Here is a 196453-nt window from a genome sequence, read left to right on the forward strand (position 1 = left end):
CGCTTGATTCAGGTTCTAGCCCTTGCCTCAAGCGAGATGCGCATTCTACGCACCTGAGTTTTAATGTCAACATTTTATTTAAAGTTTTTTTTCGGTTTTCTCAAAAAAGTTTTTAAACGTTATGTTCAAGGTTTGACTATCAATATAGATAACGAAACCACTTAAAACTCGCTTCTCAGGTCTCCCTGAAGAAGTGGAGCGCATTTTAGGGATTTCTGCGCTCAGGTCAAGCCTTTTTTTGTCGATTATTGAAAAGAAAAGGTTGAATGATTAAAAATAGTACAATTTGTGTTTTTTTACTAATTTAAAAATGAAAAAAGAGTACTTATTAGTACTCTTTTTTCGATATAACTTGAGAGAGGAATAGTAAGTAATATTATTTTTCTTTTTCTGAATCTATTTTATCTACATTCTCTTCATTTTTTGTTGACGTAAATTCTGCATCTTCATCATCGCCTACTACATGTTCCAGCTTTAACTTTTTAACCGTCCTTATTGTTGTAAATGGACCTGAAGATGCATATAGAACAAAAATGACAGTTAATAGTTCCGCTGGACTAGCAGCAACAATAACGAACACTAACACAATCAATAATACGACGATAAAATTAACCTTACCTTTCCAATCTACATCCTTAAAGCTGTTATATCTAAAATTGCTCACCATTAATAAGCCACTTACAATGGTAATAACGCCCATTACGATACCAAAATCTTGGCCATTTAATTGATATTCAGTTCCTAGCCAAACTAAGCTTGCAATAACACCAGCTGCTGCCGGACTTGCTAATCCTTGGAAATACCTTTTATCTGCAACGCCAACTTGGGTATTAAATCTTGCAAGCCTTAACGCCGCTGCCGCAACAAACACAAATGCCGCCAACCAACCAAATTTTCCCATTCCAGATAAAGCCCAATTATAAACGACAAGTCCTGGGGCTATGCCAAATGAAACCATATCAGCCATACTGTCGTATTCTGCACCGAATTCACTTTGAGTATTTGTCATTCTTGCTACGCGACCATCAAGTCCATCAAATATCATCGCAATAAAAATGGCGATTGAAGCACTTTCAAAATGACCATTCATTGATGATACAACAGCAAAAAAACCAGAGAATAAACCAGCTGTTGTTAATAAGTTAGGCAATAAATAAATACCGCGTGTAGGTGTTTGCTCAGATGAGTTTTTATTTAGCATATAAGAATTTTTTCGTAAAAATAAAGGCGTAATCTATCATACCTATTATTAGTTCGCATATAAAAAGTGATGTAATCATCATGAAATCAATCAGAATATTTGTAAACTTGCAATTGACTTGTTATAAGTTCTATATAGGTAATTATTTTCAATATTGAAAATTACAATCAGGTAATTTGTATGATGATTCAAAAATTTACATTAGGATTTTTTCTGTTTAGCTCGTTCGCTTATAGTATGGCAGAAAATGTTATCGTTTACCGATGGGTTGATAGTAATAATGTTGTTCACTTTAGTCAGCATCAACCAAAACATGATAACTATACCGAAATTTCTATGTCAAATACGGTTAAAGCTAAAACAGACGAAAAATCTGATTCAGCCGATGAGAAGCCTGAGGCACCTATTGAGATCGCTGCAACGCCAAATAAATGTGAAGAAGCAAAAGCCAATGTCGAAACATTAAAAGGCTTCGATAAAATTCAATACACCAATGCGAAAGGTGAATTACAAGTATTGACCGCTCAAGAAAAAGTACAACAGCTAGCAATTAATGAAAAGCAAGTAGAAGTATTTTGTGGGGTTAATTAGTTTTCAATCTTTATAACGAAAAAAAGAGCCGAAAGGCTCTTTTTTTTTAGGAAACTATCGATTAACGACGTAAGCCTAATTTACCGATTAACGTTGTGTAACGCTCAACGTTTTTACCTTTCAAGTAATCAAGTAATTTACGACGTTGACTTACCATGCGTAATAAACCACGACGTGAGTGATGATCATGGATGTGCTCTTGGAAGTGACCTTGAAGGTGATTAATTTGCGTAGTTAATAAAGCAACTTGTACTTCAGGTGAACCTGTATCACCTTCTTTTTGAGCGTATTCTGCAACGATTGCAGCTTTTTCTGTAGCATTTAAAGACATTTTTTAATCCTTAGTGTGAAATACCTAGTTGGTATTAATAATAATCCCATCTGCCAAACACTAATTCAGCGAGGATGGTAAAAGAGCGCGTATTCTAGCAACATATCTAACGAATGCAATAGATTTATAGATTTATTGTGCGTCTACAACCGTTATACGTTTGGGAGCAACAAGTCCATCATCATCAATCATACCGACACCGATAAAATCATCACTATCCATATCGCCGATATACACTTGTACCATGCCTTCTAAAGGTGAGTTTTCAGCTTTAACAGGATTACCGTGTCGTAAAAAGTTCGCTGACATCTCATCTACATATACTTTAGGAATGCCATCACATGCGGTATTCATAGGTAATAATAACGGGTCTAACAATGTTGAAGGTGAAATGTTTTGCTCATTTGCTTGTTCAAGTAAAGCTTCAAGTCGCTCCATAGTCACCATTTTATCAGTTGGATAATTTCCAACTGCGCTTCGGTGTAGTTGAGCAACATATGCGCCACAGCCAAGTAATTCACCTAAATCATCAACGATAGTACGAATATAGGTGCCTTTAGAGACGTGAATATCTAAATCTACTTCATCATTTTCAAATCGTAACAAGCTAAGGTGATAAACCGTAATATCTCTAGACTCTCTTGGAACTTCGATACCTTCCCGAGCATATTTATATAAAGGCTGCCCCTGATATTTTAACGCCGAATACATTGAAGGTACTTGTTTTGTCGTACCTCGAAAGTGTTCCAGTGCATCCGCTAATTGCTCAGCTGAAATATTAACGGGTTTATTACTAACAACTTCACCATCAGCATCGCTAGTGGTCGTTCTAATCCCCAACTTGGCCGTCACGAGGTAGCGCTTATCTGTATCGAGTAAAAATTGAGAAAACTTGGTTCCTTCGCCCAAGCAAATAGGAAGCATGCCGGTGGCTAACGGATCTAAAGCACCTGTATGTCCTGCTTTTTGGGCAAAATAAAGCCTTTTTACTTTTTGTAAGGCACTATTTGACGACATTTCATATGGCTTATCTAATAATAAAACGCCATTAATCGGACGACCTTTTCTACGCTTAGCCATTTACTTATTCTGCTCCTGGCTCTACATCAACGTCGCTTTCATGATTTTTCTCATCTTCAGCAATCGCTTTATCTACTAAGTTACCCATTCGGACACCTTCAACCATCGATTTGTCATACACAAAACGTAATTCAGGCATAATTCGAGCTTTAATACGCTTGGCTAATAACGTACGAATATAACTTGCAGCGTCATTTAAAATTTTAACTGACTCATCAACATTTTGACCTTCTAAGGTAAAAAAAGTAACAAATATTTTGGCGTAAGCTAAATCACGAGTAATCTCTACAGCATTAACTGTCACCATACCTAAACGAGGATCTTTCACTTCACGCTGAATGATCATCGCTATTTCTTTTTGGATTTCTTGACCGACTCTGTCGGTACGAGCAAATTCTCTTGCCATTTAATTCTCCTAACAAAAACGGAGGCCAAGCCTCCATTTCTAATATTCTTCTGATCCTGTTGTGCTGATTTAAAATAAGAAACTTGAAATTAAAGCTGGTTTTACAAAGTCTTATAGACTGACTTTGTTCAACCAACAATAAATTAAAGTCAAATACACTAAATAGAACTTACAGTGAGCGCTGAACTTCTACCGTTTCGAAAACTTCGATTTGGTCACCAACGCGAACATCATTATAGTTCTTAACGCCGATACCACACTCAGTATCTTTACGCACTTCTTGAACATCATCTTTAAAGCGACGTAATGACTCAAGTTCACCTTCATAAATAACCACGTTTTCACGTAGAACACGAATAGGTGCAGAACGTTTGATAATACCTTCAGTAACCATACAACCAGCGATAGCACCAATTTTCGGAGACTTAAACACATCACGTACTTGAGCAAGACCAATAATTTCTTGTTTAAACTCAGGCGCAAGCATACCACTCATTGCTTGTTTAACTTCATCAATCAAAGCATAGATAACGCTGTAGTAACGTAAATCAATTTTCTCTGATTCGATAATTTTACGAGCAGCAGCATCAGCACGCACATTAAAACCAACCACAATAGCATTTGAAGCGGCCGCTAATGTAGCGTCTGTTTCAGTAATTCCACCAACACCTGAACCGATAATTTTAACTTTAACTTCATCCGTTGAAAGTTTAACTAACGAATCAGAAATCGCTTCTAAAGAACCTTGAACATCTGATTTAAGTACAACATTTACTTCAGAAATATCGCCTTCAGCCATGTTTGCAAACATGTTTTCAAGTTTAGATTTCTGCTGACGAGCAAGTTTAACATCGCGGAATTTACCTTGACGATATAAAGCAACTTCGCGCGCTTTCTTCTCATCTTTAACAACTGTCGCTTCATCACCTGATTGTGGTACACCACTTAATCCAAGGATTTCAACTGGAATTGAAGGGCCTGCAGATTGAATCGCTTTACCATTTTCATCACGCATGGCACGAACACGACCATATTCTAATCCACAAAGTACGATATCACCTTGATTCAACGTACCTTCTTGAACAAGTACCGTTGCAACCGGACCACGACCTTTATCTAATTTAGATTCAACAACAACACCACTTGCCATTTTATCAACAACAGCAGTTAGTTCTAGTACTTCTGATTGTAATAAAATTGAGTCAAGTAACTCGTCAATACCTAAACCAGTTTTCGCTGAAACGTGACAGAATTGAACATCACCGCCCCAGTCTTCTGGGATAACATCATGTTGAGATAATTCAGTTTTAACACGATCTGGGTCTGCCGTTTCTTTATCCATTTTGTTAACAGCAATAATAATTGGTGCTTCAGATGCTTTTGCATGTTGAATCGCTTCAATTGTTTGCGGCATAACACCATCGTCAGCAGCAACAACAATAATTACAATATCTGTTGCTTTAGCACCACGAGAACGCATAGCGGTAAACGCAGCATGGCCTGGAGTATCTAAGAAAGTGATCATGCCATGACCTGTTTCTACATGGTAAGCACCAATATGCTGTGTAATACCACCCGCTTCGCCATCAGCAACTTTTGCTTTACGAATATGGTCAAGTAATGATGTTTTACCATGATCAACGTGACCCATGATAGTTACAACAGGCGCACGAGTGATAGCATCACCGGCATCGCCGCGATCAGAAAGTACCGCTTCTTCTAGCGCATTTTCTTTCACTAACACCACTTCACGACCCATTTCTTCAGCAACGAGTGCAGCGGTTTCTTGGTCAATAACTTGGTTAATAGTCGCCATAGCGCCCATTTTGAACATAGTTTTTACAACTTCAGCGCCTTTTACAGACATTTTATTGGCTAATTCAGCCACTGAAATTGTTTCGCCGATACGAACTTCATTCATCTTCGCTTCTACAGGTTTAGTAAAACCATGTTTTAAGCTTTGCGGAGCAGATAATGTTTGTTTACCTTTACCACCACGACCGCCTTTAGCATTGCGATCTTGTTGATTATTCTTTTTCTTACGACGGCGACGTCCACCTTCATCGGCAGAGTCAACTTTATCTTCCGCTTCTTGGGCGTATTTAGAAGACGTTAAATGAACAACTTCTTTTTCTTTCGCTTTACGTTCCGCTTCTTGTGCTTTCCAACGAGCTTCGTTTTCTTCGGCAAGTTTGCGTGCAGCTTCAGCAGATTCTTTCGCTTCTGCCTCAATTTTAGCAGCCGCTTCTGCTTCTTGTTGAAGGCGTAAAGCTTTTGCTTCATCACTTTCCGCAGCTTTCACTGGTGTTTGTTGAGCTTCTTCAATATTTTTAGCTTTCGCTTGAGCAGCTTGTTTTGCTTTAGCTTCAGCTTCTGCTTTAGCCTGAGCTTTACGCTCTGCTTCGGCTTCGGCTCTTGCTGCAGCAGCAGCTTTTGCATTCTCGGCTTCTTTTGCTTCTGCAATGGCTTTAGCTTCGGCTTCGGCTTTCGCTTTTGCTGCGGCTTCTTCTGCGGCTTTCGCTTCAGCTTCGGCCATTTGTTGCTCTTCTAATTCACTACGTTTAACGTAAGTACGTTTTTTACGCACTTCTACTTGAACTGATTTAGCTTTACTTCCGCTACCCATAGTCAACGTAGATTTTTTCTTCCGGCTTAACGTCATCTTGCTTGGTTTAGCAGATGAGTCATCACCGTGTTGTTTTTTAAGATGTTCAAGAAGAGACTCTTTCTCTTCTTGCGATACAGAATCCGATGCACTTTTCGTTACACCAATATCTGCCAATTGCCCAACCAATCTATCGACCGGTGCGCCTATTTCATTGGCAAGTTCTTCTACTGTTACAGATGCCATCTATTTTGTACTCCCGGTGCTATTACTCTTCATTAAACCAACATATATTACGCGCAGCCATAATAAGCTCGCCTGCTTTGGTTTCATCTAACTCTTCAATATCTGAAATTTCATCAACACCTTGCTCAGCTAAATCTTCGAGAGTAATAACTCCTCGACTTGCTAAAACAAATGCCAAATGTCGCTCTAAACCTTCTAAATTTAATAAATCTTCAGCAGGTTCGGCGTTCTCTAATGATTCTTCACTTGCTAATGCTTTAGTGGTTAATGCTGCTTTTGCACGTTCACGAAGCTCTTCAACAATATCTTCATCCATACCATCAATATCTAATAATTCAGATGCAGGTACGTAAGCTATTTCTTCTAGTGAAGTAAATCCTTCTTCGGCTAGCAATAAGGCAAAATCTTCATCGATATCTAATTTTTCCGTAAATAACGATAAAACTTTGTCATTTTCAGCTTGATGTTTTTCATTCATATCAGCAACAGTCATAACGTTAAGTTCCCAGCCAGTTAATTGACTAGCTAAACGAACGTTTTGACCACTACGGCCGATCGCCATAGCAAGGTTGCCTTCTTCAACAGCAATATCCATAGTGCCTTTGTCTTCATCAACGATGATTGAAGCAACTTCAGCTGGTGCCATTGCATTGATAACGTATTGTGCTGGATTATCATCATATAAAACGATATCTACACGCTCGCCACCTAATTCTCCTGATACAGCTTGTACGCGAGAACCTCGCATACCAACACAAGCGCCTACAGGATCAATGCGTTTGTCGTTTGATTTAACGGCAATTTTCGCTCTTGAACCTGGGTCACGTGCTGCACCTTTGATTTCTAGCATTTCTTCGCCAATCTCTGGAACTTCAACACGAAATAGCTCAATCAGCATTTCTGGTTTTGTACGAGACACAAACAATTGCGCGCCGCGTGCTTCCGGCTTAATCACATAAAGCAAACCACGAACACGATCACCTGGTCGGAATACTTCACGTGGTAATAAATCATCACGATAAATAATTGCTTCCGCATTATTGCCTAGATCAAGAATGACACTTTCACGGCTCGCTTTTTTCACAACACCAGTGATTAATTCACCAACTTGATCTTGATAAGCATCAATTATTAATGCACGTTCGGCTTCGCGTATTTTTTGTACAATTACTTGTTTTGCCGTTTGCGTGGTTACACGGTCAAATTTAACCGATTCAATTTGTTCTTCAACATAATCACCAACCACTAAATCAGGTTGATCATATTGAGCAGCCGATAAACTCATTTCTGCAAATGGGTTTTCTGTTTCTGCATCATCGGCAACCACTAACCAACGTCTAAACGTATCAAATTCGCCTGTTTTACGGTCAATACAAACACGTACAACAATATCCCCTTCATACTTCTTTTTCGTGGCAGTTTCTAATGCAGTTTCCATCGCTTCAAAAATACTTTCACGAGGTAATGCTTTTTCGTTAGATACAGCATCTACTACCAGTAATATTTCCTTACTCATGCTACTTAGCCTTTAATATTCGTTATAATTCAATACACTATTTTTCAAAATTATGAACAAGATTGCCCTTGTCAACATTACTGAAAACAAGTTCATACTCTTCATTATCTACCGTTACTATTAACATATCGTTTTCAACAGCATTTAATATGCCTTTGAATTTTCGACGTCCATTTAACGGTAGAGATAATCTGATGTTCACTGTTTCACCTACCACTGCTTGATAGTGAGCTAGAGAGAATAGAGGTCTGTCTAAACCAGGAGATGAAACTTCTAAATTGTATTCAGTACTAATTGGATCTTCTACATCAAGCAATGCACCTACTTGACGACTAACCTCAGCACAATTATCAACATCAATGCCATTTTCATGGTCGATAAAAAGACGTAGTATCGAGTGTTTACCCGCACTAACGAACTCTATACCTAATAATTCAACACCAACTTCTTCTACAGCTGGTCGTAACATGTCTGTTAATTTATGTTCAAATTTAGCCAATCAACTTCTCCAATTCCAATATATCTGGATACAAAAAAAGGGCATATAGCCCAGCGAAAACACATGCTGTCAGGTACCTTTTCAAGGTACAAAAAAACCCCATATCGGGGCCTATTTTCACTGAACCCGCAATGTGTATTATTTCAAATAACAATGTATTTAATTTGAAATAATGAACCGAAACAATAATAAGAGACTACAAATCTTTGTAATAACTTTCAGTGAAATACTGCCACGGAATAAAACGAGTAAATTATATAGCGCTAAGACAAGAATCGCAAGTACCTATCTACGATTACTTCGTTTAATTAGGTTACAAAAAACAGAAAAACAAGCCTTCGTTTGTAAATAGATTGATTAAGAAGATAAATTACGAATTAACAGTTGCTTAGTATTGCTATTTTATTCATGCTATAGCATTGATTAATGATTTATTAACCTAACATCTCAATTATTCTAGTAAGCTGTTATTTACAACACATCGACTATAATTGATTGAGTAATAGATAAGTTTGTCTCATCTATTGGTATGTTTTAATTAGTTTTAGGGTTTTTTATGTATACATACTCGCAGTTGATCTCACGAAATATGATCAGCACCGCAATTTTAAGTATTATTTTTATTGTCGTTGCTTTTTTCATTACTTCTGAGCAAGTTTTACTTCAACAAAAAAAACAGCATGACTTAATTAAGCTCTATTTAGCCCATAGTTCTGCTGAGAATATAGAGTCACTCTCGAAAAAAATAATGCAAAATCAACGATTTTCATTTTTTAAAGTGACTAATGCTGAAAATAACATTATTTTTGAGTCTACCTCTAAAAGCGATATTATATCCAACTTGCTTACCCCTAAAGCGACAACACAAAAAATATCACCGCAAGGTTTTATCGTTTCTTTGCAAACCAATGCATCAAATTATGCACATTATTTAATTGTCGTTTGTGCAACCATGTTAATTTTATCGTTAATTTTTGTCTTTATCGCCGGTAAATTTAGTATTAACCGTTATAAAAACATTATCAGTAGTATTAATAAGCAAATTAAAAATGAACTCACTCATGTATTAAATAATACCGATAAAACTGAAGACGAAGATATTTTTGACTTACCTGAATTAAATGCAGGTATCAGTGAAATTAAAAACCAAATAAATAGTCATATCTCCGATGCTGGCGCTTTAGAAAAAGAAGCATTTATTGAACCACTTACTCAATTAGAAAATCGTTCTCGATTCGTTCAATTTTTTGAAACTAAAAGTGAATCAATTGATTTTGGTGTCCTTACAATAACCCGTTGTTCTGAACTACAAACGATTAATCAAATTCATGGCTATACCGAAGGTGATAATTATATTTGTAAAGTCGCAGATATAATGAAAACAGCTTCGGCAAAATTTCAAGCTGCAAAGATTTTTAGATTAAACAGTTCAGATTTTGCTACGGTTTTACCCAATACAACCTTAAAAGATGCAGAAAATTACGCAAAAGAATTAACGAATCAATTTAATAAGTATCAACAATCATCAGACCTAGATTCTGTAGGTTATACGGGTTTAGTTAGTTTTAAGAGTGACAATCCGCTTGGTGAGTTATTAGCATTAGCAGATACTGGCATTAGTGTGGCGCAAACCCAACAAATAAACTCGTGGTACTCTCAAACTGATAGTAGTATTTTAGAAAGTTCTAGCGCTAGCTATGGTAATCAAAACTGGCGCCAAGAAATTGATAATGTAATAAAATACAACCGTTTAACTTTACTTATTCAACACATTAAACCAACCAGTAGAAACACTAAAACCTATAATGAAGTGCTAGCAAGGTTTTTAAACGTTAATGACGAGATGCTACCGACTGCCTCGTTCATTGCTATGGCCGAAAAACTAGACAAAATAGTTGCCATTGATCGGATGATCATTGAAAAAGTGATCGCTGAAATAAAAGATAAAAACTTACATGATCAGCAATTTGGAATTAATGTCAGTTCGCGTACTATTCATGATGAACAGTTCTTAATTTGGTTAGAAAGAAAATTATTGCGTGATCCTGCAATTAGCAAAAACCTTATCTTTGAAATTACTGAGTTTGGCTTACAACAAAATATTAAAACCAGTAAACGCTTTATCGATATGATCCATCGTGCTGGTTCAAGAGTCACGGTAGAACGATTTGGTGTAGGTTTAACCTCATTTAAATTTTTCAGGGATCTAAAACCTGATTACATAAAAATGGACAGCACTTATACTCGAGATATTGATGAAGATAAAAACAATCAATACTTTTTACGCTTAATGGTAGATTTAGCGCATAGATTAAGTATTACTGTATTAGCTGAAAGTGTTGAAAGTCAGGAAGAAATTTTTACTTTAGAAAAACTATTTATAGATGGTTGCCAAGGTTTTCATATTGGTAAACCAGAACCCTTGTAAAACATAACAATGGTTCAAATATCGAAAGTTTCGATCTATAAAGAAACGTAAGTGCACTAATCATAACCCCTTACGTTTCTTTTCAATTAACCTCAAATATATCTTTCCCAGTCAATCGACACATCAATCAAACAAAACTGAGCTATACACTGTTTAAACTCAGTAATAGCAAACAATTCGATGATGATTCGTAAAACAATCATGACAAAGGCTCACTCACAGCAATACTTGTTGCATATGCAATAATAATTTTTCAATAGATCGGTTGTTATCTTGCGAATAAAATCGGATAATAAGGCTAACTTATTCATTATTATTAAATTAGCATGACTGATTACCTATTATTATTAGTGGGCACAGTATTAGTTAACAACTTCGTGCTTGTGAAGTTTCTCGGTTTATGCCCGTTCATGGGTGTGTCCTCTAAAACAGAAACCGCCATAGGCATGTCATATGCAACTACGTTTGTTATGACCTTAGCTTCACTATTAAGCTACCTAGTAAAAACCTACGTTCTATCCCCTTTAGGGCTTGATTACCTAACTACAATGACATTTATTTTAGTCATTGCTGTTGTTGTACAATTTACTGAGATGGTCGTGCATAAAACTAGCGCAAACTTATATCGTTCACTGGGAATATTTTTACCGCTAATTACGACAAATTGTGCTGTGTTAGGTGTCGCTTTGTTAAACATGTATGAACAACATAACTTTTTAGAATCCATTATTTATGGCTTCAGCGCCGCACTTGGCTTTTCGTTAGTATTAATCATGTTTTCAGCTATGCGCGAAAAGCTCGCGAATGCAGACGTACCTACGCCATTTAAAGGGTCGGCAATCGCGATGATCACAGCAGGTTTAATGTCTCTTGCATTTATGGGCTTCACTGGGTTGGTTAAGTTTTAATGACAATAATTATTGCTATTTTAGTTATCGGCGCTATCGGTTTAGTCTTTGGTGCCTTACTTGGTTATGCATCAGTAAGGTTTAAAGTGGAAGGCGACCCGCTAGCTGAACAAATTGACGCTTTGTTGCCACAGACACAATGTGGCCAATGTGGATACCCAGGCTGCAAACCATATGCAGAAGCGGTTGCAAATGGCGAAGCCATCAATAAATGCGCGCCTGGTGGTGATGACACGATTAAAAAAATCGCTGATTTGATGGGAGTTGAAGTGCAACCATTAGATGGCAATCACGAAACAGATAACACCCCGAAAGTCGCCTTTATCATTGAGGAAGACTGTATCGGCTGTACGAAATGCATTCAAGCCTGTCCGGTAGATGCCATTATCGGCGCAACAAAACAAATGCATACAGTAATTATTGATGAGTGCACAGGTTGTGATTTATGTGTAGCACCTTGCCCTGTTGATTGTATTGAAATGCGTCCTATTCGCCAAACAACTCGAAATTGGCAATGGGATTTAAATACTATTCCTGTCGTAGAATTAGATGCAACACCACAAGGGAAAGAGGTTTAAGTGGAATCTGTCATTGAACGCATAGAAAAAGGGCAATTTTGGAAGTTTCATGGTGGCATTCACCCCCCTGAAATGAAATTTCTCACATCTAATAAACCGATTCTCCAACTTCCGATACCTGAAAAACTCGTAATACCGATTCAACAACACATTGGTGAAGCGGGCGAATTACTGGTAAACGTGGGCGACATTGTACTCAAAGGACAAGCCCTTACACGTTCTACCCTTCCCTTATCGGTACCTGTACATGCACCAACAAGTGGGAAAATTGCAGCCATCGAAAATGCTACCATTGCCCACCCATCTGGTTTAGAAGAGTTATGTATAACATTAATTCCTGACGGTGAAGACAAATGGCGTGAACGTACTATATGTCCTGAGTATCAACAATTATCAAAACCTGACATTATTGAAAAAATCAGTAATGCAGGAATTTCAGGGATGGGAGGCGCAGGCTTTCCTACACATATAAAAGTAAGCACTAAATCGCAAATCAATTATTTAATTATTAACGCCTCTGAATGTGAACCTTACATTACAGCAGATGACTTGTTAGTTAGAGAACATAGTTCAGCGATTCTTGACGGGATAAACATTCTTGATCACTTACTTGAACCGGCCTTTATCCTCATTGGTATTGAAGATAATAAACCAGAGGCTATACAAGCATTACAAAACGCGACTAAAGACATTGATAAAATAAAAGTCTGTGTTTTACCCACTCAATACCCTGTAGGCGGTGAAAAACAATTAATCATGGCATTAACAGGTACCGAAGTTCCATCAGGTGTACTACCAACCACCTTAGGTATTGTGATGCAAAATATAGCAACTTGCTTTGCCATTGCCGATGCCGTGATTCATGACACTCCACTCATAAAACGAGTAGTCACAGTGAGTGGTCAAGCATTAGCAAAACCTCAAAATGTTTGGGCATTATTAGGAACTCCCGTAGAATTTTTGTTGGATGAGTGTGGTTATCCGCAACAAGCAAAGAAGCATATTATTATGGGCGGCCCTATGATGGGATTTAGCCTGCCAAATAATCAAGTGCCGATTGTTAAAACCACTAATTGTATTTTAGCGCCTAGTGAAGAAGAAATTCCTAATGACAACCAAGAAGTAGAGTGTATTCGTTGCGGGCAATGTGCAGAAGTGTGTCCTAGCCAGTTGCTACCTCAAGAGCTGCAATGGAGTGCTAAAGCGAAAGATCATCAACAACTTAATACATTAAACTTATTTGATTGTATTGAATGCGGTGCATGTGCGTATGTATGTCCAAGCCATATCCCGTTAGTACATTATTATCGTGTTGCAAAGGCTGAAATTCGTCAGCAACATTTACTTGATTTAAAAGCAGAAAAAGCAAAAGTTCGTTTTGAAGCGCGTAAGTTACGATTAGAACGAGAAAAATTAGCGCGAGAAGAAAAACATAAGAAAGCGGCTGCAGCGCGCAAAGCTCGCATGAATTCCGGTACCCCAGAAGCAAATAATGAAAAGTCGGCAGTTGCTGCAGCCTTAGCTAGAGTGAAAGCGAAAAAAGCGCAAGCAAATGCCCAGCCCGCTAACGAAAATGTTGAAAACTCAACCGACAGTTCAGAAAAAAAATCTCAAGTGGCCGCGGCCATAGCTAGGGCAAAAGCGAAAAAACAAGCAGCAAAAAATAATCTTTCTGTCTCTGAAACACTACCCGATGAAATTAAAGCGGAAACCGTTGTAGGTAATAGTGAAGATAAGAGTGATATAGACCCTGTAGAAGCGAAAAAAGCTAAAATTGCCGCTGCAGTTGCTAAAGCAAAAGCCAAAAAATTAGCCGTAGACCAAACAACAGCGACTACATCAAAGTCAGATAATACGGTTGATGTATCTCCCGCGGAAGCTAAAAAAGCTAAAATTGCCGCTGCGGTTGCCAAAGCGAAAGCCAAAAAACAACAAGCTGAGCTAAAAAGTGAATCATTAGCTCCAGCAAATAACACGTTAAAAAATGCCAAACAAGATGAATCAGTAAATGATGCAGCTACTGATAAAAAAGCCCGTATAGCCGCAGCAGTTGCCAAAGCTAAAGCCAAAAAACAACAAGCAGAGTCAAAATAAAAATGGCCTATTGGATCGCAAGTTCTCCTCATAATCACCTGCAAAGCAAAACATCAGCATTAATGCGTTTGGTGATATATGCCACTATTCCCGGCATCCTTACTCAATGGTATTTTTTTGGTTGGGGCAACATTATCCATATCAGTTTGGCCATTGCGACAGCTTTGCTAACAGAATTTACCGTTTTATCGTTAAGAGAAAAAAAGGTTAGTGAGCAGCTCTTTGATGGAAGCGCTATTTTAACGGCTATATTGCTCGGCATCAGTTTGCCAGCTTTAGCACCATGGTGGATTTCGGTCATTGGAAGTATATTTGCCATTGCAATCGTGAAACAGCTTTATGGCGGTATTGGTTTAAACCCGTTTAACCCTGCAATGGCAGGTTATGTCATGCTATTAATATCTTTCCCTGTTCAAATGACCTCTTGGCAACCTCCACTTGAATTAATGTCTGTGCCTTTAGATTTCATCAATACTTTATCGGTTATTTTTACTAACTATACCTACGATGGTTATTCAGTCGAACAGTTACGCACTCATATCGATGGTCATACGATGGCAACGCCATTGGATACTGTAAAAACGAGTTTGACCTTAGGGTTAACGATCAATGAAAGCATGAATAATATTGTTATTGGCGAATATTTTGGTGTCGGCTGGCAGTCAATCAATTTAGCGTTTTTACTCGGTGGTATCTTTTTATTATTTAAAAAAGCGATTCCGTTAGTTACGCCATTGAGTTTTTTAGGTAGCTTATTTATTTGTTCATTTATTGCTTTTTTAATTAGCTCTGATAGTAACGCATCAACACTATTTCACTGGTTTAATGGGGCATGTATGTTAGGCGCCTTTTTTATTCTTACCGATCCTGTTTCAGGGGCAACCAGTGTTAAAGGTCGTATAATTTTTGGCGCGTTAGCTGGCTTCTTGGTCTTTATCATTCGCAAATTTGGTGGTTATCCGGATGCCGTCGCCTTTGCTGTGTTGTTATGTAATATGTCAGCGCCTTTAATCGATCAATACACTCGACCTCGCACTTACGGACATAAATAGGAATCATGATGCGAAATACTATTGAAAAGAACGCCAAATTACTCGCTCTTTTTGCCGTTGCCTGTACTGCGCTGATTGCTTTTGTCAATTTTTTAACAAAAGACGAAATTAAAGAACAAGAACAACAGCAACTTATTTCTACTTTATCCAGTATTATTAATCCAAACAGTCATAATAATTCCATTAGTCAAACATGTATTATTATTAAAGATACGCAATTAGGTGAAGAGCCACAAAAAGCCTATTTAGCAACAAATAATAATACCCCTATCGCCGCAGCAATAACTACGACTGCGCCTGATGGATACAACGGTAATATATTTTTATTAGTCGCCATAAACATAGACGGTTCAATTAGTGGTGTTCGTACTATTAAACATCAAGAAACCCCAGGCTTAGGTGATAAAGTGGAATTACGAAAAAGTCAGTGGATTTTAAGTTTTAACGGTAAACAGATCCTCGACGAAAATGATAACCGTTGGGGAGTAGCTAAAGACGGCGGCATGTTTGATCAATTTACCGGTGCCACAATTACCCCACGTGCCGTAGTGAATGCCGTGAAAAGAACCACCAACTATTTTAACCAACATAAAGCTGAGCTGTTTAACACCGCAGCAAATTGTTCAGCAAATGCTGAGATCGGATAAGTCATGAAACTATCAGACGAATACAAAGAACTCACCTGGCAGGGATTATGGAAAAACAATCCCGGCTTAGTGCAACTATTAGGTTTGTGTCCATTACTTGCAGTGACTTCAACAGTTACAAACGCATTAGGCTTAGGTCTTGCGACTATGTTTGTCTTAGTTTGCTCAAATGCTACCGTGTCAGCTATCCAACAATGGGTACCTAAAGAAATACGTATTCCTATTTTTGTTTTAATTATTGCCGCTTTTGTTACCTGTGTTCAATTATTGATGAATGCATTTACTTATGGGCTTTATCAATCTTTAGGCATTTTCCTCCCCCTTATCGTTACCAATTGCGCTATCATTGGTCGTGCAGAAGCCTATGCCTCTAAAAACCCTTTAAAACAGGCGAGTTTTGACGGTTTTATGATGGGTTTAGGTTTTTTATTAGTACTAATAGTATTAGGCGGTATTCGAGAAATATTAGGGCAAGGAACGCTATTTGACGGCGCAGACTTATTACTCGGCGAGTGGGCAAGTGTATTAAGAATCGAAGTATTTCAATTAGATAATCAATTTTTATTAGCCATACTCCCCCCTGGTGCATTTATCGCGATGGGCTTTTTGATTGCAGCTAAAAATAAAATTGATGCTAAATTAGCAGAAAAAGCCCCCAAACAAGCAGACGCTCAAATAGAGCGTGTTCGAGTAAACTTTGACAGTTAAGTGGTTATAACAAGTAAAGAAATTATATAACTGCCTAACTTAATTAATAAAAAAATAAAAATGAATAAAGAAAAACGCTTAGAAATATTAACTCGCTTACGCGATGATAATCCGCATCCAACGACTGAATTAAACTTTTCAAGTCCCTTTGAATTACTCATTGCGGTATTATTATCCGCCCAAGCAACCGATGTGGGTGTTAATAAAGCTACGGCTAAACTTTATCCTGTTGCCAATACCCCTCAAGCTATACTTGATTTAGGTTTAGACGGATTAAAATCTTATATCAAAACCATAGGTTTATTTAACACCAAAGCTGTTAATACGATAAAAACCTGCCAAATGTTAGTCGACTTACATGGTGGTGAAGTCCCAGAAGATAGAGCAGCACTAGAAGCATTACCTGGCGTAGGCCGCAAAACCGCAAACGTTGTACTGAATACCGCTTTTGGCTGGCCCACCATAGCCGTTGACACTCATATATTCCGTGTAAGCAACCGCACTAAATTAGCCATGGGCAAAAACGTTGATCTAGTAGAGCAAAAACTTTTAAAAGTGGTACCAGCTGAATTTAAGGTTGACGTACACCATTGGCTAATTCTTCACGGTCGTTATACCTGTGTTGCCCGCAAACCTCGTTGTGGTGCCTGTATCATTGAAGACTTGTGTGAGTTCAAGGATAAAACTGAATAGCCAAACGCAACTATTTAGTAACAACTAACTCTAACGATAACTATGACAACCATTCAGACTTTAATTATTGTCTGTATTTAAAATCAAACGTCAAAAGCGTTCATTATCTCTAAGTGTAAGCACTTCAAAGCCGTCAGAGGTAACCAAAACTGTATGTTCCCATTGAGCAGATAACTTTTTGTCTCGAGTAACCACTGTCCAGCCATCTTTTTTGGTCTTGGTTTTATATGCTCCTTGATTGATCATAGGCTCGATAGTAAAAGTCATACCTTTTTTTAAGGTAATTCCTGAATTAGGTTTACCATAATGTAAAATTTGAGGCGCTTCATGCATTTCCCTACCAATACCATGCCCACAATAATCTTTTACGACACTGTAACCATGCTTTTCAACGTGACTCTGTATAGCATGCCCTATATCCCCTATTGTTGAGTTAGGTTTTACTGTCTGTATACCCTTCCACATAGCTTCATAAGTAACATCGACCAATTTTTTAGCGATAGGCGCTACCTTACCAATACAATACATTTTACTACTATCAGATATAAATCCATTCTTTTCTAAAGTGACATCAATATTAACAATATCGCCGTTCTTTAGTTTTTTCGCAACAGAAGGTACGCCATGGCAAACAACCTCATTTATTGATGAATTTAAAACGTATTGGTAACCATATTGTCCTTTGCTTGCTGGTCGAGCGTTCAACTTACTAACAATTATGTCTTCGACAAAATCATTAATTTCAAGCGTTGATTTACCAACTTCAACAAATCTGTCTAACTCATCAAAAACAGCCGCGAGTAATCGGCCAGATTCACGCATGAGCGAAATTTCTTCCCCTGTTTTAATATTGATATTATTCATTGATAAGTTTCATGGTTTCAATATTTTGATTTTTCTTTTCTCGTTCAATAATTTGCTCGTATGTCATCGTTGGATTTTGCTCTGCAACCCGGCCAATCTTCATCCAAAACTCTGCTTGAGAGTTGATTGAACGTTCCATTACTGTGCTGTTTTTCCGAACTTCCTCATGAAGTTCATCTGAAATTTTTACTATGCCCATAGCTAACCCCAAAAGATATATTTCATTACATTTTATAGCATATCATAACAAAACATACACAATAAAGTTTTCTGAATAGCAAGTTGAATAAAACACATTAATTGTGGCTATTCTATCTACCTTAATTATCTATTGACTAGCCTACCATCGCCGTGGACACCCACATTTTTAGAGTTTCCAACCGTACTAAACTAGCCATGGGTAAAAACGTTGATCTAGTAGAAAAAAAGCTACTAAAAGTAGTACCTGCTGAATTTAAGGTTGACGTGCACCATTGGCTAATTCTTCACGGTCGCTATACTTGTTTTGCTCGAAAACCTAAATGTGGTGCTTGTATTATTGAAGACTTATGTGAGTTCAAGGATAAAACTGAATAAAAACGAGAATATGTTAGTTCATGCTAACCAAATGATTTTATTCAGTTAGCAGGATTTTCACATTAAACACAGATCAAACGTGATTGTTTAAATTTCTTTAACCCAAGGTTTTAGGGGTAAATTAATTTGTGACGATAAATACCATTTCAATTTCATTGGTTTGCCGACATCTAACAGTGTTTCATGGTTAACCAGTTTTCCAGAGCCTAAGTTAACTTGCGCTTCGACATTCTTATTTACATTTAATACAAGGACTATTTTACTGCCCTTTTCAATCAGCTTAGACGTAAAGCGTGCATTAACTATTGGAACACGTCGTTTAACATTTGGCGTTAATAAACGTCTTGTACTCATATCGTCAGCATAACTCGCTCGACTTCGATAATTGTTTAAGTGGAAAGCATTTCCATCCGCGGTGACTTCATAGAAATTAAACCCGATATCCACGTCTTTCTTATTGACGGCTATGTCAAAAAAACCTGAAATTGCTCCGGTGAGTTCCATATCTTGTTTAAACACTGGCGTTTCTATTTGAATACCTCCTTGTTTGTTTATTTGCTCACTAATTACCGGCCATTGCGAGCGGTTACGTTGTTCACTTCTGTCGCTCATATCTACCGTTTGCTCTATGTAATGATTCGCGTGTGAAGAAGGTGTTTGTGCTAACAAATAATTGTGCTCTGTGTCCGGTTTATTTGTTTGAATATAAAAGCTTAAGTGTCGTTGGTTGAGCGCTTGTAACGAGTCTGCAAAACGCCATTCGTTTGCCCCCATGATTTGATAGTTCACTTTATTTTGCACTAGCTTGGGTTTTGTTTTGCCTTTCAAAATATGATCAAACCATGCAAATGTAATTTCTTCAGTGTCTTTTTCTAAAGCGACAGGATCAAGTTCATAGTTACTGTGATGAGAACGAGGTTTCCCTTGTGCTGACCCATGATTATAAGGACCAATTAACAGTGCGTGATTAGCATTTTCATTATATTTATAGTGCTCATGCATATAATGTAAGGCTGAGATCTGGCCTCCTTCAAAATAGCCAGTAATGCTTAGTACAGGTATGTTGATGTGTTTGTAGTCGTCCTGATGAGGAACCATTTTTTGATAGTAAGGAGCGTCTTCTGGGTGTGCTAACCATTTTTGCAGCCACGGACTTGGTTTATTGGCTATTTTGTCAATATCGACGAAAGGACGGCCGCTACTATAGAGTTCATTGATAATGTTATTTGTTCTTTGCCAGTCACTATAAATGCTGTTATCAACGGTTTTGTTGTTGGTAACATACAATGGCCACTCGAAATTTCCAGTCAATGCAATGTTGTTTTCATAAGGGAGGCCGGTTATCAAATTTGCAGCGACATATGGCGCCATTGCTTTTAGACCTTTCGGCATATGTTTTGCCGTCGCCCATTGCGTAAAACCGTTATAGCTGCCACCGTACATAACAACGTTACCATCGCTCCAAACTTGCTCAGTGATCCAATTGATCAGTTGTGATGCATCTTCTCCTTCGTGCTCCCACGGCACGATGTCGTTATTGCTCGAACGCTTTCCTCGAGAATTGGCAACTATACCAATATAACCATGTGCAGCGGCATGCATGGCAGCTTTGATGTGTGCGGTTTCATCTGCATAGATGGTGTATTGCAAGGCGGTACTGTTAGGCTTGGTTTGACCTCGACTTCTGACAATCGTAGTAGAAATTTCAATACCATTTTTTAATTTCACAAGTACATCCGGTTGAATGACAAATCGGTCCTGTTGTTCCAATTGTACAATGTCGTTCACAATAGGAATGATGGCGTCGAGGACCTGATATAAGTGATAATTAACCGCAAGGTTTATCATGTCACCTCGAGTCAACAATGATTTTTTTTGCAGCTGTTTAAAGATGTTTAAAACATATTCTTTGGCGTTCGAAACCGACCAACCAAGTGCAAGCGACAATTGAACAAACCCTTCATCATTCAAATGCTCAAACTTACTTTTAATTAAATCATTGGCTTTATTTACAAAACTTTCTTTAGTTGACTTTTGACCGTTTAAGGCAAGGCGAGTTTGATGAAAAAATTGGTAATGAGAATATTCCAACGTATTTTGTTGTTGCCTAATAGCACTCGATATTTTGTCAATATCTTCTCGTAGTGAAAACAATGCAATTTTGCTAAACATGCTTTGTTGGTTTATTTCTTTCTCTTTTAGGCTTTGTGCAAAAGACGATAAATCGCTCTTAATGTCATCAGATGTCAAAAGTGCAAGTTGTCCAGATTCGGTGCTTAAATCAGCCTTGGAAATAATGTTGGAGATAGGGTATGTCTGTTCATCTGCTGCATAGGTATTTGGCATAAATTTTAGTAATATAATAACTGAATAAATCGCTATAGATGTTAAACTTATTTTTTTCATTTGTGCTTCCTTTGTATAGTTTTCATCGCGGATGGTTTCACTCTATAGATGCAAAAAGATAAAGTCCTGACAAAGAGGTGAATCGTTATGACTTTTTGTGACAACCTTTATTTTAAAGGGCTACGTAATAGGTATATGGATAGGTATGCGTTGGAAAATTGAAGGTTTTGAGTTTAGCGAACAGCATCAAACGTTACACAATGAACAAAATATGGTTCGAATAGAACCTATGGTGGGTGAGCTTTTAACTTATTTTTGCCGCCATCCATATCAAGTTATTAGTAAACAACAGCTATTAGATAATGTTTGGCATGGTCGCTACGTCAGTGACAATACAGTAAGTAAATTGATCACTAAACTGAGAAAAGTACTACAAGATGACGCTCGAAATCCTCAATTTATTGTAACAATACCTAAACGGGGCTACCGATTTATAGCGTCTGCCACGCAATTAACAGATTCAACTGACTTTCTTACCAAACAAGATATTTCTTATCCTAAGAGATGGTTTGACAAGCGGGTCCAACTTTTCTTATTACCCTTAATTTTTGCTTCATTATTTTGGTTTTATTTTTCAGACCACTCTCCCACTAATACTTTTATTTCAGCCAAGGCCGTCACAACAGATATCGGCAGCGAGTATTTTCCTAGCTTTGCGCAGGACGGTATTCGCTTCGCTTATATGAATAATGATGGGGAAAAATTTAAACTGTTCGTAAAAAACATCTTTTCTGGTGAGCAAGTTGAAATCAATCACGGAGAAGAAAACGGAGTCGGCCCAGGCAGTTGGAATGATAAAGGCACAAAACTTGTTTATCTGGTTGGTTCCCCCGAAAAATGTCAGTATTTTATTCGCGAGTTTGATGGCTTAGTAATGTCTAAACCTACATTAATACATACCTGCAAACCTGGCAGCTATGGCGCTATAAAATTCACCCATGACGATAATATTGTCATTTTCTCTGAATCTCCAGGGTTGAATAAACCTTACTCGCTTTATTCACTGGATATTAATTCCGGTCAAACTCGATGGTTGCCGCAGCCCGAGTTACATTTAAATGGTAACAGTCAATTTGACCTTCATCCTACCGAAAACAAGCTGCTTATATCATCGCCGAATCAACAACAATGGGAGGGGTTTTATCAACTCGACTTAGAGACACAGCAATTAACCTTATTGTTCAAACTAAATGCCTATATTTGTTGCGGTATCTGGTCGCATGATGGCAAGCACGTTGTCATGATGGGTGAACATCCAGCTCGTGAAATTGTGCAATATTCTCTAAACGGCAGCGATAAAACAATTCTGTTTACGAGTTCACAACAATTACATCGGCCAGAAAGACACAGTAATGGTGTTGATTATGCGTTTTCAGTATTTGAGCATGATGTAAATGTTGATGAATATAAGATCTCTGAAGATCAAACACAGTCCATACTAAATGATACCTTCGATGAAAGACTCGCAGTATTATCACCTAGCACAAAACAAGTGGCATATATCAGCTTAACCACAGGTAACGAAGAGCTTTGGTTGTATGATCGTGAGACAAAAAAGAAGAAAAAAATCACCCAGTTTGCTGATGGTCGACACTATATCGATTTAACTTGGTCCCCAAAGGAACAAAGCATTGCTGGAGTTACTTTAAATTCTATTCACGTAATTAACACAACCACTGGTGAGACAAAAGTACTGCCGTTACCAGAAAAAGAATTTAGAGGTGTGTCTTTTAAATCCCTCAACATAATAAGCTTTAGCATAAAACTCGATTCAAACTGGCAAGTTGTTGAATTTAATTTAGACGACAATTCAATGAAACGAATTGACTCGAAATGGCGAAGCATTCAATACACTTCTACAACAGACAATTGGCTTTGGAATGATCAAGACGGAAATTGGTATCATGGCGAAGATGCAACACCTTTATTGTTGCCTAAACATAACGTAAATCCTTTTTATGGAAGGCAATTTAACGTCAAAAAAAGTGAAAATCGCGTTGCGTTTTACGACCCTATCGAGAGCAAAATAAATATTTACGATATCGAGTCTGATAAGACTGTCACCACTTTATATAACCAAGTTGGGCATTTTTCACTTGTTGGTGATGTTGTTTTATTTAGTAAAAATTCGTCAAAAATTAACGAGAGTGATATTTATCAAACCTATAACAATAGCCCTAAACAAACATGGAATTAATAGAAAAGGTTGATCTACCTTTATTATCTTTTAGCTGACCTACCATCGCCGTGGACACCCATATTTTTAGAGTTTCCAACCGAACTAAATTAGTTATGGGTAAGTATGTCGTTGAAGTTGAAAACAAGCTTTTAAAGGTTGTACCAAAAGTATTCAAAGTAGATGTTCACAACTGGTTAATTCTTCATGGCCGTTTTACCTGTGTTGCCTGAAAGCTAGGCTGCGGCGCTTGCAATATTAAAGGTTTGTGTGAGTTTAAGGATAAGACTAAATGATTTTAAGACACTTCTGAGCGAATTCCAGTGGCATGACTAACTTGGCTTGATCGTCAGTTAATAAGCTTACAAATAGTTTTTTCTTATAAAACATAGCAGTTCTTGCTCATCAACCAATTTCAAACCTTGCTGTTCAAATACGGTTAACTCTTCGTTTGTAGGGAAGGTAAAATAAGCATTATCTTTAGGTTGAGCTGACTTCAACACTTTCTTATCCTGCGCAATAGATGTAATTGTATCAAAGACATCGACAACGCCCTGTTTATATAACTCAAGGACATGCCAAAGATAGGATTTATTGGACTGTACATCTAACGTTGAAATTTTTACTATTTTCCCAGTATCAATACTTCCATCATCGATTGTGTGCAGTGTGGTTCCTATTTTTTCATCGCCATTAAGCAAAGCCCAAAAAGTGGCCATAACCCCACGATAGTGAGGCAAAATTCCCGAGTGAAGATTTAACACCCCTTTAATTGGAATATTAATACAGTCCTCTTTTAAAATTCCTCCATAACGGATTGAAACGATTAAATCAGGGGCAAGATCTTTTATTCTCGCGATAGTTTTTGGTGTATTAATGTCATTGACTTCAAGTAACTCGGAAGCTAAATAAGGTTGAAAACTTTCAAACCCTTTCAACTTATCGATTTTTTTACCTGAAAACAATGGGCTTAATAATTGATTAAATAAGTCTTGTTCAAAAAACTTAAGTCGACTCAATTGTTCAGGTAAAACACGCTTTTTACCAACTTTCCCTGAAAGCCAAAGATGTACTTTATGCGCACCGATTAATTTAGGTATTAATAAATTTAAAGCAAAATTGCTTGCTAAGTCTCTATTTGAAAGAATTAATATGTTCAATGATTGATACCTAATTTAAGTACAGTTAACTTAAAACAATTATTTTAAATTGACACTAATATTTTCAATAGTTCGCGTAAACACAAAGAGGAATGCAGCGAAATTATTATGCTAAGCAGCATGGCTATGAAAGTCTACCTTTTTAAAATTTCCATTCGCATTCAGTTAGCTATGCAAATTAAATTTTCATACAACAATTAAAAGCTAAAACGGCTATTTCAATGTAAAAGCGCTTAGCAATACCTTGTCGCATATTAACCAATACATTGTATTGCGAATTTAATACTAATTGGCCTACATTCTCTTGAAAACAATTTCACTATTTAAAAATTTTCATTGCTTATCCAAGCAAAAAATCCCAGCACAACAAGTGAAAAAATAGTAATAATATAAGGTGATAATGCGGCTAAATCATGAAAGTAAACGAATTCTTGATTAATACTGCCAATTAATGGAATAGCCAAAGAGCAAGCTAACAGTATGGCGACAATCATCACTTTTAAACGAAACTTATTTTTTGCTTTAATATTGTTGATAATGTTATCAACAAATTGCTGATCAACTAAGCGTGTATGGTATTGTAATAACGAATTTAAAAAGGAGTCATCGTTAGTATTCATGGTGTTTCCTTTATCTTTGTTAGCAGAACTTTATTTTAAAATGATTTTTGTTGATGGACTTTATCCATTAACTTCTGTTTTCCTCTGTTGATATGTGATTTCACAGTACCTAAAGGAAATTCGGTTATTGTCGATATTTCTTGATGACTCATTCCAGCGCTAACAGATAATGTAATGCAAGTCCGCTCTGCGACATCTAAAAAGGTCATTAACCGTTCAATCATCAAGTCCTTTTCTATATCTTCAACCTTTGCTTCTAGCATAGAAAAATCAAAACCATCTACTTCATATTGATGGTAAATTTTTTGCTTATATTTTAAAAAGCAGTTGTAAGCAATTTTATGAGCCCAAGTACTAAAAGAAGACTGGCCTAAAAAAGTATCTAATTTCTGATATATTCTTAAAAAAGCTTCTTGTGCAATATCATCTGCTGCCGCTTGTTCTCCAGCAGTCAACCGTCGTAGAAACTGACGTATTGCACCTTGATATTTGTTAATAAGGGTGGCAAATGCATGTTGATCACCATCACAAATGATTCGAGCAATAAGTACGTTGTCATCTACCATGGTAAATGATTCTTTCTATTCGGCATCTTGATTCATTTTCCAGCAAAGTAGAAAAGCAACTCCTAATAAGAAAGGAAAAAGACCAATCGCAAGCCCCAATCGTGCTTCATAAACGACTACCCCTGAAAAAACACACGCCACCCCAATACTTATCAACGCTAAGCCACGTCGTAAATCGATGATTTTTTGTGATTTGAATGTGCCTAGTTTTTCTAATATCTCAGGTGTGATATTTACTTCTTTATCTAATAACTGTCGAATAGTTTGCTGAACTTCCTTTTTATTCTTACTCCCGACAATAACATTGACAATAACCATAATGGTTAAACAAATAGCTCCTGAAATTGGGATCCATAAATCAGACATACTTTTCTCACTTTCGTTAATTTTTAAGAAATCAATACTACTTAGATACGATGATAATCAAATTTAGATGCAGATTAGTATTTTTTATTTTAGTTATTACTGTGCTTGCTTATTTCTCCTCGCCTATCGTATTTACTTTAATAGCATACAAAGCTGAAATATAAACATCTCATGATGTTGCATCCAAATTTTATTCTCTTGGTATCAAAGTAACTGTCAAATCAATTTTAATTAAAGAGAATAAAGCATGATTTCAAACAAAATATTTAAACTAGCACTTGTTGCTATGACATTAATTTTTTTGCAAGGCAGTGCGGTTGCAAACACAGAGGAAGTAGTAACTAAAATAGACAAATTATTAAATGAAAAATTTCAATCGAACGACGCCGGCGCTGTTTTCTTAGTTGCTAAAGGTGGTAAGCCAATTTATAGAAAAGCATTTGGTAAAGCTAACCTTGAGTTAAATGTTGACATGAAACCTGAAAATGTATTCCAAATAGGCTCGATGACCAAACAATTTACAGCACTAAGCATATTGATGTTGCACGAACAAGAAAAGTTAAACGTAAATGATAACATTGCAAAATATTTACCGAATTACCCTAATGGTGAAAACATTACTTTGCATCACCTTTTGACGCACACATCAGGAATAAAAGATTATACTAAAATGAAAGCATTATGGAGTGTAGCAAAAAAGGCTCACTCACCTGAAGAATTGGTAGATTTCTTCAAAAATGAACCCGTTGATTTTAGCCCTGGAGAACATTTTAAGTATAACAATTCAGGATATGCACTTTTAGGCCGTATTATTGAAATTGTTTCTGCTGAAACATATGAAAACTTTGTTGAAAAAAAGATATTTAAAACTCTAGGAATGAAAAACTCTAGATATGCTAATGACAGAGAAATAATAAAAAATAGAGCTTACGGTTATCATTACAAAGCACAATACACGAACAGAATGATGGTCAGTTTAACTCTTCCGTATTCGTCAGGCTCATTAATGTCGACAGCAGATGATATGTTAATTTGGCAACAAGCTATTAATAATAACCAACTAGTAAAGCAAAACACGATAAATATGGCTTTTAGTAAATATAAGTTAAATAATGGGAAGCCAATTTCTTATGGTTATGGCTGGCATTTAAAAGACATTAATAATGTATCAATAAGAGAACATGGTGGCAGTATATTTGGCTTCAAATCAATGGGAGTGTATATTCCAAGCCTAAACGTTTATGTTATTGGACTCACTAACTGCGACTGTAATTCTCCAACTCAAATAACCAGAGATATTGCGGCACTGTTTATAGAATAACAAATTAAAGATGAACACCTTTTTTATAAAAAATAGCACGTCAAAAATTATCGATGCTGTTATCTCGTTGGTGTTTAAATCAGTTCAATGTTCCAAACTTTATTTAGATATTTTTCTTTAAGCTGCCCGAGCATAGCAATAAACGCTATCGCCCGCGTTTCAAACCACATGAAGCTTACTCTAGGTAAAACGTCAATCTGGACGAGCAAAAGCGACTTAAAGTTGGGCGAACAAAATTAAAGGGGCATTTACCACTGGCTGATACTACTTAGTTGTTACACTGGTATATTATGTGAAGTTAAAGCAGACTTAAATTTACTTATTAAGCCTGCTTTTATAAACGCGGTTACAAGGTGTCAAAACCGTAATTTATATAAATTCAAATTTTAATTAAAATTTAAATTTGCTGTTTTTTTATCAAGCATTCCACTATAGCGCGTTAATACAAGTGCAACTAAAACAACGATTGCGCCTACCCACGGTGTATTCATTAAGCCATGCTCAGCAACAATATTACCTCCTCCCCAAGCACCAATTGCAATACCAACATTAAAAGCTGCGATATTTAATCCTGATGCTATATCTACTGCTTCTGGTGTGTGTTTTTCCGCCAACTTAACCACATATACCTGTAAGCCGGGTACGTTGCCAAAAGCAAATGCTCCCCAAACTAAAATAGTAAGCACGGCTGTAATAGGATTGTATGCGGTATAGCTCAACATAAATAAGATAACAGCAAGCCCCGCGAAAATAATTGTTAATGCTTTAATGGGGCCAAAATTATCAGCCATTTTACCGCCCCAAATATTACCAACAGCAACTGACACACCATAAACTAAAAGTATCAAAGCAACAGAGCTTGAGTCAAAGCCACTTACTTGATTTAGGATCGGAGCTAAGTAGGTAAATGCGATAAAAGTTCCACCGTAACCAATAGCCGTAATTGCATAAACTAAAAGTAATCGAGGATGAGTTAATACTTTTAACTGTGCAGTCAAGCTTGTCGCATCAGCTTGTTTTAAATTATTAGGTACTAATATGGCACTACCGATCATAGCGAATAAGCCTAATACAGAGACGGTTAAAAAAGTCGCTTCCCAGCCAAACACCTGGCCAATATAAGTGCCAAGTGGCACACCTGTGACCAAAGCGACAGTTAACCCTGTAAACATTATTGCTATTGCGCTTGCGGCTTTTTCTTTAGGCACTAAACCTGTCGCTATGGTCGACCCTATAGAAAAGAAAACACCATGAGCTAAGCCAGTTAAAATTCGCGCGATAACCAATGCTTCAAAGTTGGGGGCTTGCCATGCTACTAAATTGCCAACAACAAACAATCCCATAACCGATAGCAATACATGCTTTCTATTCCATCTACTAGTTAGTGCGGTTAATACTGGTGCCCCAATGGCTACACCTAAAGCATAAAGACTCACTAATAAGCCTGCTGAAGGTATTGATACATTTAGGTCTTGTGCCATTGTTGGAAGTAATCCAACAATCACGAATTCTGTTGTTCCGATAGCAAAGGCGCTAAGTGCTAAGGCAATCAATGCGAGTGGCGTCATATTCTCCAAATTAAAATATTTAAAAGATTGAAGGTAGCGACTTAAGCTAAACCGCTTCCTATATTTGTTGATGCGATTATTAACTGGTAGACTTTTGTAATAAACAGCACTATATACAAAACATTTTTGTCGTAAATGAGGTTAATTTGAATTTAAAGACAAGATCAGACGACTTAGCACTATTATTAGCTGTCATTGAATTTGGCGGCTTTTCCGCCGCGGCAAATGCACTTAATATTCAAGTTGCTCGAATTTCACGCTCGGTAGCTAAAATTGAAAAAGCGCTCGATACAACCATTTTAATTAGGACAACACGGCGCGTAATGCTAACCGATGAAGGAAGAAAGTTTATCGATGCTGTTCGTCTAGGCCTGCATCATATCAAAAATGCAGAATCGGATGTTATGAGGAACAGTAAGTTGCCTCAAGGCAAGTTACGTGTGGATGCGGTAAGTCCATTTATATTCCATCAAATAACTCCCCATATCAATGCGTTTGCTAACGCCTACCCGGATATAGAACTCGAATTAAATTCCAACGAAGGTATCGTCGATTTAATTGAAAAACGTGCTGATATGGCAATAAGAATAGGCAATTTAGAAGACTCGACATTACATGCGAAAGCTCTTGGCAGAAGTCCTCTTTATCTTGTCGCATCACCAAAATATATTGCACAAAATGGATTAGTCAAAACACCTAGTGAATTGTTAAATCATAAACTGATTGGTTTCTCTAATATTAAATCATTAAACCAATGGCCTATTAAAGGGTTAGATCAAGTAAGCCCGACGTTGACAGCAAGCAACGGCGAAACGATTCGCCAACTTGCGTTATCTGGCATAGGTATCACATGTTTATCGGGGTTTATGGTTAATGCCGATATTCAAGCAGGTCGACTCGTCTCATTGCTTGAGCCATATAGAGTAAATGGCACAGATCGTGAGTTAATCAATGCCGTCTATTACAGGTCCTCAGCAGTTGCCGAGAGAGTGACCGCATTTATAGAATTTATTAAACCAAGATTAACATTATGAGTAGTTGGCAATTGGTCTACTTTTTCAAATTAGAAAGTATAGGTGCTTGAAAACACATTTAGCCTGTTTCTATACATATTAAACTAGCCACGCGCCCCTAATGTCAGTGGAACAAAAACTTGAAAAGCTAATCGCAAAGGAATTCAAAGTGGGCGTTGGCGTTCACCACTGGCTGATACTACTTGGTTGTTACACTGCCCCCCACCTGCAAACCACGCTGTGATTCATGTATTACCCAAAGGTTGATGTGAGTGTAAAAACAATACAGAGTAAAACCCTATCAATCCATTTAAAACTATTGGTAAGTTAGTTTTCAACGTTGAGTGGGGAATAACCAATTCAAGGCAATTGGGAGCCGTCTTGACCAATCAAGTTCACAGTGTCGTCCCAATTTATCTTTTACCATTCTCAACTGATCTCTGTCATAACCTGCGTTCAAAAACGAATCGTATAACTCTTCAATTAATGCAAAAGATCCATACTCAACTTCACCTACATCAAAATATAATTTTGTTTTATTACTTTCCTTTAATCCCTTAACGGCATTGATTAAGTTGCTTTGTTCAGCGTTTAATGTAGCTTGAGCTTCCGCGGTGGAAAACGAGAAAGCAGGAGAAAATGCAGCCACTTTCCCAAACGATTCTCCATGCAAAATGCCAGCATACAAAGCCATAAGGCCACCTAAGGAGCTACCTAACAGTGCTGTGTTTTCAGCAGCTTTTAACGTTCTATAATTTTGATCTATGTATGGTTTCAGTTCATCTAGAATAAAGCGAATAGTTTTCTCACCTAAGCCTTCATAACTATTCCCCATGTAATTAACACTATCCCAAGGATTATATTCTTGCCATCTCTGGGGCCCATTGGCAATCCCTACAATAATTACATCTAGTGGCATAGAAGTAACAATTTCATCGACCCGCCATTCGTAACTATAAGACAGTGATTCACTAAACAAGTTTTGTCCATCAAGCATGTAAACGACTGGATAATGTTTTTTCATACTTTCTCGATAATTATCAGGTAGGTAGATAAAAATATCTCCTGTCCGGTCGAGTAGCGTCATTGGAAAATCAGTTACCGTCACTAAATCACCGACGACAGTTCGAGGCGGGATTATGTTACTTTCTTTCGCCCACCCGAAGAACTCAGGTATAAATCTAGACTCCTGGTTTGGATCAACAATAAAACCACAAGTAAACGGCTTACCAAACTCGGTAGAAATTGGATTCTGCCAATCGCCATTTTTATAAAAGTTAAAGTATGTATAACTTCCGTCATGAGGGAGGTTAAATTGATAATGTTTCTCAATATCTTGCCACTTCATTTTAGAAGTACCATTCAACTGCCATTGATTGAAAGTGCCTGATAATTCAACGTTATAAGGCAAAATTGCTTCGGTTGGAGATTTTAAAATGACCGTTAAAGGTTTGCTAGACTCAGCTCCAAGTAGCGAGAATGATACGAGACAAAGATAAAGCGATACATAGATTCTTTTTTGTATTGGCATAGTTTTGTTTGTATTGTGCAAAGGTAATTTTTCTTACTTTAACCTAATGCAAGATGTTGAACTTATGAATTCGTATGCAATTATTTATTTTAACTCATCAAGCTAATTAACTTTATCATTGTTCTACATTAATTATCTTTCGGCTGGCCGTTAATAGCGGTAGATCCCCACATCTCCCGCGTCTAAAACCGTCCCACGTTTACTATGCGTAATAACGTCGATCTGGTCGAGTAAATCTCCGTAAAATTGTACCTGCTCAGTTTAAAGTCAATGTACATCATTGGCTTTTTTACACGGGCGATAAAACTGCGTGGCCCGCAAACCTAAATATGGTGTTTGTAATATTGAAGACTAATGTGAATATAAAAATAAAAAAGAGTAACAAGTTTTACTTGTTACTCTTATTATCTCATTTGGCCCAACTTTTTATTACAACTAAACTCACCTTAGTCAGCGAGTTTTTGCATAAGATAAGTGTGCTGAAGCGCTAAACGTTTAGCGGTTTCTTTTAAATTAGCAGCGGCACTGTGACCACCGTCAATATTCTCGTAATACAAGAAGTCATGACCTAAATCTTCCATGCGTTTAGCAACTTTACGAGCATGCGCTGGGTGTACTCTGTCATCTTTGGTTGAAGTGACAAAAAAGACTTCTGGATACTGACCTGCAGGGTCGATGTTATGGTAAGGTGAAATTTGGCGCAAGAAGGCGCCTTCAACGTCATCCTCAGGATTGCCATATTCCCCCATCCACGACGCACCTGCTAACATTTTGTGATAGCGCATCATATCGAGTAAAGGTACTGCACAAATAATAGCGTTAAATAAGTCAGGGCGTTGAGTGAGCATAACCCCCATCAGTAAACCACCATTCGAGCCACCTTCAATGCCTAAATGCTTAGGACTGGTGATGCCTTTTTCAATGAGGCTTTCAGCCACCGCAATAAAGTCATCATAAATGCGCTGACGATTGGTTTTAAGCCCGGCTTGATGCCATTTAGGTCCGTATTCCCCTCCGCCACGAATGTTGGCAAGCACATACACTCCGCCCTTTTCTAACCAGAGTTTTCCTCTGAGTGCTGAATAACTAGGATTAAGAGAAACTTCAAAGCCGCCATATCCATAAAGCAATGTTGGATTCTTAGCGTCCATCGCGACGTTTTTATCTCGAACAACAAAATAAGGAACTTGAGTACCATCCGAACTCGTCGTGAAAAACTGTTCAGATATCATTGTGCTCGCATCAAACCAAGCTGGCAGTCCTTTTGCTTTTGCCTTTTCGCCACTTGCCGTATTATAAGTCCAAAGCGTATCTGGCGTTAAAAAACTCTCTGAACTAATAAACGCAACATCTTCTTTATCATTAGTTGAACCAATCGATACCGTGCCATTAGCTGGAAAATCTAACTTTTCAGAGCGCCATTGGCCATCAACAAAATCAAATGCAAATGCGGCACTCGTTACGTCTTCAGATATTGAAAGTAGCAGTTTGCTTTTAGTCGTACCTACATTGTAAAGCGATGATTTTGCATCTGGGCTAAACACTAGGGTAACAGTTTCAATGCTACCGTCTTGCATGAAATCATGGATATCGAAACTCACTAAATCACCGGTTTTAAAATCACGCCAGTCTTCATTCAGTTGGATGAGCATTTGGTCTTTGAATAAGCCGTGTGTGTTATTTTTTTCAGGAAGGGGCATAATAACGGGAGCTTGCGGTTGACCGTCTTTCATCGGTACCCATTCTAAAATAGAGTCGTAAAAAGTAAGCGAGCGCGCATTGATGATTTCACGCGAGCCATCTGCCAATTCAATGACACTGCCCCAGTAGCCAACATCTTGTTGCTCCCCTTGGCCAATTTTTTGCGCTTCGGATAAAGGTGTGCCGCGTTTCCAAAGTTTAGCAATCATAGGATAGCCGCTATCAGTCATGGTGTTGTCACCAAAATTAACACCTATTACGGCGTGATTTTCATCAAGCCAAGACATTGTGCCTTTGGACTCCTCAGTCACAAATCCATCTTTTACCCAGTTCTTACTTACCGTATTAAATTCGCGGCGCACAACGGCGTCTTTTCCGCCATCAGACAAATTAACAATACAACGGTTATAATCTGGACCAAGGCAGCTATTGCCTTTGTAAACCCAATTCTTGTTTTCATCTTTTGCGAGCTTGTCAAAATCTAGTACCGTTTCCCATTTGGTATTTTTGGACAAATAGCTTTCGAGTGAACTCTTGCGCCAAACACCGCGAACATGAGTTTCATCTTGCCAAAAATTATGTACCTCACCGCCTCGGTATGACACATAGGGGATTTTGTCTTTCGAGTTAAGAATTTCTAATGCTTCTGTCTGCATCGTGTCAAAACGAGGATCCGACATAAGCTTCTCTAAGCTACGAGCATTCCATTTATTGACGTCTTGAAGGGCTTTTTCACCCAAGACTTCTTCTAAGTAAAGATGATCATTGTCTGTTTGGCCGGGTGTTTTATAATCAATATGTTTGTATCTCACTTTGCTTATAGTCTCTTGTGTAGCAGATGGTGCTGTCGCTTGTTCATTTTGTACTTGGTTTTTATCGTTGGAACATGCTGAGAGCCCCACGAGAGAAAAGCCTAAAGCAAGCCCTAACGTGGTAACTCTAGCGATTGAAATTGACATCTTATAGTCCTTAATTTGACGATTTTTATTTTTATAATTGCTCAGTTTAGTTTGAACCTAACAAAGATACAAGAGACTGCTGATTTGGCGCTTTGAAGAAGAAACAAGGTTTGGTTTTCTAGTGCTAACCTCAGATAATAAAAAGAAAAAACGATCATTTTCGATCTTTTCCAACCACTTATTTGTCATACATTCAACGAGGCAGAAACAGGACTATCTCGCTTATTAGTAGCGTAGCCGATCATAGCGGAAACACTCAAACCGGCCGTGTTTTAAACCACATGAAGTTATCATAAGTAAATTGTCTTTTATGACGAGCTAAGCGACTTAAAGTCGGCCGAACAAAGTTTAAAGTAGAGGCTCACTACTTTCTAATACTAGATGGTTATTACACGGGGCCCGCCTGAAAACCACGCTGCGGATCGTGTATTATTGAAGACTAGAGTGAGAAATAAAATAAAGTACTCGAAGGACGATTTGTTAATAACGGACGTTAAAAATACGATTAGGTTTAACGGATATATTATTTTTAAGTTCCCGAAATCAGTGTATCTGATATCAATATTTACCTGATTTTAAAAAGTAAAAAGCCCCAATTCTAAAACAGTAAACAGGGGCTTTTTCAAGAAAACTAATGCCTAGTCTTCAGTGTTTGTCTCGTCTTTGTACTTATCAAACCAAGCTAAAATATAGCCAATTTTACGTGCAAGGTTTGAAGGTTTCGCCGCGATACCGTGGTAAGCTCCTTGAATACGAACCAATGAGCTTTCTACACCTTGTAACCGCAATGCACCATAATACTGTTCACTTTCAGACATAGGAGTACGAACATCTAATTCACCTGTAAGTACCATTGTTGGTGTTTTTACATGGCCAACGAGTGATAACGGAGACCGGTTCCAATATTGTTCGTAATCGTTCCACGGTAAATCTGTGAACCAATATTTACTCATATAAGCATAAATATCAGATGCGCCTATCATACTTATCCAGTTTATTACCGGTTTAGCTACAACCGAAGCTTTAAATCGGTCAGTTTTACCAATAATCCAAGACGTTAACGTACCACCGCCTGAGCCACCTGTTACAAATAAGTTCGACTCATCTATATAGCCTTTAGCAATAGTGGCATCAACCATATCCATAAGATCGTTATAATCTTGTGAGGGGTAATTTTTATCAATTAAATTAGCAAACTCTTCACCTTGAGACGTAGAGCCTCGTGGGTTGCCGTATAAAACTACATATCCTGCAGCAGCCATTAATTGTACTTCTGTTGAGTAGCCTGGGCCATATGCCGTGTGTGGGCCACCATGTATTTCTAAAATTAATGGATACTTTTTCGTTGGATCAAAATTTGGTGGTGTTACTATCCAAGCTTGGAGTTCTCTCTTATCAACACTGCTTTTCAATGTCATTAATTCTGGTTTGTTTACTAACTTGTGATCAAATACATCACCATTTAAGTCAGTAAGCTGTATTGTTTTACCCTTTCTATTCACTATTGCTAGATCAGCTGGGCGATCTCCCTGCGAAGCAGTATACACAACACTACCTTTAGGTGTGACATCGTAATGACCAGATGTATATGGACGACCTAAATTGGTGCCACCTAAGTTACTTGTTTTAGTTGAAATTTTACCGGATAAACTTACATAGGCTACATTTTTCTTACCCATATCATCATAACTGAAATATAAGCCTTTACCGTTATCTGCCCATTTAACCACTCCAACAGAGCGATCTAAGTTTTTTGTGAGATTTTCAATATTAGAGCCATCAGAAGCCATAACGTATAATTGGCTTAGTTGATTAGATTTGCCGTTATCTTCATTACCAACAAACGCTATTTTCTTACCATTTGGACTTAATTGAGGACTATGCTCTGGACCAGTCATATTGGTTAATTGAGTAACTTTTAACGTATTTATGTCAATACTAAACAGGTCACTATTAAGCATATCAAACTCGGCATCTTCCTTGGTGTTTGCTGCAATAATTAACTGTCGGCCATTTTTAGCCCATGTCATGGTCCCTGCGTGATCGTGTGCGCCTTGGGTAATTTGCCTAGGTGTTCCACCAATGGTAGGCACAACATACACTTGCATGTTGCCTGGGCGTTTCATCCCCATGCCATCACGCTGAAAATTAGTTTGATCGATATATTGAGCGCTTTCTGCCCACTTCGCATCTTTTGGCTTAAAATCTAAATTAAACAAAGGTTTGGATTTAGTTGGTGTAAACATTGAAAAGGCCAAATATTTACCATCCGGTGAAAAGCTCATACTGCTAGGGCTCATAGAAACATCTGTTACGCGAGCAGTGCTGTTTGATGCTAAGTCTTTCAAATACACTTGAACCTTACCTTCTTTACTCGAAAGATAAGCCAGTTTAGTACCATCAGGTGAAAAGACGGGGCTAAAATGATTTTTACTATCAGAAAGAATAGGTAGATGACTACTACCATCCAGTGCTACCGACCATAAGTTACGTCGTACTGAGTCCGTCATAATATCCATACTTCGACGCTCGTAAACAACGTGTTTACCATCAGGTGTGACAACCGGATTAGCCGCATATTCAAGGTTAAAGACATCTTTCAAAGATAATGTATTGCTTGTTACTTCATCCGCAAAAGTTGTATGGCTGGCAAATAACGCACTAAATAACAGCGGTATCGATGATTTAATTAAATAGTTTTTATTCATGATAAGTTTATCTCTATTGTTTTAATTAGATAAAAATTTAAAAGCTGGATTAAACATAGCTTATTCAAGGATATAAGCACCATGTTTTTAATGTAGATAGCCAACTTTACAAGGTGAATTGCATGAAATAATGGTTGAGTGCCTAGCGAGCACCGCGTAGTTAATCGCTCAATAGTTTCACTAAGGCCTAAGTAAACCTCATGGTAAAATGCAATGTTCAAGCTTGGGAGATGTCATTATGTCCTCATGATAGTCATTTAGACATACACTATTAAGCTTTAACTCTTACTTTGAATCTGACAAAATGCAGATATTTACTTCTTGTTAAAAATAATAATAAACATTGGAAATTACACTTTCAAACATTCAAATCATTGAACTCTTTTTTAGGTTTTGTGCCGTTGGTCAGCTTGGATTACTCATCGTTTTTTTAATTAAAAAATATCCCTTGTTACCTTTGCCACAAATCGGGTTAATCGTCTGTTTAATATCATATATTCTCTTAACAACCCCCATTGAAAATGTTCACTTTGGCAGTTTGCGTAACATTTTATTGCTGGGCACTGACTTAATCCCATTAGCCGTCCTATGGTTTACTTTAGATAAGTTAAAAATAAACTTTAAATTGTTCCAACAAGCCAAGTGGTTATTACTGCTTATATCAATGTGGCTACTCACCCTAATGTACGTATTCTTGATCTTGAAAGGACGTAGTATTTTGCATGACATGAATCATGCAGTAGGCATTGTGGTGTTACTTTGGGTTATTTATATTTGTCTTTCAGAGTACATTGATGATCTGGACAATCGTCGACGAAACACTCGCTTATTATTAGTTGCGTTTTGCTGCTTTTACATGATTGGACTCGTGTCATTTGAATTTATATTTCAAAACATTCGAGACACTACTGCCTTTGGCCTGACTAATGCTTTTATTATTTTTTTATTAGTCAGTGTAATTGCATCAAATCTTCTAATACCTAGAGCGTCAACGCTTTCTAAAAACAAGATGTTAAAGAATAGTTTAGCTCCTGAGATAACTAAGAATGAAGATCAGCAAACTCTCGAATCAGTGCAACTTACCTCCTTAAAGAATTTAATGGATGAAGGGGTGTTTTTGCAGCAAGAATTGACAATTGGAAAACTGGCAAACATGTTAGCACTACCACAGCATCAACTTCGTCAGCTGATTAATCAACAACTTGGTTTTAGTAATTTCTCACATTATTTAAATAGTTATCGTATTCCGTGGGTATGTAAACAACTTCAAAAAAACTCCAAAAAACACATACCGATACTTACCTTAGCACTAGAAGCTGGATATGGATCAATTGCCCCCTTTAACCGGGCTTTTAAAGTACAAACAGGTTTAACACCCAAACAATATCGTGATCAATTTTAAAAATGATCAGCATTTTTTATTTTCGATAAGACGTAGTAGCAACAAAAACATTTAATGGACCCTTCATTCATTTAAGGAGTTGCTATGAAAAAAGCATTGTTCATTTTATTCATTTTTATATTGCTACCACTATTGTATACAAGCTGGCCTATTTATCAGGGTATGGCCTTTCGTGGCATGTTGCCCATGATAGGTTTTAACTACATTACTTGGCCTACGGAGCAACCTACAAGCAATAAAGTGTTAGATATTAGATTCAAGGAAGTCGCAAATCAAGCGATAGAATTGCTGTCCTTGCAACAACAAAAAGTTGCGGCTCCTGGCTATACAGCAGCGGTAGCACTAGATGGTAAATTAATTTGGGCAGGTAGCGTTGGCTGGGCGGATATTACTAATAAAATTGCGATGACGACTGACACTCAACTAAGAATTGGCAGTACATCCAAAGCATTAACTGCAACAGGTCTCGCCCGTCTAGTTGACCGCGGCCAACTTAACTTAGACCAGCCTTTAAGTGACTATTTTGATGTAATACCGAATAGACACTGGGCAAATATTACTGCAAGGCAACTGGCATCTCACAGCGCAGGTATTCCACATTACGGAGACAACACCGAAACCTTTGGTATATTAGAAACATTAAGTGCTCAAACACATTTTAAAGATCCTCTTGAAGCCATCACAATATTTGATGAAAGTGACATGCTTTTTGAGCCTGGAGAACAATTTAGTTATTCATCATTTGGCACTGTTTTACTCAGCGCATTAATGCAAATCAAAGCAAAAGTGACTTATCAAACCTATATGCAACAAGCAGTATTCAAGCCGCTAGCCATGAACTCAACGTTTACCGAAACACCACATAAAACAAGCAATAAACTTGCGACATTTTATTGGCAAGACAAAAACCAACCTCAACGATTAAAAGTTTGGTATGACGTTGATTTAAGTCACCGTTTAGCAGGAGGTGGCTGGGTATCAACGTCCAAAGACTTAGTAAAATTAGGGCAAGGTTTTATGAATAATGACTTTATTTCAACAGAAACCAGAGCCACCTTTTGGACGCCGCAAAAAATCAACAATGGTGAAATAAACCCACAAAAATATGGCATAGGCTGGCGCATTCATCAACTTGATTTAGGCGATGGCTACCAACCGCTTAGTTTCATTCATCATGGTGGTGTATCCGCTGGAGCACAAAGCTTTTTAATGATTATTCCGGAGTATCAATTGTCAATATCGGTTAATGCTAATATCAGAACTGAAGTATTCTCAGATTTTGCTAGTGTTTCCTATGAACTAACTAAACTCTTCATTGATGCAATAGAAAAACAAAAAACAATAGATACCTTCATCCCAAAAATTAATCATTAAAATTATCACAGAACAGCAAAGTTGACACGACAGAAGCCATTAGGACTTCGCAAAATGAGCCCACAAAGTGAGAGCGAAACCTTATTCTTGCAAATGTGAATTGGAAATCTGTACTGTCAACTTTCTATTGCCTGTTTCAGGCTCTCAATAACAGGTTAAAATCTGGTTTTCTGAGTTTCTAATAACGTAATTATCGCGAAAACTTGCAGGCTAGAATAATATAAAAGAAAAAATTACAGGACTTTACTTTAATGAAAGTCACGTACCATTTTGCATAGCAGATGTTTCGATGAAGCTTATGGTTCGAGTTAACACCGCAGTCATCTATATCTGTTCATTTATACATTATATGAGGCGTTAAATAAGCCTGTTGATTTTGACGCCCCACATCCTATTAAACAAAAAGCTATCGTTTTACATTTGTTACGACCATAAGTGCAGCCATGAGTTGTTCACATTTAGCTGGATCTTCGGCTTCTTTGTGAGGTGACGAAAATTGTTGAGCGTCATTATCGAAATACTTACCTGACGCGTTTAGAAATTCCGCAGAGTTCACTGCTTCAACTAATATATTTGCGCCAATACTTAAATCATTTCCTGCTAAGCCAAACCCTTCTTTAACCATTTTACTCGCTAATAACGATCCTGGATTTACGGCCACGATCACTTGGTTACTTTTTAATGATTTAGCCATTTCTTGTGACCAAACAGTAAGAGCTAACTTACTTTGCGCGTAAGCTTGAAAATCATCATCAATGACGTGCTTACCCAACAATGCATCTATATTAACAGGGGCTTGCGCAGCCGATGATAAATTAACCACTCGAGCATTTTCAGATAATAAAGGCGTTAAATGTTTAGTGATAATGTAGGGAGCAATTGTATTCACCATAAATCTGACATCTAAACCATCATCGGTGATCGTGTTGCCTGTTTTGAACACCCCCGCATTATTGATAATTGCGTCTAAATACTCATGTTCAATTTTTATTTTGAATGTTAACTCATTTACATCACTAAACAATGATAAATCGGCTTGATAACTGTCTATTTGAGTACCGCCACTCATTTCCTTTAGTAACTGAATTGTCTGTTGAAGCTTTAGTGGGTTTCGTCCATGAATTAATAAATGATGGCCTTGAGACGCTAATATTTTCGCAGTTTCTAAACCTATTCCATCGGTAGCACCGGTAATTAATATTTTTTTCATCATCTTTTTAGCTCCCTATTTATCAATAAATTAAGCGTTATTACTAACAGTGCCTGCTCGTATATTCAATTTGCATAACATTCGATAAGCACATGTATCTCATATAAAATAACAACGAAATACACTAGCTATTTAATTAATCTTTCAGATACAAAGTTAAATTCTCCATTGCTCCTGACGTAGATAATAGTCTCTTTAGCAGTCTTTATATTATGGACAAATGTATCACTAGAACTAAAGTAGCTACTGCTTCTTAAGCTTTTCACTTGACTGGTTTCTTTCGAAGTATAATCAACGTCTCCTTGAATGATCACTGCTCGAAACTCTGAAGCTGTTGTGGAAATTTTATATTTTGCATTCTTAGCTAACTTTATAAGATAACCAGCAGAATTCGTTGCTTTAATATTTTGCCAAAGATATGAAATGGCAATATTTTCACCATCAATGAATGATGAGTCATTTTGTTTAAGCCAAACCAAATTAGAGGTGTGTAAATTAATTGGACGTTCGCCATTATCAAATTTTTGCTCTTGAGACTTTACTAAATAAGGACCACTATCAATTTCAAGATATATTAAATTTGTTTCGCCATCGGCTGCTGTAATATGGTTTTCTCCTGCTGGCTGAGTCCAAAAAGATGCAGTAGGAAGCCACATGTTTTCAGCCTTAGGATCATCGTTATGCATTAATCCATCAATCACAATCCCGCGGTATGAGATATTATGAATATGAGGCGGAGATGAAAATCCTTTGTTGAATTTCACTAACATACCTGTCGCAACATTTTTTGTTCTATCGCCCCATAAATCTGCTGCCCCAGGACTTTTATCACCACGCAGTGGATTCAAATATCCCCAGTTAATATCTTCTGAAGATTTTACTTCTGAATTTTTATTTTGATTATTCGCAAAACTAAAAAAGGAAATATAAAAAACAATAAAACTTAACAGAAATCTTGAAATAGAAAACATAATCAACCTCTTACATTAATATAATAAGAGATGTCTAGTCGACACCTCTTAAAACAAACATTTATCACTAGACGGATACAACAACTTTACCCATTGCTGCACCACTTTCAAGGTGTGCATGCGCATCGCCAACTTCTTCCAGAGAGAATGTCTTGTCATCAAGAATTGGCGTTAGCTTTCCTGCTTCAACAATATTTGCGAGTTGTTTTAATATGTGTGCATGTTCTTCGCGTTTCACATTGTGCAACATAGGAATTAACATAAACACGACATGAAGCGACAAGCCTTTAAAATGAGCAACGGATAAATCTATATTTACCATCGCTACCGTTGAAGCCACTTGACCATTCAATGCAGCAGCCTCAAAAGATTGGAGCATATTTTCACCACCAACCGAATCAAAAACGATATCAAAGCCATGGCCTGATGTATGCTTTTCAACATAATCAACGACTGATTCTGTTTTATAGTTGATAGATTTCGCACCTAATTTTTCGATTAAAGTAGTTTGCTTATCTCCTCCACCTGTAGAAAAAACCTCGGCACCAAAGTATTTTGCTAATTGAAGCGCCACATGACCGACACCACCAGAACCACCATGCACTAAGACTTTTTGACCTTCTGTTATGCCAGCACGTTGCAGTCCTTCATAGGCGGTAATTCCTACTAACGGTAATGCAGCTGCTTGTTCCATGGTTAAATTTTTAGGCTTTAATGCAATTAACTTAGTATCAGCGACCATATATTCAGCCAATGTACCAGGTAAATCAGCTAAACCACCTGCACAGCCATAAACTTCATCGCCAACGTTATATTCATTCACGCCCTCTCCAACGGCCTGGATAATACCAGCGAAATCCATACCCAAAATAGCAGGAGCAGGCGGAGACAGTGGTAACTCTTCACCCATTTGTCTGATCATCGTATCCACAGTATTAACACTGGTTGCTTTAATGTTGATCAAAACATGGCCAGGCTTAACTTCAGGTTTAGCAACATCAACAAGCTCAAAATTTTCAGTACCACCAAATTGATTAATAATCATCGCTTTCATCATTTTCTCCATAATATTTTTAAGTTCTTCTGAATTGAAACCATTATATAACTTGGTTAATAAGTTGATAATTGCTATAAATGCATAATCACTTTATAGTTTTTATTGACAATGAATATTCAACATTTAGAATTGTTTGTCCGGATTTCTTCTACTCTTAACATTAGTACCGCTGGCGCCGAGTTAGGCTTGTCACCAGCGGTAGCCAGTAGCCATGTGAATAAACTGGAAGAAAAATTAGGGGTAAGATTAATTCATCGAACAACACGAAAAGTGTCATTAACAGAAGAAGGTCAAGCATTTTTACATCATGCCGAAGACGTATTATCAAGTGTCGAAGCAGCAAAAGCCTCAGTAGGTGCCGGTAGCTCATCTCCCATGGGAACTCTTCGCATTGCAGCTCCAGCATCGTTTGGCCGAATGCATTTAGTGCCGGCGCTTGCTCAATTTATGCAAAACTTTCCTCATTTAAAAATTGATCTAAAGCTATCAGACACTATTGTAGATTTAGTCGAAGGCGGTTTTGATATCGCTATTCGTAATTCTGAATTAAAAGATTCTAGTCTAATTGCTAGAAAATTAACCACTGATAAACGTATATTATGCGCTTCGCCGAAATATATTGCCGAGTTTGGCATGCCAGAAACACCTTATGATTTAAAAAATCATAACTGTATTACGCTAATGGGGTTAGATAATTGGACGTTCCAACAGAAAAAAGAAACCTTTACTATAAAAGTAAAAGGTAACTTTAGAACTGATAACGGAGAAGCAATAAGGGATGGATGTGTAAAGGGTTTAGGAATAACCGTAAACTCAACATGGAGTGCTTATAAGCAACTGTTAAATGGAGAATTAGTAGAAGTTTTACCAGATTACCCATTACTATCTCAAACCGCTATTTGGGCGGTATACCCAAGTTCTAGACAACTTGCTCCAAAAGTTAGAGCCTTTATAGACTACTTAACTGAACATTTTAATGAAAAGCCTTACTGGGACCAAGATTTAGAGAGTTTTTTTCATTAAATGTTTGAGTTGAATAGCCCTTAATACAGTGATCAAATCAGTAAAAAATCACTTTATACTGCGATTCAATCAATCTCGATAAACCTTTGCTTTAGCGTTTTACAATTAAATGAAATGCCTACATATTGTGGTACGGGTTGCTAATTTAGCTGAATCATTAGATTTTTATATCAATAAATCGTTTTGGTATGGCTTTTATAAAGTCACCGGATGATGTCTCAATTGAGCTACTGCAAAAAGGAGAAGCATTAGCGCCACAAGAGCCTTGGATAAATATGGGAATATCAGGATCTGATACTTTCTTCTTCATAATCATTAATTAAACAACACTTCAAATGTAGTAGGCATAGTTGATATTTTGACAATTATCGCTATGTCTCTAAATTTTGGTTCACTGTTTAAAAAAACACCTACAGTTTAAATTTTTCCCGCCGATAATAAAATAATAAACTCTATCGTTCGAGTTTTTGACAATTTGCCGTAAAGCCAAAACTCGGCCGTGTTCATATTACATGGAGGCAAGTCATGTCGGTAAATTCAACAGCTATTACCACTAAATCAATTAATCAACATGCTCAATATCAGCAAACTTTCGCTCATAGCAGAAAACTTACCGTACTTGATAAGCCAACGGCGTCTGAATCAAAACAAGCGTCTTTTTCAGATTTACAAAGTGTCAGCGTAATCAATCAAGCACTCATGATTCAAATTAAAGATGACACGAATAAAATGTTGTCGAATCCCCCTTCAAAAAATGAAACCCAGCCAACTGACACCTACGACCGCCCTTTAACCCCTAAAGTAGAATTATTGAAAATTATTTTAGAAGGATATTTTGGTAAAGAATTCGGTGAATTATTTAGTGAGCTCGATTTTCAACCAAACAATGAATCGGAAAATACTTCTCAAGACCCGAATCAAGAGAATAGCGTTAACAGCAGTGAGAGTGAACAAGTTAACATCGACGGCATGCAATTCAATTCAGGGGATTTATTAAAAGTAGAACAATGGCAGCACCGAAGCCAAAGTTTAAATTATCAAATGAATGGCGAGTTTAATATAAATGGCCAACATCTAAAAATGGATTACTCATTTGCTATTTCAACTGAACAAACTAGCTATAGTTCAATTGAAATAACAGCAGCCGCCTTAAAAGATCCACTCATCGTGCAATTTGGAAAACGATCAATTAGAGAAATTAAAGACCATCATTCTTTTGATATTAACCGAGATGGTAACTTAGATAATCTACCTGTTTTTGCGGGAGATGTTGGTTATTTAGTGTATGACAAAAATCAAAACTTAAAAGCCGATGATGGCAGCGAATTATTTGGTCCTCAAACAGGACATGGCTTTAATGAACTTGCACAACTAGACAGTAATGGAAATGGCTTTATAGACAACGAAGATGAAGAATTTGAACACCTTTATTTATGGCAACCTGAAAAGAGTAACAACATGTTATCGTTATCCGACGCAAATATCCTAGCAATTAATACATCTGCCATCGATACTCCTTTTTCATTTTACGATACCCAAGGCAATATTATGGCAGAAATGCGACGCTCAAGCTTTGCGATCAGTACTGATGGTGTTGGAAAAGGGGTTCATCAAATTGATGTGAGAATTTAAGCATTTCTGTACTTTTGCGGAGATAAATTCACATGATACTGAACTAATTAAAGTAATATTTACCTTCAACTTAAGTCAAAGTTTCAAGCTTATTTGAGGCAACTTTAATGGCGAAATTTCGCAGCGATTTCAGCTGCGGACTCTCTGTCTGCCAATAATGCCAATACAAGGGAACATCAATAAAATAGCCAGGCACTAAATCAATCAATTCACCTTGTTCAATAGCATCACCTAATTGTAATGTCGGTAAAAGCCCATAACCTAACCCCGCAATCATTGCTTGTTTAAAGCCTTCTGATGAAGGACAAATATGGGTATATTTTGGCACTGAATGGTTCAATTCATTGAGTAATTGATGCTGCAACTTGTCATGCTCGTCATACACTAAACAAGGTAATTCAGTAAGTTGTTCAACGGATGTGATGTTATGGTGTTTAACAAAATTTGGGCTAGCAATCACTTTATACCTAAAAGCCCCTAAAGCACTGACTAAGCCACCATTTATCGGTTCTTCATTAGAGCAAATACAGACCATCACTTCGCCCGCCTTCATCCTTTTCAACGCGATAGATTGATCTTCGGCAATTATTTCAAAGCGAAAGTCACAAACTTTTTCTGCCTTGGGTAGCATTAATGCTTCAGGTAACCAAGTGGCTAACGAATCAGCATTAGCAGCTAATTTCACGGTTAACGGTGAGTCTTGTAAATTTTCGTCAGCTAAAGAGCGAATGCTTAAGGCCACTTCAAGTTGGCGAACTTGTTGTAAGTGATTTAATAACCTTTTACCGATTGCTGTAGGTTTTGGTGGTTGTTTACGAATTAAAACCGGTTCGCCAATCATTGACTCTAATTGATGAATTCGCCGACTTACCGCCGATTGGGTGATAAATAACTTTTTCGCCGCTTTTTCAAAACCTTTTTCACTCACTATGGCCGCTAAAGCGTCGAGCAATTGATAATCAATCATGAGTATTTCTCATATATCATCACTTTTATTCATTGTACTTATACCAATTTTGTATTTAAGCTGCAAACTTTAAAAAATAACTAAATCATATTTTTTACCAAAAACTTGAAATAAAGGATTGAAAAATAATGTCATTTTTTACCGGTATGATGCTGGGGCTAAGTTTAATCATTGCTATTGGAGCACAAAACATTTGGGTTTTAAGTCAGTGTATGGCGGGAGCGAATCGTTTAGTTATCGGAATCGTTTGTATTATTTGTGATACGAGCTTAATTCTTATTGGCGTTTACGCGGCGAGCGAACTACAACAATGGTTACCTGAATTTATTCCTTTATTTACTTGGGGAGGAATAGTTTTTTTACTGTATTTAGCTTATGGGTCATTATCTCGTTCAATAAAAGGCACTTCAGGGGTGCAGTTAAAAACATCTCTTAAAGTAACTTGGTGGAAAACGGCACTTGCTGCTTTAGCCATTAGCTTATTAAACCCACATGTCTACCTAGATACCGTAGTATTACTTGGCAGTATTGGCGCACTGCAACCGGATCCCACCTTATTTGCACTTGGCGCTTGTTTAGGCTCAATTATTTGGTTTACTAGCCTTGTCGGCTTTGCGCCTAAATTAAAAGTGATACTTAACTCACCTGCACGCTGGCGAATCTTTGACTTTGGCATTGCATCATTACTGATTATTGTCGCTGCACAACTCTTTTTAATGGCATAAATTACAAAGCTTTATATTTCAACACCGACAATAAATGACTACAGTTATCGCTCTAAACAACCGTATTAGTATTCGTTGAGCTCGAGATTCGAGGCGATTTTGTAACAGGCCTATCAAGTAAAGCCTGGTTATTGTTCAACCAAAGCCATTACGTATAGTAGCCATTTTCTGTTAGCGCTTTGGGTTTAAAATAGACGAGCTGTTTATCGCTTTGCTGTGCTAAAGCACCCTGCGCGAATTTAAAGTGAGCACAGTTTATCTTCTTGATACTAAGACAAATGTATTCCCTTTAATATTAACACTTTTGCCATTGCTCTTTACTAAATAGTGCTTCTTTACTGTTTTAGGAAAGACTTAAGAAACGTTTAGACATCAACATAACAATTCCGGTAAATAACAACCAAACACTATCAGGGCTAGGTACAGTTTGTTGATTTACCGGACTCCATACCGCCCATACTTGTCTTTGTGGATTAGGGGTATTAGGTTGAAAATGATCTACAGGGATCATATCAAAATGATCATCAGGAAATGGATTACCAGCGGAAAACGCATCAGGTATTGAATCCGCATAATTAACCGCAACACTTGCTCCAATGTTACCGGGTGTATGTGTTCGAAAGGCAGTAAAAATCCAACATGTATCATTGTCAGTATCTTTGCAGCCAAACGTTAATTCAGGCATAGTATCATAATCACCCAACAAAACCTGATCAAGGAGCGCCGCTGAAAACAGAGCTTTATTTCCATCATTAACGGGCCCAAAGTCATAGCCTCCTCCAGGTTGTTCGAAGAGTTGACGACCTGTCAAATCGGAAAAACGTACATTGTATAGGTTTCCATCAACAACAATATTATCAGCGCCAATGAGTAAATTATCAGTATTAACTATTAATGAGGCGTAAACATGAGATGCGATGAATTGACTACTTAGAAAAATAAAGATAGATGTCATTTTTTTCAATGAAAGGTACATGATAAATCCCTCTTAGTTATTTAACTCGAAATAAGCATAGGCCATACCAATGCTAAAATATAACCAGTATTCAAACCATTACTAGTTGTCGAGATTTCTCATTTATTCAAACTGTAAATTAACCTGACACTTCTCATTCATAATAACGGGTCACATAAGACTTCACGCGTCACAATATATCTCGCATTTAACTCGCATTTAACTAGAGTGCCCTTTCCACTTTTTATATACAAAAGAGCATAAAAGTTATAATTTTTATTTAAATCTAAACTAAAAATCTTGCTTGAAATTATTCTCACAATCCCTAATTAAATGATCGTAGCTAGGTTGTCTTTTATAGAGATCTTGCTCCAACTAATTGTCTAAATTTTATGTTGCTTCCAATGGAGGATATATGATGAATTCAGTCGATTTAACCCCTTTATATCGCAATAGTGTTGGTTTTGATCGTTTTGCGTCTATGCTCGATAGCGCACTAACATCTGATACAACAATCAGCAGTTACCCCCCTTACGATATCGAAGTAATAGAGGATAACCGGTACGCTATTACTTTAGCCGTTGCTGGGTTTTCTCAAGATGAGCTCGACATCCAAGTTGAAAAAGGTGTGCTAACCGTTCGTGGTGATAAAAATTCTAAGGATAAGCACAAATACCTTTATCACGGCATCGCAAATAGAACATTTGAACGTAAATTCAACTTAGCTGACTATGTTGAAATAACAAACGCCAAATTAGCAGATGGACTATTAACGATAGATCTTATTAAAGAGATTCCTGAAGCAATGAAACCTAAAAAGATAGCCATTAACCAACAAACAACTGCGATAGAACACAAAGTAGAGGAAGAACAAAAAGCCACTAAAACAGATAAAGCGGCTTAACACAGCAAGGGTGTATTCGTTACACCCTTCTATTTTTATAACCAAATGATTATTAGCACTTTTATGTAAAAGAAACGTTATTTTACAGAGTCATTAAAAAATTTATTTTTAAACTTGAAGTTTTATTTTTCGCCCATATCAAAAAAATCAACTCGTTTCGTACATGTTTTTTTGGGAATATTCCCGGTAAATTAGGAGACTATAAACAATGTATTTTTCGATTTTCAAAAACGCACTTAACCAAGCGCATTTACCGCTATTTCTGGCATTTTATATTCATAAAATTATTAATCTGTAACTCTTGGAGAACACTATGCTAAATGTGAGCAATTTAACTCGCAGCTATGGCAGTTTTGTCGCAGTAAATGACGTGAGTTTTACTATCAAAAAAGGCGAAATTATTGGTTTACTTGGCCATAACGGTGCAGGAAAAACCACGATTATGAAAATGATCAGTGGATACTTAGAAGCAAACGCTGGCGAAGTTTCTTTAAATGGGATATCGCTGAAATCGCAAACAAAATTATTACAACAACAACTCGGCTACTTGCCTGAGAACTTACCTGTTTACCCGGAAATGACTGTAGCAGAATACTTAGATTATGCCGCTGACTTAAAAGGAATGAAGGCTAATGTTAAAATTGCTGAAATAAAAAGAGCTATCCAAGCGACTGATTTATCAGCAAAATTACTTGCACCTATTGAAACCTTATCGCGTGGTTATAAACAACGTGTCGGTGTTGCTCAAGCTATTTTAGGTCGTCCAAAATTATTAATATTAGATGAACCAACAAATGGATTAGATCCTGAACAAACCCAGCATATGCGAGCTCTCATCAAAGAAATAGCTAAAGATGCCACAGTTATATTATCGACTCATATAATGCAAGAAGTGAATGCATTATGTGACCGTGTCTTGATCCTAAAGTCTGGTCGCTTAGTGCTCAATGAAAAATTAGCAGCCTTACAGCACAGCCTGCATATTACCGTGAAAACTGATTACAAAAACAAACAAAATCTCGAAAAAATTTCAGGTATTAAGCAAGTTAAAAGTTGCGGAGAAAACACCCTTTTTATAACAATCTCAAAACAAGAATTTGCTCAAAATATTTGCAGCGACATTAGCAAAACTATCATTGAAGCAGGTGCGAGACTGTTCGAGATTTATCCTCAAAAACGTGATTTAGAGACGGTTTTCAATCAAATAAATAGTAATGAGTACAATCAAAAAGAGTCAGATGAGGGGGTAGAAAATGCAGCCTAATCATACAGCTAAGTTTAATGCGAAACGCATTGCTCAAAAAGAAATTGCTTTATTTTTTGCATCACCGATAGCGTACCTTTTTATTGGGGCGTTTATTGCTATTACCCTTTTTATTTTTTTCTGGGGAGAGTCTTTTTTTTCTAGAAATATTGCAGACGTTCGCCCCATGTTTGAATGGATGCCATTATTACTCATTTTCTTGTGCTCAACTTTAACCATGAAACTTTGGAGTGAAGAAAGAAGGAGCGGCACGATAGAATATGTGCATACGCAATCAGTCCCGTTGTGGCACTTTGTCTTGGGTAAATTTTTAGGGTGTGTATCGTTACTCAGCATCGCTATGATCATGACTTTACCTTTACCTATAACCGTTAGTATTTTAGCAGAACTCGACTGGGGACCAGTAATTTCAGGTTATTTAGCCGTATTACTACTTGGTAGTGCCTATATCGCAATTGGCTTAGCCGTTTCCGCAAGAAATGATAATCAAATTGTCAGTTTAATCACCGCTTGCTTTATTGGTGGCTTGTTTTACTTTATAGGTAGCTCAGCTTTCACTGACTTTTTTGGCCATCAAAGTGCCGAATTCTTTCGCCAGTTAGGCACAGGTTCTCGTTTTGAAGACATTACACGTGGCGTGATAGATGTTCGAGATCTGTATTATTATATTTCTTTAACTCTCGTTTTTTTAGCGCTCAATACTTATTTTCTTGAACAAGAGAGATGGGCGATCAACTCCAAACAAAATATACATAAAAGTCGTTATCATCAACATTGGCAAATGATCACTGCTTTATTAGTGATCAATTTATTATCCGCTAATTTATGGTTAAGCCAATTACCTCAATTACGACTTGATACAACGGCAGGCAAACAGTATTCAATTTCAGAAACTACCGAAAGTTACCTTGCACAATTACAAGAACCGATGTTAATTCGTGGCTATTTTAGTCAAAAAACACACCGCCTACTTGCCCCCTTAGTTCCTCAAGTGAAAGATTTGCTGGAAGAATATGAAGTAGCTGCAAAGGGTCGCGTAAGAGTTGAGTTTATAGATCCTATACAACAACCTGAATTAGAAGAAGAAGCAAATAGTAAATTTGCTATTAAGCCTGTGCCATTTCAAGTGGCAGATCGCTACCAAGCGTCAATTGTCAGCTCATACTTTAATATACTCGTGCAATATGGAGATGAATATAAAGTGCTTGGCTTTAGAGATTTAATTGAAGTAAATGCCAGAGCAGAGTCTGATGTAGAGGTACTTTTACGTAATCCTGAACACGATATTACCAGAGCCATTAAAACAGTTCTGCACGATTATCAAAGTGCAGGAAACTTGTTTGACAATGTAAAGCAAGCACTGACTTTTACCGGCTATATTTCAGCCGCTGAAAAATTACCTAAACAACTGGTTGAATTTAAAACCCGCATTGAAGAACAATTAAGCAAGATAAAGGAAAAATCAGAGAATAAATTACACGTACAATTTATCGAACCTGAAAAAAATGGTGGTGAAGTTGCACAAAAAATAGCTGAAGATTATGGCTTTCAACCTATGGCAACAAGCTTATTTTCAAACCAAGCATTTTATTTTTATTTGACGCTTTCTGCAGGAGACAAACTCGTTCAAATATCGCTTGATGACTTTAGTGATGCTAGCTTTGAAAAAAATATTGATGCCGCAATTAAACGATTTGCCACCGGCTTTACTAAAAATGTAGCACTAGTGACGCCTCCCTCTTCGTCTTATGGCATGTCACAAGCAAACTTTAATCAACTAGAGCGTATGCTTGGCACAGAATTGAACGTGATAAATGAAGACTTAACCGAAGGTTCAGTTTCAGGAGAAGCCGATGTATTAATGTTAATTTCGCCAAAATTGTTGGATGAAAAACAATTATTTGCCGTTGATCAATTCTTAATGAAAGGTGGTACTGTGATCGCCGCAACCTCTCCTTTTAGTGTAAATTTCACTGGAGGCGGTTTGTCAATGGCTTCCCATAAAAGCGGTCTTGAAGAATGGTTAACTCATCATGGTTTAACTATCGAAAACAGTCTTGTACTGGATGCAAATAATACTGCGTTTCCAATCCCTGTAACTCGGAGTGTTGGTGGCTTTCAAATTCAAGAAATGCGTATGATAGATTATCCCTATTTCATCGATATTAGAGATGGCTTAAATCAAGACAATTTGATCACGTCTGAATTACCGCAATTGACCGTGCCCTGGGCTTCACCAATAAGCATTGCCGAGCAAAACAAAGACATTACATTCACTTCACTGCTGACAAGTTCAAACAATGCTTGGACATCAACGTCATTAGATATCATGCCGAAAGTGAACCAAAGTGGTGAAACGTCTTATCCTTCTCAAGGCAAGACAGGCAAGCAAACTTTAGGGGTAATTGCTCAAGGTAAGTTTACTTCTTATTTTGCTGATAAAGAATCACCTTTACTGGCTTCGCTATTAGAAAAGGTTGAAACAGAACAAGCAAAAAATGAATCAGAAAACACAACTGAGGAGTCGTCAAAACTTGATGTTAGTAGCGTCATTAAACACGCGCCAGACAGTGCCCGTATCATCTTAATTAGTGCTAATGATTTTGTACAAGATCAAGTATTACAACTAACCGGCGGTGCAAGTCAACATGATTATCTCAATAGCTTACAACTTTTAGTCAATAGTATTGACTGGTCATTGGAAGATAGAGGCTTAATGAGTATTCGCTCTCGAGGAAATTTTAATCGAACCTTGCCGCCAATGGATCATAACGAACAACTATTTTGGGAATACAGTAACTATATTATCGCATTTGCGATGTTAGCAGGAATTGCATTGTGGCACCGACAACGAAATAAACGTAAACAGCGTTATTATTTAACTTGGTTAGCGCAATAGGAGATTTTAACTATGAACAAGCACATCCCCCTATTATCGGCCTTTTTTGTTTTACAGCTCGTCATTGCAGGTTTTTTGTTTTCAGCTAATTCTGCGATGGATGAAGCTATCGAGCAAAAGCCTTTATTAACCATCAATACTGATGCAATCAAAAAAATTAAAATTATCGAAGATGATGAGCAACTTACTTTTATTCAAAAGGATAATCAGTGGCAGCTTGATGGATATTCTGCACTTGTATTACAAAAAAATAAGTTAAGTGCATTAACGTCTGAGTTAGCAAACCTTCACGTTTCTTGGCCCGTAACCAGAACCACAAGTAGCCATGAGCGCTTTAACCTTACGCAAGATAATGTTGAGAAACAGGTGATCTTTTCAGATGACAATGGCAATGAACAGGTGCTACTTTTAGGTAAATCTCCTAGTTATAAACAACTTTATGTTCGTGATGTAACAGACAACGATGTTTACTCAATTAAATTTAGTACTTATCAACTCTCTAGTGATGTGAATAACTGGTTTGATAGATCAATGTTATCAATTGATAGCATCAATAAAATTAGCCATAGCCAAGTAAACCTAGCAAAAACGGACGAAGGGTGGCAATTATTGCCCCCTTCTAAGCTGGATAAGCAACAAGCTTTAGATACAACATCCATTGAAAACTTTATTAATCAACTGACTAGTTTATCGGTAACTGGCTTAGCCTCTGAGACATTGCAAGCTACCAATACTTTAACAGTGCGCAACGATCAAGATGAAAAATTTGTTTATAGTTTTGCTGAAAATTCCGATAATTATTTTGTTAAACGTGATGACATTGACTATTGGTTTACTTTGCCAAAATTCAAATTTGAACAAATTGCACAATTGTCTTTAAACCAATTTACTTTAGCAAAAAATAGCGATGGGGAGGACAAGGCAACCACTTTATCAGACGAATAAAGGTCACAAGTAAATAGGGGAAGCAGTAACACACTTCCCCCCTTTAATATTTAAAATATCTAGATTAATCAATTGTGGCTTTTTCAAGCACAATAAATTGAACATAATTTTATATTGCTTAATGTGAGGATATATCATGACTTCAATCTACAAACCATTAATCAAATTTATATTCATCTCAATAACGTTGATCACAGGCTTTGCATTTTCAGCGTTTTCAACGGTAAAACAAAGTCAAACAGATTATCACAAGGTGAATAACCGTATGACCGAGCAAAATAGCCATACGAAAGCACAACTACATTTCCAGCCAAAATCAAGATATGGCAAAAAATTACAACGCGATTTAAATAGGTTAATGCCTGGGAGTAAACAGTTTACCCCACGCTTTCTTAACTACGTGTTAACTGACAAAAAATAACAACAGGAGGTGAAATTATGTCTATTCATTTACCTATTTCATTGCAAAGTTCAGGAAGTTTTGACGCTTATTTAAATTATGTTAATAGCTTACCTTTGCTTAATGAGCAGCAAGAAAAGGATTTATTTTTAGAGTACCAAGAAAACAGTGATTTACAGGCAGCACAAAAAATAGTGTTGTCACATTTAAGATTTGTTGCTCACATTGCCAGAAGTTATAAAGGTTACGGTTTACCACTAGAAGACTTAGTGCAAGAAGGTACGATAGGATTAATGAAATCGGTGAAAAAATTCAACCTCGACTTCGGTGTCAGGCTTTCAAGTTTTGCCATTCATTACATCAAAGCAGAGATCCAAGAGTACGTCATACGCAACTGGCGACTCGTTAAAGCTACCACGACAAAAGCGAAACGGAAATTATTTTTTAATTTACGTAGGCTAAAAGCAAAAACGCAATGGTTGACTCACCAAGATAAACAACAAATTGCGCATAAACTCGACGTTGACGAAGCGGATATAGATGATATGGAAAGCCATTTTTCCCAATCAGATATTTATGTAAATTCATTAGCCGCTCACGATGACGAAGCAGCAGTTAATTCGACAGAGGCGTTTTTTGAAGATAAATCTGAACATTTTACCTCCCGCCTTAGCCAAAAAGAATTTAATGATAAAGCGATAGGTAAAATTAAAGAAATTATTAAAAACCTAGATGAACGCACACAGGATATTATCGTCAATAGATGGTTAGGAATAGAGAAGCTACCACACAAACATTTCGCTGAAAAATACGGCGTATCACAAGAAAGAATTAGACAAATTGAAGAAAAAGCCTTGGCTTTAATTAAGCAGAAAATTAGCTTATTCGATGCTTAGCTTAAAAAATGCAGAGGCTAATCTGGCCTCTGCGCAATTTTTAATAATTAAGAACATTCAATTAGGTTTGATTAGATTTGCTTTGGTTTTTTTAGCAAAAAACATAATTAGCCGATTATTGTTTCTATTTGGCAAGAGAATGATTACCTAGAGAAAAATAATCTTTATAATGAACAGATTAATCAAGGCGATAAACATTAATCATCGTCTTACTCAACGTATGAATTTAAAAGAGGCTTATGATGAAATTCCTACATACTATGGTACGTGTTGCTAATTTAGATGAATCATTAGATTTTTATATTAATAAATTAGGGCTAATTGAAACTAGTCGCCGAGACGTTCCTCAAGGTAAATTCACCTTGATCTTTTTAGCCACCGAAAAAGGCGCCCCTGAAATTGAGCTAACTTACAATTGGGATTCATCAGAAGAATACACCAGCGGAAGAAATTTTGGTCATTTAGCGTTTGAAGTAGATAACATATATAACCTTTGTGAAAACTTACAGTCGCAAGGTGTCACTATAAACCGCCCACCACGTTGTGGTCATATGGCTTTTATAAAATCACCGGATGGTGTATCAATTGAGCTTCTGCAAAAAGGAGAAGCATTAGCACCACAAGAACCTTGGTTAAGTATGGAAAATACTGGTACTTGGTAATTTAGAAGCACGATTAACACTGGCATGTGAATCAACAACGAATAGAAAATTAGCATGAAAATTTATTTTTTATTTCATCACGTCTAATTTTCTTTTAGCGACTATAATGGCGAAATTTCGCAGCGATTTTAGCTGCGGACTTTTTGATTGCCAATCATGGCAATACAAAGGAATATCCATAAAATAGCCTGCCGCGAAGTCAATCAATTCGCCTTTTTCAATTATAGCGGCACAACTCTTTTGAATGACATAAATTGCAAAGCTTTTTATTTTAACACCGACAATAAATGACTAAAATCATCGCTCCAAACAACCGTATTAGTATTCGTTGTGATCGGAGTTCGATACGATTTTGTAACAGGATTATCAAGTAAGGACTGGTTATCGGTCAACCAAACCCATTGCGTATCATGACCATTTTCTGTTTGCGCTTTGGTTTTAAAGTAGGCGAGCTGTTTATCGCTTTGCTGTGCTAAACCTTGCATTAACGGTAATAAATTTAAATGGGTGTTAGAAATATGTACGGCGATGACACCGTTAGGAGCTAAATGCTGCCAATATAATTGCATCGACTCAACTGTTAATAAATGTTGGGGAATACTGTCGCCAGAAAAAGCATCTATCACTAATACATCAAAGTTTCCTGTGCTTTGTGCTTTTAATTCTTTCGATAATGAAACTCGACCGTCGCCAATGACTATTTCAACATCAGCTTTGGAATCGGTTAAATAACTAAAGTATTCTCTTGCTGCATGAACAACCGCAGGGTTTAATTCATAAAAACGATACCTATCACCTTTATTACCATAAGCGGCGAGCGTACCCGCTCCTAAACCGATAAACCCAACATTTAAGGACTGCTGATTTTGTTTATTAATCAAACTTAATTGTTCAAGTGCGATAGCGACGCCAGTATTTTCACGGTAATAACTCATTGGTATATGGGCTGCACCAGGCATCAAGGATTGCGTACCGTGCGAGGTTGTGCCATCTATTAATCGGCGTTCTTTTTGGCCATCAACGTTTACATCTTTAACACTTAAAATCCCGTAAAAATTACGTTCACTGTAGACATCTGTTTTTATATATAACTGATTTAATTGCCATAAAGTCACGCCACAAAATATCGCTAGCGCTATGCTTGTGAGTGATAGTTTATCAATACGGGTATTTTCTCGGTATACAGCCCATGAAAATAAAATGAATAAACTGACAATAGCCAGAGGAAACTCTAAAAATTGCGTAAAAATATTTTGAGCAACAAAAGCAACCAGCACACTCCCCAAAAAACCACCAAAGGCAAGTGTTAAATAATAGAAGGTTAATTGTTCAACGTTCGGTTTTAGCCGAGCCAGTTCACCGTGACATAACATACACGCCGAAAATAATATGCTCGAATAGATCACCACTTGCGAAGTAATATCAAACTGAGAACCAATAAAAAACATAAAAATGGCAATAAAAGCCGTTAACATAAAAAGAGCAAACCAATACCAACGTACATACCATTTAGGGCTATGGAAACAAATAATAAAGCTCAATAAATACAAACACAGTGGTAACACCCATAAAAAAGGAACGGGAGGAACATTTTGTGTCATAGCGTTGGTAGTAGAAACTAAAAATATTACGCCTAAGGTTGAGAACCCTAACCACAACAACGGTGTCCATCGAGTATAAAGGCAGACAAAATCGTGCCCCTGTTTCGTTATACTTTCTTGTTCATCTCGAGCTTCATGACAGGGTTGCAGATGTTTGTTCTGAGTGATCTTCACTAATAACGCAGCCATTACCACTGCATAAACAAAATACATCACTGACCAGTACCAAGATTGTTGTGCTGAGGTAAAAAAGGGTTCGATTAAAAAAGGAAAGCTTAATAACGCCACTAAAGAAGCAACATTTGATAATGAATAGAGTTTATAAGGCGATTGATTATGGTTTGCCAAACTAAACCAATGTTGAGCTATAGGACCTGTAGATGACAAAATAAAATAAGGTAAACCAATTGACGTTGCTAATAACAATAAAACGTTTGTTAACGGTAAATTATCTGTTTCAGCAAGATTTGTTATCGTTTCAACAGGTAAACTTCCAATGGGTAATAAACACAAACTGAACAGTAATAACATGCCATGTGTAAACACCTGTTTTTTAACATCACCAATTTTAGACAGTAAATGTGCGTATAAGTACCCGAGTAATAAAAAGGCTTGAAAAAATAATAAACAGGCAGTCCACACGGCTGCACCACCACCAAAATAAGGTAATATAACTTTAGCAATTAATGGTTGAACCTGAAAAAGTAAAAAAGCGCCAATGAAAATAGCGATGAAAAAAAGCATATATAACCAGAGAAATAAAACGAAGTCGTTATTTAAAAGCAATTGATTGTATAAATCAAAATTTTATCGAAGTCTTTGAACTTTAATTTTATTTTCGCCTCTCAATTTAACTTCGACACCATAAACTGTTTTAACGCACTCACCTTTTTAACACGTTTTCAAGGAATCACTTGGTCTAAAGGCAATAACTTGCGACAATAGACAATTATTCTATACCCTATGGTTAATCATGAAACTTTTAGTTCGCAACCTTTCACGCTCAACAACAGAACAAGAAATACGTATTTTATTTTCAGCTCATGGCGAAGTGAACGAATGCACTTTAGTATTAGACCAAGCAACAGGTAAATCAAAAGGTTTTGGTTTTGTTGTCATGCCTAATGAAAATGAAGCGAATGCCGCATTAGCTGCTTTGCATGAAACGAGAGTTGCCAAGAACAGGATCAGAGTAAAAGTTGCCCAAGACTAACCTTCATTTTGTGAGCCTAAAGTATATTGTTTAAGTTTTGAGATTGCTTGTAAGTTAGGTGGAGTCAATGATAAGTGCTCACACCTAACAATTTTCGTCGCTATTTATCCACAACACTTTTTATATTTTTTACCACTGCCGCATGAACACGGCGCATTTCGCTCTGGAACTTTATCAAAACGTTGCGTTGTTGGTTTATTTAACACCGCATCTAATTCTAGAATATTTTCTTCTTCATTTTCGTTAACCGTGATCTGGCCATGTAAAGCCTGCTCTAATAAAATGGTTTCAATTTCTACTTTACGTTGTTCAGACGGCACACTTAATTGTAACGGTTTAGCTTCGCTACCCAGTTTTACGTTACGCTTTGGGCTATAACCACTTTTTCCATATTTGCCCATAACATCTATGGTGCCTTTAAAAAAGAATTTTGACATAACGTGTTCCTAAAGAAGTTTAGGTGAATTAAAATTGGCGCGATGTTACCAGTTTCTTGCCTCGAAAGCGAAGTTGTAACCATAGCTGGGCTGACGATTTTAACATTATTCAGGAAAGACTGTCTTTAAATAACTTGGTTTTTACCGTTAATGTCTAACCTTATTGGAGAGGTGTATTGTGTTTTTGGCGTGATAAAGTTTGTAAAAAATACATGATTGCCGTTATCAAGTATTTTACTAACAAGCGAGTTACTCACATAGTTTTCACTGATGTTTTCTGCAATTTTTTCAACAAAATGATGATCATTAAAGCCTAATAAATCGAAAGATGCAGGGCTTAAGATTTCAATTATTTTAGGTGCTAAAGAAACCAAATCAAGACTTGATTCAATACTCACGTAACTACTATCCGTTTGTGGGGTAATATGAATGGTAAAATAATCTTTGTCACTGATCGCATTTAAAGAATAACCGTAAGGGTCAAAAACAAAATCATCAAGTTGAAAGTCAGGTAATAATTCATCGACACAGAAAAAAGCTCTTACATCGCTTGCAGTTAAACCTTTGTTAGTCAGAAACTTAGAAGCGGATTCTCCAATTTGATAAGCTAATAATTCATAAGAGATGTCATCAGGCGGCACTTGATATTGATTATCTTGATGAAAAACATAATTATGATGGCTATACATTTCGCCAAATCGATAAGCTTTACCTTTAACATATTTAGATAATAACTCAATATCATCACTAAATGAGCTTAATTGCGCATTCGAATAATATTCATTTTTACGCTGATACGTCACATGCAAGATATCTTTTGCATTGATATGTTTAATAAAATACTCGATGGAATAAACTAATTGAGTGATACCACAAGTTAAAATTAAAAAACGATCTTCCCATATAAACAAACTTGATTCAGAAAGGATAAAGGCTTTACAGTTTTCATTTTTAATCGATGACAACACTTTTGCATTACAACAGGCGACGAGTTGATGCCAAAAATCATCGCTTATATCGTTAAGAAGCGAAAAGCTGTTTTTGTTGATCACTACTTCAGCTTTTTTTTCAGAGCCTTCAAAAAACATAAGAAATCCTTAGAACAATCGACATCCGTTTAATCCCGCAAAGTAAAGCGGTGCGTTTTTCACTGTTGATAACGTCATTTAAGCTTGAGAAAGAATGCCCGTACTTTATAAAAATAATCGCAAATGACAAAGTTTTATTTTCACTATTTAACAATAAAACTTAGACCATGAAGGTTAAATACTGAACCTTGTACATTGCGACTAGTTTTTTCTTATTTTCAGAGTCGATAAATGTTTATCGACATATGTATTCTGTTTGTAGCTTAACGACAAAGTTGATCACCATAATAATTATCCGCGTAATTACACGCTTTCGTATCATGATTAACTAAGGTTTTGGTTTCATTAATTTGTAAAAGTGTTTTGATCTGGTTTATCAATTTTTTCATTATTGTGTCCTCATGAATTAACTAAAATAATGTTAAGTAAATTAAGCGCAATTCAACTTAATTAAGCTTTATCATGAAGCCAACACAACAATAAGTATATTTGATTAACTTGATATTATTAATCAATAAAATAGATTAACAATTACTCGATACACTTTTTGATTAATTCTTTATGAAAAATTTCTTTGAGCAAAGTGATTTCATTGGTTCTTATATAATTTGGTCGAATGATTAGTGCGATGGTTCGATGTGGGCCAGGCTCATTTAAGTGAACCGCTCTCAGTTCAGACTCACTATAAATTAATTGATCAAGCGCCATTTGTGGTACTAACGTAGTACCGAGTTTACCCGCCACCATTTGAATTAAAGTATGTAAACTAGCTGAATCAAAATCTGAGTCTTGCTTTTTGTTCTGTAAACTACACGCAGCCAAGGCATGATCTTTCAAACAATGCCCGTCTTTCAGTAACATCAACTTTTCAACTTCTAATTCTTCACTTGTGATCTCTTGTAACTGACTAGGACACTCATCTTTATGGCTCACCCAATAAAAATCTTCCTGCCAAAACTCAAAACTCATCAAGCCATCAATTGAAAAAGGCAAGGCTAAAATAGCCGCGTCTATATCACCATTTCTAACCATATCAACCAAGATATGAGACTGTTCCTCTAAAATTTTTAATTTAAACGCTGGATAATTTTTACGCATTTCAGGTAATACTTTTGGCAACAAATATGGCCCAATTGTTGGAATAACACCAATGGTCATCGCATTAGAAAAAGGCTGTTGATCAGCACTGGCGAGCTGAAGCAATTCATCTACTTCTAATTTAACGCGTTTAGCTTTACTTAGAATTACTTGTCCTTCATCAGTAACCAATACTTTCTTATTATTGCGTTCAAATATCGTCATACCTAACTGTTTTTCTAGTTCAGTAATTGCAGTACTTAAGGCTGATTGAGAAACATTGCAAGCTTCAGCTGCTTTTTTAAAATGCAAGGTTTTCTCCACAGCTAGTGCGTAATGAAGCTGTTTTAGTGAGATCATCTTTTTCTACAACCTTTTCTATAATTAGTTTTATTGAACATGAATAACATTCTAATAAATTATCTAGTACATTGTTATCAGAATATTCATTAACCTGAATTAGGGTTAATGAATGTTAATTTATTTACAGTAAATATTAACTTAGCCTAACGCATGGAGAAGTTAAATCAGCAGTTAAGCGATAATTGCTATCGCTTAACTGCTTGATAGAAATAAAGAAGGGAAATTAGTTAAGTGATTACATGCCTAACGCAGCTTTCACACCTGCACCGTAGGCACTATCTGCAGCACTACAATGTTTAATATGTCGTAGTTTAATATCGTCAGGTACGTCAGCCATTGACGCGGCAGTATTATTAAATAATGCCTGCTGTTGTTCCGGGCTCATCAAGCGAAATAAATCGCCGGCTTGTGAAAAGTAGTCATCATCTTCGCGATGATCCCAATGTGCAGCAGCTCCGTCTAATGCTAATGGAGGCTCAGAAAAGTCAGGCTGTTCCGCCCACTCTCCTTGACTATTTGGCTCATAACCAATTGTTGCACCATGATTTCCATCAGTACGCATTTGACCATCTCTATGATAACTATGTACCGGACAACGCGCGGCATTGACAGGGATATGATTATGATTAACCCCCAGGCGATAACGCTGAGCATCACCATATGAAAATAATCGACCTTGCAGCATTTTATCAGGTGAAAAACCAATACCAGGTACAATATTGCCGGGGTTAAAGGCGGCTTGCTCTACATCTGCAAAGTAATTTTCAGGGTTACGATTTAATTCCATTACGCCAACCTCAATTAATGGATAATCTTTATGAGGCCACACTTTCGTTAAATCAAAAGGATTATATGCCACTTTAGCTGCGTCAGCTTCTGGCATCACTTGAACTTTTAATGTCCATTGAGGAAAATTGCTATTCTCAATCGCATCAAATAAATCTTTTTGATGACTTTCTCTATCTTTACCAACAAGTGCCTCTGCTTCAGCATCTGTTAAGTTTTTGATGCCTTGCTGAGTCTCTAAATGAAATTTCACCCAAAAGCGTTCATTATCTGCATTGATAAAACTGAAGGTATGACTACCAAAACCATGCATATGACGATAGCTCGCTGGAATACCGCGATCACTCATCACAATTGTTACTTGATGTAATGCTTCTGGTAACGACGTCCAAAAATCCCAGTTATTCGTGGCACTACGCAAATTAGTTTTTGGATCGCGTTTTACCGCATGATTTAAATCAGGGAATTTCAGTGGATCTCGCAAGAAAAATACGGGGGTATTGTTACCTACTAAATCCCAATTTCCTTCTTCGGTATAAAACTTAACCGCAAAACCCCGAATATCACGTTCGGCATCGGCGGCGCCACGTTCACCGGCAACCGTACTAAAACGAGTAAACAACTCTGTTTCTTTGCCGATTTCTGAAAATATTTTCGCTCGTGTATATTGAGTTATATCATGGGTTACAGTGAATTTACCAAATGCCGCAGAGCCTTTTGCATGCATTCGTCTTTCAGGTATAACTTCACGATCAAAATGCGCAAGTTTCTCTAAAAACCAAACATCTTGTAAAAGTTGTGGGCCTCGCTTTCCTGCTGTCATCACATCTTGGTTATGGGCAACCGGGCATCCTGCTGCCGTTGTTAATTTTTTATTTGTCATTGATTAAATCCTTATTTATGTCGTCATTAACTCATTACTTGCTGCTTCTAGCGTCTATTGGTCAAATATAAGTAATCTTTATTGAGATTTATGACCTACTTTCATTGTAGTTAAATAATCATAAATCCATATTCTATTTTCCAGAACATTAAATTCAATTTAATCAAATTTACCAAACGCAAGCTTACATTTAATATACCTCCATCGAAAGCAAAAACGCTTTCAATACTGAAAACTTAACAAGTTATATTTAAATAAAAGAGGAAAAACATCATGGCTCAAATAGGCAAATTAATCCCAGAATTTACAGCTCAAGCATTTCATAACGGTGAGTTCGTTGAAGTAACTTCACAAAGTGTAAAAGGTAAATGGTCAATCTTTTTATTCTACCCTGCTGACTTTACTTTTGTATGTCCGACAGAGTTAGAAGATATGGCAAATCAATACGCAGAGTTACAAGAATTAGGGGTTGAAGTTTACGCCGTATCAACTGATACACATTTTTCACATAAAGCGTGGCATGATTCTTCAGAAGCGATTGGTAAAATTAAATTCCCAATGATTGGCGACCAAACTGGCAACATTACTCGCGGTTTTGACGTCATGATTGAAGAAGACCATATGGCTCACCGCGGTACTTTCTTAGCAGATCCAGACGGCGTTATTCAAGTTGCTCACATTCACGCAGGTGGCATTGGTCGAAGTGCAAAAGACATGGTTCGTAATGTTAAAGCAGCACAATATGTTCGTGAAAATGACGGTGAAGTATGTCCTGCAGCTTGGGAACAAGGTGAAGCAACATTAACACCTAGCTTAGATTTAGTAGGAAAAATCTAAGTTTAAGCACCTAAATTTATACAACTCTCCTTTGTATTGGCGAGAACAGGAAAGTCCTTTCTCGCCTTTTTTATCCATAGTTCACTAGACAATATAGGCGGTAATACTATGTTAAGTAACGATATTTTAAACGCATTAAAAACATATACTCAAAATATGACTAACAAGGTAGCACTAGTTCTGCAAACTGGTGAACACGAAAAACGAGCAGAGTTAGTCAAATTTTTAACACAATTAACGTCCGTATCAGACAATTTAACTCTGATTGAACGGGATGAAAATTTACGCAGTCCCATTACTTTTTATTTAGAAGTTGACGAAAAAAACAATGGTATTCACTTTTCAGGCATTCCCAGTGGTCATGAATTTAACTCGTTAGTTCTCGCCATCTTACATGCTTCAGGTACTGAACATAAACTCGATAAGACCTTGAGTAATATGGTGAAGAAAATTAAAGAGCCATTGCATTTTGAAGTGTTTATTTCATTAAGCTGCCATAACTGTCCAGACGTTGTGCAATCGTTAAATCAGTTTGCTTTATTAAATGAAAACATTAGCAGCGAAATGATCGACGGCGGTTTATTTCAAGAATTAGTCAGCGAGAGAAACATTCAAGGTGTGCCAAGTGTTTACTTAAACGGTGAATTATTTGCCAACGGTAAAATTGACACCGCGCAACTCGTTGATAAGTTAATTCAACGTTTCCCTTATATAGTTGGTGGTGATGATACAGAAGCATTACCGCTACAAGATGTTACTATTATTGGCGGTGGTCCAGCTGGTATTGCATCAGCTATATATGCCGCACGTAAAGGCTTGAACGTTACTATGATCGCTGACCGTATTGGCGGACAAGTGAAAGATACCGTTGGCATTGAGAACTTAATTTCGGTTCCGAAAACTACCGGCTCGGAGTTAACCGGTAATATGCAAGCGCATCTAAGTGATTACGAAGTCACTATCAAAGAATTTTTACGCGTTGATAAAATTGAAAAAGGTAATGAAAGCACTAAGTCACCGCATAAGTTGCACCTTTCTAGCGGTGAAATTATTGAAACGAAAACTATTATTGTGGCTACTGGGGCAAAATGGCGTGAGCTGGGCGTGCCGGGCGAAAAAGAAAATGTGGGTTCAGGTGTTGCTTATTGTCCACATTGTGATGGCCCATTCTTTAAAGGCAAAGACGTAGCTGTAGTAGGCGGCGGAAATTCAGGCATTGAAGCAGCGTTAGACTTAGCTGGTATGGTAAATCATGTCACCGTCTTTGAATTTTTGCCAAGTTTAAAAGCGGATCAAGTGTTGGTTGAAAAAGCCGAAGCACATGAAAAAATTACCATTATCAAAAATGTCGCAACGAAAGAAGTTATCGCAGAAAACGGTAAAGTAAGTGCTATTGCCTATGAAGATCGTGTAACAGGCGAAATAAAGCAAAAAGCGTTATCAGGTATTTTTGTGCAAATAGGCTTATTGCCTAATAGTGACTTTTTAAATGGTGTGGTTGAGCGCACGCAATATGGTGAAGTGATCATTGATGAAAAATGTCAAACCACAGAGCCTGGCATATTTGCTGCTGGAGATGTTACAACTGTGCCGTATAAGCAAATCGTCATTGCTATGGGTGAAGGATCAAAAGCGTCATTATCAGCTTTTGATTATATTATTCGCGAAAGTTAATGATATTGATAAAAGAATGACATTTCAGCTCACATTTAACCGAGTAGATATGCTCATAATAAAAAAGAGTAATAACAATTAAGTTATTACTCTTTTTTAGTTATTGATAAACTAACAGCTCATTGAGAATTAAATACGGGAAAGCGATACTTTATCAACTGTTAAATCATGTTCATTTTTCGACAGCAAACGTAACCCTTCACCGTTTACTTCTCCGTAAATTAGTGAGTGAAAAATTAAATCGTTTCAAAACCGTATGTAATAGTGAGTATTTATTTTAAATTACTGTAAATAAATTAATTTACTGTTCATTTTACTAAAGCGGTCGAAAATCACACTAATTTCTTCACCTTTAGTTATATCAGTTACATAAATATCATTGGGTAATTCAGTGTGTACTTTTAACGTTTGATCAATAAACGAATATTGCTTTAAAACCGGTTTATTATCCAGTGTGCCGATATAGTAGAAGCTCTCATCAATCACCTTTAATGTATTTGGTCTAATTCCTTTAATGTCTTCTAAGGGAATCTTAAACATTACATCCACTTGACCTTCTTTTGATTTACGCATTAGTTGAGCTTTTTCCATATCTCCATAATATAAATAGTTTCCATCGACACTTTCCTGTGCAATAGCTCCTGCGTTTAATAGTATTTTTTCTTTCTCAAAAGTGAGGACATTTAATTGGTAAATGTTATATTGTTCATCTTCATAAGTACTAAAATAAATAAACTTTTCATCATAAGACCATGACAATAAGAAAATTTTATTTGGTAGTAGTAACCTTTTAATTTCTTTTTCACCAGACAAATCAAACAAGGTTAATTCTGATTTAAGTTTAGTCCTAGCTATGAATGCAAGTGTATTTCCGAGTTTACTGATGATCGGACGATCTATCATATTTGCTTTTATATTCGTAACTCGCTCGACGTTTCCACCATTAAATTTCCAAATATCGTACAAACCATTTCGGTTGGACGAGAAATACAGCGTTTTATTTTTTGGCGAATAAAATGCATTCATATCAATTAAAGAACTATTTACCTTATCCATTTTCGGGATATCAATATTGCCAACACGTTCAATATTAATAGTTCGACTGTTATTTTTATAAATGAGACTTTGTTGATTTAATGGGCTAGTCACTAACATCGGAGTATGATCAGGAAGAGAATTTACTGCGGTTTCAATTTTATAATTATTAACATTGAAGCTCCAAAGCCCTTTTTGACCAGCCAACTCACCTGCAACCCATAACGATTTATCATCTTTTAAAGACATTCCATATAGCCGACTAAACTTCTTTGTAATCAATTGAAATGCTTTTTTATTCATATCATAGCGATATAAATGAGTAATGCCATCAGACACAGTTGCAGCAACAAAAAGCGTATTAAGATCTTTAAATAATAATAAGTGTGGATTAGCTCTTTCGGGTAATTCAATAGTAGTAGCTAGCTTGTGTTGACTGTTTAAATCTATTTGCTTTAACTGAATTCGATTATCGGTTAAAACAGATAAAAATAACTGCTGAGATTCTAACGATAGTGCTAACGATATAATCATATTATTGACGGTATATAACATTGATTTCTCGTTGGTCGCAATATTGTGCTCAACAACTTCACATTTTAAACGCTGCGGACATTTTACATAATACCAACTTTGTGAATTTGCTAACCATAAAGGCAGCTTAAAGGATGACCCAGTATTAATGACTGTTTGCTTATGAGAATCAATGTCTAAAAGTGTTAATTCATTGTATCGCTCTTTGAAATGAGACTTTTGGGTGAATAGCAGACTTTTGCCATCTGGAGAAATTGCTGGTGAATCAGCAAACACATCAATATCCGTTAAAAAACTTGTTTGTGAAGGAAAACTTGTAGATTTAGTCGGGTTGTCTTGAAACCAATAAAACAACGCAATTAGAATCGCAATTAAAACGCCCCACACTACTGTATTCTTATAATCGATTGGTGGTGTGCTAGAAACAGCATTTTCCGTTACTGACGGTCTTTTGATTTCTGATAGATCATAAATAAAACAATAGCCTTTTCGAGCAATAGTTTCTATATATCTAGGTTGTTTAGGGTCGTCTTTTAGTATTTTGCGTAATTCAAAAATTGCTCGTGTGACAACTTCTAAGCCAGTAACAGTATTTGGCCATAATGTTTCTGCTATTTGCTCTCTACTAACAACTTCACCTTTATTTGCAATTAAATAGCAAAGAACGGCCATTATTTTAGGTTCAACTTTACATTCTTTGCCATCAACAACTAGCTTATTATGTTCAGGCAAGACTAAATAAGGCCCTAATTCAAATTTCTCCCCACCAACAAAGGCCACGCAACCACCTGATTATTATATGAAAATAAATACCTAATAACTTCATTATAACAAGATTATGACTTCATATTCTAATAATAATATAAACAACCTGATTTTAATTAAACAGGTAATCAGAATGAAAACATACCGAAGAACACTTTCAGCATTGACGTCATTAATACTTTTGACTTCAACGCTTTCACACGCTATTGAGATAAAATTAACGATAGAAGGCGATGGCGAAGTTAAAGCTATAGAATCTGCAGAAGTTTGTAGCGAAAGCTGTACTTTAACCAACAGTTTACCTGTTAACACGCTATCACCCGTCGATAAAACCGGCTCAAGCTTTATTGGTTGGACAGGTCAAAGCTGTGACTCAGGCAATGAAGTATTATGGAGTGATGATTCGACACAATTGACGTTAGCTGCTGGCGGTGCAAAAACAATAAAAACCGGTGACCTTAACAACGACAATTTTGATGACTTTATTACCATTAGTTTATTTAACGGCGTGATCACATCAAATATCAGTCAAGGGAACGGTAAATTCGATAAAGTTACTATTGATGACGATCGACGATATCCAACCGCTTTAGATCTAGCTGATTATGATAATGATGGAGATTTAGACCTTTATGTTGCAGAGTTTGGTAAAGGGGTACTTAATGTTTTTCTTAATAATGGCCAAGGTCAATTTACCTTTTTAAAAGACATCAAAGTTTCAAACATAAAGCCCTATTCATTCAAAGTATTAGATAAAAATAATGATGGTAAAAAGGACATTCTGATTTCATCTTTCAAAGCCAATATTAAAGAAGATTTATGGGTGTTAGTTAACAGTATTGAAGATGCAAAAACGCAATGGTATATCAATACAGGTGAGGACTATATTGCGGAAGAAGTAATATCTGATTTAGCCAGCATGACAATAGACGCTTACCAAAAAGAGGGAGAAACTTTCATTGTTGCAGCAGAAATTATTAATGAAACTGTCACTTATTATCATCAAGGAAAAGCAACGGTAATTGCTACTGGTAGAGGGGCTTACGGGGCTGCTTTCGGCGATATTGATAGAGATGGTAATATGGATGTGTTATCAGCGCATTACAGCCCTTCTGTATTAAACCTAATGTACGGGAAAGATGACGGTAGCTTTAGTAATGCTAACTTGGTTACCACCGCTGACGATGGATTAACCGCTACTTCTTTCGGTGATTATAACAATGATGGTTTTATTGATATGGCAACCAGTGTGTTTAATGAAAAAGTATTCTTTTACTTGGCAACACAAAGCTATAAAGATTGTGTTATCTCAACAGATGCTAACATTACATTAACAGCAAACTTTACAGAAGGGACTACCAGTACCCCAGTAGTTGAACCAACTCCAACTACACCAACGGCTAAATCGGGAAGCGGTGGTGGAGGTAGCTTCTCTTTTCTTATATTGATGATGGGATTAATACTCAGGGTTAAAAAGTAAACAGGTAACGATCCTTTATAAAAAAGGTGAACTTTTCCCTATAAAACAAGGGTAATAACATTACTGTTATTACCCTTGTTAAATTTACTGTGTTCTCGATAAGTACCTGTTCATCTAGCTTAATCATTAAAAACTCAATAGCAAATTTACTCAGTTATATAACACTATAAAGCCTGTTTAATTTCGTTTGGCGTAAGCCCTGTCCAACGCTTAAATGAACGGCGAAAATTAGTTAAATCTGAAAAGTGTAATTCACTCGCCACTTTTTCATTATTGTAACCTTGTTCGGTAAGTTGAAAAATAGCTTGTTGTTGCCGAAATAAATCTAATAAATTTTGATAACTTGTATGATGGTTCGCTAATTTTCTTTTCAACGTTGCAGGACTAACGCTTAAATCTAAAGCTACTTTTTCGAGTGTAACTTCTTTATTTTGTGCTAAATACTGCCCTATCGTTTGATAAACGTATTGAATAATTCCAACAGAAAAACCACTTCGTTCTACTTGATTCAAATGATAGCGTTTAATAGCTTGATTACTTTCTGTAAATGGCTTTCTCATAATATTTTCTGGCAATGATAGTTGCAAGCCACAATGATTTTTGACAATTGTAGGCACGATAAAAGAGCCAATATGAGGAGTAAATCGATACGCTTGTTCAAAGTAAGCTTGGTATTGTTCAATATGTTCAGGTTGTGTATAAGGAAATCGTATTTTGATATCCAAAACGCAATTTGTTCGCCACTTCACTGCGCTTATTATCATACTTGCCAATAACTCACACATAAATTGATGATAGCCTTCTCCTTCACAAGTAATAGCATGGTTGAAAATAAAGTATCGTTTTTCTTGATGGTGCTTTTCCATTAAGAACATAAATGGAAAAATTTGGCTTTGAGAGCATTTTATTATACGTAGCATATCTTGTAGGTTACGAGCATTACACAATGCCAAACCTATTTGCCCAAGCTGAGCTGGAAACAATCGACTTCCTAGCAAAAACGGGATCTCTGGCGTATTAATAAACTTAATAATATTACCGATTAATTTTACAAATTGTTGTTGAGAAATGGCAAAATCAGCTTGAATTAAGTCGTGTTGAAACAACTTTGTACCTTTAAGCAGTTTATCTGGATGTATACCGCGTTGTTTAGCTAATTCAACAAGTAAAATGACTAAAGTCGCATCTTTGAACACTCTTTCATGTTGTTCAAAATAAGTTTTCATGCGCTCAATTTTTCGCATGTTTTTTGATGACAGTTTAATTTTGCTGTCGATAAATGCTGATTTATATCATTAAGAATATCTTCATAATTATTCCAGCCTCGGTATTGATGACTACAAGTGATCACTTTCGGGTATACCGCTTTGCTGCTATTACCCAGCTTGAAAGCAAGATGTTCTACAGACAACTTAATTTGATAAGCAATTTCTTCTGCAGTCTTTTTATCCGTATGAGGCATTAGCACTATAAATCTGTCACTTGCGTACCGACAAGCTAAATCAGTATGACGAATATTCATAATGATCAACTGTGCTACTTCTCTAAGTAAACTATCACCCTGCTCTGAGCCATATTGAAAGTTAAATTGAGAAAACTGTCGAATATCTAACATCACCAAGGTGAAAAAAGCTCGTTGATCTTTAGCGTTATTGACCTCTAACTTGATCTGATTTTTCATATAATCAGCACTATAAAGCCCTGTAATAAAATCAGTTAAACTGTGTTCACGATAAAATCGCTCTGTGCGTCTAAGTTGATGATTAATTGCATTTTGTTCTTGATGCCAGTGGTACAAAGCCACTGTCATAATGATCATTCCTAATGGCGCAGGTAGTGATTCGATCGTGTTTAACCAAGCCCATTCTTGAGGGTAACGAACAAACTCATCTAAAAAATCAAGTAACATTGAGAGGTGTGTTAAGGTTAAACCAACAAAAAGCAAATTTGTCACTCGACCTGCTGGCCTGCTTAATAACGTAAAGCACAACCAAATAAAAGTCATTAATGTGATCCCTCCTTCGCCAATCGCATCAAGTAAATCTATTTCCATCACATTTTTTGACATGCCTACAGAAAACACCCCTACAACTACAAGAGTAATCATGGTGAAAAAAATAAAAAATAATGTTTTATGTAAGGGAAGAAAAGTAAAATTCATCTAATTGTTTCACATTGTTGACTCTTATCATTAGCTTAAGAGTCGTTCACTTTCAATAAAAGGGTCATATTAGCTCACCTAAGTGACAGTTTTTTTACTGTTCGAGAAACCATTTTCTCCTTCGCTTATGTATTCACTGGTTTTAAAGAAGTTTATCTTTATTTTTAGCCGGGTTTAATCAGCTCATTCATATCAAAATTTTCCGTTAAAAAGCGTAAAACCCACCTGATTGTCTCTGACGAATTAATTCTGAAATATTTTTGTCATCTGCTTTCGTTATCGTCTCCGCCAATAAATTTCACCGACACTAACATTGAATTAACACTTGAATTTACACAGACATTTTTCAGGTAAATCATCAAGCTAATCAGTGTTACAACTATTAATGAAACTGAGTATTAACAATGAAAAAAAATCACACTTGGAAAAATTTTCAACGTACGGCCATTGCTATCGCGTGCAGTGCGACTTTATATTCGGGCAATATTTATGCTCAAGAACAAACATTTAATGGCCGCATTACCGATTCGTCAAACACGGTATACTTTGAAGGCGCTAAAATAGAAATTAAAGAACTTGGTATCAGTGTTATCTCATCACGTGATGGGTCTTTTCGTTTTCCACAACTAGCGGAAGGTGAATACACCATTGAAATTACGTATGTTGGTGTTCCAAAAGTAACCCATAAAATTGTCGTTGCGGCTAACCAAAATACCGCACAGTCATTTGTTATTGGTGAGCGCAGCGAAGCACTCGATAACATCATAGTTTATGGCCAAAGAGCTGGACAAGCGGGCACCATTAATCGTCAAAAAAATGCAAACAAGCTAATGTCTATTGTCAGTGCCGACACCATTGGTCAATCACCGGATCAAAATGCTGCAGAGGCATTACAACGATTGCCTGGTTTGTCTATTCAACGCGACCAAGGGGAAGGACGTTTTGTCGCTATTCGCGGTATTGACCCTAATTTAAATAATGTCACGATCAATGGAGTGAACGTACCTTCACCAGAATCAGGTGTGCGTAGTGTCGCAATGGATGTTATACCATCAGAGTTAATACAAAGTTTAGAAGTCAGTAAAACCGTTACGCCAGATATGGATGCCAGTGCGGTCGGTGGTTCAATTGAAGTAAAAAGCTTAAGTGCCTTTGACCGTCAAGGTCGAAGTTATAGCGCCACTATTCAAGGCTCATATAATGAATTAATGCAAGACACTAGCCCTAAATTATCAGGCAGTTTCACCGATATTTTTGACTTGTCATCAGGTGCACAACTTGGCGTTGCAACTGCTTTTTCATGGTTTGAACGAAAGTTTGGCTCTCATAATATGGAAGCTGGCGGTGGCTGGGCTGAATTTGAATACGAAGATAACGCAACAGGTGATGATGTAGAAGCGTTTTCTACCGAAGAAATTGAACAACGCCACTACCAAATTACTCGAGAACGATTAGGCGCAGCATTAAATTTTGATTTACATACCTCAACCACGGATAAATATTACCTTAAAACACTATATAGTAAATTTTCAGATGATGAATTTCGCTCTCGTAATACCTACAAGTTTGATTCAGGAGCAATAGACCTGACAAGTTATAGTGATAATTCAGCACACTTTATTAACGCCGAAATGGAGCGTGATACAAAAGACAGATACGAAGAGCAAAAAATTCTATCATTAGTCTTAGGTGGTGAAAATTTAATCAATCAATGGTTTGTCGAATACGATATTAGTTATTCAAAGTCTTCCGAGAATGAACCTGATTACGTTGAAGCCGTATTTGTTGGTGAAGAACTTGGCCTTGGCTATAACGCAACAGGTCCTATCCCACAATTAACTCAGTCAGGTGCTGCACATGATTTAAATAACTTTGCATTGGATGAAGTTGTTTATGAAAACAACTTGTCTGAAGATGAATCGATGAGTATAAAAATTGATTTATCACACGAGTTCGTTTGGCAAAATCACAATGGTGAATTTAAGTTTGGTTTAAAGCATCAGGCTCGGGATAAATTTACACGAATAGAAGCGACAGTATTTGATGGAGGCTTTGACGATATTACCGCGCAGAAATTCGCCGCACCATCTCCAGAATACAACTTAGGTAATTTTGGCCCAAGCATTAATGAATCATCTTTAAGAAGCTTCGTTTTTACCAACAAAAATGCATTTGAGATAAATGATTTAGACTCTTCAATCGACAGTAATGGTGGCTCATATACCAGTAAAGAAAAAATCAGCGCGGCTTACGCTATGGTAACGTTAGACATTGATAACTGGCAAATCGTTACAGGATTACGCTATGAAAATACCCGATTTGAAACCGCGGGAAATCGCGTTGAACTAATCGCTGATGAAGTCAATGACGATGAAAGCGTTGCAATTTCACCTTGGCAAGTGACTAAAGATTACGATCATTTATCGCCAAGTTTAAATATTAAATATACGCCATCAGATAAATTTGTGGCTCGCTTTGCCTATACACAAACCATTGCTCGACCAACTTTTGAGGATTCTGCAGCATTTCAATTAATTGAAAGCGAATTGACAGAAGATGATGGTGTAATTGAAACAGAGCGCAAAGCTGAGGTAGGTAATCCTGAATTAAATCCTTACGAATCAAGCAATTTTGATTTATCCCTTGAATATTATCCGGGCAATATTGGTGTGCTTTCTGCCGGCTTATTCCATAAGAATATCAGCAACTATATTGTATTAACTGAGGTACAAGATAATGGTCAATGGGATGGATTTGAAGAAGTGATACAACCTATCAATGGCGGTGAAGCGTCCTTGGCAGGTTTAGAATTAGCATGGACTAAAAACTTTGATTCTGGGGTATTTATCAGTGCAAATAGCACTTTCATTGATACCGATGAAGATTTACCAAACCAAGCTGATACGGTTGGTAACCTTATGTTAGGTTATGAGAATAATAAGTTTAGTGCTCGTTTCAGTACTTCATATCGAAGTGAAAGTTTTCAATTTCTAGAAGGTGATAATGCTGCCTATGAAGATACTCACACTCAAATTGACTTCACGGCAAAATATTACATTAATGACACAATGCAAGTTTACTTTAACGCAGTGAACTTAACCGATGAGCCTATGTATCTTTACCATGGTAGTAAAAGCTATAACTATCAATATGAGGAATACGGCTCTTCATTCGAACTCGGTTTTACCATTAATTCACTTTAAAAACGTATAACGGCAAGGTGTTAGCTCTCGCGCACCTTGTACCATTTGAGAATATCATGAAATTATTAAAATACTCGTCAATAACGACATTAATATTAGTCACTGTTGCTTGCCAGCAAGTTAATACTCATTCAACACTTGCAAACCAAGCTGAAAATAATTTGCACAACTCGTCTGAAAACATTAACTTTTTAGCCTTTGGAGATGGAGGTTACAGTGTTGACTATCCTAAGAAAAAACACATTGAAAACCCACTAAATAAAACTCAGTTTATCGCAAAGGAAAAACAAGATTGGTTAGAAGATTATCGTCCAATTACTGAATTTGACCATGCACCTATCCATGTTTACCCTGAAAGTGGTATTGCAACTGAAGCGAGTGGCGCTATTCCTGTAGGCCAAGCAATGGCGACTTTATGTAAACAACGCCTTTGTGAATTTGGCATTCAACTCGGTGATAACATTTACCCTGATGGCGCAGATGCTGATGACGGTAAAGACGATCAAAAACGCATGGACGATTTGATTCTTGGTCCTTTATTACCGTTATTTGAGCAAACACCAGAATTAGTGGTTTATTCAGCGCTAGGCAATCACGATTGGAAAACTTCAAGAAAAGGTATTGCCTTACAAACAGAGTGGATGACCAAGCAAAAAAATTTCCACATGGATAAACAAGGTTACTATCGCTATACCAAAGGGGAGCCTGGCAACGAGGTAGAGTTTTTTGTCTTAGACACTAACATGTTGTTAGCTGGACAGACTTTTTATGAAGTGCCATTAAACCCCGATGGGAGTGAAGGCAAATTAGATATTGCTTTAAAAGCAGGTACCGCTGAGTTAGAAGTTCATGAAAAGCATGAAGGCCCTCAAAATAATGAAGATAAAATACAACTTCAATGGTTAAAAGAAGGTTTAGCTAATTCAACTGCGAAATGGAAAATTGTGTATGGTCACCATATTTTATGGTCGATAGGTGGGACAAAATATAGTGAAGGACATGTATTACGTAAACTCATCATGCCAACCCTTTGTCAATATGCAGATGCCTACATTGCCGGTCATGAACATGATTTAGAGCTACTTACCGACGATTGTTCTTTATATCCTGAATCGAAAAGTGTTGAGGCACTGCCCCTTATTATTAGTGGAGCCGCTTCGAAAATGCGCGGAAAACATACGCCATTTGCAAATTATCAAGAAAAAACCTACCCGCAGTATGAATTACTTTGGTCAAAAAGTTTTACTTGGGGTTTTTCGCATATCAATATCGACAACGTAAATGATCAGCTTAATGTTGAATTTTTTACCACACCACGCGATGGCAATGGAAAATTAACGTCTGAATATCGACATACATTTTCCCGTAGAATAGCAAAAAATGTTGAATAATATTGACGAGGTTTAATTAAACTACTCTTCAATCAAGATGATCAAACAAGGGTAATAACATCACTGTTATTACCCTTATTAAATTTTCGAAATTAATCTCTGAAGGTTAGTGGTTTTCAGACACCATATTCACGGTATATTTTGGAATTTCAACTACAAGATCTTCATTGGCAACACGCGCTTGGCAACTTAAACGAGAATCAGGCTCTAAGCCCCATGCTTTGTCTAATAAATCATCTTCAAGTTCATCGCTTTCTTCAAGTGAATCAAAACCTTCGCGAATAATGACATGACAAGTAGTACAAGCACATACTTTTTCACAAGCATGCTCTAAGTCGATATCATTTTTCAAGACAACGTTTAATACGCTTTCACCAGTTTCAGCTTCTAAAACTGCACCATCAGGGCAAAGCTCTTCATGAGGTAATACTATAATTTTTGGCATCTTAATCTCTTTAAACTTTTCTTATCTTTCAGTAAATTCAATCAATTTGTTCGTTATATATCATCAACGGTTTGACCGGATAATGCAGTACGAATAGAAGCGTCCATTCGTCTTTCAGCAAAAGCGCCTGTATGATGATTTAACGCTTCAATTGTTTTCTCAATTTCATCAGCATTGTCACCTTGACTTGCTTTTGCTAACGCTGAAATGGCCTCATTAATGATAGTAAGCTCCTCCGACGTTAATAAATGGCTATCGGCTGCTAATGCTGACTGAATAGACTCAATAACTCTTGCCGCTTCAACTTGTTGCTCTTTTAACATACGAGCTTGCATGTCTTGAGCAGCGTTAGTCATTGAAGCTTTTAACATGCTGGTTATTTCATCTTCAGCTAAACCAAATGAAGGTTTAACTTCAATACTCGCTTCAATGCCAGTGGACTTTTCCATCGCCGATACTTCTAATAAACCATCGGCATCGACTTTAAACGTCACCCGAATATGAGCCGCGCCGGCCGCCATTGCAGGAATACCACGTAATTCAAAACGAGCGAGTGAGCGACAATCGTCAACTAATTCGCGTTCACCTTGTAAAACATGAATCGCCATTGCGGTTTGACCATCTTTAAAAGTGGTAAATTCTTGTGCTTTAGCGACAGGAATCGTGGTATTTCTTGCGATAACCTTTTCAACTAAGCCGCCCATGGTTTCTAGCCCAAGTGATAAAGGAATAACATCCAGTAATAACATGTCACTGTCAGGCTTATTGCCAGCAAGGATATCCGCTTGAATAGCAGCACCAATCGCCACAACTTTATCAGGGTCGATTGATGTTAAAGGCGTTTTATTAAAATATTTTTCTGTTTCAGCCCGCACCAAAGGCACTCGTGTTGAACCACCTACCATCACAACTTCATTAACATCACTAATAGTGACCTCAGCATCTTTTAATGCACGACGACAAGCGCGAAGCGTTTTAGCAACTAAAGGTTTGATCAATTGTTCAAACTGAGTTTTAGTGACTTCGCCTGACCATTGCTGTTCATTCGCTAAAGACAGATTTAGTTGAAAGGTATCTTGAGTGGTTAATGCTTCTTTTGCTTTACAAGCTTGATCAAGTAATTGACGTTCAATTGATGTCGATAAAGGTCGAGTAAGTCCTGCTTGCTCAATAATATGATCAACCAGTGCAACATCAAAATCATCGCCGCCTAAAGCTGAGTCACCACCGGTAGCTAACACTTCAAAAACACCTTTATTTAATCGGAGTATCGAAATATCAAAGGTACCACCACCTAAATCATAAACGGCGATAATCCCCTCTTGCTGACCTTGTTGCTCTTTATCTAATCCATAAGCAACCGCCGCAGCCGTAGGCTCACTTAATAAACGTAATACATTGACGCCAGCAAGTTTTGCCGCATCTTTTGTACTTTGACGTTGAGCATCATCAAAATAAGCAGGTACAGTGATCACAACACCGGTAAGCTCACCACCTAATGCCTGTTGGGCACGCTCTGATAAAGCTTTTAGAATTTCAGCAGAGACTTGAACAGGGTTGATTTCTCCTGTACGAGTCACAAAACTTGGATGGTTTTCATCACCACAAAAATCATAGGGCAAGGAATGATATTTACTTTTAATATCCGTTAAAGAACGCCCAATCAGACGCTTGGCAGAAACAATGGTATTTTCAGGATCGACAATCGCGAGTTCTTTCGCTTTTTTGCCGACAATAATTTCAGAGGATTGATAACTCACAACGGAAGGAAGTATATCCTGCCCTTCACTATCTGTAATAGTTTCAGGCAGACCGCTTTTCACGGTAGCTACCAGTGAATTTGTAGTGCCTAAATCGATTCCTACGGCAAGTCGGTGTTCATGAGGGACAGTGCTTTGACCCGGTTCTGCAATTTGTAATAACGCCATGTGGGGCTCGTAATGTCAAAAATGGATGAAAAGATTAATCGTCAAATAACTGTTCTTCTAAACGATCTAATTCTAGGTGAAGTTTTTGATAAAACTTTAATTTTCGTAAATTTTCACAAGCGACTTTATTGGCGCTTTCTGTGTTTTCTTCGAGTGATACTTGCATCGCTTTAAACAGTAGTTGAAATTCAGTATCTAAAACCTGATGAGCTTCAAAAACAGCGGAATCGGTATCATCAGCAAACTTTATTTCAGCTAACATTTCCCGTAATTCCATTTGACGCATCAAAAACATATTATCACTAAAAGTCATTTGCTCACTGGGTAATTCAACACCGCGCAAGCTTAATATATATTCAGCACGTTTAATTGGATTTTTTAGCGTTTCGTAAGCATCGTTCACCGCTGTCGATTTTTTCACAGCAAGCATTTGATCTTGATTTGACGCATGGGTAAAACGATCTGGATGGACACTTTTTTGAATCGCTTGAAAACGTTCTGATAACTGTTTTAAATCAAGAGAAAACGATATATCTAAGCCAAAAATTTCAAAATAGTTCACAACTAAAACCTAATAAGACAACTGAGACAATTTTTGATGGCGGCGATTATACATTAAAGCTTTCGCCGCAACCACATTCGCCCTTTGCGTTTGGATTTGTGAATTTAAAGCCTTCGTTTAAGCCTTCTTTGACAAAATCTAATTCGATGCCATCAAGGTACACAAGGCTTTTGCCATCAATAATGATATTGACATCATCAATTGAAAACATAGTATCGTCTTCATTAAGCTCATCAACAAATTCAAGGACATAAGCTAGACCAGAACAACCGGTGGTTTTTATACCTAAACGTAAACCAAGTCCTTTACCTCTATTCTCAATAAAGCTTTTTACTCGATCTGACGCAGCAGGCGTCATTGTTACACTCATTTAACGCCCTACCTATGAATCGTGCTTGGTACGATAATCTTCAATTGCTGCTTTAATGGCATCTTCCGCTAAAATTGAACAATGAATTTTTACCGGAGGTAAAGCAAGTTCTTCAGCGATCGCTGTGTTTTTAATTTCACCAGCTTCGTCAATTGATTTACCTTTAACCCATTCAGTAACTAATGAGCTAGAAGCAATAGCGGAACCACAACCATAGGTTTTAAATTTGGCATCTTCAATAATACCAGCGTCGCTGATTTTCAATTGTAATTTCATAACATCGCCACATGCAGGTGCGCCTACCATGCCGGTTGCTACATTGGGATCATTTTTGTCCATTGAACCAACATTACGTGGGTTTTCATAATGGTCGATTACTTTTTCACTATAAGCCATATTATTCTCCTACTTTTTAGCAGCAACTGAGTACTGCTAAAAATTAAATTTACTAAAATATCAAACAATTATTAATAATGAGACCGCTTAGTGCGCCGCCCATTCAATTGAGTCTAAATCAATACCGTCTTTAAACATTTCCCAAAGAGGTGACATGTCACGTAAATGACCGATTGATTTTTGAATAATTTCAATTGCGTAATCAATTTCTTCTTCTGTGGTAAAACGGCCGAAGCTGAATCGAATTGAACTATGTGCCATTTCATCATTTAAGCCTAACGCACGTAACACATATGATGGCTCTAAACTTGCTGATGTACATGCTGAACCAGATGAAACAGCTAAGTCTTTTAATGCCATGATCAAAGATTCACCTTCAACAAAGTTAAAGCTGACATTTAAATTACCAGGATAGCGCTTCTCAGCATCACCATTGATAAACACTTGTTCCATATTACGTAAACCCGCCCATAAACGGTCACGCATTTTCGTAACATGTGCAATGTCTTGTGCCATTTCTTCTTTAGCGATGCGGCAAGCTTCACCCATACCAACAATTTGATGAGTCGCTAATGTACCACTGCGCATACCGCGCTCATGTCCACCACCATGCATTTGTGCTTCTAAACGAATACGAGGTTTACGACGAACATATAAAGCACCAATACCTTTAGGGCCATACATTTTATGTGCAGAAATAGATAACAAATCAACTTTCAGCGCTTGCATATCAATGTGAATTTTACCCACACTTTGTGCAGCATCGACATGGAAAACAATTTTACGAGCACGACACATTTCACCAATTTCAGCGATATCTTGGATAACACCAATTTCGTTATTTACATGCATAATACTCACTAAAACCGTGTCATCACGCATAGCCGCTTCAAGCTTGTTTAAATCGATAAGGCCATTTTCTTCAGGATCTAAGTAAGTGACTTCAAAACCTTGACGCTCTAGCTCACGACACGTATCTAAAACAGCTTTATGTTCTGTTTTACATGTAATGATGTGTTTGCCTTTTTTGCTGTAAAAGTTGGCAACACCTTTAATCGCTAAATTATCAGATTCAGAAGCACCTGAAGTAAAAACAATTTCACGCGGGTCTGCGTTAATTAATTCGGCAATTTGGTTACGCGCAATATCAACCGCTTCTTCGGCTTGCCAACCAAATTTATGCGAACGGGAGGCTGGGTTACCATAAAAACCGTCAGTGGTCATGTATTGCATCATTTTCTCAGCAACACGTTTATCTACCGGTGTTGTTGCTGAATAATCAAAATATATAGGAAGCTTCATTTGGCTAACTTTCTCCAACTCAATAAAATTACTGCGCTAGCAGTCATGTACTATATTTGTGGTTGCGATTAAGGTTTCTAAAGTATGTTTTGACTCTGCTTTTTTTTGCAAACTGTCTTGTCTTTTAGAAACCATTTTAACATTTCTTTGTTCAACGAGCTCAGACAAAGTAATGCCTTGTAAAAAATCTTCAATTCTTTGGCTTAACCCTTCCCATAGAGAGTGGGTTAAGCATTGTTTGCCTGATTGACAGTCACCAGTACCGCCACATTTGGTCGCATTGACGCTTTCATCAACGGCACTAATGACATCTGCAACTGCTATTTTTGCTGAGCATCGACCTAAACGGTAACCACCGCCAGGACCACGAATACTATTAACAAGACCGTGTTTACGTAATCGTGAAAATAATTGCTCTAAATAAGATAGGGAAATACCTTGACGATCAGAAATATCAGCTAAAGAAACAGGACCTGTAGACGCATGTATAGCAACATCAAGCATTGCTGTAACTGCATATCGACCTTTAGATGTTAATTTCATGAATAACCCCTGTTAAATTGCCGCGCAATTTTACATAACCCTACAAAATAGTCAATTGAATACCTGACTACTATACTCAAGTATTCTAATCGTATTCGAGTAATAACTCAAGTAATACCTTAGTAAAATACTCAAGTATTATTCATGGCGCTTTTAATTAATAATCGTGATTGTTTGAGTGTCTGCTAAAAATTGCTGACACGATAGCCGATAGCCTTTTTTTAACTGGGCATTTGAGAGTTTTTCACGCTCTGCGTCGGAGATAGATGATATTGACGACAATAATATTAAACAACTACCACAGGTACCGCCACCACCACACACTGAAGGGATTTCGATATTATTTTTTGTTAAACCATCAAGTAAATTAGTTTTATCGTTTAAAGTTATCTCGCTAATGATTTGCTGATTTTTATCGAGTAGTTTCACTTTTCGTTTTTTCGAAAACAAATCAATTTGATATTGACCATTAAAGCCTAGTTGGATTGTCCAAATAATGCCCGTTAACGATAACCATAAGGTAATAAATGCAAATAATAGGATTTGAATATTATTAAAACTTCCTTCTTTGCCATAATCCATAAAGTGCAACATAAAGAAAAAGTCAGCAAAACGTTTATCATCATTACTGTGTCCGATAAGCCGACCGCTGCCTGCTTCAATATATATACTGGTATTTAATGCATCGTCATAATTGACTCGCCATATGGCATTTTGTTCTTTCGGAAAATCTTCATTGCCATTTTCAAGTAATGTAACTTGGATTACTTGGCCTGGCCCGTTATAACTAGCTGAAGCGAGTTTTTCAGCCAATTTTGCATCAACCACAATTGCTTCACCGGTATACGCGTTTATAATGCTGTAATGATTGGAAAAATGTGAATAAAGCGCCCGATTATGATTAATCAAATAAACCGGTTGCGTGAGTAAATGGCTTAAGTTGATTGCAACAATAGTATTAGCTTGTTTATGTTGTTCACTTTGACTTATCTCATTTTTTTGTTTGAGCAGTTCCTTTGGCTCTATTAGTCGCTCAGCGTCAAGGTTCACGGATGCTGACTGAGCGACGAGATAGTGAGTGCCTTTCGCTTTGTTATGATCCATTAAATTAAAATAGAAACCAGAACCAAGCCAAATCAGTACTTGTAAGCCAACAATTAATGACGCCCATTTATGAATTTTTTTAATTACAGACATTATCGGCTGCTCTTATTTAATACACGATAGTACACTAAAATCAGTCCGCTTAAGCCAGCAAAAATGCCGAAAAAAGCAAACGTAAACAGCAATGTATTGTCAACTTCACTGTCTTGATAATCCATCACATGAAAACGAAAGATCCAGTCAAACAAACGCCAAAACTCATGTCGTTTGCCCACGATTTTTCCTGAAGTAGCTGAAACATAAAGTATTGGTGATGCAAAATCATCAAAACTTATTTGCCAAGCGGGTAAAGCACTCGATCGTAATTCAAAAGGAGGGTTTTCGGTAATCAACAACACGCTATAAATATGACCATCGCCCGTATATTCCTGTTGTGCAACAGCTAACGCAGTATTTTTCGCAATAGGAGATAACAATTTACCGGTATTCGCATCAAGCAAAACATTGTCATCATCGAGCTTAAATCGATAAACTGGTTTGGCTAAAAAACTTGAAAGCTCAAGCTCTTTAGCCTCAGGATATAACCTATATAGCTCTTTAATAGAAAAATTTACATCAACATCATCAAGATTAACTTGTTGATTTTTAATTAAAGTATCGCCGTGTATATAATCAATATTGAAAAAGACCATATAGGCACCGGTTACCGACCAAATGACAAATTGTATACCCAAAAATAGCATCAGCCATTTATGGGTTTTACGTACTGCTTTTAGCAAACTAAAAGGAGGTTTTATAGTTGTTTTTATCGCTTTATGTTGCATGTTTATATCTTTTATCGTTTTACATGGCAAATCGTTTAATTATCAATGGCTCAACAAAAATATTTAGCTTATTTTTTCACCGACAACTGACCTTTTCGCCATAAGAAATACACCGCAGGCAATACTAACAAAGTTAAAAATACGGCACTTGCCATGCCGCCAACCATAGGTGCTGCAATACGACTCATGACTTCTGAGCCTGTCCCTGTGCCATATAAAATGGGAAGTAAGCCAATAATAATCGTTGCAACTGTCATCATAATAGGACGAACTCGCATCCCCGCCCCTTGAATAATAGCGTTCGTTAGCTCTGTGTGGTTAAACTCTCGCTGCTGCTGTTCACATTGATTTTTAGCCTGTGAGTATGCCTGATTTAAATACACCAACATAATCACACCTATTTCAACAGACACTCCTGCTAAGGCAATAAATCCGACACTTACCGCCACAGAAAAATTAAACCCTTCTAAATATAACAGCCAAACACCACCGATCATTGCTAAAGGTAAGGTTCCCATAATAATCGCCACTTCCATAAAGTTTCTAAAACTTAAATAAAGTAAAACAATGATTATTGCTAGAGTTAAAGGCAAGACAAATTTTAGCTTTTCTTTTGCTCTTTCCATATATTCATATTGTCCTGCCCAAGTGAGTGAATAACCCGCTGGTAATGACAGCTCTTTCGCAAGTTTTTCTTTCGCTTTCGCCACATAACTGCCGACATCAATATTTTCAATATCGATGTATATCCAACCATTAATGCGAGCATTCTCACTCTTGATCCCCGGAGGGCCTTCTTCAATATAAACCTTAGCAACATCTGCTAATGCTATTCTTTGCCCTGTTTTAGTCACGATGGGAAGTAACTTTAATTGCTCGGGTGAATCTCGATAGTCTTGAGGATATCGTAAATTAATGGGATATCGTTCTAGCCCTTCGACCGTTTGTGCAACATTAAGCCCACCTATCGCTGTTGCTACGACTTGTTGAACATCTGAAATATTAAGACCATAACGAGCTGCCTTTTTTCTATTAATGTCGACTTTTATATAGCGCCCTCCGGCGACACGTTCAGAATAAACAGAGGCCGTCCCTTCGAAATCTTTCAGTAACCCTTCAATTTCTAACCCTATCCCTTGAATAACGCTAATATCACTGCCAGCAACTTTAATTCCAACAGGGGTTTTAATACCTGTCGCGAGCATGTCTATTCGAGTTTTAATAGGCATTACCCACGCATTAGTCACACCAGGAAATTTAACTATCGCATCTAACTCTTGAGTTAAGCTTTCAGATGTCACACCTTCTCGCCATTGTGATAATGGTTTTAGTTGAATAAAGGTTTCGATCATCGTCAAAGGTGCTGGGTCTGTCGCCGTTTCAGCACGACCTACTTTACCAAAAACGGTATCGACTTCAGGAATTGTGCTAATGAGTTTATTTGTTTGTTGCAATAACTCGCGCGCTTTACCAATTGAAATCCCAGGGTACGTCGTTGGCATATACATCAAGTCACCTTCATCAAGTGGCGGGATAAATTCACTACCTATCTTATTAACCGGCATAAATCCAAGCCAAGTGATTATCAAAGCAGCAATTAAAGTAAGCTTTGGAAAACGTAAGACCGTTTTTAAAAAAGGCATGTAGCTTACGATCAATAGCCGATTAATTGGGTTTTGCCTTATTTCATTTAACTTTTTGTAAAAAATCAAATGGTTTTCAAGTTAAAAATTTTTGAAATTATGCTTTCTACAACTTAGTTAACATGCGTAGATAAGTTGTAAAGCATTAACGGTGAAAAATGGACAGATCTGTCCTAGGCTAGTCGGCGGATAGGGGTTTAAATAAATAATTTAAATGTTGTGATTGCAGTGAAGAGACAATAAATAGTATTTTTGATTGAATAACTTGGTTTGCAAATATAAAACCTGTCGAGTGATTCATTAGGTTGCTGTAGCTACAACTGGCCATTTCGCAATTACAGCTGTCGTCACAGCAATTTTCTTTTGAATTATCGCTCTTCTTATCATCAACTGAAGTCATCATCATATGTTGACTGTGATCCATCATTGGATAAGTATTATTACTAGTTCGGGATTGATTATCTTTAAATTGATTTGTCACTGGCGCCGTATTTAAATGAGTAAATGAACCATTGGCCATCATTATCTGAGAGCACGAACTGACAGCCGTCGCAGATACTTGCAGCAAAAAAAGCACAAGTATTGCAAAAGTAACCGCTTTATTCAGTATTGAATGCATCACAATAAATTCAATTTGTCCTGTTTAGATAATTTCAAATCGTTATGATTAACCGTTTACTTGAATTGGCTATTTGCTCTCACATAATTAACATTGATGAGATTATGCTTTGTCGCATTAAAAATCAACGTTTGATCGTGAAATTAAAATCATAAACCCTTAAAGATTGACCTGAATTTCAAGTATTATATTTCAGGATCAAACGACTCAACATGTGATTGACGTCTTTTCGCTGCGGCTTTTTCATCTTCATCAAATTCACCAACACGCAACTCAGGTAAAGCTTCTTGGCATACTTCACCACCAAGTTGATTAATTTCCTTGCAAAGCACAGCAACTTTATTATCCATTAAGTGCATATGATCAAGTAAGCGACCGATGGCTTTTGCCACCGGATCAGGATTATCAGCTGACACCGCATAAGCATCAAAACCATATTTTTTCGCAACTTCTTCTCGTTGCTCAGAGGCATCATTTGATTTATTTGGATTAACAATACGTCCCGGAATACCTACGGCAGTAGCACCGGCTGGTAAATCTTTCACCACAACAGAATTTGATCCGACTTTACCGCCTTTACCAATAGTGATTGGTCCTAAGACTTGCGCACCAGCACCAATCACAACATTGTCTTCTAAAGTAGGATGACGTTTACCACCATTCCAACTCACACCACCTAATGTCACACCATGGTATATGGTAACATCGTTACCTATTTCAGCCGTTTCGCCAATCACAATACCCATTCCGTGATCAATAAAAAAGCGGCGACCTAAAGTGGCACCAGGATGAATTTCAACCCCCGTTAACCAACGAGAAAATGTTGATAATAAACGAGCAATTAACTTCCAATTATTACGCCACAATTTATTGCTTAACCGATGGATCCAAATAGCGTGCATGCCAGGGTAATTGGTCAACACTTCAAAGGTATTTCGAGCTGCAGGATCTCTATCAAAGACACTTTTAATATCTTCTTTGATACGGCTAAACATAATATTTCCTATTTTTTATTGTTGATTGCGTTTTGCTGACTTTTCAACGGAAGACAACATTCCACGCCACATTTTAACTTCTTTACTATCAGGTCTTGCGCGATTAATAAATCGTCTTAACTTTGTCATCACTAAACCTGGGTGACTCGGCACGATAAACCCCGTTGCTTTTAATGCTTGCTCAAAATGTTCAAACATTCGTTCTGTTTCTTCGACAACAGGATACTGTTCATCGTCAGTTTTTTCGTTAGCTTTGCTGTTAAACTGCGCTTGTTCTTGTGCTTTTTCATTAGCCAAAAATGCCATACGTACTTCATAACTTAACGTTTGTACTGCCATCGCTAAATTTAACGAGCTATATTCGGGATTCGCCGGAATTTGCACATGAAAATGACAAAGCTGTAATTCATCATTGGTTAAACCACTACTTTCACGACCAAAAACTAAAGCAACCGGATAATCGCTCACCTCAGAAATTAATTTTTCACCACACTCTCTAGGATCTAACATTGGCCAAGGTAAAGTGCGTGAACGCGCACTGGTGCCAACCACTAAGCCACAATCAGAAATTGCTTCTTCTAACGTACTAACCACTTTCGCATTGGCTAAAACATCTGTTGCCCCTGCCGCAAGCGCTTGTGCTTGGCCATTAGGCATTTCAATAGGATCAACCAAAACTAATTGGCTTAATCCCATAGTTTTCATTGCCCTAGCGGCAGAGCCGATATTTCGGCAATCAGATGTGTTTACTAACACAATACGAACTGAATCTAACATGATGCTATTGTCTCTCTTTGGCAATAAGTTAACTAACGATTAACTCACTGTCTGGTAACGGCCTTAACGGCTAAAAATGCCGACAATATTAACACAGAACAATATCCTTGTGCTGAGAAAAAATCATCTGATTTTTTGTTTTTTGCTAGTGCAAATAATTCTGATTAAGTCTTTAAATGTATAAGAAACATTCTGTTACTTTAGCTTTTAACTTTCGAAAAATACGCTATAACTAGAGACAAGTTTAATTTCGAGTGAATACTAACAATTAGATTCGCTTAAATATAAGAATTTTGTTACACTACGCGCCGCTAATTTCTGAGTGGAGAAATTAGGTCTCGTTCTTTTACAAAGTTGTTAAAATTATTAAGGTGATAGTATGCATCCTATGCTAAATATTGCTGTGCGCGCTGCGCGTACTGCAGGTAACGTAATTACTCGTGCTTTCGAGCAAGCTGATAAAGTTGAAATTGAATCGAAAGGTACAAACGATTTTGTCACCAATGTTGATATTTCTGCTGAACAAGCAATTGTTGAAACGATCCGTAAGTCATACCCAGAACATACTATTATCGGTGAAGAGACCGGTCAACACGAAGGTGCTGACAACGATTACCAATGGATTATTGATCCCCTTGATGGCACAACAAACTTTGTAAAAGGCATCCCTCATTTTGCCGTTTCAATTGCATTAAAAGTAAAAGGTAAGCTTGACCAAGCAGTTATTTATGATCCTATTCGCGGCGAATTATTTACTGCTAGCCGTGGAAAAGGCGCCCAATTAAACGGCTTTCGTATTCGTGTAAAGCAAAATAAAGAGTTAACCGGTGCAATTTTAGCCACGGGTTTCCCGTTTAAAAAGAAACAACATATGACTGCTTATATGAGTATGTTTCAAGCTTTATTTGAAAAAACATCTGATATGCGTCGTGCCGGCTCTGCCGCTCTTGACTTAGCTTACGTTGCTGCAGGTCGTGTTGACGGCTTCTTTGAAATAGGCTTAAAGCCTTGGGATACAGCAGCAGGTGAATTATTAGTGATTGAAGCAGGTGGTTTGGTGACTGATTTTACCGGTGGTCATAACCATACTCAATCAGGCAATATCGTAGCAAGTAGCCCTGGTTTATTAAAAGAAATTTTAAAAGATATTCGCCCTCACTTAGGCGAAGCTTTAAGTAAGTAAAATTATTGTAAGCTTCTAAATGGTCTCACAATAATATTTTGAAAAAGGTATGTAGTTGTTCTGCATGCCTTTTTTGTTACTTCAAACCCCTTTAAAATCCACAGTTTTCATTCCATTAGCAAAAATCACTACCGAAAAACTAAAGCATAACTAAGAAATAAATTATCTATCTGAAGGATAAAATACAATGGATAACCTTACTGTTACTCGCTAATATAAAACTCCCGTCCAATGATTAAAGATGTTGACAATGTATTTACCTTCCTCTGCAAAGCAAACTTTCGTTAAAGGCGAAGTTGCCCTTGTTGGAACTGGGCCTGGTGATCCAGACTTATTAACATTACAAGCCTATCGTTTTATACAACAAGCAGACATTGTGATTTATGATCGTTTAGTCAGCAAAGAAATTATGGCATTGGTTGATGAATCCGCTGAAAGAATTTATGTTGGTAAAAAACAAGCACAGCACCGTGTCCCGCAAGAAGGTATCAATCAATTATTAGTTGATCATGCCAAGTTATCCAAAAAGGTAGTGCGTTTAAAGGGAGGCGACCCATTTGTTTTTGGTCGTGGCGGTGAAGAAGCCCAATTTCTTTTAGCAAATAATGTCGCCTGTCATATTGTTCCAGGAATGACAGCGGCATCAGCGTGTACAAGTTATGTTGGTATTCCACTTACCCACCGACAAGTATCACAAAGCTGTACCTTTATCACAGGACACGTGAAAGACTGTGGCGAGTTAGATTTACCATGGCATTCATTAAAAGATGAAAAACAAACGGTTGTTTTTTATATGGGTATAAAAAGTTTACCCATGATCACAAAACGGTTAATTGAAGCCGGACGGAGCGCAAATACTCCCGCAGCTCTAATTCATAAAGGTACTACCCCTGAACAAAAAGTGTATCATGGAAATTTAGAGTCGCTAGAAGCTATGGTTGAAGAATACCAAATCAAGCCACCTACTTTGATTGTTATTGGCGATGTTGTACAAACATTTGATGAAGGTCAATTAGCGGGTATTGGTTATTTAGCGCCTTAGCCGCCTTAACTTTAAATAAGCTATCGAACAAAACTTCCCTTCAACAATCCGCCGAACATATCCACTGATATTCCCCCTGTAAAAAAGTTCTATGGGTACGAACTTTTTTACATTCAACACAGTAGTATTTCCCTTAAACGAACTAGCCGAATAGCCAGCTATTGGTTATGATGTTCAAAACTTTGTAATTGAATTTATTATGAAAAAAAACTGTATAGTCACAGGTGGTAGCTCTGGCATTGGACTGAGTATCGTCAAACTTTTTCTCGACAATCATTATCGTGTTTTTAATTTAGATATAACCTCATCTGAATTTGGTGAATTTAGAGCATGCGATGTCACTAACGAAAAGCAAGTTACCGATATAATCAAAGAAATCAGTGCTGAATATGTCATAGATGTCTTTATTTCAAATGCAGGAGTCCATTTTTCTGGCACCATTGAAGACACATCAGCCGATGAATTTGAACGGGTGTTTAATATTAATGTTAAAGGAGCATATTCGGCGATAAAAGCAGTTTTGCCAAATATGAAATCCAATAATAATGGTGCGATTATTTTAATGTCATCTGATCAAGCCTTAATCGCAAAACATAACTCTTTTGCTTATAACCTGAGTAAAACGGCTCTTGCATCCATGGCTAAAACTACCGCGCTTGATTATGCTCAATTTAATATTCGAGCCAATGCAGTTTGCCCAGGCACCATTGAAACCCCACTTTATCATCAAGCCATTGACAATTACTGCCAGCGTTCAGGTGCCGATAAAGACAATATTCATGCTGAAGAAGCTGCTTTGCAACCACTCGGCCGCTTAGGTCAGCCAGAAGAAGTAGCCGAATTAGTGCTATTTTTAGCCTCAGATAAAGCAAAGTTTATTACCGGAAGTCTGCAAGTAATAGACGGCGGCTATACGGCTCAATAACTAGATAACTAGATAACTAACTATGACAACTATTAACGTTATCGACTCTCATCTTCATCTGTTTGATCTTGAACAAGGTGAGTATTATTGGTTAAAACCCGATAAGCCACCATTTTGGCCAGACAAACATCTTATCCAAAAAAATTTCACTGAACAGGAGTTACGATTAAATAAAGAGTTTACACTCGCTGGCTTTGTACATATTGAAGCGGGTTTTAATAATCAACAACCTTGGCGAGAAATTTCATGGTTAGAGTCACACTGCCAACAACCTTTTCGATCAATTGCTGGCATAGACTTAACACTTGAAAATGAAGCCTTCGCTGGTGTTATAAGTAAAATTAAAAGCTATAGCTCAGTGGTAGGCGTTAGGGATATTTTAGACGATAACGCTGTTGAGTATTTATCCTGTCAACGCGTTAAAAACAACCTAAAACATGTAGCGGATCAGCAATTAATTTTTGAAGTTCAGATGCCGTTAACCCATGAAGTTTCGGTTAATTTGTTACTCGATATACTTAAAAACACGCCAAATTTACAGATAATCATCAATCATGCAGGTTTTCCCCCAACATGTTATGTTAGTGAGCACGCCCAAACTAAGCAGCATGCACAACTCAACCCGCAAAAAATAGCGTGGCAACATTGGCAAACTTCAATAGAAAAATTAAGCTTATCAGAACAATGCACTATTAAATGCTCTGGATTTGAAATGATCAATCGCCAGTATCAATCATCATGGCAGTTAGCAATTATTAACACTTGTGTTGAGTATTTTGGTATCAACCGTGTGATGTTGGCCAGTAACTTTCCTCTTTGCTTATTGTCGCAAAGCTACCAAGAGTATTGGCAAAGTCTAATTGATAATCAATCTTTCACTCAAGACGAGCTAAATAGCTTATGTTATCTAAATGCCAAACGCATCTACCAATTCTAGCGAACGTTTTTATCAATTTTACCAATAGTCACTCCCTATCAAAAGCTATGCTCCTCAGCAGCCATTTAGTCATTATGATGATCGTCCAAAACATACAGCTGTAAATATATTTCTTGAAAATTGCAAAATAATAGAACAATATTCTACAATAAATTATTTAGATAACATTTTAATTCAGCAATACTGAACTATTGAGACGCACTATGGACGACTTTGACAAAAAAATTCTACAAATATTACAACATGACTGTACACGATCAGTGAGCGATATTGCCGATCAAATCGGTTTATCAACAACGCCATGTTGGCGACGGATTCAAGCAATGGAAAAAAGTGGTATCATCAAAGGCCGCGTAGCCTTAGCAGATCCAGAAAAACTCAACGTTGGACTCACCGTTTTTGTGATGATAAAAACCAATCAACATAATCCCGACTGGCTGAATGATTTTAGTCAGATTTCTGAGGACTTCCCTGAGATCAGCGAATTTTATCGAATGAGTGGTGAGGTAGACTACTTACTACGCGTGGTGGTTTCAGATATGAAAGCTTATGACGCGTTTTATAAAAAATTAATTACCCAAGCAAGTTTTGCTGATATTAGCTCAAGTTTCGCCATGGAGGAAATTAAATATTCAACCGCCTTACCTGTAGATTACGTATAAGCTTTGTTAAAAAATAATCCATAAAAAACAGCGGTTATTGTTGAATAAATTTAATTAAACAACATATGAATGTGTTAAATATCTCGATTAAAGTCTTTATAGAAAAATGAAAATGGGTAACAACTTACCCATTTATCTTTCCATGATACCTAATTATCAGAAATCAGCAGAAACGTTTATTTCAATGCTTTTACCGTAACATTAGGTGAACGATAGACAATTTCATCGTTTAGTTCTATGCCAATACCTGGTACTTCAGTTACTTCGAAAAAGCCGTTTATCGGTTGAGGATCTTGAATACATAGTTCTCGATTCCAGGCTTTTGTTGCATAGGTATGATGTTCATGAATTAAAAAGTTAGGTATCGCTGTTTCTAAATGTAATGAGGCCGCAGTTGCCACGGGACCTCCACAGACATGAGCTTGAATGCGAATATCATAGACATCAGCATAATCACAGACTTTTTTCGCCTCGGTGAAGCCGCCACATAAACCAACATCTGGTTGTAAAACATCAATACTTTGATCTTCAAAATACGGACGAACATCCCATCGATGATATAAACGTTCGCCACCTGCGATAGGTACATTGACGTTATCAGCAACTTTTTTATGAACTTTCGAATTTAAATAATTCACCGGCTCTTCGTACATCATACAGCCTACTTCTTCGATCACTTCACCCATTTGAATCGCCGAAGCTGCGCCCATTAATGAATGAGATTCGAAAATAATATCAACATCTTCACCTACCGCATTTCGTATTGCTCGCAGCCTGTCACCAAATAAACGCATTTGCGGTTTAGTGAATAATTTTGTCCGATCAAATGAAGATGTGCCATCTAGGTTGTAAACAATAGGATCCACTTTTACCGCATCATATCCTTCTGCAACCGCTTTTAATGCCGCTTGTGCATATTCTTCAGGTTGAAATAACTTCTTAATTTCAACGTCCCAATCAAATTGTAACTGGCTGGCATACGTACGTAACTTATCATTAACTTTACCGCCCAGTAATTGATATAAAGGCACACCTAAAGCTTTACCTTTAATGTCCCAAAGTGCAGTATCAATAGCGCTCATCGCAGAATATAAAACGGGTCCACCGCCTAATCCCCAAAAGCTTTCACGCAACATTTTCGACCATAACAGCTCAGTATTAAATGGGTTAAATCCTATCAAAACTGCTTCTGAAATTTCTTTGATCATCGCAGCAGCAGCGCTGTGTCCCCAATCATAGGCAAGGCCAGCCTCACCAACCCCACTTATGCCTTGATCGGTATGAATACGAATAAAAACAGGGTTCCATGGTGGTCTGTCAGGACAGTCAATATCGAATATTTCTACGTGAGTAATTTTCATTAATAACACTCTTTTTAAAATTAGGTTTTAAATTGCAACTAAATTGCTTTTGTAAATGGATTACCTTAATCAGCGAAGGAAGGATCATGACGATAAATACGACGTAACATAGCAGGCCAAGATTTTTGACCGCCAGTTAATCCCGTATGAACAACACTTGCTTGCGCTTTTATGCCATCAACAATTTTTTGCGGGGCATAAACAGGTTCCATCCCTGTTGACATTATTTGTAATTGTACTTGGCATGCACGAGTTAAATCGTACATGTGCATAAAGGCATCACCAATTGTTTCACCTAAGGTTAATGCTCCATGATTACGTAACAGCATAAAATTACTGTCGCCTAAATCATTTTGTAAACGCAGTTTTTCATCTTCATTAACCGCTAAACCTTCATAATCGTGATAACTCAACGATGCAAGCGCAAACATCGCATATTGACTCAAGGGTAATAAACCTTCAGTTAAACTTGCAACCGCGATGGTTTCATTTGTATGTAAATGAAATACGCATTGTGCTTCATGGCGTGCTTGGTGAACGGCGCTATGTATTGTAAAACCTGCGGGGTTGATCTCAAAAGGACATTCAGGGTCAATAATATTGCCGTCAATATCAATTTTCACTAGGTTTGAAGCAGTGATTTCGTCAAAAGTAAGTCCAAAAGCATTGATCAAAATATGATCTGAGTTCGGGATCCTTGCTGAAATATGCGTATAAATTAAATCATCCCAACCTTGCATAGCAACTAACCGGTAGCAGGCAGCTAAATCAATCCGCGTCTGCCACTCTTGTGCTGATACTTTGTTTTTCAAATTTAATTTCGGGAGCTCAAGCATGCCTGTTCCTTTCCAGCGTATCAGGAGTGGTGAAGTAGTTATGTCGTATTTTAATCAAGCTTAGTTTTGAATAAAAGCAGGTTATCATCACTTTTTAATCTAAGTAAGCCTGAAAGATTTATTGGTGACATACTTTTGCGTCAATTATTCAAATGCCAACTTAGCAATAGCGATAATAATTAACGCAAAAACTAATATTCGTGTCCATTTTGAATATTTGACTTGTTCTTGTTCTTCCATTGGCTTGCCAAATCGCTCACCTAATATCACCATCAATATTACCGCTAAAAAGACTAAACCTAAAATAACTAATAGTGTCATAATAAAATAACTTTATTTGATAAAAGTAAAAGTTAACATAGAATATCAAATAGTTAACCGATAACCTATTTTCGTCTATGAAAGACGAGGAAAATGTAATGACAGAACATGATGACTTTATAGAAAAACGACGATTTATTATTCGTCTGGGAAAAGCATTACATAAATTTGGTACGCCAGCCTATCGATTAGAAACTCACTTACAAAGTATTTCTCAATCATTAGGCTTACAGGCCAGTTTTGTTATTACACCAACGTCGTTAACCTTTATATTGATGGACGACGATGATAATCAAAATTATAACCATATTCTTCGAGTAGCGCCTGGTGATATCGACTTAGGCGCACTAGCACGCACCGATGAATTAGTTGATGAGGTTTGTTCTGGCCAACGCAGTTTGTCTGAAGCAATCGTTCGTTTAGATGAAATTGCAAATAAACCTAATCCTTATGGTCGCGTCTTAACCTTTTTTGCTTTCGCCGCCTCAAGTGGTGCCTTTGCCATGTTAATGCGTACCAGTTGGAATGATGTATTTTGGTCGACTATTTTAGGCTCGCTAGTTTGCTTGTTTGTTTTTTGGTCTGAACGCTCAAAACGGGTAACGGAAATGTTAGAACCGTTGTCAGCCTTAACATGTGCTTTTTTAGCTTCAGGGATCACCTTAATTGACCCGACGGTAAACGCGCCTTTGATTATTTTATCGAGTATTATCGCTTTTATTCCCGGACTGGCACTTACTTTAGGTTTATCAGAGCTGGCTGCCCGAAACTTGATGGCTGGCACGGCTCGGATTATGGATGCCGTTATGGTTTTATTTAAACTCTATTTTGGTGCCGTGTTAGGCATTGCCTTAGGTCAAAAAATATGGGGAGAAGTAGAATATATTGTGCCACATATTATGCCCGAGTGGACCTCATGGGCTGCTGTTACAACGTTATCAATTAGCTTAGTGATATTATTTAAAGCAAGAAAAAAAGATGCTCCTTGGGGAATTATTTCGGGCTATGTGGCATTTGGTGCCAGTATTTGGGGAGGCATGCATTTAGGTATTGCATTAGGTGCATTTGTTGGCGCCTGTGCTTTAGGTATTTATAGCAATGTATTCTCTCGTATAATGAATCTACCATCGAGTATTGTAAAACTATTAGGATTAGTCGTTTTAGTCCCAGGAAGTAAAGTGTATATTGGTTTAAATACCGCAATTTCAGGACAAGAGATGATTGGCAACAGTGCAGATATTGGCTCACAGACTTTTTTAATTTTTATGTCATTAGTCGCAGGACTTATCTTCGCAAATGTCATTTTTCCACCTAGAAAGATGTTATAAAACCACCGATGGCTTCAACACAGAAAAATAAAGTTAACCCCAAAGATAAAGTCTCATATCACCATGGCGACCTTTATAGCTCGTTATTAAAAATAGCGACAAAGATGTTAAATGAACAAGGAATAAACAGCCTTTCATTACGTAAAATCGCTGAAAATGTTGGTGTATCTAGAACGGCAGCATATCATCACTTTAAAGATAAAAATGATTTATTATGTGCCATTGCCGCGCAAGGTTTTAATCAATGGCAAAAGCACGCTGAAAAAATATTTACCGATGACTCACTTTCAAAAGAACAACAATATCGTGACTTTGTATATGGCTATATACATTTTGCCACCAATAACCCAAACTTATACGATTTAATGTTTGGTCGTACTATTTGGAAAGATCATGGTAGCAACGAAACATTAAGACATGCGGCTTTTCCCAGCTTTGATTTTCAAGTAAAAATGACCAAACACTGGCAGCAGATGGCTTTACTACCTAGTAGTGAATCGTCATTACGTTTATCGCAAGTTATTTGGGGAACTTTACATGGTATTGCTAAGTTAATGATTGACGGTATTTATACAGATAACTCAAGTGTTGATGAAATGTGTGAATGTGCGGTGAATTTATTTTTATCAACAGCACAATCATCGAGTCATTCATAAAAATGAATCAAAGGAATCCCCATGGACAGCAATAATCCATTAACTAAACTTGAGCAATTTAATGAGTTTTTTACCATTGAATATGATTTTAGTGTCAATGTTACTTTGCTTGATAAAGAAAAAAACTATGATTACCAGAGCTTTATTAATCACATGCCTACTCCGTTCAAAATGGCAAGTGACATGGCCACTTTAGATCAGGCTGCACTTAGACCGCTTCAAGCATTAAGTGGCGTTGCTGGTCAACTTGTTGAATATCTAAATCATCAAGCCCAAAAGATTGATCTATTGATGGGGTATATTTTAAGTCAACAAGTCGAAGAAGCGCACCAATATCAAGGGTTAACTTTTGGCGGTGGAGGGATTACTTTTTCAAGTGAGACCACATTTCAATTAGAAGACTATCTTGAACTGAAAATTTTTATTCAAGATGATAACTGTGCGGTTTATTGTTTTGGTGAAATTATCGAAATAGAGCTCAATCAAAGCATCCCAGTGTATAAAGTTATATTTCACTTTATTCGAGATGAAGACAGGGAATTATTAGTGAGAGCCAGTTTACATAAACAATCAGAACAATTAAAAGCATTGGCTAAAAAGCGTCAGCAATCTTCAATCGATCCAGATTAATTTGTGCTGGAAATCGCCCATAAAAAAAGAGCTAGTGATAGCTCTTTTTTCGTAACATTTTAACTTAAAAAATGTTAAACACAAATTCTATTAAGGGTTGTATCAACTTCTTCTGCCGTTGCTTTTTGCTGTTCTGCGTGCTCTGCAACTATCGTTAAACCTTTATTAATATCTTGGCTTAATGACACAACTGCCGCCATATTATCGTTAATTGAAGCAGTAGATTGTTGTTGCTGTTCAGTACCACTGGCAATTTGTGATGTTAAGGTATTTACCTCAGTAAATACTTGGCCAATTTTTCCTAGTGCTTCAACAACTTCTTCAGATTGTTGTAAGCTATCTTGCGTTAAGTTTTCGCCTTTAGCGATAGCATTTACCGCATTGGTCGATTTTTCTTGTAGCCCTTCAACCATAGATTGAATTTCAACGGTAGACTCTTGTGTTCTATGCGCTAACGCTCTAACTTCATCAGCAACAACAGCAAAACCTCGACCTTGTTCTCCTGCTCGAGCAGCTTCAATTGCGGCATTTAATGCTAATAAATTTGTTTGGTCAGCTATTCCACGTATAACATCAAGTACGCTACCAATACGCGAACACTCTTCTTGTAATAATGCGAGTTCGTTGGCCATCTCGGTTACTTCATTGGCGAAGGCTGCAATGGTTTCTTGACTTGTGTTAGAGGCTGACGTTCCTTGTTGCAACAGGCTTAATACTTCATTAGAGGTGTCACTCACTTGAGCTGCACCTTGAGATAACGTTGTAGATGTTGAAGCTATTTCATCAATCGAAGAGGCCATCTGTTCAATTTGCTCTGCTGATTGATCAACGATAATGACAGAATCACTGATTTGACTGGTTAAAAAGCCTGCGCCTTGTCTTAACGAGTCCGATTCTTGCCTTATATCTTTTATAACATCGGCTAAGTTAGCGATAAATAAACTGAGCTCATTAACAACCCCAGCAAAGTCATCACTCTGTTCATCTTTAAGCGGTTCAGGAGGCGCCTGATCAACACTGATCACTAAATCTAAATAATGTTTTAAGTTCTCGATGCGTTTACTTAAAAATTGGGTTGAAAAGAAAAAACTCGCACTTACCTGAGCAATAACTAATACCAGCAATAAAGTAATAACACTGCCCTTGTTCATGTCTTGTGCAAACAGCACTACAAATAAAAGAGCAAGCACTCCTATTACAGCAGTAGGAAGTAATAATTTAATATGTAATCGATTGAACATAATCCATCCAATTTAGTCTTGTAGAATATTATTTTTCTTAAATAAATATAACCGAAATCAGCCAATATTTACTCTATTACATAAAGTTACAGATAATTAGCCGAATTTGCGACATATTTTTGCAAATTAACGGATAATTTAATCGCTTTTAAAGACTTAGTGACACACTAATAAATCAATAGTTAAAGAAGCCGTCAACTGTATCGTCTCACAAAACAACCGTAGACGAGGGAAACTTCTCTTAGTAACATACCCTATTCGACTTATCTGATCCGTGAGCACCAAAATGAATATAACCATACTTTTACTTATTTTTTGTTGTCTCGCTGTTGTGATCGGTTCAATTATGACGATCAGAAAGTCAGCCAAGAAATTTATCTTAACCGATGCACAAAAGAAAAAGATTCAGCAAAGAGAAAGTGAACAACAACAAAAAGATAAACGTCAAAAATAACCCACTTTTATCTCTGTAATAATAAGCACGATTTTTCTCTAAAACTCTGTTTTTCTGCCTTTGTTACACTTCTTACAATTCTTACATTTTATATATGAATTACATTAACTTAGCATTGTAACCTTAAATGTACAGCATGAATTACAATCGCAAACCCTTGTTTTATATAGGCAAATATAAAAACATCGCTATATGCATTTTTTATCGGTTTAGTTGAAACATATAAATACACACAAAAACACACTATAAACTACTGTTTTAAAAGAATAAATCATAAAACAATCAAAAAACACTCATCTTGAGCCATCACTGTGTCTTCCTTGAAACACTCTCCGCAACAATCAAAACCAACATACTGATTTATATATACTTATTGACTTTCTTTAGGTGTTTCAACATGTAACAAAAACGTTAAAACCCTGTGATGTCGGTTTGAATAAAAATTGCAGTTAAGTTTAGTATCTCATTCGACTCAAAATGTCGAAGAAAATAAAACTTACAAGGTGGGTTTCAAAAATTTGCTTTGTGAAAAGCCACAAAAATCACTTGAGTGATTCAGGGAGAATAAAATGAAAAGTTCAAATACAAATTATTTGAAAACTTTTAAACGTTCATTAACCGCCGTTGCCATTTCGACGGTTATTGGCATGTCATCTGCTTCAGCAGAAGATGTACGAGGTGTTGTATCTTTAACTCAAGGTACAGCTGAAGGTATTACTGTAAAAGCGGTCAATTTAGAGACAGGTACTACACGACGAATTAGTTTAAGTGATGACGGTAGTTATCGACTAGCTAAATTGCCTTCAGGTCCTTATGAAGTAACAGTATCTAAAGGAAATACCGTACTTGCTCTCGAAAAAGTAAGAGTCTCATTAGGTAAAAATACGATAACTAACTTTGAAGTTGCTGCTCCAGATAGCGATGTTGAAGTAATTCAAGTTGTTGCTTCTACGGTAGCAACCGTTGATTTAACCTCTTCAGATTCAGGTTTAACCATTGGTGAAGCTGATATCGATGTCATGCCAATTGCTCGTAACATCACTGCAGTTGCTTTATTAGCGCCTGGTGTTGTCAAAGGTGATACTACCTTTGGTAATGCAGCATCTTTTGGTGGTTCATCTGTTGCAGAAAATATTTGTTACATCAATGGTATGGAAGTTACTAATACTCGTAATGGTTTAGGGTGTGGTCAGCTACCGTTTGATTTTTATAAGGAATTTCAGGTGAAAACAGGTGGTTATTCTGCCCGTTATGGTAGAGCGACCGGTGGTGCGATTAATGCAACCGCAAAAAGTGGTACTAATAAATGGGAATTTGGTGCAAGAGCGACTTACACTCCTGACTCATGGAGAAGCGACAACGAACAGATGTCACGTGCGAATGGCGGCACAGGTACTGGCTATCGTAATGATGCAATTAACAAGCAAACTGACAAAGAAATTACCTTGTCAGTAGGCGGTCCAATTATTGAAGATACCTTGTTTTTCTATGCAATGGTGAATCCTAAAGATTCAACACGTACATATGGATGGCAGCCATCTTTTTGGAATCATTACCTTGCTGATAACCAAGTGCGCGATCGTGAAAGTCAAGATGATGTTTTTTGGGGCGCTACCGTTGATTGGGATATCAGTGAAAACCATCGTTTAAGTTATTTTGGTTATTCAAATAAAACAGAGTCAATAGAAACAATTTACGCTTATGATGATGTTTTGACTGCTCAAAGAGGGGATGAAATAGGTGCTAACAAACGATTACGTGGTGGCGAAACGCATAGCATCAGTTACACGGGTTACATTACTGATGATCTAATTATTTCAGCATTGTATGGTACAATCGATGCAGATTATGAAACAAGCCCAACAGAAACTATTTGTCCACAAGTAAATGATGCACGTTCTCCGGCTCCTGCTGTTCTTGCTACAGGTTGCGGTCAAGGTGGTACGTTTGGTGAAAATACCGATAGTAATACACAATATTCATTTGATATAGAGTATGCATTTGGCGATCATACGATCACTGCGGGTTACGAGTTGCAAGAGCGTGATACAACACGTATATCAAAACCATCAGGCGGTCATAGTTACACATATTATACATTAGGTGCTGGCGCTAGCATTCAAGGCCTGAACGGTGTGTTATTTACTAACAATTCTGATACCCCTCAAGAGTATGTACGTGATCGTATATTTTCTGGTGGCGGTGGTTTCACAAGTGACATTGAAGCATATTTTATTGAAGATAAATGGGAAGCTACTGAAGATTTAACATTAAGTATTGGTTTCCGCGTTGATTCTTTTGAGAACTATGGTGTTACAGGTAATACATTAACTCAGTTCACGACTGATGTTGCGCCCCGTTTAGGTTTATCTTGGGATCCAACAGGTAATGGCGAAAGTAAAATATTTGCTACTGCAGGTCAATATTATTTACCGATTGCGAATAATACTATTTTCAGAGCTGCTTCAGGAGTAGATGACAGGACAACACACTATACTTTTACCGGTATTAATTCGGCTGATGGTACGCCAATCGGTGCTGCGCCAGTAAATGGAAGTGAAGCGAATTCTCAAGTAGTTAACTCAACTCCACAACCTCCGACAAAAGATACTTTCCAAGCTGCAGAAGCTGAACCGTTTTCTAAAGTAGAATATATTATCGGGTATGAAGGTATGCTAGATGATGAGTATTCTGTTTTAGTTAAAGGTACTTATCGTTTTGTTGAGACGGCACTTGATGATTACTGTGGGGCTTATGCAAATGCTTATTGTATGATGCTGAACCCTGGAAGTGATGCTTCAATCTACCTTGATGCAGATGGCGATGGCTTCCGTGATAATAGTACACTGACAACATTTGATAATGACACAACGATTCAATTACCTGAAGGCATAAACAAGTACTACGGTTTAGAAACTACGATTCGTTATCAAGGTGAAAAACTAAACTGGTCAGCTAACTGGACATGGTCACATAGCTACGGAAACTTTGAAGGTGCGGTTAAATCAGATAATGGTCAGCAAGATGCTGGTTTAACAACTGATTTCGATTTCCCAGCATTGATGGATGGTGCTTATGGTAATTTACCAAATGACCGCCGCCATGTATTTAAGTTCTACGGTAGCTATGAAGTGATGGAAGACTTAGTACTTGGTTGGAATTCGACACTATCAAGTGGTCGTCCTCGCGGTATACAAGGTGGTAGCTATTGGAGTACAGATGGTGATTTATATGGTAGCTACGGTGATACTTATTATATAACCCAAGATGATGGTTCATTAGATTATTTCCCTCGTGGAAGTAATGGTACAACTTCTTGGACTTTCAATGTAGATTTATCAGCTAACTATAGTTTCGAGGTCAATGACATCGACATGTTATTGACATTAGATATCTATAATGTGCTCGATAACGATGCTGCAACAACTGTTGTTGATAACTATGAAGGCATAGGCTGGGCTGCTGGTGGACGTAACCAGTTCTATGGTGCAGCCAAAACTTGGCAAACTCCAAGATTTGCAACATTAGGATTAGAAGTAAGTTTTTAATAAGTTAAATTTTAAAACCTAAGAATAAAAAACCGGTTAATATGATTAACCGGTTTTTTTCTTTGAGGTTATTTTAATTAAAATTAGCAGCCTTTAGCAATTACTCTTAGATATGAAACCCAGTTAAGATTATTAATTACGATAAATAGTTTGAATTAAATGATAACCAAAACGTGTTTTAACTGGGCCATGAACGGTTAACACTTCTTTTTTAAACACTACATCATCAAATGCTTTGACCATTTGGCCTTTTTTAAACTCCCCTAAATCGCCACCTTTCTTCTTTGAAGGACAAGTCGAGAATTTTTTCGCCATTTGACCAAAGTCACTACCCTTTGCAATTTTATCTTTAATTTCTTGAGCTTGTTTTGCGGTTTTGACTAAGATATGTCGTGCACACGCTGTTGCCATTTTCACTCCTAAATTCTCGTTTATTTTTTAGATCTCTTACTATTTTAAAGCAATTTACCAATGAGTTCATAATTTCTAGACGAGAAAACACATTGTTATTTTACAATCGGAACCTTTTTGACATAAAATGTCGAAATACATTATTTCTTAGTAGGTTTTCCATGAAAGTAATCGAGCATTTATTTAAAAACAACCGCGACTGGGCTGAAAAAATCAACCAAGAAGATCCTAATTTTTTTCAATCTTTGTCAGAACAACAAAACCCAGAATACTTATGGATCGGTTGCTCAGACTCACGCGTTCCCGCGAATGAATTATTAGGCATGCAACCGGGTGAGGTTTTTGTACACCGTAATATTGCTAACCAAGTAATTCACACTGATCTAAATTGTCTTTCTGTTATTCAATATGCGGTTGAAATTTTACAGGTAAAGCACATTATCGTTTGTGGCCATTATGGTTGTGGTGGCGTGCAAGCTTCTTTAGACACGGAAAGCTATGGCTTAATTGATAACTGGTTAAGACATATCAAAGACGTTTATCGTTTTCACAAAGCAAAACTTGATGACATCACCGATAATACCGAAAAAGTAAACACGTTATGTGAGCTCAATGTCATTGAACAAGTCGCCAATGTTTCTAATACCACTATTTTACAAAACGCTTGGCAGAAGAACCAAGATATTAAAGTCCATGGTTTTGTTTATAATTTGCATGACGGAATATTAAAGGATCTTAACGTGACCAGCCCAAAACAAAATTAAACTCGTGCTATTATTTAGTTTCTGACATAAAAAATCCCGCAATAGCTTGCGGGATTTTTTATTTTTTAAAGATGTATAATTATTGTATTAAATAATTATAAAACACCACGTTCCATTTGATTCAATTCGATAGACTTAAACAAAGCCGTAAAGTTACCTTCACCAAAACCTTGGTCGTCTACACGTTGGATCATTTCAATAAAAATAGGACCAAAGATATTTTTAGTGAAAATTTGTAATAAATATGAGTTTTCTTTTTGACTATCCACTAATACTTGATGTTCACGGATGCGTTGATGATCTTCCTTTACCCATGGAATACGATCAAATACATCATCGTAATATTCTGGAACAATATTTAAAGTATCAATAATATCTTTATCAAGCTTATCTAACGAGCCTAATAAATCTTTCGAAATAAAAGCTAAATGTTGTACACCTGGACCATTATATTCATCTAAATATTCATCTATTTGATTGTTCTTTTTACCTTTACCTTCATTGATAGGTAAACAGAAAGTGCCACAAGGTGATTGTAAAGCATAGGAAACGAGCGCTGTTTTTTCGCCTTTAATATCAAAATAGCGAACATCAGAAAAGCCAAAGATATCTTTATAAAAATTTGACCAATATTCCATGGTACCTTGATGAACATTGTTTGTTAAATGATCAACGCGTAAAAACCCTTTCTCCTCTTTGAGTACAGGCTCAGCGATATCTTCAAAATCATCTTCGTAGATAGAGCCTTCAGCACCAAATTTATCGATAAAATAAATGAGGCTATCACCAATGCCATAAATAGCAGGATAAGGCAGTTTATTATCAGCATTCTCAGCAGATTTTGCGCCACGTTTAACGGCTTCTTCAAAAGCAAAATCGGCATCATCCACTCTCCAGCCCATAGAACAAATGGCAGGGCCATGGCTCTTTGCAAACTCTTTAGAAAAACCGGCTTGTTCATTATTTAATAAAAAATGAATATCATTTTGATTAAAATAATCAATATCGCGTCCTTTAAACTTTTTAGTTTTAGAAAAACCAAAGCCGTAAAAAGCATTTTCCATAAAGTCAGAATCTGGTGACGCGTACTCAGTAAATTCAATACCACGTAAATTTAACGGGTTAGCTAGTTCAGTCATGTCTATCTCTCTTTAACATCGATAAAGTTATTATCACCATGTTAAATAAGAAGAGAAAGCTTCCAGAAAAGAGAGTACGGCATGCTTACGTAAAACTTTATGTACGAATAAATCGCTCAATAAAGATTCGACTCAAAGCAAGCTCAATCAATGCCTGCACAACAGATGTAAACATATTGTTACGCCGGATTTTATCGCGTGTTAATTTAACCATTATGCAAAGAAATAAACACAAGCTGTCCATAGCAATGCTGCCGTTGCTGCGGCAAATGTTGCCGGTACAATTTGTGATTTAACATGATCCATTAAATCGCAACCTGTTGTCATAGAACTTAAAATGGTTGTATCTGAAATAGGTGAGCATTGATCCCCATAAACACTACCATTTAATACCGTGGCAAAGCATACCATCATAAATATTTCGGGATTAGCGAGCCCTTGTGACTGGCAAACCGCCCAAGCTAACGGCATAGCTAATGGAAAAGCAATCGCGTATGTTCCCCAACTTGTCCCTGTGGAAAATGCAATGACCATGGTAATTAGCTGCAATATTACCGGCAGTGTCCAAAACGGTAATTGCTCACCAAGTTGAGACACTAAATATAAACCACCGCCAATTTCTTTACTGATAGTTCCTATGATAACGGCCAACATTAAAATAACCGATGCCACCACAACCCCTTTTAAACCGTTACCAAAACCATCAATTAAATCCATTAATGACATCCCTTTGCCTAACGCTATAAAAGCAGAAAGCAATAGTGCGGCGCCAAATGCCCAGTTAATTTTGGGTGATTCAAAGACAACAAAAGTAATAACGGCTGTCGCAACTAAAGTAATTAAAGGAAGAATAAACTCTAAATGATGGGAGTGATAACCTTTAGGTACTTCACAACGTTGTAATTCTTTGGCGCTTAATGGTTTAGCATTAGGAGCATCTAACTCGCCTGTAGTGAGAGCGCGATGTTGGGCAGCACGAATACGTTTGCCGGCAAACGTTGTGATATTTAAACTTAATAGCAAGGTACCTAATACCGCTAATATGCCATAAAAACTGAAAGGAACACTTGAAAAGAAGAACGCGATACGATCAGACTCAGTTGCTAAAAATGAGACACCTGGAACAAAAATAAGGGCTTGCACGTACGCAGGCCATGCATTAAAAGCAATAACGGCCGCAATAGGTGACGCCGTTGAATCAACGATATAACTCATTTCTTCATGACTTACCTTGGCTTTATCCGCGAGAGGCCTTACTGTTGTACCCACTAAAACAGTACTCATTGTTCCCCCTTGAAAAAACAATATCCCCATAAACCATGAAATTAACTTGGCTGATCTTGGCCCTTTAACATAATTTTCTGTCATATAGTGTGCAAACGCTTGTGCTGCACCCGTTTTGGACCATATACCGAGCAATCCTCCTAACAACCACAAGTAAAGCAATAGCAATCCCGCAGCCCCCTGACTGGCGAGATTGGGAATAATGACACTGTCAGTGAGATCATAATTACCAAGCATCAAAGCTCCCACCACTATGCCTCCAAATAAGGCTGTTAACGGCTCTCGAGTGATCAAACATAAAGCGATGGTAATAAACGCTGGTAATAACGACCAGAACCCATAATGAAACGCAGGTTTTAATAAAAATAACGATTGGCTATCATCCATGACCCACTGCTGTTTCAATGTTGGCGCTTGGTTAAGTTGATTTAAATGTTGCTGGTTTAAGGGTGACGACTGATATGGAACAACCTGATTGATTTCTATTTCTTGTCCGTTATAAATATAGGCATCTTTACCTTGCGAGGTTTGAAATATCTCATATACATAGCGCTGTTCTAACCAAGTTTTATCAATAGAATGATGAATATATATCGCCAGTGAAAAACCTGTTATAAAAATTAGCAGGGCCAAACGGTTAAGGTTTGTAAATAAAGTAAAATTTGAAAACATTAAAAGTCCTATGCTCTTAGAGGCATTTACAGAAAAAACACATCAAACTTTAAAAGCTATGAATGTTTATTTTATTAAACCTAACAGTTAACTAAACCATTGAGAAATTTTACTTTTTATATAGCGGCATTCTTTAGCAAAACTGTCAGTTTTCAATGAAATAATATTAGCGACGCTTAAGGGTATTAACACAATAAAGATTAAAGACATCGCTTGCTCTTTCTCTTCAATCATTATACTAGTCCCTATTATTGCGGCTGCCCATAAAATAGATTGTTGAATAACCGCCGATTTAATACTCATGGTTTCTCTTGCATGATCCCCTACGGTGCCATATTCAAAAGCAGATAATTTCTGAAAAAAAGTGCGGTTTTTTTCATATTCATTGGATAAGGTTTCTACCTCACCCATTTTCGCTATTGCCAGTTTAAACGCAGTTTTATCGTCTTGACCTTGTGCCTGGAAAGATTCAATCTGGCAATATAAGTGATCTTTAAGTTCTTCTATATTCTTACTTTTAATACTGTCATGACATAAAACCAGCTCACACCACTGTTGAACGGCTTTGCTTAAATCAAAATGATTACTGCTCATTGCTCTCTCCCATTAACTTTTCAAGCATAGTATTTAGTTGTTGCCAATTTATCCGTTGCTGTAAAAGCTCTTCCTTACCTAAGGCGGTTAAATGGTAATACTTTCTTTTACGGCCGGTATCACTTGTTCCCCAAATGGCTTCAATAAAATCCTTCTTTTGCAAACGATGTAAAATCGGATATAACATGCCATCAGCCCATTCCATCTCACCATTAGACAAGGCCTTAACTTTTTGGATAATTGCATAGCCATAACTTTCACCTTGATTTAATACAGCTAAAACCAATGGTGTGGTTGATGCGGCAACAAAATCTTTGGAGTACTTCATCGACAACTCAATACATAGAACTATAAGGTATAAATATACATAGCATTTCTATGTAAGTAAAGTAACGCTGTTAAATAACGGACTTATTTGCCTTCATTTCTCCAATAAAAACTGAAGAAATAACTATCAGTTTAGTTAACTTTAGCTATAATCATTTTGTTCATGGCTATTCAAAGAAGATTGAAATTGTATCTGTTGTTAATGAAAATCCCCTTTGCCCTCTTTTTGCTATTTACCTCTAGTAGCCTTGTCGCAAAAACAACAATTGAGTTATTTGTTTATTTTGATAAGCCGCCTTTTATTGTCGATAAAAAAGATAGGGTAGGCTTAAGTTATGACTTTGCTGCTGCGCTTAACCAACACTCTAAAACATATCATTATGTTATCGTTCAAATGCCAAAACCTAGAATATTAACGGAGGATAATATACGCAGTGCGGTTTTATGGACTAACCCTGCTTGGGTTGATGATATTCCAATGAAAAAATATGACTGGATTTTAGATTTAATTCCTGAGCGAGAACTCTATATTACGCACGACAAAAACATGAATTATCAAGATATTAGCTCATTACATAATAAAACTATCGCGACAGTCAGAAACTATACCTACTTCAATTTAGAAAAACTTTTTAAAAATAACCTCGCTATTCGTACCAATGTACATAATGAAAAAGCGGTGGCATTAATGCTGCTGTATAAACGTGCCGATATTGGCGTTGTCGGTCTGCAAACCTTTGAGTATTTTAAACGAACCATTCCTGATATTAATGATAATTTAAAAATATTAACGGGGTATAACAAAGCATTTCAGCGTAGTATTTTAATCAGTAAATCGACCCCACAACTTAAACAAGATATTGAAGCCTGGTTTAACTCAGCCAAAGGAAAATCAGAATGGTTAACGTTAAAAACTAAATGGTTACTGCATTAACCCAAACAAAATTAATTTTATTGTAAGTAAAACATTAGATGACAACTCAAAAAACTTTTATCATCGGCTTGCCCAGAACTGGCACCACTAGCATTTGTAGTAAATGTTTAGATTTAGGTTTTAAAGTTGCTCATACTGCCTATACACAAAAAACATTCGAGCAGGCAGATGTAATTGCTGATACGCCTGTTTTTACTGATTATCAACAACTTGATAAGTATTACCCGAATAGCAAGTTTATCTATTTAGAAAGAGAGTTAAATGTATGGTTACCATCAATTAGACAACTATTACAACGCATGTTCCATAACATCACCCGAGATGATGGTGGCTTTAACCCATACTTAAAAAGATGTTATCAACAAGTATTCTCTCCTTTTACCTTAGAAAATATACTCCAAGATGATTTCTTAATTGATTGCTATAAAACACATAAAAATGAAGTGCTAAATTATTTTCTACAACGTGAGAACGATTTGTTGGTGTTAAACATTAGTCAGGCAGAAAGCCTAAACCAGTTACAAGCATTTTTCGGTTTAAATAAAACGGCTGAAAGCTTCGAAAAATTAAACTGTGGTGGCAAAGTGACGGCTTGGAAAGATATAAAACATCCATTAAAAGTAGAGTCTACCCACAACGGCCGGATCTCTACTTTAGATTATTTACAACTAGATTAGTTTTAATTAGTAACTAATTAATTTATAACCATTTCTTACGTTTAAATAAAATCACTAACCCTACTGAAATAGTTAACATCACGCCTAATAAAATAAAGTAACCGTTCTTCACCTTTAACTCAGGAATATGTTCAAAATTCATCCCGTAAATTCCAGCTAAAAAGGTTAACGGCACAAATAATGCGGTAATAACCGTTAAAATCCGCATCGTGGCATTTAATTGATGAGAAGTAATCGACATGTAGCCATCAACAAGATCGCCACAAATATCATAATACATTTGAGAAAGGCTTAATAACCTATCTAAACGCTCTCTTAAATCATTAACCGTATGGATTTCTTTTGCGGTAATTAATGAGGTTTCTTCATCTTCCAGCAACGTATTTAAAGTATTTCCAATGGCAAGGTGATAATTAAAAGTACGTCTAATTTTAACCAACTGGGAGCGATAACTGGTGATTTCTCGCATCATTTGATCATTGCCACTTGATTGAAATTGATCTTCAATTTTTTCTAACTTGCTCTCAAAAGAAAACAACTGTTTTAAATAATTGCCACAACTGCTATGAAAAATCATCAGCGCTAAATGCATAGGGCTACGTTTTAAGTGTTTTTCACTGGCGACATTAAATAAAGCATTGATCGCAATTGAGCTTTGAGTGTGGCAAGTAATTAATATTCGATGCCCTACAAACATACTAATTTGCAAGTTTTCAAAATTTAAATTTTCATCATTAGCGACAAAGCCTCGATACAATAAAAATATATAGTCATTAAAGGCTTCAACTTTTGGTGGATGTCTATCCCTTTGAGTATCTAAAATGGCTAACGGATGACAACCAAACTCTTCGAGTATTCGCTTTTCTTTTGCTTTGTCTAAACCTTCGAGATCAAGCCATAAAAAAGCACTGTCATTGTCTTTCCATTGCTGAATAAGAGTTTCATCGCCTAATTCAGCTGATGAGGTGGGCGATATTAACAGAGATTTGATCATTCACGTTTACCTTATAGAAAACATCTTAATTGTTGTCAGTTTGGGTTGGCTTTTTAAATAAACTAACCAACGTCCATTAGTTTTACTTTGTTCTTAATGTCACGAAAATTCAACAAAATTAATCAAACTCAATGTAATAATATCTATTTTAATGCTGAATAATATGCAAACTCGTTTGTCTTTCATCAAGGTACTGAACATTTTTTCCATTAAAAAACGCGTTCTCTTCGAGCATGATACGAATTTCTTTGTTCCAAGCTTTTAAAAAAACAGCATTATTTAATTCTATTGAATAGGCAGTATTGGCATGTAAAGGGTGATCACCACTGCCTGATACACCTTGCTGAGCATCCCACATACCAATTGTAGTTCCGGCTCCGTGGCCATGAAACCCAATGGGATGGGTATAAATGGTTGGCGTTAATCCTTGCTCGATGGCTTGAGCTCTCGACTTTTTAAGCACTTCATTACCACTGCGCCCTACTTTAAAATTATTAGTAAGAATATCTTGCAGCTTATTACCTAAAGTAAACGCAGAAATTAGCTCCTCTGGCGCTTGTTTTTCATTCTCTTTTAATACATAAGCATGTTGCTGAATATCAGTATTTAAACGTAAATAGTGAATACCAAAATCTACATGCAATAAATCTCCTGGAACAATAATATTTGTTTGATAGCCATTGGTAAAACTATCGATATGATCAAATGTCTTGTTTTCTTTTCGTTGAATACTAACACTAGGATGAAACCAAGTTTGTAATCGTAATTGACGTACTTGCTCTCTAAACCACCAAACCAGATCATCAGTCGTCGTTTTGCCAACTTCAATAACTTTATTTGAAAAACCAAGCGCAATAATATCGTGCGTTAATGCCACCATATTTTCATATACGGCCATTTCATTTGGAATACGTTGTTCTAACCAGGCGACTCCTAGCTGCTCAGCAGAGACAATTCGTGTTTGATATTGTTTGGGTAAAACAGCTAATAGTTTTTCCTTATCTGTCGCTGTCAGGCCGTCTGCGTGTGCCCAATGCTGAGATTGATTTATCGCAATGGTTTTAGGATCATATTGTTTGATTAAAGCTAATAATGCTTGCCATTGATCTGGGTTTGCCGTTTTGTCCCAAGCTTTTTTGAAGAGTTCACCAATTTTATAAGGGGCAATTGCATAGGCACTGACCGTTTTATCTTGGTTTTTAGCAAATACCAGCATAGTGGTGCGGCGCGCTGATAACCATTCTGCTGGTAAAAGTGTTTTTAAGATTGGGTCTTCGTTATATTCACGGCTGATCATCAACCAAAAATCGATACCCGAATCATCCATGAGTTTTGGTAATAACTGCTCAACTCTTTCACGGGTATTATTATTGATAAAGCTTGCTCTTTGCTTCATTGTCAAAATAGTAGCGTTATCAAAGTTCATATTATCGGAAGTTTTACCAATAAAACTCATTAACATTAACGCCATAACAATGATAAATTTAATGCGCATATAACACCTCTTTATTCCCTTAATTAAACTACTCAACTATTAAATTGATTGGATTATTTTACTGTGTCATTTTCAGAAGCACTCTCTTTTTCCGTTTGCGCTTTAACAGATTCGATTGGCAGTTTCTTTTTCATATAGGCAATACTTTCAACGGGAATGACAATCGCTTCATTTAAATCAAGATCATAGAAAAAAGAAAAACGGCTTGAAGAGCCTAAAAATGCAAGCTTTTGTTCATCCTTATCGTTTGGTAATAACGCACTGTAATCATCGAAATTGCCAGCTTTTATTTTTAACGTATTATCAATGGCTAAATTTTTCACAAAAATCACCGTTATCACAATAATTGCTAAACAAAAAAGAATGGGATCTGAATATTTAGGTTTCATGGTTCTTTCAACAAATCGACCATAACCATTAAACTTTTTCCTTGCCCATAGCTCCAGTTTAAATGATAACAGATAAAATATTACCCAAAATACAAACACAACTATCGATAACGGCTCAAGTATAGATGCGAGTAAATAGTCACTTAGATCAGCAAATTTTAATATTTCAATACCAAATTCGGCATAATAAAAATAGCTATAAATAACCCCTATGATAGTGACAATAAAATAACAAATAGATAAAAGTAATGTTGGATGTTCTTTAGCGTAAACGCGAAGTAAATTATTCATAATTTTTTATTTTTATTGATTAACTTAACAATACTATAACGAAGATATTGCCAACGAAACATTAAAGTAACTTAAATTAATCAGCCAAGAATAGTCAATACTTCGCAAACCAGAAAAAATGCGCTAAAGTTGTCCAATAAAAATATATAGGTCAATGCCAAATAAAAATAATAAAAAGGCTATAATTCTTAATATGCTTAAAGACTTAACAATTGATGAACTAAAAGTAGGAATGTTTGTTAAAGACATTTTCCTCAAAGATAGTGATCATAAAGTAAAAAATCAGGGAGTGGTTAATTCAGCAAGAACCATTGAGCTTCTAAAAAAGCAAGGTGTGGTTCGTGTTGTCATTGATTGTGAACAATCGAATTTTCCAGAAGATGAACCTGATCCAACCGTTGCACAGGATAACGATAATACGGATGTTGAAGAAACTTCTTTAACAGATGAGTTCGAACGATCCTGTGATATCTACCAGCAATCGGCTGAAAACGTAAAAGAGTTGATGTTAAATATATCTTCAGCTAAGCCTTTATCAATGGAGGCTATGACTGTTCTTGCGGGTGAAATTACCAATTCTATTACCCGAAATGAACATGCCATGACCATACTCACCCGTATACGTGAAAAATCTAACTATCAATGGGAACATGCCATTAATTGTGCGGTGCTCATCTGTGGCTTTTCTATCTATCTTGGATTTAAAAAAAATACCGTTCAAGAGTTAACGTTAGGGGCATTAATTCATGACTTAGGCACAGCAAAAGTTTCTAGAACCATCTTAGAAAAACAAGAAAAATTAACTAAAAACGAAATGTCTGTCGTTCAAAAACATGTACTTTGGGGCATGGAAATGTCAAAAAGAGAGGGATATTCTAGCCCAATCTTGACCGATATGTTGGTAAATCATCATGAAAGACTTGACGGCTCAGGTTATCCGCGTGGTATAGCCGGTGATAAAATATCAAAGCTTTCTCGTATTACTGCTATCGTTGATGTTTACGATGCCATGACTGCCGATAAACCTTATAAAAAAGCAATGCTACCTCAAGCTGTTTTTCGTCATTTACTGAACGAAAAGAAGAAATTTGATGCGGATATTGTTCAGCAATTTATCAAATACCTCGGCATACATCCTGTCGGCTCCTTAGTTGAATTATCCAACGAAAAAATAGCCATTGTGATTGAAGGCAATAGAACGGATCCGCTTAAGCCTAAAATAAAAGTCATCTATAGCCTTAAACTAAATAGCTATACTAAACCCGTTGAATTTGACTTAACTCAGGAAGAATTCGTAATTATCAATTCAATTAAAGCCAGTGATTATCAAATCAACCTAAATAAAACCATTCGAGATATTGTCACATAGACAATTGCGGGAATTTTCAATCATTACTCTGAAAATATCGCCATAAAAAAGCCAATTACAGACTGTAATTGGCTTTTTAATCAAACAAAAAATAATGTTATGGCATCATCATTTCTTGATCTGCACCCTCTTTTTCAATAACTTCTGGGATCAAGTCTTCTTTCGACACCCCTAGAGCAAGCGCAACCGCACTAGCAACATATATTGATGAATAGGTACCAATAAACACACCAAATAATAATGCAGTAGCAAAGCCATGAATAAGCGCCCCACCTTGATAAAATAAAGCAAATAATACTAACAAAGTGGTAATTGAAGTAATAAAGGTTCGGCTTAAGGTTTGCGTTAAAGAAATATTAATAATTTCTGCTGGACCACCATCACGAATTTTTCTGAAGTTTTCACGTATACGGTCTGAAACAACAATAGTATCATTTAATGAATAGCCTATTACCGCTAAAATAGCCGCTAATACGGTTAGATCAAACTCTAACCTTAAAAAGGAAAATAAACCTAACGTTAATAACACATCGTGAAATAAGGCAAATACCGAACCTAATGCAAAACGCCATTCAAAACGAAACGCGACATACACCAAAATACAAATAAGAGCCGTAAGCATGGCTAAACCACCTTGCTCGGTTAATTCATCACCGACACTTGAACCAACAAATTCGATACGGCGCATGACTAACTCTTGTCCCGTGCCTTCTTTTAGAATCGATAAAATTTGGTTACCTAACATTTCAGCTTTAATGTCTTCACGTTGCGCTAAACGAATAACAACATCACGTGAACTACCATACAGTTGTACAACGGCATCATCAAAACCATTACTGTCCATAACTTGACGAATAGTATTTAAGTCGGCTGCTTGCTCAAAACCTACTTCAATTAAGGTTCCACCGGTAAAGTCTAAACCAAAATTTAATTTATTAACCACTAATGAGGTCATCGCGGCTAACATTAATACCACACTAAACACCATCGCAAATTTGCGATAATGCATAAAATTAACGGTTTCTTTCAATTTTAATAATTGCATAATTTGATCACCTATATTGAAAGCTTGTCAAGACGTTTACCGCCCCACACTGAGTTAACGATAGTTCGCGTACCGATAATGGCAGTAAACATTGATGTGATAATACCAATCGATAATGTGATAGCAAAACCTTTAATCGGTCCAGTACCCACTGCATATAAAATTATCGCTGCAATTAACGTGGTGATATTCGCATCAAGAATGGTTGAAAATGCCGCATCATACCCTTGATGAATCGCTTGTTGAACTGATTTACCTTCACGAAGCTCTTCTCTTATCCGTTCGAAAATCAATACGTTAGCATCAACCGCCATACCAACCGTTAAGACAATACCTGCCATACCTGGTAAGGTTAACGTCGCGCCCGGAATTAAAGAAATAACACCAACAATTAACACTAAGTTTGCCGTCAATGCTAAGTTTGCTACCACACCAAAAGCGCGGTAATAAAACAACATAAAGATAAAGACAAGGGCAAATCCGCCCATGATCGCTTGAAAGCCTAATTGTACGTTTTCAGCACCAAGCGTTGGCCCAACTGTACGTTCTTCAACAATACGAATAGGAGCAATAAGCGCACCGGCTCTAAGAAGTAACGCTAGGTTGTGAGCTTCAGCTTGCGAACCCGAGCCTGTAATTCTAAAGGTTTTACCTAAGCGGCCTTGGATCGTAGCAACACTGATGATTTCTTCGATTTTTTCATAAACAATATTCCCTTGAGCATCAAGGCGATCTGTTGGTTTAAATTCAATAAAAACCGTGGCCATTGGCTTACCAATATTATTTTTAGTCGCATTTGACCATTTACTGCCACCTGGAGAATCAAGCGTAATATTGACTTGAGGGCGAGAATATTCATCAAAACTAGAACCAGCATCAACAATATGATCACCGGTTAACATCACGCGTTTTTTCAATAATGATGGGCGACCATCTCGGTCGTATAATAATTGAGAACTTGAAGGTACACGGCCATTTAAGGCAGCACTTAAATCACCATCACTGTCGACCATTCTAAATTCAATAGTTGCCGTAGCACTTAAAATTTCTTTCGCTTTAGCTGTGTCTTGAACACCTGGTAACTCAATAATAATATTCTTTTGACCTTGGCGTTGAACTAATGGTTCTGCAACCCCTAATTCATTCACACGATTACGAATAATGGTAATATTTTGTTGTAAAGCGTACTCTCTAATTTCTTTGAGTTTCTGCTCTGTCATTGAAGCAGACAATGTCATTTTGTCACTATTTTCTTCAAACAGTAAATCACGGTATCGCTTTGATAAGAAAGATTCAGCAAGATCAACGTCTTCAGCATTTCTAAATTGAATCTCAATTGCAGAGCCAACTTCTTTTACCGTTCGATAGCGAATATTTTCACCACGTAAATCAGTACGGAAATCACCAATCATACCATCCGTAGCTTTAGCGATTGCTTCATCCATATTCACTTCCATGGTAAAGCTTACGCCACCGCTTAAATCTAAACCTAGCTTCATAGGAACACCGCCTACACTCGCTAACCAATCAGGCGTGTTTGGCGTAAGGTTTAAGGCAACTGAATATTTATCACCAAGATTTGATTCTAATAAATCACGCGCTTTAAGCTGATTTTCAGTATCAGTAAATTTTGTTAAAATTTGACCGTTCTCGAAAGTGATTTTTGAATAATCAATCCCTTCTTTAGTCAATTGTGACTTAATAGTGTCAAGTGTTGTCGCATTTGCTTCTACGCCCCGTAAACCTGACACTTGTACTGCTGGAGATTCACCGTAAATATTAGGTAACGCATAAAGCGCACCTATTGCTACGACAAATAGCACCAACAATTTTTTCCATAATGGAGAGTGGTTTAACACAATGTCATCCTATTTTTATCAATGGCTACTTCATATTTTTCATCACGAGTATCATTTCATTTTCTCAACCCGTGAATCAATCATATTATAAGTTTTTCATAGTACCTTTAGGCAATACCGCATTAACTGCAGCTTTTTGAACAGTGACTTCAGTACCTTCTGCAATGCTGATAACAATAAAGTCTTTATCATCTGACACTTTCATTATTTTACCAACAATACCGCCTTGCGTTAGCACTTCATCACCTTTAGAAAGTGCTGACATTAAACCTTTGTGCTCTTTTACACGCTTAGCTTGTGGACGATAAATCATGAAATAAAATACAAAACCAAACACCAATAACATGATAACCATTTCCATACCGCCACCCTGAGGTGCTGGTGCCGCTGCAGCATGTGCTTGACTAATAAATAAACTCATAATTTTCCTCTTATACTTCTTCTATTAAATGATAATTTTTATGATTAATTGGGCCTTTCAAAGCCAATTAATCGCTAAACTTGTTCACTTCCTGCCGCTAAAGGCGGGACAGGTAAGTCACGCAAGGCATAAAATGTTTCTACATATTCCGTTAACTTACCTTGCTCGATAGCATCACGCAATTCTTTCATAATACGCTGATAAAAACGTAAATTATGTAACGTGTTCAATTGTGAACCCAAAATTTCATTACACTTATCTAAATGGTGTAAATAAGCACGTGAATAATTTTTACAGGTATAACAATCACATTCTGCATCTAAAGGACTGGTATCAGTTTTATGTCGTGCATTTCGAATTTTTAACACGCCATTGGTCACAAATAAATGACCATTACGGGCGTTTCGTGTTGGCATGACACAATCAAACATGTCGATACCGCGACGCACACCTTCCACTAAGTCTTCAGGTTTGCCTACTCCCATGAGATATCGGGGCTTATTCTCAGGGATCAAGGGGGTGGTATGCTCTAAAATTCTTACCATATCCTCTTTTGGTTCGCCTACCGATAAACCACCGATTGCATAACCATCAAAATCAATCGCTTTTAAACCTTCGACTGAAATTTCACGTAAATCTTCATACATGCCACCTTGCACTATACCAAATAACGCATTGGGGTTTTCTTGGTGAGCATCTTTAGAACGTTGCGCCCAACGTAATGAAAGCTCCATTGAATCTTTTGATTCTTGATGAGTAGCAGGATAAGGCGTACATTCATCGAAAATCATCACGATATCAGAGTCTAATTTACGCTGAACTTCCATCGAACGTTCAGGCGTTAACATAATTTTTTCACCATTGACTGGAGAGCTAAACTTAACACCTTCTTCGGTGATCTTACGCATTTTACCTAAACTAAAAACTTGAAAGCCGCCTGAATCAGTTAAAATAGGTTTATTCCAATTAATAAACTCATGTAAACCGCCATGCTGTTCAACAATATCAGTGCCAGGACGAAGCATTAAATGAAAGGTATTTCCTAAGATAATTTCAGCACCAATATCTTCAACTTCTTCTGTTTTCATGCCTTTCACTGTGCCATAAGTTCCTACTGGCATAAAAGCTGGAGTTTCAACCGTGCCACGAGCAAAGGTTAAACGTCCTCTTCTCGCTTTACCATCTTTGGTAATTAAATCAAACTTCATTGCTTTAACGGGTAATTTTTCTGTCATTATAAATTCCTCAACCAACTAGCGAAACAGGCCAGCGGTTTAGTTTAATCGTATCGTTTAGTTAGTTTTTTTGGTTAGCAGCATGGCATCACCATAACTAAAAAAACGATACTTTTCGGCAACAGCATGTTGATAAGCTGTCATGATATTTTCGTAGCCAGCAAATGCGCTCACTAACATTAATAGGGTTGATTCTGATAAATGAAAATTAGTGATTAAAGCGTCAATCACTTCAAATTGATAACCAGGGGTGATAAAAATATCCGTGTCACCATAAAATTCTTGCAATGGCTGACCGTTTTTAATCGACGATTTTGCCGCACTTTCAATCGACCTAACCGAAGTAGTACCAACAGCAATAACACGTTTTCCGTTGGCTTTAGTTTCAGTAATTTGTTCGACCACTTCTGCTGGTACTTCAACATACTCAGCGTGCATTATATGGTCGGCAATGTCATCAACGCGAACCGGCTGAAAAGTGCCTGCCCCGACATGTAAGGTAACAAAGGCAAAATTCACCCCTTTTTCGCTAAGCTTAGCTAATAACGCATCATCAAAATGTAAACCGGCCGTTGGCGCCGCAACGGCACCGGGTTTTTCATTATAAACGGTTTGATAACGTTCTTTATCGCTCTGTTCATCGGGACGATCAATATAAGGAGGTAATGGCATGTGTCCGACGTCTTCAAGCACTTGCAATACATTGTCTTGTGAATGTATTTCTAATTCAAATAAAGCGCCATGCCTTGCCACCATAGTTGCATTTACTTTATTTTCAAGCAATAACTTAGTATTTACTTTCGGCGACTTGCTTGCGCGAATATGAGCTAAAAATCGTTTATCATCAAGCAAGCGTTCAACTAAAACTTCCACTTTTCCGCCACTTTCTTTTTGACCAAATAATCGCGCAGGGATGACTCGGGTATTATTAAAAACCAATAAATCTCCTTGATTTACTTGGTTTAATATTTCAGTAAAGGTGGTATCTGTAATCTCACCACTATTGCCATCAAGGGTCATCAAGCGACTCGATGATCTATTTTCTTTAGGGTAACGAGCAATAAGCTCTTCGGGTAAATTGAAGGAAAAGTCGGCAACACGCATGATATTTTAGGAATATTTACTCAGTGAAAAACCGCGTAATTTTAGTGATCATAGCAACGAATAGCAAGTAAAACCGCGTTAACCGTGAAGCTAATTATCACTATAAGTTTACTACTGTGGATCTATTGGTTAATTGGTTAATTGGTTCGTTATTTTAAAATGACTAACTTAGTGGTTACAGTACTGTTAGGTTCTTTAACGTTACTCTCTTGCCTTATAATGCTGAGTATCACTGAGATCAATATTGACCATTGATATAAAATATCTGTCTTGCCCCTATTTGTATCGTATGCTGAATAAAAGTTTTTCATGATGATGTGCTATGAATGATTATAATTTAACGCAAACCTATGCCATTGCTAAGACCATTTTAAATGGTTTTGAGCGACATATTTTTTTATTTAGTGCCATCACACGATCGGCAAAAGAGCGTTTTGAAAACTGCCAATGGCAAGCCATTCATAAAGCAGCAAAAGAGCGAACCGACTACTTTGATAAGCGAGTCATTGAAACCCTTAATACGATAAAAAAAGATTTTGGTATCGAATTATTAGATAAAAAACTTTGGCAAAACATCAAAAACTGTTATGTCGAATTACTGTTAAATCATCCACAAGCAGAATTAGCAGAAAGTTTTTATAACTCAGTATTTTGTCATCTTTTTGAACGAAAATATTATCATAACGATTTTATTTTCGTGGAAGCGAGCGATCTCACCGAACAGCAAATATCTGCCGCTCAAATTTATACTCGCTACCACCCTGCGGAAAAAGGGTTAAGTAAAACCATCACTCATATCATCAGAAAAGCGAGTTTTTCGGCGCGATTTTCTCACCCTAAAAAAGAATTTAGCGCATTAGTTCGAGCATTTATCAAAAAGCCTCAATTAGCAAAATTCCCCCTTGATGCGCTTAAACTCGATATTCTCAACTTTACTTTTTACCGCAATAAAGGTGCCTATATCATCGGTAGAGTCATTTCTCCAGATGGTGAAACCCCTTTTATCGTCGCCATAGTGAATGACGAAAAAACAGGCTTGCATTTAGATGCACTGCTAACAGAGCCAGAAAATATGGCGGTAGTTTTTGGCTTTGCACGTTCGTACTTTTTTGTTGATTGTTTTTACCCACAAGCCCTAGTTAACTTTTTACAAGGCTTGATCCCCCATAAAACCCGAGCAGATTTATATTCAGCTATTGGCTTTCATAAACAAGGTAAAACGCAATTTTATCGTGATTTTTTACATCATTTAGCTAGCAGTAATGATCAATTTCAATTAGCTGACGGAATCAAAGGCATGGTGATGTCTGTTTTCACACTTCCTTCTTACCCTTATGTTTTTAAAATTATTAAAGACAAGTTCGCACCAAGTAAGAAAATGACGAAAAAAGATGTCAAAGCAAAATATCGCTTAGTGAAATTACACGACAGAGTCGGTCGAATGGCTGACACCATGGAATACTCGGAAGTTGCTTTTCCAAAAGCTCGCTTTTCCCAAGCCCTTCTTGATGAACTTATGTTAGTTGCACCTTCAATTATCCGATTTGAAGAGGAACTTATTATTATTCAGCATTTATATATTGAACGTAGAATGACCCCTTTAAATATATATTTAGCCGATGCATCGGATGAAAAAATAGATGAAGCAATGTTTGGTTATGGAGAAGCAATCAAACAACTCATTGCAGCTGATATTTTTCCCGGAGATATGTTATTAAAAAACTTTGGCGTTACCCGACATGGCAGAGTAATTTTTTATGATTATGATGAGATCACTTACATGAATGAAGTAAATTTCAGGGTAATACCTGAGCCAGTTACCGAAGAGCAAATATTTGCGGCAGAGCCATGGTATTCAGTTGCTCCTGGTGATGTTTTTCCAGAAGAGTTAGCAACCTTTGCTTTAGCAAATCCTAAATACCGCAAGGCATTTTTAAAGCACCACAGTGAATTGCTCGATGCCAAATACTGGCAAAAACACCAACAAAATATTGCTCAAGGCGTCATCGAGAATGTTTATCCTTATCCTCAAGAGTTAAAATTAAGTCAAAACGAACTAAGTTAACGATAATTGCATATTTATTAGCCGAACAGTATAAAATTAGAATTTAGCGCTTTACCTTTGTAATTGCTTGGGTATAATTCGTCTCCGTTGCAGGGGTGTAGTTCCAATTGGTAGAACAGCGGTCTCCAAAACCGACGGTTGGGAGTTCGAATCTCTCCACCCCTGCCATTTTCTTCCCAAATTATTTATATCTATTCAGCTATTGTTCTTATCATTAAGTTATAAACATTTTTTAATTTAAAGCCTCCAAACCAGCGGTATTACATTGCTGCCCTTTTATGAAATTCCGTGAGCAAATACCACTTAACAAGTAGCTTTTTGCTATTTATACTGCGATGATAACCAAACACATCTTAATGACAGAACGCTAATGACTATCACCACAAGACAATTCAATCACTTAAAAGCGATGGGGATTACCTTGTGGCAACGTAAAAATCTTAAGCAAACTTCAAGTGAAGTTAAAGAAGAGTCTACTCGCAATATTACCGGTGATTTTTCCGCCAATGAAATTAACAAGCTAACAATATTTCAAGATATTTTACATGCACTGTCTATTAAACCTGATGATATATCGTGGCAAAAGTCTCACCTCGATTTAGGACTATTTAATTGGCAATTTACCGATAATGCTAATATTCGCTTTGAAAAAGCTACACTTATCACACCGAGTTTAGACAAAATAGCTCAGTCACCGGTAGCGAAAAAACAACTTTGGCAAACCTTTATCCAACATAACTTAAATCCTTAAAACTGCTATGTCGCTTACATTTTTACCTATTACCCTTAACGATGTTGGCACACTTATGCCGATTGAAAACGATTGCCATTCACACCCTTGGAGTGAGAAAACCTTTAAAAGCTGTATTGGGGATCGCTATTTCGGTCATTATTTAAAAGACAAAGAGCATATCATTGGCTTTTATATTGGCGAATATATTCTGGGTGAAGCGACATTAATGGATATTTGCATTTCGCCATCTTACCAAGGTAATGGCTATGGAAAGCACATCCTCAATTTTTTTACCAACGAAGCTAAATCACTCGGCGCCGAAAAACTGCATTTAGAAGTGAGAGCAAAAAACATCTCCGCCTTAATGATGTACATTAACGATGGCTATGCTGAAATTGCACGACGCACGGGTTACTACCCTAGCGCAATTGGCTATGAAGATGCGATTGTGATGACAAAGTCGATATAAATTCGTATTGAGTTATTTATTGCAGTAAAAATTAAAGCTTTTCAGAATGAAAAGCTTTTAAGTCGAAAATGTTGTTACTGAGTCACCCTAATTTTTTCAATAAGATTAACATCTTTGAAAGTCGAGTCAGGTCCCATTCTAAAATCAAGCTGTACGAGTTGATTTTTATGATATTCACCGGTTGCTTCATATTTCCATTGCTTGAGTGCTGTCATTGCTACACGATCAAACACATAAGCAGGAACACCATCCATGACTTCAACATTTTTTACTTCTCCTTCCCCATTAATATCAAACTTTAATACCACAGCACCTTCTATTTCCTCTTCTACAGCTTTAAGCGGATATTTAGGTTCAACACGATAAGTTGGCATGGCTTCTTTTTTAACGGCAGGTGGTGTCCTGTGTTTCTGTGTGTTGTTGCCATCACCAATATTGCCGGCATAGCTAAGTCCTGATAATAATGTAATCGATAAGACTGACGCTAAAGCTAAGCTTAATTTTGATGCTTTAGTGTGGGTTTTAATATGTTTTATGCGTTCAAACATGATCTCTTTATCTCCATATTTCTTAAAAGAAAGCTGAGCAAAAGCAAGTGGCGGCGATGTTTCTGCTGCTACTAGCAATGCTCTGCTGTAGTTGATCCTGCTCGCTAATTGTTTTCGCGCCAAAACAATTTGATCACAGGAAAGTTCTTGGTCACGGCGAAAGCGAAAATACGCTAACCATACCAATGGGTGAAACCAAAATAGCGCTAAAAACATAAATGCTATTAAGTTCCAATAAATGTCATTGCGATCAAAATGACAAATTTCGTGTTCCAGAATCAATTTTTGCTGCTCATCGTTATACAAAACAGTAAATTCTTCTGGTAATAATAATTTTTGATTAATAACCCCAACAATCATTGGGCTATATGCGTGTGCACTTTGATACACAGGTAGATTAAGCGGTAATTTAACCGGTAATTGATTTGGGTCTAATCGAGTTAACGCCGTTTTGTTTAAGAATTGAAAATGTGAAATCAACCAATAAATGAGCATTAATGTACTGATTAAAATCCAGCATGATATTAACCATTCAACGGTAAATTGCTGTTGAAATGTTTGAGTTGGAACAACAATGAATTGCTGTATCTTATCATCAGCAAAGTGATTATTAGCCTCCCAAGATAATGGCAAACTATAAAAAAATAGTCCTATTGGTACGCATAGCCATAATAAATAAACTTTTGTTGGGCCTAACCTTTTTAGTAAAAGGCGATGAGATATTAAGATGATTGATAAAATAATGGTTAAAGGTGCAAACCAAGTAATAAGTAAATCAATCATTTTCTTTCTCCTGATTTTCTTGCTCCCACGCCGAAATTATTTGTTTAAGTTCGTCGATGTCATCTTTCTCTAGATTTTTATGCTTAGCAAATCCAGCAATTAACGGAGAAACCCGCCCACTAAACATGCGTTCAATCAGACTCTGACTTTCAGATTGCGTATAGGCTTCTCGTTCTACTATTGGATGATACAAGTAACACCTTTTTTCTTTTTCAAAACCGATCGCTTCTTTTTTCACTAATCGATTTAGCAATGTTTTAACCGTTTTATCATGCCACTGCTTTTTCAGATTTAAACGCTCAATAATTTCATTAGCTGTCGCTGGGTGCTTCTTCCAGAGCACATCTAAAACTTCAAATTCTGCATTACTAATATCTACACTGCTTTGCATCTTTATTGCCTTATGTATTAACTTAAAATCTGAATCACAAATAACACAAATCGATTACAAGCGTAATCACAAACAAGAATTACACTTGTAATCATGATTGTCAAATAATTATCGCTTTAATTTTTTTTAGATAAAAAAATTTAAAGCAAAGTACAGATTATTGCTGCCTTAAACGCTTGTTTTCGATATAATGTTGCGCTTTAAAAATTCGCTATTCATTTATTATTTTATAAACAGGTATTTTGCATGTCGCTACAACAGCAGGAAGTCGACCTAAGACGCACCTTTGCTATTATCTCGCATCCCGATGCAGGTAAAACAACCATCACTGAAAAAGTATTACTTTTCGGTCAAGCTTTACAAAAAGCGGGAACGGTAAAAGGGAAGAAATCAGGGCAACATGCAAAGTCAGATTGGATGGAAATGGAAAAAGATCGTGGTATTTCAATTACCACATCTGTGATGCAATTTCCTTACGCCGACTGTCTTGTAAACCTTTTAGATACCCCTGGCCATGAAGACTTCTCGGAAGATACTTATCGTACGCTGACCGCGGTTGACTCTTGTTTAATGGTAATTGACGTAGCGAAAGGTGTTGAAGCCAGAACCATTAAATTAATGGAAGTTACGCGCTTAAGAGATACACCAATTATTACTTTTATGAATAAAATGGACCGTGATGTGCGTGATCCCATGGAAGTCATGGATGAAGTCGAAGACGTATTAAAAATAAAATGTGCGCCGATTACTTGGCCTATTGGCATGGGTAAAGAATTTAAAGGTGTTTATAACATTTTAACCGACGAAACGTTTCTGTATCAATCAGGCCAAGGCCACACTATTCAAGAAAAACGAGTAATCAAAGGTTTAGACAACCCAGAGCTTGATACTGCCATTGGTCACTATGCCGATGACTTACGCGAAGAATTAGAATTAGTTATTGGCGCATCGCACGAATTTGATTTAGACGAATTCTTAGCAGGCGAGTTAACACCGGTATTCTTTGGTACCGCGCTCGGTAACTTTGGTGTAGATCATATGCTTGATGGCCTAACTAGATGGGCACCCAAACCATTACCACGCAAAACGGATACGCGAGAAGTAAAAGCTGAAGAAGAAAAATTCTCAGGTTTTGTCTTTAAAATTCAAGCGAATATGGATCCAAAACATCGTGACCGTATCGCATTCATGCGTATTTGTTCAGGCAAATATGAAAAAGGCATGAAAATGCGCCAAGTCCGTATCGGCAAAGACGTAAAAATAGCCGATGCCGTTACTTTTATGGCGGGGGATCGTTCAAACGTTGAGCAAGCCTTTGCTGGTGATATTATAGGGTTACATAACCACGGTAGTATTCAAATTGGTGATACTTTTACCGCAGGTGAAGACATGAAGTTTAGTGGTATTCCAAACTTTGCTCCCGAAATGTTCCGTCGAATTCGTTTACGCGACCCGCTAAAAGCGAAGCAATTACAAAAAGGTTTGATTCAGCTTTCTGAAGAAGGTGCAGTACAAGTATTTAGACCTTTAATGAACAACGATATGATTGTTGGCGCGGTTGGTGTGCTGCAATTTGAAGTAGTGGTGCAACGTTTAAAAACAGAATACAACGTTGACGCGATTTACGAACCTATTAGCGTAGCAACAGCTCGATGGTGTACTTGTGATGATGAGCGCACATTAGAGCAGTTTCAGAAGAAAGCATTTGATTATCTCGCCTTAGATGGTGGTGATAATTTAACTTATATTGCACCGACTATGGTTAATTTAAATTTGGCGCAAGAGCGTCATCCGGATATTACGTTCCATCAGACACGAGAGCACTAATTTTGGTGGCATATATTTCGTTTTAGCGGCATTGTTTTCGCTTTTTCATTTGTCACTTAGTACACTAAGCTCCTCATGAAAAAGCTCAACGGCTTTGCTAAAACTCAACTATTGTGCCAAAACGCCTATTGAAATAGCTAAATACAGCTTTATAAAGATTATTTAGATCAAGTTATTACTTGATCACAAAAAGAGTTAATGAAATGAATATTAAACAACTACTTTCAGAAAAAGTGCTAACAGCCATGGTTCAAGCGGGTTTACCTGAAGATACTAATCCTGCATTAAGTATTTCTAACCGTGCCAATTTTGGTGATTATCAAGCAAACGGGGTAATGGGTGCGGCGAAAAAGCTAAAAACGAATCCTCGTGAACTGGCGACTAAAGTGGTTGAACACTTAAACCTTGATGGAATAGCTGAAAAAGTCGAACTAGCCGGCCCAGGCTTTATTAATATTCATTTAGACAAAACATGGTTAGCGGCTCAGTTATCTGCTATTGCAAACGACGAAAAACTAGGTGTTTCGCAACGAACAACCGGGACAGAAGACAATCCTCAAAATGTTGTCGTTGATTACTCTGCGCCAAACCTTGCGAAAGAAATGCACGTAGGACATTTACGCTCAACCATTATTGGTGATGCAGTTGTTCGCGCTCTTGAATTTCGAGGTGATAAGGTCATTCGTCAAAATCACATGGGAGATTGGGGCACGCAATTTGGGATGCTACTTGCTCATTTAAGCGACAAACTTCAAGCCAATGAAGTCGCTGAAACCGCCCTTGCTGATTTAGAAAATTTTTATCGAGAAGCCAAAGTCCGTTTTGATAATGAAGAAGGTTTTGCTGATAGAGCTCGTGACTATGTTGTTAAACTTCAAGGTGGTGACGCCGATTGTGCCGTGTTATGGCAACAATTTATTGATATTTCTATCACACACAGTGAAGAAATTTACCACAAATTAAATGTTACCCTCACCCGTGACGATATCATGGGCGAAAGTGCCTATAACCCTGATCTGCCTAAAGTGATTGATGAATTATTAGCAAAGAAAATTGCGGTTGAAGACCAAGGAGCAAGAGTGGTCTTTATTGACGAAATGGCAAATAAAGATGGTGAACCTTCTGTATTTATTGTGCAAAAGTCAGGTGGCGGATATTTATATGCAACCACCGATTTATCCGCTTGTCGTTATAGAAGTAATGAATTAAAAGCAGACCGAATTATAATTTTCACAGATGCAAGACAAGCGCTCCATTTTAAACAAGTTGAAATAGTCGCCCGTAAAGCCGGCTTTTTACCTGAGCATGTAGGTTATGATCATTGCCCGTTTGGTATGATGATGGGGGATGATGGTAAGCCATTTAAAACCCGTACTGGTGGCACAATCAAGTTAGCAGAATTATTAGACGAGGCAGTTGTTCGTGCTAAAGACGTGATCGCTGAGAAAAACCCCGATTATTCTGATGAAAAACTTACTGAAGTGGCACAAAAAGTAGGTATCGGCGCGGTTAAATTTGCTGATTTATCAAAAAATAGAACCAGTGATTATATCTTTAACTGGAAAACCATGTTGAGCTTTGAAGGTGCAACCGCTCCCTATTTACAGTATGCCTATTCTCGTATTCAAAGTATTTTCTCTAAAGCTGGGGTTAATCAGCAACAATTTGAACAGCACTTTGCCATTGTTGAGCCTCAAGAAAAAGCTTTAGCGTTAAAGTTATTACAGTTAGAAGATGTTATTGATGCGGTTATAAATGAATGTACACCAAATTTATTATGTAACTACCTTTATGAATTAGCGAGCTTATATATGAGTTTTTACGAAGCTTGCCCAATTCTAAAAGACGGTATTGATGAACAAGTAAAACAATCACGTTTAGCTTTATGTGCACAAATATCGAAAACCCTAAAACAAGGGTTAGATATTTTAGGTATCGAAGTAATGGAACGGATGTAATAGCCATTCATATTTTATTTTCGACTGAGAACGGCATTAGCGTACTGAAACTAAAAAGCACGTAACTGTTGACGTATCAGCTTGCTTAAAAGTTTTAAAAAGCCGTGTTAACAAATTAGTTGACGACTTATTAATTCTGTCGAGGATAAATAATCACGTTAATGAAAACATAGCCCAACATTTTTAGATTACTGCTGAGAGACTTAATCTAATTAACTTGCTATAAAGGTTGAACTACAACTCATTAGTTCATAGTGAAGGAATTTTAATGAAAGTTTTGCTTATTGATAATAAAAGTAAATCATTAACTCACCTTAATGATTTGCTCAAACAGCAACTTTGCCAAACCGCGAGCGTCACAGACCCACTTACTGGTTTAAAGCTATTACAAAAGCATAACTTTGATGTTGTGATTGTTGCTGACAATCTTGAAAAAACATCTGTGATCAACTTATTAAAAGCCATCACGATAAAATTTCCTAAACTAATTCGCATCGCACACATTCATGAAGATATTGCTCAAATAAATCATTATGCGCATTATGTCTTTATACCTCCTGTCGAGCCCATTAGCGTGATAAATACCGTATTATCTTTTCAAGGAAATCATAAAAAAATAACCAAAGAGATAATTGTTAAATCAGTCGCTAAAGTTAAAGCATTACCTAGCCCGCCAAGGGTATATATGCAGTTAAATGCTATTTTAAAAAATGCCAATACCGATTCTGATAAAATTGCCGATATTATTACTCAAGATCCCGCATTAGCAGCTAAGGTGATTCAGTCGGCCAATAATATTTTTGGTCAAACAGATAAGCCTTTATCTTCAATTGCAGAAGCCATTACCAAGCTTGGCGTAGATACCTTAAGCTGTATTGTGATGACCGCTGAAATGTTTTCATACCAGCCAGATATTCCAAACTTTTCCTTATTAGACGAACAAACGCATTGTTTAGCTACTGCCCGCTTTGCGGCTTCATTAGTCTCTGTAGAGTTAAAACAAGATACTTTATTAGCCGGTTTATTACATGATATTGGTAAGTTAGTGTTGTTTGAAATCGATAAAGCACTCACGTTAAAATATTTTGCAAATAACGCCAGAACGTCGGATGCAATTGAACTCGAAGAAAAGATATTTTCGACAGATCATACGCAAATTGGTGCTTATTTGCTGCATACTTGGAGCTTCCCTTATTATTTAATCGATGCCGTTTTAAAACATCATCAACCTAAAGAGCTTCTGAATAAGGAAATAGGAATAAGCCAAGCGGTATATCTTGCTAATTGTTTACTAGAAGAAAAAGATGTCGATGATGCATTTTTACAGCACTTTAACTTAGTTGAAAAAATTGATCGGTTAAAACAAAAAGCGCTTAGATTTAAATAACATAACCAGTTAACTCATAACTTATGTGGCAATATAAAAAGTACCGTTTAGTTGTTTGCACGTGACTGGCTAACGTGGAGAAAGTAATGAAACATTTTACTGATAGTCATTGTCACATTGACTTCTCTGAATTTGATGAAAATCGTCAACAATTGTTATCTCTGTGTTATGCCGCCAATATCAAAAAAATAATTGTCCCTGCCGTTTCACCATCAACATGGCAATCCCTACTAAATATTGCTAAAAACAATCAAACACCGTGTCAACTGTTGCCCTGTTTGGGCATTCACCCTTGGTATTTAAATGGATTAACTCACGATCATTTATCACAATTGGATGACGCCATAGCCAGCAATAGACAGCAACTGATAGCCATAGGTGAAACAGGTTTAGATGGTGTTATAGCGAAAGAGCAAGATAACTTGACGCTGCAGCAAAGCTTTTTTGAATTTCATATACAAATGGCCAATAAATATTCATTACCATTAATTGTTCATCATCGCCGTACGCATCAAGAAATATTACAGCAGCTAAAATCTACCCCTGTAGAAAAAAATGGGATTATCCACGCATTTTCAGGCAGTTATCAGCAAGGTAAAGCGTATATTGATTTAGGTTTTAAATTAGGAATAGGAGGGACTATCACTTACCCGAGAGCAGAAAAAACAATAAAAGCCGTGAAACGATTTCCTGTTGATGCGTTGGTATTAGAAACCGATGCTCCAGCCATGCCATTATTTGGTATGCAAGGACAAGCTAACAGTCCTTTAAATTTGAGCATTATTTTTGACAAATTAGCCGAAATTCGTCAAGCGCCAAAACAGCAATTATCCGAAGCGATTGAAAGTAATATCAATCGCTTATTTGACGACTCACGAATGTAAGCGAAAACCCTGGCGACTAAAACGATTTAACCCTCGAGTTAAAAAGAACCCCACCACTACAGCTAAAATCATCATTAAACGCACCAGATCAAAGTGCTCCGCAGATTGTAATTCAATGTCTTTAGTTAACGAGTGATTCGCAACGGTAAATCGAATATAACCCTGTAAATCATCTAGATAAACTTCTTCAACAAAAGTTGAGTATTTATCGCTACGATCGGCTTTATGAATAGAAATACCATACAAGTCATTTATCGTAGAATATTCTTGTGAAGCAATAAGCAACATTCCCGTTTGGTCGTAATAACTGAGTTCTTTTATCCATGGTGCATTGGCAATTTCATCAAAATACTGTTGGATATTTTCACGATTATTGTTTGGTTGATTTTTTAAAAGTATTTCTGTTGCTTTAGTGATTTGCGACAAATACTGCTGACTGATCTGGTTAAAATGTTTGGTGGTTGATTGTTGATTATTACCATAACTAAATACCCAAAGATTCATTAAAACAATGATCAAAAAAATAGCTATAGCTAATTGCATAATTTTATTATAAATCGGCGATATTTTAGGGTATAAAGGCTGTTCGGTATGTGTCATCAATTGTGTCATAGAGCCGTGTTAAACTTTCAACTTACTTTACACTATAGAAGGTTCTGTTGAAGTTTTAAATATCGGCTGTTAATAAAGTTAATTTTCGGCTCAAAAATTCTACTATCTAACTATTTAAAAGGCTTAATTGTGTCAATTGCTGTTAACGAAATTTCATTAAACCATCTAAAAACGCTTACCTTGGCTGATTATATTTCACTAACACAACCGTCTGAAATTTTTCCTATCACTTGCCAGATCACGGAAACAACTTTTAGGCTTGCTAAACAATGTCGTGTTAACAGTCACGATCAAATTTCTACCAGCATTACTTCGAAGCCGACTAAATCTGAAATTGAGTTGGTGTTATTTAGTGAAACAAGCTTTCAACAATTGTTAACCATTACTCAACAATGTCACGTTGAAATAACCGCGATCACCGCGATAAATCACCGTAATGCTTTGGTCAGTTATCGTTTTTCCGTTCATTGTGAAAATATTGACGAAGCAAAAGCACAATTAGCCAGTATCGCATTAACCGAAAAAATAGAGGCTGCGTTAATTAAAAACGCACCTAAACTTCACCAAGCCGGTGTATTAGTGATGGATATGGATTCCACCACAATAGAAATTGAATGTATTGATGAAATAGCCTTATTAGCGGGAGTTGGTGAAGAAGTTGCCGCGGTAACAGAACAAGCCATGCAAGGTGAATTAGACTTTGCGCAAAGTCTTCACCAAAGGGTGTCAAAACTTGCCGGTTCACCAGAAAGTATCTTAGCTGAAGTGGCTAAAAATATCCCTTTAATGAATGGCTTAGAAAAACTAATTGCTGAACTAAAACAATACCATTGGCGTATTGCGATAGCCTCTGGTGGTTTTACTTATTTTGCGGATCATTTAAAAGACATGCTGAATTTAGATGCTGCTCACGCGAATGTGTTAGAAATTGTTGATAACACCTTAACGGGCAAGGTACTGGGTAATGTTGTGGATGCTCAAGCAAAAGCAGACTGTTTATTATCATTACAACAACAATATCAACTACCCTTTCAACAAACGGTTGCTATGGGCGATGGTGCAAATGATTTAGTGATGATGAATGCGGCTCATTTTGGGGTCGCTTTCCATGCAAAACCTATCGTTTTAAAACAAGCTGACAGCGCAATTAACTTTAGCGGTTTAGATTGTTTGCTTCATTGGTTAGCATAAGACACGAGCGAACAGTTAAATTTCATTTTTAACTGTTCGCAATTTAATTGCTGATCAATCATCAATTAAATGAAAACGCATCATAGCTTCTTGAGTAATATCAAAAACTTGTACAACTCCCGCAACACTCCAAATTTCTTGTTCTAATTGCTTACCTCTATGTATCGCATAAGAGCTAATGTAACTAAGTTCTGGATTTAAATACTGCATATCTGGATCATCAGTGCGAGAAACGACAACTTTAATACAGAAGAATTCGCCACGTTTTAGGGCATTTTTAATAAATATTTTTTTCAGCTTATCGGTTTGCAACTCTTCATCAAGTTTCGTGGTGACCGCTTTATCAACCATCTCATTTTCAGGGTTAATTGCGATATATAAAATATCAGAAACCGGTCTGTCTCCTGCTTGTAACTTCTTTAATGTAGTATTCATCAAGCTAGTCGCTTGCATATTACTCAATAAAGGGTACAAGTTATAATGATGATTTCTATCACTTAATTGCTTACAGTAAGAAAGAATTCGCGAGTTTTTATTATTCGTAGTTACAGCTTCAATTTTATATCTGCTACCACTTGTTTGGATCATTAAAGCGACCGTTTGCAAACTAGCGCTATAAATATTACGTAACGCTTTTGCCAAGCCAGGACTTAACATGGCATATTCATCAGGCGTTAGCTTTTCACGATTCTTTTGAATTAACGCTTTAAAAAATGCACGGCCAATATGCTGATGTTTTTCAACAAAGACCCGCAAATTGATAATAGTTTTAGAAGTGTTTACCCGCATCACTTCATAAGGAAGACTTTGTAAGTCAAACGATGAAGTAATTTTTTGTAATTGTGGGAAAGTAATATTTACAACATCTCCTCTTTTAAGCAATGAGCTTTTATCTAATGCAATTTTCAACCCTGACGTTGAGAAGTCTTGAGAAATGCCTTGTGAAATGACCCCATCAGCGTCTACAACTATAGCCGTTTTATAGACAAAACGAGGCTCTTGTCGTTGATTATTATAATTGATACCAACATCATCGACATTGACACTTTCAACTAAACGTTTATGACCAAAATTTTTAAGTTTATTGGTATTAATATTATCAAAGGGTAACGCTTGGTAAAAAGCGTGAATTTCTTTATTGGTAATATTTGTTGCGGTAATAATTGCCGTTAACCTCGACAGTGACTCTTTTACATCGTCTGAAGCTGGAATATTCAAATATTCATCTTTTTTCGCAATGGTATTCGACAACGTTAGTGGTGAGTCGGCGTATTCACTATTTAGCGCAAGATAATTTAGTTGGGTTATGGCAAAGCTTTCTTTTGACGCAGCAAACCCTAAATATTGCCTCATAAAATCGGCATCTTCATCTAATTGCACATTGTCCGCAGTATAAAAGTACATTTTGCCCTGGCTGACATGAATAAAGCTATACACCAAGACAGACTTACCTAACATAGCTGCTTTTTTAATTCTTAAAAAACGATCTGGAGTCACTAAATAACTCAAGGTCGATTGTCTTTTTTCATCTTGCCAGTATTGAAAAATATTTTGATTATTATGACAAGTTAATGCAAAACGAGGCGCCAGTTTCCCTTGTACATCTTCAATAAAAATGGGTAACTCATTAGACTTTGGTAAAGCAAATTGTTCGAAACTTCGAGACTGTAAAGCTTTGATAGTATTATCTAAATTAATTTTATAACGACGCTTATTACCTTGAATATAGCCTTTTAAAAACTGCTTAAAACCATCTTTTTCTTCAGGTGATGTATATACTCGACTTACACCAACTAATTGGAGGCCTTCAATAATCTGAATATTACGTACTTCATAGGTAAACTTTTCTTTTTTATCAAACTGAAACTCACCTTCAAGACCAGAAAATCGAATGGTAATTAATTGGCGTATTTTTATGTTCTCGACAGAGTTGAAACGAAACTTACAGCCATTAACACTAATATCAGAGCACGTCCCTTCGACCATTTTATCATCTGAAAAATGAACCTGAAGGGCTATGGCGAAATTCATACGCTCTTCAGAACGATTAAAATAAGGACCAAAGCTAAAAAGTTGTGCTGGATATTGTGATTTTTCAAATACCTTGGCTGGTTTTACAGTTACATTCGGCGTTTTAATTTGATTTTTTTCATTTTGATAAATAACTCGGAAGTTATTTTCGGTATTCATTACCGCTTCATAGACACCGAAGGTATAGCCTTGATAATCGGCAAATGACTCTTCAAAAACTCGAATAGCAATATCATCAAGGTAATGTGTTCTTCCTTCATGCTCAAAAGCACGGCATTCACCGTCGACATGTCCTCTTAAATCAATCAAGCGAGTACAAGGGTTAGCCAAACGTTTTAACTCCATTTTCAACAAAAAACGTTCAGTTTTCGGAATGTTCTTTGTGACATGAGAAAACTCAGCTTCAAAATCCTTTGATAATACTTTTCCTCGAAAGTCATCGATAATAGTTTGATATTTTGAAAAATTATTAGTCATTCAAGCTTCTATTTCATTACAATAGTGGAAATTAAAAATGTTATATTTAAGTAAAATCATTATAAATTGATTATCTTAAATGTCATCTCATTATATTTTAGTATAACAATAAGCAATAACCATACCCTTAAAAGGTAAAAAATGGCAAAAAACAAAACAGCATTTGTCTGCACAGACTGCGGAGCCGAACATTCACGTTGGCTAGGACAATGTAATGAATGCAAAGCTTGGAATACTATTTCTGAATTTAGACAAGCAAAACTACCAACAAGATCGAGTAATTTATCTGGTTTTTCTGGCATGGTCGGTACAGAAGTTCAAACTCTTGACACTATTGATCTTGCTGAATTGCCTAGATTTTCATCTGGCTTTTCTGAATTTGATCGGGTGCTTGGCGGAGGCATTGTACCCGGCAGCGCTATTTTAATTGGTGGCGAACCTGGTGCAGGTAAAAGTACACTATTACTTCAAACCATGTGTGTCTTATCAGAGCAAATGTCAGCATTGTACATTACCGGTGAGGAATCTCTTCAACAAGTTGCCATGCGGGCAAAACGTTTAGGGCTCAAAGCAGACTCATTAAAATTGTTATCTGAAACCAGTGTAGAAAATATTTGTCATATTGCAGAGAAAGAAAAACCGAAAATTATCGTGATTGACTCAATTCAAGTGATGCACATGGCTGATATTCAATCAGCACCAGGCAGTGTGTCGCAAGTACGAGAAGCCGCCGCTTTTTTAACTCGCTTTGCCAAACAACACCACGTTGCAATGATTTTAGTCGGTCATGTGACAAAGGATGGCAGCTTAGCCGGGCCGAAAGTATTAGAGCATTGTATTGATTGCTCTATCATGCTTGAAGGTAGTACAGATTCCCGATATAGAACACTACGTGGCAATAAAAACCGTTTTGGTGCCGTTAACGAGTTAGGTGTTTTTGCGATGACAGGCACAGGTTTAAAAGAAGTAAAAAACCCTTCGGCAATATTTTTATCACGCAGTGAAGAAAATACCCCTGGTAGTATTGTTATGGTCTTATGGGAAGGCACTCGGCCTTTACTGGTTGAAATTCAAGCATTAGTCGATCATTCAGCATTAGGTAACCCAAGACGTGTTGCGGTTGGCGCCGATCAAAATAGACTATCAATGCTATTAGCTATTTTGCATCGCCATGGTGGTTTACAAATGAACGACCAAGATGTTTTTGTTAATGTGGTTGGTGGCGTTAAAGTTGCAGAAACGAGTGTCGACTTAGCCTTGATTTTAGCGTTAGTGTCAAGCTTTAGAGATCGTGCATTACCTCAAGATTTAGTGGTATTTGGTGAAGTAGGGTTATCAGGCGAAATCCGTCCGGTTCCAAGTGGGCAAGAACGGATTAATGAAGCCGCTAAACATGGTTTTAAACGCGCAATCGTTCCATTTAATAATATGCCAAAAGAAAAAATATCCGGTATGGAAGTAATTGGAGTGAAAAAACTTAGCGAAGCATTAGATGTTATTTAATTAACAGCTAATGCTTCAAAAACGTTCATTGGGTTTATTCAGGTTCATAATCCAAATTAGCGGATAACCAACGTTCGGCTTGCGGTAATGTCATTTCTTTACGCGTTGCATAATCAATCACTTGGTCTTTTTTCAACTTGGCAACCGCAAAATACTTGCTGTCTGGATGAGCAAAATACCAGCCGCTTACGGCAGCACCTGGCCACATTGCAAAACTTGAAGTTAACTTCATGCCGATATTTTTTTCAACATCGAGTAATTCCCACAACAAGCCTTTTTCAGTATGCTCTGGACAAGCTGGATAACCGGGAGCTGGGCGAATACCTTGATATTTTTCACGAATTAAATCGTCATTTGCAAAAGACTCTTCTGGCGCATACCCCCAATATTCTTTACGTATTTTTTCATGAAGATATTCAGCACTCGCCTCTGCTAACCTATCGGCCACAGCTTTAATTAAGATACTGTTGTAATCATCAAACTGAGCGTCAAAAGCTTTCACTAATTCATCACAACCAAAACCAGCTGAAACGGCAAAAGCTCCCATATAATCTTTTATGCCAGATGCTTCATCAGCAACATAATCAGCCAAACAACGATTAAACTGCCCTGATGGCTTTTTACTTTGTTGGCGAAGTTGATGCAGTTTCATCAATGGTTCTTCACGTTCATCATTAGAAAATACGACTAAATCGTCTTGTTTACGATGAGCAGGGAATAAACCAAAGACGGCTTTAGCTGTTAGTTTTTTATTGTTTATTACATCGTCAATCAACGCATTAGCGTCATTAAATAATTTCGTTGCTTCTTCACCAATCACGTCATGTTTTAAAATAAGTGGATATTTACCCGATAACTGCCAAGTCATGAAAAATGGCGTCCAATCGATATAATTTCTCACCACATTTAAATCAAGTTCATCTAAAACAGTAATCCCTAATTTGTTGGGTACTTTAGGCGTGTATTGCTCAAAACTTAATGGAAAAGCATTGGCACGGGCTTCCTCTAATGAAATTAAACTCGAACGAGGACCTTTTTTGTAATGACGTTCACGGACACGATCATATTCATCTTTTTGACGATCGATAAAAGCTTGGCGTTTATCTCCATCTTCAGAGATTAGTGTGCTGACCACGGATACCGAGCGCGAAGCATTGGGCACATAAACCACAGGATGTTCATATTTCGGTTCAATTTTTACCGCCGTGTGGGCTTTAGACGTTGTCGCTCCCCCTATCAGTAAAGGTAAGTTTAAATCTAAGCGTTTCATTTCTTTGGCAACATGCACCATTTCATCAAGTGATGGGGTTATCAAACCAGATAAACCAATAATATCGACATTCTCTTCTTTGGCGACGCGTAAAATATCTTCACAGGACACCATGACCCCTAAGTCGATAATATCGTAGTTATTACATTGTAAGACTACGCCAACAATGTTTTTACCAATATCGTGAACATCACCTTTAACTGTAGCAAGTAACACTTTACCGTTAGATTTTACTTCAGTTTTTTCCGCTTCAATAAACGGGTTTAAGTGGGCAACGGCTTGCTTCATAACCCGAGCAGATTTCACCACTTGCGGTAAAAACATTTCCCCTGCACCAAATAAATCACCAACAACATTCATGCCATCCATTAATGGCCCCTCAATGACATCTAATGGTCTAACGGCTTCAAGACGTGCGGCTTCTGTATCTTCAATTATAAATTCATTGATACCTTTTACTAATGAATACTCTAAGCGCTTATTAACCGGTAACTCTCGCCATGCTAGATCGGCTTTATTACTTTGATTGCCCGCTTGTCCGCGATAGGTTTCAGCCACATCAAGTAAGCGCTCTGTGGCACCGTCGTCACTGTTTTGAATAACGTCTTCAACCGCAATGCGCAAGTCATCTGGAATATCAGAATAAATGGCCAACTGACCAGCGTTAACAATCCCCATGTCCATACCATTTTTAATGGCATGATATAAAAACACTGCATGTATCGCCTCTCGAACGGGGTTATTTCCACGAAAAGAAAATGATACGTTTGATACGCCACCAGAAATCATCGCATATGGCAGGTTCTTTTTAATATCAGCGACCGCGTCAATAAAGTCTACCGCGTAATTATTGTGTTCATCAATACCGGTAGCGACCGCAAAAATATTGGGATCAAAGATAATATCTTCTGCAGGAAAACCGATTTCATCCACAAGAATATGGTATGCACGCTTACAAATTTCATATTTTCTTTCGCGAGTATCTGCTTGCCCTACTTCATCAAATGCCATGACGATAACGGCAGCACCATAACGGCGCAATAGCTCTGCTTGGCTGCGAAAGTTTTCTTCACCTTCTTTTAAACTGATCGAATTAACGATGCCCTTGCCTTGTATACACTTAAGGCCTTCTTCTAAAATATCCCATTTAGAAGAATCAAGCATCACAGGCACTTTGGCAATATCGGGCTCACCCGCAATTAAATTTAGAAATCGGATCATGGCCGCTTTTGAATCGAGCATGCCTTCATCCATATTGATATCGATTATTTGCGCGCCATTTTCAACTTGCTGTAAAGCAACCGCTATTGCTTGATCATAATTTTCTTCAGTGATAAGTCGTTTAAAAATTGCCGAACCGGTAACGTTAGTTCTTTCACCCACATTCACAAACAAAGTATTTTCATCAATAGTCAGTGCTTCTAAACCTGATAATCGACAAGCAATTTTTCGAGGTTCCACTTTACGAGGTGCAATATTTGCAACCGAATCAGCCATACCTTTGATATGCTCTGGGGTTGTACCGCAACAGCCACCGATAATATTCAAAAATCCTGAATCGGCCCACTCGGCAACATGAGTATTCATGTCATCAACACTAAAGTCATATTCGCCAAAGGCATTTGGTAGCCCGGCATTGGGGTGAGCCGAAACCGCACAATCAGAAATTCGACTTAATTCAGCAACATATTGCCTTAATTCAACAGGGCCAAGTGCACAATTTAAACCAAAAGAAATAGGTTTAGCATGGCGAAGTGAATTATAAAAAGCTTCGGTTGTTTGTCCTGATAATGTACGGCCTGAGGCATCTGTAATAGTGCCTGAAATCATTACGGGTAAACGAATATTTAACGATTCGAAAACCGTTTCAACAGCAAAAATAGCAGCTTTGGCATTTAACGTATCAAAAATCGTTTCAATTAATATTAAATCACTTCCCCCTTCAATTAACGCTTTTGTCGACTCAATATAAGCCTCCTTTAGTTGATCAAAGGTGACATTACGAAACGCCGGATCATTCACATCTGGTGAAATTGAACAGGTTCTGTTTGTTGGCCCTAATACACCGGCGACAAAACGCGGTTTATCTGGATTTTTTGCCGTATATTCATCTGCAACTTGCCGAGCTATTTTGGCAGCCTCTAAATTAATCTCGGCGCTGTACGCTTCCATGTCGTAATCAGCCATGGCAATAGTCGTTGCATTGAAAGTATTCGTTTCAAGTATATCAGCACCCGCTTCGAGGTATTCAGCATGAATGGCTTTAATCACATCAGGTTGAGTCAGCACTAACATGTCATTATTGCCTTTCACATCTAAATGCCAATCAGAGAACTTCTCGCCACGGTAATCTTGCTCTTCAAATTTATACGCTTGAATCATAGTTCCCATAGCACCATCAAGAATTAAAATACGTTGGGCTAATTGTTGTTCAAAATTTTCAAACGATGCTGATTTCTTCATACTACTCTCAATTTGTTCTAATAAGAAAAACGACGTTAATACTGTAATTATATGTGTTTAAACTTGGTTTTCCGGCTGTCTTGCTCGAATATTCGACGCATCTAGCAAATAAGGTGTTATTTGATAGACATAATAGTTGAGCCAATTGGTAAATAATAAACTGCCATGACTACGCCACGAGCTATGCGGTATTTTGTTGACATCATTATTTGGATAATAATTTTCAGGCATAACAGCGTTTTCGTCAGCATTTAAATCACGATGGTATTCTTCATCTAATGTCGTTGCATCGTATTCTGGATGGCCTGTTAAATAGACTTGCTGCTTGTTTTTGCTTGCCACCACATAAACCCCCGCTTCTTCTGACTCTGCGATAATTTTTAGTTCCGAGACACTTAAATAATCAGCTTTATCAATATAACCATAGCGAGAATGCGGTACATTAAAAAACTCTTCAAAGCCTCGCGTTAACTGCTCTTTTGGATCAACAGGGCTGTGTTGATAAACACCTGATAGTTTTTTCTTTCGTAAATGGCGATTCAAGCCATAATGATGATATAAAGCCGCATGCGCCGCCCAACAAGAAAACATAGTTGATGTGACATTATTTTCTGCCCAATCAAAAACTTCACATATTTTATCCCAAAAGGTTACTTTTTCGTATTCTAGCAACGCTAAAGGCGCGCCTGTAATAATTAACCCGTCATATTGCGTGTCTTTAATATCATCAAATAAACAATAAAAGTTATCTAAATGCTCTTTCGGGGTATGCTTTGACTCATTGGCATGTATACGGACAAAATCAATATTTATCTGTAATGGAGTATTCGACAACATCCGTAAAATTTGCACTTCTGTTTCAATTTTATTCGGCATTAAATTTAAAATCGCTACTTTCATCGGGCGAATATCTTGATTAGCCGCACGATGCTCCGACATGACGAAGATATTTTCTTTATCTAATACCGATAAAGCCGGTAATTCATTAGGGATTTTAATGGGCATAAAAAGTACCTACAACACTGACATTCAACATAACATTTAGCGAATAAACTCGTGTGCATATTTCATACACACAGTATAGACACTACTGTGCCTTTTAACTTTAGCTATGTCAACTTCTAAACGTATAGACGTCTAAATGATTTTGTTAATTCTTATAACTTTTTCATAATTTTTTTACAGTCAGTATCGACAAGCGTTATAAGATCCGAGCCTTAAATTGGTTGTAGAATAATAAAATAGCAAATTATACTTGCGCGTAATAAACTACTACGCAAAATAATAAGATTACAGGACGTAATGATGAACGAAGAGGTTAAAGCGCTTAAGTCAGAGTTAGCTTTATTAAAACTTCAATTTAGTGAGAGAGTAAATACTGTCGAGGCTCGACTAAATAAATTACTTGAGCAAAAAGATCAACAACAGGATCAGTCTAATGATTATTTCAGTGAGACTATTGATAATCCCCCTCCTAACATAATCAATGAAACTCGATTAACAGACACTTTATTACCTAAAACAGCGGATGAATATCTAGCAATCAATAAAACGATAGAAGATTCTGTACCTGCCAAACCATCCTTTATCACCGTATTATTCCAAGCTGTTCTGTCTTTGTTATTCGATTGGTTCTCTCCTATCACTAAAATATATCAATCATATAAAGAACGAGGCATGCTTGGTATTTTTATTCTCACAATAACCGGTATTGGCTTAACCTTAGCTGGTTTTGGTTATTTAATGCAATTACTCATTGATCATCTTGGTGCAGGTTCTAAATCGTTATTAATGTGCTTTGCTGCAATACTTGTTATGGGAGTAGGCGTTGGCTTAAAGCTCAAAACAAGGTTTGGAGAGTTTGCCACAGCCATTGTTACTTTAGGCATATTATTATCATATAGCACGGTATACTTTTCAGGCAGTGTCTACGGCATAATCCCCAATATAATCGTCTTGTTATTATATTTATTTATCGCACTTGTTTGTCATGGTTTAGCTCAATGGTTGGACATTAAAATAGTTGCTGGTTTGGGAGTTATTGGTATTTCTACCATGCCAATATTGTCGAATACGATACAATTTGAATCTTTGTATTATTTATTGTCATTGGCATTTGTTATTACTAGTAGTTTGATATTAGCTTATAAAAGAAGTGAACTATGGCTTGCTAACTTAAGCTTAGCCTTTTTCATCGTTGCTTTAGAGTGGTTAATTGGCGTTGAATTTGTATATGTTTCTGCTTGGATAATAAATTTATTTTACTTGCTATTCTTTACTTACATAGTCATTACTTTATTCAAAAACAGCCCATTAGAAAATAATACATCAAATCATAAGCCGTTGATATTGTTAGCTGCTTTAGTAAGCTCAACTGTATTGCTTTTCTTTCAGTCAAGCGAAATATTTTCGACACAGGTGACTATCAGTTTTTCCTTAAATACTATCGCTGCTTCCGTTATTAGTATTCTCTTCTATAAAATTAGACATAAGCTAACTCATTTTTTTATTTTATTAACCACACTCTGGAGTGTTTTAGCTGTTGCTAGTGCAATTAGTGATGCTTATTGGGGAATCGCATGGGCAGTTGAAGGAATATTATTGCTTTATATCGGTCGAAAATTTGAAATGACTACGGTGGTCAACCAAAGCCAGGTTTTAATAGCATTGGCACTTGTATATTGTTGGTCAGCATTAGCCAAATATTTTCCTTTACCCGCGTTAAAGTCAATAGATGGTTGGCTATTGTCAATTGTAATTGTTGCGGTTATAGGTGTTTGGCATCGAGTACTCAATAATTCAAACGTTTTTGATGAATTTACACAGAAAAAAATCAAACCTTTCCTACAGTTACTCGAAGTTGTTTGGTTATCTATATTGCTAATCGCTAGTTTAAATATTTGGTTAGGAAATTGGACAGGTGCAACTATTCTATTACTTCAGTTAGTTTGGTTGTTTAGAGCTAAACAATGCAAGCAACTATCCATTGAAGTTTTTGCCGCCACGTTAATATTAGTGCCATTATTCTACGCCTATAGTGGAGGGTTAATGGTTAATAGTTATCGTTTCACGGCCTTACCGCTATTTGCCAAGTTTTCTATAATTTCTGCCTTTATCCAATTATGGTTATGGTCGGAGTTTTATCGAAAATTTTACCCCGATAGTGCACTTAAAGACGTTACAGAATCCGCTAGGATCTTATTTTATCTGTTACTTCCTGTTTGTTGGGTTAACTCATCTCTACATAGATTAAATGAAAATGTTTTAATGATTCTTTGGTTCTCCCCACTTTTAGCGCTATTTCTCGCTAAAAAAATCAAACACCAATTAATAGTCAAAGAAACAAAGTTACTTACGGCTTTATCTAGTGTCATTTTTATCTTACTTGCTGGACAATTAACACTTATGTACAGCATTGTAGCGTTAACTGGATTTATTGTTCTGTATAGTTCTGCCCTCTATTTTGATAAAAAGGTATCAAGGTGTGAACTTTGTGAATTCATCATTAGTTGGGGTGTCATATCTTTAGGGTTTTCCATTCCAAGTATTATTGGCTTTCAAAGTAATAGTTTATTAATTGGCTTAATAGTAACTTCTTTTTTCTGGATATCTTATCTAGCCATGATTAACGTTTCAGAACATTTACGTAGAAATACTTTAATAATCATGGTTGTTAACGGAATATTAGTGATTTCGGCTTGGTCGTTAACCTTTAACAATGCCATTTACGCTTGTATTCCTGTTATGTTTTTAATTGCTGCTACAGACCAAAAAAAGGCTTTATTAAGCAAGACACGATTAGGTTTAAATAGTGACTTATTTCTCCATTCTATTGCTGCAATTACCTACGTTACTCTTTTTAGTGCGCTTGTAAATTATCGCTTGGACTTATTAATTGCTCCAACATTAGCCGTTCATGGCGCACTTATTTTGTTTATGAAGGACAGACGCACGCTTACCATCAAGTATAGCTTTGGTTTGATTTTGTTAGGTATAACTAAACTAGCACTATTCGATGCTGCTAATGCACTACTTTGGCATAAAGTGATCCTATTTATGGGAATAGGTGTCTTTATTTTGGTTGCATCATTTTGGTATCAAAAATTGACAAGTAAAACCGAACCATAGTTTGTTTAAGCAAATAAAAATAGTAGAGAAATATGAAAACCATCACAGTTGTGATGGTTTTTCTAGATTGATTTTGAGTTTTTAAAGCAATTGTTTCTACTTATTACTCAGTAACCGCTTCTTCTTTTTCAACGTTATCAGTTGCTTTTGTTAATAATAACTCTCTTAAGCGACCGTCGAGTTCTTTGGCAACTTCTGGCTTTTCAGTTAAATACTTGGTCGCATTTGCTTTACCTTGACCAATACGGTCGCCATTGTAGCTATACCAAGAACCAGCCTTTTCAACCATTTTATGTTGTACGCCTAAATCAATTAACTCACCTAAGCTGTTAATACCTTCACCGTATAATATTTGGAATTCAACTTGTTTAAATGGTGGAGCAATTTTATTTTTCACAACTTTAACGCGTGTTTCGTTACCAACAATTTCATCACCTGCTTTAACCGCACCGATTCGACGAATATCTAAACGTACTGAAGCGTAGAATTTTAATGCATTACCACCCGTGGTTGTTTCTGGAGATCCAAACATTACACCAATTTTCATACGAATTTGGTTAATGAAAATCATCATAGTATTCGATTGCTTCAAGTTACCCGTAAGCTTACGCATAGCTTGAGAAAGCATGCGAGCTTGTAGGCCCATGTGTGAATCCCCCATATCGCCTTCAATCTCAGCTTTAGGAGTAAGGGCAGCAACAGAGTCGACCACAATAACGTCAACCGCACCAGAACGAGTTAACATGTCACAAATTTCTAACGCCTGTTCACCCGTATCTGGCTGAGACACTAATAATTCATTAATGTTTACGCCAAGTTTTTCAGCATAAATAGGGTCAAGCGCATGTTCAGCATCAACAAACGCACAAACTTTACCATTACGTTGAGCTTCGGCGATAACTTCTAACGTCAGGGTGGTTTTACCACTTGATTCAGGGCCATAAATTTCAACAACTCGACCCATTGGTAAACCACCAGCACCTAGCGCAATATCTAATCCAAGTGAACCAGTAGAAATGGTTTCTACATCCATACTGCGGTTTTCACCCAGCTTCATAATTGAGCCTTTACCAAACTGACGTTCTATTTGGCTGAGTGCTGCAGATAGTGCTTTTTCTTTGTTATCGTCCATTTCGTGCTCCACAATTTATATCTAAAAACTAACTTATGTGACGAAGTATACTGTATAGTCGTACAGTATCAAGCTTTTTTACAATTATTTTTATTTCTTTACTAAAAATAAAAAACGGAGACTTTTAATTCGTTGTTTTTATTGTATAATTCAGACGTTAATAACTTTTAAAGTTTTCAAGCTAAAAAGTTACTATTTCATTTTTAGTTGAATTTTTTTGTTTGTACAGTAGTTTTATCATGCTGTTAACCAGTAAAAAGATAAATGTTTTGTCATCACAAAACAACAGACTCAAAACTCATCAGTTTTAACGAATTTAAAAAAGTATTTGTCAGCAATTCATTAAAACTTATTATCCGCTAATCAATTTTTTTGATTGATATAAACAATTTATTGCGCTTGCCTGTTTTCAATTTCCCCATACAATCACCGCACTTGTTAGTACTGGCTAATTAAAAATAAAATGAAAAATTCCACTGAAAAAAACATCAATATTTTCGTCTTAATATTTATATTATTAACGTTTTTAATTTCTTCTTTCGTATTAGCGAATGACAACTTACCGGAAGAAAAAGTAAAAAATGTTTTTACAAATATTGAAACCGCGCTGATCCCATTAAAAAATGCCGACCAACTATCACGTAGTAATATTCGCGAAGTATTGAAGCAATATTTATTGCCCGAAGTAAGTACGCAATATTTTAGTCATAAAGTCTTAGGGCTTCATTTAGCTAAATTATCTCCAGAGCAAAAAGAAGCATTCCGAACTGAATTAACCAATCAATTAATCGATACTTACAGCCATTTATTGAGTAAGTATAATAACGAAGCAATTAATATTGGTAAAAGTTCAATTTCGAAAAGCGGTAAAGTGGCTATGGTGAATATGACAATTATTGGTAAAAATAAAACCAATAAAGCCTTAGTAAAACTGATTAAATTGCACGATGAAACTTGGTTATTTTATGATATTGTGGTCGAAGGTATTAGCATGCTGGAATCTAAACAAAAAGAAATTAATTCAAGTTTCAACAAATTAGGGCCAGAGCAAACGTTATTACAACTACAAAATAATTCATCACTCAGCAATAAAAGGGTTTAAAAATTTTACATGGACTTATGGTTTAACATTAGTAATTTAACGGCATTAACACCCAATTTTTTTAACAATAAGTTCGTGATCACTTTACTGTGTGTTAGTGCTTTTTATTTATTGAAATTTCTATTAGTAAAGGTGATCAAAAAGAAGTCTAAACACGATAAAAGATTACAAATTAATATCGTTAATAATATTTATACCGTTTTAATGATCGTCTTGATCTTTAATATTTGGTCGGAAGAAATTCAAAAGTTTGCCTTTTCCATTGCCGCTTTTATTGTTGCCATTGTTTTAGCAACTCGTGAGTTTATTCAATGCTTCATTGGCTTTGTTTATATTTTATCGAGTCGACCATTTAGGATTAGTGACTGGATTCAAGTAGGTAATTATTTTGGTGAAGTACACTCAACAGACTGGGCAAAACTGACTTTATTAGAAGTAGATAAAGACAGTTATCAATATACGGGTAAAACACTTTATTTACCGAATAGTCAGCTGATTACTTCTGTGATTAAAAACCTCAATTTTTTAAAGCGCTATGCGATGCACCATTTCACTATTGTAAGAGATGATAGTGTCAATCCATTTGAGTTTATTGATCAATTATATGAAAAAGCAAACGTGTATTGTGCAGACTTTAAAGATGTTGCGATGCGATATAATCAGCTTATTGAAAATCGCTTAGATATCAACATTGCAGGTCCAGAGCCACATATTCAAGTCGCTACTTCTGATATTGGTGATACGCAAGTATTCTTTACCGTTTTTTGCCCCACAGAAACGGCATTAGAAATAGAGCAAAAACTCACAGCTGATTTTATGCGTTTATGGTTTGAACAGAAAAGTAAAATAGCCAAGGAAAAATAAAAACTATTCTTGCTCAATGGAAGTAATAACCACTTACTTCCATTTTCATGCTTTACGGTTGATATTCTTTAAAGTTTTTCGTTTAACTTTTTAGATTATCGTCTTCCTTGATAAGCGTTAAAGAGCCATCTAGATGAACATCTCGTTGAGGGAACGCAACAACCACTTGATGTTGTTCAAACAATTCATCTAAAGTAAAACGAATATTACTGCGAGTAACTCGCAAGCCACCTTCAACTTTAGAATTTATCCAAAAATTGACTTCAAAAATTAAGGCGTTATCACCAAAATCTTCGAAGCTAACGACTGGTTTAGGATCTGTTAATACTTCGTTTTGAGCTAAGGTTGCCTCTAAAATCAAATCAGCCACTAACTTTGCTTTGCTACCATAAGCAACGCCAACACGAACACTCGTTCGTACTAAGCTGTCTTTAAGTGTCCAGTTGACAACTGTATTTTCGAGTAACTTGCTGTTAGGAATTAATAAATGTACGCCATCAACTCGTCTGATCCGTGTTGATCGAGTATTGATCTCTTCTACTACCCCTTTGGCATTTTCAACTTCTAAGAAATCACCAATACGAATTGGTTGCTCCCACATTAAGATCCAACCGCTGATAAAGTTATTAATAATATTTTGCGCACCAAAACCAAAACCAATAGCAATAGCACCAGATAAAAAAGCAAAGGCAGCAATAGGAACATTAATAAGATCAAGTGTGGTAATAAATAAAATGGTTATCGCTGTTACGTATAAAACACGTTGCAATAGGTGAATAAGGTTAGGATCTGTTTTTTTAGTTGTTAAACGATGTGTAACAAATCTTGTCGTCCATTTAGTGAGTACTAACCCAACGTAAATAATGAGGGGAATTAATAATAATTCCCCTAAAGAAATAGGTTGCTCAGAAATAGTAAAAATAGGTGTCGCTAATATCGCTTTAATGTTAGCAAAATTCATATGTTCCCCTTCTTTACGTTTTCATCGCTAAGAAAACCTGTGATGGATCAACCAGAAATTTATTTCCAATCGCTTCTCGGCCAAACAACATTAAATAACTCATATCAGAACGGTCAGTTAACGTTATCTCAATAGACCATTTTTCGCTGCCAAGCACAACAGGCGTACGTATAACATAACGTTGCTCAGTGTTACCATTCGATGATTTTACTTTTCTAATATCACTAATCGGCGCTGTACAATGAACAATGGTATCAACGTTATAGGCGTCAGGGTGAATATCAAAACTAACACACCGTTTACCATTTTTAGTCACTTTAGTTATATTATCAACATGTAATGAAGAAGTTTTTGCACCGGTATCTACCCTAACTTGTAAATCATCTATCGCAAGTTCAGGTAAAGCAATCGATTCTAAACAACCAATAATTATTTTATTTTCCGCACTCATACTCATTCCTAAATATCGTTATGCTCTGGTAATAACTGTTCTTGTACATTTTCAATATGCTCGGCAATTTCTTCGTCATCTTCACTAAAGTAAGCAACATGAAACATTGCTTCACCTTCTTGTACTAACGGAATATTTTGCTTGCCAATTAAAATACCTGAACGCGTTGCTATTACACAATCAAGCACTTCACCATAAGGACTGCCTATTTCGGCTAACACTTGCCCTTGGGTGATTTGATCTCCCAATTCAACTACGTTATGCACTATACCACTTGCATTGGCCCTAACCCATTGGCTTCCATTGGCAATAAAAGGAACGATTTTCTTACGTTTTGTGGCACTGCTTTTTCGTTTCATGCCTAAATGTTGTAATACATTTAAAATGCCTTTCATGCCGGCTCGAATAGAAAACTCATCAAACCTTAACGCTTCTCCTGCTTCGTACAATAATATTTTCGTTTCATTTTTAATGGCCGATTCACGTAATGAGCCATCAACTAAATTAGAATTTAATACCACAGGTACCGCAAACACTTCAGCTAATTCTTTAGTTTCAGCATCAAGCATATTCGCACGTATTTGTGGTAAGTTTGAACGATGTATCGCTCCCGTATGTAAATCAATACCATAATCACAATGTTTGACAATTTCATTTAGAAATATATGTGCAACTCGCCCCGCCAATGAACCTTTTGCTGAGCCTGGAAAGCAACGATTTAAGTCGCGTCTATCAGGCATATAGCGGCTTTGATTTACTACGCCATAAACATTCACCATAGGTACCGCAATCACAGTCCCTTTAATAATTTTAAATTTATTTTGGTTAATTAAACGCCTGATGATCTCAATACCATTGAGCTCGTCACCATGTACCGCAGCACTCACAAAAATAGTAGGGCCTGGTTTCTTTGCCCGAATAATATGCACAGGTAAAGAAACATCAGCATCGGTATATAATTTGGCAACCGGTAATTTAATTTTCTTTTGTTCACCGGGTAAAATTTCAAATTCACCTATACGTAAAACATCCATCACACTTTTTCCTAAAGTTAACCATTACCGCGTGTTTGCGTTTTATTGGGTTTAGCGTTTTTTTCTAAAAACTGAAAAACCATACTTGCAACGTCTTTACCTGTTGCTTTTTCAATTCCTTCTAAACCAGGAGATGAATTAACTTCCATCACCATAGGGCCACTTTGCGAACGTAACAAATCAACACCACACATATTTAAACCCATCGCTTTAGCAGCGTTTACCGCAGTTTCACGTTCTTCTTTTGATAATTTCACTATTTCAGCAGAGCCACCACGATGTAGGTTAGAACGAAACTCTCCTTCTGCACCTTGACGTTTCATGGCCGCGACAACTTTACCACCGATCACTAAACAACGAATATCTGCGCCGCCTGCTTCTTTAACAAACTCTTGCACTAAAATGTTTGCTTTCAAGCCCATAAATGCTTCGATAATTGATTCAGCGGCTTTAGCGGTATCAGCCAAAACCACACCAATGCCTTGAGTGCCTTCTAGCAATTTAATCACCACAGGAGCACCACCAACATTTTTAATCAAGTCTTTAATATTATCAGGCTTGCTAGCAAAACCGGTACGGGGCAAACCAATGCCTTTTCTTGATAATAGCTGCAACGAACGTAATTTATCGCGCGATCGACTAATAGCAACAGACTCATTGATATTAAAGGTACCCATCATTTCAAACTGTCTTGCAACCGCAGTACCATAAAATGTCACTGAAGCACCAATACGTGGGATAATGGCATCGTACATTGGTAACTCTTTCCCATGATAGCGTACGCGAGAACGAGCACTAGTGATATCCATATAACAATGCAAGGTATCGATAATATCAACCTCATGCCCGAGTGCTTCGCCGGCTTCTTTTAAGCGACGAGTTGAGTATAAATTTTCATTTCTTGATAAAATAGCCACTTTCATAATAATTCCTTACGTTCCACTTGAACCTTTTAATAATTTAAAAGGTGTAAATATTTAGGGTGAGTGTATAGTGAAGAATTCAAACATTAAAACGCTATATTTTTATGAGTTCAATCAAAAAAATTGATTAGAAGCGTTTTCGGATAATTTATGAAAATAGAGTTATTAAAAACCTTTTTAGAAGTCAGTAGAACACTTCACTTTAGAATTGCCTCAGAAAATCTATACATTACACAGTCGGCCGTGAGCGCTCGAATAAAACTACTTGAGGAAGATTTAGGCGTCTTATTATTCGACCGTAGTCAAAAGCATTTAAAGTTAACCTCGGAAGGAAACAGGCTGATCAAGCACGCCAATGAAATGATTTTCATGTGGCAAAAAACGAAACAAGATGTTGGTTTAGCGGACAGTGGTGCGCACCAGCTGGTGATTGGCTCGATGATGTCGATTTGGGATATTGTCTTACAAGATTGGCTAAAAAAAATTCATCGTAATTTCGACGAAATTAACTTATTAACAAATACCTATTCGCCCAATGAATTAAGAAAAGGCATTTTAAGTCGAGTGATTGATATTGCATTTTTATTTGAACAGCCTTTTGTTGAAGATTTAATCACCGAAAAAGTCGCTTCAGTGCCTTTACATTTAGTGACAACAGAGCCGAATGAAAAGAAAGAGCCATTCTCCTTAGATAACTACATTATGGTAGATTACGGTGAAGCAGTAAATGCTCAACACTTACGAGAATTTCAAGACGCACCACCGGCAAAACATCATATGAGCCAACCCAGAATTGCCCTCAATTTTTTGTTAGATGCCGGTGGCAGTGCTTATCTGCCAAGACAGATGACCTTTGAATATATCGCACGTAATAAATTGTTTTTAGTAGAAGATGCTCCCGTTTATTCAAGGGAGATTTTTGCCGCGTATTTAGCTAAAAGTCAAAAGAAAGAAATCATTGAAGATGTGTTACAGCTATTTCCGTCTGTTTCTATTTAGGCAAGATTTCATTTTAATACATGCTTGTGTTGATGGTTAACAATCTGGCATTAGCTATACTAATAAGACCGCTCGAAACAAGTAATAGGCTAGCAAGTACGGTTTGAATAAATTTAAATTTCATTTTATAGGCCTTTTTAATCAATGCCCCCAAAAGCAAAGATGAGTGATTGGTATGATTAGATTTATTGTTTAAACTTTTTATTGCACTATATATACCAATCAATAAAAACAATAAATTACAATGCTTTACATTATGCCCTTCTGATTAATCATTTAAACTGTAAAAATTAACTGACACTTAGCTCTTAAGTTAGTGAACAAAACCATTAAATTATTGCTTGATTTGAAAACACCTTAATCACCGATATATTTAGCAATAATCAAAAGTAAGTTTATTCATTATGACTACAATGGCTTTGTCACAGTTGCGACTTTTTATGCCGACAAATATTATTTGTATTAGCCAACTTTTATCAAATTCTCATGTTGAGCTTTTAAGATGAAACCTTGATTAAGCCGAAAGTTATTCTTGAAATAAAGTAACTCAAATTAGTCAGCCCACTTTGTTGATTTAAACAACTATTTACAAAGTTAAATAGTTGTTATTTTAAAATGAGCTAAAAAATTTGAGTTAAGTAAAACGTTCCTAAAAGACTGAGTTAGTTAACGTTAATAGGAATATCGTCAACCTTAGGCAATACGCTAATAGGTTGATAATCACTCATCTCTAACTCATCATTAATACAAGTAATTAAGTAATCATTCATATCAATTTCAGCAATTTCATCTTCTTCCGCATCTTTTTTACATTGCATCAGTAAACTAATGACATAATCGGTGTCGGCAACTAATTGCGATAATTCCATTTCTTCACTGTTGGCAAAATTTAACGGAACAAATAACGCCGCTATCACTACTAATATTTTCTTCATCGCTATTACTCTTGTGTTAAACATAGGTTACATATCCCAATAGTCACTAAACGAATTTAGTTGTTTATTAAGCACTTTTGCTTCACATAACGAATCTAATCGCTGTCTAATACGATCCCTTTGCTTGGCAGATTTTCTTGTCATAGTTTTTTGTGTAGAACTATAAGCAATTTCATAACCTGCAATACCTGAGTCGAATTCGTCATTGATTGTTTCTGTTTCATCATATGTATCAATAATCATTTCTTTACCTTATAAAAATAATCATCATTGGATTTTCGAGTAAATAATGTGCCGAAAATATAAAATAGAAAAGCGAAATATTTTCGTTTTATCAATCAAAAAAATTGATTGAATAATGGAAGGGGATTTAATTTATTACTTAGAAACTTACTTAATATTGCGCCGAGATCCGAAAAGTAATCTGATTAGTTTATGTAACCTTAAAGTTAATTTATTTTACTATTCGCACCGATTGCCATAGCAGAAATATTTTTATATCAGTATCATTAAGAGACTCTAAGAAAGTCCCAATGAGAAGGACTTATCTTTAAACATTAATTGACAACGACTATAAAAAAATCGACGTTAGTATTTTACCTTAACGAACATTCGAGCGATTTCGAACGTTCTATTTTCACTAACTTAAACGGCGTTGGTTTGAGTCATTCAAATTTAAATAAAAAGCACAATAAAAACATGACAGATTTATCACAACACACCCCTATGATGCGCCAATACTTAACTATAAAGGCGGAATTCCCTAATATTCTTGTTTTTTATCGTATGGGTGATTTTTATGAATTATTCTTTGATGATGCAAAAAAAGCCGCAGATTTATTAGATATATCACTGACCGCACGTGGAAAAACAGGCGGCAACGCTATTCCAATGGCTGGTGTGCCTTATCATGCTGTCGAAAATTATTTGGCAAAGTTAGTTCAATTAGGTGAGTCTGTTGCAATATGCGAGCAAGTCGGCGATCCCGCAACCAGTAAAGGGCCTGTAGAGCGAAAAGTAATGCGAATTGTCACCCCCGGCACGGTCAGTGATGAAGCGTTATTATCAGACAAACAAGATAACTTATTGGTTTCTATTTATGAAAACAAAGAAGGTTTTGGCTTAGCTTACCTTGATATGACCAGTGGTCGCTTTGTCGTTTGCCAATCAACAACTCGTGAACAACTTCAAGCAGAATTACAGCGACTATCTCCAGCAGAGCTTTTATACCCAGAAACTTTTGATGCATTTTCTGTGATTGATGGAATGAAAGGCTTACGTCGTCGACCCGATTGGGAGTTTGATATACAAACGGCTCATACCATTTTAAATAAGCAATTTGGTACTAAAGAATTATCAGGCTTTGGTATTGATGAACAACATATTGGTTTATGTGCTGCCGGTTGTTTAATGCAATATGTTCAAGATGCACAACGTAGTGCTTTGCCTCACATCCGCTCTATTATCGCTGAATCGGCCCAATCAGGTGTGATTTTAGATGCTGCAACTAGACGCAATTTAGAATTAACGAAAAACTTACAAGGCACGAACGAAAATACTTTAGCGGCTATTCTTGATAAATCAGCCACCGCCATGGGCTCTCGATTATTGAAACGATGGATACATTTTCCTTTACGCGATTTAACAGCGTTAAACGCTCGCCAAAATGCGATTGCTGAAATTTTATCTCGCGATATGCAAGAAGAATTGTTTCAACAACTTAAACAAATTGGTGATATTGAAAGAATTGTCGCTCGCATTGCTTTACGTTCAGCACGCCCTAGAGATTTTGCCCGACTAAGAAATGCTTTATTTCAACTTCCTCATTTACAAGCACTTATCCAAAGTCGCGATAACCAGCATTTAGCAACCTTAGCCAAACATACTTTGCCGATAGATACACTGGCAGATTTACTAGACGAAGCCATTGTTGAAAATCCGCCTGTGCTTATTAGAGATGGTGGCGTCATTGCAAAGGGGTATCATAGCGAGCTTGATACGCTACGTGACTTAAGTGACGGTGCAACAGAATTTTTAGCACAACTAGAAGCCCGTGAAAAAGAAAGAACGGGTATTCAAACCTTAAAAGTTGGCTATAACAAAGTACATGGTTTTTATATTGAAATAAGCCGCAGTAGCTCTCACCAAGTTCCTGATGATTATATTCGTCGACAAACGTTAAAAAATAACGAACGTTTTATTACCAATGAATTAAAGCAACATGAAGAAAAAGTGTTAACGGCGCAAAGTAAATTTTTAGCACTTGAAAAACGCCTGTATGATGAACTATTTGATCAAGTGCTCCCTCACTTAGAAAAACTTCAAAATCTTGCACAATCAATTGCGCAATTAGATGTGTTAAATACCTTTGCTGAACGTGCTGAAACCCTAAACTATGTGAAGCCCGAATTAGTTATAGAAAGCGGAATAGATATAGAAGCGGGTCGCCACCCTGTGGTGGAGCAAATGACAGAAGAGGCTTTTATCGCCAACCCAGTTGTATTAACAGAACAGCGAAAAATGTTGATCATCACTGGGCCAAATATGGGGGGGAAATCTACTTATATGCGACAAACGGCATTAATTGTTTTGCTTGCTCACATTGGTTGTTATGTACCAGCAAGTGCGGCAAAAATAGGCTTAGTAGATAGAATTTTTACCCGTATTGGCGCGTCTGATGATCTCGCGAGTGGCCGTTCAACCTTTATGGTTGAAATGACTGAAACCGCTAATATTTTACATAATGCGACCAACAAAAGTTTAGTACTATTAGATGAAATTGGCCGAGGAACAAGCACTTACGATGGGCTTTCATTAGCTTGGGCTTGTGCTGAGATGCTCGCACTTAAAACGAAAGCTTTCACTCTTTTTGCCAGTCATTATTTTGAGCTGACGTTATTGGCTGAGCAAATAGACAGCTTAGCCAATGTACATTTAGACGCCTTAGAGCATGGAGAAAAAATTATTTTCATGCATGCCGTGCAAGAAGGTGCTGCAAGTAAAAGTTTTGGCTTGCAAGTCGCGCAGTTAGCGGGTGTACCAAGATCCGTTATTCAACGCGCAAAACAACGTTTGACGGAGCTTGAAAACCAACAAGCACCGTCAATTTCGCCTGCTGAACAAGCGTTTGAACAATTGGCATTAATAGATAATAACCATCCTGTGATCAATGATTTAAATGCGATAGATGTGAATGAGTTAAGCCCTAAACAAGCACTTGATTTACTTTTTCAACTAAAAGAAAAACTATAAGTATGTATTCATACTGCTAAAAAGAAAGTACAAAAAAACCAGCTTTAAGCTGGTTTTTCTTATTTTAATGGTTGTTTTACTATCGATATTTTTCAAACATTGATTTATCTAAGCTTGAAACAAGGCCTCGATTGATAAGTCTTGTGCGCTTAAAATATCACGTAAACGTTTTAACGCTTCTACTTGTATTTGGCGAACGCGCTCTCTAGTTAAACCAATTTCAACACCAACATCTTCTAATGTTGCAGCTTCATAACCGAGTAAGCCAAAGCGTCTTGCTAGTACTTCTCGCTGTTTAGAGTTCAACTCATTTAACCAATGAACAATATTATTTTTAATATCGTCATTTTGTAAATTACCTTCTGGGCCTCTTGCTTTTTCATCAGGGATCACATCAAGCAATACTTTATCTGACTCACCGCCAAAAGGCGTATCCACCGATGCGATACGTTCATTTAATCGCAGCATTTTAGTGACACTTTCAACAGGCACATCAAGCTCTTGTGCAATATCTTCAGCGGTAGGTTCATGATCGAGTTTTTGTACTAACTCGCGTGCAGTACGCAAATATATATTTAATTCTTTAACAACATGGATGGGTAATCGAATCGTGCGTGTTTGATTCATAATGGCACGTTCAATGGTTTGACGTATCCACCAGGTTGCGTAGGTTGAGAATCGAAAGCCGCGTTCAGGGTCAAATTTTTCAACCGCGCGAATTAAGCCTAAATTACCTTCTTCAATAAGGTCTAATAAGGGTAAGCCTCGATTATTATAACGACGTGCAATTTTTACGACTAAACGTAGATTACTCTCAATCATACGTTTTCTTGAGGGTTCGTCACCTTTTAAGGCAAGACGAGAAAAGTATACTTCTTCTTCTGCAGTTAAGAGTGGAGAAAAACCAATTTCACCTAAGTACAACTGAGTTGCATCTAAGTTTGATGGCGCATCATCCTGAATTTTAGTATCAACATCCTTTTTTTCGATAGTTGCTTTAACTTTTTTTAGTTCTTTTTCTATGCCCATGCCATTTCTCCCGTCATTAGCAAAGCTGAAATTACTGATTAAATATTCACGTTAGCTCCAATTATTAATAGTATTGTTGTTATCTTCTCGGAAGGTATTTTAATGGATTAACAGATTTTCCACGAAAGCGAACTTCAAAATGAAGCATGACTCTTTCCGCGTCAGTATCACCCATCTTTGCTATAACTTGCCCGGCTTTTACAGCTTGCTGTTCCTTGACCAAAATGTGATCGTTATGAGCATAAGCGCTTAAATAATCATCGTTATGTTTAACAATAACTAACTTGCCATATCCTCTTAACACATCACCAGCATAAACCACCCTGCCATCAGCTGCTGCTTTTACCGGTTCATTACGGCTACCTGCGATGTCTATTCCTTTATTACCTTGTTTTCTCGTTGAAAATTTAGCAATAATTTTACCATTTACAGGCCACACCCAACGTTTTACTTTTTGTGAGAATGAACCTGTTTTACTTAAAGGCTTTTTGACTATTTTTTGCCCTCTCGTAACTTCACCATACTCCTGCTTTTTATTTGTTGCAATAGGTTTTTTTACCACTATTTGAGGTTGTTTTTGTATACTTTCACGGGAGGGTTTATTTTTACTAGCTTTCGCTAATTTAGGAGACAAAAATATTTTTTGTCCGGGAAATATTTGATAAGGCGCAGGAATATTATTTAGTTGTGCTATCGTTCTAACGTCTAAGCCCGCTCGCCAAGAGATAGAATATAAAGTTTCACCTTTTTTAACTATATATTCAGTAGCTTTTAAGCTGTTTTTAATTTTTTTACTTAGCGGTAATTGTGCATTTACGTCAACTACAGGGGCAGGCGTATGTCTTGAAGAACAACCAACAATAAACAAAATCAACATTAGAATAACTATTCTAAAAAACACGTATCCCCTTAACCCTTTGTTTTCTTGATAATCACTATTTATCGTAATATAAAATACAAAATAACAATTAAGCCAACAACCAACCAGCCTAAAACATCAACCCACTTTCGTAAACTTTTTTCCATACGTTCGCCGCCATAATGTATCACTCCTGCCACTAAAAAAAAGCGCATGCCACGACCAATAGCAGAAACCAAAAGAAAAGGTAAAAAAGCCATTTGTAAAAAGCCGGCGCTGACAGTGAATACTTTATAAGGCACAGGTGAAAAGCCCGCTATAAATACCACCCAAACACCCCAATCATTAAACCAAAGCACCGCTTGATCGAAGGTTGCTTGTTTACCCCATTCAGTGATTAACGGTTGTATCCAAGGTTCAAACATATAAAACCCCAGTGCATATCCCGCAATACCACCAAATACTGACGCTATAGTAGTAATACTTGCATATAACCAAGCTTTCTTAGGCTTAGCTAAAACCATAGGAGCTAACAAAACATCTGGTGGAATAGGAAAAAATACCGATTCAGCAAAGGTGAGTATCGCCAATATTTTAGGGGCTAATTTATGCTCCGCCCATTTTAATGTCCATTCGTATAGCCAAGAAAATATTTTCATTGCACGGCTCCAGGAACTAGAGGAACAAAACGAACCGCTTCAATTTGACGTTCGTCATAATTATCGCCACGACGAGTAATAATTTTTAATATTTGCGTTTCTTCACCCACTGGAATGACTAAACGTCCTCCATCAGCAAGTTGTTCTAGCAAAGCTTGTGGTATATCAGAAGGAGCGGCAGTGACGATGATCGCTTGAAACGGTGCTTTAGATTTCCACCCTTGCCATCCGTCACCATGTTTCATTGAAATATTATGTAAGTCCATGGCTTGCAAGCGACGCTTTGCTTGAAACTGTAATGATTTTATTCGTTCAACAGAAAAGACTTTTGGGGTTAATTGCGCCAATATAGAGGTTTGATAACCTGAGCCTGTGCCAATTTCAAGGATACTTTCTGGCGTGCCATCAGCTAATAATAACTCTGACATTTTCGCAACAATGTAAGGCTGAGAGATGGTTTGTCCCTGGCCAATCGGCAATGCCGTATTATCATATGCTTTATGCGCCAGTATTTCGGGGATAAACACATGTCTTGGACTACGAGAGATAGCTTGCAAAACTTGTTGGTTAACAATGCCTTCAGCATATAACTTTTGTGCCAGTATTTCTCCACTGCGGGTTGATTTTCCGCCGGTACGACTTCCTACTCTGACATTCATTTTATTATTCTCATATTGTAAAATCGCTGATCCATTCTGTAATTGTTGCCATGCTTTTATAGGCTGTCATATCGATAGTTAACGGAGTGATAGAGGCATAACCTTCACTTATCGCATGAAAATCAGTGCCCTCACCGGCATCTAATTCGGCACCTAAAGAGCCATACCAATAAATATCTCTTTTCCAAGGATCTTGAGTGGATCTCATAGTTTCGGCTTTATGACGATGCCCTAAGCGAGTCACTTTCACTCCTTTGAGTGCTTCAAGAGTAATATTGGGGACATTAATATTGATTATTTGATCACTCGGTAAAGGGTGTAATTTTAATCGCTGAATAAATTTAGCCGCCACAATAGCCGCTGTTTGATAATAACTTTCATCTTTACCTGCTAAAGATACTGCGACTGCTGGCATCCCCATATGTCGACCTTCAGTTGCGGCCGCGACAGTTCCAGAGTACAAGGTATCATCACCTAAATTAGCCCCGCGGTTTATACCTGCTACCACTAAATCAGGTAATGGATCCATCAGTTGGCTGATTGCTAAATGAACGGAGTCTGTGGGTGTGCCATTCACAGAAATAAAACCATTGTCTAATTTTTCTGCACGCAATGGGTTCATTAACGTCAATGAGTTACTTGCACCGCTACAGTTTCTGTCAGGTGCAACCACGGTTACATCTGCAAATTTACTTAGCTCTTGATATAACACTTTGATGCCTGGTGCATGCACACCGTCATCATTACTTAATAATATTCTCATAATTTATCCAATGCGTGAGCCAACTCGTGCGGTTAAATCTTTATAAACAAGTAACTCTCTTAATATCGTGGTAGCAAAACAACCTGCCGCCAAAGTAAATGTTACCGTGACACATTTTTCCGCTTCATTAGTTGTGATTGCGCCATCTTTTGCTAATAAGCGAATACGTCGTCTTTCTTGTTTCAAACCAAATTTCGCTAGTCCGTGACAAAAATCAGCATGACTTTCAAGCAATGATTCTTCCAATGTATAAGGATTTCCAGACGTCATTAACTGCCCTGTTCCCCATAATGGCGCAGTGATATCAACATCTTTTTCGATAAAACGTTGTTCAATAATGTCATCAATAGCTTCAAGTAAAAAAACCGATTGGCTACCAGCAAGCATTAATACATCACCCGTTTGCAGTTTATCAAAAGTATTGTTTTCAATACGCTTTGCAATAATGTGATTAAAAAGCAGCGAACGGGCGGCTGAAAGATACATGCCCCGTTTTTTCTTATCTTTTACTTTTTGCCCTGCAAACAAAGCGATTGCTCTTTCAATATTTCCGCCATCAATACCAAAGCGTTGTTCACCAAAATAATTTGGTACACCAAATGCCGTAACAGCATGCCACCGGCGTTGTAATTCATTAATATCTGAGACATTTCTTAAGGTGATTTCGAAACGATTACCACTTAACGAGCCGATGCGAAGCTTTTTATTATGTCGGGCATAGTCAATAATTTCTACGCCATCAATAGATAAATCAGATAAGTCGTATGCTTGTTTTCCAGGAAGATGAATACCAAACCATTGTTCGGTAACCGCAAAACGATCCTTAAGCCCAGCATAACTGACGAGGTTTTCTTTTACGGAAAAATATTTGGCTAATTGTTTGGCGACAAATCCTGTATTTTGCCCTGTTTTTCTAAGATGTATAAATAAATGCTCACCTTCCCCACATGGAGAGAAAGGTAGCTGTTCAAAGACTTTGAAGTCGTTTTCACTGCTACGTAAATCACCCGTGACAGTTGGTTTGCCATAAAGATAATCAAAAGTCGGTAACATCTTATTGACTCACCTTAACATGACCATTTTCAGTCTTTTCGTTTGATGATTTATTTTCTGTCAATAACACAACCGCATGCACCGAGATACCTTGTTTTTTGCCGACATAACCTAATTTTTCAGTGGTAGTTGCTTTCACGTTTATTTGATCTAAGTTGCAATGTAAATCTTCCGCTAAACAAGTTCGCATGGCGAAAAGGTGTGGCGCTATTTTAGGGGCTTGCGCCACAATTGTGATATCAGCGTTGCCAAGTTCATAACCTTTTTCTTCCATTAATCCAACTACATGCCGTAGTAAAATTCGACTAGAAATATTTTCATATTGACCATCGGTATCAGGAAAATGATTACCGATATCGGCTAAACACAACGCGCCTAATAGGGCATCGCATAAGGCGTGAATAGCAACATCTCCGTCTGAATGAGCAATAAAACCATAGTCGAAAGGAATTTCTACGCCGGCTAAAACAATAGGACCTTGCCCACCAAATTTATGGACATCAAAACCATGACCTATTCTCATTGCATTTCCTGTATATTTTGGTTGTCTTTCGATTGCTTATTCAAAATAAATTCTGCTAAAGCTAAATCATCGGGTTGGGTAATTTTTATATTTTCACTACTGCTGGAGATCAATTGGCTTACTTCACCGGTAAACTCAATGGCAGAGGCCTCATCGGTAATGATCGCCTGAGCTGAAAGTGCTCGTTCTATCGCGGCTTTTAATTGAAGCGTTGGATACATTTGAGGGGTTAATGCATGCCAGAGATTTTCACGGTCGATCGTTTGTTCAATAACACCATTGCAGCCTTGTTTCATGGTATCTCGCACAGGGCTAGCTAAAATACCGCCTTTATCATTCGATAAACAAGCTTCAATTAAATGATTTAAATCATTTAACGTTAAACAAGGACGAGCCGCGTCGTGCACTAATACCCAAGGAAATTCATGCGGGTCAATCACCGCTAAACCAGCTAAAACAGAATCAACCCGCTCTTTGCCACCATCAACAACCATAACCTTGCTATTTTCTGAGAGCCTAGTTTCTGAAAAGTATTCATCCTCATGACTCAGCGCAATAATAATCTTTTTAATCATTGGGTGTGAAGATAAACGCGAAACAGTATGTTCTAAAATGCTTTTTTGATTTATTTTTAAATATTGCTTGGGACAATTGGCCTTCATGCGTTTGCCAACCCCTGCCGCGGGAACGACAACAACCAAAGGAATTTTCTTAGTAGGCATATTGTCGTGTTAACCCTTTTTATGCTTTTTTTTATTGGGAATAATGCGAAAGAATGTTTCTCCGCTTTTAATCATGCCTAATTCATTTCGAGCACGTTCTTCAATCGCGTCACTGCCAGACTTTAAATCATCGGTATCGGCATAGAGTAATTTATTTCGTTGACGTAATTTGTCGTTATCTATCTTTTGTCGAGCAACTTCGTCTTCAAGCGATAAGTAATCGGGCACACTATTTTTTCCGAACCACAGTCGGTATTGTAATAACACTAAAAATATCAGCAATACAATAGTAATAACGCGCATATTATTGAAAATAGATCTTTTAAAAACGATAGATTAAAAGGCTATTATAAAAGGCTACTCGCTGGTGTAAATACAAATCACGCTTTATTGTATTTCAAGATCCTAAACATGAGCGGGTTGCTTGAAGTTTCGCCAATTAATTGCACATGAAAGTAATAATTCTCGCAGGGTTGGCATATGCGGGTTTACTTTTTGATCATTCACCCAGCTATGGCCCGTACAAGCTGCTGTCATTACTCGTTTATTCGGTTTTAACAGCCGGTTTGTTTGAAGAGATTGGTTATTTTGTTCATGATTTTTGTCAAGGTAAAACCAGCCATGAACATTGGTTCTAATTCTATTGTTATTTTTATCGATACGATCAATGGAGTCTAAAACAATAAATGATTCATGCTCTATTGGGATCACTAAGCCATGCGTTAATTCTGTCGATAAATACCATTGGTTCACGCTGTCAATATCTTGACCGTTAAGCGGCATATGTCCGGCCTGCTTTGCCGACCAACTGGCATTTTGCACATCAATAGTCAGGGGAGTTTTTGCTTGAAACATTAAATGAGCGGTTCGTTTAATATAATAGGGTAAACTTTTTAAACGTCCTTGAAAAACTTGCAAAGAGTGAATTTCACTATGAGCTAAAAGCATAATTTCACGTTCATATAAGGCATTACAAAGCTCAGCAAAGTCTGCTGTTTTGGTATCATCTTGCCATAGTGAAACTTGCTCAGTCATAAAATATTGGTTATTTTTTATTAGCTTATTGCCTAAGGCTTAAGCATACTGCATTGTCTATTAAAATTCACCAAAGAAGTTTATCAAAGCAAGTCTTAAAGTCATTTATCAACAAAAAAGTTACTGAAATTCAAATTCCCCTTAGCATTGTTTAAAAAAAACAATACACTATATCGTAAATCCTCAAAAAATAGAGCAATACTGTCAATGTTTAGTGAAACAGAGAGTGAAACGGCAAATAAAACCTTAAACGCCAAATCTTTAGATCCTGCCGCCTTATTAAAAGATGAGATAGACCAAGTAAGTTATTTTTACAATCTTATTATCGATTTTTTCTCCAATTATAGCTTTCAGTTAATTGGCGCCCTTATCATTTTTATTCTCGGTTACATTGTTGCGGGTAAAATCGCTAACTTTGTTTTGCGCTTATGCCAACGTCATAACCTTGATACTACGTTAAGCCATTTTTTATCAAATACCACCAAAATGCTGATTGTTATTATGATCAGCATTATGGCACTTGGAAAATTAGGCATTAGTGTTACCCCATTTATCGCCGCAATAGGTGCTGTTTCTCTAGGTGCTGGTTTAGCATTACAAGGCCTATTAGCGAATTACGCTGCTGGTTTTAATATTATATTAATTAGGCCTTTCGTGGTTGGCGATACGATTACAGTGCAAGGTAGAACAGGAATCGTGACAGAAGTTTTATTGGCCTACACCATTTTATATGATGAAGATAATGTAAAAATCACCATCCCAAATAAACATATTGTTGGTGAAATACTGTCTAACTCCAATGGTGACTCATTATTAGAATTAACCATAGGTATTGCTTATAAAGAAGATCCGATTAAAACCATTGCATTACTTGAAGACGTTATTAAAGATCTAAAAATTGCCAGTAGTTCAAGAGAGCCGCAAATAGGAATTGGTGAATTTGCTGACAGTTCAATCAATATTGATCTACGTATTTGGACGCCAACCGAAAACCTTTATGCGTCGAAATACAGTGCAAACAAGGCAATATATTCAGCTCTACAAGCCGCGAATATAGAAATTCCATTCCCACAACGAGATGTACATTTAATTGCGAATGATAGTTAGAAAAGCATTAAGTAAATTGGAAAATGAGCTAGTACTCTCGTTCCTATTATTTCATTGAATTAGAAAACAAAAAACCACTCAAATGAGTGGTTTTTTAATATATTTTTATAAAAAGCTAAAAATAATCAATTATTTCAACGCTATTTGCTTTAAGAACAAAGAGGTTGCGCGGAGCTGACGATAGTCAGTGAGCACAACAGATGCAGTTATTAAAGATAAGTAGCAAAGAAATAATAATTATTGCCCTTTAACTTCTGATAGGCCGTTAAATATGGCTTTGTCACCTAAGAATTCTTCAATACGTAATAACTGGTTGTACTTAGACACACGATCAGAACGACATAAAGAACCTGTCTTAATTTGGCCAGCAGCAGTACCAACCGCTAAATCCGCAATAGTGGCATCTTCTGTCTCGCCTGAACGATGAGAGATAACAGCAGTAAAGCCAGCATCTTTAGCCATTTTAATAGCCGCTAACGTTTCAGTTAGAGACCCAATTTGGTTGAATTTGATTAAGATAGAGTTCCCAATACCTTGCTCAATACCACGGGCTAAAATCTTAGTGTTGGTCACGAATAAGTCATCACCCACTATTTGAACTTTGTCACCAATTAATTTAGTTTGGTAAGCAAAACCATCCCAATCTGACTCGTCTAAGCCATCTTCAATTGAAACAATTGGGTACTGTTCACAAAGTGTTGCTAAGAAGTCAGAGAATTCATTCGCGGTGAATTGTTTGCCTTCACCCGTTAAGTCGTAAATACCTTTGTCTGCATCGTAAAATTCAGAAGCTGCACAATCCATCGCTAACGTTACGTCTTTACCTAATACGTAACCCGCTGCTTCAACTGCTTCTTTGATCACCGCTAATGCATCAGCGTTAGATTCTAAGTTCGGTGCAAAACCACCTTCATCACCAACCGCTGTGTTCATGCCTTTTGCTGATAATACTTTCTTAAGTGCGTGGAAAATTTCAGCGCCCATACGTAATGCTTCTTTAAAACTATCAGCACCAACAGGCTGGATCATAAACTCTTGTATATCAACATTATTATCAGCGTGTTCACCACCATTGATAATATTCATCATTGGTAAAGGTAGAGAGTAAACACCAGATGTGCCGTTTAAGTCAGCGATATGTTCGAATAACTGTACATGCTTAGCGTTTGCTGCTGCTTTAGCTACCGCTAAAGAAACCGCTAAAATAGCGTTAGCACCAAACTTTTCTTTATTTTCTGTGCCATCTAAATCGATCATGATCTGATCTACTTTAGCTTGAGCTAGGGCATCTTGACCAATTAACGCAGGCGCAATGCTGTCATTAACTGCGGCAACCGCTTTTAAAACACCTTTACCTAAATAACGTGCTTTATCACCATCACGTAATTCTAGTGCTTCACGTGAACCCGTTGATGCACCTGAAGGAGCAGCAGCGCGGCCCCATGCACCTGACTCTAAATATACATCGGCTTCTATTGTCGGGTTACCACGAGAATCCATGATTTCACGTGCAATAATTTTACTAATATTTGACATTATTTTTCCTTTAAACGTTACGTTTACGTAAACTTCTAAATTAACTCTAAAAATGAAAACCGTAGCTCTAGGCTACGGTTTTAGTTATTTTTATTTTAGTTTGATTGCTGTTTTTGATGTTCAAACGAGGCAGCAACAAAACTTTCAAATAATGGGTGTCCATCGCGAGGAGTTGAATTAAACTCAGGATGGAATTGCCCAGCAATAAACCAAGGATGATCTGGGATCTCAATCACCTCAACTAAGGTTTTATCCGTAGATAAACCGGAGAATACTAAGCCAGCGTTACTTAATTGCTCACGGTAGTTATTATTTACCTCAAAACGATGGCGGTGTCTCTCATAAATTGTTTCACTACCATATACGTTATACGCATGGGTACCTTTCACAATGTGACACAACTGCGAACCTAAACGCATGGTTCCACCTAAATCAGAATTTTCACAGCGGTATTCGATTTGGCCTTCTTCATCTAACCATTCATTAATTAAACCAACAACGGGATGCGGTGTATCCGCTTTAAATTCGGTACTGTGTGCATCGGTTAATCCAGCCACGTTTCGTGCATATTCAATTAACGCGACTTGCATGCCTAAACAAATACCTAAATAAGGGACTTTATTTTCACGGGCATATTGTGCGGCTAAAATTTTACCTTCGACACCACGTTCGCCAAAACCACCTGGAACAAGTATCGCGTCTAGTTCATCTAAGAGTCCAACACCTTTTACTTCAATATCTTGAGAATCAACATATTTAATATTTACCGCAACCTGGTTTTTCAAACCAGCGTGTTTTAGTGCTTCATTTACTGACTTATAAGCATCTGGAAGTTCAATGTATTTACCAACCATACCAATAGTAATTTCACCCTTCGGGTTAGCTTCTTGGTAGAGCACTTTTTCCCATTCAGATAAATCAGCTTCAGGTACATCTAAACCAAAACGTTTCACAACAATTTCATCCGTCCCTTGCGATTTTAACATCGCTGGAATTTTATAAATGCTGTCAACATCACGCATCGATACGACGGCTTTTTCTTCTACGTTAGTAAATAATGCTATTTTTCCTCGTTCAGCGTTAGGGATCACGCGGTCTGAACGACACACTAAAATGTCTGGCAAAATACCAATCGAACGTAAATCTTTTACTGAATGTTGCGTTGGTTTCGTTTTGATTTCACCTGCGGCAGCCAAGAAAGGCACTAAAGTTAAATGCATAAACATGGCACGATCACGACCAACTTCTAACGCTAATTGACGAATCGCTTCCATAAATGGCTGTGATTCCATATCACCAACGGTTCCGCCTATTTCTACCATGGCGATGTCGTAACCCTCGGCACCTTCAACAACACGACGTTTAATATCATTAGTAATATGAGGAATAACTTGAATAGTTGCCCCCAAAAATTCACCTTTTCGCTCGCGTGCTAAAATATCTTGATAAATACGGCCAGAAGTAAAGTTATTTAACTTAGTCATTTTGGTACGAATAAAACGTTCGTAATGACCTAAATCTAGATCTGTTTCAGCACCATCTTCAGTAACAAATACTTCACCATGTTGAATAGGGCTCATGGTGCCTGGGTCAACATTTATATAGGGGTCAAGTTTAAGCATAGTAACCTTAAGGCCACGAGCTTCGAGAATTGCCGCAAGTGATGCAGCAGCAATACCTTTACCAAGAGACGATACAACGCCACCGGTTACAAAAATATATCTAGTTGTCATGTGATACCAAATGTCAGGGGAAACAGAATTTTTATATAAACTTGTTATGTTAGTTTAGCGTTGTTTAAGATAAACACACCTCACTAACAGGACGGGAAAACATTATACTTAATATAGGGCAAAACGACAATACGATCTGACGATCAATCTGCACAATTATTTTGCAATGATTTCGTGCGATTTTAATTAAGTAAGATCATTGAAAAAACCATTAAAGTCATTACTATATTATTATCACCTCATGTAAAAACTCACTCTTATGACTACGCCATTGCAAAAGGTTATAGCCGCCATTGACGCGATTAACCAAGAAGATCCCAATTTCACTGTTATTAATAATCAACAACAGCCAAAAGAATTAATTTATGGCCAATACATGTCGGCTTGTTTAAATCAGTATTGGCCAAATTCAAATGAACATCTACAAATTGCGGTTAGAGCACAACACATTAAACGTTGGCATTTGCAACGCGCTGAATATCCTACGGGTAAACAAGGGTATTTAACATGGCGAAAAGAATTAGGTAAGTTTCATGCAGAAACTACTAAACAGTTGATGCTCGAAAATGGCTATGATGAAGAATCAGCTGAAAAAACGGCTTGTATCATTCGTAAAGAAAAATTAAAAACAAACCCTGATAGTCAAACTTTAGAAGATGTAGCTTGCTTAGTGTTTCTACAATATTATTTCGATGAATTTGCCGCCAAATATACCGCAGTTAATAATGAAGATAAAATCATCCGTATCGTGCAATTAACGTGGAAAAAAATGTCAGAAAGAGGCCATAAAATTGCGCTGTCGTTAACCTTGCCTGATCATTTAGCGGCATTAGTTAATAAAGCTTTGGCTTAATAAGGCGATGAGTAATTGCTAATAAAAACTTAAGAGAATGCATACCAAGCGTTCGTAAAGCGTTATTAATTCTCTCCTTTTGCCAAAGGCAAACGGGCAACAAAAATAAAAGGAAATGCGACAAGTATCACCACAAAGATGCGAAGATAATGACTGTCTAACAACCAACAAGAATAACTTACACCTAATACCATAGTTATCAGCGAAACAATTTTTGCTCGTTTGGGAATTGAACGCGATTCTTGCCAATGAAAAATCATTGGACCAAAGGTTTTATTATTCAGAAGTTTTTGGTGTAAGTGCGGCGATGACTTAGCAAAGCATCCCGCCGCTACCAATAAAAATGGTGTTGTAGGTAAAATAGGTAGGACAACACCTAATCCAGCTAAGCCAACAAAAAAGATACCGACAACCCTTAAAAACATGTCACCTTAACTCAATCAATCATACACGGGTATATTTTATCGCTTAGCTAAGGTAAGTACAAATGAGTTTACCGGCCAAAAAACATTTCGTTTACACCGTGTATTTATGTGATTGGTATTTTTTATGTATTTCTCATTTTTGCTAGATGTTTAATGTAACGGCAGTTTTTCACCCGTTAATGCACCACGCCATTTTTTGTCACCCGCAACAAACAATAATTCGCCATATTTGCCTTTCTTTATACTTGAGTCTATCGCGATAACTTTACCTTGATGCCTTGTTTCGACTTGTTTTTGCGATGTATGACCAACGACTAAATAATCTATGTCGAAATGTGCAAGTAACAAATCAATTTCTTGCGGACTAGCACCATTGTCTTTAAAGTAACCACGATACCAAATAGGCCCGTCAGATTTATGTAAATACTCCCCCCAGCCTTCACGTGGAGTCGATAATTCATCCATAACCAGATTATCCTTAAATACTTGGTTAATCGCTGTTAAAGATCTTTTTTCTTTAGCAAGTGAAGGATGAAATCCGCCATGAGCAAATAACATATTATTAATTTTTACTAAGACGGGTTTTGTACGTAACCAATCGCCTAACACGGTCCCTTTACCATAGAGCTTTTCAAACGGTTGATTGAGTTTTTCAGCTACTTCAACATATTTAGGATGTAAATAACGTAAATCGCCATTTAAAACCATGACTTCATGGTTGCCCAATAATAAATGTAACTTACCACCTGCAAGTTCCGCTTCTTTTTCTAAACGATATAAAAACCATAATATTTCAGTCACTTTATCACCACGATCAAATACATCTCCGGTAATAACAAAATGGCCATTTCCAAATGCCCAGTGACCTTCTGCATCAATCACTCGGTTGTTCGTTAACAAGGTATTCATTACGCCATATTGACCATGAAAATCACTTGTAGCGACTACGTTAAATTCACCTTGATAGGTTAATACTGACTGTTCTTTAAAATGAATTCTGTCAATCACCACATCTGTAGCACAATGATGGAACAATTGTTTATGGTGCGCATTTTCAGTAAATTGATTCTCTACCGTCAGATTTTCAATTTTTCCATTACATAACCAAAATGCTTGCAACTTTTCAGGAGTATTAAAAATATAAGGTCCGTCGTTGAACTGTTTTTCTAGTAAAGGCTCAGTATTTCTTCCTACTTTTGTTTGTGACGGTTCGAGATTTTCAGCGCGACAACTAATAAGTAGGCTCAACGAAATAACCGTATGCAACATCCATAGAAAATATTTTTTAAATAACATAAAACAATCCAAATCACTGTTATACAATCCCTTTGAATTTACGACACTTCCTTGTGTCTATTTAACCTAAAACAAGTTAAAACTTAACTTCTGCACCTAAATAGGCAAAACGACCAACACTACTACCATAACCACTATAATAATGACCTCGGCCACTTAAGCTAAACGAGCCTTGGTTATTAAATATGTTATTTATACCACCCGACAATCGAACTTCTGCTCCACTGTCAGTATCCATAGTATAAGAAACAGAAATGCTATGCTTTACGTAAGAGGCTATTTCGTTAAATGCTAAAGCTTCTGGATTTTCGATACAATCTGCACTTCCTGCTGCACAATTTTCATCATTAGCAGCCATATCATCAAGCCAGCTTTCTTTGTCATCTTTATCCACGGTAATAGCTGCTTTATATTTTGTACTCCAACGCACTCGCCACGCATCTTTATACCAAGTTAATGAAGCAGAGCCTTGTGTATCAAAAATATCTTCGTTGTAATAGCCTACATAATCAGTGGTTTCTAAACCGTCTGGCGATTGTACGGTTTTTTCCCAATCGATAACATGCGTCCAATCAGTTTTAAACTTGATACGGCCATTTTCATTTAAGTCGTAGGCATATTCTAAAGCGAAATCAACTCCGCTTGTGCTTATTTCATCGACGTTATAATTTCGTTGCATGATTTCAATTAATGCACCGTCTTCATCACGTTTTAAGTCATTACAAAATGAGTTGCTGCCATTTTTTTCATCCCAAGCTAATGAAGAGTCATAACAATATCTCATGATGTCTTCATTTGAATAACTCGATAAAGCATCTTCAATGGCAATATCGTAATAATCAACAGCAATACGCAACCCTTCAGCAAATCCAGGTGCTAAGGTTACCCCAAGGGTAAAGGTGTCTGCACTTTCTTCTATCAGATTTTCATTGCCAACACTTGGCGAGTAATTATTATCACTTTCATCAAATTCACCATCAACTAAGATAGCAGCTGCTATCGAAGGTTCTTTACGACAATTATCATGTCCTTCGTCAGTCGAAGTTGCGGTTGTGCCGTAACAAATATCCGTGAAAGAGTCATAATCGCCAGCCGGTGGCGATAATAAATCGTCGATAGAAGGCGCGCGTTGTGCTCTCGCCCAATTTGCACGAATAGCATAACCTTCAACGATTTCCCATACTAAGCCTGTTTTGTAACTTTCAACTAAATCTGTTCCTGACCAACTATAATCAGCAAAACGTGCCGACACTTCAGCGGTTAAGCTTTTAGCGCCAGCAACGTTTTTCAATAATGGAAAAGCCGCTTCAGCAAAAACTTCTTTAACGGTTACTTCACCAGAATATTGAGGAACGTAATTGAACGTAATGCCACCTTCAGTTGCACCACCACCGGTTTTAACATCTTGTGAATCTTCACGCCATTCAAACCCAAAAGCGGTGGCCACTGGTCCTGCTGGCATTTCAAATAAATCACCCGCCATATAACCTGTGATCGTTAATTGCTCAACGGTGGTATCAATGGTTGGGTTGGCACGAATATAATCGGCAACTTCAGGAGTAATAGAGCCTTCGCCAAATAAATTCATCGGTAAACAACCGTTTGCCCTTGCTTGTTCGTCAGCACATTGAATAGTGACCCCATCTTCGGCATATTCAGCATCTAAAGCATAAGCCGCTTTAATGGTGTTGATTTCATTACCTCGCAGCTGTGCTTGAGTAAATCGACCATAACCTACAGAGACATCCCAATCCCAATCGCCATCAAATATTGTCCCTTGTAAACCGGCCCAAGAACGAATGGTGTTACGTTCATTGTCCGTATAAATCTGTCCAACTTCAGCAAAATTTCTATCCCATTTGATGGTGCTACCACCGCCAGCAGCTATTTCAGCAGGTACATAAGGATTATCTCGAGAAATTCGCCCCATATCGACTTCGCCGAATTCACCTGTTGCTGGGTCATAAGTGATAACGAGATCGCTTTCATCTTCACTTTCTGGCGCTTTATTATTAAAGGATTTATTTAAGCTGTGTTGAACTTGCGCATAAAAGGAAATGTCATCGGTTAATTCGAAATCTATTTTAATTGCCGTATTTAAACCTTCATCTGGCACCTTAAGTTGCACAAACTGATCGGTATCAATTCCGTATTGCTCTTCTACCCAATCATCACGTAAGGTTTGTCCGTCATACCAAAAACCACCAACACTGCCTGAACCTTCATGAAAAACCCCGCCTGGTATTGCGTCATTTAATCCACGCCAGTCAGCAGGTGAAATGTCTCTCATACATTGACCGTCTTTAGGTTCAGCGGAAGTGATCATCGCGTTACACATTCTTTCGTCATCATAAAAATGTGATTCTTGTTGCTGCGCTCTTTTGCGATCTGCGTAAGTGAGTCCGTATTGTTTATCATAAGAAGAACTGGCATAAATATAACCTCGACCATTGGCAAATTCAGTGCCGTAGCTAAAGTCTAAAGAAAACTCTTTGGCACCGCCTTCAAGGCTTTCACCGCCGCGTGCTTTAAATTCAAAACCTTCTTTATCTTGTTGAGTGATAATATTAACGACACCCGCGATAGCATCTGAGCCATAAGCGGCTGACGCGCCACCGGTGATCACTTCAACCCTTTGCACCATACCCGTTGGAATAGTAGACAAACTTACCGAGTTACTGCCATGACTATTTGAAACGACACGGCGACCATCGATTAATGTTAGCGTTCTACTCGAACCCAAGTTACGCAAGTTGATGGTTGAAAGGCCAGTAGCGGTAATATTTGATTGAGTATTCGTATTACTGCTGCTTTCTGAAATTTGTGGTAATTCGTCCACTAAAATTTCTGACAATGAACCTAAGCCCGTATCCTCAATACCATCTTTACTCATAATAGCTAATGGTGTTGCCACGCTAAAACTATCACGTCTTAAGCGAGATCCTGTCACCGTAATTTTTTCTGTGGTCTCTTCTTTTTGTACATTTTCAACAGGGGTTAATGATGCTTGAGCTTGTCGTGATATTTCGTTAACGGCCTGTGCATTATTAGCAAAGGTCGTTGCCGACATTGTCATTGCTGAACTTATAATTGCGGTTTGTACAGCAACCGTGATAAGTGATTTATTCATTATGTTTCCCATTCATGTTTTGCACTTTGGCATTTTTTTATAATGTTTTTATCTACAACTTTTTCGAGAAATATCAATTCATAGACAGATCAATGACACTTTCGAATCAGTACTGAGCAATAAGTAAATTATTGACAATGACTTTTCTAAGTAAAATCGTGATAAAGTACAATCGGTGGGAACTCTTTTATATATCTATTCAATATCTATTTGATTTTTAATCAACAAAATCAATAACTAAAAATAAAATCTTCCGTAATATTCGCTCGGTTAACAATTATTTTTATTTACATTTTTTTCTACATATATTGCTAATATTTCATTGTACCTAAAGACTGAAATAGCTATGATTTAGCCATTAATAAACTTCCTAAAAATAATAATGCTAAGGCACTTTTTTACATATTATGAAATTTGACCAAGCATTTATGATTGGAACATGCAAAGTGATTCCAATTGAATACGCGATAAAATTTGAAGATCATTCAAAGCAATCAATTCAACCAAAGTTTATTGAAGTACTTTGTTATCTTGCCAAGCATTTTCCACGTGTCATTCCTCGTGAGGAGCTTATAGAAAATGTGTGGGCGGGCAATAGTTATGTAGGCGAGAAAGCTTTAACTAATGCTATTTGGCATTTAAGGCAAAGTTTAAAAGGCAGTAACAACGAAGATGAAACTATTGAAACCATTAGAAAAGTTGGTTATCGATTATTAGTTGCTCCTCAGTACATTGACAACAATGCTGACGATAACGCCCCAGTGAGTTCTCAGGATAATTATCTTAGCACGTTGACTCAACCAAAAAGCCTAGTATTTGCCTGTGTCGTATTCCTTGTTTTAGGTTTGATGTTTAGCTTATTTAAAACGCCTCAAAATTTTGATCAAGCAGTGATTAAACAAATTACTAAAAGTCCCGGCAGTGAACTTTTTCCTTCGCCATCTCCTGACGGCACGCAAGTGGTTTTTAAATGGCTGACTGATAAACACAACAGTAATTTATATATCAAAGATCGCAATAACCCTCAGTTAACACCAAAACAATTAACCTTTGGTAACGCCTATGTCGGTCATTCCGTTTGGAGTAATGACGGGCAATATTTATACTTTTCACGAAAAGACAAAAATAATGATAGTTGCCAAGTGATCCAGTTAAAAGTTTTAACTCAGCAAGAAAAACCGATTGTCGACTGTCCCACCAAGGGGGGTTATTATTACTTAGATATTTCTCCTGACGATAATACCTTAGCATTTCATGGCTACCGAGAACCAGCAGATGAAAGTGGTATTTATTTCATCGATTTAACTAACAATGAAAGTCAGCCTGTACGCTTTTCCTGTAGTAATAATTGCGACTATAAAGAGCGTGATTTTGCTTTTTCGCCAGACGGTAAAAGTATTGCCGTTACCCGACGAATCAATAGATTTAATGAAAATATTTATTTAGTCAATTTAGCGACCAAAGAAGCGGAGCAATTAACAAAAGGTGAAGAAGATATAGTTGGCTTAACTTGGCATCCAGATGGCGAAAAATTGGTTTTTGGTGCACAACGAGCAGATATACGCCGAGGATATGTGTTAGATATAAATTCTAAAGCTATTAGCAACTTTCAATTTGAAGGGTTTAGTTACCCTGCTTTTGCCAGAAAGAGTAAAGAATTGTTTTATCAACAACGCTATGAAAAATATTATTTAGCCAGTTTACCATTAGGTAACAATGTTGCTTCAAGCCCTTTCCCTATTATAGAGTCCGAGTTTAGTCATCTAGATCCCCATTATTCGACTAAGCAGGATCGTATTGCCTATGCCTCAAATGAATCTGGTTTTTACGAATTATGGATTTCAGATACACAAGGGTTAAATAGACAACAATTAACGTTTTTAAAACAGACCATTCGTTATCCTAGATGGTCGCATTCTGGCGACAAAATCGCTTTTCTTGGTCCCGTAGAATCAGACAAAGCTGATAAAATATATATTTATGATTTAACCACTAACACGTTATCCATTGTGCCAAGTATGCACCAAATTCATAATCGCCCAACTTGGTCGTGGGATGATAATGCTATTATTTCAGCCGTTTATGAAAAAGAATACGTTGATTTGCATTATATAAATATAGTAACGGGTGAGAGCACCCGACTATCAAATGATGGTAGTCGTTTCGGTATCATGACGTCACCGACAACCCTTCTTTATACGGGTGAACGCAAGGGTTTATGGCAATTAGAATTAGCTTTCGAGAACCAAAAATTATTCAATAATTATGCAAATAACCAGCCTTTGAATAAGGTAAGCGGTAAAATATTTAAAACGACTTACACGTGGGATCACACCGAACAAGGCGTATATTTTCATCAAAAATACGATAAACACCATCAAATATCGTTTTATAACTATGCTGAGCAACAAAGCACGCCAATCTTGAGGTTACCCAGAAGTACGCTGAGAACCAGTACAACCTTAAGTAAAATAGCCAAGAATAATGAACTTTTATTTTCTCGAGCGTATTCTCCTCAAGCTGATATTAAATCCTTGAGTCACCCTTTGTTATAACGTGAACTGATTAATAGAAACTCGAGCAGTCAGAGTGCCAATGTTAACACTCTGTCCTCTAAGCACCTGACGGATAATAATTAACTCAGATAATTAACTAGCGCCTATGAACATAAGGTTTAAGTCAATTACCTTTCGGTATTCCAATTAAATAAGTACGCGCCTAAGACTAAAAATATTGCTGACATAATTGCTAAGACACCTAAGTGGTAGCTAATATCGGCTAGGCTAGCTCCCTCTGTAATTATTTTACGCGCACCAGCAACTAAATGAGTGAGCGGTAAGAAATCAGCTATCGTTTTGAGTGCATCCGGTGCTCCTTCTAAACTAAACCAAACGCCAGAAAGTATCATCATCGGCCACGAGGCTAAATTGAGTAACCCCCCTATTAATTCTTCACTTTTACTTCGACATGCCACCAATAAACCTAAAGTGATCAAGCTAAATGCCCCTAATAGACCGACAATAAATAAATCCAAGTAACTGCCGAGCATGTAAAAATCAAAAAAGAAATTACAACCAATGTACACCACAGATGAAGTAAACATTACGATAAAAGCACGAGAAAGCAATTGTGCACTGACAAACTCAAAAGCAGAGAGCGGTGTTGCTTTTAAACGCTTTAATACTGAATTTTTACGATAACGAACAATGACATAGCCGACACCGAAAAGGCAACCAAACATCATATTCATCCCTAATACACCAGGTAAAACCCAATCAACATAACGAATTTTTTTACCTTCAGAAGTTAGTTGTTGAAAATTTTGATGAGTCGCTAGAAATATTTTCTCGACTAGATAACCATTAGGTGATTGTTGATTCACCCAATATTGCTGTGTTGAAAAATCAATCAGCATATCTAAACTATGCTGCGATAATTTTGTTTTAGCTAACGCTTTATCTTGATAATCAACAAAACTAATAAATTTAGTGTCTAAAAAAGAAGATTGTGCCGAAGATAAATTCATTACCCCAACTTTATATGCAGCTTTGCCATCCCCAGAGAAAACAAATGACATACCGACCAACAATAAAATAGGAAATGCTAAGCTCCAGCCTAATGAAGATTTATCACGAAAAAATTCAATATTTCGCGCTTTCACAACAGCTAAAAAACGTTTGAAATTCATATTATTCCCTCAAAGAATGGCCGGTTAGTTTTAAAAATAAATCATCTAAATTGGCAGATTTTACGTGTAAGCCTTCCAGTGAAACTTGCTCTTGCATTAATAATGCTAATGTCGATTCTACTTGAGTTGTGGTGATTTCGACTCGTTCGCCAATAACTTGCCATTGATGCTTTTCAATTAAATCAGCCTTAACTTGCACCAAAGGTAAATAGATAAAAACATCAGAAAAATGCTTATCTAATAAGTGATGCGGTGTACCACTTTCGATAATTTTACCTTTGTCCATGATCACAACTTCATCACATAATTGTTCCGCTTCATCCATATAATGGGTGGTTAGCACAACCGTTTTATTACGTGCTTTAATATTCTTGATCAACTTCCAAAAATTTCGACGCGCTTGTGGATCTAACCCTGTGGTGGGTTCATCAAGAAACACTATTTCCGGATCATTTATCAGCGCAAGTGCGAGTAATAATCGTTGTCGCTGTCCTCCCGATAACAACCGATTATCTCGATCAAGAAAGTCGCCTAAATCGCATAACTCAATTAATTGCTCGTGAGATAAAGTATGCTGATAAAAAGCGGTGAATAAATCTAGCGTTTCTTTGACCGTTAAAAAATCTTGTAAAGCAGTATTTTGAAACTGAATGCCTATTTGTTGAGAAATATCGGCATGAATTGGTTTGCCATAATACTCAACAAATCCCGACGATGGTTGAATAATACCTTCCATTATTTCAATTGTTGTGGTTTTGCCAGCACCGTTTGGCCCTAACAATCCAAAACATTGCCCCTTTTCTATCGTAAAATCGATACCGTCAACCGCATTCACATCATTATAAATTTTAGTTAACTCTTTTACTTCAATGACTGTTGTCGTCAAAGGTAACTCCTTTTTGGCCTTAACAATTATCAGAAATGGTAACCTGCAAATTGCCAAATTAATACACTGTTGACTGAATAAATAAAAAAGCAGGGGAAATCACTGTGATAAGTATTCAATATCTTAATTTTCACTGATCCTACTGATGTTTTTCGTTTACTTATCACTAATCATTCACTTTTTACGCTATTGATAATAATTATCATTTGCATTCAGGTGGTTTATGACTTAACCTAAACTAACATTTATCAATCAAGTAAAATAAATGGAGTGTTGAAAATGTTAATGAACCACACCAATATTGACCAAAATTTAGCACAGGTTGCATTACCGACAAATGTCCTAGAGAAGCTAATATCACTCGGTATCGTTCATGGTGATCAATGTCGTTGTTTAAATAAAGTCGCCAAGCAAGTGATCTGGCAAACTTTATTGAACAACAGCGCCCATATTGCACGATAAGTTAAAAGGAATCTAAAATGGAAAAGTCTACTTCGACATTAAAGTCTTTTGAAAATTGGTTGCAAATTTTAATGAATACTTACCAATGCCACCCAAGTCATGGTTTAGCACAGGTGATAAATTATTACCTAGTACGAATTATTCATGATGAAGAGATAAAATGTGATCATCGTAAACTAATGAAATATTGTTCGATGAAAAAATTTTGGCATTGGCGCAGTGCTTAGTAAACACTCTCAGTTTTTTATCAGTATAAAAATACCACTTCGTTAAAGGCTTACGTTTTAAAGTTTTTGAACTACGTAATTCACGCCGCCGATGATTGTATTATTTAATTCTTTTTTACCTGTTAAATCAAACTCTTGGCAAATACTCTCGATGCTTTGTTTTTGTATTAATCGTTTGATTAAAATTTCAATTAAACGCTGTTTTTCAGCATCATCATGCAAACTATTGTTTAAGTTAGTCGCAAGAAAGTGAATCAACTGGACATGCAGACTATAACTACAGTTATCAAATAAACTCTTTCTCGTGATAAAATTTTCAATCACTTGTCGATCATAATCAGTGAACAAAGGTAAATTTTCTGTCGGCCATTGCTGAATAAGCTCAATGATCACTTGCGCGCTGATATTTTGATATTGTTCGTTGAGCAAATAAGTAAAACTTCGATAAAACCGCTGTTGTAATTGAGCGACTAAATCATCTGCTTTAGTATTTAACGCTTGTAAATACATACTGGAATGCTCGCCGCTGGCTTTATCCACTGAAAAACCTAAACGCACTAATTTATAATGAGCTTTGTGCCAAAAACGTAATAAAGCTTCATTAGCGCCGAAACTCGTGCCAAGCATATCAATGTGGTTTTGCTCAGCATAATGTTTTACATGGCTTAAAAGCTTTAAACCTAAGCCTAGTTGTTGAACACAGGGCAATACGGCAATGCGCATGATACGTAAATACTGAAAATCAAATGCCGTTGAGCAATGATTATGCAAAAATAAAGACTGCGGTAAAAATTGATTTTTTAACCGCCGTTTAGCGTTTGCTACCTGACTTATTTCGTGCTCTTCAGCGCCGCCTTCTTTAACCGTCAACGCAACGGCAACTATTTTCTGTTTAAATTCTAAGACAAATAAACGCAGTGCTTTATTATTTAACAATAGCTTTAAATCACTTGGCGAAGTTTGATAATGCGCGGTAATTAATACCGAAAAAATTTGCTGTAATAAGCTTTCATCTGCCATTAATTGTTGTTGTTCAATACAACTAAACACCGCATCTTGGCTGTTAAAATTTTCTTGTAACCTATGTTTCAGATCGGTTAATTCAATGGCTTGTTTATTACCAGCCTTGTTTTCAATAAAAGGCTCTTCAAGGTTACGACTCTTTAATAAAAACGCATCAAAAACAAAAGACTCTAAAGGATCATTTTCCGCCCAACGAATAGGTTGATTGATATGATATTGATTAAAATAAGGCGTTTTTTCAATTAAGAGCTGAGTGAATTTCACAGCAAAACCACGACCTGCTCCTTCATAACCATGTTGTGTTGAAGAAAAAACAACACGAGGGTAAACATCAACTAGTTGCGACAATATATAAACGGGGATTGCCGCGGCTTCATCTATTAATAATAACTGTGCTTGAGGCTTTTCTTTGATCAGCACATCAACTGCAATATATTCAACCCTATGATGATGATAAATAAACCTGTTTTGGATACATTCGCCTTCCGGGCATGATTGTTGTAGTTGTTGAAAAAAAATAGCTAAAGCATTGCTATGAGGCGCCGTAATAATAAATTTTTGCGGCGCTTGGTTACGCTTTTCAGCCATGATTAACTTAGCAACGGCAATTGCCAACGCAGAAGATTTTCCTCTACCACGGTCTGCTGTTAATAATAGCGGACGTTTACGATGCCCTAAAGCTACTTTTTCAATCGCATTCACTGCACATTGTTGTTGAACAGTCTTACAGCCATTTTCTAGCGACGAACATTTTGGTTCTTGTTCGAAATTTAGCTGTTCATTACTATTATCTTGTTGCTCAACAATCACCGGTAAATCATTATCTGTTTGAGAGAGAACAAAGCTAAACGTATCATTTTTGGCTTTGGTTAATATGCGTTGTACAAATAAATTTTCACTTTCAAGTGCTTGCGCTTGGGTGCAACACCAAATCATCACACCGCCTGCGACTATAGTGCCAGAAAGTGCGGCAAATGCATCTGGGTGAAAATCAGGGTCATTAAATAATACAAGCTCATTTTCTCGGCCTAACTGATGTCTAAAGTTAGCAATAACTTCATTTTCATCATCAATGAGCGCTTTGCCAAAGGTGATAGCACATCTAGGCGCTAAACTGCCAACCTCTTGAGATAGTTGCTCAATCATGGTGCCATAAACCTCACTTGCCCAAGCAATATCACCTTGTAAAACGATTAAGCTTCTTTGCCTATTTTTACGCAATTGTTGAGTTAAGGTTTTAAACCAATAACGAATGTCTGATTGACTCACTATGCTGCTTAATTTTCAAAAAGATAGTTTGATTCTAACAAGCATTTTACTAAATCGAAACTATACTAAATATCATTCAATTAGTTGAAGCTTAAATAATAACTAAAGGCTAACAACCTTGATCTAAATCAATATAGTGAATCACGATAATAGAGACAATGAAACCTCTACAAAAAGTAAGGATTTATTCATGACTGAACACAGCTCGCCAGAGCAAATTAAAAAATATGAAAAAAATACTTTCGTCTTTCTAGCTGTTTTTCTTGCGCCTATCCTTTCCATCATCATTGTAGGTGGATTTGGTTTTATGATTTGGATCAGCCAAATGCTGTTTGGCCCGCCAACCTCTTAGTAACTCGACCAAGTATTAACTATATCTATGACTCAACCATTAGAAAACCCTAGCAGAAGAAGATTATTCCGCGGAAAGGTTACCAAACAACCTTCACTGCCTCGTTTACCATGGATAATCAACGAAAATACATTCACTGAACTATGTAATCAATGTGATGACTGCATCTTAGTATGTGAATCTAACCTTATTAAAAAAGATGAATTAGGTTTTCCATTTGTAGACTTTTCTACCGATGAATGTACTTTCTGCGGCAAATGCCAAGAAGTCTGTCAAAAACCGCTATTTCTTGATAAAAACACTATTGAATCTAACCAGACCCAACCTTGGCCAGGCACGATAACAATTAACCAAAAATGTTTAGCACAGAACCAAATTATGTGCCAAAGCTGCCAAGATGTTTGCGAACCTCGCGCCATATCATTTAGTTACAAAACATCAAGCATTGCAGAGCCAACGATTAATTTAGCCGATTGTAATCAATGTGGTGCATGTATTTCTACCTGTCCACAACAAGCAATTACATTAGATTTAGCAAACAATATTGAGGTGGTTCATGACTGAAAATATTTTGCACATTGACAAAAATTCAACAAATAAACAGCAACCTTGTGAATATCATGTCGCCAGCTTTGTAGCTCATGCGATTAAAAAAAATATCACACAAGTGACAGAAGAAATAACTTGCACTGAGGGTGCTGAAATACATGCAGTGAGTGAAGAAGGAAAAATTGTCTTTACCCTAGAAGCCTCTAGCCAAAAGAAAATAGGCTTCTTAATTGACCAGTTAAAACATCATGTCGGGTTATTAAGTTTATCCCCGATATATCATCAATTTCTAACAGAAGAATAATAGGTACCAATATGACTATTAATCGCCGAGAATTTATAAAAGCTAATGCTGTTGCCGCGGCTGCTGCGGTTGCCGGAGTATCTATCCCAGCTAATGCCACCAACCTTATTACCAGTAGTGATGTCACTAAATTAAAGTGGGATAAAGCGCCTTGTCGTTTTTGTGGAACAGGTTGTAGCGTTAATGTTGGCGTAATGGATGGTAAAGTCGTTGCCACCCATGGCGATATAAAATCGCCTGTAAATAAAGGTCTTAACTGTATTAAAGGTTATTTCCTTTCAAAAATTATGTACGGCAAAGACAGATTAACTACCCCGCTACTCCGTATGAAAAACGGTAAGTTTGACAAAGAAGGTGATTTCACGCCAATAACTTGGGATGCGGCTTTCGATATTATGGCGGAAAAAACCAAGCAAACCTTAAAAGAAAAAGGCCCAACCGGCATTGGTATGTTTGGCTCTGGTCAATGGACGGTATTTGAAGGTTACGCGGCATCAAAATTAATGAAAGCTGGTTTTAGATCCAACAACATCGACCCAAATGCTCGTCATTGTATGGCATCAGCTGTTGGTGGTTTTATGCGTACTTTTGGTATTGATGAACCAATGGGTTGTTATGATGATATTGAAGCAACGGATGCAATGGTGCTTTGGGGTTCAAATATGGCCGAAATGCACCCTATTTTATGGACACGTATTACCGACCGCCGCTTAAGTGCACCACATGTTAAAGTTGCCGTACTATCAACGTTTGCACATCGTAGTTCAGATCTTGCTGACAACAGTATGATCTTCACCCCACAAACTGATTTGGCGATTCTTAACTTTATTGCCCATTACATTATAAAAACCAACCGAGTTAATAAAGATTTTGTTAACAAACATACCAATTTTAGGTTAGGTAATACAGACATTGGCTATGGTTTACGCCCAGAACACCACCTCGAGAAAAAAGCCAAAAACAATGGTAAAACTGCCGGTGGTTCTTCGCCAATAAACTTTGAACAATACGCAGAATTTGTAAGTACGTATACCGCAGAATACACTTCAAAGTTATCAGGCGTTCCGGTAGATAACTTAAATGCGTTAGCAGAACTATACGCAGATCCTAAAACCAAAGTTTGTTCATTTTGGACCATGGGTTTTAACCAACATACACGTGGTGTTTGGGCGAATAACCTTGTTTATAATATTCATTTATTAACAGGAAAAATATCAACACCTGGTAATAGCCCATTTTCATTAACCGGCCAACCTTCGGCATGTGGTACGGCTCGTGAAGTAGGAACATTCTCGCATCGTTTACCTGCAGATATGGTTGTGAATAATAAAAAACATCGCGACTTGTCTGAAAAATTATGGAAAATTCCTACGGGGACCATACCACCTAAGCCGGGTTATCATGCGGTGCTACAAAACCGTAAATTAAAAGATGGTGAGTTAAATTTCTATTGGTCTATGTGTAACAACAATATGCAAGCCGCCGCTAACCTTAATGAAGAAGCGTATCCTGGTTATCGTAACCCTAAAAACTTTGTCGTTGTATCAGACCCTTATCCAACCGTTACTGCACAAGCCGCAGATCTTATTTTACCAACGGCAATGTGGGTCGAAAAAGAAGGCGTATATGGTAATGCAGAACGAAGAACTCAAGCTTGGTATCAAATGGTAGAAGCGCCAGAAGGAGCTAAATCAGATTTATGGCAGTTAGTGGAGTTTTCAAAACGCTTTAGAATTGAAGAAGTGTGGCCCAAAGAACTTCTTGATAAAAACCCTACATACAAAGGTAAATCAATGTATGAGGTGTTATATAAAAATGGCCAAGTGAATAAGTTTTCTATTAACCAAGTTCCAACAGATAGATTAAATGATGAAGCGAGACATTTTGGCTTTTACATTCAAAAGGGCTTATTTGAAGAATACGCAAGTTTTGGCCGAGGAAAAGCACACGATTTAGCCGATTACGACAGATATCACGAAGAGCGTGGCTTACGATGGCCTGTTGTTGACGGCAAAGAAACCCTAAGACGTTTTAAAGAAGGCTCAGATCCGTATGTTGAAGCAGGTAGAGATTTTCAATTTTATGGAAAAAAAGACGGCAAAGCCATTATATTCGCCTTGCCATATGAGCCACCTGCAGAGTCACCCGATGCAGAATTTGATATGTGGTTATCAACGGGACGGGTATTAGAGCATTGGCATTCAGGCTCAATGACACAACGAGTACCAGAATTATACAAAGCAGTACCTGACGCGCTGGTCTATATGCACCCTGATGACGCTAAAAATCGAGGCATGCGCCGTGGTGATTTAGTGAAAATAGTGTCACGTCGTGGTGAAGTCCAAACTCGCATAGAAACCCGTGGCCGCAATAAGCCGCCAAAGGGCTTAGTATATATGCCTTGGTTTGACGCCAGTCGATTAGTGAATAAAGTTACCTTGGATGCCACTGATCCCTTATCAAAGCAAACTGACTTCAAAAAATGTGCTGTGAAAGTTGTAAAGGTATAGGAGAAATTTATGAAAACTATGATGAATCATTTAGTCAAAACACTTGTCCTTTTAACGCTTTTCACTAGCTCTGTAATAGCTGCCGAAAAACATGTCGCGACATTACGTGGTGAGGTCAACATTGATACTCAAACGACACCTTCGGCGATTGCAAATACAGTCAATAAAGATATTAAACAAGGAAGGAATTATCCAATGCAGCCTCCGGTTATCCCTCATAAAATTAGAAATTATGAGGTTAATCTCAATTCTAATAAGTGTATGTCTTGTCACAGTAGAAATCGTACAGAAGAGTCTCAGGCTCCTATGGTGAGTGTTACGCATTACATGGATAGAGATGGCAACTTCTTGGCTGAAATATCACCAAGACGTTATTTTTGTAACCAATGTCATGCTCCTCAAAAAGACGTAGAGCCTTTAGTAGAAAATACCTTTGTTGATATGCACACATTAATGAAATCAAAAGTAAATACTAAGAATGAGCATTAGGAGTCTCCGATGAAAGAAATAATAAAAATAGGATGGCAAACGCTGAAAAAACCCAGTGCATATTTCAGTTTAGGCTTTTTAGTCATTGGTGGTTTTATTGCTGGGGTTATTTTTTGGGGTGGTTTTAATACCGCACTTGAAGCAACCAATACCGAAGAGTTTTGTATCAGTTGTCATGAAATGGAAAACAATGTTTATGAAGAGTTAAAAACCACCATTCATTTTTCAAACCGTTCAGGTGTAAGAGCAACTTGCCCTGATTGTCATGTTCCACATAAATGGACAGATAAAATAGCGCGTAAAATGCAAGCTTCTAAAGAAGTGTGGGGGAAAATTTTTGGTACTATCAATACACGTGATAAGTTTCTTGCTCACCGTAAAAGACTTGCTCAAAATGAATGGACCCGGTTAAAAGCGAACGACTCATTAGAATGTCGAAATTGTCATAACTTTGATTATATGGACTTTACCGCACAAAGCACCAGAGCGTCACAACAACATTCTACCTCGCTTGCCGATGGTGAAAAAACCTGTATCGACTGCCATAAAGGGATTGCACATCAACTACCTGATATGAAAGGGGTAGAGGGCTGGTAAATTTATTTACCATGATTATCAAGCCAGCATTTGCTGGCTTTTTTTATGAAAATAAAATAGTTAAAAAGATTTGAAAATTTAATATTTCTTGCCTATGTTACAAAATATGATGAGTCATGAATTAGGCACCCATTATGTCAGATGAAATTTCCGAGAATATTAGTAGTAGTCATGTTGATATTGATGCAGATTTAACGGTTGAAGTTAAAGACTCTGAGGTTAAAGACGCTAGCATTCGTCAACGTATTGATGACTTATTAGAACAAAAACGGTTAAAAGCGCTGTTAGACGACAGTGAAGATTGGTAAATATCATATTAGACCCAAGGCAATATCACTGTAATACGCCTGTGCTTTAGCTTGGCTAAATACAATTAACTTCTAATTTATTCCTTGTTGATTAAGGTTAACCTCACGATAAATGATTTTCGCTGCAAAAATTTCCTGTTAGAATTAAACCACTCCATTATTTAAATTTGATTAACAATGACATTCCTTGAAAAACTTCGTTGCCTATTAACTTTTGGTCAAGGTGTTGCGCTACCTGCCCCCGAAATATTAGCGACAACGTCACCCTTTGAATTATTTCAACAATGGTTTGATGATGCGAACAAATCTGGCATCTTACTTCCTGAAGCTATGTCAGTAAGTTCATGTAATGAAAACGGTCAACCTAGCTCTCGTATGGTGTTGTTAAAATCTTTTAATGAAGATGGCTTCGTCTTTTATACCAATTACAACAGTAGAAAAAGTATCGAGTTAGGTAGTAATAATAAGGTGGCGTTATTATTTCACTGGAATGTTTTACAACGACAAGTACGCATTGAAGGAACCGTTGAAAAAACCAGTCAGCAACAGTCTGAAGATTACTTCCATAGTCGTGATCGTGGCAGCCAAATTGGTGCCTGGGCTTCAAAACAAAGTCAAAAACTTAAACATGACAACGAACTGAAACAACGATTTGAAAAATATCAACAAAAGTTTTCGGGCAGCGAGATCCCACTGCCAGATTTCTGGGGTGGTTTAAGAGTAAAACCTCATAACATAGAGTTTTGGCAAGGGAGAGCAAGTCGTTTACATGACCGTATTTGTTTTGAAAAACATAATGATAACTGGCAATGGTTTAAGCGTCATCCTTAAATGAAGTGTTAAATAGATAGCAGCTTTATTATTTTTATGGTTTAATTTTAAACTATCTACATACACATGATATGACAGATATACACTGGATTCATTTTTGACGCTTCTGAAATATTACATTATTGCCCTGTTATGTATCACACCTTTAACGGCGAATGCTCAAAACGTTATAGTTGGGCTTGAGCCTTTCCCCCCCTTTATTAATGAAGATGGCTCGGGCTTTGCCATCGAAATGTTTAATGCTTTAACACAACAATCAGACCTTAACTTTGAATTTAATTTAATGACTTGGGGTCGAGCTAAAAGAGAATTAAAGTCTCATCATGTTGATCTAATAGGCATTAGTCCTAAAAATAATGAAACTGCTGATTATTATCAGTACGCGAAGGAACTTGATTGGTCATTTATTGCCACCGTCGATCTTTTCTCTAAAGAAAAAAGTAATTTAATATTAGAGAACCTCCCGAATAAAAGTATTGGCACGCTTATCGGTAATGCTGATTTTTTTGCTGAACTGTCTAATATCCCTCGAAATAAGTTTGTTGAAATCAGTAACCTTAAGCAACTGGTTAAAATGATGGATAAAGGGCGCATTAAAACGGTAATATTCGATAGAATATCCATGATGTCGACCATTAAAAAACTAAAATTAGCCAATATTCATTATCGAGAGTTAATGAAAATACCGGCAACTTTTGCGGTAAAAAATACCCCCGACGGTCTGCAATTACAAAAGAAGCTCGATAACTTGATGAGCACTAAAAACATTGAAAAATATCAAGAAAAATTATCCCTATACAACAAATTACCACCAACAGGGATTGTTAACATTCTTGATTAGTTCTGTACTATTTACGTTATCATTAAGTTTACATAAGTCGACGATTAAATAATTATTACAAGAAAATCGCGAACGTTCGAAACAGTACCACACAGAATTAACACCTATGATATTGATAAAACTTGCACTTCACACCTGAGTAGGGCTGTGCTAGATTTATCGTATGCAAACCATCACTTTAATAAAGAAGAAAGTTTATTTATCTGCCCCTCTGACGGTGTGGATAAGTCCTGTTTGTATCTTTCCCAATTAAGGGCGATTAAGTGCCATTATGCTTAATCGTCCAAGTTAAATTCAAATGATAAAAGTTTTATCAACCCAATTACCTTGTTGTTTTCTTTTTATCGATTTCACAAAGTAATTTTAAGTATATATTGCCATTAATTTGATCAACATTGAGCACACAATATGCAAAATAATTTTTGGAGTTACCTCCTAGAAACCACAGAGTTTATTGAATCTTCTGATCAAAAAATCAGCTTAGTTCAACTAGAAGCTCGTCTTAAAAATATTGGTTTTTTATATGAAAAAACCTTTGATCCTGCCGACGATTTTGAAGCATATGTTGCATTAAAATTAATTAATACCATTTCACAAACGATTCAAAATAATACGGTAGCTGAAAATGCCATCTAAGTTTTGAATATACAATGATACCGCCGAGGAGGTTACCTATGAAACCACCAAAAATAACGATTTGCAGTAAAGATTACGATGATCTTTATGACTTATTAGAAAATGAAAAAGATGAATCCTCTTTTAAATTATTAAGAGATGAATTAAACCGCGCCCATATTGTCAATTTTAATGAATTGCCCAGCAATGTTGTTAGGATGAATTCAACCGTAAAATTTACGGTTCAAGACAATCAAGAGTGCTTTTCATTAAAGCTGGTGTATCCACAAGAAGTTAAAAACACTGGGACTATCTCAATTTTATCACCTGTTGGCAGCGCTTTGCTCGGGCTATCAATTGGTCAAGAAATAGAATGGCCACTTATTCACGGCCAAAAAACCGTCGTCCATATTGACGCCATACATTAACTTGCAAACCACTAGTTTACTTATTGTTTAATCAAGGGTTTAAGCTTTCCTGATAAAGAAAGCTTAAACCGTTATTCTGACACGCTTTAAAACCATTCGTTTTCATCTTCTAGCACTTGAATAAAAATTTTCTTGAGCTCAGTGAGATTGATGTCTTTATTTGCATATTGCAATAAATATACTGGATAGGAAAATTCTGGCGCATTAGGCGTAAATTCAAGCGTGCCCTCTTGCACATGTCGATTAATCACACGAGTACGAAAATAGCCACTACCACCACTTTTAAGCATGAGCTGCAAAGCTACAGGGCCTAAACTAATTGAAATTTTACTTCGAGCAAGTTCCGGTAAAGCTTGATCATGAAGGCGTTTGAACTCATCACCCCAATCCACATAAAGATACGGCGAAGGCTGCTCAACCGACTGAACACGGACCAGTTTTTCATCTAATAAATGTTCAACAATGGTGCGTGAGCTATATTCAGGTTGATGGACTAACGCGACGTCTAAACCACCAGATCGAACTTTCTCATTTAATTGCTTTTTATCACCTACTTCAATGGTTATAGCTAACTCAGCTGCCTCTTTATTTAACAACGAAAGTAAAGCTGCTGCGATGGGATTCCATAACGTTAGATCAACGCCAATCGCCAAACTATTGTTAGCCGTATCAGGTAACGGCAAATCCCTTCTCGCCGCATCCCATGTTTGCACCACTTGCCTTGCATAAGATTTAAAGTGCTCACCATTTTTTGTCAGTACCGCACCACTTTTATTTCGGGTGAATAACGTGCAATTTAATGCATTTTCTAACGATTTAATACGCGCGGTGATCGTCGTTTGCGTCACATTAAGTGTGTCGGCTGCTGCACCAAAGGTGCCCAATTCACAAATAGTAAGAAATGTTTTTCCAACGATATAATCCATACCCACCCTTTAATATCAAAATTATAAATAATAAACGCAGTTATTATTCATTATACATAAAGCATTGAATTGATATACCCTCTTCGCACCAAATTTGTGCTTACGAGTCAAAATGGCGCACCAATAATTTTTATACGTTGTACAAGAGATAAAGATGATTACCCCCTCACCAAGCAAATTATTAAAAATCGCGAATTCATTAATGCTGCTCACTGCAATAATCACGGCAATAGCAGTATATTTTGTTTACGGTATTGAAGAAAAGTTAACCATGGTCCAACTCATTGGGGGTCATATTACCATTATGATCATGCCTGCCCTTTTTAAACTTTCTTATGTTTTACGGTTAATTAGTTTAAGAAGTGCAGGAATAGCAGAATGAAGATAAATAAGCTAATGAATGAGTGCCGTCTATTTTTAGGTATTCAGACGATCACCCCCTCTATAAAGGAAGTATTTGTAGCCTCCTTGACGGCATTAATTGCAACATTTTGTATATTTTGCTTGTCAAAAACATTGCTCAGTCAGTTAAATGTAGTGACAGAAGCTTATATTCTAATATCAATTGCCGCTACCTCAGTGTTGGTTTTTGTAGTTCCGCATGGCGTATTGTCACAACCTTGGCAAGTAATAGGTGGTCATTTAATTAGTGCGGTCATCGGGGTATTATGCTTTAAATATTTTGGTGATCACATCCGTATAGCGGCAGCACTTGCAGTATCGCTTTCTATCATGGCAATGATACTTTTTCGTTGCGTTCACCCACCTGGAGGAGCTACAGCGCTCGCTGCTGTTATCGGTGGTGATGCAATCCATCAGTTAGGCTTTTTATATGTGCTAGTGCCAACCTTATTAAACTCACTGCTAATTGTGTTTGCGGCAACCTTGTTTAATTATCCTTTTCAATGGCGTCGTTATCCATCTCATTTGTTTTATAAAAACAATTTAACGACTGAGATTTCTCCTGGAGATAGAAAAAATGAGATCACCACGGAAGATTTTTTAAAATCTATTCATGAGCATGCTTCATTTATTGATGTGACGGATGAAGGTTGGATTGAAATTTTTGAAAATGCTAAGAGACACGCTGAACTTGATGATGTTCATCCTGCTCATATTGAGGCCGGCTGTTCCTACAGTAATGGTAAAATAGGTAAAGCTTGGGAGGTCAGATGTGTCGAGTCAATCGTAGGTAAAAACATTGTTAAGTACAATATAGAAGCAGGTGTGAATATTGGCTTTTCAGGGCAATGCTCCGTAAAGAAGTTTATTCAATGGTCAAAGTTTAAAGCAGAAAAAAATGATACCGGTATTTGGGGAAGAGTCGCGTAAGCTTTCTTCACAAAAATTTGTTACTTTCACCTTAACTACAAAAAAACGCCACTTTAACAGTGGCGTTTTATGTTTTATGTTTTATGAGAGTGTTTTATCAAGTAATTGCTTAACGTTAACCAACTAAGGCTAATAAAATACCCGCAGCAACTGCCGAGCCTAAGACACCAGCAACGTTTGGTCCCATAGCATGCATTAATAAGAAGTTATGAGGGTTTGACTCTAATCCAACCTTATTGGCAACTCGTGCCGCCATTGGTACCGCAGAAACTCCTGCTGCGCCAATGAGTGGATTAACTTTCTCTTTACTCACCTTATTCATCAATTTCGCCATTAATACCCCAGATGCGGTACCAATGGAGAATGCCACTGCACCTAACGCTAAAATACCTAAGGTTTCCACATTTAAGAATGCTTCAGCACTTAATTTTGAACCAACACCTAAACCTAAAAAGATAGTCACGATATTGATCAATTCATTTTGAGCAGTTGAACTTAAGCGGTCAACAACACCAGACTCTTTCATCAAGTTACCTAAACAAAACATACCAACAAGCGGCGTTGCTGCAGGTAAAAAGAAAATTGTCATCAACAACACACCTAACGGGAAAATGACCTTTTCAATTTTAGTCACATGACGTAACTGCGCCATCTCAATTTTACGTTCGTCTTCAGTCGTTAACGCACGCATTATAGGGGGTTGAATAATAGGTACTAACGCCATGTATGAATATGCCGCCACAGCAATTGCACCGAGTAACTCAGGCGCTAATTTAGAGGCTAAAAATATCGCCGTAGGGCCATCGGCTCCACCAATAATAGCAATGGCAGAAGCATCTTTTAACGTAAATTCAAAACCTGGAATGGCGTTTAATGCAATAGCGCCAAATAGGGTTGCAAAAATACCAAATTGAGCTGATGCGCCTAATAACAATGTTTTGGGGTTAGCAATTAAAGCGCCGAAATCGGTCATTGCGCCAACGCCCATAAAAATAAGTAATGGGAAAATCCCCGTATCGATGCCTACATAATAAATATAGTGTAATAAACCGCCAACCTCTGAAAAGCCAGCGACAGGAATATTCGTTAAAATAGCACCAAAACCCATAGGTAATAGTAATAACGGTTCAAAGTTTTTTGCAATTGCTAAGAATAATAAACCACAACCCACGAGCATCATGATCACTTGGCCTAACTCAAAGTTAGCTAAGCCAGTTGACATCCACAATATATGTAACGATTCCATCAGTGCACCCTATGCCATACTTAACAAAATATCGCCAACAGTGACTGAGTCACCTTCTCTGACGTTAATAGAAACAATTTCACCACTACTTACCGCGCGAATTTCTGTTTCCATTTTCATCGCTTCCATGACAATAACGACATCACCGGCTTCGACATGATCACCCTCATTGGCTAACACTTTAAAAATATTACCAGCAAGCGGGGCATTTAACGTTTCATCAGCACTAACAGAGGCTGATTGTTGCGTTTCAGAATCAACAGAAGCCGACACTGAGTTAACACTGCCACTTGGACCAACAACGACTTCATAAACCTTACCATCAACACTCACTGAATAATTTTCTGTTGCTCCTTTAGCTTGACTAGCAGCAGGCGTAACTTTCATATCATCTTTTGAAGGTACTGGTTCAAAAGCATCAGGGTTATTGCGATTTTCTAAGAATTTCAAACCAATTTGAGGGAATAATGCATAAGTTAGTACATCATCAATCACATCATCGGCTAAAGTAATATTTTTCTCTTTAGCGAGAGTATTTAATTCCGCCGTTAAATTATCCATCTCAGGTGAAATTAAATCAGCTGGGCGACAAGTTATCGCTTCTTTTCCATCTAATACACGCGCTTGAAGCTCTGCATTCACTTCTGAAGCAGTGGCGCCATATTCACCTTTTAATACACCTGCGGTTTCTTTGGTAATTGATTTATAGCGCTCACCCGTTAATACGTTTAATACGGCTTGCGTTCCAACAATTTGAGAAGTTGGTGTGACTAAAGGAATATTACCTAAATCTTTACGTACTCGCGGGATCTCTTGTAATACAGCATCAAATTTATCAGCAGCACCCTGCTCTTTTAACTGCCCTTCCATATTTGTTAACATGCCACCTGGTACTTGTGCAGATAAAATGCGCGCATCAATCCCTTTCAAACTGCCTTCAAACTTGGCATATTTTTCACGAACTTCTCGAAAGTATGTTGCCACTTCAGCAAGTTTCTCAGTGTCTAATCCAGCATCACGATCTGTACCTTCAACAATAGAAGCAATTGTTTCTGTTGGTGAATGACCGTAGGTTTGACTCATTGAAGAAATAGAAGTATCAATGACATCAATATCCGCATCAATCGCTTTCATATGAGTAGCAACACTTAAGCCTGTCGTTGCATGACAATGAAGCGCAATAGGTAAAGAAACGGTTTCTTTTAATTTGCCAATCAACTCTTGGCCGTCGTAAGGTTTTAATAAACCAGACATATCTTTGATACAAATTGAATGAGCCCCCATATCTTCCAGTTGCTTGGCCATGGTTAACCAACCTTCAAGCGTATGAACAGGACTTTCGGTATAACTTAGTGTTCCTTGTGCATGAGCACCAACTTTTACTGCTGATTTAATTGCTGTTTCTAAATTACGTACGTCGTTCATCGCATCAAAAATACGAAAAACATCAACACCATTGATATGTGCACGTTCTACAAATTTCTCTACCACATCATCAGCATAGTGGCGATATCCTAAAATATTTTGGCCGCGGAAAAGCATTTGCTGTTTCGTTTTTGGCATAGCCTTTTTTAACGCGCGAATTCGTTCCCAAGGATCTTCGCCTAAATAACGAATACATGAATCAAAGGTTGCACCACCCCAAGATTCAATAGACCAGTAACCAATTTCATCTAATACTGGAGCTATCGGTAACATATCTTCCAAACGAAGACGGGTAGCCAATAATGACTGATGACCGTCTCTTAAGACAACTTCTGTGATACCTAAAGGCTTTGACATGTGAGGATGCTCCTATTTATTTTTACTATGTTGTTGACGATATTGTGATACAGCAGAACTAATAGCCGCCACAACAGGAGGTGCAATTCCCCCTTTATCAACGTTAGTTTTATTTGTTTTGCGTTGAGGTTTTGATTGAATAATAGGATCTGGAAATTTGATCGCTAGTTTTAAGAGCACTTTATTGATAAAAATGATCAATAGCCCTAAAAAAGCAAAAACAAATACCATTCCGGCTAACATTAAAGTACCAGCTTCAATAAATAACTGCGTTAAGTTATCCATGATTTATCTCAATCTATAAAAATGATGGAATTAGAATAATCACTCCAATCACTAAAAAGCAAATGAATTTTCGCCGTTTCAGAAAAAAAAATTCAAGTCAATAGTTAATCAGGCAAATAAAAGCAAATTATTCAAATTTTTTTAATAAAAATTCACTTTTTAGTTATAAAAACAGATATTGTATACAATAACCTAATCAGTAAAATCAATGTATAAAACGGTATAATGCAATATTGTATACAATCATACTTTAATAATAACTACTGAATACACCTTGAATATTTATCATTTACAACCGTGGATAAAATCAAATAATGCGCTTTATTTGGTCGAGAAGTGATTAAATTATAATACCCCACAACAATTAATCTTGATGATTTTAGAAAGAAGCTAAACTCGCTGCTAGTTTTATAAAACTAGCAGCAGTTTATCCATGATGTTAACAATCAAACTGACTTTTCAAGCAAATCGTAATTTTGATATATATTTATCAAGTTAATCATTAAAGCAGTTGACGAGGTTACGGGTCAGTACAAATTTTAAAGCTATTCAACAAACTCAATACCCAACTTTTTTCTAGTTCGAGATTGGTTTTACTCTCTCTTGTCATTAAAAAATCTGAAAATCCATTCATCATTTGTGGAGGAATATCATCGATAGTCTTAAAGCCCATTGACCAGTTGGAAAAACTTCTTTTTTCAATACTTTTTCTTTGAAGAACAGAGTGTAGTGTATTTCTATCATCTCTTAATATCGATTGATATATATCATCTACTACCACTTCGTCTCCTTCGAGCACCTGCATGAAGTTCTCTTTAGCATATAGCAATAGTCCTGTGACATTATACTTATCATTTTTAATTCTAGATTGTTGTAAAAGTTCGAATAAGTCCTTCTCACTCACCTCTCTAGTTGCGCAGCTAATATAAATTAATTGAATCATTTAATTCCCTAATAACTCATTAAAATAATTAAAATTGATAGTAACACTCACTTTATTCACTTGTTAAGAATAAGCGTAAGGAAAATACGAAGCAAATATAGATAATTTAACTTTTTAAAACAGAAAAATAATGAAAGTTCATAGAAAGAGGATTAGATACAAAAAAGCCCTTGTAACCAGGGGCTTTAGTGCTAATGTGGCGGACGCGGCAAGAGTCGAACCTGCGACCGGAAAGGG

The 196453-nt window shown here is 37.0% G+C and carries 173 protein-coding genes, 1 tRNA gene and 4 pseudogenes; 80 read left to right on the forward strand and 98 right to left on the reverse strand.

Going from position 1 to position 196453, the window contains the following annotated elements:
- Positions 1-376: 376 nt before the first annotated feature.
- A complete protein-coding gene (gene pssA / locus ABXH06_RS13745; protein WP_311583450.1) occupies positions 377-1201 on the reverse strand; it encodes a CDP-diacylglycerol--serine O-phosphatidyltransferase in 825 nt (274 codons plus the stop codon).
- 180 nt (positions 1202-1381) lie between these two features.
- Here pssA and ABXH06_RS13750 point away from each other — a divergent pair, with 180 nt between their 5' ends.
- A complete protein-coding gene (locus ABXH06_RS13750; protein WP_353518598.1) occupies positions 1382-1792 on the forward strand; it encodes a DUF4124 domain-containing protein in 411 nt (136 codons plus the stop codon).
- A 61-nt stretch (positions 1793-1853) separates the two neighbouring features.
- Here ABXH06_RS13750 and rpsO read toward each other — a convergent pair whose 3' ends face one another.
- From rpsO to rimP, 6 genes are all read right to left on the reverse strand, one after another.
- Positions 1854-2123 carry a 30S ribosomal protein S15 gene (gene rpsO, locus ABXH06_RS13755; protein ID WP_303452325.1) on the reverse strand — a complete coding sequence of 90 codons (270 nt, stop codon included), beginning with the start codon at positions 2121-2123 and terminating at the stop codon, positions 1854-1856.
- Between the two features lie 132 nt (positions 2124-2255).
- Complete coding sequence (truB, locus tag ABXH06_RS13760; protein ID WP_311583442.1) at positions 2256-3203, reverse strand: tRNA pseudouridine(55) synthase TruB; 948 nt, start codon at positions 3201-3203, stop codon at positions 2256-2258.
- Positions 3204-3207: 4 nt separating this feature from the next.
- Positions 3208-3609: a 30S ribosome-binding factor RbfA gene (gene rbfA, locus ABXH06_RS13765; protein ID WP_311583439.1), complete on the reverse strand. Its 402-nt coding sequence runs from the start codon at positions 3607-3609 to the stop codon at positions 3208-3210.
- Between the two features lie 169 nt (positions 3610-3778).
- Complete coding sequence (gene infB / locus ABXH06_RS13770) at positions 3779-6460, reverse strand: translation initiation factor IF-2 (protein WP_311583436.1); 2682 nt, start codon at positions 6458-6460, stop codon at positions 3779-3781.
- 22 nt (positions 6461-6482) lie between these two features.
- Positions 6483-7976, reverse strand: coding sequence for a transcription termination factor NusA (gene nusA, locus ABXH06_RS13775; RefSeq protein WP_311583433.1), 1494 nt, complete (start codon positions 7974-7976; stop codon positions 6483-6485).
- A 37-nt stretch (positions 7977-8013) separates the two neighbouring features.
- Positions 8014-8475: a ribosome maturation factor RimP gene (gene rimP / locus ABXH06_RS13780; protein WP_353518599.1), complete on the reverse strand. Its 462-nt coding sequence runs from the start codon at positions 8473-8475 to the stop codon at positions 8014-8016.
- A gap of 556 nt (positions 8476-9031) precedes the next feature.
- Here rimP and ABXH06_RS13785 point away from each other — a divergent pair.
- The 8 genes from ABXH06_RS13785 (at position 9032) to nth (ending at position 17583) form a co-directional block, all read left to right on the forward strand.
- Positions 9032-10903 carry an EAL domain-containing protein gene (locus ABXH06_RS13785; RefSeq protein ID WP_353518600.1) on the forward strand — a complete coding sequence of 624 codons (1872 nt, stop codon included), beginning with the start codon at positions 9032-9034 and terminating at the stop codon, positions 10901-10903.
- 326 nt (positions 10904-11229) lie between these two features.
- Entirely contained in the window at positions 11230-11811 is a 582-nt protein-coding gene (gene rsxA / locus ABXH06_RS13790) for an electron transport complex subunit RsxA (RefSeq protein ID WP_303452339.1), read from the forward strand.
- On the forward strand, positions 11811-12389 hold the full coding sequence (rsxB, locus tag ABXH06_RS13795) for an electron transport complex subunit RsxB (RefSeq protein WP_311583422.1): 579 nt from the start codon (positions 11811-11813) through the stop codon (positions 12387-12389). Before rsxA ends, rsxB begins: the two co-directional genes overlap by 1 nt.
- A complete protein-coding gene (rsxC, locus tag ABXH06_RS13800) occupies positions 12390-14483 on the forward strand; it encodes an electron transport complex subunit RsxC (protein ID WP_353518601.1) in 2094 nt (697 codons plus the stop codon).
- Between the two features lie 2 nt (positions 14484-14485).
- Positions 14486-15535, forward strand: a complete 1050-nt coding sequence (gene rsxD / locus ABXH06_RS13805; protein WP_353518602.1) for an electron transport complex subunit RsxD — start codon at positions 14486-14488, stop codon at positions 15533-15535.
- Between the two features lie 8 nt (positions 15536-15543).
- A complete protein-coding gene (gene rsxG / locus ABXH06_RS13810) occupies positions 15544-16182 on the forward strand; it encodes an electron transport complex subunit RsxG (protein WP_353518681.1) in 639 nt (212 codons plus the stop codon).
- A 3-nt stretch (positions 16183-16185) separates the two neighbouring features.
- Positions 16186-16890 carry an electron transport complex subunit E gene (locus tag ABXH06_RS13815; protein WP_311583413.1) on the forward strand — a complete coding sequence of 235 codons (705 nt, stop codon included), beginning with the start codon at positions 16186-16188 and terminating at the stop codon, positions 16888-16890.
- A gap of 60 nt (positions 16891-16950) precedes the next feature.
- Positions 16951-17583 carry an endonuclease III gene (nth, locus tag ABXH06_RS13820; protein WP_311583409.1) on the forward strand — a complete coding sequence of 211 codons (633 nt, stop codon included), beginning with the start codon at positions 16951-16953 and terminating at the stop codon, positions 17581-17583.
- 90 nt (positions 17584-17673) lie between these two features.
- Here nth and map read toward each other — a convergent pair whose 3' ends face one another.
- Both map and ABXH06_RS13830 read right to left on the reverse strand, forming a co-directional pair.
- Positions 17674-18447, reverse strand: coding sequence for a type I methionyl aminopeptidase (gene map / locus ABXH06_RS13825; RefSeq protein WP_353518603.1), 774 nt, complete (start codon positions 18445-18447; stop codon positions 17674-17676).
- Positions 18440-18646, reverse strand: a complete 207-nt coding sequence (locus tag ABXH06_RS13830) for a ParD-like family protein (RefSeq protein ID WP_311583403.1) — start codon at positions 18644-18646, stop codon at positions 18440-18442. Before ABXH06_RS13830 ends, map begins: the two co-directional genes overlap by 8 nt.
- Positions 18647-18786: 140 nt before the next feature.
- Between ABXH06_RS13830 and ABXH06_RS13835 the strand changes: the two are divergent.
- Positions 18787-19023, forward strand: a pseudogene (locus ABXH06_RS13835) (iron-sulfur binding domain-containing protein); the annotation flags it as partial.
- 87 nt (positions 19024-19110) lie between these two features.
- Here ABXH06_RS13835 and ABXH06_RS13840 read toward each other — a convergent pair.
- Positions 19111-21429 carry a CocE/NonD family hydrolase gene (locus ABXH06_RS13840; RefSeq protein WP_353518604.1) on the reverse strand — a complete coding sequence of 773 codons (2319 nt, stop codon included), beginning with the start codon at positions 21427-21429 and terminating at the stop codon, positions 19111-19113.
- 145 nt (positions 21430-21574) lie between these two features.
- On the opposite strand from ABXH06_RS13840, the gene ABXH06_RS13845 reads away from it, so the two are divergent.
- Both ABXH06_RS13845 and ABXH06_RS13850 read left to right on the forward strand, forming a co-directional pair.
- The gene (locus ABXH06_RS13845) at positions 21575-23626 is read left to right on the forward strand and encodes a winged helix-turn-helix domain-containing protein (protein ID WP_353518605.1); all 2052 of its coding nucleotides are present in this window, start codon (positions 21575-21577) and stop codon (positions 23624-23626) included.
- Between the two features lie 38 nt (positions 23627-23664).
- Positions 23665-23901 (forward strand): annotated as a pseudogene (locus ABXH06_RS13850) (endonuclease III); the annotation flags it as partial.
- Between the two features lie 66 nt (positions 23902-23967).
- Here ABXH06_RS13850 and ABXH06_RS13855 read toward each other — a convergent pair.
- The 4 genes from ABXH06_RS13855 to ABXH06_RS13870 all read right to left on the reverse strand — a co-directional run bounded on the left by ABXH06_RS13855 (position 23968) and on the right by ABXH06_RS13870 (position 26317).
- A complete protein-coding gene (locus ABXH06_RS13855; RefSeq protein ID WP_353518606.1) occupies positions 23968-24765 on the reverse strand; it encodes a formyl transferase in 798 nt (265 codons plus the stop codon).
- Positions 24766-25088: 323 nt separating this feature from the next.
- A complete protein-coding gene (locus tag ABXH06_RS13860; protein WP_311583391.1) occupies positions 25089-25385 on the reverse strand; it encodes a hypothetical protein in 297 nt (98 codons plus the stop codon).
- 35 nt (positions 25386-25420) lie between these two features.
- Complete coding sequence (locus ABXH06_RS13865; protein WP_311583389.1) at positions 25421-25951, reverse strand: RNA polymerase sigma factor; 531 nt, start codon at positions 25949-25951, stop codon at positions 25421-25423.
- Between the two features lie 15 nt (positions 25952-25966).
- On the reverse strand, positions 25967-26317 hold the full coding sequence (locus ABXH06_RS13870) for a DUF6249 domain-containing protein (protein ID WP_311583386.1): 351 nt from the start codon (positions 26315-26317) through the stop codon (positions 25967-25969).
- A gap of 247 nt (positions 26318-26564) precedes the next feature.
- Here ABXH06_RS13870 and ABXH06_RS13875 point away from each other — a divergent pair, with 247 nt between their 5' ends.
- The gene (locus tag ABXH06_RS13875; RefSeq protein ID WP_353518607.1) at positions 26565-27638 is read left to right on the forward strand and encodes a serine hydrolase domain-containing protein; all 1074 of its coding nucleotides are present in this window, start codon (positions 26565-26567) and stop codon (positions 27636-27638) included.
- Between the two features lie 386 nt (positions 27639-28024).
- Here the strand turns inward: ABXH06_RS13875 and ABXH06_RS13880 are convergent, their stop codons facing one another.
- Complete coding sequence (locus tag ABXH06_RS13880) at positions 28025-29206, reverse strand: MFS transporter (protein ID WP_353518608.1); 1182 nt, start codon at positions 29204-29206, stop codon at positions 28025-28027.
- A 146-nt stretch (positions 29207-29352) separates the two neighbouring features.
- Here ABXH06_RS13880 and ABXH06_RS13885 point away from each other — a divergent pair, with 146 nt between their 5' ends.
- The gene (locus ABXH06_RS13885) at positions 29353-30240 is read left to right on the forward strand and encodes a LysR family transcriptional regulator (protein WP_353518609.1); all 888 of its coding nucleotides are present in this window, start codon (positions 29353-29355) and stop codon (positions 30238-30240) included.
- 313 nt (positions 30241-30553) lie between these two features.
- Here the strand turns inward: ABXH06_RS13885 and ABXH06_RS13890 are convergent, their stop codons facing one another.
- From ABXH06_RS13890 to ABXH06_RS13900, 3 genes are all read right to left on the reverse strand, one after another.
- Positions 30554-31750, reverse strand: a complete 1197-nt coding sequence (locus ABXH06_RS13890) for an alpha/beta hydrolase (RefSeq protein ID WP_353518610.1) — start codon at positions 31748-31750, stop codon at positions 30554-30556.
- Between the two features lie 446 nt (positions 31751-32196).
- Complete coding sequence (locus tag ABXH06_RS13895; RefSeq protein ID WP_353518611.1) at positions 32197-34410, reverse strand: prolyl oligopeptidase family serine peptidase; 2214 nt, start codon at positions 34408-34410, stop codon at positions 32197-32199.
- A gap of 638 nt (positions 34411-35048) precedes the next feature.
- The gene (locus tag ABXH06_RS13900) at positions 35049-37118 is read right to left on the reverse strand and encodes a S9 family peptidase (RefSeq protein ID WP_353518612.1); all 2070 of its coding nucleotides are present in this window, start codon (positions 37116-37118) and stop codon (positions 35049-35051) included.
- Between the two features lie 343 nt (positions 37119-37461).
- On the opposite strand from ABXH06_RS13900, the gene ABXH06_RS13905 reads away from it, so the two are divergent.
- Together ABXH06_RS13905 and ABXH06_RS13910 are read left to right on the forward strand one after the other, a co-directional pair.
- The gene (locus ABXH06_RS13905) at positions 37462-38520 is read left to right on the forward strand and encodes a helix-turn-helix domain-containing protein (RefSeq protein WP_311583372.1); all 1059 of its coding nucleotides are present in this window, start codon (positions 37462-37464) and stop codon (positions 38518-38520) included.
- A gap of 84 nt (positions 38521-38604) precedes the next feature.
- On the forward strand, positions 38605-39894 hold the full coding sequence (locus tag ABXH06_RS13910; protein WP_353518613.1) for a serine hydrolase domain-containing protein: 1290 nt from the start codon (positions 38605-38607) through the stop codon (positions 39892-39894).
- Between the two features lie 406 nt (positions 39895-40300).
- On the opposite strand, the gene ABXH06_RS13915 is transcribed toward ABXH06_RS13910, so the two are convergent.
- The 3 genes from ABXH06_RS13915 to ABXH06_RS13925 all read right to left on the reverse strand — a co-directional run bounded on the left by ABXH06_RS13915 (position 40301) and on the right by ABXH06_RS13925 (position 43129).
- Positions 40301-41107, reverse strand: a complete 807-nt coding sequence (locus tag ABXH06_RS13915; RefSeq protein ID WP_353518614.1) for an SDR family NAD(P)-dependent oxidoreductase — start codon at positions 41105-41107, stop codon at positions 40301-40303.
- A 125-nt stretch (positions 41108-41232) separates the two neighbouring features.
- Positions 41233-42075 (reverse strand): DUF4437 domain-containing protein, encoded by an 843-nt coding sequence (locus ABXH06_RS13920; protein ID WP_353518615.1) that lies wholly within the window; start codon positions 42073-42075, stop codon positions 41233-41235.
- Between the two features lie 67 nt (positions 42076-42142).
- On the reverse strand, positions 42143-43129 hold the full coding sequence (locus ABXH06_RS13925) for a zinc-dependent alcohol dehydrogenase family protein (protein WP_353518682.1): 987 nt from the start codon (positions 43127-43129) through the stop codon (positions 42143-42145).
- 111 nt (positions 43130-43240) lie between these two features.
- On the opposite strand from ABXH06_RS13925, the gene ABXH06_RS13930 reads away from it, so the two are divergent.
- The 3 genes and pseudogenes from ABXH06_RS13930 to ABXH06_RS13940 all read left to right on the forward strand — a co-directional run bounded on the left by ABXH06_RS13930 (position 43241) and on the right by ABXH06_RS13940 (position 45787).
- Entirely contained in the window at positions 43241-44155 is a 915-nt protein-coding gene (locus tag ABXH06_RS13930; protein ID WP_353518616.1) for a LysR family transcriptional regulator, read from the forward strand.
- 188 nt (positions 44156-44343) lie between these two features.
- Positions 44344-44478 (forward strand): annotated as a pseudogene (locus ABXH06_RS13935) (hypothetical protein); the annotation flags it as partial.
- Between the two features lie 202 nt (positions 44479-44680).
- Complete coding sequence (locus tag ABXH06_RS13940; RefSeq protein WP_353518617.1) at positions 44681-45787, forward strand: SPM autocatalytic domain-containing protein; 1107 nt, start codon at positions 44681-44683, stop codon at positions 45785-45787.
- 70 nt (positions 45788-45857) lie between these two features.
- Here ABXH06_RS13940 and ABXH06_RS13945 read toward each other — a convergent pair whose 3' ends face one another.
- Positions 45858-46754 (reverse strand): LysR family transcriptional regulator ArgP, encoded by an 897-nt coding sequence (locus ABXH06_RS13945; RefSeq protein WP_353518618.1) that lies wholly within the window; start codon positions 46752-46754, stop codon positions 45858-45860.
- A 128-nt stretch (positions 46755-46882) separates the two neighbouring features.
- Here ABXH06_RS13945 and ABXH06_RS13950 point away from each other — a divergent pair, with 128 nt between their 5' ends.
- Positions 46883-47479, forward strand: a complete 597-nt coding sequence (locus ABXH06_RS13950) for a LysE/ArgO family amino acid transporter (protein ID WP_353518619.1) — start codon at positions 46883-46885, stop codon at positions 47477-47479.
- Positions 47480-47822: 343 nt separating this feature from the next.
- On the opposite strand, the gene ABXH06_RS13955 is transcribed toward ABXH06_RS13950, so the two are convergent.
- Complete coding sequence (locus tag ABXH06_RS13955) at positions 47823-48455, reverse strand: hypothetical protein (RefSeq protein ID WP_311583351.1); 633 nt, start codon at positions 48453-48455, stop codon at positions 47823-47825.
- Between the two features lie 397 nt (positions 48456-48852).
- Here ABXH06_RS13955 and ABXH06_RS13960 point away from each other — a divergent pair, with 397 nt between their 5' ends.
- From ABXH06_RS13960 to ABXH06_RS13990, 7 genes are all read left to right on the forward strand, one after another.
- Positions 48853-49338 carry an Hsp20 family protein gene (locus ABXH06_RS13960; protein ID WP_311583467.1) on the forward strand — a complete coding sequence of 162 codons (486 nt, stop codon included), beginning with the start codon at positions 48853-48855 and terminating at the stop codon, positions 49336-49338.
- 313 nt (positions 49339-49651) lie between these two features.
- The gene (locus ABXH06_RS13965; RefSeq protein ID WP_353518620.1) at positions 49652-50602 is read left to right on the forward strand and encodes an ABC transporter ATP-binding protein; all 951 of its coding nucleotides are present in this window, start codon (positions 49652-49654) and stop codon (positions 50600-50602) included.
- On the forward strand, positions 50592-53501 hold the full coding sequence (locus ABXH06_RS13970) for a Gldg family protein (protein ID WP_353518621.1): 2910 nt from the start codon (positions 50592-50594) through the stop codon (positions 53499-53501). The genes ABXH06_RS13965 and ABXH06_RS13970 overlap by 11 nt, the downstream gene beginning before the upstream one ends.
- Positions 53502-53513: 12 nt before the next feature.
- The gene (locus ABXH06_RS13975) at positions 53514-54446 is read left to right on the forward strand and encodes a DUF4340 domain-containing protein (RefSeq protein ID WP_353518622.1); all 933 of its coding nucleotides are present in this window, start codon (positions 53514-53516) and stop codon (positions 54444-54446) included.
- A 136-nt stretch (positions 54447-54582) separates the two neighbouring features.
- A complete protein-coding gene (locus ABXH06_RS13980) occupies positions 54583-54867 on the forward strand; it encodes a hypothetical protein (RefSeq protein ID WP_353518623.1) in 285 nt (94 codons plus the stop codon).
- A gap of 17 nt (positions 54868-54884) precedes the next feature.
- The gene (locus tag ABXH06_RS13985) at positions 54885-55742 is read left to right on the forward strand and encodes an RNA polymerase factor sigma-32 (RefSeq protein WP_311583336.1); all 858 of its coding nucleotides are present in this window, start codon (positions 54885-54887) and stop codon (positions 55740-55742) included.
- Positions 55743-55984: 242 nt separating this feature from the next.
- Complete coding sequence (locus ABXH06_RS13990; RefSeq protein WP_311583465.1) at positions 55985-56404, forward strand: VOC family protein; 420 nt, start codon at positions 55985-55987, stop codon at positions 56402-56404.
- A gap of 266 nt (positions 56405-56670) precedes the next feature.
- On the opposite strand, the gene ABXH06_RS13995 is transcribed toward ABXH06_RS13990, so the two are convergent.
- Positions 56671-58749: a fused MFS/spermidine synthase gene (locus ABXH06_RS13995; RefSeq protein ID WP_353518624.1), complete on the reverse strand. Its 2079-nt coding sequence runs from the start codon at positions 58747-58749 to the stop codon at positions 56671-56673.
- Positions 58750-58978: 229 nt separating this feature from the next.
- On the opposite strand from ABXH06_RS13995, the gene ABXH06_RS14000 reads away from it, so the two are divergent.
- On the forward strand, positions 58979-59218 hold the full coding sequence (locus tag ABXH06_RS14000; protein WP_311583330.1) for an RNA recognition motif domain-containing protein: 240 nt from the start codon (positions 58979-58981) through the stop codon (positions 59216-59218).
- Positions 59219-59322: 104 nt separating this feature from the next.
- Here the strand turns inward: ABXH06_RS14000 and ABXH06_RS14005 are convergent, their stop codons facing one another.
- From ABXH06_RS14005 to ABXH06_RS14025, 5 genes are all read right to left on the reverse strand, one after another.
- Positions 59323-59655 carry a PBPRA1643 family SWIM/SEC-C metal-binding motif protein gene (locus ABXH06_RS14005; protein WP_311583328.1) on the reverse strand — a complete coding sequence of 111 codons (333 nt, stop codon included), beginning with the start codon at positions 59653-59655 and terminating at the stop codon, positions 59323-59325.
- 125 nt (positions 59656-59780) lie between these two features.
- Positions 59781-60743 carry an adenosylmethionine decarboxylase gene (locus tag ABXH06_RS14010; protein ID WP_353518625.1) on the reverse strand — a complete coding sequence of 321 codons (963 nt, stop codon included), beginning with the start codon at positions 60741-60743 and terminating at the stop codon, positions 59781-59783.
- Positions 60744-61006: 263 nt separating this feature from the next.
- The gene (locus tag ABXH06_RS14015; RefSeq protein WP_311583324.1) at positions 61007-61132 is read right to left on the reverse strand and encodes a hypothetical protein; all 126 of its coding nucleotides are present in this window, start codon (positions 61130-61132) and stop codon (positions 61007-61009) included.
- Positions 61133-61274: 142 nt separating this feature from the next.
- Positions 61275-62180, reverse strand: a complete 906-nt coding sequence (locus tag ABXH06_RS14020; RefSeq protein WP_311583322.1) for a hydrogen peroxide-inducible genes activator — start codon at positions 62178-62180, stop codon at positions 61275-61277.
- Between the two features lie 238 nt (positions 62181-62418).
- Positions 62419-63852, reverse strand: coding sequence for a catalase (locus ABXH06_RS14025; protein WP_353518626.1), 1434 nt, complete (start codon positions 63850-63852; stop codon positions 62419-62421).
- 273 nt (positions 63853-64125) lie between these two features.
- Between ABXH06_RS14025 and ahpC the strand changes: the two genes are divergently transcribed.
- Together ahpC and ahpF are read left to right on the forward strand one after the other, a co-directional pair.
- Positions 64126-64689 carry an alkyl hydroperoxide reductase subunit C gene (gene ahpC / locus ABXH06_RS14030; protein WP_353518627.1) on the forward strand — a complete coding sequence of 188 codons (564 nt, stop codon included), beginning with the start codon at positions 64126-64128 and terminating at the stop codon, positions 64687-64689.
- Positions 64690-64797: 108 nt separating this feature from the next.
- Complete coding sequence (gene ahpF / locus ABXH06_RS14035) at positions 64798-66363, forward strand: alkyl hydroperoxide reductase subunit F (RefSeq protein WP_353518628.1); 1566 nt, start codon at positions 64798-64800, stop codon at positions 66361-66363.
- 282 nt (positions 66364-66645) lie between these two features.
- Here the strand turns inward: ahpF and ABXH06_RS14040 are convergent, their stop codons facing one another.
- Positions 66646-68712 (reverse strand): winged helix-turn-helix domain-containing protein, encoded by a 2067-nt coding sequence (locus ABXH06_RS14040; RefSeq protein WP_353518629.1) that lies wholly within the window; start codon positions 68710-68712, stop codon positions 66646-66648.
- A gap of 118 nt (positions 68713-68830) precedes the next feature.
- Here ABXH06_RS14040 and ABXH06_RS14045 point away from each other — a divergent pair, with 118 nt between their 5' ends.
- Complete coding sequence (locus tag ABXH06_RS14045) at positions 68831-70177, forward strand: FG-GAP repeat domain-containing protein (RefSeq protein ID WP_353518630.1); 1347 nt, start codon at positions 68831-68833, stop codon at positions 70175-70177.
- A 164-nt stretch (positions 70178-70341) separates the two neighbouring features.
- Here ABXH06_RS14045 and ABXH06_RS14050 read toward each other — a convergent pair whose 3' ends face one another.
- Positions 70342-71403 (reverse strand): helix-turn-helix domain-containing protein, encoded by a 1062-nt coding sequence (locus tag ABXH06_RS14050; protein WP_353518631.1) that lies wholly within the window; start codon positions 71401-71403, stop codon positions 70342-70344.
- Positions 71400-72245, reverse strand: a complete 846-nt coding sequence (locus tag ABXH06_RS14055) for a GGDEF domain-containing protein (RefSeq protein ID WP_353518632.1) — start codon at positions 72243-72245, stop codon at positions 71400-71402. The genes ABXH06_RS14050 and ABXH06_RS14055 overlap by 4 nt, the downstream gene beginning before the upstream one ends.
- Positions 72246-72742: 497 nt before the next feature.
- On the opposite strand from ABXH06_RS14055, the gene ABXH06_RS14060 reads away from it, so the two are divergent.
- Positions 72743-75541: a TonB-dependent receptor gene (locus ABXH06_RS14060; protein WP_353518633.1), complete on the forward strand. Its 2799-nt coding sequence runs from the start codon at positions 72743-72745 to the stop codon at positions 75539-75541.
- 56 nt (positions 75542-75597) lie between these two features.
- Positions 75598-76932: a metallophosphoesterase gene (locus ABXH06_RS14065; protein WP_353518634.1), complete on the forward strand. Its 1335-nt coding sequence runs from the start codon at positions 75598-75600 to the stop codon at positions 76930-76932.
- A gap of 106 nt (positions 76933-77038) precedes the next feature.
- On the opposite strand, the gene fdx is transcribed toward ABXH06_RS14065, so the two are convergent.
- The 13 genes and pseudogenes from fdx to trmJ all read right to left on the reverse strand — a co-directional run bounded on the left by fdx (position 77039) and on the right by trmJ (position 88440).
- A complete protein-coding gene (fdx, locus tag ABXH06_RS14070) occupies positions 77039-77377 on the reverse strand; it encodes an ISC system 2Fe-2S type ferredoxin (protein WP_303452445.1) in 339 nt (112 codons plus the stop codon).
- 53 nt (positions 77378-77430) lie between these two features.
- The gene (gene hscA, locus ABXH06_RS14075; RefSeq protein ID WP_311583300.1) at positions 77431-79305 is read right to left on the reverse strand and encodes a Fe-S protein assembly chaperone HscA; all 1875 of its coding nucleotides are present in this window, start codon (positions 79303-79305) and stop codon (positions 77431-77433) included.
- 34 nt (positions 79306-79339) lie between these two features.
- Entirely contained in the window at positions 79340-79867 is a 528-nt protein-coding gene (gene hscB / locus ABXH06_RS14080; protein ID WP_353518635.1) for a co-chaperone HscB, read from the reverse strand.
- 46 nt (positions 79868-79913) lie between these two features.
- Positions 79914-80237 (reverse strand): iron-sulfur cluster assembly protein IscA, encoded by a 324-nt coding sequence (gene iscA / locus ABXH06_RS14085; RefSeq protein WP_311583294.1) that lies wholly within the window; start codon positions 80235-80237, stop codon positions 79914-79916.
- A gap of 12 nt (positions 80238-80249) precedes the next feature.
- A complete protein-coding gene (gene iscU / locus ABXH06_RS14090; protein WP_311583291.1) occupies positions 80250-80633 on the reverse strand; it encodes a Fe-S cluster assembly scaffold IscU in 384 nt (127 codons plus the stop codon).
- Positions 80634-80720: 87 nt separating this feature from the next.
- Entirely contained in the window at positions 80721-81935 is a 1215-nt protein-coding gene (locus ABXH06_RS14095) for an IscS subfamily cysteine desulfurase (protein WP_353518636.1), read from the reverse strand.
- A 36-nt stretch (positions 81936-81971) separates the two neighbouring features.
- The gene (iscR, locus tag ABXH06_RS14100) at positions 81972-82478 is read right to left on the reverse strand and encodes a Fe-S cluster assembly transcriptional regulator IscR (RefSeq protein ID WP_303452458.1); all 507 of its coding nucleotides are present in this window, start codon (positions 82476-82478) and stop codon (positions 81972-81974) included.
- A gap of 153 nt (positions 82479-82631) precedes the next feature.
- Positions 82632-83675, reverse strand: coding sequence for a 2Fe-2S iron-sulfur cluster-binding protein (locus tag ABXH06_RS14105; RefSeq protein ID WP_353518637.1), 1044 nt, complete (start codon positions 83673-83675; stop codon positions 82632-82634).
- Positions 83675-84406, reverse strand: a complete 732-nt coding sequence (locus tag ABXH06_RS14110) for a PepSY domain-containing protein (RefSeq protein ID WP_353518638.1) — start codon at positions 84404-84406, stop codon at positions 83675-83677. The genes ABXH06_RS14105 and ABXH06_RS14110 overlap by 1 nt, the downstream gene beginning before the upstream one ends.
- Before the next feature lie 68 nt (positions 84407-84474).
- Positions 84475-86088, reverse strand: a pseudogene (locus ABXH06_RS14115) (efflux RND transporter permease subunit); the annotation flags it as partial.
- A gap of 139 nt (positions 86089-86227) precedes the next feature.
- Entirely contained in the window at positions 86228-86671 is a 444-nt protein-coding gene (locus ABXH06_RS14120) for a hypothetical protein (RefSeq protein ID WP_353518639.1), read from the reverse strand.
- 182 nt (positions 86672-86853) lie between these two features.
- Complete coding sequence (cysE, locus tag ABXH06_RS14125; RefSeq protein ID WP_311583277.1) at positions 86854-87663, reverse strand: serine O-acetyltransferase; 810 nt, start codon at positions 87661-87663, stop codon at positions 86854-86856.
- 15 nt (positions 87664-87678) lie between these two features.
- Positions 87679-88440, reverse strand: coding sequence for a tRNA (cytosine(32)/uridine(32)-2'-O)-methyltransferase TrmJ (gene trmJ / locus ABXH06_RS14130; protein ID WP_353518640.1), 762 nt, complete (start codon positions 88438-88440; stop codon positions 87679-87681).
- A gap of 379 nt (positions 88441-88819) precedes the next feature.
- Between trmJ and suhB the strand changes: the two genes are divergently transcribed.
- The 5 genes from suhB (at position 88820) to ABXH06_RS14155 (ending at position 93189) form a co-directional block, all read left to right on the forward strand.
- On the forward strand, positions 88820-89623 hold the full coding sequence (gene suhB, locus ABXH06_RS14135; RefSeq protein ID WP_311583273.1) for an inositol-1-monophosphatase: 804 nt from the start codon (positions 88820-88822) through the stop codon (positions 89621-89623).
- A 241-nt stretch (positions 89624-89864) separates the two neighbouring features.
- Entirely contained in the window at positions 89865-90665 is an 801-nt protein-coding gene (gene cobA / locus ABXH06_RS14140; RefSeq protein WP_353518641.1) for a uroporphyrinogen-III C-methyltransferase, read from the forward strand.
- 199 nt (positions 90666-90864) lie between these two features.
- Complete coding sequence (locus ABXH06_RS14145) at positions 90865-91590, forward strand: SDR family NAD(P)-dependent oxidoreductase (protein WP_353518642.1); 726 nt, start codon at positions 90865-90867, stop codon at positions 91588-91590.
- Positions 91591-91612: 22 nt separating this feature from the next.
- Entirely contained in the window at positions 91613-92527 is a 915-nt protein-coding gene (locus ABXH06_RS14150; RefSeq protein WP_353518643.1) for an amidohydrolase family protein, read from the forward strand.
- Between the two features lie 203 nt (positions 92528-92730).
- Positions 92731-93189 (forward strand): Lrp/AsnC family transcriptional regulator, encoded by a 459-nt coding sequence (locus ABXH06_RS14155; RefSeq protein WP_311583265.1) that lies wholly within the window; start codon positions 92731-92733, stop codon positions 93187-93189.
- Between the two features lie 176 nt (positions 93190-93365).
- Here ABXH06_RS14155 and ABXH06_RS14160 read toward each other — a convergent pair whose 3' ends face one another.
- From ABXH06_RS14160 to ABXH06_RS14170, 3 genes are all read right to left on the reverse strand, one after another.
- Positions 93366-94550, reverse strand: a complete 1185-nt coding sequence (locus ABXH06_RS14160; protein ID WP_353518644.1) for a mandelate racemase/muconate lactonizing enzyme family protein — start codon at positions 94548-94550, stop codon at positions 93366-93368.
- A gap of 65 nt (positions 94551-94615) precedes the next feature.
- Complete coding sequence (locus ABXH06_RS14165; RefSeq protein WP_311583261.1) at positions 94616-95386, reverse strand: class II aldolase/adducin family protein; 771 nt, start codon at positions 95384-95386, stop codon at positions 94616-94618.
- A gap of 144 nt (positions 95387-95530) precedes the next feature.
- A complete protein-coding gene (locus ABXH06_RS14170) occupies positions 95531-95707 on the reverse strand; it encodes a hypothetical protein (protein ID WP_311583259.1) in 177 nt (58 codons plus the stop codon).
- Positions 95708-95805: 98 nt separating this feature from the next.
- Here ABXH06_RS14170 and ABXH06_RS14175 point away from each other — a divergent pair, with 98 nt between their 5' ends.
- From ABXH06_RS14175 to ABXH06_RS14185, 3 genes are read left to right on the forward strand one after another with little or no spacing between them, the layout of a single operon-like run.
- A complete protein-coding gene (locus ABXH06_RS14175) occupies positions 95806-97035 on the forward strand; it encodes a threonine/serine exporter family protein (RefSeq protein WP_353518645.1) in 1230 nt (409 codons plus the stop codon).
- Between the two features lie 8 nt (positions 97036-97043).
- On the forward strand, positions 97044-97691 hold the full coding sequence (locus ABXH06_RS14180; RefSeq protein ID WP_353518646.1) for a TetR/AcrR family transcriptional regulator: 648 nt from the start codon (positions 97044-97046) through the stop codon (positions 97689-97691).
- Positions 97692-97712: 21 nt separating this feature from the next.
- A complete protein-coding gene (locus ABXH06_RS14185) occupies positions 97713-98321 on the forward strand; it encodes a PilZ domain-containing protein (RefSeq protein WP_311583249.1) in 609 nt (202 codons plus the stop codon).
- Between the two features lie 74 nt (positions 98322-98395).
- Here ABXH06_RS14185 and ABXH06_RS14190 read toward each other — a convergent pair whose 3' ends face one another.
- The gene (locus ABXH06_RS14190; protein ID WP_311583246.1) at positions 98396-99562 is read right to left on the reverse strand and encodes a methyl-accepting chemotaxis protein; all 1167 of its coding nucleotides are present in this window, start codon (positions 99560-99562) and stop codon (positions 98396-98398) included.
- A 286-nt stretch (positions 99563-99848) separates the two neighbouring features.
- Between ABXH06_RS14190 and ABXH06_RS14195 the strand changes: the two genes are divergently transcribed.
- Positions 99849-100016, forward strand: coding sequence for a DUF2897 family protein (locus tag ABXH06_RS14195; protein WP_311583244.1), 168 nt, complete (start codon positions 99849-99851; stop codon positions 100014-100016).
- Between the two features lie 569 nt (positions 100017-100585).
- The gene (locus ABXH06_RS14200) at positions 100586-103564 is read left to right on the forward strand and encodes a TonB-dependent receptor (RefSeq protein ID WP_311583241.1); all 2979 of its coding nucleotides are present in this window, start codon (positions 100586-100588) and stop codon (positions 103562-103564) included.
- A 132-nt stretch (positions 103565-103696) separates the two neighbouring features.
- Here ABXH06_RS14200 and ABXH06_RS14205 read toward each other — a convergent pair whose 3' ends face one another.
- Positions 103697-103975 carry a peptidylprolyl isomerase gene (locus ABXH06_RS14205; RefSeq protein ID WP_353518647.1) on the reverse strand — a complete coding sequence of 93 codons (279 nt, stop codon included), beginning with the start codon at positions 103973-103975 and terminating at the stop codon, positions 103697-103699.
- Positions 103976-104136: 161 nt separating this feature from the next.
- Here ABXH06_RS14205 and can point away from each other — a divergent pair, with 161 nt between their 5' ends.
- Positions 104137-104739 (forward strand): carbonate dehydratase, encoded by a 603-nt coding sequence (gene can / locus ABXH06_RS14210; protein WP_311583236.1) that lies wholly within the window; start codon positions 104137-104139, stop codon positions 104737-104739.
- A 95-nt stretch (positions 104740-104834) separates the two neighbouring features.
- Here can and hppD read toward each other — a convergent pair whose 3' ends face one another.
- The 4 genes from hppD to ABXH06_RS14230 form a co-directional block, all read right to left on the reverse strand.
- Positions 104835-105878 carry a 4-hydroxyphenylpyruvate dioxygenase gene (hppD, locus tag ABXH06_RS14215; protein WP_311583234.1) on the reverse strand — a complete coding sequence of 348 codons (1044 nt, stop codon included), beginning with the start codon at positions 105876-105878 and terminating at the stop codon, positions 104835-104837.
- 213 nt (positions 105879-106091) lie between these two features.
- Entirely contained in the window at positions 106092-107834 is a 1743-nt protein-coding gene (locus ABXH06_RS14220; protein WP_311583231.1) for a Na+/H+ antiporter NhaC family protein, read from the reverse strand.
- Between the two features lie 87 nt (positions 107835-107921).
- The gene (locus ABXH06_RS14225) at positions 107922-108428 is read right to left on the reverse strand and encodes a permease prefix domain 1-containing protein (RefSeq protein ID WP_311583228.1); all 507 of its coding nucleotides are present in this window, start codon (positions 108426-108428) and stop codon (positions 107922-107924) included.
- Positions 108418-108756: a PadR family transcriptional regulator gene (locus ABXH06_RS14230; protein WP_353518648.1), complete on the reverse strand. Its 339-nt coding sequence runs from the start codon at positions 108754-108756 to the stop codon at positions 108418-108420. The genes ABXH06_RS14225 and ABXH06_RS14230 overlap by 11 nt, the downstream gene beginning before the upstream one ends.
- A gap of 201 nt (positions 108757-108957) precedes the next feature.
- On the opposite strand from ABXH06_RS14230, the gene ABXH06_RS14235 reads away from it, so the two are divergent.
- Complete coding sequence (locus tag ABXH06_RS14235; RefSeq protein WP_353518649.1) at positions 108958-109689, forward strand: transporter substrate-binding domain-containing protein; 732 nt, start codon at positions 108958-108960, stop codon at positions 109687-109689.
- A gap of 38 nt (positions 109690-109727) precedes the next feature.
- Complete coding sequence (locus ABXH06_RS14240) at positions 109728-110366, forward strand: sulfotransferase (protein WP_353518651.1); 639 nt, start codon at positions 109728-109730, stop codon at positions 110364-110366.
- Between the two features lie 22 nt (positions 110367-110388).
- On the opposite strand, the gene ABXH06_RS14245 is transcribed toward ABXH06_RS14240, so the two are convergent.
- From ABXH06_RS14245 to ABXH06_RS14255, 3 genes are all read right to left on the reverse strand, one after another.
- Positions 110389-111360, reverse strand: a complete 972-nt coding sequence (locus ABXH06_RS14245) for a magnesium transporter CorA family protein (protein ID WP_311583217.1) — start codon at positions 111358-111360, stop codon at positions 110389-110391.
- Between the two features lie 148 nt (positions 111361-111508).
- Positions 111509-112855, reverse strand: a complete 1347-nt coding sequence (locus tag ABXH06_RS14250) for a M24 family metallopeptidase (protein ID WP_353518652.1) — start codon at positions 112853-112855, stop codon at positions 111509-111511.
- A gap of 53 nt (positions 112856-112908) precedes the next feature.
- On the reverse strand, positions 112909-113535 hold the full coding sequence (locus tag ABXH06_RS14255) for a hypothetical protein (RefSeq protein WP_353518653.1): 627 nt from the start codon (positions 113533-113535) through the stop codon (positions 112909-112911).
- 193 nt (positions 113536-113728) lie between these two features.
- On the opposite strand from ABXH06_RS14255, the gene ABXH06_RS14260 reads away from it, so the two are divergent.
- Positions 113729-114904, forward strand: coding sequence for an HD-GYP domain-containing protein (locus ABXH06_RS14260; RefSeq protein WP_311583210.1), 1176 nt, complete (start codon positions 113729-113731; stop codon positions 114902-114904).
- A 97-nt stretch (positions 114905-115001) separates the two neighbouring features.
- On the opposite strand, the gene secF is transcribed toward ABXH06_RS14260, so the two are convergent.
- The 5 genes from secF to queA all read right to left on the reverse strand — a co-directional run bounded on the left by secF (position 115002) and on the right by queA (position 120568).
- Positions 115002-115949, reverse strand: a complete 948-nt coding sequence (gene secF, locus ABXH06_RS14265) for a protein translocase subunit SecF (protein ID WP_311583208.1) — start codon at positions 115947-115949, stop codon at positions 115002-115004.
- 11 nt (positions 115950-115960) lie between these two features.
- A complete protein-coding gene (gene secD, locus ABXH06_RS14270; protein WP_311583206.1) occupies positions 115961-117808 on the reverse strand; it encodes a protein translocase subunit SecD in 1848 nt (615 codons plus the stop codon).
- Positions 117809-117893: 85 nt separating this feature from the next.
- Positions 117894-118229, reverse strand: coding sequence for a preprotein translocase subunit YajC (gene yajC / locus ABXH06_RS14275; protein WP_311583203.1), 336 nt, complete (start codon positions 118227-118229; stop codon positions 117894-117896).
- 74 nt (positions 118230-118303) lie between these two features.
- Entirely contained in the window at positions 118304-119437 is a 1134-nt protein-coding gene (gene tgt / locus ABXH06_RS14280) for a tRNA guanosine(34) transglycosylase Tgt (RefSeq protein WP_353518683.1), read from the reverse strand.
- An 84-nt stretch (positions 119438-119521) separates the two neighbouring features.
- Complete coding sequence (gene queA / locus ABXH06_RS14285) at positions 119522-120568, reverse strand: tRNA preQ1(34) S-adenosylmethionine ribosyltransferase-isomerase QueA (RefSeq protein ID WP_311583200.1); 1047 nt, start codon at positions 120566-120568, stop codon at positions 119522-119524.
- Between the two features lie 322 nt (positions 120569-120890).
- On the opposite strand from queA, the gene aceK reads away from it, so the two are divergent.
- From aceK to rimI, 4 genes are all read left to right on the forward strand, one after another.
- Entirely contained in the window at positions 120891-122633 is a 1743-nt protein-coding gene (aceK, locus tag ABXH06_RS14290; protein ID WP_353518654.1) for a bifunctional isocitrate dehydrogenase kinase/phosphatase, read from the forward strand.
- A gap of 91 nt (positions 122634-122724) precedes the next feature.
- Positions 122725-122801: transfer RNA gene (locus ABXH06_RS14295), tRNA-Trp, on the forward strand.
- Between the two features lie 202 nt (positions 122802-123003).
- Positions 123004-123384, forward strand: coding sequence for a DNA polymerase III subunit psi (locus ABXH06_RS14300; RefSeq protein ID WP_311583194.1), 381 nt, complete (start codon positions 123004-123006; stop codon positions 123382-123384).
- Between the two features lie 7 nt (positions 123385-123391).
- The gene (gene rimI / locus ABXH06_RS14305; protein ID WP_311583191.1) at positions 123392-123835 is read left to right on the forward strand and encodes a ribosomal protein S18-alanine N-acetyltransferase; all 444 of its coding nucleotides are present in this window, start codon (positions 123392-123394) and stop codon (positions 123833-123835) included.
- 74 nt (positions 123836-123909) lie between these two features.
- Here the strand turns inward: rimI and ABXH06_RS14310 are convergent, their stop codons facing one another.
- Positions 123910-125166, reverse strand: coding sequence for a M56 family metallopeptidase (locus ABXH06_RS14310; protein WP_353518655.1), 1257 nt, complete (start codon positions 125164-125166; stop codon positions 123910-123912).
- Positions 125159-125557, reverse strand: coding sequence for a BlaI/MecI/CopY family transcriptional regulator (locus tag ABXH06_RS14315; RefSeq protein ID WP_311583186.1), 399 nt, complete (start codon positions 125555-125557; stop codon positions 125159-125161). The genes ABXH06_RS14310 and ABXH06_RS14315 overlap by 8 nt, the downstream gene beginning before the upstream one ends.
- Positions 125558-125803: 246 nt before the next feature.
- Here ABXH06_RS14315 and prfC point away from each other — a divergent pair, with 246 nt between their 5' ends.
- From prfC to ABXH06_RS14335, 4 genes are all read left to right on the forward strand, one after another.
- Positions 125804-127384 carry a peptide chain release factor 3 gene (gene prfC / locus ABXH06_RS14320; protein ID WP_353518656.1) on the forward strand — a complete coding sequence of 527 codons (1581 nt, stop codon included), beginning with the start codon at positions 125804-125806 and terminating at the stop codon, positions 127382-127384.
- 203 nt (positions 127385-127587) lie between these two features.
- Positions 127588-129342, forward strand: coding sequence for an arginine--tRNA ligase (argS, locus tag ABXH06_RS14325; RefSeq protein ID WP_311583181.1), 1755 nt, complete (start codon positions 127588-127590; stop codon positions 129340-129342).
- A 268-nt stretch (positions 129343-129610) separates the two neighbouring features.
- Positions 129611-130729: an HDOD domain-containing protein gene (locus ABXH06_RS14330; protein ID WP_311583178.1), complete on the forward strand. Its 1119-nt coding sequence runs from the start codon at positions 129611-129613 to the stop codon at positions 130727-130729.
- An 86-nt stretch (positions 130730-130815) separates the two neighbouring features.
- Entirely contained in the window at positions 130816-131613 is a 798-nt protein-coding gene (locus ABXH06_RS14335; RefSeq protein ID WP_311583176.1) for a TatD family hydrolase, read from the forward strand.
- Here the strand turns inward: ABXH06_RS14335 and ABXH06_RS14340 are convergent.
- Positions 131602-132225, reverse strand: coding sequence for an AhpA/YtjB family protein (locus ABXH06_RS14340; RefSeq protein WP_311583173.1), 624 nt, complete (start codon positions 132223-132225; stop codon positions 131602-131604). The genes ABXH06_RS14335 and ABXH06_RS14340 overlap by 12 nt on opposite strands.
- Before the next feature lie 129 nt (positions 132226-132354).
- On the opposite strand from ABXH06_RS14340, the gene serB reads away from it, so the two are divergent.
- The gene (serB, locus tag ABXH06_RS14345) at positions 132355-133416 is read left to right on the forward strand and encodes a phosphoserine phosphatase SerB (RefSeq protein WP_311583170.1); all 1062 of its coding nucleotides are present in this window, start codon (positions 132355-132357) and stop codon (positions 133414-133416) included.
- 54 nt (positions 133417-133470) lie between these two features.
- Here the strand turns inward: serB and ABXH06_RS14350 are convergent, their stop codons facing one another.
- Positions 133471-135924 (reverse strand): PilZ domain-containing protein, encoded by a 2454-nt coding sequence (locus ABXH06_RS14350; protein ID WP_353518657.1) that lies wholly within the window; start codon positions 135922-135924, stop codon positions 133471-133473.
- 141 nt (positions 135925-136065) lie between these two features.
- Here ABXH06_RS14350 and radA point away from each other — a divergent pair, with 141 nt between their 5' ends.
- Positions 136066-137427: a DNA repair protein RadA gene (gene radA / locus ABXH06_RS14355; RefSeq protein WP_353518658.1), complete on the forward strand. Its 1362-nt coding sequence runs from the start codon at positions 136066-136068 to the stop codon at positions 137425-137427.
- A 34-nt stretch (positions 137428-137461) separates the two neighbouring features.
- Here radA and metH read toward each other — a convergent pair whose 3' ends face one another.
- Positions 137462-141160: a methionine synthase gene (gene metH, locus ABXH06_RS14360; RefSeq protein WP_353518659.1), complete on the reverse strand. Its 3699-nt coding sequence runs from the start codon at positions 141158-141160 to the stop codon at positions 137462-137464.
- A gap of 57 nt (positions 141161-141217) precedes the next feature.
- Positions 141218-142165, reverse strand: coding sequence for a homoserine O-succinyltransferase (locus ABXH06_RS14365; RefSeq protein ID WP_311583158.1), 948 nt, complete (start codon positions 142163-142165; stop codon positions 141218-141220).
- A 297-nt stretch (positions 142166-142462) separates the two neighbouring features.
- On the opposite strand from ABXH06_RS14365, the gene ABXH06_RS14370 reads away from it, so the two are divergent.
- Entirely contained in the window at positions 142463-145288 is a 2826-nt protein-coding gene (locus ABXH06_RS14370; RefSeq protein WP_353518660.1) for a DUF2339 domain-containing protein, read from the forward strand.
- A 103-nt stretch (positions 145289-145391) separates the two neighbouring features.
- On the opposite strand, the gene recA is transcribed toward ABXH06_RS14370, so the two are convergent.
- Positions 145392-146420, reverse strand: a complete 1029-nt coding sequence (gene recA / locus ABXH06_RS14375) for a recombinase RecA (RefSeq protein ID WP_311583155.1) — start codon at positions 146418-146420, stop codon at positions 145392-145394.
- A 463-nt stretch (positions 146421-146883) separates the two neighbouring features.
- Between recA and ABXH06_RS14380 the strand changes: the two genes are divergently transcribed.
- Together ABXH06_RS14380 and ABXH06_RS14385 are read left to right on the forward strand one after the other, a co-directional pair.
- Positions 146884-147522: an MlaC/ttg2D family ABC transporter substrate-binding protein gene (locus ABXH06_RS14380; RefSeq protein WP_311583152.1), complete on the forward strand. Its 639-nt coding sequence runs from the start codon at positions 146884-146886 to the stop codon at positions 147520-147522.
- 9 nt (positions 147523-147531) lie between these two features.
- On the forward strand, positions 147532-148386 hold the full coding sequence (locus ABXH06_RS14385) for a mechanosensitive ion channel family protein (protein WP_353518661.1): 855 nt from the start codon (positions 147532-147534) through the stop codon (positions 148384-148386).
- Between the two features lie 82 nt (positions 148387-148468).
- Here the strand turns inward: ABXH06_RS14385 and ABXH06_RS14390 are convergent, their stop codons facing one another.
- The 4 genes from ABXH06_RS14390 to rimK are packed head-to-tail and all read right to left on the reverse strand — an operon-like array spanning position 148469 to position 151755.
- Positions 148469-149347 carry a mechanosensitive ion channel family protein gene (locus ABXH06_RS14390; protein ID WP_353518662.1) on the reverse strand — a complete coding sequence of 293 codons (879 nt, stop codon included), beginning with the start codon at positions 149345-149347 and terminating at the stop codon, positions 148469-148471.
- A 13-nt stretch (positions 149348-149360) separates the two neighbouring features.
- Positions 149361-149798, reverse strand: coding sequence for an ATP-dependent zinc protease family protein (locus tag ABXH06_RS14395; protein WP_311583142.1), 438 nt, complete (start codon positions 149796-149798; stop codon positions 149361-149363).
- A gap of 8 nt (positions 149799-149806) precedes the next feature.
- Positions 149807-150832, reverse strand: a complete 1026-nt coding sequence (locus ABXH06_RS14400) for a succinylglutamate desuccinylase/aspartoacylase family protein (RefSeq protein ID WP_311583139.1) — start codon at positions 150830-150832, stop codon at positions 149807-149809.
- 17 nt (positions 150833-150849) lie between these two features.
- Positions 150850-151755: a 30S ribosomal protein S6--L-glutamate ligase gene (rimK, locus tag ABXH06_RS14405; protein ID WP_311583133.1), complete on the reverse strand. Its 906-nt coding sequence runs from the start codon at positions 151753-151755 to the stop codon at positions 150850-150852.
- Positions 151756-151905: 150 nt separating this feature from the next.
- Here rimK and ABXH06_RS14410 point away from each other — a divergent pair, with 150 nt between their 5' ends.
- Positions 151906-152754, forward strand: coding sequence for a LysR family transcriptional regulator (locus ABXH06_RS14410; RefSeq protein ID WP_311583127.1), 849 nt, complete (start codon positions 151906-151908; stop codon positions 152752-152754).
- Between the two features lie 662 nt (positions 152755-153416).
- Here ABXH06_RS14410 and ABXH06_RS14415 read toward each other — a convergent pair.
- Both ABXH06_RS14415 and ABXH06_RS14420 read right to left on the reverse strand, forming a co-directional pair.
- Entirely contained in the window at positions 153417-153713 is a 297-nt protein-coding gene (locus ABXH06_RS14415; protein WP_311583121.1) for a hypothetical protein, read from the reverse strand.
- Positions 153714-153716: 3 nt separating this feature from the next.
- On the reverse strand, positions 153717-153932 hold the full coding sequence (locus tag ABXH06_RS14420) for a hypothetical protein (RefSeq protein ID WP_311583118.1): 216 nt from the start codon (positions 153930-153932) through the stop codon (positions 153717-153719).
- 456 nt (positions 153933-154388) lie between these two features.
- Here ABXH06_RS14420 and mutS point away from each other — a divergent pair, with 456 nt between their 5' ends.
- Positions 154389-156941, forward strand: coding sequence for a DNA mismatch repair protein MutS (gene mutS / locus ABXH06_RS14425; protein WP_353518684.1), 2553 nt, complete (start codon positions 154389-154391; stop codon positions 156939-156941).
- 108 nt (positions 156942-157049) lie between these two features.
- Here mutS and rpoS read toward each other — a convergent pair whose 3' ends face one another.
- The 10 genes from rpoS to ABXH06_RS14475 form a co-directional block, all read right to left on the reverse strand.
- Positions 157050-157970, reverse strand: a complete 921-nt coding sequence (gene rpoS, locus ABXH06_RS14430; RefSeq protein WP_311583112.1) for an RNA polymerase sigma factor RpoS — start codon at positions 157968-157970, stop codon at positions 157050-157052.
- A 79-nt stretch (positions 157971-158049) separates the two neighbouring features.
- Positions 158050-158871, reverse strand: a complete 822-nt coding sequence (locus tag ABXH06_RS14435) for a peptidoglycan DD-metalloendopeptidase family protein (RefSeq protein WP_353518663.1) — start codon at positions 158869-158871, stop codon at positions 158050-158052.
- Between the two features lie 38 nt (positions 158872-158909).
- Positions 158910-159488: a YqaA family protein gene (locus tag ABXH06_RS14440; protein WP_311583099.1), complete on the reverse strand. Its 579-nt coding sequence runs from the start codon at positions 159486-159488 to the stop codon at positions 158910-158912.
- On the reverse strand, positions 159485-160147 hold the full coding sequence (locus ABXH06_RS14445; RefSeq protein WP_353518664.1) for a protein-L-isoaspartate(D-aspartate) O-methyltransferase: 663 nt from the start codon (positions 160145-160147) through the stop codon (positions 159485-159487). The genes ABXH06_RS14440 and ABXH06_RS14445 overlap by 4 nt, the downstream gene beginning before the upstream one ends.
- Positions 160148-160157: 10 nt before the next feature.
- A complete protein-coding gene (gene surE, locus ABXH06_RS14450) occupies positions 160158-160910 on the reverse strand; it encodes a 5'/3'-nucleotidase SurE (protein WP_311583086.1) in 753 nt (250 codons plus the stop codon).
- 3 nt (positions 160911-160913) lie between these two features.
- Positions 160914-161963, reverse strand: coding sequence for a tRNA pseudouridine(13) synthase TruD (gene truD / locus ABXH06_RS14455; protein ID WP_353518665.1), 1050 nt, complete (start codon positions 161961-161963; stop codon positions 160914-160916).
- 1 nt (position 161964) lies between these two features.
- Positions 161965-162486: a 2-C-methyl-D-erythritol 2,4-cyclodiphosphate synthase gene (gene ispF, locus ABXH06_RS14460; protein ID WP_353518666.1), complete on the reverse strand. Its 522-nt coding sequence runs from the start codon at positions 162484-162486 to the stop codon at positions 161965-161967.
- Positions 162483-163208, reverse strand: coding sequence for a 2-C-methyl-D-erythritol 4-phosphate cytidylyltransferase (ispD, locus tag ABXH06_RS14465; RefSeq protein WP_353518667.1), 726 nt, complete (start codon positions 163206-163208; stop codon positions 162483-162485). Before ispD ends, ispF begins: the two co-directional genes overlap by 4 nt.
- A gap of 9 nt (positions 163209-163217) precedes the next feature.
- Complete coding sequence (gene ftsB / locus ABXH06_RS14470; RefSeq protein ID WP_311583073.1) at positions 163218-163511, reverse strand: cell division protein FtsB; 294 nt, start codon at positions 163509-163511, stop codon at positions 163218-163220.
- A 102-nt stretch (positions 163512-163613) separates the two neighbouring features.
- Positions 163614-164243 (reverse strand): hypothetical protein, encoded by a 630-nt coding sequence (locus tag ABXH06_RS14475; RefSeq protein WP_311583070.1) that lies wholly within the window; start codon positions 164241-164243, stop codon positions 163614-163616.
- A gap of 207 nt (positions 164244-164450) precedes the next feature.
- Between ABXH06_RS14475 and ABXH06_RS14480 the strand changes: the two genes are divergently transcribed.
- The gene (locus ABXH06_RS14480) at positions 164451-165350 is read left to right on the forward strand and encodes a mechanosensitive ion channel family protein (protein WP_311583067.1); all 900 of its coding nucleotides are present in this window, start codon (positions 164451-164453) and stop codon (positions 165348-165350) included.
- 237 nt (positions 165351-165587) lie between these two features.
- On the opposite strand, the gene eno is transcribed toward ABXH06_RS14480, so the two are convergent.
- Both eno and pyrG read right to left on the reverse strand, forming a co-directional pair.
- Positions 165588-166886, reverse strand: a complete 1299-nt coding sequence (gene eno / locus ABXH06_RS14485; RefSeq protein WP_311583064.1) for a phosphopyruvate hydratase — start codon at positions 166884-166886, stop codon at positions 165588-165590.
- A gap of 95 nt (positions 166887-166981) precedes the next feature.
- On the reverse strand, positions 166982-168619 hold the full coding sequence (pyrG, locus tag ABXH06_RS14490) for a CTP synthase (protein ID WP_311583062.1): 1638 nt from the start codon (positions 168617-168619) through the stop codon (positions 166982-166984).
- Between the two features lie 259 nt (positions 168620-168878).
- On the opposite strand from pyrG, the gene ABXH06_RS14495 reads away from it, so the two are divergent.
- Positions 168879-169472, forward strand: a complete 594-nt coding sequence (locus ABXH06_RS14495; RefSeq protein ID WP_353518668.1) for a DUF4202 domain-containing protein — start codon at positions 168879-168881, stop codon at positions 169470-169472.
- Between the two features lie 65 nt (positions 169473-169537).
- Here ABXH06_RS14495 and ABXH06_RS14500 read toward each other — a convergent pair whose 3' ends face one another.
- The 3 genes from ABXH06_RS14500 to ABXH06_RS14510 form a co-directional block, all read right to left on the reverse strand.
- Complete coding sequence (locus ABXH06_RS14500) at positions 169538-169897, reverse strand: YbaN family protein (protein WP_353518669.1); 360 nt, start codon at positions 169895-169897, stop codon at positions 169538-169540.
- 150 nt (positions 169898-170047) lie between these two features.
- Complete coding sequence (locus ABXH06_RS14505) at positions 170048-171193, reverse strand: metallophosphoesterase (protein WP_353518670.1); 1146 nt, start codon at positions 171191-171193, stop codon at positions 170048-170050.
- 76 nt (positions 171194-171269) lie between these two features.
- Complete coding sequence (locus ABXH06_RS14510; RefSeq protein WP_353518671.1) at positions 171270-174323, reverse strand: TonB-dependent receptor domain-containing protein; 3054 nt, start codon at positions 174321-174323, stop codon at positions 171270-171272.
- Positions 174324-174730: 407 nt separating this feature from the next.
- On the opposite strand from ABXH06_RS14510, the gene ABXH06_RS14515 reads away from it, so the two are divergent.
- Positions 174731-176878: a winged helix-turn-helix domain-containing protein gene (locus ABXH06_RS14515; protein WP_353518672.1), complete on the forward strand. Its 2148-nt coding sequence runs from the start codon at positions 174731-174733 to the stop codon at positions 176876-176878.
- Positions 176879-177006: 128 nt separating this feature from the next.
- Here ABXH06_RS14515 and ABXH06_RS14520 read toward each other — a convergent pair whose 3' ends face one another.
- Both ABXH06_RS14520 and ABXH06_RS14525 read right to left on the reverse strand, forming a co-directional pair.
- On the reverse strand, positions 177007-178011 hold the full coding sequence (locus ABXH06_RS14520; protein ID WP_311583044.1) for an ABC transporter permease: 1005 nt from the start codon (positions 178009-178011) through the stop codon (positions 177007-177009).
- 1 nt (position 178012) lies between these two features.
- On the reverse strand, positions 178013-178897 hold the full coding sequence (locus tag ABXH06_RS14525) for an ABC transporter ATP-binding protein (RefSeq protein WP_311583041.1): 885 nt from the start codon (positions 178895-178897) through the stop codon (positions 178013-178015).
- 279 nt (positions 178898-179176) lie between these two features.
- Here ABXH06_RS14525 and ABXH06_RS14530 point away from each other — a divergent pair, with 279 nt between their 5' ends.
- Together ABXH06_RS14530 and ABXH06_RS14535 are read left to right on the forward strand one after the other, a co-directional pair.
- A complete protein-coding gene (locus tag ABXH06_RS14530) occupies positions 179177-179359 on the forward strand; it encodes a hypothetical protein (RefSeq protein ID WP_311583039.1) in 183 nt (60 codons plus the stop codon).
- 17 nt (positions 179360-179376) lie between these two features.
- Positions 179377-179586 carry a hypothetical protein gene (locus ABXH06_RS14535; RefSeq protein WP_311583037.1) on the forward strand — a complete coding sequence of 70 codons (210 nt, stop codon included), beginning with the start codon at positions 179377-179379 and terminating at the stop codon, positions 179584-179586.
- 57 nt (positions 179587-179643) lie between these two features.
- Here the strand turns inward: ABXH06_RS14535 and ABXH06_RS14540 are convergent, their stop codons facing one another.
- A complete protein-coding gene (locus ABXH06_RS14540) occupies positions 179644-181878 on the reverse strand; it encodes a tRNA(Met) cytidine acetyltransferase TmcA domain-containing protein (protein ID WP_353518673.1) in 2235 nt (744 codons plus the stop codon).
- 190 nt (positions 181879-182068) lie between these two features.
- Between ABXH06_RS14540 and napE the strand changes: the two genes are divergently transcribed.
- The 11 genes from napE to rnk all read left to right on the forward strand — a co-directional run bounded on the left by napE (position 182069) and on the right by rnk (position 189702).
- Positions 182069-182230: a periplasmic nitrate reductase, NapE protein gene (gene napE, locus ABXH06_RS14545; RefSeq protein ID WP_311583032.1), complete on the forward strand. Its 162-nt coding sequence runs from the start codon at positions 182069-182071 to the stop codon at positions 182228-182230.
- A 27-nt stretch (positions 182231-182257) separates the two neighbouring features.
- Positions 182258-182794: a ferredoxin-type protein NapF gene (gene napF, locus ABXH06_RS14550; protein ID WP_311583029.1), complete on the forward strand. Its 537-nt coding sequence runs from the start codon at positions 182258-182260 to the stop codon at positions 182792-182794.
- Positions 182787-183083 (forward strand): chaperone NapD, encoded by a 297-nt coding sequence (locus tag ABXH06_RS14555; protein WP_311583027.1) that lies wholly within the window; start codon positions 182787-182789, stop codon positions 183081-183083. The genes napF and ABXH06_RS14555 overlap by 8 nt, the downstream gene beginning before the upstream one ends.
- 11 nt (positions 183084-183094) lie before the next feature.
- On the forward strand, positions 183095-185593 hold the full coding sequence (gene napA, locus ABXH06_RS14560) for a nitrate reductase catalytic subunit NapA (RefSeq protein WP_311583024.1): 2499 nt from the start codon (positions 183095-183097) through the stop codon (positions 185591-185593).
- A gap of 9 nt (positions 185594-185602) precedes the next feature.
- Positions 185603-186082, forward strand: coding sequence for a nitrate reductase cytochrome c-type subunit (locus ABXH06_RS14565; protein ID WP_311583020.1), 480 nt, complete (start codon positions 185603-185605; stop codon positions 186080-186082).
- Positions 186083-186091: 9 nt separating this feature from the next.
- Complete coding sequence (locus tag ABXH06_RS14570; RefSeq protein ID WP_311583017.1) at positions 186092-186679, forward strand: cytochrome c3 family protein; 588 nt, start codon at positions 186092-186094, stop codon at positions 186677-186679.
- 134 nt (positions 186680-186813) lie between these two features.
- Positions 186814-186987, forward strand: coding sequence for a PA3496 family putative envelope integrity protein (locus ABXH06_RS14575; RefSeq protein WP_353518674.1), 174 nt, complete (start codon positions 186814-186816; stop codon positions 186985-186987).
- 177 nt (positions 186988-187164) lie between these two features.
- Positions 187165-187818 (forward strand): pyridoxamine 5'-phosphate oxidase, encoded by a 654-nt coding sequence (gene pdxH, locus ABXH06_RS14580; RefSeq protein WP_353518675.1) that lies wholly within the window; start codon positions 187165-187167, stop codon positions 187816-187818.
- 97 nt (positions 187819-187915) lie between these two features.
- Positions 187916-188659, forward strand: coding sequence for a transporter substrate-binding domain-containing protein (locus ABXH06_RS14585; protein WP_311583009.1), 744 nt, complete (start codon positions 187916-187918; stop codon positions 188657-188659).
- 408 nt (positions 188660-189067) lie between these two features.
- Positions 189068-189295, forward strand: a complete 228-nt coding sequence (locus tag ABXH06_RS14590; protein ID WP_311583007.1) for a hypothetical protein — start codon at positions 189068-189070, stop codon at positions 189293-189295.
- 38 nt (positions 189296-189333) lie between these two features.
- On the forward strand, positions 189334-189702 hold the full coding sequence (gene rnk / locus ABXH06_RS14595; RefSeq protein WP_311583004.1) for a nucleoside diphosphate kinase regulator: 369 nt from the start codon (positions 189334-189336) through the stop codon (positions 189700-189702).
- An 86-nt stretch (positions 189703-189788) separates the two neighbouring features.
- On the opposite strand, the gene ABXH06_RS14600 is transcribed toward rnk, so the two are convergent.
- Positions 189789-190628, reverse strand: a complete 840-nt coding sequence (locus ABXH06_RS14600) for a LysR family transcriptional regulator (RefSeq protein ID WP_353518676.1) — start codon at positions 190626-190628, stop codon at positions 189789-189791.
- 154 nt (positions 190629-190782) lie between these two features.
- Between ABXH06_RS14600 and ABXH06_RS14605 the strand changes: the two genes are divergently transcribed.
- A complete protein-coding gene (locus ABXH06_RS14605; RefSeq protein WP_353518677.1) occupies positions 190783-191010 on the forward strand; it encodes a hypothetical protein in 228 nt (75 codons plus the stop codon).
- Entirely contained in the window at positions 191007-191960 is a 954-nt protein-coding gene (locus tag ABXH06_RS14610; RefSeq protein ID WP_353518678.1) for an HPP family protein, read from the forward strand. Before ABXH06_RS14605 ends, ABXH06_RS14610 begins: the two co-directional genes overlap by 4 nt.
- Before the next feature lie 115 nt (positions 191961-192075).
- Here ABXH06_RS14610 and ABXH06_RS14615 read toward each other — a convergent pair whose 3' ends face one another.
- The 4 genes from ABXH06_RS14615 to ABXH06_RS14630 form a co-directional block, all read right to left on the reverse strand.
- Positions 192076-193206, reverse strand: coding sequence for a sodium ion-translocating decarboxylase subunit beta (locus tag ABXH06_RS14615; RefSeq protein WP_311582994.1), 1131 nt, complete (start codon positions 193204-193206; stop codon positions 192076-192078).
- Between the two features lie 9 nt (positions 193207-193215).
- The gene (gene oadA, locus ABXH06_RS14620; protein WP_353518679.1) at positions 193216-194988 is read right to left on the reverse strand and encodes a sodium-extruding oxaloacetate decarboxylase subunit alpha; all 1773 of its coding nucleotides are present in this window, start codon (positions 194986-194988) and stop codon (positions 193216-193218) included.
- Between the two features lie 12 nt (positions 194989-195000).
- Positions 195001-195273 (reverse strand): OadG family transporter subunit, encoded by a 273-nt coding sequence (locus ABXH06_RS14625; RefSeq protein ID WP_311582989.1) that lies wholly within the window; start codon positions 195271-195273, stop codon positions 195001-195003.
- Positions 195274-195793: 520 nt separating this feature from the next.
- Entirely contained in the window at positions 195794-196216 is a 423-nt protein-coding gene (locus ABXH06_RS14630) for a BLUF domain-containing protein (protein ID WP_353518680.1), read from the reverse strand.
- Between the last annotated feature and the right edge of the window lie 237 nt (positions 196217-196453).

Source organism: Thalassotalea sp. SU-HH00458, from assembly GCF_040362795.1.
GTDB lineage: Bacteria > Pseudomonadota > Gammaproteobacteria > Enterobacterales > Alteromonadaceae > Thalassotalea_H > Thalassotalea_H castellviae.

Coding starts and splice junctions, on each gene's coding strand:
- napE (WP_311583032.1), top strand. CDS start 182,069: ATGACTGAACACAGCTCGCCAGAGCAAATTAAAAAATATGAAAAAAAT.
- ABXH06_RS14495 (WP_353518668.1), top strand. CDS start 168,879: ATGACTACGCCATTGCAAAAGGTTATAGCCGCCATTGACGCGATTAAC.
- ABXH06_RS13925 (WP_353518682.1), bottom strand. CDS start 43,129: ATGAAAGCGATGATTATTAATCAATTTGGTGGTACTGAAAATTTTGAG.
- ABXH06_RS14400 (WP_311583139.1), bottom strand. CDS start 150,832: ATGGATGTTTTACGTATAGGTGAATTTGAAATTTTACCCGGTGAACAA.
- ABXH06_RS14190 (WP_311583246.1), bottom strand. CDS start 99,562: ATGTTCAATCGATTACATATTAAATTATTACTTCCTACTGCTGTAATA.
- ABXH06_RS14180 (WP_353518646.1), top strand. CDS start 97,044: ATGGCTTCAACACAGAAAAATAAAGTTAACCCCAAAGATAAAGTCTCA.
- ABXH06_RS14340 (WP_311583173.1), bottom strand. CDS start 132,225: ATGACACAATTGATGACACATACCGAACAGCCTTTATACCCTAAAATA.
- ABXH06_RS13975 (WP_353518622.1), top strand. CDS start 53,514: ATGAACAAGCACATCCCCCTATTATCGGCCTTTTTTGTTTTACAGCTC.
- ABXH06_RS14410 (WP_311583127.1), top strand. CDS start 151,906: ATGAAAATAGAGTTATTAAAAACCTTTTTAGAAGTCAGTAGAACACTT.
- ABXH06_RS13920 (WP_353518615.1), bottom strand. CDS start 42,075: ATGTTTTCTATTTCAAGATTTCTGTTAAGTTTTATTGTTTTTTATATT.
- cobA (WP_353518641.1), top strand. CDS start 89,865: ATGTTGACAATGTATTTACCTTCCTCTGCAAAGCAAACTTTCGTTAAA.
- rnk (WP_311583004.1), top strand. CDS start 189,334: ATGAAACCACCAAAAATAACGATTTGCAGTAAAGATTACGATGATCTT.
- metH (WP_353518659.1), bottom strand. CDS start 141,160: ATGAAGAAATCAGCATCGTTTGAAAATTTTGAACAACAATTAGCCCAA.
- hscA (WP_311583300.1), bottom strand. CDS start 79,305: ATGGCGTTATTACAAATTGCAGAACCGGGTCAAAGCACTGTCCCTCAT.
- yajC (WP_311583203.1), bottom strand. CDS start 118,229: ATGAGTTTATTTATTAGTCAAGCACATGCTGCAGCGGCACCAGCACCT.
- ABXH06_RS13980 (WP_353518623.1), top strand. CDS start 54,583: ATGACTTCAATCTACAAACCATTAATCAAATTTATATTCATCTCAATA.
- suhB (WP_311583273.1), top strand. CDS start 88,820: ATGCATCCTATGCTAAATATTGCTGTGCGCGCTGCGCGTACTGCAGGT.
- ABXH06_RS14535 (WP_311583037.1), top strand. CDS start 179,377: ATGGAAAAGTCTACTTCGACATTAAAGTCTTTTGAAAATTGGTTGCAA.
- ABXH06_RS13990 (WP_311583465.1), top strand. CDS start 55,985: ATGAAATTCCTACATACTATGGTACGTGTTGCTAATTTAGATGAATCA.
- ABXH06_RS14260 (WP_311583210.1), top strand. CDS start 113,729: ATGCTTAAAGACTTAACAATTGATGAACTAAAAGTAGGAATGTTTGTT.
- ABXH06_RS13870 (WP_311583386.1), bottom strand. CDS start 26,317: ATGTCTGATTTATGGATCCCAATTTCAGGAGCTATTTGTTTAACCATT.
- ABXH06_RS14610 (WP_353518678.1), top strand. CDS start 191,007: ATGAAGATAAATAAGCTAATGAATGAGTGCCGTCTATTTTTAGGTATT.
- can (WP_311583236.1), top strand. CDS start 104,137: ATGAAAGTAATCGAGCATTTATTTAAAAACAACCGCGACTGGGCTGAA.
- ABXH06_RS14000 (WP_311583330.1), top strand. CDS start 58,979: ATGAAACTTTTAGTTCGCAACCTTTCACGCTCAACAACAGAACAAGAA.
- ABXH06_RS13955 (WP_311583351.1), bottom strand. CDS start 48,455: ATGTACCTTTCATTGAAAAAAATGACATCTATCTTTATTTTTCTAAGT.
- rpoS (WP_311583112.1), bottom strand. CDS start 157,970: ATGGGCATAGAAAAAGAACTAAAAAAAGTTAAAGCAACTATCGAAAAA.
- rsxB (WP_311583422.1), top strand. CDS start 11,811: ATGACAATAATTATTGCTATTTTAGTTATCGGCGCTATCGGTTTAGTC.
- ABXH06_RS14440 (WP_311583099.1), bottom strand. CDS start 159,488: ATGAAAATATTTTCTTGGCTATACGAATGGACATTAAAATGGGCGGAG.
- ABXH06_RS13945 (WP_353518618.1), bottom strand. CDS start 46,754: ATGATTGATTATCAATTGCTCGACGCTTTAGCGGCCATAGTGAGTGAA.
- rimI (WP_311583191.1), top strand. CDS start 123,392: ATGTCGCTTACATTTTTACCTATTACCCTTAACGATGTTGGCACACTT.
- ABXH06_RS13950 (WP_353518619.1), top strand. CDS start 46,883: ATGTCATTTTTTACCGGTATGATGCTGGGGCTAAGTTTAATCATTGCT.
- ABXH06_RS13845 (WP_353518605.1), top strand. CDS start 21,575: ATGCGTTGGAAAATTGAAGGTTTTGAGTTTAGCGAACAGCATCAAACG.
- ABXH06_RS13840 (WP_353518604.1), bottom strand. CDS start 21,429: ATGAAAAAAATAAGTTTAACATCTATAGCGATTTATTCAGTTATTATA.
- nusA (WP_311583433.1), bottom strand. CDS start 7,976: ATGAGTAAGGAAATATTACTGGTAGTAGATGCTGTATCTAACGAAAAA.
- ABXH06_RS14380 (WP_311583152.1), top strand. CDS start 146,884: ATGAAAAATTCCACTGAAAAAAACATCAATATTTTCGTCTTAATATTT.
- ABXH06_RS14605 (WP_353518677.1), top strand. CDS start 190,783: ATGATTACCCCCTCACCAAGCAAATTATTAAAAATCGCGAATTCATTA.
- rbfA (WP_311583439.1), bottom strand. CDS start 3,609: ATGGCAAGAGAATTTGCTCGTACCGACAGAGTCGGTCAAGAAATCCAA.
- ABXH06_RS14365 (WP_311583158.1), bottom strand. CDS start 142,165: ATGCCCATTAAAATCCCTAATGAATTACCGGCTTTATCGGTATTAGAT.
- ABXH06_RS14095 (WP_353518636.1), bottom strand. CDS start 81,935: ATGAAGCTTCCTATATATTTTGATTATTCAGCAACAACACCGGTAGAT.
- ABXH06_RS14245 (WP_311583217.1), bottom strand. CDS start 111,360: ATGATCAAATCTCTGTTAATATCGCCCACCTCATCAGCTGAATTAGGC.
- ABXH06_RS14370 (WP_353518660.1), top strand. CDS start 142,463: ATGATGAACGAAGAGGTTAAAGCGCTTAAGTCAGAGTTAGCTTTATTA.
- ABXH06_RS13895 (WP_353518611.1), bottom strand. CDS start 34,410: ATGTCAATTTCAATCGCTAGAGTTACCACGTTAGGGCTTGCTTTAGGC.
- ABXH06_RS14065 (WP_353518634.1), top strand. CDS start 75,598: ATGAAATTATTAAAATACTCGTCAATAACGACATTAATATTAGTCACT.
- nth (WP_311583409.1), top strand. CDS start 16,951: ATGAATAAAGAAAAACGCTTAGAAATATTAACTCGCTTACGCGATGAT.
- ABXH06_RS14105 (WP_353518637.1), bottom strand. CDS start 83,675: ATGTCTGTAATTAAAAAAATTCATAAATGGGCGTCATTAATTGTTGGC.
- ABXH06_RS14150 (WP_353518643.1), top strand. CDS start 91,613: ATGACAACTATTAACGTTATCGACTCTCATCTTCATCTGTTTGATCTT.
- ABXH06_RS14625 (WP_311582989.1), bottom strand. CDS start 195,273: ATGGATAACTTAACGCAGTTATTTATTGAAGCTGGTACTTTAATGTTA.
- rsxA (WP_303452339.1), top strand. CDS start 11,230: ATGACTGATTACCTATTATTATTAGTGGGCACAGTATTAGTTAACAAC.
- ABXH06_RS13860 (WP_311583391.1), bottom strand. CDS start 25,385: ATGAATACTAACGATGACTCCTTTTTAAATTCGTTATTACAATACCAT.
- ABXH06_RS14175 (WP_353518645.1), top strand. CDS start 95,806: ATGACAGAACATGATGACTTTATAGAAAAACGACGATTTATTATTCGT.
- ABXH06_RS14390 (WP_353518662.1), bottom strand. CDS start 149,347: ATGAATTTTGCTAACATTAAAGCGATATTAGCGACACCTATTTTTACT.
- oadA (WP_353518679.1), bottom strand. CDS start 194,988: ATGTCAAAGCCTTTAGGTATCACAGAAGTTGTCTTAAGAGACGGTCAT.
- rsxD (WP_353518602.1), top strand. CDS start 14,486: ATGGCCTATTGGATCGCAAGTTCTCCTCATAATCACCTGCAAAGCAAA.
- pyrG (WP_311583062.1), bottom strand. CDS start 168,619: ATGACAACTAGATATATTTTTGTAACCGGTGGCGTTGTATCGTCTCTT.
- ABXH06_RS14015 (WP_311583324.1), bottom strand. CDS start 61,132: ATGAAAAAATTGATAAACCAGATCAAAACACTTTTACAAATTAATGAA.
- ABXH06_RS14415 (WP_311583121.1), bottom strand. CDS start 153,713: ATGTTTAACACAAGAGTAATAGCGATGAAGAAAATATTAGTAGTGATA.
- iscR (WP_303452458.1), bottom strand. CDS start 82,478: ATGAAATTAACATCTAAAGGTCGATATGCAGTTACAGCAATGCTTGAT.
- ABXH06_RS14020 (WP_311583322.1), bottom strand. CDS start 62,180: ATGATCTCACTAAAACAGCTTCATTACGCACTAGCTGTGGAGAAAACC.
- trmJ (WP_353518640.1), bottom strand. CDS start 88,440: ATGTTAGATTCAGTTCGTATTGTGTTAGTAAACACATCTGATTGCCGA.
- ABXH06_RS13900 (WP_353518612.1), bottom strand. CDS start 37,118: ATGAATAAAAACTATTTAATTAAATCATCGATACCGCTGTTATTTAGT.
- ABXH06_RS14185 (WP_311583249.1), top strand. CDS start 97,713: ATGGACAGCAATAATCCATTAACTAAACTTGAGCAATTTAATGAGTTT.
- prfC (WP_353518656.1), top strand. CDS start 125,804: ATGTCGCTACAACAGCAGGAAGTCGACCTAAGACGCACCTTTGCTATT.
- ABXH06_RS13995 (WP_353518624.1), bottom strand. CDS start 58,749: ATGCTTTTTTTCATCGCTATTTTCATTGGCGCTTTTTTACTTTTTCAG.
- ABXH06_RS13940 (WP_353518617.1), top strand. CDS start 44,681: ATGTCGGTAAATTCAACAGCTATTACCACTAAATCAATTAATCAACAT.
- rsxG (WP_353518681.1), top strand. CDS start 15,544: ATGCGAAATACTATTGAAAAGAACGCCAAATTACTCGCTCTTTTTGCC.
- ABXH06_RS14200 (WP_311583241.1), top strand. CDS start 100,586: ATGAAAAGTTCAAATACAAATTATTTGAAAACTTTTAAACGTTCATTA.
- ABXH06_RS14310 (WP_353518655.1), bottom strand. CDS start 125,166: ATGATTGATTTACTTATTACTTGGTTTGCACCTTTAACCATTATTTTA.
- ABXH06_RS13865 (WP_311583389.1), bottom strand. CDS start 25,951: ATGGTAGATGACAACGTACTTATTGCTCGAATCATTTGTGATGGTGAT.
- secF (WP_311583208.1), bottom strand. CDS start 115,949: ATGCAATTATTAAAATTGAAAGAAACCGTTAATTTTATGCATTATCGC.
- ABXH06_RS14385 (WP_353518661.1), top strand. CDS start 147,532: ATGGACTTATGGTTTAACATTAGTAATTTAACGGCATTAACACCCAAT.
- ABXH06_RS14445 (WP_353518664.1), bottom strand. CDS start 160,147: ATGAATGTCAGAGTAGGAAGTCGTACCGGCGGAAAATCAACCCGCAGT.
- argS (WP_311583181.1), top strand. CDS start 127,588: ATGAATATTAAACAACTACTTTCAGAAAAAGTGCTAACAGCCATGGTT.
- ABXH06_RS14520 (WP_311583044.1), bottom strand. CDS start 178,011: ATGAATTTCAAACGTTTTTTAGCTGTTGTGAAAGCGCGAAATATTGAA.
- eno (WP_311583064.1), bottom strand. CDS start 166,886: ATGTCAAATATTAGTAAAATTATTGCACGTGAAATCATGGATTCTCGT.
- ABXH06_RS14250 (WP_353518652.1), bottom strand. CDS start 112,855: ATGCGCATTAAATTTATCATTGTTATGGCGTTAATGTTAATGAGTTTT.
- ABXH06_RS13915 (WP_353518614.1), bottom strand. CDS start 41,107: ATGATGAAAAAAATATTAATTACCGGTGCTACCGATGGAATAGGTTTA.
- ABXH06_RS14055 (WP_353518632.1), bottom strand. CDS start 72,245: ATGTCAAAAAATGTGATGGAAATAGATTTACTTGATGCGATTGGCGAA.
- ispF (WP_353518666.1), bottom strand. CDS start 162,486: ATGAGAATAGGTCATGGTTTTGATGTCCATAAATTTGGTGGGCAAGGT.
- recA (WP_311583155.1), bottom strand. CDS start 146,420: ATGGACGATAACAAAGAAAAAGCACTATCTGCAGCACTCAGCCAAATA.
- ABXH06_RS14110 (WP_353518638.1), bottom strand. CDS start 84,406: ATGCAACATAAAGCGATAAAAACAACTATAAAACCTCCTTTTAGTTTG.
- aceK (WP_353518654.1), top strand. CDS start 120,891: ATGAATGATTATAATTTAACGCAAACCTATGCCATTGCTAAGACCATT.
- rimK (WP_311583133.1), bottom strand. CDS start 151,755: ATGAAAGTGGCTATTTTATCAAGAAATGAAAATTTATACTCAACTCGT.
- ABXH06_RS14480 (WP_311583067.1), top strand. CDS start 164,451: ATGTTTAGTGAAACAGAGAGTGAAACGGCAAATAAAACCTTAAACGCC.
- ABXH06_RS14050 (WP_353518631.1), bottom strand. CDS start 71,403: ATGAAAACTTATTTTGAACAACATGAAAGAGTGTTCAAAGATGCGACT.
- ABXH06_RS13970 (WP_353518621.1), top strand. CDS start 50,592: ATGCAGCCTAATCATACAGCTAAGTTTAATGCGAAACGCATTGCTCAA.
- iscU (WP_311583291.1), bottom strand. CDS start 80,633: ATGGCTTATAGTGAAAAAGTAATCGACCATTATGAAAACCCACGTAAT.
- ABXH06_RS13910 (WP_353518613.1), top strand. CDS start 38,605: ATGAAAAAAGCATTGTTCATTTTATTCATTTTTATATTGCTACCACTA.
- ABXH06_RS14165 (WP_311583261.1), bottom strand. CDS start 95,386: ATGCTTGAGCTCCCGAAATTAAATTTGAAAAACAAAGTATCAGCACAA.
- map (WP_353518603.1), bottom strand. CDS start 18,447: ATGAATAATATCAATATTAAAACAGGGGAAGAAATTTCGCTCATGCGT.
- ABXH06_RS14170 (WP_311583259.1), bottom strand. CDS start 95,707: ATGACACTATTAGTTATTTTAGGTTTAGTCTTTTTAGCGGTAATATTG.
- pdxH (WP_353518675.1), top strand. CDS start 187,165: ATGACATTCCTTGAAAAACTTCGTTGCCTATTAACTTTTGGTCAAGGT.
- napA (WP_311583024.1), top strand. CDS start 183,095: ATGACTATTAATCGCCGAGAATTTATAAAAGCTAATGCTGTTGCCGCG.
- ABXH06_RS14555 (WP_311583027.1), top strand. CDS start 182,787: ATGACTGAAAATATTTTGCACATTGACAAAAATTCAACAAATAAACAG.
- ABXH06_RS14590 (WP_311583007.1), top strand. CDS start 189,068: ATGCAAAATAATTTTTGGAGTTACCTCCTAGAAACCACAGAGTTTATT.
- ABXH06_RS14615 (WP_311582994.1), bottom strand. CDS start 193,206: ATGGAATCGTTACATATATTGTGGATGTCAACTGGCTTAGCTAACTTT.
- ABXH06_RS14600 (WP_353518676.1), bottom strand. CDS start 190,628: ATGGATTATATCGTTGGAAAAACATTTCTTACTATTTGTGAATTGGGC.
- ABXH06_RS13880 (WP_353518608.1), bottom strand. CDS start 29,206: ATGACGCCACTCGCATTGATTGCCTTAGCACTTAGCGCCTTTGCTATC.
- iscA (WP_311583294.1), bottom strand. CDS start 80,237: ATGAGTGTAACAATGACGCCTGCTGCGTCAGATCGAGTAAAAAGCTTT.
- ABXH06_RS14005 (WP_311583328.1), bottom strand. CDS start 59,655: ATGTCAAAATTCTTTTTTAAAGGCACCATAGATGTTATGGGCAAATAT.
- ABXH06_RS13785 (WP_353518600.1), top strand. CDS start 9,032: ATGTATACATACTCGCAGTTGATCTCACGAAATATGATCAGCACCGCA.
- ABXH06_RS14575 (WP_353518674.1), top strand. CDS start 186,814: ATGTCAGATGAAATTTCCGAGAATATTAGTAGTAGTCATGTTGATATT.
- ABXH06_RS14500 (WP_353518669.1), bottom strand. CDS start 169,897: ATGTTTTTAAGGGTTGTCGGTATCTTTTTTGTTGGCTTAGCTGGATTA.
- ABXH06_RS14230 (WP_353518648.1), bottom strand. CDS start 108,756: ATGAAGTACTCCAAAGATTTTGTTGCCGCATCAACCACACCATTGGTT.
- rpsO (WP_303452325.1), bottom strand. CDS start 2,123: ATGTCTTTAAATGCTACAGAAAAAGCTGCAATCGTTGCAGAATACGCT.
- ABXH06_RS14530 (WP_311583039.1), top strand. CDS start 179,177: ATGTTAATGAACCACACCAATATTGACCAAAATTTAGCACAGGTTGCA.
- ABXH06_RS14565 (WP_311583020.1), top strand. CDS start 185,603: ATGAAAACTATGATGAATCATTTAGTCAAAACACTTGTCCTTTTAACG.
- ABXH06_RS13890 (WP_353518610.1), bottom strand. CDS start 31,750: ATGCCAATACAAAAAAGAATCTATGTATCGCTTTATCTTTGTCTCGTA.
- truD (WP_353518665.1), bottom strand. CDS start 161,963: ATGTTACCGACTTTTGATTATCTTTATGGCAAACCAACTGTCACGGGT.
- ABXH06_RS14420 (WP_311583118.1), bottom strand. CDS start 153,932: ATGATTATTGATACATATGATGAAACAGAAACAATCAATGACGAATTC.
- ABXH06_RS14045 (WP_353518630.1), top strand. CDS start 68,831: ATGAAAACATACCGAAGAACACTTTCAGCATTGACGTCATTAATACTT.
- cysE (WP_311583277.1), bottom strand. CDS start 87,663: ATGTTTAGCCGTATCAAAGAAGATATTAAAAGTGTCTTTGATAGAGAT.
- ahpC (WP_353518627.1), top strand. CDS start 64,126: ATGGCTCAAATAGGCAAATTAATCCCAGAATTTACAGCTCAAGCATTT.
- ABXH06_RS14570 (WP_311583017.1), top strand. CDS start 186,092: ATGAAAGAAATAATAAAAATAGGATGGCAAACGCTGAAAAAACCCAGT.
- ABXH06_RS13830 (WP_311583403.1), bottom strand. CDS start 18,646: ATGGGCATAGTAAAAATTTCAGATGAACTTCATGAGGAAGTTCGGAAA.
- ABXH06_RS13960 (WP_311583467.1), top strand. CDS start 48,853: ATGAATTCAGTCGATTTAACCCCTTTATATCGCAATAGTGTTGGTTTT.
- ABXH06_RS13965 (WP_353518620.1), top strand. CDS start 49,652: ATGCTAAATGTGAGCAATTTAACTCGCAGCTATGGCAGTTTTGTCGCA.
- ABXH06_RS14515 (WP_353518672.1), top strand. CDS start 174,731: ATGAAATTTGACCAAGCATTTATGATTGGAACATGCAAAGTGATTCCA.
- infB (WP_311583436.1), bottom strand. CDS start 6,460: ATGGCATCTGTAACAGTAGAAGAACTTGCCAATGAAATAGGCGCACCG.
- napF (WP_311583029.1), top strand. CDS start 182,258: ATGACTCAACCATTAGAAAACCCTAGCAGAAGAAGATTATTCCGCGGA.
- ABXH06_RS14225 (WP_311583228.1), bottom strand. CDS start 108,428: ATGAGCAGTAATCATTTTGATTTAAGCAAAGCCGTTCAACAGTGGTGT.
- hppD (WP_311583234.1), bottom strand. CDS start 105,878: ATGACTGAACTAGCTAACCCGTTAAATTTACGTGGTATTGAATTTACT.
- ABXH06_RS14235 (WP_353518649.1), top strand. CDS start 108,958: ATGAAAATCCCCTTTGCCCTCTTTTTGCTATTTACCTCTAGTAGCCTT.
- ABXH06_RS14255 (WP_353518653.1), bottom strand. CDS start 113,535: ATGAATAATTTACTTCGCGTTTACGCTAAAGAACATCCAACATTACTT.
- truB (WP_311583442.1), bottom strand. CDS start 3,203: ATGGCTAAGCGTAGAAAAGGTCGTCCGATTAATGGCGTTTTATTATTA.
- ABXH06_RS14160 (WP_353518644.1), bottom strand. CDS start 94,550: ATGAAAATTACTCACGTAGAAATATTCGATATTGACTGTCCTGACAGA.
- radA (WP_353518658.1), top strand. CDS start 136,066: ATGGCAAAAAACAAAACAGCATTTGTCTGCACAGACTGCGGAGCCGAA.
- ABXH06_RS14335 (WP_311583176.1), top strand. CDS start 130,816: ATGAAACATTTTACTGATAGTCATTGTCACATTGACTTCTCTGAATTT.
- ispD (WP_353518667.1), bottom strand. CDS start 163,208: ATGCCTACTAAGAAAATTCCTTTGGTTGTTGTCGTTCCCGCGGCAGGG.
- ABXH06_RS14475 (WP_311583070.1), bottom strand. CDS start 164,243: ATGACTGAGCAAGTTTCACTATGGCAAGATGATACCAAAACAGCAGAC.
- ABXH06_RS14395 (WP_311583142.1), bottom strand. CDS start 149,798: ATGAGTGCGGAAAATAAAATAATTATTGGTTGTTTAGAATCGATTGCT.
- ABXH06_RS14155 (WP_311583265.1), top strand. CDS start 92,731: ATGGACGACTTTGACAAAAAAATTCTACAAATATTACAACATGACTGT.
- ABXH06_RS13930 (WP_353518616.1), top strand. CDS start 43,241: ATGAATATTCAACATTTAGAATTGTTTGTCCGGATTTCTTCTACTCTT.
- queA (WP_311583200.1), bottom strand. CDS start 120,568: ATGCGTGTTGCCGACTTTTCCTTCAATTTACCCGAAGAGCTTATTGCT.
- ABXH06_RS14195 (WP_311583244.1), top strand. CDS start 99,849: ATGAATATAACCATACTTTTACTTATTTTTTGTTGTCTCGCTGTTGTG.
- ABXH06_RS13875 (WP_353518607.1), top strand. CDS start 26,565: ATGATTTCAAACAAAATATTTAAACTAGCACTTGTTGCTATGACATTA.
- ABXH06_RS14350 (WP_353518657.1), bottom strand. CDS start 135,924: ATGACTAATAATTTTTCAAAATATCAAACTATTATCGATGACTTTCGA.
- mutS (WP_353518684.1), top strand. CDS start 154,389: ATGACAGATTTATCACAACACACCCCTATGATGCGCCAATACTTAACT.
- ftsB (WP_311583073.1), bottom strand. CDS start 163,511: ATGCGCGTTATTACTATTGTATTGCTGATATTTTTAGTGTTATTACAA.
- surE (WP_311583086.1), bottom strand. CDS start 160,910: ATGAGAATATTATTAAGTAATGATGACGGTGTGCATGCACCAGGCATC.
- ABXH06_RS14025 (WP_353518626.1), bottom strand. CDS start 63,852: ATGACAAATAAAAAATTAACAACGGCAGCAGGATGCCCGGTTGCCCAT.
- ABXH06_RS14505 (WP_353518670.1), bottom strand. CDS start 171,193: ATGTTATTTAAAAAATATTTTCTATGGATGTTGCATACGGTTATTTCG.
- ABXH06_RS14220 (WP_311583231.1), bottom strand. CDS start 107,834: ATGTTTTCAAATTTTACTTTATTTACAAACCTTAACCGTTTGGCCCTG.
- tgt (WP_353518683.1), bottom strand. CDS start 119,437: ATGAAGTTTGATTTAATTACCAAAGATGGTAAAGCGAGAAGAGGACGT.
- ABXH06_RS14630 (WP_353518680.1), bottom strand. CDS start 196,216: ATGATTCAATTAATTTATATTAGCTGCGCAACTAGAGAGGTGAGTGAG.
- ABXH06_RS14145 (WP_353518642.1), top strand. CDS start 90,865: ATGAAAAAAAACTGTATAGTCACAGGTGGTAGCTCTGGCATTGGACTG.
- pssA (WP_311583450.1), bottom strand. CDS start 1,201: ATGCTAAATAAAAACTCATCTGAGCAAACACCTACACGCGGTATTTAT.
- ABXH06_RS14300 (WP_311583194.1), top strand. CDS start 123,004: ATGACTATCACCACAAGACAATTCAATCACTTAAAAGCGATGGGGATT.
- ABXH06_RS14205 (WP_353518647.1), bottom strand. CDS start 103,975: ATGGCAACAGCGTGTGCACGACATATCTTAGTCAAAACCGCAAAACAA.
- ABXH06_RS13750 (WP_353518598.1), top strand. CDS start 1,382: ATGATGATTCAAAAATTTACATTAGGATTTTTTCTGTTTAGCTCGTTC.
- ABXH06_RS14315 (WP_311583186.1), bottom strand. CDS start 125,557: ATGCAAAGCAGTGTAGATATTAGTAATGCAGAATTTGAAGTTTTAGAT.
- ahpF (WP_353518628.1), top strand. CDS start 64,798: ATGTTAAGTAACGATATTTTAAACGCATTAAAAACATATACTCAAAAT.
- fdx (WP_303452445.1), bottom strand. CDS start 77,377: ATGCCAAAAATTATAGTATTACCTCATGAAGAGCTTTGCCCTGATGGT.
- ABXH06_RS14510 (WP_353518671.1), bottom strand. CDS start 174,323: ATGAATAAATCACTTATCACGGTTGCTGTACAAACCGCAATTATAAGT.
- ABXH06_RS14060 (WP_353518633.1), top strand. CDS start 72,743: ATGAAAAAAAATCACACTTGGAAAAATTTTCAACGTACGGCCATTGCT.
- ABXH06_RS14010 (WP_353518625.1), bottom strand. CDS start 60,743: ATGTTTTTTGAAGGCTCTGAAAAAAAAGCTGAAGTAGTGATCAACAAA.
- ABXH06_RS14240 (WP_353518651.1), top strand. CDS start 109,728: ATGACAACTCAAAAAACTTTTATCATCGGCTTGCCCAGAACTGGCACC.
- ABXH06_RS13815 (WP_311583413.1), top strand. CDS start 16,186: ATGAAACTATCAGACGAATACAAAGAACTCACCTGGCAGGGATTATGG.
- ABXH06_RS13985 (WP_311583336.1), top strand. CDS start 54,885: ATGTCTATTCATTTACCTATTTCATTGCAAAGTTCAGGAAGTTTTGAC.
- ABXH06_RS14330 (WP_311583178.1), top strand. CDS start 129,611: ATGAAAGTTTTGCTTATTGATAATAAAAGTAAATCATTAACTCACCTT.